Annotated in this window: 203 protein-coding genes, 3 tRNA genes, 1 other RNA gene and 1 pseudogene (2 of these 208 cut by a window edge); 125 read left to right on the top strand and 83 right to left on the bottom strand. The window is 69.8% G+C overall.

The features are described 5' to 3' along the window. The 16 genes from glgX to JN22_RS23780 form a co-directional block, all read left to right on the top strand. Positions 1-2,046, top strand: partial view of a glycogen debranching protein GlgX gene (gene glgX / locus JN22_RS23705; protein ID WP_085556235.1) — the 3' portion only. It extends 93 nt beyond the left edge of the window; 2,046 of the gene's 2,139 nt are visible here — the last part of the coding sequence; its start codon lies off the left edge, out of view; the stop codon is at positions 2,044-2,046. Positions 2,047-2,183: 137 nt separating this feature from the next. Beyond that, entirely contained in the window at positions 2,184-3,242 is a 1,059-nt protein-coding gene (locus tag JN22_RS23710; RefSeq protein WP_223677859.1) for a response regulator, read from the top strand. A 119-nt stretch (positions 3,243-3,361) separates the two neighbouring features. After that, positions 3,362-5,599, top strand: coding sequence for a 4-alpha-glucanotransferase (gene malQ / locus JN22_RS23715; RefSeq protein ID WP_085556236.1), 2,238 nt, complete (start codon positions 3,362-3,364; stop codon positions 5,597-5,599). A gap of 127 nt (positions 5,600-5,726) precedes the next feature. Further along, positions 5,727-5,800, top strand: a tRNA-Gln gene (locus JN22_RS23720). 275 nt (positions 5,801-6,075) lie between these two features. Beyond that, complete coding sequence (locus JN22_RS23725) at positions 6,076-7,191, top strand: AAA family ATPase (protein WP_085556237.1); 1,116 nt, start codon at positions 6,076-6,078, stop codon at positions 7,189-7,191. After that, positions 7,188-7,739 (top strand): hypothetical protein, encoded by a 552-nt coding sequence (locus JN22_RS23730; protein WP_085556238.1) that lies wholly within the window; start codon positions 7,188-7,190, stop codon positions 7,737-7,739. The genes JN22_RS23725 and JN22_RS23730 overlap by 4 nt, the downstream gene beginning before the upstream one ends. Before the next feature lie 136 nt (positions 7,740-7,875). Beyond that, a complete protein-coding gene (tpiA, locus tag JN22_RS23735) occupies positions 7,876-8,631 on the top strand; it encodes a triose-phosphate isomerase (RefSeq protein WP_085556239.1) in 756 nt (251 codons plus the stop codon). Positions 8,632-8,773: 142 nt separating this feature from the next. After that, positions 8,774-9,109: a preprotein translocase subunit SecG gene (gene secG / locus JN22_RS23740; RefSeq protein WP_085556240.1), complete on the top strand. Its 336-nt coding sequence runs from the start codon at positions 8,774-8,776 to the stop codon at positions 9,107-9,109. 154 nt (positions 9,110-9,263) lie between these two features. Beyond that, positions 9,264-10,895 (top strand): CTP synthase, encoded by a 1,632-nt coding sequence (locus JN22_RS23745; RefSeq protein ID WP_085556241.1) that lies wholly within the window; start codon positions 9,264-9,266, stop codon positions 10,893-10,895. Between the two features lie 211 nt (positions 10,896-11,106). Continuing rightward, positions 11,107-12,927, top strand: coding sequence for an autotransporter domain-containing protein (locus JN22_RS23750; RefSeq protein WP_085557321.1), 1,821 nt, complete (start codon positions 11,107-11,109; stop codon positions 12,925-12,927). 102 nt (positions 12,928-13,029) lie between these two features. Then, complete coding sequence (locus tag JN22_RS23755) at positions 13,030-13,725, top strand: dienelactone hydrolase family protein (protein WP_085556242.1); 696 nt, start codon at positions 13,030-13,032, stop codon at positions 13,723-13,725. A gap of 163 nt (positions 13,726-13,888) precedes the next feature. Then, positions 13,889-14,716, top strand: a complete 828-nt coding sequence (kdsA, locus tag JN22_RS23760; protein ID WP_085556243.1) for a 3-deoxy-8-phosphooctulonate synthase — start codon at positions 13,889-13,891, stop codon at positions 14,714-14,716. A 31-nt stretch (positions 14,717-14,747) separates the two neighbouring features. Further along, positions 14,748-15,215 (top strand): DUF192 domain-containing protein, encoded by a 468-nt coding sequence (locus JN22_RS23765; RefSeq protein ID WP_085556244.1) that lies wholly within the window; start codon positions 14,748-14,750, stop codon positions 15,213-15,215. A gap of 84 nt (positions 15,216-15,299) precedes the next feature. Further along, positions 15,300-16,943 (top strand): HlyD family secretion protein, encoded by a 1,644-nt coding sequence (locus JN22_RS23770; protein ID WP_085556245.1) that lies wholly within the window; start codon positions 15,300-15,302, stop codon positions 16,941-16,943. 88 nt (positions 16,944-17,031) lie between these two features. Then, on the top strand, positions 17,032-17,808 hold the full coding sequence (locus JN22_RS23775; RefSeq protein ID WP_223677860.1) for an ABC transporter ATP-binding protein: 777 nt from the start codon (positions 17,032-17,034) through the stop codon (positions 17,806-17,808). Next, on the top strand, positions 17,805-19,037 hold the full coding sequence (locus JN22_RS23780) for an ABC transporter permease (protein ID WP_085556246.1): 1,233 nt from the start codon (positions 17,805-17,807) through the stop codon (positions 19,035-19,037). Before JN22_RS23775 ends, JN22_RS23780 begins: the two co-directional genes overlap by 4 nt. Here the strand turns inward: JN22_RS23780 and JN22_RS23785 are convergent. Next, positions 19,006-19,413: a glycosyltransferase family protein gene (locus JN22_RS23785; protein WP_085556247.1), complete on the bottom strand. Its 408-nt coding sequence runs from the start codon at positions 19,411-19,413 to the stop codon at positions 19,006-19,008. The genes JN22_RS23780 and JN22_RS23785 overlap by 32 nt on opposite strands. A 120-nt stretch (positions 19,414-19,533) precedes the next feature. On the opposite strand from JN22_RS23785, the gene JN22_RS23790 reads away from it, so the two are divergent. From JN22_RS23790 to JN22_RS23805, 4 genes are all read left to right on the top strand, one after another. Continuing rightward, positions 19,534-19,610: transfer RNA gene (locus JN22_RS23790), tRNA-Pro, on the top strand. Between the two features lie 70 nt (positions 19,611-19,680). Continuing rightward, entirely contained in the window at positions 19,681-19,977 is a 297-nt protein-coding gene (locus JN22_RS23795) for an ETC complex I subunit (RefSeq protein WP_085556248.1), read from the top strand. A gap of 25 nt (positions 19,978-20,002) precedes the next feature. Beyond that, positions 20,003-20,079: transfer RNA gene (locus tag JN22_RS23800), tRNA-Arg, on the top strand. Positions 20,080-20,285: 206 nt separating this feature from the next. Continuing rightward, positions 20,286-20,621: a hypothetical protein gene (locus JN22_RS23805; protein ID WP_143268393.1), complete on the top strand. Its 336-nt coding sequence runs from the start codon at positions 20,286-20,288 to the stop codon at positions 20,619-20,621. A gap of 37 nt (positions 20,622-20,658) precedes the next feature. On the opposite strand, the gene hutG is transcribed toward JN22_RS23805, so the two are convergent. After that, the gene (hutG, locus tag JN22_RS23810) at positions 20,659-21,483 is read right to left on the bottom strand and encodes an N-formylglutamate deformylase (protein ID WP_085556250.1); all 825 of its coding nucleotides are present in this window, start codon (positions 21,481-21,483) and stop codon (positions 20,659-20,661) included. 320 nt (positions 21,484-21,803) lie between these two features. On the opposite strand from hutG, the gene JN22_RS23815 reads away from it, so the two are divergent. Further along, on the top strand, positions 21,804-22,277 hold the full coding sequence (locus tag JN22_RS23815; protein ID WP_085556251.1) for a hypothetical protein: 474 nt from the start codon (positions 21,804-21,806) through the stop codon (positions 22,275-22,277). Between the two features lie 25 nt (positions 22,278-22,302). On the opposite strand, the gene JN22_RS23820 is transcribed toward JN22_RS23815, so the two are convergent. Further along, the gene (locus JN22_RS23820) at positions 22,303-23,463 is read right to left on the bottom strand and encodes a succinylglutamate desuccinylase/aspartoacylase family protein (protein ID WP_223677861.1); all 1,161 of its coding nucleotides are present in this window, start codon (positions 23,461-23,463) and stop codon (positions 22,303-22,305) included. Positions 23,464-23,634: 171 nt separating this feature from the next. Between JN22_RS23820 and JN22_RS23825 the strand changes: the two genes are divergently transcribed. Genes JN22_RS23825 through JN22_RS23840 form a run of 4 tightly spaced genes read left to right on the top strand, consistent with a single transcriptional unit; the run spans position 23,635 to position 27,976 of the window. Beyond that, a complete protein-coding gene (locus tag JN22_RS23825; RefSeq protein WP_223677862.1) occupies positions 23,635-24,858 on the top strand; it encodes a hypothetical protein in 1,224 nt (407 codons plus the stop codon). Positions 24,859-24,913: 55 nt separating this feature from the next. Beyond that, on the top strand, positions 24,914-26,149 hold the full coding sequence (locus JN22_RS23830; RefSeq protein ID WP_085556254.1) for a glycosyltransferase family 4 protein: 1,236 nt from the start codon (positions 24,914-24,916) through the stop codon (positions 26,147-26,149). 22 nt (positions 26,150-26,171) lie between these two features. Continuing rightward, positions 26,172-27,116, top strand: a complete 945-nt coding sequence (locus tag JN22_RS23835) for a hypothetical protein (RefSeq protein ID WP_223677863.1) — start codon at positions 26,172-26,174, stop codon at positions 27,114-27,116. A 26-nt stretch (positions 27,117-27,142) separates the two neighbouring features. Then, positions 27,143-27,976: a glycosyltransferase family 2 protein gene (locus tag JN22_RS23840; RefSeq protein WP_085557323.1), complete on the top strand. Its 834-nt coding sequence runs from the start codon at positions 27,143-27,145 to the stop codon at positions 27,974-27,976. A gap of 21 nt (positions 27,977-27,997) precedes the next feature. Here JN22_RS23840 and JN22_RS23845 read toward each other — a convergent pair whose 3' ends face one another. The 3 genes from JN22_RS23845 to JN22_RS23855 form a co-directional block, all read right to left on the bottom strand. Beyond that, positions 27,998-28,465, bottom strand: a complete 468-nt coding sequence (locus tag JN22_RS23845; protein ID WP_085556256.1) for a helix-turn-helix domain-containing protein — start codon at positions 28,463-28,465, stop codon at positions 27,998-28,000. Between the two features lie 125 nt (positions 28,466-28,590). Beyond that, positions 28,591-29,406, bottom strand: a complete 816-nt coding sequence (locus JN22_RS23850) for a glycosyltransferase family protein (protein ID WP_085556257.1) — start codon at positions 29,404-29,406, stop codon at positions 28,591-28,593. Continuing rightward, positions 29,403-32,408 (bottom strand): SLBB domain-containing protein, encoded by a 3,006-nt coding sequence (locus JN22_RS23855; protein ID WP_085556258.1) that lies wholly within the window; start codon positions 32,406-32,408, stop codon positions 29,403-29,405. Before JN22_RS23855 ends, JN22_RS23850 begins: the two co-directional genes overlap by 4 nt. 196 nt (positions 32,409-32,604) lie before the next feature. Between JN22_RS23855 and JN22_RS23860 the strand changes: the two genes are divergently transcribed. Both JN22_RS23860 and JN22_RS23865 read left to right on the top strand, forming a co-directional pair. Beyond that, on the top strand, positions 32,605-33,636 hold the full coding sequence (locus tag JN22_RS23860; RefSeq protein WP_085556259.1) for a histone deacetylase family protein: 1,032 nt from the start codon (positions 32,605-32,607) through the stop codon (positions 33,634-33,636). Positions 33,637-33,743: 107 nt separating this feature from the next. Further along, positions 33,744-34,376: a putative metalloprotease CJM1_0395 family protein gene (locus tag JN22_RS23865; RefSeq protein WP_085556260.1), complete on the top strand. Its 633-nt coding sequence runs from the start codon at positions 33,744-33,746 to the stop codon at positions 34,374-34,376. Between the two features lie 33 nt (positions 34,377-34,409). On the opposite strand, the gene aguB is transcribed toward JN22_RS23865, so the two are convergent. Continuing rightward, entirely contained in the window at positions 34,410-35,309 is a 900-nt protein-coding gene (gene aguB / locus JN22_RS23870) for an N-carbamoylputrescine amidase (protein WP_085556261.1), read from the bottom strand. A 514-nt stretch (positions 35,310-35,823) separates the two neighbouring features. Here aguB and JN22_RS23875 point away from each other — a divergent pair. Continuing rightward, a complete protein-coding gene (locus JN22_RS23875; protein ID WP_085556262.1) occupies positions 35,824-36,387 on the top strand; it encodes a MarR family winged helix-turn-helix transcriptional regulator in 564 nt (187 codons plus the stop codon). A 39-nt stretch (positions 36,388-36,426) separates the two neighbouring features. Here JN22_RS23875 and JN22_RS23880 read toward each other — a convergent pair whose 3' ends face one another. Then, complete coding sequence (locus tag JN22_RS23880; protein WP_085556263.1) at positions 36,427-37,743, bottom strand: pentapeptide repeat-containing protein; 1,317 nt, start codon at positions 37,741-37,743, stop codon at positions 36,427-36,429. A 207-nt stretch (positions 37,744-37,950) separates the two neighbouring features. Between JN22_RS23880 and phoU the strand changes: the two genes are divergently transcribed. Then, the gene (gene phoU / locus JN22_RS23885; RefSeq protein ID WP_085556264.1) at positions 37,951-38,673 is read left to right on the top strand and encodes a phosphate signaling complex protein PhoU; all 723 of its coding nucleotides are present in this window, start codon (positions 37,951-37,953) and stop codon (positions 38,671-38,673) included. Between the two features lie 165 nt (positions 38,674-38,838). Here the strand turns inward: phoU and JN22_RS23890 are convergent, their stop codons facing one another. Beyond that, complete coding sequence (locus JN22_RS23890) at positions 38,839-40,137, bottom strand: lytic murein transglycosylase (RefSeq protein WP_085557324.1); 1,299 nt, start codon at positions 40,135-40,137, stop codon at positions 38,839-38,841. Between the two features lie 400 nt (positions 40,138-40,537). Between JN22_RS23890 and JN22_RS35015 the strand changes: the two genes are divergently transcribed. Further along, complete coding sequence (locus tag JN22_RS35015; protein WP_085556265.1) at positions 40,538-41,608, top strand: glycosyltransferase family protein; 1,071 nt, start codon at positions 40,538-40,540, stop codon at positions 41,606-41,608. Positions 41,609-41,727: 119 nt separating this feature from the next. Further along, positions 41,728-42,213, top strand: a complete 486-nt coding sequence (locus JN22_RS23900; protein ID WP_085556266.1) for a GNAT family N-acetyltransferase — start codon at positions 41,728-41,730, stop codon at positions 42,211-42,213. A gap of 126 nt (positions 42,214-42,339) precedes the next feature. On the opposite strand, the gene JN22_RS23905 is transcribed toward JN22_RS23900, so the two are convergent. The 4 genes from JN22_RS23905 to JN22_RS23920 form a co-directional block, all read right to left on the bottom strand. After that, positions 42,340-42,555 (bottom strand): hypothetical protein, encoded by a 216-nt coding sequence (locus tag JN22_RS23905; protein ID WP_085556267.1) that lies wholly within the window; start codon positions 42,553-42,555, stop codon positions 42,340-42,342. 359 nt (positions 42,556-42,914) lie between these two features. Further along, a complete protein-coding gene (locus JN22_RS23910) occupies positions 42,915-44,219 on the bottom strand; it encodes a replication-associated recombination protein A (RefSeq protein WP_085556268.1) in 1,305 nt (434 codons plus the stop codon). A gap of 85 nt (positions 44,220-44,304) precedes the next feature. Beyond that, a complete protein-coding gene (locus JN22_RS23915; RefSeq protein ID WP_085556269.1) occupies positions 44,305-44,532 on the bottom strand; it encodes a hypothetical protein in 228 nt (75 codons plus the stop codon). Positions 44,533-44,682: 150 nt separating this feature from the next. Continuing rightward, positions 44,683-45,594 (bottom strand): cell envelope integrity EipB family protein, encoded by a 912-nt coding sequence (locus JN22_RS23920; protein WP_223677864.1) that lies wholly within the window; start codon positions 45,592-45,594, stop codon positions 44,683-44,685. A gap of 108 nt (positions 45,595-45,702) precedes the next feature. On the opposite strand from JN22_RS23920, the gene JN22_RS23925 reads away from it, so the two are divergent. From JN22_RS23925 to JN22_RS23940, 4 genes are all read left to right on the top strand, one after another. Beyond that, a complete protein-coding gene (locus tag JN22_RS23925) occupies positions 45,703-46,701 on the top strand; it encodes a 2-hydroxyacid dehydrogenase (RefSeq protein WP_085556271.1) in 999 nt (332 codons plus the stop codon). A gap of 370 nt (positions 46,702-47,071) precedes the next feature. Beyond that, on the top strand, positions 47,072-47,788 hold the full coding sequence (locus JN22_RS23930; protein WP_085556272.1) for a GGDEF domain-containing protein: 717 nt from the start codon (positions 47,072-47,074) through the stop codon (positions 47,786-47,788). Between the two features lie 293 nt (positions 47,789-48,081). Continuing rightward, positions 48,082-48,489, top strand: coding sequence for a response regulator (locus tag JN22_RS23935; protein WP_085556273.1), 408 nt, complete (start codon positions 48,082-48,084; stop codon positions 48,487-48,489). A 39-nt stretch (positions 48,490-48,528) separates the two neighbouring features. Beyond that, complete coding sequence (locus tag JN22_RS23940; RefSeq protein ID WP_085556274.1) at positions 48,529-49,923, top strand: PleD family two-component system response regulator; 1,395 nt, start codon at positions 48,529-48,531, stop codon at positions 49,921-49,923. Positions 49,924-49,956: 33 nt separating this feature from the next. On the opposite strand, the gene JN22_RS23945 is transcribed toward JN22_RS23940, so the two are convergent. After that, positions 49,957-53,502, bottom strand: a complete 3,546-nt coding sequence (locus JN22_RS23945; RefSeq protein ID WP_085556275.1) for a DEAD/DEAH box helicase — start codon at positions 53,500-53,502, stop codon at positions 49,957-49,959. A gap of 155 nt (positions 53,503-53,657) precedes the next feature. Next, a complete protein-coding gene (locus tag JN22_RS23950; RefSeq protein WP_085556276.1) occupies positions 53,658-54,371 on the bottom strand; it encodes a phosphatase PAP2 family protein in 714 nt (237 codons plus the stop codon). A 248-nt stretch (positions 54,372-54,619) separates the two neighbouring features. On the opposite strand from JN22_RS23950, the gene JN22_RS23955 reads away from it, so the two are divergent. Genes JN22_RS23955 through JN22_RS23965 form a run of 3 tightly spaced genes read left to right on the top strand, consistent with a single transcriptional unit; the run spans position 54,620 to position 56,545 of the window. Further along, positions 54,620-55,528, top strand: a complete 909-nt coding sequence (locus JN22_RS23955) for an AraC family transcriptional regulator (protein WP_085556277.1) — start codon at positions 54,620-54,622, stop codon at positions 55,526-55,528. Positions 55,529-55,538: 10 nt separating this feature from the next. Next, a complete protein-coding gene (locus JN22_RS23960) occupies positions 55,539-56,243 on the top strand; it encodes an AzlC family ABC transporter permease (protein ID WP_085556278.1) in 705 nt (234 codons plus the stop codon). After that, on the top strand, positions 56,243-56,545 hold the full coding sequence (locus tag JN22_RS23965; RefSeq protein WP_085556279.1) for an AzlD domain-containing protein: 303 nt from the start codon (positions 56,243-56,245) through the stop codon (positions 56,543-56,545). The genes JN22_RS23960 and JN22_RS23965 overlap by 1 nt, the downstream gene beginning before the upstream one ends. Before the next feature lie 31 nt (positions 56,546-56,576). On the opposite strand, the gene JN22_RS23970 is transcribed toward JN22_RS23965, so the two are convergent. Then, the gene (locus JN22_RS23970; protein ID WP_085556280.1) at positions 56,577-56,798 is read right to left on the bottom strand and encodes a hypothetical protein; all 222 of its coding nucleotides are present in this window, start codon (positions 56,796-56,798) and stop codon (positions 56,577-56,579) included. A gap of 41 nt (positions 56,799-56,839) precedes the next feature. Beyond that, a complete protein-coding gene (locus JN22_RS23975) occupies positions 56,840-57,133 on the bottom strand; it encodes a hypothetical protein (RefSeq protein WP_085556281.1) in 294 nt (97 codons plus the stop codon). A gap of 187 nt (positions 57,134-57,320) precedes the next feature. Here JN22_RS23975 and JN22_RS23980 point away from each other — a divergent pair, with 187 nt between their 5' ends. From JN22_RS23980 to uvrB, 5 genes are all read left to right on the top strand, one after another. Further along, a complete protein-coding gene (locus JN22_RS23980) occupies positions 57,321-59,963 on the top strand; it encodes a glycosyltransferase (protein ID WP_085556282.1) in 2,643 nt (880 codons plus the stop codon). 232 nt (positions 59,964-60,195) lie between these two features. After that, positions 60,196-61,923, top strand: a complete 1,728-nt coding sequence (locus JN22_RS23985) for a solute carrier family 23 protein (RefSeq protein WP_085556283.1) — start codon at positions 60,196-60,198, stop codon at positions 61,921-61,923. Between the two features lie 151 nt (positions 61,924-62,074). Next, the gene (locus tag JN22_RS23990; protein WP_085556284.1) at positions 62,075-63,217 is read left to right on the top strand and encodes a phosphotransferase family protein; all 1,143 of its coding nucleotides are present in this window, start codon (positions 62,075-62,077) and stop codon (positions 63,215-63,217) included. After that, the gene (locus tag JN22_RS23995) at positions 63,217-63,600 is read left to right on the top strand and encodes a DUF6285 domain-containing protein (protein ID WP_085556285.1); all 384 of its coding nucleotides are present in this window, start codon (positions 63,217-63,219) and stop codon (positions 63,598-63,600) included. Before JN22_RS23990 ends, JN22_RS23995 begins: the two co-directional genes overlap by 1 nt. A 139-nt stretch (positions 63,601-63,739) precedes the next feature. After that, positions 63,740-65,881 carry an excinuclease ABC subunit UvrB gene (gene uvrB, locus JN22_RS24000; protein ID WP_085556286.1) on the top strand — a complete coding sequence of 714 codons (2,142 nt, stop codon included), beginning with the start codon at positions 63,740-63,742 and terminating at the stop codon, positions 65,879-65,881. Positions 65,882-66,136: 255 nt separating this feature from the next. Here the strand turns inward: uvrB and JN22_RS24005 are convergent, their stop codons facing one another. Further along, on the bottom strand, positions 66,137-66,700 hold the full coding sequence (locus tag JN22_RS24005; RefSeq protein WP_085556287.1) for a hypothetical protein: 564 nt from the start codon (positions 66,698-66,700) through the stop codon (positions 66,137-66,139). A gap of 136 nt (positions 66,701-66,836) precedes the next feature. Beyond that, entirely contained in the window at positions 66,837-69,452 is a 2,616-nt protein-coding gene (locus JN22_RS24010) for a glycosyltransferase family 2 protein (RefSeq protein WP_085556288.1), read from the bottom strand. A 353-nt stretch (positions 69,453-69,805) separates the two neighbouring features. Here JN22_RS24010 and JN22_RS24015 point away from each other — a divergent pair, with 353 nt between their 5' ends. Next, complete coding sequence (locus tag JN22_RS24015) at positions 69,806-70,219, top strand: HIT domain-containing protein (RefSeq protein ID WP_085556289.1); 414 nt, start codon at positions 69,806-69,808, stop codon at positions 70,217-70,219. A gap of 56 nt (positions 70,220-70,275) precedes the next feature. Continuing rightward, the gene (locus JN22_RS24020; RefSeq protein WP_179166215.1) at positions 70,276-70,443 is read left to right on the top strand and encodes a hypothetical protein; all 168 of its coding nucleotides are present in this window, start codon (positions 70,276-70,278) and stop codon (positions 70,441-70,443) included. Positions 70,444-70,455: 12 nt separating this feature from the next. Here the strand turns inward: JN22_RS24020 and JN22_RS24025 are convergent, their stop codons facing one another. The 4 genes from JN22_RS24025 to typA form a co-directional block, all read right to left on the bottom strand. Beyond that, the gene (locus JN22_RS24025; RefSeq protein ID WP_085556290.1) at positions 70,456-71,523 is read right to left on the bottom strand and encodes an ABC transporter ATP-binding protein; all 1,068 of its coding nucleotides are present in this window, start codon (positions 71,521-71,523) and stop codon (positions 70,456-70,458) included. 75 nt (positions 71,524-71,598) lie between these two features. Next, positions 71,599-72,621 carry a Fe(3+) ABC transporter substrate-binding protein gene (locus JN22_RS24030; RefSeq protein ID WP_085556291.1) on the bottom strand — a complete coding sequence of 341 codons (1,023 nt, stop codon included), beginning with the start codon at positions 72,619-72,621 and terminating at the stop codon, positions 71,599-71,601. A 110-nt stretch (positions 72,622-72,731) separates the two neighbouring features. Further along, on the bottom strand, positions 72,732-74,405 hold the full coding sequence (locus JN22_RS24035; RefSeq protein ID WP_085556292.1) for an ABC transporter permease: 1,674 nt from the start codon (positions 74,403-74,405) through the stop codon (positions 72,732-72,734). 167 nt (positions 74,406-74,572) lie between these two features. After that, entirely contained in the window at positions 74,573-76,399 is a 1,827-nt protein-coding gene (gene typA, locus JN22_RS24040) for a translational GTPase TypA (protein ID WP_085556293.1), read from the bottom strand. A gap of 211 nt (positions 76,400-76,610) precedes the next feature. Between typA and JN22_RS24045 the strand changes: the two genes are divergently transcribed. Both JN22_RS24045 and JN22_RS24050 read left to right on the top strand, forming a co-directional pair. Next, positions 76,611-78,497, top strand: coding sequence for an autotransporter assembly complex protein TamA (locus JN22_RS24045; protein WP_085556294.1), 1,887 nt, complete (start codon positions 76,611-76,613; stop codon positions 78,495-78,497). Positions 78,498-78,591: 94 nt separating this feature from the next. Then, positions 78,592-82,920: a translocation/assembly module TamB domain-containing protein gene (locus JN22_RS24050; RefSeq protein WP_223677865.1), complete on the top strand. Its 4,329-nt coding sequence runs from the start codon at positions 78,592-78,594 to the stop codon at positions 82,918-82,920. Between the two features lie 6 nt (positions 82,921-82,926). Here JN22_RS24050 and JN22_RS24055 read toward each other — a convergent pair whose 3' ends face one another. The 4 genes from JN22_RS24055 to JN22_RS24070 form a co-directional block, all read right to left on the bottom strand. Next, a complete protein-coding gene (locus tag JN22_RS24055) occupies positions 82,927-83,772 on the bottom strand; it encodes a class I SAM-dependent methyltransferase (protein WP_223677866.1) in 846 nt (281 codons plus the stop codon). Further along, on the bottom strand, positions 83,772-84,083 hold the full coding sequence (locus JN22_RS24060) for a hypothetical protein (RefSeq protein WP_085556296.1): 312 nt from the start codon (positions 84,081-84,083) through the stop codon (positions 83,772-83,774). Before JN22_RS24060 ends, JN22_RS24055 begins: the two co-directional genes overlap by 1 nt. A gap of 138 nt (positions 84,084-84,221) precedes the next feature. Next, positions 84,222-84,557: a hypothetical protein gene (locus JN22_RS24065; protein WP_085556297.1), complete on the bottom strand. Its 336-nt coding sequence runs from the start codon at positions 84,555-84,557 to the stop codon at positions 84,222-84,224. 137 nt (positions 84,558-84,694) lie between these two features. Further along, the gene (locus JN22_RS24070) at positions 84,695-85,654 is read right to left on the bottom strand and encodes a transglycosylase SLT domain-containing protein (RefSeq protein ID WP_223677867.1); all 960 of its coding nucleotides are present in this window, start codon (positions 85,652-85,654) and stop codon (positions 84,695-84,697) included. A 603-nt stretch (positions 85,655-86,257) separates the two neighbouring features. On the opposite strand from JN22_RS24070, the gene JN22_RS24075 reads away from it, so the two are divergent. Then, positions 86,258-86,965, top strand: a complete 708-nt coding sequence (locus JN22_RS24075; RefSeq protein ID WP_085556299.1) for an RNA polymerase sigma factor — start codon at positions 86,258-86,260, stop codon at positions 86,963-86,965. A gap of 174 nt (positions 86,966-87,139) precedes the next feature. Here the strand turns inward: JN22_RS24075 and JN22_RS24080 are convergent, their stop codons facing one another. Next, a complete protein-coding gene (locus tag JN22_RS24080; protein ID WP_085556300.1) occupies positions 87,140-87,304 on the bottom strand; it encodes a DUF1328 domain-containing protein in 165 nt (54 codons plus the stop codon). A gap of 296 nt (positions 87,305-87,600) precedes the next feature. Between JN22_RS24080 and JN22_RS24085 the strand changes: the two genes are divergently transcribed. Further along, a complete protein-coding gene (locus tag JN22_RS24085; protein WP_085556301.1) occupies positions 87,601-88,221 on the top strand; it encodes a hypothetical protein in 621 nt (206 codons plus the stop codon). Here JN22_RS24085 and JN22_RS24090 read toward each other — a convergent pair. The 3 genes from JN22_RS24090 to tldD form a co-directional block, all read right to left on the bottom strand. Beyond that, positions 88,218-90,290, bottom strand: coding sequence for a YjbH domain-containing protein (locus JN22_RS24090; protein WP_085556302.1), 2,073 nt, complete (start codon positions 90,288-90,290; stop codon positions 88,218-88,220). The two genes, JN22_RS24085 and JN22_RS24090, sit on opposite strands and share 4 nt — an antisense overlap. 74 nt (positions 90,291-90,364) lie before the next feature. Next, entirely contained in the window at positions 90,365-90,889 is a 525-nt protein-coding gene (locus tag JN22_RS24095; RefSeq protein ID WP_143268396.1) for a glycine cleavage system protein R, read from the bottom strand. Between the two features lie 168 nt (positions 90,890-91,057). Next, positions 91,058-92,491, bottom strand: coding sequence for a metalloprotease TldD (gene tldD / locus JN22_RS24100; RefSeq protein ID WP_085556304.1), 1,434 nt, complete (start codon positions 92,489-92,491; stop codon positions 91,058-91,060). Between the two features lie 199 nt (positions 92,492-92,690). Between tldD and JN22_RS24105 the strand changes: the two genes are divergently transcribed. The 15 genes from JN22_RS24105 (at position 92,691) to JN22_RS24175 (ending at position 108,233) form a co-directional block, all read left to right on the top strand. Next, positions 92,691-94,028: a DUF3422 family protein gene (locus JN22_RS24105; RefSeq protein ID WP_085556305.1), complete on the top strand. Its 1,338-nt coding sequence runs from the start codon at positions 92,691-92,693 to the stop codon at positions 94,026-94,028. Positions 94,029-94,558: 530 nt separating this feature from the next. Next, the gene (gene coxB / locus JN22_RS24110) at positions 94,559-95,446 is read left to right on the top strand and encodes a cytochrome c oxidase subunit II (protein ID WP_085556306.1); all 888 of its coding nucleotides are present in this window, start codon (positions 94,559-94,561) and stop codon (positions 95,444-95,446) included. Between the two features lie 132 nt (positions 95,447-95,578). Then, positions 95,579-97,189, top strand: coding sequence for a cytochrome c oxidase subunit I (gene ctaD / locus JN22_RS24115; protein WP_085556307.1), 1,611 nt, complete (start codon positions 95,579-95,581; stop codon positions 97,187-97,189). A gap of 80 nt (positions 97,190-97,269) precedes the next feature. Next, the gene (cyoE, locus tag JN22_RS24120) at positions 97,270-98,169 is read left to right on the top strand and encodes a heme o synthase (RefSeq protein ID WP_085556308.1); all 900 of its coding nucleotides are present in this window, start codon (positions 97,270-97,272) and stop codon (positions 98,167-98,169) included. Continuing rightward, complete coding sequence (locus JN22_RS24125; protein WP_085556309.1) at positions 98,166-98,345, top strand: hypothetical protein; 180 nt, start codon at positions 98,166-98,168, stop codon at positions 98,343-98,345. Before cyoE ends, JN22_RS24125 begins: the two co-directional genes overlap by 4 nt. A 60-nt stretch (positions 98,346-98,405) precedes the next feature. Continuing rightward, a complete protein-coding gene (locus JN22_RS24130; RefSeq protein WP_143268397.1) occupies positions 98,406-99,017 on the top strand; it encodes a cytochrome c oxidase assembly protein in 612 nt (203 codons plus the stop codon). Positions 99,018-99,037: 20 nt separating this feature from the next. Beyond that, positions 99,038-99,922, top strand: coding sequence for a cytochrome c oxidase subunit 3 (locus tag JN22_RS24135; protein ID WP_085556311.1), 885 nt, complete (start codon positions 99,038-99,040; stop codon positions 99,920-99,922). A gap of 53 nt (positions 99,923-99,975) precedes the next feature. Continuing rightward, positions 99,976-100,296 carry a DUF983 domain-containing protein gene (locus JN22_RS24140; RefSeq protein ID WP_085557327.1) on the top strand — a complete coding sequence of 107 codons (321 nt, stop codon included), beginning with the start codon at positions 99,976-99,978 and terminating at the stop codon, positions 100,294-100,296. 4 nt (positions 100,297-100,300) lie between these two features. Further along, the gene (locus JN22_RS24145; protein WP_085556312.1) at positions 100,301-101,068 is read left to right on the top strand and encodes an SURF1 family protein; all 768 of its coding nucleotides are present in this window, start codon (positions 100,301-100,303) and stop codon (positions 101,066-101,068) included. After that, positions 101,046-102,536, top strand: a complete 1,491-nt coding sequence (locus tag JN22_RS24150; protein WP_085556313.1) for a carboxypeptidase M32 — start codon at positions 101,046-101,048, stop codon at positions 102,534-102,536. Before JN22_RS24145 ends, JN22_RS24150 begins: the two co-directional genes overlap by 23 nt. A 408-nt stretch (positions 102,537-102,944) precedes the next feature. Further along, complete coding sequence (locus tag JN22_RS24155) at positions 102,945-104,273, top strand: glycoside hydrolase family 5 protein (protein WP_085556314.1); 1,329 nt, start codon at positions 102,945-102,947, stop codon at positions 104,271-104,273. Positions 104,274-104,453: 180 nt separating this feature from the next. Further along, positions 104,454-105,863 carry a threonine synthase gene (gene thrC, locus JN22_RS24160; RefSeq protein ID WP_085556315.1) on the top strand — a complete coding sequence of 470 codons (1,410 nt, stop codon included), beginning with the start codon at positions 104,454-104,456 and terminating at the stop codon, positions 105,861-105,863. Then, positions 105,860-107,116, top strand: coding sequence for a M16 family metallopeptidase (locus tag JN22_RS24165; RefSeq protein ID WP_085556316.1), 1,257 nt, complete (start codon positions 105,860-105,862; stop codon positions 107,114-107,116). Before thrC ends, JN22_RS24165 begins: the two co-directional genes overlap by 4 nt. 198 nt (positions 107,117-107,314) lie before the next feature. After that, a complete protein-coding gene (locus tag JN22_RS24170) occupies positions 107,315-107,905 on the top strand; it encodes a GNAT family N-acetyltransferase (protein ID WP_085557328.1) in 591 nt (196 codons plus the stop codon). 124 nt (positions 107,906-108,029) lie between these two features. Beyond that, positions 108,030-108,233, top strand: a complete 204-nt coding sequence (locus JN22_RS24175; protein WP_085556317.1) for a hypothetical protein — start codon at positions 108,030-108,032, stop codon at positions 108,231-108,233. A gap of 79 nt (positions 108,234-108,312) precedes the next feature. Here the strand turns inward: JN22_RS24175 and JN22_RS24180 are convergent, their stop codons facing one another. From JN22_RS24180 to JN22_RS24210, 7 genes are all read right to left on the bottom strand, one after another. Then, positions 108,313-108,588 (bottom strand): hypothetical protein, encoded by a 276-nt coding sequence (locus JN22_RS24180; protein ID WP_085556318.1) that lies wholly within the window; start codon positions 108,586-108,588, stop codon positions 108,313-108,315. Positions 108,589-108,723: 135 nt separating this feature from the next. Then, the gene (locus JN22_RS24185) at positions 108,724-110,043 is read right to left on the bottom strand and encodes a peptidoglycan -binding protein (protein WP_085556319.1); all 1,320 of its coding nucleotides are present in this window, start codon (positions 110,041-110,043) and stop codon (positions 108,724-108,726) included. A gap of 43 nt (positions 110,044-110,086) precedes the next feature. Continuing rightward, the gene (locus JN22_RS24190) at positions 110,087-111,280 is read right to left on the bottom strand and encodes a DNA repair protein RecN (RefSeq protein ID WP_085556320.1); all 1,194 of its coding nucleotides are present in this window, start codon (positions 111,278-111,280) and stop codon (positions 110,087-110,089) included. Between the two features lie 22 nt (positions 111,281-111,302). Next, positions 111,303-112,043 (bottom strand): OmpA family protein, encoded by a 741-nt coding sequence (locus JN22_RS24195; RefSeq protein ID WP_085556321.1) that lies wholly within the window; start codon positions 112,041-112,043, stop codon positions 111,303-111,305. A 111-nt stretch (positions 112,044-112,154) separates the two neighbouring features. Beyond that, positions 112,155-112,976, bottom strand: coding sequence for an inositol monophosphatase family protein (locus JN22_RS24200; RefSeq protein WP_085556322.1), 822 nt, complete (start codon positions 112,974-112,976; stop codon positions 112,155-112,157). A 96-nt stretch (positions 112,977-113,072) separates the two neighbouring features. After that, positions 113,073-113,639: an elongation factor P gene (efp, locus tag JN22_RS24205; protein WP_085556323.1), complete on the bottom strand. Its 567-nt coding sequence runs from the start codon at positions 113,637-113,639 to the stop codon at positions 113,073-113,075. A 123-nt stretch (positions 113,640-113,762) separates the two neighbouring features. Then, positions 113,763-114,545, bottom strand: a complete 783-nt coding sequence (locus JN22_RS24210; protein WP_085556324.1) for a calcium-binding protein — start codon at positions 114,543-114,545, stop codon at positions 113,763-113,765. A 250-nt stretch (positions 114,546-114,795) separates the two neighbouring features. Between JN22_RS24210 and epmA the strand changes: the two genes are divergently transcribed. Further along, positions 114,796-115,860 carry an EF-P lysine aminoacylase EpmA gene (epmA, locus tag JN22_RS24215; protein WP_085556325.1) on the top strand — a complete coding sequence of 355 codons (1,065 nt, stop codon included), beginning with the start codon at positions 114,796-114,798 and terminating at the stop codon, positions 115,858-115,860. A 185-nt stretch (positions 115,861-116,045) separates the two neighbouring features. On the opposite strand, the gene JN22_RS24220 is transcribed toward epmA, so the two are convergent. The 6 genes from JN22_RS24220 to JN22_RS24245 all read right to left on the bottom strand — a co-directional run bounded on the left by JN22_RS24220 (position 116,046) and on the right by JN22_RS24245 (position 121,060). Beyond that, positions 116,046-117,380, bottom strand: a complete 1,335-nt coding sequence (locus JN22_RS24220; protein ID WP_085556326.1) for an OmpP1/FadL family transporter — start codon at positions 117,378-117,380, stop codon at positions 116,046-116,048. 223 nt (positions 117,381-117,603) lie between these two features. Next, on the bottom strand, positions 117,604-118,410 hold the full coding sequence (locus JN22_RS24225; RefSeq protein WP_085556327.1) for a TSUP family transporter: 807 nt from the start codon (positions 118,408-118,410) through the stop codon (positions 117,604-117,606). A 26-nt stretch (positions 118,411-118,436) separates the two neighbouring features. Continuing rightward, positions 118,437-119,177, bottom strand: coding sequence for a thiamine phosphate synthase (gene thiE, locus JN22_RS24230; protein ID WP_085556328.1), 741 nt, complete (start codon positions 119,175-119,177; stop codon positions 118,437-118,439). Between the two features lie 3 nt (positions 119,178-119,180). Continuing rightward, positions 119,181-120,110 carry a class I fructose-bisphosphate aldolase gene (locus JN22_RS24235; RefSeq protein WP_085556329.1) on the bottom strand — a complete coding sequence of 310 codons (930 nt, stop codon included), beginning with the start codon at positions 120,108-120,110 and terminating at the stop codon, positions 119,181-119,183. Between the two features lie 177 nt (positions 120,111-120,287). Continuing rightward, the gene (locus tag JN22_RS24240) at positions 120,288-120,533 is read right to left on the bottom strand and encodes a hypothetical protein (protein WP_085556330.1); all 246 of its coding nucleotides are present in this window, start codon (positions 120,531-120,533) and stop codon (positions 120,288-120,290) included. A 119-nt stretch (positions 120,534-120,652) separates the two neighbouring features. Then, the gene (locus JN22_RS24245) at positions 120,653-121,060 is read right to left on the bottom strand and encodes a hypothetical protein (RefSeq protein ID WP_085556331.1); all 408 of its coding nucleotides are present in this window, start codon (positions 121,058-121,060) and stop codon (positions 120,653-120,655) included. 240 nt (positions 121,061-121,300) lie between these two features. On the opposite strand from JN22_RS24245, the gene JN22_RS24250 reads away from it, so the two are divergent. Then, positions 121,301-121,648, top strand: a complete 348-nt coding sequence (locus JN22_RS24250; RefSeq protein ID WP_085556332.1) for a type II toxin-antitoxin system HicB family antitoxin — start codon at positions 121,301-121,303, stop codon at positions 121,646-121,648. 33 nt (positions 121,649-121,681) lie between these two features. On the opposite strand, the gene JN22_RS24255 is transcribed toward JN22_RS24250, so the two are convergent. Both JN22_RS24255 and JN22_RS24260 read right to left on the bottom strand, forming a co-directional pair. Then, positions 121,682-124,048, bottom strand: a complete 2,367-nt coding sequence (locus JN22_RS24255; RefSeq protein WP_179166216.1) for a tetratricopeptide repeat protein — start codon at positions 124,046-124,048, stop codon at positions 121,682-121,684. A 31-nt stretch (positions 124,049-124,079) separates the two neighbouring features. After that, on the bottom strand, positions 124,080-126,341 hold the full coding sequence (locus JN22_RS24260; RefSeq protein ID WP_179166217.1) for a tetratricopeptide repeat protein: 2,262 nt from the start codon (positions 126,339-126,341) through the stop codon (positions 124,080-124,082). 401 nt (positions 126,342-126,742) lie between these two features. Here JN22_RS24260 and JN22_RS24265 point away from each other — a divergent pair, with 401 nt between their 5' ends. Continuing rightward, positions 126,743-128,410 (top strand): methyl-accepting chemotaxis protein, encoded by a 1,668-nt coding sequence (locus JN22_RS24265; RefSeq protein WP_317852933.1) that lies wholly within the window; start codon positions 126,743-126,745, stop codon positions 128,408-128,410. 114 nt (positions 128,411-128,524) lie between these two features. On the opposite strand, the gene gap is transcribed toward JN22_RS24265, so the two are convergent. Together gap and tkt are read right to left on the bottom strand one after the other, a co-directional pair. Beyond that, entirely contained in the window at positions 128,525-129,532 is a 1,008-nt protein-coding gene (gap, locus tag JN22_RS24270) for a type I glyceraldehyde-3-phosphate dehydrogenase (RefSeq protein ID WP_085556336.1), read from the bottom strand. A 57-nt stretch (positions 129,533-129,589) separates the two neighbouring features. After that, a complete protein-coding gene (tkt, locus tag JN22_RS24275; RefSeq protein WP_085556337.1) occupies positions 129,590-131,587 on the bottom strand; it encodes a transketolase in 1,998 nt (665 codons plus the stop codon). 321 nt (positions 131,588-131,908) lie between these two features. Between tkt and JN22_RS24280 the strand changes: the two genes are divergently transcribed. The 19 genes and pseudogenes from JN22_RS24280 (at position 131,909) to ftsH (ending at position 147,227) form a co-directional block, all read left to right on the top strand. Continuing rightward, positions 131,909-132,133: a hypothetical protein gene (locus JN22_RS24280; RefSeq protein ID WP_085556338.1), complete on the top strand. Its 225-nt coding sequence runs from the start codon at positions 131,909-131,911 to the stop codon at positions 132,131-132,133. A 4-nt stretch (positions 132,134-132,137) separates the two neighbouring features. Beyond that, positions 132,138-132,452, top strand: a complete 315-nt coding sequence (locus tag JN22_RS24285) for a cell division protein ZapA (RefSeq protein WP_085556339.1) — start codon at positions 132,138-132,140, stop codon at positions 132,450-132,452. A gap of 13 nt (positions 132,453-132,465) precedes the next feature. Next, a non-coding RNA gene (gene ssrS / locus JN22_RS24290) (6S RNA) lies at positions 132,466-132,629 on the top strand. A gap of 41 nt (positions 132,630-132,670) precedes the next feature. Beyond that, positions 132,671-133,249 (top strand): 5-formyltetrahydrofolate cyclo-ligase, encoded by a 579-nt coding sequence (locus JN22_RS24295; protein ID WP_085556340.1) that lies wholly within the window; start codon positions 132,671-132,673, stop codon positions 133,247-133,249. Positions 133,250-133,262: 13 nt separating this feature from the next. Further along, the gene (locus JN22_RS24300; protein ID WP_085557329.1) at positions 133,263-134,099 is read left to right on the top strand and encodes a TIGR00282 family metallophosphoesterase; all 837 of its coding nucleotides are present in this window, start codon (positions 133,263-133,265) and stop codon (positions 134,097-134,099) included. Between the two features lie 184 nt (positions 134,100-134,283). Beyond that, positions 134,284-135,036, top strand: a complete 753-nt coding sequence (locus JN22_RS24305; protein ID WP_085556341.1) for a YebC/PmpR family DNA-binding transcriptional regulator — start codon at positions 134,284-134,286, stop codon at positions 135,034-135,036. A 64-nt stretch (positions 135,037-135,100) separates the two neighbouring features. Beyond that, positions 135,101-135,643, top strand: a pseudogene (gene ruvC, locus JN22_RS24310) (crossover junction endodeoxyribonuclease RuvC); the annotation flags it as partial. Between the two features lie 48 nt (positions 135,644-135,691). Continuing rightward, positions 135,692-136,156 carry an endonuclease domain-containing protein gene (locus tag JN22_RS24315; protein WP_223677951.1) on the top strand — a complete coding sequence of 155 codons (465 nt, stop codon included), beginning with the start codon at positions 135,692-135,694 and terminating at the stop codon, positions 136,154-136,156. Next, positions 136,153-136,776 (top strand): Holliday junction branch migration protein RuvA, encoded by a 624-nt coding sequence (ruvA, locus tag JN22_RS24320; protein WP_085556342.1) that lies wholly within the window; start codon positions 136,153-136,155, stop codon positions 136,774-136,776. Before JN22_RS24315 ends, ruvA begins: the two co-directional genes overlap by 4 nt. Beyond that, the gene (gene ruvB / locus JN22_RS24325; protein ID WP_085556343.1) at positions 136,773-137,849 is read left to right on the top strand and encodes a Holliday junction branch migration DNA helicase RuvB; all 1,077 of its coding nucleotides are present in this window, start codon (positions 136,773-136,775) and stop codon (positions 137,847-137,849) included. The genes ruvA and ruvB overlap by 4 nt, the downstream gene beginning before the upstream one ends. Next, a complete protein-coding gene (locus tag JN22_RS24330) occupies positions 137,842-138,354 on the top strand; it encodes a YbgC/FadM family acyl-CoA thioesterase (RefSeq protein WP_085556344.1) in 513 nt (170 codons plus the stop codon). Before ruvB ends, JN22_RS24330 begins: the two co-directional genes overlap by 8 nt. A 5-nt stretch (positions 138,355-138,359) precedes the next feature. Then, a complete protein-coding gene (gene tolQ / locus JN22_RS24335; protein ID WP_085556345.1) occupies positions 138,360-139,091 on the top strand; it encodes a protein TolQ in 732 nt (243 codons plus the stop codon). Between the two features lie 3 nt (positions 139,092-139,094). Further along, on the top strand, positions 139,095-139,574 hold the full coding sequence (gene tolR / locus JN22_RS24340; protein WP_085556346.1) for a protein TolR: 480 nt from the start codon (positions 139,095-139,097) through the stop codon (positions 139,572-139,574). A 16-nt stretch (positions 139,575-139,590) separates the two neighbouring features. Continuing rightward, positions 139,591-140,793 (top strand): hypothetical protein, encoded by a 1,203-nt coding sequence (locus tag JN22_RS24345; RefSeq protein WP_085556347.1) that lies wholly within the window; start codon positions 139,591-139,593, stop codon positions 140,791-140,793. A 1-nt stretch (position 140,794) separates the two neighbouring features. Beyond that, positions 140,795-142,147 carry a Tol-Pal system beta propeller repeat protein TolB gene (gene tolB, locus JN22_RS24350; RefSeq protein ID WP_085556348.1) on the top strand — a complete coding sequence of 451 codons (1,353 nt, stop codon included), beginning with the start codon at positions 140,795-140,797 and terminating at the stop codon, positions 142,145-142,147. A 171-nt stretch (positions 142,148-142,318) separates the two neighbouring features. Next, positions 142,319-142,786: a peptidoglycan-associated lipoprotein Pal gene (gene pal / locus JN22_RS24355; protein WP_085556349.1), complete on the top strand. Its 468-nt coding sequence runs from the start codon at positions 142,319-142,321 to the stop codon at positions 142,784-142,786. 218 nt (positions 142,787-143,004) lie between these two features. Then, positions 143,005-143,865: a tol-pal system protein YbgF gene (gene ybgF / locus JN22_RS24360; RefSeq protein WP_085556350.1), complete on the top strand. Its 861-nt coding sequence runs from the start codon at positions 143,005-143,007 to the stop codon at positions 143,863-143,865. After that, a complete protein-coding gene (gene tilS, locus JN22_RS24365; protein WP_223677869.1) occupies positions 143,853-145,211 on the top strand; it encodes a tRNA lysidine(34) synthetase TilS in 1,359 nt (452 codons plus the stop codon). Before ybgF ends, tilS begins: the two co-directional genes overlap by 13 nt. Positions 145,212-145,292: 81 nt before the next feature. Then, the gene (gene ftsH / locus JN22_RS24370) at positions 145,293-147,227 is read left to right on the top strand and encodes an ATP-dependent zinc metalloprotease FtsH (RefSeq protein ID WP_085556351.1); all 1,935 of its coding nucleotides are present in this window, start codon (positions 145,293-145,295) and stop codon (positions 147,225-147,227) included. Positions 147,228-147,507: 280 nt separating this feature from the next. Here ftsH and JN22_RS24375 read toward each other — a convergent pair whose 3' ends face one another. Both JN22_RS24375 and fabI read right to left on the bottom strand, forming a co-directional pair. Continuing rightward, entirely contained in the window at positions 147,508-148,677 is a 1,170-nt protein-coding gene (locus JN22_RS24375; protein ID WP_085556352.1) for a hypothetical protein, read from the bottom strand. A gap of 114 nt (positions 148,678-148,791) precedes the next feature. Beyond that, positions 148,792-149,640 carry an enoyl-ACP reductase FabI gene (gene fabI, locus JN22_RS24380; RefSeq protein ID WP_085556353.1) on the bottom strand — a complete coding sequence of 283 codons (849 nt, stop codon included), beginning with the start codon at positions 149,638-149,640 and terminating at the stop codon, positions 148,792-148,794. 106 nt (positions 149,641-149,746) lie between these two features. On the opposite strand from fabI, the gene JN22_RS24385 reads away from it, so the two are divergent. Next, on the top strand, positions 149,747-151,087 hold the full coding sequence (locus JN22_RS24385; RefSeq protein ID WP_085556354.1) for a YihY family inner membrane protein: 1,341 nt from the start codon (positions 149,747-149,749) through the stop codon (positions 151,085-151,087). 58 nt (positions 151,088-151,145) lie between these two features. Here the strand turns inward: JN22_RS24385 and JN22_RS24390 are convergent, their stop codons facing one another. Beyond that, the gene (locus JN22_RS24390) at positions 151,146-152,090 is read right to left on the bottom strand and encodes a DnaJ C-terminal domain-containing protein (RefSeq protein ID WP_085556355.1); all 945 of its coding nucleotides are present in this window, start codon (positions 152,088-152,090) and stop codon (positions 151,146-151,148) included. A 41-nt stretch (positions 152,091-152,131) separates the two neighbouring features. Then, on the bottom strand, positions 152,132-152,605 hold the full coding sequence (locus JN22_RS24395) for an RT0821/Lpp0805 family surface protein (protein ID WP_085556356.1): 474 nt from the start codon (positions 152,603-152,605) through the stop codon (positions 152,132-152,134). Positions 152,606-152,783: 178 nt separating this feature from the next. Here JN22_RS24395 and pdxH point away from each other — a divergent pair, with 178 nt between their 5' ends. The 6 genes from pdxH to JN22_RS24425 all read left to right on the top strand — a co-directional run bounded on the left by pdxH (position 152,784) and on the right by JN22_RS24425 (position 159,533). Continuing rightward, complete coding sequence (gene pdxH, locus JN22_RS24400; RefSeq protein WP_085556357.1) at positions 152,784-153,395, top strand: pyridoxamine 5'-phosphate oxidase; 612 nt, start codon at positions 152,784-152,786, stop codon at positions 153,393-153,395. Between the two features lie 30 nt (positions 153,396-153,425). Beyond that, on the top strand, positions 153,426-154,376 hold the full coding sequence (locus tag JN22_RS24405; RefSeq protein ID WP_143268398.1) for a cation diffusion facilitator family transporter: 951 nt from the start codon (positions 153,426-153,428) through the stop codon (positions 154,374-154,376). 346 nt (positions 154,377-154,722) lie between these two features. After that, positions 154,723-155,997, top strand: a complete 1,275-nt coding sequence (locus JN22_RS24410) for a methyl-accepting chemotaxis protein (RefSeq protein WP_223677870.1) — start codon at positions 154,723-154,725, stop codon at positions 155,995-155,997. A 43-nt stretch (positions 155,998-156,040) separates the two neighbouring features. Next, complete coding sequence (locus JN22_RS24415) at positions 156,041-156,865, top strand: MBL fold metallo-hydrolase (RefSeq protein WP_085556359.1); 825 nt, start codon at positions 156,041-156,043, stop codon at positions 156,863-156,865. Positions 156,866-156,947: 82 nt separating this feature from the next. Beyond that, positions 156,948-158,174: an SLC13 family permease gene (locus tag JN22_RS24420; RefSeq protein ID WP_085557333.1), complete on the top strand. Its 1,227-nt coding sequence runs from the start codon at positions 156,948-156,950 to the stop codon at positions 158,172-158,174. A 120-nt stretch (positions 158,175-158,294) separates the two neighbouring features. Further along, positions 158,295-159,533: an HD domain-containing phosphohydrolase gene (locus tag JN22_RS24425; protein ID WP_085556360.1), complete on the top strand. Its 1,239-nt coding sequence runs from the start codon at positions 158,295-158,297 to the stop codon at positions 159,531-159,533. A 12-nt stretch (positions 159,534-159,545) separates the two neighbouring features. On the opposite strand, the gene JN22_RS24430 is transcribed toward JN22_RS24425, so the two are convergent. The 5 genes from JN22_RS24430 to JN22_RS24450 form a co-directional block, all read right to left on the bottom strand. Then, positions 159,546-160,721, bottom strand: coding sequence for a CobW family GTP-binding protein (locus tag JN22_RS24430; protein ID WP_223677871.1), 1,176 nt, complete (start codon positions 160,719-160,721; stop codon positions 159,546-159,548). Further along, a complete protein-coding gene (locus tag JN22_RS24435) occupies positions 160,718-161,218 on the bottom strand; it encodes a Fur family transcriptional regulator (protein WP_085556361.1) in 501 nt (166 codons plus the stop codon). Before JN22_RS24435 ends, JN22_RS24430 begins: the two co-directional genes overlap by 4 nt. A gap of 62 nt (positions 161,219-161,280) precedes the next feature. Further along, complete coding sequence (locus JN22_RS24440; RefSeq protein WP_085556362.1) at positions 161,281-162,735, bottom strand: cryptochrome/photolyase family protein; 1,455 nt, start codon at positions 162,733-162,735, stop codon at positions 161,281-161,283. Positions 162,736-162,807: 72 nt separating this feature from the next. Then, the gene (pdeM, locus tag JN22_RS24445; protein ID WP_085556363.1) at positions 162,808-163,536 is read right to left on the bottom strand and encodes a ligase-associated DNA damage response endonuclease PdeM; all 729 of its coding nucleotides are present in this window, start codon (positions 163,534-163,536) and stop codon (positions 162,808-162,810) included. Next, the gene (locus tag JN22_RS24450) at positions 163,533-166,037 is read right to left on the bottom strand and encodes a ligase-associated DNA damage response DEXH box helicase (RefSeq protein WP_085556364.1); all 2,505 of its coding nucleotides are present in this window, start codon (positions 166,035-166,037) and stop codon (positions 163,533-163,535) included. Before JN22_RS24450 ends, pdeM begins: the two co-directional genes overlap by 4 nt. Before the next feature lie 190 nt (positions 166,038-166,227). Between JN22_RS24450 and JN22_RS24455 the strand changes: the two genes are divergently transcribed. Next, entirely contained in the window at positions 166,228-166,515 is a 288-nt protein-coding gene (locus JN22_RS24455) for a ribbon-helix-helix domain-containing protein (protein ID WP_085556365.1), read from the top strand. Positions 166,516-166,742: 227 nt separating this feature from the next. Here JN22_RS24455 and JN22_RS24460 read toward each other — a convergent pair whose 3' ends face one another. The 3 genes from JN22_RS24460 to JN22_RS24470 all read right to left on the bottom strand — a co-directional run bounded on the left by JN22_RS24460 (position 166,743) and on the right by JN22_RS24470 (position 170,554). Beyond that, positions 166,743-167,153, bottom strand: a complete 411-nt coding sequence (locus tag JN22_RS24460) for an RcnB family protein (RefSeq protein WP_179166218.1) — start codon at positions 167,151-167,153, stop codon at positions 166,743-166,745. Between the two features lie 167 nt (positions 167,154-167,320). Then, positions 167,321-168,079: an EAL domain-containing protein gene (locus JN22_RS24465; RefSeq protein ID WP_085556367.1), complete on the bottom strand. Its 759-nt coding sequence runs from the start codon at positions 168,077-168,079 to the stop codon at positions 167,321-167,323. A gap of 108 nt (positions 168,080-168,187) precedes the next feature. Then, entirely contained in the window at positions 168,188-170,554 is a 2,367-nt protein-coding gene (locus tag JN22_RS24470; protein ID WP_085556368.1) for a xanthine dehydrogenase family protein molybdopterin-binding subunit, read from the bottom strand. A 212-nt stretch (positions 170,555-170,766) separates the two neighbouring features. On the opposite strand from JN22_RS24470, the gene JN22_RS24475 reads away from it, so the two are divergent. The 3 genes from JN22_RS24475 to JN22_RS24485 all read left to right on the top strand — a co-directional run bounded on the left by JN22_RS24475 (position 170,767) and on the right by JN22_RS24485 (position 172,968). Continuing rightward, positions 170,767-171,492 (top strand): SOS response-associated peptidase, encoded by a 726-nt coding sequence (locus JN22_RS24475; RefSeq protein ID WP_085556369.1) that lies wholly within the window; start codon positions 170,767-170,769, stop codon positions 171,490-171,492. Next, a complete protein-coding gene (locus JN22_RS24480; protein WP_085556370.1) occupies positions 171,470-172,030 on the top strand; it encodes a thermonuclease family protein in 561 nt (186 codons plus the stop codon). Before JN22_RS24475 ends, JN22_RS24480 begins: the two co-directional genes overlap by 23 nt. A 140-nt stretch (positions 172,031-172,170) precedes the next feature. Then, positions 172,171-172,968 (top strand): PhyR family response regulator anti-anti-sigma factor, encoded by a 798-nt coding sequence (locus JN22_RS24485; protein WP_085556371.1) that lies wholly within the window; start codon positions 172,171-172,173, stop codon positions 172,966-172,968. 52 nt (positions 172,969-173,020) lie between these two features. Here JN22_RS24485 and JN22_RS24490 read toward each other — a convergent pair whose 3' ends face one another. Then, entirely contained in the window at positions 173,021-173,278 is a 258-nt protein-coding gene (locus JN22_RS24490) for a GlsB/YeaQ/YmgE family stress response membrane protein (protein ID WP_085556372.1), read from the bottom strand. 139 nt (positions 173,279-173,417) lie between these two features. Further along, positions 173,418-174,071, bottom strand: a complete 654-nt coding sequence (rpe, locus tag JN22_RS24495) for a ribulose-phosphate 3-epimerase (RefSeq protein WP_085556373.1) — start codon at positions 174,069-174,071, stop codon at positions 173,418-173,420. A 192-nt stretch (positions 174,072-174,263) separates the two neighbouring features. Between rpe and modA the strand changes: the two genes are divergently transcribed. From modA to modC, 3 genes are read left to right on the top strand one after another with little or no spacing between them, the layout of a single operon-like run. Further along, the gene (gene modA, locus JN22_RS24500) at positions 174,264-175,061 is read left to right on the top strand and encodes a molybdate ABC transporter substrate-binding protein (RefSeq protein ID WP_085556374.1); all 798 of its coding nucleotides are present in this window, start codon (positions 174,264-174,266) and stop codon (positions 175,059-175,061) included. A 10-nt stretch (positions 175,062-175,071) separates the two neighbouring features. Continuing rightward, a complete protein-coding gene (gene modB, locus JN22_RS24505; RefSeq protein ID WP_085556375.1) occupies positions 175,072-175,767 on the top strand; it encodes a molybdate ABC transporter permease subunit in 696 nt (231 codons plus the stop codon). Between the two features lie 18 nt (positions 175,768-175,785). Beyond that, complete coding sequence (gene modC / locus JN22_RS24510; protein WP_085556376.1) at positions 175,786-176,895, top strand: molybdenum ABC transporter ATP-binding protein; 1,110 nt, start codon at positions 175,786-175,788, stop codon at positions 176,893-176,895. Positions 176,896-177,066: 171 nt separating this feature from the next. Here modC and JN22_RS24515 read toward each other — a convergent pair whose 3' ends face one another. Then, positions 177,067-177,378 (bottom strand): hypothetical protein, encoded by a 312-nt coding sequence (locus JN22_RS24515; RefSeq protein WP_143268399.1) that lies wholly within the window; start codon positions 177,376-177,378, stop codon positions 177,067-177,069. Between the two features lie 297 nt (positions 177,379-177,675). Here JN22_RS24515 and JN22_RS24520 point away from each other — a divergent pair, with 297 nt between their 5' ends. The 9 genes from JN22_RS24520 (at position 177,676) to JN22_RS24560 (ending at position 185,849) form a co-directional block, all read left to right on the top strand. After that, a complete protein-coding gene (locus JN22_RS24520; protein WP_085556378.1) occupies positions 177,676-178,047 on the top strand; it encodes an FtsB family cell division protein in 372 nt (123 codons plus the stop codon). Between the two features lie 192 nt (positions 178,048-178,239). Further along, positions 178,240-179,259: a pyruvate dehydrogenase (acetyl-transferring) E1 component subunit alpha gene (gene pdhA / locus JN22_RS24525; RefSeq protein WP_085556379.1), complete on the top strand. Its 1,020-nt coding sequence runs from the start codon at positions 178,240-178,242 to the stop codon at positions 179,257-179,259. 70 nt (positions 179,260-179,329) lie between these two features. Beyond that, the gene (locus tag JN22_RS24530) at positions 179,330-180,718 is read left to right on the top strand and encodes a pyruvate dehydrogenase complex E1 component subunit beta (protein ID WP_085556380.1); all 1,389 of its coding nucleotides are present in this window, start codon (positions 179,330-179,332) and stop codon (positions 180,716-180,718) included. A gap of 15 nt (positions 180,719-180,733) precedes the next feature. After that, the gene (locus JN22_RS24535; protein WP_085556381.1) at positions 180,734-182,059 is read left to right on the top strand and encodes a pyruvate dehydrogenase complex dihydrolipoamide acetyltransferase; all 1,326 of its coding nucleotides are present in this window, start codon (positions 180,734-180,736) and stop codon (positions 182,057-182,059) included. Between the two features lie 25 nt (positions 182,060-182,084). Then, a complete protein-coding gene (locus tag JN22_RS24540) occupies positions 182,085-182,387 on the top strand; it encodes a chorismate mutase (RefSeq protein WP_085556382.1) in 303 nt (100 codons plus the stop codon). Between the two features lie 13 nt (positions 182,388-182,400). Continuing rightward, positions 182,401-183,798, top strand: coding sequence for a dihydrolipoyl dehydrogenase (gene lpdA, locus JN22_RS24545; RefSeq protein ID WP_085556383.1), 1,398 nt, complete (start codon positions 182,401-182,403; stop codon positions 183,796-183,798). Positions 183,799-183,837: 39 nt separating this feature from the next. Continuing rightward, positions 183,838-184,323, top strand: coding sequence for a DUF29 domain-containing protein (locus JN22_RS24550; RefSeq protein ID WP_085556384.1), 486 nt, complete (start codon positions 183,838-183,840; stop codon positions 184,321-184,323). Between the two features lie 58 nt (positions 184,324-184,381). Continuing rightward, positions 184,382-185,338 (top strand): lipoyl synthase, encoded by a 957-nt coding sequence (gene lipA, locus JN22_RS24555; RefSeq protein WP_085556385.1) that lies wholly within the window; start codon positions 184,382-184,384, stop codon positions 185,336-185,338. Positions 185,339-185,393: 55 nt separating this feature from the next. Beyond that, positions 185,394-185,849 carry a type II toxin-antitoxin system RatA family toxin gene (locus JN22_RS24560; RefSeq protein ID WP_085556386.1) on the top strand — a complete coding sequence of 152 codons (456 nt, stop codon included), beginning with the start codon at positions 185,394-185,396 and terminating at the stop codon, positions 185,847-185,849. 220 nt (positions 185,850-186,069) lie between these two features. Here the strand turns inward: JN22_RS24560 and JN22_RS24565 are convergent, their stop codons facing one another. The 3 genes from JN22_RS24565 to JN22_RS24575 form a co-directional block, all read right to left on the bottom strand. After that, positions 186,070-187,374, bottom strand: coding sequence for a pentapeptide repeat-containing protein (locus tag JN22_RS24565; RefSeq protein WP_085556387.1), 1,305 nt, complete (start codon positions 187,372-187,374; stop codon positions 186,070-186,072). A 178-nt stretch (positions 187,375-187,552) separates the two neighbouring features. Continuing rightward, positions 187,553-188,716, bottom strand: a complete 1,164-nt coding sequence (locus JN22_RS24570; RefSeq protein ID WP_085556388.1) for a GNAT family N-acetyltransferase — start codon at positions 188,714-188,716, stop codon at positions 187,553-187,555. 141 nt (positions 188,717-188,857) lie between these two features. Beyond that, positions 188,858-189,325: a RidA family protein gene (locus JN22_RS24575; protein WP_085556389.1), complete on the bottom strand. Its 468-nt coding sequence runs from the start codon at positions 189,323-189,325 to the stop codon at positions 188,858-188,860. 348 nt (positions 189,326-189,673) lie between these two features. Here JN22_RS24575 and JN22_RS24580 point away from each other — a divergent pair, with 348 nt between their 5' ends. Further along, positions 189,674-191,539: a flagellin N-terminal helical domain-containing protein gene (locus tag JN22_RS24580; RefSeq protein ID WP_085556390.1), complete on the top strand. Its 1,866-nt coding sequence runs from the start codon at positions 189,674-189,676 to the stop codon at positions 191,537-191,539. Between the two features lie 75 nt (positions 191,540-191,614). Here the strand turns inward: JN22_RS24580 and JN22_RS24585 are convergent, their stop codons facing one another. Further along, positions 191,615-193,186, bottom strand: coding sequence for a S10 family peptidase (locus JN22_RS24585; protein WP_085556391.1), 1,572 nt, complete (start codon positions 193,184-193,186; stop codon positions 191,615-191,617). 199 nt (positions 193,187-193,385) lie between these two features. On the opposite strand from JN22_RS24585, the gene JN22_RS24590 reads away from it, so the two are divergent. Both JN22_RS24590 and JN22_RS24595 read left to right on the top strand, forming a co-directional pair. After that, positions 193,386-195,092 carry a methyl-accepting chemotaxis protein gene (locus JN22_RS24590; RefSeq protein WP_085556392.1) on the top strand — a complete coding sequence of 569 codons (1,707 nt, stop codon included), beginning with the start codon at positions 193,386-193,388 and terminating at the stop codon, positions 195,090-195,092. 110 nt (positions 195,093-195,202) lie between these two features. After that, complete coding sequence (locus JN22_RS24595) at positions 195,203-195,682, top strand: bacteriohemerythrin (RefSeq protein WP_085556393.1); 480 nt, start codon at positions 195,203-195,205, stop codon at positions 195,680-195,682. Between the two features lie 126 nt (positions 195,683-195,808). On the opposite strand, the gene JN22_RS24600 is transcribed toward JN22_RS24595, so the two are convergent. Beyond that, a complete protein-coding gene (locus tag JN22_RS24600; RefSeq protein ID WP_085556394.1) occupies positions 195,809-197,284 on the bottom strand; it encodes a sensor histidine kinase in 1,476 nt (491 codons plus the stop codon). A 10-nt stretch (positions 197,285-197,294) separates the two neighbouring features. Further along, on the bottom strand, positions 197,295-197,960 hold the full coding sequence (locus JN22_RS24605; RefSeq protein WP_085556395.1) for a response regulator: 666 nt from the start codon (positions 197,958-197,960) through the stop codon (positions 197,295-197,297). Positions 197,961-198,138: 178 nt separating this feature from the next. Here JN22_RS24605 and JN22_RS24610 point away from each other — a divergent pair, with 178 nt between their 5' ends. From JN22_RS24610 to JN22_RS24630, 5 genes are all read left to right on the top strand, one after another. Continuing rightward, positions 198,139-199,242, top strand: a complete 1,104-nt coding sequence (locus tag JN22_RS24610; RefSeq protein ID WP_085556396.1) for an ABC transporter substrate-binding protein — start codon at positions 198,139-198,141, stop codon at positions 199,240-199,242. A gap of 181 nt (positions 199,243-199,423) precedes the next feature. Beyond that, the gene (locus tag JN22_RS24615; RefSeq protein WP_085556397.1) at positions 199,424-201,091 is read left to right on the top strand and encodes an ABC transporter permease; all 1,668 of its coding nucleotides are present in this window, start codon (positions 199,424-199,426) and stop codon (positions 201,089-201,091) included. Then, on the top strand, positions 201,084-202,160 hold the full coding sequence (locus JN22_RS24620) for an ABC transporter ATP-binding protein (RefSeq protein ID WP_085556398.1): 1,077 nt from the start codon (positions 201,084-201,086) through the stop codon (positions 202,158-202,160). The genes JN22_RS24615 and JN22_RS24620 overlap by 8 nt, the downstream gene beginning before the upstream one ends. Positions 202,161-202,341: 181 nt before the next feature. Then, positions 202,342-204,018, top strand: a complete 1,677-nt coding sequence (locus JN22_RS24625) for a methyl-accepting chemotaxis protein (protein ID WP_085556399.1) — start codon at positions 202,342-202,344, stop codon at positions 204,016-204,018. A 100-nt stretch (positions 204,019-204,118) separates the two neighbouring features. Then, positions 204,119-204,805: an orotate phosphoribosyltransferase gene (locus tag JN22_RS24630; RefSeq protein WP_085556400.1), complete on the top strand. Its 687-nt coding sequence runs from the start codon at positions 204,119-204,121 to the stop codon at positions 204,803-204,805. Between the two features lie 166 nt (positions 204,806-204,971). Here JN22_RS24630 and moaA read toward each other — a convergent pair whose 3' ends face one another. Together moaA and JN22_RS24640 are read right to left on the bottom strand one after the other, a co-directional pair. Continuing rightward, on the bottom strand, positions 204,972-206,015 hold the full coding sequence (gene moaA / locus JN22_RS24635; RefSeq protein WP_085556401.1) for a GTP 3',8-cyclase MoaA: 1,044 nt from the start codon (positions 206,013-206,015) through the stop codon (positions 204,972-204,974). A 136-nt stretch (positions 206,016-206,151) separates the two neighbouring features. After that, complete coding sequence (locus JN22_RS24640) at positions 206,152-208,179, bottom strand: 4Fe-4S dicluster domain-containing protein (RefSeq protein WP_085556402.1); 2,028 nt, start codon at positions 208,177-208,179, stop codon at positions 206,152-206,154. 362 nt (positions 208,180-208,541) lie between these two features. On the opposite strand from JN22_RS24640, the gene JN22_RS24645 reads away from it, so the two are divergent. Beyond that, positions 208,542-210,107, top strand: coding sequence for a hypothetical protein (locus JN22_RS24645; protein ID WP_143268401.1), 1,566 nt, complete (start codon positions 208,542-208,544; stop codon positions 210,105-210,107). Between the two features lie 42 nt (positions 210,108-210,149). Here JN22_RS24645 and JN22_RS24650 read toward each other — a convergent pair whose 3' ends face one another. Both JN22_RS24650 and JN22_RS24655 read right to left on the bottom strand, forming a co-directional pair. After that, on the bottom strand, positions 210,150-210,998 hold the full coding sequence (locus JN22_RS24650) for an extracellular solute-binding protein (RefSeq protein ID WP_085556404.1): 849 nt from the start codon (positions 210,996-210,998) through the stop codon (positions 210,150-210,152). Positions 210,999-211,091: 93 nt separating this feature from the next. After that, positions 211,092-211,787 carry an ABC transporter permease gene (locus JN22_RS24655; protein ID WP_085556405.1) on the bottom strand — a complete coding sequence of 232 codons (696 nt, stop codon included), beginning with the start codon at positions 211,785-211,787 and terminating at the stop codon, positions 211,092-211,094. A gap of 70 nt (positions 211,788-211,857) precedes the next feature. Here JN22_RS24655 and JN22_RS24660 point away from each other — a divergent pair, with 70 nt between their 5' ends. The 3 genes from JN22_RS24660 to JN22_RS24670 are packed head-to-tail and all read left to right on the top strand — an operon-like array spanning position 211,858 to position 214,050. Beyond that, positions 211,858-212,739, top strand: coding sequence for a formate dehydrogenase accessory sulfurtransferase FdhD (locus JN22_RS24660; RefSeq protein WP_085556406.1), 882 nt, complete (start codon positions 211,858-211,860; stop codon positions 212,737-212,739). After that, positions 212,732-213,355, top strand: a complete 624-nt coding sequence (gene mobA, locus JN22_RS24665; RefSeq protein ID WP_085556407.1) for a molybdenum cofactor guanylyltransferase MobA — start codon at positions 212,732-212,734, stop codon at positions 213,353-213,355. The genes JN22_RS24660 and mobA overlap by 8 nt, the downstream gene beginning before the upstream one ends. Then, entirely contained in the window at positions 213,352-214,050 is a 699-nt protein-coding gene (locus JN22_RS24670) for a class II aldolase/adducin family protein (protein WP_211099684.1), read from the top strand. The genes mobA and JN22_RS24670 overlap by 4 nt, the downstream gene beginning before the upstream one ends. Positions 214,051-214,052: 2 nt before the next feature. On the opposite strand, the gene JN22_RS24675 is transcribed toward JN22_RS24670, so the two are convergent. The 10 genes from JN22_RS24675 to JN22_RS24720 form a co-directional block, all read right to left on the bottom strand. Continuing rightward, positions 214,053-216,008, bottom strand: coding sequence for a sensor histidine kinase (locus JN22_RS24675; RefSeq protein ID WP_223677872.1), 1,956 nt, complete (start codon positions 216,006-216,008; stop codon positions 214,053-214,055). A gap of 169 nt (positions 216,009-216,177) precedes the next feature. Continuing rightward, a complete protein-coding gene (locus JN22_RS24680) occupies positions 216,178-216,993 on the bottom strand; it encodes a DODA-type extradiol aromatic ring-opening family dioxygenase (RefSeq protein WP_085556410.1) in 816 nt (271 codons plus the stop codon). A gap of 135 nt (positions 216,994-217,128) precedes the next feature. After that, positions 217,129-217,608, bottom strand: a complete 480-nt coding sequence (locus JN22_RS24685) for a F0F1 ATP synthase subunit B family protein (RefSeq protein ID WP_085556411.1) — start codon at positions 217,606-217,608, stop codon at positions 217,129-217,131. Next, positions 217,605-218,255, bottom strand: coding sequence for a F0F1 ATP synthase subunit B family protein (locus JN22_RS24690; RefSeq protein WP_085556412.1), 651 nt, complete (start codon positions 218,253-218,255; stop codon positions 217,605-217,607). Before JN22_RS24690 ends, JN22_RS24685 begins: the two co-directional genes overlap by 4 nt. Before the next feature lie 96 nt (positions 218,256-218,351). After that, the gene (locus tag JN22_RS24695; protein WP_085556413.1) at positions 218,352-218,576 is read right to left on the bottom strand and encodes an ATP synthase subunit C family protein; all 225 of its coding nucleotides are present in this window, start codon (positions 218,574-218,576) and stop codon (positions 218,352-218,354) included. Positions 218,577-218,649: 73 nt separating this feature from the next. After that, positions 218,650-219,393, bottom strand: coding sequence for a F0F1 ATP synthase subunit A (locus JN22_RS24700; RefSeq protein WP_085556414.1), 744 nt, complete (start codon positions 219,391-219,393; stop codon positions 218,650-218,652). 12 nt (positions 219,394-219,405) lie between these two features. After that, positions 219,406-219,771 carry an AtpZ/AtpI family protein gene (locus JN22_RS24705; RefSeq protein WP_085556415.1) on the bottom strand — a complete coding sequence of 122 codons (366 nt, stop codon included), beginning with the start codon at positions 219,769-219,771 and terminating at the stop codon, positions 219,406-219,408. 248 nt (positions 219,772-220,019) lie between these two features. Beyond that, a complete protein-coding gene (locus tag JN22_RS24710; protein WP_085556416.1) occupies positions 220,020-220,634 on the bottom strand; it encodes an SCO family protein in 615 nt (204 codons plus the stop codon). 184 nt (positions 220,635-220,818) lie between these two features. Beyond that, a complete protein-coding gene (locus JN22_RS24715) occupies positions 220,819-222,957 on the bottom strand; it encodes a bacteriohemerythrin (RefSeq protein ID WP_085556417.1) in 2,139 nt (712 codons plus the stop codon). A gap of 206 nt (positions 222,958-223,163) precedes the next feature. Further along, complete coding sequence (locus JN22_RS24720; protein WP_085556418.1) at positions 223,164-223,904, bottom strand: PhoH family protein; 741 nt, start codon at positions 223,902-223,904, stop codon at positions 223,164-223,166. A gap of 733 nt (positions 223,905-224,637) precedes the next feature. Here JN22_RS24720 and minC point away from each other — a divergent pair. The 4 genes from minC to JN22_RS24740 form a co-directional block, all read left to right on the top strand. Then, a complete protein-coding gene (gene minC / locus JN22_RS24725) occupies positions 224,638-225,393 on the top strand; it encodes a septum site-determining protein MinC (RefSeq protein WP_085556419.1) in 756 nt (251 codons plus the stop codon). Positions 225,394-225,459: 66 nt separating this feature from the next. Further along, complete coding sequence (gene minD / locus JN22_RS24730; protein ID WP_085556420.1) at positions 225,460-226,275, top strand: septum site-determining protein MinD; 816 nt, start codon at positions 225,460-225,462, stop codon at positions 226,273-226,275. Continuing rightward, positions 226,272-226,655, top strand: a complete 384-nt coding sequence (minE, locus tag JN22_RS35470; protein WP_085556421.1) for a cell division topological specificity factor MinE — start codon at positions 226,272-226,274, stop codon at positions 226,653-226,655. The genes minD and minE overlap by 4 nt, the downstream gene beginning before the upstream one ends. A 393-nt stretch (positions 226,656-227,048) precedes the next feature. Continuing rightward, positions 227,049-227,266: the 5' end (the start) of a CRTAC1 family protein gene (locus tag JN22_RS24740; RefSeq protein WP_085556422.1), read on the top strand. 1,150 nt of this gene lie beyond the right edge of the window; 218 of the gene's 1,368 nt are visible here — the first part of the coding sequence; its start codon is at positions 227,049-227,051; its stop codon lies beyond the right edge, outside the window.

The raw sequence follows: 227,266 nt of genomic DNA on the forward strand, positions 1-227,266 counted from the left end.
TTCTCCGCCCACGCCGAGCGGGTGGAGCTGTGCCTGTTCGACAAGACCGGCCAGCGCGAGGTCGAGCGCATCACCCTGCCGGAGCACACCGACGAGGTCTGGCACGGCTACCTGCCCGAGGCACGGCCCGGCCAGCTCTACGGCTACCGGGTCCACGGCCCCTACGAGCCGGAGGAGGGGCACCGCTTCAACCCGAACAAGCTGCTGCTCGACCCCTACGCCCGCGCGCTGTTCGGCGGCTTCAAATGGTCCGACGCCCATTACGGCTACCGCGTCGGCTCGACGCGCGAGGATCTGTCCTTCGACCGGCGCGACAACGCGCGCGGCATGCCGAAATGCCGGGTCGTCGACGGCGCCTTCACCTGGGGCCACGACCGCCATCGCTCGATCCCCTGGACCGACACGGTGATCTACGAGACGCATGTCCGCGGCTTCACCATGCGCCATCCCGACGTGCCGGCCCATCTGCGCGGCACCTTCGCCGGCATGTCGGCCCACAGCGTCATCGAGTATCTGCGCGCGCTGGGCATCACCTCGGTGGAGTTCCTGCCGGTCCAGGCCATCGCCGACGAGCAGCATCTGGTGTCGCGCGGCCTGACCAACTACTGGGGCTACAACAGCATCGGCTTCTTCGCGCCCGAACCGCGCTACATGAACACCAACGTCCTGTCGGAGTTCAAGACGATGGTCGCCCGCCTGCACGAGGCGGGGATCGAGGTCATCCTCGACGTCGTCTACAACCACACGGCGGAGGGCAACCATCTGGGGCCGACCCTGTCCTTCAAGGGCATCGACAACCTCAGCTACTACCGGCTGATGCCGGACAGCCCGCGCTTCTACATCAACGACACCGGCACCGGGAACACCCTGAACTTCGCCCACCCGCGCGTGGTGCAGATGGTGATGGATTCCTTGCGCTACTGGGTGACGGAGATGCACGTCGACGGCTTCCGCTTCGACCTCGCCACCGTGCTGGCGCGCGAACCCTACGGCTACGACCCGGGATCGGGCTTCCTCGACGCGGTGCGGCAGGACCCGGTGCTGGCCGACGTCAAGCTGATCGCCGAGCCGTGGGACGTCGGGCCCGGCGGCTATCAGGTCGGCAACTTCCCGCCGGGCTGGGCCGAGTGGAACGACCGCTACCGCGACACCGTCAGGCGCTACTGGCGCGGCGACGACGGCATGCTGCCGGAGCTGGCCGGGCGCATCGCCGGCTCGTCCGACCTGTTCGAGAAGCGCGGGCGGCGGAGCTGGGCCAGCGTGAACTTCATCACCGCGCACGACGGCTTCACCCTGCACGACCTCGTCTCCTACAACGAGAAGCACAATTGGGCGAACGGGGAGGAGAATCGTGACGGCCACTCCTCCAACTGCTCCTGGAACCATGGGGTGGAGGGCGAGACGGCCGATCGCGCGGTCAACGCTCTGCGCGCCCGCCAGACCCGCAACCTGCTGGCCACCCTGTTCCTGTCTCAGGGCACACCGATGATGCTGGCCGGCGACGAGATGAACCACAGCCAAAAGGGCAACAACAACGCCTATTGCCAGGACAACGAGCTGACCTGGCTGGACTGGTCGCGCCAGGACCCGGCCCTGCTGTCCTTCACCCGCCGCGTCATCGCGCTGCGCCGGGCGCACCCGGTGCTGCGCCGGCCGGTCTTCCTGCACGGGCGCGAGGCGGCGTCCAACGGGCTGAAGGACATCGTCTGGTACAACGCGCAAGGCGTGGAGAAGACCGCCGAGAACTGGCGCAACACCCAGGCGCGCTGCATCGTCCTGCTGCTGAACGGCCGCGCCGGCAACCACGTCGCTCCCGACGGCCAGCCGCTCGACGACGGGGTGCTGCTGATCGTGCTGAACGCCCACGCCGACACGCTGGCGGTCACCCTGCCGGACGTGCCGGGCGGACGCGGCTGGCGCTGCGTGCTCGACACCCGCGTCGAGGACGGGGCGGGGGACGAGCGCATCGCGCTGGCCGGGCGTGCGTTGCTGGTGGATGGGCGCACGGTCCTGGTCTTCACCCTGGTCGAGCAGGCCGGGATGTGAGGGCCGGGGCGGGGGAGGCGGTTCCACGCCGCTTCGCCCGCCGGTGCGCGCAGGACGTGCGATGGTAGCGCGACGGACGGGATCGGTCGTGATAACCTCGGACCCGACGACAGGACCGCCGCGAAGCTTCGGATAGGATGATGCCGGACTACGATTTCTCCCAGGTCGACGCCGCGATCATCGACAGCCAGCTCAACACCGCCCGCGTGTTCCGCGACGTGCTGGTGCGGATGAGCTTCCGCCGGATCGAGCTGTTCGATTCGGTCAAGGCCGCCGCCGGGCTGCTCAGCGCCGGGACACCGGACATCATCCTGGTCGACGCCGACGGCGAGGACACCGAGGCGTTCCGCTTCATCCGCGCTCTGCGCAACGAACCGAACGTTCCCAACCCCTTCGCTTGCCTGATCGTGACGACCTGGGCGCCGACCCCGGCCCTGCTGACCCGCGTCACCAACAGCGGGGGCGACGACCTGCTGCTGAAGCCGGTGTCGCCCAAGCAGGTGCAGGACCGCATCGCCACGCTGATCGAGGGGCGCAAGGGCTTTGTGGTGACCGCCGACTACACCGGCCCCGATCGCCGCAAGTCGCCGCGCGAGGGCGCCCAGGTGCCGGTGCTGGAGGCGCCGAACACGCTGCGCCTGAAGGCGACCGGCCAATGGAGCCAGGCCGGGGTCCGCATGCTGCTGAACGAGGCCAACGGCTTCGTCACCGCGCAGAAGCGGATCCGCGCCAGCATCCAGATCGCCTTCCTCGCCGAGTTCGCCATGCCCGGCCTGTCCCGTCCGGTTCCGGACCGGCTGGCGGTGGAGCATGTCGGCCGCATCGGCGGATTCCTCGACGACCTGCTGCGCCGCCTGACCGACGAGGGCGACCACGCCCATGTCGAGGCGGTGGCCCGCGCCGTGAAGTCGCTGGCCGAGGACATCCACCGTCAGGCCGACAAGGGCGCGGTGTCGCCCGACGATGCGGCGGAGTTGCAGACCATGGTGCGCGCGCTGATGCAGGCGACCGATCCGGAGCGCCCGCTGGAGGCGATGACCCGCGAGGTCACCGCCGCCGTCACCGGCTACCGCACCCGACTGGAGCAGATGGCCCAGGCCAAGGCCGCGGCGGCGGCCTCGGCGGCGCAGGCGGCTTCCGCCGCCGCGGGCACGCCGCCGCCGTCCGGCGCCCCGGTGGCCGCCTCCGCCGGGTGAGCGCCCCGGCGCGCCGATTCGCCGGCGCGCCTGTTTCCCATCTTCCGGCGATGCTCCCGCCCGGCGGCGTCGCCCCACGCGAACAATCAGCGCATACGAACAATCAGCGAGGACCCTGCATGAGCGCTCTCGACCGGCTGGCCGATCTGGTTGGGCTCGAACCCTTCTACCATGACATCTGGGGCAACCGGCGCGAGACCGGCGAGGCGACCAAGCGGGCGCTGGTCGCTGCCATGGGGCTTCCGGCCGCCACCGGCGACGAGGCCGCGGCCAGCCTGCGCGCGTTCGAGGGACGGTCCTGGCGCCGCCCGCTGCCGCCGGTGCTGGTGGTCGGGGAAGGGCAGGGGATCGAGCTGGGCCTGTCCCTACCGGCCGGTTTCGACGACGCCACCCTGTCCTGGTCGCTGGCGCTGGAGGACGGTTCGACCCGCAGCGGGACGCTGGTTGTCCATGAGGCGCCGCTGTTCGACGGCATCTTCATCGACGGCCGAGGGTTCGAGCGGCGCGAGCTTGGCCGGCGGTTGCCGGCCGACCTGCCGCTCGGCTACCACCGGCTGAGCGTTTCCGTCCACCCCCAGGGTGTCGGAGATGCCGGCACCGGCGAGATCGGAAGCGGCCTCGTGGAGGGGGCGACGACCATCATCGTCACCCCCGACCGCTGCCTGACGGTGGAGGAGGTGATGCCCGCCGGGCGGACCTGGGGCATCGGCCTGCAACTCTACGCGCTGAGGAGCGCCCGTGACTGGGGGGTGGGCGATTTCGGCGATCTCGGCGCCTTCGCCGAGACGGCCGCCGGTCTGGGGGCCGGTCTGGTCGGCTTGAATCCGCTGCACGCGCTGTTCCCCGCCGACCCGAACCACATCGGCCCCTATTCGCCGTCGAGCCGGACCTTCCTGAACATCCTCTACATCGACGTGGACGCCGTGCCGGAACTGGCCGCGACGCCCGACGCCCAGGCCCGCATCGCCTCCGGCCCGTTCCAGGAGGCGCTGGCCCGCGCGCGCGCCGCCGAGCTGGTCGATTACCCGGCGGTCTCCGGCCTCAAGCTGCCGGTGCTGGAGGCGCTGCACGCCACCTTCCGGGCGCTCGACCCCGCCCATCCCCGCAAGGCCGCCTTCGAGGCGTTCCGCCAAGCGATGGGCGAGGGGCTTGAGCGCCACGCCCTGTTCGAGGCGCTGCACGAGCATTTCTACCGCCGCGACCCGTCGCTGTGGATGTGGCGCAATTGGCCGGCGGCCTTCCAGACCCCCGACAGCCCCGAAGTCCAGGCCTTCGCCGCCGAGCGGGCCGAGCGCGTCGGCTTCTTCGCCTACCTGCAATGGGAGGCCGACCGCCAGTTGGGCGAGGCCGCCGAACGGGGACGCCGTGCCGGCCTTGGCATCGGCTTCTACCGCGACCTCGCCGTCGCCGCCCATCCCGGCGGGGCCGCCGCCTGGGCGGATTCCGCCATCCTGGTGCAGGGCGCCAACGTCGGCGCACCGCCCGACCAGTTCAACCTGAAGGGCCAGAACTGGGGGCTGTCGCCGCTGTCGCCGCTGGGCTTGCGCGAGGCCGCCTACGCCCCCTTCGTGGCTCTCCTGCGCGCCAACATGCGCCACGCGGGCGCTCTGCGCATCGACCATGTAATGGCTTTGCAGCACCTGTTCTGGATTCCGGAGGACGGCAGCGACGGGGCCTACGTCGCCTATCCCTTCCACGACCTGCTGCGCATCGTGGCGCTGGAGAGCCGCCGCAACCGCTGCCTCGTGATCGGCGAGGATCTGGGCACGGTGCCCGAGGGCTTCCGGCCCGCCCTGGAGCGGGCCGGCATCCTCAGCTACCGCGTGCTCTATTTCGAGCGGAGCGCCGAGGGTGGCTTCAAGGCGCCGGGCGAGTACCCGGTGGAGGCGATGGCGACGGTCAGCACCCACGACCTCGCCACCTTCAAGGGCTTCTGGACCGGCCGCGACCTGGAATGGCGCCGCGACCTCGACCTCTATCCCGACGCGGCGAGCCGCGACAAGGACATCTGGGACCGCGGCGTCGACCGCTGGCGCCTGCTCCAGGCGCTGGCGCGGGAAGGGCTGCGCCCGGCCAGCTACCCCAACGACGAGGGCGACCAGCCCTTCCGCCCGGAACTGGCCGCCGCGGTCCACGCCTACATGGCGCGCACGCCTTCGCGGATCGTCATGGCGCAGATCGAGGACGCGCTGGGCGAGACCGAGCAGCCGAACCTGCCGGGAACCGTGGACCAGCATCCGAACTGGCGCCGCCGCCTGACCAAGCCGGTCGAGGAACTGTCCGGCAACGCCGAGGTGGAGCGGATCGTCGCGCCGCTGCGCGACGCTCTGGCTGGCTCCGGTGGGGGAGCTGCCTGATCCGGGAGGGTGTTTTCAGAAAAGTGCGTGGGCGGTGAAAAAAAGGTCTAGGCAAGCCTGCGAGGCACTGCTATAAGCCCGCCCACACCACGGGGCACAGCGGAAACGCACCGCCCCGGTGACGGTCTGGGGGATCGTCTAGCGGTAGGACAGCGGACTCTGACTCCGCCAGCCTAGGTTCGAATCCTAGTCCCCCAACCATCCTATTCCCTTGGATATCAAGGACAAAAGGCCCGCCGATGAGCGGGCCTTTTGCTTTTTGGCCGATGTGCGCTGTCTCTGGACAAGCCAGGCCTTTCACCGGCTTTCACAGATTGACGGGTTTTCCGCGCACCACTGCCGCGCCTGCTTGCGCTGGAAGACCGGGACTGCATCGTTTCCTTTAAATTCAAGCTGCCGCATGCGATTCTGAAACGCGAGCGGGAACGTGTCCGCCAAATCCGATAAGCCGGAACCACCGGAAGGAACACCAAATCATGACCGACGAGGCCGTTCTCGAAGCGACGAACCCGCTGGGCACGCTACGCAGACTGGATGTCACGCGCTTCACCGTCTTCGAGAATCATGCGTTTGAGTTCTCTCCTGGCCTGAACATCATCGTCGGTGAGAACGGTGCCGGAAAGACGCACCTGCTGAAGCTCGCCTACGCGGCCACCAAAGTGCTCTACCCGGAAAAGGTCGGGCGTCCGGTCGGGGATGACGAGCTTCCCATCGCGCTGACCAAGAAGCTGTTGGACGTTTTCCTGCCCGATACCTTGAGCCGCCTGCGTCGTCACGCCGGTCCCGGCAAGCCGGGCACCGCGAAGGTGAAGCTGACCTTCGCCGATGTGGACAAGCCCCTGTCGTTCGAGATACGGGCCAGCGCCGAAAGCGCCAAGGTCGTCTCCGCTCCCAGGAACCGGCCGGCGGAACCGACGGGTGGCCCGGTGTATCTGCCGCCCCGCGAGGTCGTGTCGCTGGTGCCTGCCTTCGTCTCCGATTACGAGCGCACCAGCATCCGGTTCGAGGAAACTTATTACGACTTGACGAAGTTGCTGCTCGCCCGGCCGAAGCGGGGTGTGCGCAGGGCCGGCTTCGGCGCTCTGCTCGAACCGCTGGAAGAGGCCATGGGTGGATGGCTCGAGCCGGACGAACTCGGCCGGCTCTACCTGAAGTTCAAGGACGGCGGCAGGATCGAGGCCCCCCTGGTGTCGGAAGGGTACCGCAAACTCGCCACCTTGGCCTATCTCGTGCAGAACGGTTCGCTGGCGTTGCATGGTTCCGTGTTCTGGGACGAGCCCGAGGCCAACCTGAATCCTCGCCTGATGGGGCCTCTGGCGGACACTCTCGTCCAGCTTGCCGCCGATGGGGTTCAGCTTTTCATCGCTACGCACAGCTTGTTCATGATGCGGGAAATCGCGCTGCGCCTCGACCGCCGCAAGACCCAAGGAAACCCGCTTCCGGTCCAGTATTTCTCCCTTGAGCGGAACGGGGCGGCGTTGTCCGTAGAGCGTGCCGACGACGTGGACGGCTTGGGCATGATTGCCTCCCTCGATGCCGCCCTCAAACAGGACGACGCAATGGAGCGTCTCTACTGGGAGACGCGAGAATGAGAGAGATCGTCGAAGGCAGCTTGCTGTTCCGCTTCCCGGACGGCTGGGAGGCCGAGAAGTATGACGATGAAGGTGGCTTCGTTGCCCGGACTTGCCGGATCGACGGTACCAAGCGCGTGGACATCGTCGCGCTTTCGCCGGACAGGCTGCTGCTGATCGAGGTGAAGGATTTTCGCAGGCACGCCATCGAGAACAAGGACAGGATGGATGTGAAGGGCGAGGATCCGCTGCATGTGGAGGTGGCGAAGAAAGTCCGGGACACCTTCGCCTTCCTGGTCGCGGCCCATCGCGAAGAGGACGAGGCGTTGAAGCCGTTCTATACCCATGCGCTCGGCAGCCGGAAGAAGCCCATCGACGTGATCCTGTTCGTCGAGGAGGACGAGGCGCGCGCAAGCTCGGTACGGGGCAGTCGGCTGCGAACCGACCTTGCTGAGGGCATGAGGACGCTTCTGAGGCCCTTCGGTGTCCGCTGCCACGTTCAGCGGCGGAGGAGCATGCCTGAGGATTCTCCCTGGACGGTGCGTGGTGCGCCGGCGGCGGGTCCCTGATCCCTTCCACGTTCAAGAAAGCCAAAAGCCAAGCTCCCGGCGGTCCGGATGATCCCGGTTGGCCGGGTGGAAATCCACGCATGGTCTTGCTAGACAGGGGCCGCGCCCCGAAACGCACCATAAAAAAGGAAACACCATGACCGAGCGCCGGAAGCTGATCGCTGGAAACTGGAAGATGAACGGGCTGAAGGCCGACGGGCTGGCCCTGGCGTCGGACCTTGCCGGGCGGCTGAAGGGCGCCGGCGCGGTGCCGTTCGACCTGCTCGTCTGCCCGCCCTTTCCGCTGCTGTTCCCGGTCGGCGAGGCGATCGCCGACAGCGCGCTGAAGCTGGGCGGCCAGGATTGCGCGGCGAAGACCTCCGGCGCCCACACCGGCGACGTGGCGCCGACCATGCTGACCGACGCCGGCTGCCGCTACGTCATCCTCGGCCATTCGGAGCGCCGCGCCGACCATGGCGAGAGCGACGCGCTGATCGCCGCCAAGGCCGCCGCCGCCCACGGGCAAGGCCTGATCGCCATCGTCTGCGTCGGCGAGACCGAGGCGCAGCGCGACGCCGGCCAGGCCGACGCCGTGGTGTCAGGCCAGCTCGCCGGCTCGATCCCGGCGGGGGCGACCGCCGCCAACACCGTCATCGCCTACGAGCCGGTCTGGGCCATCGGCACCGGCAAGACCGCCACCGCGGGCGACGTCAAGGCGATGCACGCCCACATCCGCGCCGAGCTGGATGGCAAGATCGCCGATCCGGCCAAGGCGCTGATCCTCTACGGTGGCTCGGTCAAGCCGAGCAACGCGGCCGAGCTGATGGCGGTGGAGAACGTCGACGGAGCGCTGGTCGGCGGGGCCTCGCTGAAGGCCGACGATTTCTGGGCCATCGCGACCAGTTGCCGCTAGCATATCGCGCGACGGCGCGGTACAAACAGTGGGCGCGCGCCACGGGCCCTTGAGACGGCCTGTGGCGCGCTGTTCGATTTTCGGGCCCAGTTGATCGCGTTCGCCACGTCGATCTTGTTCCAGGTGTGGAGATAGGTTTCTTATGGAATCGGTGCTTCTCGTTATTCACCTGTTGATCGCGGTGGCCCTGGTCGGCGTGATCCTGGTTCAGCGGTCGGAAGGCGGCGGCCTGGGCATCGGCGGCGGCACCATGGGCGGCATGATGAGCACCCGTGGCACCGCCAACCTGCTGACCCGCACCACCGGCATCCTCGCCGGCTGCTTCTTCGCCACCAGCATCGTGCTGGCGATCCTGGCCGGCGGTCATTCGCGCCCGGCCTCGATCATCGATTCGATGCCGGCCGGCATCCCGGCCCAGCCGACGGCTCCGGCCCAGCCGGCTCCGCCCGCACAGCCCGCGCCGCCGGTCTCCCAGTAACGGAGCCCCGGTTCTCGACAAGGCAAGGGTGCAGACAGCAGAGGCGGCCTCCCAGAAGCCGCCTCTTTCTTTTGAGGGCCGCGCGTCGCGAAGCATTCTTCCCCGCGCGATCCTTCTGGGGACATGGAACAGCTCTCAAGCTCTTCGGACGGACATGACTCGCTACATCTTCATCACCGGTGGCGTCGTTTCTTCGCTCGGCAAGGGCCTGGCTTCGGCGGCGCTGGGTGCGCTCCTCCAGGCGCGCGGCTACAAGGTGCGGCTCCGCAAGCTCGACCCGTACCTGAACGTCGATCCCGGCACGATGAGCCCCTACCAGCACGGCGAGGTCTTCGTGACCGACGACGGGGCGGAGACGGACCTCGACCTCGGCCATTACGAGCGCTTCACCGGCGTCTCGGCCCGGCGCGGCGACAACATCACCACCGGCCGCATCTATTCGACGGTGATCGCCAAGGAGCGGCGCGGTGACTATCTGGGCGGCACCGTCCAGGTCATCCCGCACATCACCGACGAGATCAAGGAGTTCATCCGCGCCGACGCGACCGACGAGGATTTCATCCTGGTCGAGATCGGCGGCACGGTGGGCGACATCGAATCGCTGCCCTTCCTGGAGGCCATCCGCCAGTTCGGCAACGAGGTCGGCCAGGAGAACGCGCTCTACATCCACCTGACGCTGCTGCCCTACATCCCGACGGCGGGCGAGCTGAAGACCAAGCCGACCCAGCATTCGGTCAAGGAACTGCTGGGCGTCGGCATCCAGGCCGACATCCTGCTGTGCCGCGCCGACCGCGCCATCCCGGAGAACGAGCGCAAGAAGATCGCGCTGTTCTGCAACATCCGTCCGGAGCGGGTGATCGCGGCGCTCGACGTCGATTCGATCTATCAGGTGCCGGTCAGCTACCACGAGGAAGGCTTCGACACCCAGGTCCTGTCCTATTTCGGCATGCCGACCGACAAGGCCCCGGACCTGTCGCGCTGGACCAGCATCGTCGAGCGCGTGCGCAAGCCGCAGGGCGAGGTCACCATCGCGGTGGTCGGCAAGTACATCAGCCTGCTCGACAGCTACAAGTCGCTGGCCGAGGCGCTGACCCACGGCGGCATCGCCAACAACGTCAAGGTCAACCTCGACTGGATCGATTCCGAGATCTTCGAGGACGACGACGCGGCGGTGAAGCGGCTGGAGAACGTCCACGGCATCCTGGTGCCGGGCGGCTTCGGCTCGCGCGGGACGGAAGGCAAGATCCGCGCGGCCCAGTTCGCCCGCGAGCGCAAGGTGCCCTATTTCGGCATCTGCTTCGGCATGCAGATGGCGGTGATCGAGGCGGCGCGCAATCTGGCGAAGATCGAGGACGCCGGCTCGACCGAACTCGGCAAGCCGGGCAACCCGGTCGTCGGTCTGATGACCGAATGGATGCGCGGCAACACGCTGGAGCGCCGCGCCGAGGCGAACGACCTGGGCGGCACCATGCGGCTGGGCGCCTATCCGGCCAAGCTGAAGGACGGCAGCAAGGTCGCCGAGGTCTACGGCACGACCGACATCTCCGAGCGGCACCGCCACCGCTACGAGGTGAACGTCTATTACAAGGAGCGGCTGGAGCGCTGCGGCATGATGTTCTCCGGCCTGTCGCCGGATGGCGAGTTGCCGGAGATCGTCGAACTGCCGGACCATCCCTGGTTCATCGGCGTGCAGTTCCATCCGGAGTTGAAGTCGAAGCCCTTCGAACCGCACCCGCTGTTCACCGCCTTCATCAAGGCGGCGATGGACCAGAGCCGTCTGGTCTGATCCGGTTGGTCTGATCGGGCGCAGCGCGCATCGATGTCAGGAAAAGCCCCGCTTCGAACGAAGCGGGGCTTTTTTTGCGTCCAGGGCATCAGCCTTCTACCAGCCCGCTTCCTGACCTATAGGTCATACGCCTTGAGGGCGAGCGCGGCCTGTGCAACCATCCGATCCACCGTTGGCAAAACGGACGATTACGGATCGGATGGGGGAAACCATGCGTCGCTTTCGTGACATCGCGGCAGCCGGGGTGGCCGCCGCCGCGCTGTGCGCCGGTCAGCCGGCCTCGGCCGCCGATTATTCCGGCACGGTCTTCTTCGGCGACAGCCTGACCGATGCCGGCAGCTTCCGCACGCTGCTGCCCGCCGGGGGAAAATTCACCACCAATCCGGGGCTGGTCTGGTCGGAGACTGTCGCGGCGGCGTATGGCCGGTCGGCGACCCCGGCGATCGACGGCGGCACCGACTACGCGGTCGGCGGGGCGCGGGTGGCCCGGTTTCCCGGCGTGCCGGCCTCGCCGCCGACGGGAAGCGCCACCCCGGTGCGCAACCAGATTTCCGCCTATCTCGCCTCGACCGGCGGGCGGGCCGATCCCGGCGCGCTCTACACGGTGTGGGGCGGAGCCAACGACATCCTGGCGGCGCTGAACAGCCCGGCGACGGCGCAGGCCGCGATCACCCAGGCGGCGGCCGATCTGGTGGGGGAGGTGGCGCGGCTGCGCGCGGCCGGCGCCCGCACCATCCTGGTCCCCACGGTCCCGGACATCGGCCTCACGCCGCTGGGCCGCTCGCAGGGCGCGGCCGCGGCGGCGCAGATCACGCAGCTCGTCAGCGGCTACAACCAGCTCGTCACGCTGGGGCTGGCGGGGGCGGGGGTGTCGGTCGTGCCGATCGACACCTTCGCGCTGCTGCGCGACGCGGCGGCGAACCCGGCCGCCTACGGCTTCGCCAACGTGGTGAGCCCGGCCTGCACCACCAGCAGTTCGCTGCTCTGCACCCCGGCGACGCTGGTGTCGCCGGCCGCGGCGGAGAGTCATCTGTTCGCCGACGGGGTGCACCCGACCACGGCCGGGCACCGGGCGATCGCCGATTTCGTGCTGAACGCGCTGACGGCGCCGGGCAACATCGCGCGGCTCGCCGAAACGCCGGTCCACACCCGCGACCGGCTGATCGCCACCCTCCAGGCCCAGGCGGCGACCAACCTGTGGAGCCGCAAGGCCGGCGGGTCGGGTGCCTGGATCGTCGGCGGCATCGGCCGTCTGACCCTGGACCGCGACGGCGACCGCGCCGGGACGCGCGGCACGCCGCTCAACGTCAGCGTCGGCGTCGACAAGCGATTCGGCGACAATATGCTGCTCGGCGTGGCGGGAACGATCTCGCACTACAAGGGCGCCTTCTCGACCGGCGGCGACTACAGGCAGCGGGAGTACGCGCTGAGCGGCTACGGCACCTACCGGACCGGCGGCCTCCACGTCACCGGCGTCGGGACCTTCGGTTTCATCGATTACGACCTGCGGCGCGGCGTCACCATCAACGGCACCGATCATTCGACCGGCGGCAGCACCGAGGGCACCAACGCCTCGCTGGCGGCGGAGGGCGGCTATGACTTCACCAGCGGCGGGCTGAGCCATGGGCCGGTCGTCGGGCTGCGCTACCAGCATGTCGCGGTGGAGGGGTTCGGCGAGGACAGCGCGCTGTTCGGTTTCTCCTACCGGCAGCAGACCCGCAATTCGCTGATCGGCAGCGTCGGCTACCGGGCGGCCTATGATTTCGGGAGCGTCCGCCCCTACGCCAAGGTCACGCTGAACCGCGAGTTCAACGACGACGACCGCAGCGTGACGGCCGCCAGCCGCAGCGTCTCGACTCTGTCCTACGACACGCCGGTGGGCAGGGGCGACCGGACCTTCGTCGATCTGGCGGCGGGGGCCTCGGTCACGCTGGCCTCGTCGGTGACCGGAACCTTGGGTCTGAACGCCCGGCTGGGCGAGGATCGCACGCGCGATTTCGGCGCCTTCGCCGGGCTCAGCGTCGGATTCTGAACGTTGCCCGATCTTGAACTTTGTCCTTCGGGCGGGTGCCCTTTTGCGGATCGGCACCATATCTTGGCGCGGATCCGCAAAATCAGGGGAGGATGATCCGTCATGCCCGAGGTTAAGATCGACGCCGCCGACGGCGGCCAGTTTTCCGCCTACGTCGCCAAGCCGACGGTGACGCCGGCCGGCGGTCTCGTGGTGATCCAGGAGATCTTCGGCGTCAACGCGGTGATGCGCGAGCTGTGCGACGCGTACGCCGCGCAGGGTTTCCTGGCGGTCTGCCCGGATCTGTTCTGGCGCCAGAAGCCGGGGGTCCAGCTCACCGACAAGACGCAGGAGGAGTGGAACCAGGCCTTCGCCCTGATGAACGGGATGGACCAGGACAAGGCGGTCGAAGATCTGATCGCGGCGCTCGGCTGGCTGCGCCAGCAGGGCGACTGCACCGGCAAGGCAGGCAGCGTCGGCTATTGCCTGGGCGGCCGGCTGGCCTTCCTGATGGCGGCGCGGTCGGACGCCGACGCCAACGTCGGCTTCTACGGCGTCGGGCTGGAGGGGCTTCTGGGCGAGCTTCCCGGCGTCGGCAACCCGCTGCTGCTGCACATCGCCGAGAACGACAAATTCTCCAGCCCGGAGAAGCGCGACGCGGTGGTGGCCGGGGTCGCCGGCAACAGCTGGGTGACGGCGAAGGTTTATCCCGGCATGGACCACGCCTTCGCCCGTCCCGGCGGCGAGCATTACGACGCGGCGGCGGCGGCCGAGGCCAACCGCCTGACCGTCGAGTTCTTCCGCACGCATCTGAGTTGACCCGCCCCCGCATTAGTGGGATGCAAGGGTCGTCCGGCCCTTGCCGGGAGAGTGTGAGCGGCTTTCGGCAAGCCTGTGCTTTGCCTGTCGCCGTTCACGCAAACTGCGTTCGCGTGAGGGGGCAGCGCCCTCTCACGTTTGCTTCGTCCGGAGTTTCCTTGCAATGACCACCCCGCGCACCGTCCGGATCGGCGACCTGTCGATCGCCAACGACCGCCCCTTCGTCCTGATCGCCGGCCCCTGCCAGATGGAGAGCCGCGACCACGCGCTGGAGACCGCGTCGGCGCTGGTGGAGATGACGAGCGCTCTCGGGCTGGGGCTGATCTACAAGTCGAGCTTCGACAAGGCGAACCGCACCTCGATCACCACGGCGCGCGGGCTCGGCATGGACAAGGCGCTGCCGATCTTCGCCGAGATTCGCGAGCGGTTCGGCTGCCCGGTCATCACCGACGTCCATGACGCCGCCCAGTGCGCCCCGGTCGCCGAGGCGGTGGACGTGCTCCAGATCCCGGCCTTCCTGTGCCGGCAGACCGACCTGCTGGTCGCCGCCGCCGAGACCGGCCGGGCGGTGAACGTCAAGAAGGGCCAGTTCCTGGCGCCGTGGGACATGAAGAACGTCGCGGCCAAGCTGACCGCCTCGGGCAACGAGCGGGTGCTGCTGTGCGAGCGCGGCGCCAGCTTCGGTTACAACACGCTGGTGTCGGACATGCGCTCGCTGCCGATCATGGCGGAGACCGGCTTCCCGGTGGTGTTCGACGCCACCCATTCGGTGCAGCAGCCGGGCGGGCAGGGCACCACTTCGGGCGGCCAGCGGGAGTTCGTGCCGGTGCTGGCGCGGGCGGCGATCGCGGTCGGCGTGGCGGCGGTGTTCATGGAGACGCACGAGACTCCGGACAGCGCGCCGAGCGACGGCCCCAACATGGTCCCGCTGGCGGAGATGCCGGCCCTGCTGGCGCGGCTCCAGGCGTTCGACCGTCTGGCCAAGTCCTGAAGCCTCCCACGACAAGAAGGAAACGGGCGCGATGGTCGGTCGGATGGTGCGAGGCGCGGTGGCGCTGGTCCTGCTGGTGATGATGGCGCTGCCGGCGGTGGCGCTGGAGGGGTTCCAGAAATCCTCGCTGACCGTCGAGACCGCCTCGGGCGGCAGGTTCCGCTTCGACGTGGAACTGGCGGAGACCATGGCGCAGCAGGCGCAGGGGCTGATGTTCCGCGAACGGATGGCGGACGACGCCGGCATGCTGTTCATCTACGACAGCGTGCGGCCGGCCAGCTTCTGGATGAAGAACACGCTGATTCCGCTCGACATGCTCTTCATCGGCGCCGACGGGCACATCGTGAACATCCACGAGCGCGCGGTGCCTCAGTCGCTCGACTCGATCAACTCGGCGGGGCCGGTCAAGGCCATCCTGGAGTTGAACGGCGGGATGAGCGCCCGGCTCGGCATCCGCCCCGGCGATCTGGTCCGGCATTCCACCTTCGCAAACAAGTGATTGCCGCCGTTCCGCCCCTGACTTCCCGGTGACTTCCCGCCCCGTTCCGCCCACATTGATGGGCGAGGGTGTGGGGAGCGGCGGATGAGCGGGCGGACGGCGATCTTTCTGGGCGGCGCCCTGGCCGTGGCGGCGGGGCTGTCGGCCTACGTCATGCTGGCGCGGGCGGAGCCGGGGCCGGCCTACCGGCTGGGCCGGGTCGAGCAGGGACCGCTGGTCAGCGCCATCACCGCCACCGGCACCATGAGCGCGCTGGTGACGGTGGAGGTCAGCTCCCAGCTGTCCGGCCAGATCGCCGAGTTGTTCGCCGACTTCAACAGCCGGGTCTCCAAGGATCAGGTGCTGGCCCGCCTGAACGGCGACCAGCTCGCGGCCCGGCTGGCGCAGGCGAGCGCCGACGTGGAATCGGCCCGCGCCTCGCTCGTCCAGCAGCAGGCGCTGCTCGACAAGGCGCGGGCCGACGTCGCCAACGCCAGGGCGAACGTCGCCAACGCCCAAGCCCAGATGATGCGCGCCGAGCTGGCGCAGCGCGACGCCGACCGCGACCTCGCCCGCCGGCAGGAGCTGCGCGGCCGCGGGGTCGTCGCCGCCGCCGATCTGGAGAAGACCGAGACCGCCGCCCGCAGCGCCCGCGCCCAGGTCGTGGCCGTCCAGGCGCAGATCCGGCAGGCGGAGGCCGGGGTCGCCTCGGCCACCGCTTCGGCGGAGGTCGCCGCCGCCCAGGTCGAGGTCGCCCGCGCCCAGGTCGCCCAGCGCGAGGCGGCGCTGCAACTGGTGCGGGTCGATGCCAACCGCTCGGTCATCCGCTCGCCGATCGACGGGGTGGTGGTGAACCGGGCGGTCAGCATCGGCCAGACCGTCGCCGCCAGCCTGTCGGCGCCGACCCTCTTCACCATCGCCCAGGATCTGCGCCAGATGGAGGTGCTGGCCAACATCGACGAGGCCGACATCGGCCGCGTGCGCGAGGGCATGCCGGTGCGCTTCACCGTCAACGCCTTCCCCGGCGACAACTTCACCGGCACGGTGGCGCAGGTGCGGCTGGCCCCCAGGGAGGACCAGACCGTCGTCACCTACATCGTCGTCATCACCGTCGAGAATCCGGAGATGCGGTTGCTGCCCGGCATGACCGCCAACCTGCGCATCACCGTGGACGAACGGCCGGCCGCGCTGAAAATTCCCAACGCCGCCCTGCGCTTCCGCCCGCCGGGGGTGGAGCTTTCCCCGGCCGGAATCGCCGCGGCGGCGCCCACGGTCGGCGGTCCCGACGGCGGTCGCGGCGCCCAGGCGCTGGAGGCCGCCGCCCGGCGCGTCGCCGACGGGCTGAGGCTGGACGAGGGCAGGCGCCGCGACATCGCCGCCCTGGTGGCCGAGGCGCGCGACCGCTTCGCCGCGCTGGACGCCGAGGGCGGCGATCCCGAACGCCGCCGGGTCGAGGCCGCCGCCATCCGCGGCGGCACGCTGGAGCGCATCGCCGCGTTGCTCGACCCGGTGCAGCGCGAGCGTTTCGATGCTCTGGTCGAGCCGCGCCGCTCGGCCGAGGTCACGCGCACCGTCTGGGTGCCGGGCCCGTCCAACGGAGCGCCGGTCGGGGTGCCGGTGCGGCTCGGCATCGGCGACGGCAGCTTCACCGAAGTGGTGGCCGGCGAGCTGCGGCCGGGGCAGGACGTCATCACCGGCATCGCGCCGCCCGACCGCGACGGCCGCCGGGGGCCGCGCCTTGGCTTCTGATCCGGGATTGCCCAAACCGCGAATTTCCCCCTCTCCCCCCCGGGGAGAGGGTTGGGGTGAGGGGGATGCGAGGCATCCCCTTGCCGTTTTGCCGGCCGTCTCCATCGCCCCGGACAGCCACGCGGCGGTTCCCCCTCACCCCGTCCCCATCCTCGTCGCCGTCGAGAACCTGACCCGTTCCTACAGGATGGGGCCGCACCGGGTGCAAGCGCTGGACAACGTGTCGGCGGAGGTCCGGCGCGGCGAGTTCGTTGCGGTGATGGGGCCGTCCGGCTCCGGCAAATCCACCTTCATGAACCTGCTCGGCTGCCTGGACCGCCCCGATTCCGGCCGCTATCGCCTCGACGGCGAGGAGGTCGGCCGCCTGTCGTCGGACGCGCTGGCCGCCGTGCGGAACCGCCGGATCGGTTTCGTCTTCCAATCCTTCAACCTGCTGCCGCGCCAGACGGCCCAGGCCAACGTCGAGTTGCCGATGGTCTATGCCGGCATCCCCCGCGCCGCGCGGGCCGCCACGGCGCTGAAGGCGCTGGCCGCCGTCGGGCTGGACAGCCGGGGGCACCACCGGCCGACGCAGCTTTCCGGCGGGCAGCAGCAGCGCGTCGCCATCGCCCGCGCTCTGGTCAACGACCCGGTCCTGCTGCTGGCCGACGAGCCGACCGGGGCGCTCGACAGCGCCACCAGCCTGGAGATCATGGCGCTGTTCCAGCGTCTGAACCGCGCCGGCCTGACCATCGTGCTGGTCACCCACGAGCCGGATGTGGCGCGCTTCGCCGGTCGGGTCCTGAGCTTCCGCGACGGGCGTCTGGTCGACGACCGCCATCAGGTTCCGGAAGAGGCGCCCGGCCTCCGGGAGGCCGTGCCGTGAACGCGCTGGACGCCGTGCGCTCGGCGCTGGATTCGCTGCGGGCCAGCCCGCTGCGCAGCGCCCTGACCATGCTCGGCATCGTCATCGGCGTGGCGGCGGTGATCGCCATGGTCGCCGTCGGGGCCGGAGCGCGCGATCAGGTGCTGCGGCAGATCGCCAGCCTCGGCACCAATCTGGTGATGGTCGGCCAGGGCAGCGTCGTGCGCTCCGGCGTCAAGCTGGGCGCCGGCACCGCCTCCTCGCTGACCGAGGACGACGCCATTGCCGTGCTGGCCGAGATCCCCGGCGTGACGGTGACGGCGCCGTCGGTGCGCTGGGGCCTCCAGCTCGTCGCCGGCAACCAGAACTGGGGCAGCGTCCTGTTCGGCGTCACCCCCGATTACATGGACGCGCGCGACTGGAGCGTCGTCCAGGGGCGTGGCCTGTCCGACGAGGACGTCGCCCAGGCCAACAAGGTGGTGGTGCTGGGCCAGACGGTGGTGCGCAACCTGTTCGGCGGCGGCGACCCGGTGGGGGAGCAGGTCCGCGTTTTCTCCACCCCGCTGACCGTCGTCGGCGTGCTGGGCGAGAAGGGGCAGAACACGCAGGGGCAGGACCAGGACGACGTGATCTTCGTGCCGCTCTCCACCGCCAAGCGCAACATCCCCGGCATGGCGAAGTCCAACCCGCGCTTCGTCCACACCATGGTGGTGAAGCTCGCCGACGGCGCGGACCAGGAGGAGGCCCAGGCGCAGATCCGCGACCTGCTGCGCCAGCGCCACCGGCTGATCGAGGGGCAGGACGACGATTTCTGGATGCGCAACCTGTCGGAGGTCGCGGCGACGCGCGACGCCTCCTCCCGCGCGCTGTCCTTCCTGCTGGCCGCGGTGGCGGCGGTGTCGCTGCTGGTCGGCGGCATCGGCATCATGAACATCATGCTGGTCTCGGTGACCGAGCGGACGCGGGAGATCGGGCTGCGGCTGGCGATCGGCGCGCGGCGGCGCGACATCCTGATGCAGTTCCTCATCGAATCGACGACGCTGTCGCTGATCGGGGCGGCCGTCGGCGTGCTGGCCGGGGTCGGGACCGCCATGGTGGTGGCCGGGCTGGCCGGCTGGCCGACGCTGATCCGGCTCGATTCCGTGGTGCTGGCGGTGGCGGTCAGCGGGCTGGTCGGCGTGTTCTTCGGCCTCTACCCGGCGCGCCGCGCCTCACGGCTCAACCCGATCGAGGCGTTGCGGCACGAATAGCCGCGAGGGCGGCCTCCACGCCCGTCCCACCCACCGTCACCACCGGGATCCCGCCGCGCGCCAGCCGGACCGCCAGCCGGGCGATCCAGGCGACGGAGGCCGGCACGGCCAGCACGGCGGGACGCCGCTCCGCCAGACAGCGGGCCAGGGCGAGCGGCGACGTCGCGGCGTGCCGCTTCGCGAGATCGATCTGGCCGATGGCCGGATCGAGCGTCGCCCGCAGAGCGCCGCCGCCCATCGGGGCCACGAGATCGACCGGATGACCGTCGCGGTGCAGCGCGTGGGCGATGGCGACGGCGGCGCGGCGGTCCGTCGCATCGCTCAGGTCCGGCACGAAGACGGCGACGCGGGGCAGGGGGGTGGGAGTGTCGGGCACGGCTGCGTCTTGCGAAAAAGGGGAGGGGGCCTGCGCCCCGCGCGGTCAAGAAACCGACACGGATGCGTCAGCCGACTCCTTGCCGTTCGCGCGGCGTTCGTGTATCTCACAACGCGGCGACGGGGTGTAGCGCAGTCTGGTAGCGCGCCAGTTTTGGGTACTGGAGGTCTCCGGTTCGAATCCGGGCTCCCCGACCATCGCCAAACGGGACCATCGCCGCCGCGCGACCGGCGCGGCCAGCCAGGAATCGAGGGAGACGAGGCCAGCATGAACGTCCGGATCTATCAGCCGACCAAGACGGCCATGCAGTCCGGCCGGGCCAAGACCCAGCGCTGGCAGCTCGATTACGAGATCGAGACGCCGCGCCGTCCGGAACCGCTGATGGGCTGGGTCAGCTCGGGCGACACGCTGAACCAGGTGCGCCTGAGCTTCGACAGCAAGGAGGAGGCGATCGCCTTCGCCGAGCGCAAGGGCTGGAGCTATTCCGTTGCCGACGCGCCGATCCGCCGTGTGCGTCCGCGCAATTACGCCGACAATTTCCGCACCGACCGCCCGCGCTTCTGATTCCGGCTTCCGCGCCTCCGGACAAGGCCCCATAGCTCAGTTGGATAGAGCAATCGCCTTCTAAGCGATAGGTCGCTGGTTCGAATCCAGCTGGGGTCGCCACTTGAGATGCCGACGAAATCAACTCTTCAGCCCCGCTTCGGTGGGGCTTTTTGATGCCAGCATGTTGCGGTGGACCCGCCCGCAACCAGGGCGCGTTTCCGGCACGCGAAAGCCCGCGACACAATGGCGCGGGCGACGGGCTTGTCAGGAAGCGGCCGAGGATGAAGGCTCGACAGCCTGGCGCGGTCGTGGGGGAGGCGTGAACGATGGGCAATCCTGATCCGCGCCGGCCTGGATGGCGGTTCGACCGATCGGTCGGTGATCCGTTCGGGTACGGCGTGCACCATCATTGGTTCGTCCGATCCGGCGGCCTGCTGCTGCTGGTGTTCGCGGCCGCCACCTATGTCGGACGGGCTCTGCTTGCCCCTCTGGTCCCGGCGGCATGGGCGATGCCCATGTGGGTGCTCGTCCTGTGGCTGCTGGGCCTGATTGCCGCCTCGATCATGAGCGCGATCAGACGGCGGCCCTTCCGGGGAATGGCTCTGGTCGCCATGACCATGCTGAGCGGGCCTGCCCTGGCCGTCATGGCGAGGCAGTGGTGATGGGTGCCTGCCGGTTGCCCGCCGCCCGATCACGCGTTCACAGATAGGCGGCCCGCCGCCGGCCCGACGCCTTTTCCCACGCCCATTCCACGATGACGCTCATCAACCGTTCCAGCGACGGGCGCACCTGCCCGGCCAGATCGGGCCGGAACGGGTAGGGGGCGTCCTCGTCCATGTAGGTGGACTGCGTCAGTTCGAGCTGGATGGCGTGGATGTTCTCGTCCGGGCAGCCGTAGGTGCGGGTGATGTAGCCGCCCTTGAAACGGCCGTTCAGGACCGCCGAATAGCGCTCCGACGCGGTCAGCACATTCATCAGCCGGCCGACCAGCGGCTGGGCGGTGCTCTGCCCCTCGGCGGTGCCCAGGCTGAAATCGGGCAGCGTGCCCTCGAAGAAGCGGGGAACCTGCCGGCGTACCGAATGGGCGTCGAACAGCACGGCCACCCCGAAACGCTCCTTCAGGGCGCGCAGTTCGGCCTGGAGCTGCGCGTGGTAGGGGCGCCAGTAGGTCCCGAGTCGCCGTTCGATCTCGGCGGCGTCAGGCTCCTGTCCGGGCTGGTAGAGGGGAGCCCGGTCGAAGCTGGTCAGCGGACAGATTTCGGTGTCGCTGGCGCCGGGATAGAGCGGTTTCCCGGACGGATCGCGGTTCAGATCGATCACATAACGCGAAAACAGCGGCGTCAGGAAGCCGATTCCGAGCGCCGGGGCGAAATGGTAGAGCCGGTCGAGATGGCGATCGACGTCCGGCTGGGCCAGCCCAACCTCGGTCATGCCCGACGCGATGTCCGGCGGGATCATCGTTCCGACATGCGGAATGCTGAGCAGGACCGGGGTTTCGCCAGGCTGGAAGCGGAAGGTTTCCATGGCTCGTCTCGTGACCGGAACGGAGTGCGCCACGGGCGGAAATGGGTGCGGCGCAGCATCAGGTGAGGACTATGGTATGCCCGATGCCGCCACGTCAAACAGATTGCGGTTTTGCGCAAGTTTTGCAGGCCGGTTTGGAAATTCCTTTCCGATCAATCCCTTCATGATAGGGTGGCGGCGCGTCGCTTTGCGCATTGACCGCCGCCCGGCCTTGCCGGACACTCGTCGCCAATCAGCGCCGGCCGGAGAGCCGCGTTGTCCGTCCGGATAATGGTTCAAGGATCCGGCGGGCGGCGGGCGCAGCAAGGGAGAAAACCGTGATGACCACACGCCGTCAGGTGCTCGTGCCGCTCGCCTTGGCTCCCGTCGCCGGTTGGGCGATCTGGGCCGCCGGTGCCGCCGATGCGCCGGCCCACGCCGCGGGGCCGTTCCATCTGCCGCTGGATGAAAGCACCGCGCTGTGGCGCGATCTGGCCCAGGTCCGTCTGGGCGGGCCGGCGGGCGACCCGCAATTCCCCATTCGCGTCTCGGCGCTCGACGGACGCCCGGTTGCCGTGCGCGGCTTCATGGTGCCGCTGGCCGGCGGGGCGGCGCACAACCGCTTCATCCTGTCGGCCAACCCGCTGAACTGCCCGGCCTGCCAGAGCCCCAGCCCCTCCAGCATGCTGTACGTCCACAGCCAGTCCGCGCTGGCCGAGACGCGGGAGCCTCTCCTGCTGACCGGCACTTTGCGCCTGAGCCCGCAGGAGGGGCTGTTCTACCGGCTGGACCGGGCTGAGCCGCGCTGGGCCTGAGCCGGTCCGGCCCCAGTTCCCGCCATCAATCGAACAGCAGGCCGTGCTCGCCGGTCGCCAGCGGCGCCGGCCCGGCGATGGAGGCCACCAGCTCGCCGCGGCTGGCGAAGCGCAGATTGTTGCGGGCCATGACGATGCCGCCCCCCGGCGCGACCAGCGTGGTGCGGGCGTTGTCGGGATCGGCGGCGGTGGGATCGACGATGTCGGCGATGGGGTCGCCGGCCTCGACCCGGTCGCCGACCGCGCGGTGGAAGGCGATCACCCCCGAGACGGGGGCAACGACCCGCGCCAGCCCGGACAGCGGGGTCGCCTCGCACAGCAGCGGCGGCAGATCCGGCAAAGGACCCGGCGCGGAACCGGTGACGGCGCCACGGCGGATCAGCATGCCGATCAGCGCCTCGGCGTCGGCCGCCGCCCGGTCGTCGTCGACGTCGGCCTTGCCGCGCAGCTCGACCGTGGTGGCGACGCAGGCCGGCGGGATCGGGCCGTCGGCCGCGAAGCGTTCGGCGAGCGTCCACCAGGGCACCGAGCAGGCCTCGTCGAACGGCTTGCCGCCGGAATCGGCGGAGAGCAGCACCGCCTTGACGCCGAGCAGCGCGCTCAGGTCGGCCAGATCCGGCCACAGCGCGTCGCCGGCGTAGAGGTGCGGCACCGCCTCAAGGTCGCAATGCAGGTCGAGCACGATGTCGGCGTCGAAGGCCATGCCGAGCAGGGCGCGGCGCAGTGCCGGCACCTCGCCTTTGGGCGGCGGAAGGGCGTCGAGCGTGGCGCGCAGCGCCTCGCGCACGGCCGCCACGTTGGCCTCCCTGTCGGCGCCGATGCGGCCCTTCAGCCGTTCGGCGGCGCCGTCGATCAGGTCGGGGAAGTCGCGGTTGAAGTTGCCGGCCCCGTCCAGGGCGTAGCGGCCGATATGGACGCCCTCGACGATCTGGGCGATGCCGGTCGGGTTGGCCATCGGCACGACGATGATCTCGCCGGGGATGTCCAGCCCGCGCAGGCGGCGGATCAGATGGTGCGCCACCAGCAGGCCGGGCGTCTCGTCGGCGTGCAGCGCCGCCTGCACATAGACCTTCGGCCGCGCGCCGGGCGTTCCGAACCGGTGCACGGTCAGCGACCGGCGCGTGCCCAGCCGGTCGGTCGGCAGCGGCAGTTCCTCCACGCGATGCGGCGATGCGGGACGGCTCACGATGCGGGTTCCTCTTCGATGATGCCCCGGCGGGACGCCGGAGTGATGCCCCGGCGGAACGCCGGGGTGACGGTTCGGCGAGACGCCGGGGGGCGATTGTGCCACAAGCGGAGGCGTCGAGGTCAGCGTGCGTCGGAGGGCAGGGGCGCGGTGCGGGACGGAGCGGATGGGTTGCGGGGCGGTGTCGCGGCGCTGGCGCTCGCTGGGGCGCTGGCGCTGTACGGCGCTTTCAGCGCGCCCGCTCCGCCGTCGGTGCGGGTGGCGGAGGCCGTCATCGGCGCGCTGCTGCTGATCGCGGTCGGTTGGCGGCGCCCCCTGTTCGTCGTCACCGGCCACGCCCTGCGCGGCCCCTCCCTTCCGTCCTGGGAGGCGCTGGCGGTGCCGGCGCTCGGCTGGCTGCTGTGGATTCCGCTGCTGCGCGGTGCGGCGCTGGGTTGGGAAACCGCCGACATGCTGCGGGACATGATTCCGCTGCTCTACCTCTTCCTGCCGGTGCTGCTGGTTCCGGTGCTGCGCGGGGCCGGTGGCCGGGCGGTTGTTCTGCTGGGCGGCGGGCTGATCCTGGCCGGGCTGCTGCTGGCCCTGCGCTGGTGGAAGCAGGCGCAATGGGGATTCGGCGCCGTCGGGGTGCGGGCGATGCCGGATGGCGGGGCCTATTTCCTGAACGCCCCGGTGGTGCTGTTCGCCGCGGTCGCCTTGCCGGCCCTGGCCTTGGGCCTTGTCGCCGGTGGCGTGACGGGACGGGGCGGGACGGCCGGGCGCTGGTCGGCGGCCGTGGCCTGCGCCGTCGGGGGAGCTTTGTGTCTGGCGGCGCTGGCCGGTGCCGTGCACCGCACCGCTTTGGGGCTGGCGGTGCTGTCGGGTCTGGTCCTGGCGCTGTGGTGGGGGCGGCGGGCGCCCCGGACGCTGCTTCCGGTGGTGGCCGCCGGGTTGTGCGCCCTTCTGGCTTTCGGCGATCCCCTGTCAGGCGCCTGGGAACAGGTGGCGGAAAAGACCCGCCTGACCGGCGCCAACACCCGCTGGGAGGAAGCGGGGGCTGTGCTGGAGCATGTCGCGCGGTCGCCCTGGTCGCTGCTGTTCGGCGACGGCTGGGGCGCCAAGCTGGCGAATCCGGCGGTCGGCGGCTGGCGGGTGGCCTACACCCACACGCTGGCGACCTATGTCCTGGTCAAGGGAGGGGTGCTGGGAACCCTGGCGCTCGCCGCCTATCTCGGCGGGCTGGCGCCCCTGGCGCTGCGGCTGCTGCGCCAAAATCCGCCGCTGGGCTGGTCGCTGCTGCCGCCGCTGTTGATGGCCCTTGGGTTGCACACGAGCTTCAAGTATCTCGACACGGGGCTTCTCCTGACGCTCATGGTGCTCGGGCTGGAGCGCAGGAAAAAGTTGGTGGAATCGTGACGGTTGTGCATACTTGCGCGTGCAACGCATGCGATGGTGTGCCTTGGAAAAAGCGATGCCCTCGATCCTGCTCGTCAACCGCGTGTTCCCGCCGGACCGCGGCGCGACCGGCCGCTGTCTCGCCGATCTGGCCGGACGGCTGGCGGCTCTGGGCTGGCGCGTCACCGTGGTCGCGGACGGGGCGGCCGGGGCGGACGTGGACACGCCGCCCGGCGTGACGCTCCATCGCGCCGGCCGCGGGGTGCCGGAGGGGAGCGGACCGGATGCGCTCTCCTACCTCGGCGCCCTGCGCCGGCTGGCGTGGCGCGCCTTGCGGCTGCCCCGCCACGATGTGGTGGTCACCATGACCGACCCGCCGCTGTCGGCCTGCCTCGGCCCGCTGCTCGCCGCCCGGCACCGCGCCGCCGCCATACACTGGAGCCAGGACGTCTATCCGGCCCTCCTGCCGCAGGTCGGGGTGCGGCTTCCGCCGCTGCTGTTCGCCCTGCTCGATGGCGTGATGGCGACGGCACTGCGGCGGCACGACGCCGTGGTGGCGATCGGGCGCTGCATGGCCCGGCGCCTTGCCGGGGCCGGGGCCGGGGCCGGCGTCGCCGCGGAGCGGGTGACCGTGCTGCCCAACTGGCCGGATCCGCTGGTGCGGCCGCTCGCGAAGGAGCCGAACCGCGTCCGCGCCGGTCTGGGGTGGGAGGGGCGCTTCGTGGTCGCCTATTCGGGCAATCTCGGCCTCGCGCACCCAATGGGCGGGGTGCTGGAGGCGGCGGCGCTGCTGCGCGACGATCCGTCGGTGCGCTTCCTGGTGGTCGGCGAGGGACGCGGGCACGCCGCCTTCACCGAGGCGGTGCGGAGCCGGGGGCTCGCCAACGTCGCCGTCCTGCCCTGGCAGCCGGCCGACCGTCTCGCGGAGAGCCTGTCCGTTGCCGACCTGCATCTGGCGATCATGGCCGGGCCGGCGGAGGGGCTGATGGTGCCGAGCAAGCTCGCCAGCGCGATGGCGGCCGGGCGGCCTTGCCTGTTCCTGGGACCGGAGGGAAGCGAGGCCGCCCGGCGGCTCGACGGGTGCGGCGGGGTTCTCGCCGCCGGTGACGGGGCCGGGCTGGCGGAGGCGATCCGGGCCTACGCCGCCGATCCCGCCCGCTGCGCGGCGGAGGGAACGAAGGCCGCCGCCGTCGCGGCCTCCTGGACCGCCGACCATGCCGCCCTGCGCTTTTCCGCCTTGGCCGAGGCGCTGCTGGAGCGCCGGAGGGGCAGGGTGGGGGCGCCGGCGTGGCAGCGGCTTCCCTATGCCTGACGGCGTCGTGCCCGAGGGAACCATGCCCGGCGCTGGGGTGACGCTGAGGTCGCGGGTGGCGTCGGGGGCGGATTTCCGCACGCTGCTGCTCACCGCCCTGGCGGGCTGGCGGGTCCTGGCCGCCGGCGCGTTGGGCGGGATGCTCCTGGCGCTGGCCGGCCTGTGGGTCGTGCCGCCCGAGCACACGGTGGTGATGATCGTCGGGCCGACCGCGCGGGTCGGGTCGGCGGCGATGGGCGCCCGCGTTCCGGTGATGGCCGGCCGTGAGATCGCCCTGGGCGCCGCCGAGCCGGGACCGGGGGACGAGGCGCTGTCCGACTACGCCCGCTATCTCGAACTGTTCGGTACCGGCCCGGTTGCGGAGCGGCTGGCGACGGATGCCTCCCTCCTGCGCCTCCTCTTTCCCGAACGCTGGGACGCGGCGGAGGGGCGATGGCGTTCGCCGCCCGGCCTGTTGCCGGGACTCAAGCGCCTGCTGCTGGCGCTCGCCGGGCGGGAGGATTGGGTGGAGCCCGACGCCGAACGGGTGGCGCGGGCCCTGCGCGACCGTCTGGTGATCGACATGGTGCGCAGCGGACCAATGCGGCGGATCGCCCTGCGCCATCGCGACCGCGCCGCCGGGCTGGAGCTGCTGGGCCGTGTCGCGGCGGCGACCGACGCGCATCTGCGGGCCGAGGCGGCCCGGCGCAGCGCCGCCCAGATCGCGCATGTGAAGGCGCGTCTGGCCGGGGTGACGGTGACCGAGCACCGCCGCGCCCTCAGCGACCTGCTGGCCGATCAGGAACGGGTGGCGATGATGATCGAGGTCGATCTGCCCTTCGCCGCCGACCCGGTGCAGGCGCCGACCGTTCCAGCCTTGCCCGACTGGCCGAATCCGGCGGCGGTGGTGCCGCTGGCCGGGCTGGTCGGGCTTCTGGCCGCGGCGTTCGCCCTGTCGGTCCGCGCGGCGTGGCGGGAGGCGGCATGATCCCCGGCGGCATGATCCCCAGTGGCATGATCCCGGTGTCCGTCGTGGTGATGACCCGGAACGAGGCGGCCAACCTGCCGCTGTGCCTGCCCCGTCTCGACCGCTTCGCCGAACGTTTCGTCGTCGACAGCGGCAGCACGGACGGCACCCCGGCCATCGCCGCCGACCGGGGGGCGAAGGTGGTGCCCTTCCAGTGGGACGGGCGCTACCCGAAGAAGAAGCAATGGTGCCTCGACCATCTGCCCTTCGCCGGCGATTGGGTTCTGTTCGTCGATGCCGACGAGCGCCCCACCCCGGCCCTGGTCGGGGAGATCGCGGCGTTGATGGCGGAAGGGCCGGACCGTGCCGGCTATTGGATCGACGGGCGCCCGGTGCTGCACGGGCGGCCGTTGCGCTTCGGCTGCTGGAACCGCAAGCTGGCTCTGTTCGACCGCCGCCGGGCGCGCTTTCCGGAGATTTCCGATCTCGACGTTGCCGCCATGTGGGAGGTCGAGGGGCATTACCAACCCGTCGTCGCCGGCCCGACCGGGCGGTTGCGCCACCCGATGGACCACGCCGATGAAAAGCCGCTTTCGGCTTGGTTCGACCGGCACAACCGCTACTCCGACTGGGAGGCGGCGTTGCGGGGGGACGGGCGGATGGAGCGGCTGATCGACAACGAGGCCGGACGGCGGCGCCTGATGAAGCGGCTCCTCCACAGGGTGCCGTGCCGCCCCCTTCTGGTCTTTCTGCACGCCTACGTCGCAAGGCTCGGCCTGCTCGACGGGCGGGCCGGGTTCGACCATGCGCTGGCCCGCGCCTTCTACTACTGGCAGGTCGCCGTCAAGACACGCGCGGCCGTCGTCCGCAGGGCACCGTGACGGTGCATGCCGAAAGGCCCGTCACTCTTCGACCAGCGCGATCTTGTCGCCGCCCAGCGCCTTCAGCAGATCGAAGGTCCGCTTGCGCACGCCCGGATCCTCGATCCGGTAATAGGCGCGGACCAGCTCCAGCGTCTCGCGGCGGGCCATCGATTCGAACTCGTCGGTTTCCGACGGCAGCGTCACGAAGGCTTCGGGGATGGCGCTCTCCGGCGAAGGCATGTCGTCGAAGAAGTAGCTGACCGGCACGCCGAGCACCTGGGACAGGTTGTAGAGCCGGCTGGCGCTGATGCGGTTCGACCCGCGCTCGTACTTCTGAAGCTGCTGGAAGGTGATGCCGACGGCCTCCCCCAGCTTTTCCTGGCTCAGTCCCAGCAGGGTCCGGCGCAGGCGCAGGCGGGCGCCGACATGGATGTCGATCGGATTGGGGCCTTCGCCGCGGCGCGACAGGGTGTGGGCAGGGGCAAGCTTCGTCTTGGTCGCGCTCATAGGTGGTACCTCGAAGGGTGAAGTCTCAGGGAAGGCGCCGCGGAGGAATGCTTAGTTCAGGAAGTAAATTCTATGCAACCTTTTGTGCGCATCAACCGTTTGATTCGATGAAAATGGTTGGCGCTCTATGAAAGAAATAAAGTTGCTGGCTGTCGGAAACGCCATGTCGCATAGGCCTTTGGGAAAAGCCGGCGCAGGGTCATGATCGCCCATTGGGCGCCGCGCAGCAGCGATTCGTGAGCGCGGCCATGCCCCAACATGTCGCGCCGGATGAGGGATTGTTCCCGCCGTCCCTGCGCCGCGTTGCGCTGCGACAGCCCGCCCGGTGCGAAGACGCAGACCGGAACGGGCAGGCGGACCGCCGCCCCGCGCTCCAGCGCCGCCAGGGTGAAGGCGTAGTCGGCGGCGATGGCGAAACGCTCGTCGAAGCGCGGACTGCCGGGGGTGTCGAGTCGGTAGATCATGGCCTGATGATGGGTGAACATGCCGAGCGCCGCCCGGCGATGGGAGCGCGCGGGCTTCGACAGGATACGGCCGTCCCCCAGCCTCTCCAGCGCATCGCCGTAAAGCAGGGCGGCGTCCCCGTGCCGGCCGATGGCGTCGCGCAGGAGCGCCGCCGTGTCCGCCCCGGCAAGGCGGTCGCCGGCGTTGAGGAACAGGGCGTGGCGGCAGCCCAGCGCCCGCGCGGCGTCGAGCGCCCGGTTCATGCCGCCGTAGGGGCCGCCGTGCGGGCCGCTGTCGGGCGCCGAGCGCCACCATGCCATCTCCCCGGCATGGGCACGCAGCCAGTCGGCCGTGCCGTCGGCCGACCCGCCGTCGGCGATGATCCAGGCGAAGCCTTGCCAGGATTGGGCGCGCAGGCTGTCTCGGGTCGCCATCAGGCCGGCGAGATCGTCGCGCGCCACGGTCAGGACGGCGAAGGAGCCATCGGGCGGCGTCATCGCGAGATCACCGCGATCGAGGCGGCGGTGATCGCCAGCTGGCCGAGGATGCCGCCGACGGATTTGGTGAATTCCAGGGAGTCGAAGGGCTTCGGGTCGCGCGGCACCACCAGGATGGCGCCGGGCGGGACGGCGCTGACCCGATGGTTCCACGACGACAGCGCCAACGGCTGGGCCCGGCCGTCCGGCAGGATCAGGAAGCTGCGGCCCGGATCGGCGTTGCGGGTCGGGCCGCCGGCCTCCTCCAGATACGCCTCGGCGCTCTTGCCGCTGACGAACTGGGCGGCGGTCGGGTGCATGACCTCGCCGGCCACCGCGACCGACAGCGGCCGTTTGGGGATGTGGATGCGGTCGTCGGATTCGAGCAGCGGGTCCAGCTCCGGCCGGGCGCGCAGCACGGCGGGGTCGGCCTCCACCACCACGCGGCCGAGCGGCTCCGCCCCGCGCAACTGCGCGGCGAGCTGGCGGGCGAGCGCCACATTCTCCGCCTTGACCGGATCGCCCTTTTCGATCTCCAGGGTCAGGGCGCGCTCCAGCTCGCGGGCCTGCTGGGTGAATTGTTCCTTCTCCCGGCGGCGCTCGCTTTCGCGGGTGAAGACGGCGCCGGCCGGATAGGCGTCCTCGGTCAGGCCGCCGGCCCGCGCGATCAGCGACGACAACGTCTCGCCGCGCCCGACATCGTAGCTGCCGGGCCGCCGCACGGCGCCCTGGATGGTGACGGCGCGCGCCTCCAGCGCCTGGGCGCGCGGGTTGACCCGGATGGCGTCGCCCGGTCCGGCGGACGGGGCGGCAGTCCCGGTCCGGCCGAGATCGATGGCGGTCCGCGCCCCGCTGGCGGCGGTCAGCTCCACCGAGGTCGGATCGGCGTCGCTCGACAGGCCGCCGGCCACGGCGATCAGCGCGGAAAGCGGCGTCTGGTCGGCGACCGGATAACCGCCGGGCTGCCGCACGGCGCCGCGCACCTGCACGGTGCGCTCGGCGATCAGAGCGGCGATGGCGGGATCGAGCGGTTCGGATTCCGGGGGATCGTCGCGTTTCGGGACGCTCGGGGCGGCGCCGGCCTCCTGGGCGGGGCGGGGCGGGGTGTGCAGGCGGGCGGCCGGGAACAGATGGATGCGGTCGCCGTCGGCCAGCGCCCGGTCGGCCCGGCGGGCGCCGACCTCCTGCGGGGAGAAGGGGATCAGGGAGCGGGTCAGCGTCCGGCGGTCGAAGCGCTCGATCACGCCGAGCAGCGGATAGACGCCGCGCTTCATCGCCTCGCCGCCGCCCAGCGCCGTGCGCAGGGTCGTGCGGCCGGTCAGCGGCCGGGTGCCGGGCCGGCGGACATGGCCGACCAGCTCATAGTGGGGTGCCGTCGATTCCAGGATGGCGCCGCGCCCCTCCTCCTCGCCATCCTCCCCCAGATCGACCCATTCCAGCCCCTCCGGCTCGTCGCCGGCGGCGCGGGCCAGCGCCGAGGCCTCCCCGGCGGACGCGCGGCCGGCGCGCGGGTAGAAGCCCGGGCGCGGCACGCCGCCTAGCAGCAGGACCGAGCGCTCCAGCGCGAAGGTCAGCAGGTCGGGCACCGCCTCGAACAGCGGCGGGCAGGGCCCGCGGGAACCGCTCAGCCCGGCGGCGGCGCGGGCCTGCCGGCCGGTGGCGAGCAGCCCGTCGGGGGAAGCGGCCAGCGCCCGGCCCAGCACCACCAGCCCCTGGCAGGCGTCGGGCGGCAGGGCACGGTCGCCCCGCAGCAGGTCCAGAACCGGCTCCGAGGTCAGGAAGTCGACGTCCCCGGCACCCAGCACGTAGAGCGTGTCGCCTTCGGCGAGGCGGCGGTCGTCGCGGCCCTTCAGCACCGCGGCGAGATCGACCGCGCGCAGGACCCGCGCGCGGGTTGCCGGGTCGGTGGTGGCGAGGGCGGCGAAGGGCAGGTAGGGGTCGGGACGCAGATCGGTCCGGGCGACCAGGGCGGACAGGCGGCCCGACCGCGCCAGGGCGCGCGGGCCGGGGCGATGGACGTGCCCCTCCAGCCGCACCTCGTTGCGGCGGTCCTCGCGCTGCGGGGTCAACAGCAGCAGGTCGCCGTCGCCGAACAGGGGGGCCTGGGGGTCGCCGACCTCCTCGGCCGCCTCCTCGCCGGACGGGCCGATGCCGAACCGCAACGCCCGCTGCGGACCGGGGCGCAGCACACCGCCGGCCAGCTCCCGCAGCTCGCCGGCCGACAGGCGCGGCTGTCCGGGAGCCAGCTCGTAGATGCCGGGGCGCTTGACCGGGCCGGCGACGGCGGCGGTGGGGCCGAGCGGCGGCACGAACAGCCGGTCGCCGTCGCGCAGCCGTTGCCCGGCGCCGCCGGCCGATTCACCGCCGGTCAGATGCAGGTCGTAGAGATCGATGGTCCGTCCGCCCTCCGCGTCGCCGGCGCGGATCAGGCGGATGCGGCGCAGCGACCCGCCGCGGGTGACGCCGCCGGCGGTGGACAGGGCGTCGAGCACGGTGGCGAAGGCGCTGACCTCCTGTCGGCCGGGGCGGCCGACCGACCCGGTGACGACGATCCCGATCCGCCGCACGTCGGCCAGCGAGACGAAGGTGTCGGTGTTGGGCAAGGCGGCGGTGACGGCGGCCGACAGCTCCGCGCGCAGCGCCGCCAGGGTCAGGCCGGCGGCGGTCACCGGCCGAATCTCGTCCACCAGCAGCAGACCGCCGCTGTCGATGGCGAAGCGCTTGCTGAAGGATTTCTGGCCGCGCAGGGTGACCAGCAGCTCGTCGCCGGTGTTCAGCACGTAATCGCCCTGGACGGCGCCCGGCAGGGGGCGGCTGTCCGCCGCCTGCGCGAACAGGTCGTAGCCGAACTGGCGCAACGGCTCGCCGGCGCGGGCGGAAAAGGCGGCTTCGAGAGCGGAGGCCTCCTCCAGGGCCGGGCCGGTCGCCGGGGCCGGTTCCCGCGGCGGGCCGGCGGTCCCCGTGGCGCAGACCCACGGCACCAGCATCAGTCCCAGCACCGAAAGGGCGAATATCCTGCGCATGACGGAGATCATTGGGAGCCGTACGGAAGAATCCACCACCCGGCACGGCGCGAACGCCACGCATGAAGACTATTGCGTGCATTTGATCGAAAGGCAACGATTCTGTCGGGGGGCGCTATGCAAAAGGTCATGGGTCGGCCGGCGGCGCCCGCCGTTATCATGGGGGCCTCAAGTCCCTTGCGAGGAAGAGCGTGGCGTGATCGTCATCTACAGCGAGGAGCATCGGCTCCAGTCCGGCCGGTCCGAACTCAACGACGGGCAGCTCGTCCCCTGCTACGAGAAGCCGGAGCGGGCCGACATCGTGCGCACCCGGCTGGAAACGGTCGGCATCGGCCCGATCCTGGCACCGGAGTCGCATGGGCCGGCCCCGCTGGAGCGGGTGCACGACGCCGGTTATCTGGGTTTCCTCCAGACCGCCTGGACCGAATGGGTGGCGGAACATGGCGACTGGGACGCGCTGCCGCTGAACTGGGTGGCGCCGGGGATGCACCGCCGGGTGGTGCCGCGCTCGATCGACGGGCGGCTCGGCTACTACTCCTTCGACGCCGGGACGCCGATCACCGCCGGCACCTGGCGCGCGGCGACCGCGGCGGCCGACAGCGCGCTGACCGGGGCCGACCGGCTGCGCGCCGGTGACCGCTGCGCCTTCGCGCTGTGCCGTCCGCCGGGGCATCACGCCGGGCGGGCCTTCTACGGCGGCTACTGCTTCCTCAACAACGCGGCCATCGCCGCGCAGTCGCTGCGCGACAACGGCGCGGCGCGGGTCGCGGTGCTCGACGTCGACTACCACCACGGCAACGGCACACAGGAAATCCTGTGGGAGCGCGGCGACGTCCTGTTCGTCTCGCTGCACGCCGATCCCGCCGACGAGTTCCCTTATTTCAGCGGCCACGCCGACGAGACCGGGGCGGGGGCCGGCGAGGGGTTCAACCTGAACCTGCCGCTGCCCTGGGGCACCGACTGGGCGGCCTACGCCGAGGCGCTGGCGGTCGCGGCCGCGCGCATCCGCGCCTTCGCGCCCGACGCGCTGGTCGTCTCGCTGGGGGCGGACACCTACGGCGGCGACCCGATTTCGCGATTCCGCCTGCTGTCGGAGGATTTCCTGCGGATGGGCGCGGCGCTGGCCGGGATCGGGCTGCCCACCCTGTTCGTGATGGAGGGCGGCTACGCGGTCGCGGACCTGGGCGTCAACGTCGCCAACGTGCTGGGCGGCTTCGAGAACGCCTGACGGCGGTGCGGCGACGGGTGGTCCGCCGGAAACCATGCCGTTGCCGGCTGCGGCGAAGTGGCCTAGATTTTCCCTGTGTTCGCGGAGACGGATGAAGGGCGCGAGCCGTGGCTGGCGACGTCTCGTCCATAGGATCGTCCATCGGGACGTACCGCGCGCCGTTCGCGGCCGCGCCGGCCCGCAACGGCGGCGGGCGAACCGCGTCCGGCGACGGCCCGGCGGCGGATGGCGCGGCTCCGCGCGGCTCCCAGGCCGCCGCGTCGGTCGTCACCCTGTCGGCCGAAGCCCAGCAGCAGGTCCAGAAGCTCAAGCAGACCGACGCCAATGTCCGCCAGCACGAGGCGGCGCATCAGGCGGCGGGGGGCGGGCATGCCGGGGCGGCCTCCTTCACCCACGCGCGCGGGCCGGACGGCAAGAGCTACGCCGTCGCCGGCGAGGTGCCGATCGACATCAGCGCCGAATCCGAGCCGTCGGCGACCATCGCCAAGATGGAGCAGGTCAAGGCGGCGGCGCTGGCTCCCAGCGATCCGTCGCCGCAGGATCTGCGGGTCGCCGCCCAGGCCGACGCGCAGAAGCTGAAGGCCCGGTCGGAACTGGGGAGCGCGGGCGGCGAGGCGGGCGGGAACGGCATGGCCGCATCCGCACCGTCCCCCGCGCTGGCCGCTCGCGGGACGGCCGCCTATGGGGCGGCGCAGGCGCTGGGGGCTTCGCCCCGCCGGGCCGCCGGGCTGGTGGCCTGACCCGGCCCGCCCGGCCGGCGATCCGGCGGATCGTCAGCGGCGCGGCGTCGTCTCGCCGTCGAGCGTCAGCAGGGCGCCGTACAGTTCCGGCCGGCGGTCGCGGAAGACGCCCCAGGAGGCGCGCTGCGCGGCGATGCGGTCGAGGTCGAAGGTCGCGGTCAGCACGCCGCGGCTGTCGCGGTCGGCCTGGGCGACGATCTCCCCCTGCGGGCCGGCGATGAAGGACGAGCCGTAGAAGGTGATGCCGCAGCTCTCCCCCTCCTCGCGGCCGATCCGGTTGGAGGCGACCAGCGGCATCAGGTTGGCGCCGGCGTGGCCCTGCATCACGCGGGTCCAGTGGCCCTGGCTGTCGATGCCGGAATCCTGCGGCTCCGACCCGATGGCGGTGGGGTAGAGCAGGATCTCCGCCCCCTTCAACGCCATGATGCGGGCGGTTTCCGGGAACCACTGGTCCCAGCAGATGGCGCAGCCGACCGTGGCGTAACGGGTCTTGAACACCGGAATCCCGGTGTCGCCGGGGCTGAAATAGAACTTCTCCTGATAGCCGGGGCCGTCGGGAATGTGCGACTTGCGGTAGACGCCCAGCACCGACCCGTCGGCGTCGACCATGGCGACCGAATTGTAATAGGCGTTGTGCGCCTTCTCGAAGAAACTGACGGGAATCACCACCGACAGTTCGCGGGCGAGCGCGCTCATCCGCGCGATGACCGGGTGGCCTTCGGCGGGGGCGGCCAGTTCGAACAGGCTCTGCTTTTGGTCCTTGCAGAAATAGGGGGTCTCGAAGAGTTCCTGCGGCAGGATGATCTGGGCGCCGCGTCCCGCCGCCTCGCGGATCAGGGATTCGACTCCGGCCAGATTGGCGGCGCGGTCCCAGCCGCAGGCCAACTGCGTGGCCGCGACGGTGACGGTGCGGGGCGGGGGGGTGGTGTTCATGGCGGATCCTGGTTCCTGTCGAGGCGTTGGTGGGACGGTTGCGGGGGCACGTCGGACTCTGCCTGTGCCCGGAGCGGCGTCCGGCGCAAGCGTTCCTGGCCGGTGGGATGGCGTATTAGCAAATTCTTCACATTTCACGCTTCTTCTGCCGCCCCGTCGTGAAGTAAAAAGCGGGGCGTGAGCAATTCAATCCAGGGACTCATACTCGGATATGAGGCTTCCTGTCCTGTGCGTCAGAAAATATTTGGTTCGATTCAATTGGGGGAAGGATTCCCGGCGATGGAATTGTTTCGTTTGCGTGCGAATCCGGCGGGCGGTCCAGGCATATCATTGCATGCCGGCACGGAAGGCTCGCGTATTTGATTGGCGCTTTGACGGCGGCACGCTATGATTGGAAGGATCCGCATTGTCCACTCATTTCCTGGTGGCGATGTGGAACGTGGTGTCCCCGGACGTCTGAAGGACGGGCGGAGCGACGCGATGCGCGCGAACGACGGGCAGAGAGATTGTCGGGATGGTGGCGTGTTTCAAGGGGTGGGAGCCGGTGACGGTCAACGAGGCTGAGGACGCGGTGCAGGCGTCCGACGGCGTCCTGTCCTTCGTGGTGCGCGACGTGAACCGTGCCTTCGCCCGCGCGTTGCAGGCGCGCATCACCCGGTCGGGCGTCAGCATGGGGCAGTGGTTCTTCCTGCGCGCCCTGTGGGACGAGGACGGGCTGACCCAGCGCGAACTGAGCCATCGCGTCGGCATGATGGAGCCGACGACGGTCACCGCCGTCAACGTGATGGTGGCCCAGGGGCTGGTGCAGCGGGTGCGCAACGCCCACGACCGGCGCAAGATGAACATCTTCCTGACCGAGAAGGGGCGGGCGCTGCGCGACGCGATGATGCCCAGCGCGTCGGACATCGCGGCTCTGGCCGTGGCCGGCATCGCGCCGGAGGAGGTCGCCCACGCCATCGACGTGCTGCGCCGGGTCGGCGCCAATCTGAACGCCGCGACGCTCGGCAGCCGTGAGGGCGACGACCGGGAGGGCGTTGCGCGTGAGGGGATCGGCCGGGACGACGCCCTGGAGGCGTGAGGAGGCCCGGACCGGACGGAAAGGGGCCGGCCGCCGTGCTCAGTCGTCGTCCGGATCGGGTGGCGGCGGCAGGCTGGCACCGGCCAGGTTGGCGCCGGTGAAGCGGGCGTCGCGGATGTTGGCGTCGCTCAGGATGGCGCCGGTCAGGTTGGCGTTGGAGAAGTCGCAGTCCGCCAGGGTGGCGCCGCGCAGGTTGGTGCGCACGCAGGACGCTCCGGTCAGCCGGCTGCCGGTCAGGTTCGCGGCCCACAGCCGTCCGGTCGGCCGTCCGTCCGGCCCCTTGATGTCGACCCAGCCGATGCCGGCCCCGTCCAGCCGCGCGCCCTCCAGGTTGGCGCCGCGCAGGTTGGCGCCGTCGAGGATGGCTCCGGTGAAGTCGGCGCCGGACAGGTCGGCCTCCGAGATGTCGCACATGATCAGAAGCGACTCGCGCATCTTGGCGCCGTTGAGGTTGGCGCGCTTCAGATTGGCGCCCGACAGGTTCACGCCCGACAGGTCGATGTGGCTCATGTCGGCCCCGGCGAGGTCGGCGCGCGCCCCCATGCTGCCGTTGGTGTTGATCCAGGTGTAGTGGTTGTGCAGCGCCTGCTGGATCTGCACCGAGAAATTCTCCGCCGAGCGGGCGAGGTTGGCGCCGGTGGTGTCGGCCCCGGTGAGGTCGGCTCCCTCCAGCTTGGCGCCCTGAAGGTCGGCGTTGCGCAGGTTCGCCCCGGCCAGCAGGGCGCCGGTCAGGTTGGCGTCGCGCAGGACCGCGCCCTGGAGATTCACGCCCGACAGGTTGCTGCCGCGCAGGTCGGCGCGGGCGAGGTTGCAGCTCTTCATGCTGGCGCGCATCAGCGTGGCGCCGGTCAGCAGCGCGCCCTCGCAGTCGGCGCCGTTCATCGACACGTCGGTCAGGTCGGCGCCCGACAGGTTGGCGTTGTTCAGCGAGGCGTCGTCGAAATCGCTGCCCGTCAGGTCGGAGCGCACGAAATCGAGCCCCTTGCCGCCGCCGTTCGGCGAGCCGCCGCCATAGAGCAGGGCGCCGCCGCGCAGGTCGGCCTCCTTCAGGATGGCGCGCTTCATCTTGGCGCCGCGCATGCGGGCGCCGCGCAGGTCGGCCCGGTACAGGTTGCAGCCGGACAGGTCGGCCTTGGTCAGATGGGCGGCGAACAGGTCGGCGTTGCTGAGGTTGGCGTTGGTCAGGTCGCAATGGGACAGGTTGGCGCCCGACAGCTTGCCCTGCGTCAGATCCACGCCGGACAGGTTGGCCCCTTCCATGTTCGCCATGGTCAGGTTGGCGCGCGCGCCGCCCGACTTGTTCTTCAGCCAGCGCTCGTGCTTCTCCAGCACGGCGACCAACTCGTGAGGCGTCATCGACCGGGTCCGGTGTCTGTGGCGTCCGGCCCGCGAAACCTGGGGCCGCGGGGCGAAGGCATGCTGTGTTCCATCGATAGACCAGTGTCCCAAAATAATCTATGCCAAAGGTTAAGACGGATGCGCGGCCGCACCGCGCTTGGCACGCGGGCGGCGCCGTATTATCCGCACGGGCACGCGAAGCGTTCTTCAGCAAGGGGATGGGGTATGGCCGGGGGACACACGGTTGCGGCGTTCGACGCCGAGTTGATGGCGCTGCGTTCCGCCATCGACCGCATGGCGGCGCTGGTCGAGACGCAGTTCGCGCTGGCGCTGGAGGCGCTCGCCGAGGCCGACGCGGCCAAGGCCACCGCCGTGGTCGAGGGCGACGCCGCCATCGACCGGCTGGAGCTGGAGGTCGAGGCGATGACCATCCGCCTGCTGGCCCTGCGCCAGCCGATGGCCAAGGATCTGCGCGACATCGTTGCCGCGCTGAAGATCGCCTCCAACCTGGAGCGGATGGGCGATTTCGCCGGGTCGGTCGCGAAGCGGGCGGTGACGCTGGCCGGGCTTTCCGCCGTGCCGCCGGTGGGGTCGCTGACCTGGATGGGGCGGACGGTGCTGGAAATGATCGGCGACATGCGCCGCGCCTACGCCGGGCAGGATTCGGCGCTCGCCACCGCCGTCCGCAACCGGGACGGCGAGGTCGACGCCGCCTACACCAGCCTGTTCCGGGAATTCCTGACCTACATGATGGAAACCCCGGCGCAGATCACCGGCTGCACGCATCTGCTGTTCGCCGCCAAATCCATCGAGCGGATCGGCGACCACGCCACCAACGTGGCGGAGAACATCTGCTTCCTCGTCGAGGGCCGCCTGCCGTCCGGGGAGCGGCCCAAGGAGGATCTCAGCAGCTTCGCCGTCGCGCCGGCGTCGAAGCCGGAGGCGTGAGGAGAGGACCGGGGCAACCCCTTCCGCCTTGTTGTTCGGCTCGCCGTGCCCGGCCCTGTGCCGGGCACCCACGGCCGCAGATCGTCATGACCGAGAGGTTGACCAGGCCTGGCCGGACCACGCCCGGTCGGGCCTGGTCCGGAGCTTCGGTGCGCAGGCCCGGTCTCAGGACGCCCGGCGCAGCCGGTCCAGCAGGCCCTTGGTGGCGAAGCCGTCGGGAACGACGCCGATGGAGGTCTGGAAGCGCCGCAGCGCGTTGCGGGTGTTGGCGCCGATGATGCCGTCGGGGGTTCCCGGCTCCATCCCCAGCGAGGCGAGCCGCTCCTGCAACTCCGTCCGTTCGTCCTTGCTGAGCGCCAGCTCCTGACGGGGCCAGCTTCCCAGCACGCCCGCGCGCCCAGCCATGCGGTCGGCCAGCAGCGCCACCGCCAGCGCGTAGCTGGTCGACGGGTTGTAGCGCATGATCGCGCGGAAATTGTCGCGCGCCAGGAAGGCCGGCCCCTGGTGGCCGGCCAGCACGATGATCGATGCCGATCCCTCGCCATCCAGCTCGCCGCCGCCGGCCGGAAGCACGCCCATCCGGCGCCATTCCGACACCGGCTTGACGACGCTCAGCTCCGCCTGGTCGTAGGGGAAGCCGTCGGGAAGCCGCACCTCCTCCCCCCAGCGCTCGCCGCTGCGCCAGCCGTTGGCCAGGACGAACTTGGCGGTCGAGGCCAGCACGTCGGGCAGGCTGCCCCAGATGTCGCGGTGGCCGTCGCCGTCCTCGTCCACCGCGTGGCGGAGGAAGACGGTCGGCATGAACTGCGTCTGCCCCATTGCCCCGGCCCAGGAGCCCGACATGCGCTCCGGCGCGATGTCGCCGGAGTCGAGGATGCGCAGCGCTGCCAGCAGCTCGGTGCGGAAATAGGCCGCCCGCCGGCCCTCGTAGGCCAGCGTGGTCAACGCGTCGATGACCGAGAAGCCGCCGGTGGAATTTCCGAAATCCGTCTCCACGCCCCAGAAGGCGACGAGGATCTCCGCCGGCACGCCGGAACGCTGACTGATGCGATTCAGCAACGCCGCGTTCTCCCTCAGCTTCTGGCGGCCGGCCTGGACGCGCTTTTCGTTCACGGCGCTGTCCAGATACTGCCACACTTGGCGGGTGAACTCGGGCTGGCTGGAATCCAGCTCCACCACGCGGTCGGACAGCTTCACCCGCTGGAAGGCGCGGTCGAAGGTCTGGGCGCGGACGCCCTGGGCGAGCGCCTCGGCGCGCAGCGCGCTCAGCCAGTCGGGGAAGCTCTGGCTGGGCTGGGCCGCCGGGCGGGAAGCGGGGGCGGGAGACGCGGCCGCGGCCGGCGACGCGCCGCCGACGGCCGGCACGGGGGCGCTGGCGCCGGTGCTCTGGCAGCCGGCCAGCAGGAGCGTGACGAGAAGGAGGCGGGCCGAATGGCGGGGCAAGGTGCGGGGCAGGGTTCGCATGCGCTCGATCATGGTCGCTGGGAATGCCGGAGGCTGACCCTAGGATGCCCGGCCGCTCCGCTCAACCGCGAAATCCGTGGTGGGGGCGGCGAACGGCGCTGTCACCGGCGCGGGCAGCTGGAACGAAGCTTGAACAGCCGCGTCCGTGGACCATATCCCTGTCATCCCGCAACGCGCCGCCGGCCGCGCGGCCGAAGTCCCGGCACTGGCGGTGCCCGTCCATCCGGCGGGCATCCGGACCGAGCCGTTCGCATCCTCCGCCATGGCTGGAACTTCGCCGTGTCCGACCGCGTTGAGTGAGCAGGGGCCGCAGTCCCGGCAGGCCAGTTCCAACAGACCGGTTCCGACAGACCCGTCCCGGCGGATCGCACGCCACCGATCGCATGAAGGTGCCGACGCCATGAAAATCGTGATTTTCGGCCTCACCACCGGTACCGGGCACGACGCCGCCCACAGCCTGCGCTGGCGCGCGCTGGTCCAGGCGCTGGCGATTCGCGGGCATCGCGTGATCGCCGTCGAGCGGGCCGGTCCCGGCGGCGCGGCCGCGCCCTGGACCATTCCGGGTGGCGAATGGCTGACCTACGACGACTGGGACGCCATCGCCCCCGAGGCGGCGCGGCAGGCCGACGATTCCGGGGTGGCGCTCGCCGTCGCCCATGGGCCGGACGCGCGGGCGGCGGCCGGGCTGGTGCGGGAGTCCCGGAGCGCCCGCCGGGTCCTCTACGACCCCGACGCGCCGGCCTCGCTTGCCGCGCTGGAGGTGGGGGAGGGGCCGGCGCATCTGCCGGCCGGCGGGTTGGGCGGTTTCGATCTGGTGCTGACGTCGAGCGGCGGCCCGGCCCTGGACGCCTACCGCGAGAAGACGGGGGCCGACGGCGTGACGCCGCTCTACCCGTGGATCGTGCCCGAGGCGCACAAGCACGGCCATCACCGCCGCGCCTACCACGGCGACCTGTGCTGCGTCGCGCCCGACGCGCGGGCGATGGGCGAGGGGCTCGACCGCTTCTTCATCGAGCCGGCGCAGCGGCTGGCCCGCCGCCGCTTCGTGCTGGCCGGCGGCCACCTGCCCGACGTGGCGGCGCTGTCCGGCAACATCGCGGCGCTACCGGACTTCGACCTGTCGCACACCGGCGATCTGCTGGCCTCGGCGACCCTGACGCTGGCCCTGGCGCGCGACGACGAGCGTCGCGTCGGCTGGTGCCCGACCGACCGGCTGCTGGAGGCGGCGGCGCGCGGGGCGGCCATCGTGTCGGACCGTTGGGACGGGGTGGAAACCTTCTTCGAACCGGGCCGGGAAATCCTGGTCGCCGCGCAGACCGACGACGTCACCACGGCGATGATGCTGCCGCGCAACCATCTGGCCGATCTGGGGCAACGGGCGCGCAAACGGGCGCTGGCCGAGCACAGCGCCGAGCGCCGGGTGCAGGAGCTGCGCGGCATCCTGGATCTGAAGGGGGGCGGCGACGACTGACGGTCGCCGTTCCGTAGGTGGCCGGTTCGGTGGTTTGGACGTGCGGACGAGAGGGAGGGCGGCTATCGTCGGCGCCTTGGCCCGTTCCGGGCTGCGTTCTGCGAGAAAGTTGCACGCCCATGCCGACCGTGACCATCCGACCGGCCGTCGAGTCCGATTGCGCCGTCATCCTGCGCTTCGTCCGCGAGCTTGCCGAATTCGAGCGCGAAGCCCATTCGGTCAAGGCGTCGGAAGAGGATTTCCGCCGCGACGGCTGGGGCGACCATCCGGTGTTCGAGGCGCTGATCGCCGAGCTGGACGGCGTGCCGGCCGGCTTCGCGCTGACCTTCCGCACCTATTCGACCTGGGAAGGGCGGCCCGGCCTGTTCGTCGAGGATCTCTACGTGACGCCGGAGGCGCGCACCCACGGCGTCGGTCGGAAACTGCTGTCCGCCGTCGCCCGGCGGGCGGTGGAGCGTGGTTATCGGCGCGTCGATCTGAATGTGCTGGATTGGAATCCGGCGCGCGGCTTCTACGACCGTGTCGGCTTCCGCCAGATGAAGGAATGGCTGCCCTACCGGCTGACCGGCGACGGTCTGACGGCGCTGGCCGCGGAGAATTCCTGAAGAAAACTCTGGATCGCGGCGTGTTGATCCCGGATGGTGGAGGGACGGGAACGGCGCGGCAGGGCGCCGCCGTCCCCTTCCGAACGCATGGCTTTCGCGAACGCGGGGCCGTGGGTGGATCGGTGGTCAGGCCGCGCGGTTGAAGGTGGCGGCGCCCAGGATCTCCACATAGCCGGCGCGCTCGTCGCGCAGGCTGGTCAGCAGGTCGGCCAGGCTGTCGCGCACGAAGGCGTCGTCCTGCGCGCCGATCCGGTCCTGAGTCAGGCGGATGAATTCATCCAGGAGCGTCAGATGGGTCAGGGAAGAGGCGGTGATCTTCTCGGACTTCGTGGTGACGATCATGTAAATCTCCCTTCGCCTGTGCGTTCGTGATGACGCCATTGAGCCACGCCGCCGGTTAATGACTCGCTAACGGAGCTATGAGGCAGGTCGTATCTTGAGAGGTACTTCTAGGACTCGTAGATAGTCTCTATGACTTCTCCTTGGAGGTACCCCGTTTCGTGGGTTTGCGGTCGATGCTGGCTCGCGGTGCGTGATTTTGCGTCATTGCGGCGTGCTTGTCTTCCGCCGCTCTGAAGAACAACACCGGCATCATTGCACGGGTTGCGCGCCGATGGCGGGGGATTTGGTGGCAGCGGCGATCGAAAGTTGCGCCTTCCGCGCAATTCTGGTCAACACTCTTGGCGAAGCGCGACCGAGCCTTAACGGCGGCGGCGACGCAATCCGGCCCAATAGTCCAGACGCTTTCGGATGTCGCGCTCGAAACCGCGTTCGACGGGGCGGTAAAACTCGTGGCGCCCCACCGATTCCGGGAAATAGTCGAGGCCGGAGAAGCCTTCCGGCGTGTCGTGGTCGTAGATGTAGCCCTGCTTGTAGCCGAGGTCGGCCATCATCCTGGTCGGCGCGTTCACCGCATGCATGGGCGGCATGACGCTGCCGGTCGCCTTCGCCAGCCGGCGCGCCTCGCCCAGCGCCACCTCCACCGCGTTCGACTTCGGCGCGGTCGCCAGATACAGGCAGGCCTGGGCCAGCGCCCGCTCGCCCTCCGCCGCTCCCAGCCGTTCGTAGGCGTCCCAGGCGGCGGTGGCCTGGAGGATGGCGTTGGGGTCCGCCAGCCCGACATCCTCGTTGGCGACGCAGACCATGCGCCGCGCGATGGTGCGCGGATCCTCGCCGGCGTCGAGCATGCGGCACATCCAATAGAGCGCCGCGTTGGCGTCCGACGCGCGCAGGCTCTTGTGGAAGGCCGACAGCAGATTGTAGTGGCCGTCGCCCGACTTGTCGTAGGACGGCATGCGCCGTTGCAGGATCCGCCCGAGCGCCGCGTTGTCGAGCGGCTCGGCGTCGGCCGAGGCGCCGCCCACCGCGTAGATCTGCTCGGCCATGTTCAGCACGAAGCGCCCGTCGCCGTCGGCCATCGCCAGCAGCGCCGCGCGCGCGTCGGGCTGAAGGGGCAGGGGGCGGCCGACATGCTCCTCCGCACGGGCCAGCAGGCTGTCGAGCGCCGCCGCGTCGAGCCGGCGCAGCACGAAGACCTGCACGCGCGACAGGATGGCGGCGTTCAGTTCGAAGGAGGGATTTTCGGTGGTGGCGCCCACCAGCGTGATGGTGCCGTCCTCCAGATGCGGGAGGAAGCTGTCCTGGACGTTGCGGTTGAAGTGGTGGACCTCGTCGCAGAACAGCAGCGTTCCCTGGCCGCCGTCGCGGCGCTGGCGCGCCGTCTCGAACAGCTTGCGCAGGTCGGCGACGCCGGTCTGCAAGGCGGAGATCGATTCGAATCGCAGGTCGGTGGCCTGGGCCAGCAGGCGGGCGATGGTGGTCTTGCCGCAGCCGGGCGGCCCCCACAGAACCATCGAGGACAGGGCCCGGGCAGCGACCATCCGGCCGATCGGGCCGTCGGGTCCGAGAAGATGGTCCTGCCCGGCGACGTCGGACAATCGGGCGGGTCGCAGGCGGTCGGCCAGCGGCCGCGGGGCCTGGGCGGCGAGCAGGCTCGGCGTGGACATCACAAGCTCCGGAACATCGGGCGGCGGATCGCCCCCTTGCCGGCTCCTTCGTTGCTGGCCCGGTCCCGTGGCGGGACGGTGGCGGTCAGGCCGCCATGCCGTCCATCGGCGTCGTGGCGATCAGGCGGTAATGGTCGGTGTCGACCAGCACCGAGCAGCTCAACGTCTTGGACACGCCCTCGTCCTCGGTGCTGACGATGCGGGCGTGCGGGATTCCGAGCAGATTGACGGTCCCCATCACCCGCCACGCGCGGCCCTTGCCTGCGCCGACCGGCTGAAAGACCTGCCCGATCTGGACATGCTTCTTGCTCATGCTGGAACCCCTTTGGGGCCGGCCCGCATCCGCGCCGCCGGGTGGTCCGGCGCCACGGAGCGCACCAGCCTGTTGCGCCTCCGATAACCCTGACAGTTAAGCGCAGCAACGAGTCGCGATCAACCATTAAGTATTTTTTGCAAATACCGCTCAGCATCCGGATTTGGGCAACGCCTCGATCGTGTCGAGGATCGCGTTGACCGTGAAGTCGCCGTAGTCGATCTGCATGGATTCGGCGATGCCGTTCTGCAACAGCCGCAGGCTCATTTCATACTCGGGCTGGGCGGAGTCGCTGTGGGTGGGGAAGAAGGCCATGCGGACCGGCCACGCCTTGATGTCGCGCAGCAGCGCGTTCTTGCCGCTCTCCTTGGGCGCGCCGGCCTGGCCGATGACCGTCGACACCTCGGTCGCTCCTTCCGCGTCGGCGCCGTCGAAGACGGTGCGGCTGAAGAAATGCTCGCCGCGCAGCGCATGGTCGAGAATCGCCAGCGTGTGGGCGGTGGGGAACATGGTGGCGGCCGGCAGGGGCATCTCCTGCGGTTCCGGCTTGGTGAACTGGGCGCTGCCGGCGCCCTCGCCGGCGCCCAGGTTGGCCTCGCCGCGCACGTCGTCGTCGACCTCGCCGTTGATCAGCTTGCGGACGTTGAAGCGGTAGCGCCGCCCGTCCTTCGCCTCCCAGGTCGTGTAGTTGGTGTTCATCGCCATCTCGTCGCCCTCGCTGTAGGCGAAGCGGAGCTGGAAGCGCTGCTCCGTCGTCCAGCCGTCGCAGGCGTCGGCCCATTCGAACATCATGCGGCCGCGCACGTCGCTGACCTTGGAGCTGTTGCGGGCCGACAGCAGGGACATCTTGTAGATGGCGCGGTGCGGCTGGATGTCGGCCGCCACCGCGGAGACCACGGCGCCGCCGGGCTGGGGAGGGGCCGCGACCGGCGCGGCCTGGGCCGCCGCCGGCAGGCTGGCGAGGAGCGCGAGGGCGCCCAGGGTCACGCTGAAGGCCGCGCCCACGGTCATGCCCATGGTCGTATGACGGGCGGAGGGGGCGGCGGTGTGGCGGTCGGACAAGGCGGGATCCACAGGTGATTGTCGGCGCTGGTTGGATTATGGGTGTTTTCGAGGCGGACCGGAAGAGCCGCCACCCGCAATTCCTACCATCCGAAGGGAAATCCCGGAATGACCAGCCCCGCCCAACGTCCCGTTGACACCGCCCGCCCGGTTGTGCTGCTGACCCGCCGCCTGCCGGACGCGGTCGAGGCGCGGGCGTCGCGCGACTATGCGGCGATCCTCAACCCGGCCGACGAGACGCTGAGCGGTGCCGCCATCGCCGAGCGCGCCGCCGGGGCCGGGGCCGACGCCGTGCTGTGCTGCGCCGGCGACCGGCTGGACGCCGCCGCCATCGCCGCGCTGCCCGCCGGGGTGAAGGTGCTGGCGACCTTCTCGGTCGGCACCGACCACATCGACCTGGAGGCCGCCAGGGCGCGCGGCCTGACCGTCACCAACACGCCGGACGTGCTGACCGACGCCACCGCCGACATCGCCCTGCTGCTGATCCTCGGCGCCGCCCGCCGCGCCTCGGAAGGCGAGCGGATGATCCGTGCCGACGCCTGGACCGGCTGGACGCCAACCCAGCTCATGGGCACCCACCTCGGCGGCAAGCGGCTGGGCATCATCGGCATGGGCCGGATCGGGCAGGCGGTGGCCCAGCGGGCGCGCGCCTTCGGCATGACCATCCATTACAGCAACCGCAAGCGCCTGCCCGCCGACCTGGAGCAGGGGGCCGCCTACCACGCCGATCCGGAGGCGATGCTGGCGGTCTGCGACGTGCTGTCCCTGCATTTCCCGGCGACGGCCGAGACCCGCCATTGGCTGAACGCCGAGCGGATCGCCCGTCTGCCGCGGGGCGCCATCCTGGTCAACACGGCGCGCGGCTCGGTGGTGGAGGACGAGGCGGTGATCGCCGCCCTGCGCTCCGGCCAGCTCGCCGCCGCCGGGCTCGACGTGTTCGAGAACGAGCCGAAGCTGCACCCCGGCTACCGCGACCTCCCCAACAGCTTCCTGCTGCCGCATCTGGGCAGCGCCACGGTGGAGACCCGCTGCGCCATGGGCTTCCGGGCGCTGGACAACATCGACGCGGTGCTGGCCGGCCGCGAGGCGCCCGACCGGGTGATGTAAGGGCGTTGTCCGGGCGCTTCCCCGGGGATTCCCTTATCGGCACGGATTACCCACCCCGGCAGAAGATGCCGGTGGCCGGGCCGGAGCGGCAAATATCGCCGGCCGGCGCAGGGCCGGGAGCGCCCGATTCCGTTCGGATCCTTCGTTCCGGCGAAACAGGATGTCCCATCATGCGCCGGCCATGCGGGGACCAGGCCCGCGCCGGAGGCGGCGGGGTCATGGTAAACGCTTGGTTTCCTTGCCGTGACGAAAATCCCGCCGCTCCCGCCGTTGTGACATTCCTGCATCGGTCAAGCTTCGTCGCGGGGCTGGCACGCTTGTTGCTTTTGTGATCGGCGAAGTGTTTCGACCTTCATCGAGGAGCCGACTCATGAACGCCGTTGTCGCCGCATTGGATCTTCAGAGCCACGTTACCGATCGTTTCGACGGATCGGTGGCCTGGAACCCGGTCGCGCTGGCCTCGCGCGTCGGGATCCTGCGGGGAACCGAACGCCATGTTCTGGACGAAACCCTCGCCCTGCTGTCGGAGGCGAAGGACACCATCAGCCAGCTTCAGGAGCGGATCGCCTTCCTGGAAAGCCAGGCGATGACCGACGAGCTGACCGGCCTGCTGAACCGGCGCGGCTTCTACAGCCATTTCCGCCGCGAGCTGGCTTCGGCCCGCCGGTCCGACGCGGCCGGCGGGGTGCTGGTGATGATCGATCTCGACGGTTTCAAGGCGATCAACGACACCCACGGCCATGTCGCCGGGGACAGCTATCTGCGGCAGGTCGCCCGGATGATCGCCGCCAGCGTCCGCCAGGAGGACGTGGTCGCCCGGCTCGGCGGCGACGAGTTCGCGGTGCTGCTGACCAACACCGACACCGCCAGCGGCCTGGTCCGCGCCCGCCAGCTCGCCGCCATCGCCGACGCCCATCACGCCGAATGGGGCGGCAAGACCCTGCCGGTCCGCTTCTCGGTCGGCACCCAGCCCTATGGCGCCGACGATCACGAGGACGAGGTGATGCGTCGTGCCGACACCATGATGTACGGCGCCAAGAGCGCCCGCCGCCGGGACGCCAAGCGCAGGGTCAAGGCCGCCGCCTGAACGGAGGACCGGCGCCGTCCCGCCGGTTGCCGGAGAGGCGAACGGCTCGCCCATGCTTCCGCGGGGCGGGCTTCGCGCGTGGCGGAAACGCCGCATGCCCGGCCCCGCGCTGTCGTGCCGGTTGCGCAACGGCCGCCGGGATCGGTGGGGATCCCGTTCCTCGGTAACGACAATTTAACCGTCGCGACCCATTTTAAAAAGGGGTATACCGGACTCGGGAACAGTCTTGGGTCCGTGCGTGCCGGGAGAACCGGCGCGTGGACGGTGCAGGTGCCAAGCCCAGGGGAGGATGCATGCCAGCGGAACCGGGCGGCCCAGGGGTGGTCGGCGACACGGCGGTGAAGACCGTGCTGATCGTCGAGGACAACGAGCTGAACATGAAGCTCTTCCACGACCTGCTCGAGGCGCATGGTTATCGCACCTTGCAGACGCGCGACGGGATGGAGGCGATGCGGATGGCCCGCCAGCACCGTCCCGACCTGATCCTGATGGACATCCAGCTTCCCGAGGTGTCGGGCCTGGAGGTCACGCGCTGGATCAAGGACGACGCGGAGCTGAAGGCCATTCCGGTCGTCGCCGTCACCGCCTTCGCCATGAAGGGGGACGAAGAGAAAATCCGCCAGGGCGGCTGCGAGGACTACATCGCGAAGCCGATCTCGGTCGTGAAGTTTCTTGAGACGGTTAAGAAGTTCTTGAACTGACCTTTCTTTGACGGAATCCTCACGGGATCTGATCGCTCCATGTCCGCGCGTGTCCTTGTCGTCGATGATGTTCTGCCCAACGTGAAGCTGCTCGCGGCGAAGCTGACGCGCGAGTACTTCAACGTCATCACGGCCTTCAACGGGCCGGAGGCGCTGGAGGCGGTGCGTCGGGAATCGCCGGACATCGTCCTGCTCGACGTCATGATGCCGGGCATGGACGGGTTCGAGGTGTGCGAGAAGATCCGCTCCGACCCCGCGACGATGCACATCCCGGTGGTGATGGTGACGGCGCTGTCCGACGTCGCCGACCGCGTGCGCGGGCTGGAGGCCGGGGCCGACGATTTCCTGACCAAGCCGGTCAACGACATCGCGCTGTTCGCGCGGGTCCGCTCGCTCGTCCGCCTGAAGATGATGATGGACGAATGGCGCCTGCGCGAAACCACGTCCGGCCAGTTCGGGGTGATCGAGCGCAGCGGCACGCTGCTGAACGAATCCTTCGAGCGGGCGCGCGTCCTGGTGCTGGAGGATTCGGCGCTCGACCTCGACAAGGTGACGGAGACGCTGCTGCGCGACCACAACAGCGTCACGGCCGCCGACAGTTGCGCCAAGGCGTTGGAGCGGGCGCTGTCCGGCGAGTTCGACCTCGTGGTCATCAGCCTGACCCTGCTGAACGAGGACGGCCTGCGGCTGTGCTCGCAGCTCCGCTCGCACGAGCGGACACGGCAGGTGCCGATCCTGCTGATGGTGGACGAGGGCGACCTGAACCACGTCGCCAAGGGGCTGGAGCTCGGCGCCAACGACTACGTCATCAAACCGATCGACCGCAACGAGCTGCTGGCCCGCGCCCGCACCCAGATCCGCCGCAAGCGCTACCAGGAGCGGCTGCGCTCGAACTACGAGCAGAGCCTGTCGATGGCGCTGACCGACAGCCTGACCGGCGTGTTCAACCGCCGCTATGTCAACGCCCATCTGCCGCGCCTGCTGGAGCGCGCCATCGACAGCCACAAGCCGGTGTCGGTGCTGATGTTCGACATCGACCATTTCAAGGTGGTGAACGACACCCACGGCCACGCCATCGGCGACGAGGTGCTGCGCGAGGTGTCGGCGCGGTCCAGCCGCAACCTGCGCACCTTCGATCTGGTCGCCCGGCTGGGCGGCGAGGAGTTCGTCGTCATCCTGCCCGACACCGACGGGGAAGCGGCGCTGATCGTCGCCGAGCGGCTGCGCCAGCGCATCGCCGACACGCCCTTCGTCGTCTCCGCCGCCGACGCGGCCGAGATCTCGGTGACGGTCTCGATCGGCATCTCGGTCGGCGGGCTGCTGGGCGATACGGCGGAAGGGCTGATCCGCCGCGCCGACGAGGCGCTCTACGAGGCCAAGCGCTCGGGCCGCAACTGCGTCATCGCCGACGCGCGGGTCGATCTCGCGGGGTGATTCCCCGGTCTCCCGCTCCGCAAGAGGGCCGGTTTACGGTTCGCTTCCCAGCAGATAGTCGATGTCGCCGCCGTCGAGCGCGCTGACCAGACCGGCGCCCTCGATGGTCGCGGCGGACAGGCTGCCCTTGCGGCGCTGGAGGTCGATGATGCGTTCCTCCACCGTGTTGGCGGCGATCAGCTTGTAGACGAACACCGGCTTGTCCTGGCCGATGCGGTAGGCGCGGTCGGTCGCCTGGTCCTCGGCCGCCGGGTTCCACCACGGGTCGTAATGGATCACCGTGTCGGCGGCGGTCAGGTTCAGGCCGCGCCCGCCCGCCTTCAGACTGATGAGGAAGACCGGGACCTCGCGGTTCTGGAAGCGGTTCACCGGCTCCGCCCGGTCGAGCGTGCGGCCGGTCAGCTCGACATAGGGGATGGCCGCCTTCTCCAGCTCGATCTTGATCAGGTCGAGCATGGTGGTGAACTGCGAGAAGATCAGGATGCGGCGGCCTTCGGGCACCATTTCCCGCACCATCTCGGTCAGCGCCTCCAGCTTGGCGCTTTCGCGGGTCTTCGCCCCGGCCGGGTTGCCGGCGCCGATCTTCAGCAAACGCGGGTCGCAGCAGACCTGACGCAGCTTCAGCAGCGCGTCGATCACCGTGATGGCGTTGCGGCCCAGCCCGCCGCCCGACCCGTTCCCTTGCCCGCCGACGGCGAGCGCCGCGCGCACCGTCTCGTTCACCGACAGGCGGATCGTCTCGTAGAGGTCGCGCTGGTCGCGGTCGAGGTCGATGCGGACCACCACCTCGGTCTTCGGCGGCAGCTCCTTGGCGACCGCCTCCTTGGTGCGGCGCAGCAGGAAGGGGCGGATGCGGCGCATCAGCAGGTTGGCCCGCGTGTTGTCGCCGCGCTTCTCGATCGGCACGCGATAGCGCTTGCCGAACTCCTTGCGGTCGCCGAGCAGGCCGGGCATCAGGAAGGCGAACTGGCTCCACAGCTCGCCGAGGTTGTTCTCCACCGGCGTGCCGGACAGGCAGAGCCGGTGCCGCGACTGCAACGCCGCCACCGCGCGGGTCGCCTTGCCGTCCGGGTTCTTGATCGCCTGCGCCTCGTCCAGCACCAGCATGTGCCAGTTCAGCCGTTTCAACAGGTCGACGTCGCGGGCGACGACGCCGTAGGTCGTCACCACGATGTGGGCGCGGTCGAGGTCGGCCAGCTTCTCGTGCCGGTCGAGCCCGTGCAGCACCACCACCCGCAGGTGCGGGGTGAAGCGTTCGGCCTCGGCGACCCAGTTCGGCACGAGGCTGGTCGGCACCACCACCAGACAGGGGTCGGTCAGCCGCCCCTCATGCTCCTCGGTCGCGATGTGGGCGAGGGTCTGGGCGGTCTTGCCCAACCCCATGTCGTCGGCGAGGATGCCGGCGACGTCGTTGGCCCGCAGGCTCTGCATCCAGGCCAGCCCGGCGCGCTGGTAGTCGCGCAACTCGCCGCGGAAGCCGGGGGGCGGCTCCATGTCGCCCGCCAGCTCGCTGTCGCGCAGCCGCTTCAGGTAGCCGTCGATCTGCGCCGTCTCGCCGGTGCGGCGGGCGATCAGATCGTCGATGTCGAGCAGCGAATCGGCGTCGGCCAGCGGCACCTTCAGCTTGTCGCCGGCGGGGCGGCCGCTGCTCAGCATGGCGTCGAGCACGCTCATCAGCCGCTCGACCCGCTCGGCCGGCAGGGCCAGCACGTTGCCGTCGTCCAGCACGATGTGGGCGCGCCCGTCGATGACGCGGGTGGCCGACAGGCCGCCGCGCTCCACGAGCTGGGCCAGGATGGGCAGCAGCGGCCGGCGTTCGCCCTCGATCTCGACCCCGACGTCGAGGTCGAACCAGCCGTCGCCGGCGTCGCGCACCGCGACCTCGACGTCGGCGCCCGGCTCGATGACCTTGGTGCCGAAATCGGCGCCGATCTCCACCGTCCAGCCGTCCCTGGTCAGGGCGGGGACCTCGGTGGCGAGGAAGGCGCGCCAGCGCTCCTCGACGTCGCGGCCGGTCAGCCAGTGGACACGGGTGCCGCGCGCGTTCAGCGAGCCCTTTGGCGGCTCGATGCGCGCCTGGGCGAAGCCGAGGCCGGACAGCCGGTCGAGCGCCGCCTGCTCCTCCGCCTTGGCGCGGCGGACGAAGGTGACGTTGCCGCGTGCGTCCTCGAAGCGGGCGAACTGGCGCTGGTCGTCGGGCTCGATCTCGGTCGTCTCGCCGGGCGCCTCGTCCGATGGATTGCCGGGCCGGTCGTCCGGGTCGCCGTAATCGAAGGACAGGCGCAGCACGTCGACCAGCCCATCCGACGGCGTCACCACCCGGCCGAGCCGGGCGATGATCCGGGGCGAGCGCTCGACGATGTCGGCCGCCTCGGCGGCGCCGCTGCGCACGCCGGGGATGCCGCTCTCGCGGAAGGAGGGAGGGGCCGGCGCGAGACGGGGCGGCGGGGCCGGGGCGTGGCGCGACGGGGCGAACAGCCGCGACACCGGCTGGCCGGCGGGCCTGGGGTCGGGGGCAGCGGCCGGTGCGCCCGGCTTGGCCTTGGGCACCTCGACCACCTGGAGGTCGACCGGGAAGACGCTGCCGGTCGCCGAATCGACGCACCAATAGGACTGGCCCTTCACCAGCACGCTGCGCTCGGGCAGGCCGGTCGGGCGCAGCTTGCGGGTCGCCGGGTCGCGGAAGGCGCGGACGACGCGGCCGGGTGCCTCGGTCAGCGGGGTGCCGTCGCGCCAGCGCAGCCGGCCGGTGGCCAGCAGGCGGCGCAGAAGACGGTCCACCGCCTCGCCCCGGCTCTTGGCGACCGGGGTGCGCGTCGAGCCGCCGCCGCCCAGCAGCCGGGCGATGGCGCGGTCGGCGTCGCCCTCCATGTCGCGCGGGGCCTTGGCGAGCACGTCGCGCGGGGTGGCCGGGTCGAGTTCGCTCCGCCCCTCGGTCACGAAATCGGCGGAGATGTGGCAGGCGACCTCGCCCTGTCCGGGCTCCAGCGTCCAGCGCAGGCTGCGCGCCGGTGCAGGGGCCGGTGCTGGCGGGGGCGCTGCCGTCGGCCGTGGTGCCGCCGATGCGGGGCGGATCAGCGACAGGGGCGGCGAGGGCGGTTTCGCGGCGAACGGAGCGGCCGTCCGGGACGGGGTGGCGTCGGTCGGAACCGGAGCCGCGGGCTGCGGCTGCGCCTGAACCGGGGCGGCGGCCGGAGGCGGCGGGGGAGGGGAGGCGGGACGGTCGACCAGATCGAACAGCGACGCCTTGCGCCATTCCGGCCGGGTCTCCAGCGCCATCATCGCCGCCGCCGCCATATGGGCGCAGGCGTTGCGGCCACAGGTGCAGGTCCGCTCCAGCACGACGCCGCGCTTGCCCTGGGCCGGCGTGATCGTCACCGCCAGCCGGCGGCCGAGGTCGTTCACCTCGGCCTTGATCTGGCCGGTTCCCGGATCGCCGAGCAGCACGGCGCCGGTCATGATCAGGGTGCGCCCGCGCTGCACGGTCTTCGCCTCGAAGACACGCGTCAGGTCCTCCTGGGCGAAGGGGACGACGGCGCCGGCCGAAGGGCCGCGCGGCAGGGCATCGAACAGGGACATACGCGGTAAACGCCGAAAAACCGGAACGAAACAAAAACGGGCGGCTGGTATAGGCCCTTCCGACCGTCATCGCAAGCGCGGTGCCGGACAGGGCCGGCGGACCGGCCGCCGGAAACGCGGAAGGGAGGTGATAGCACAGGATCGCCGGTCCGGCATCACCGCGCTTGGAAATAGATGTCTTGTCCGGAGCTGTCCTGCCCGGAGACCCCTTGCCCATGGATGGGCTGTCCGAAGGCGGCGACGCGGGGAACCCCGCACAGTCCGGTTTCGGTGCGCAGCTCGGCGGCGAGCGTCCGGATGCTGGATTCGATGATCGACGGATCGCCGGCCCGGACCATGCCGGCCAGCCCGAGCGCCACCGCCGCCAGCAGCAGCGGCGGCATGCGGGGGCGCGCCGGCGGCAGCGCCCGGCCGCTCCACAGGAAAAGCCCGACCGTCAGCCCGCCGACCAGCAGTCCGGCGACGACCTCGGCGGCGGAGTGGGCGGAGACCAGCACGCGCGAGACCGAGATCGCCGCAACCAGCCCGACGGTCGCCAGCAGGATCAGGCCGCGCCAGCCGGGCGACCCGGCGCCGCGCGCCGCCAGCGCCCCGACGGAGCCGTAGAAGATCGTCGCGAAGGCGGCGTGCCCGCTCGGGCTGACGAAGCGGTCCTCGGGCAGGAAGGGGAAGGGCGGCAGGCCGCAGCCGTGGCCGAACAGCTTCAGGCCCGCCATCACGCCCAACCCCAACCCGGCCGCGGCCAGCCAGCGCAGCGCCAGCGGCGCCGAATGGCGGCGCCACAGCAGGGTGGCGTAGAGCGCCGACAGCGGCATCAGCAGGGTGCTGCTGCCCAGATGCGTGACGGCGTGGGTCATGGTGGCGATCATCGGCGGTCCCGGTTCTCGTGAAGGCAGGCGCAAACGACCGCGCCAACTCTCTCGCTCAGGTCATGCCCGGTCTTGGTCCGGTCATCCACGAGCGCCCTTGAGATTTGCGCGCGGATGCCCGGCACAAGGCCGGCGTGACGGAAAGGCGAATGGGGCGGTGGTTCCCGCAGGTTTTCTGTCCGCAGCCGGCCCGGCCGGCCGCAATCCTGTCCAAGACGACGGTGTTGCCGGGCTGTTAGAGTATAGCGATGGATCAGCACGCCGCCCTCACCGAATCCCTGGCCCACCCCCTGGGCTCGGCCCCGACGGCGCGGGGGGAGTACGCGCGGCTGTGGCGTGAATCGCGCTTCGACCGCATGGAGTGCCTGAACGCGCGGTTCGAGCAGCATGCATACGCGCCGCACACCCACGAGACCTATGTCATCGGCGTGATCACCGCCGGGACCGAGCTGTACCGTTACCGGGGCGTTCTCCACAGCGCCGTCGCCGGGGATGTCGTCGTCCTCAACCCGGACGAGCTGCACGACGGTCGACCGGCCGGCGACGGCTTTGCCTACCGCATCTTCTACCCGCCGGTCGCGCTGCTCGAGCAGACGCTGGCCGACGCGCTCGGCCGCCCGGCCCGGCCCTCCTTCACCGACACCATCCTGAAGGACCCGGAGCTGTTCCGCGTCATCCAGGCGCTGCATCGCGGCCTGGAGGAACCGGGGGGCGACGCCCTGCGGCTGGAAACCGACGCGCTGCGCGCCTTCGCCGCAACGGCGCTGCGCCATGGCGACCTGACGGCCCGGCCGCGCCCCGCCGGCTCCGAACCGCTGGCGGTGCGGCGCGCCCGCGACTATCTCGACAGCCATCTCGACGCGGCGGTCGAGCTGGCTGACCTCGCCGAGGCGGTGGGGCTGAGCCGCTTCCATCTCCTGCGGGTGTTCCGGGCGGCGGTGGGGACGACCCCACACGGCTACCTGACCGACCGCCGGGTGCATCGCGCCAAGGAAATGCTGGGCGGCCCGCTGCCGCTGGCCGAGATCGCCGCCGCCTGCGGCTTCTGCGACCAGGCGCATCTGAACCGGGTGTTCAAGGCGCGGGTCGGGGTGGCGCCCGGCCAATACCGGCGCGGCAGCAATCCTGTCCAAGACGGGCGGAGCGCCGCCGCCTAGCTTGCGGGGCATGAACGCTCCATCCTCATCCCCTCCGGTGCCCGCCCGGCGCGAGTTCGCGCTCGGCGCCGTCCACGCCCTGCCCATCGTGGTGGGGGCCGTTCCCTTCGGGCTGCTGCTCGGCAGCCTCGCCGCCAAGGCCGGCATCTCGCCGCTGGAGATGGGGCTGATGAGCGGCCTCGTCTTTGCCGGCAGCTCGCAATTCGTCGCGGTCGAGCTGTGGAGCAAGGGCGCCGCCGGGGCGGCCGTCGCCGGAAGCATCCTGCTGGTCAATCTGCGGCACCTTCTGATGGGGGCGACGCTGGCGCCACGTCTGGCCGGCCGGCCGAAGCTGGGGGTCGGGGCGACGCTGTTCCTGATGACCGACGAGGTGTGGGCGCTGGCGCTGCGCCGGGGCGAGGCGCTGACCTTCGCCTATTGGTTCGGGGTCGGGCTGACGCTCTATGTGGCGTGGCTGGCGAGCACGGTCGCCGGCACGCTGGCCGGCGCGCTGATCGCCGATCCCGCCGCCTGGGGGCTGGACTTCACCTTCATCGCGGTCTTCCTGTGCCTGCTGGCGGGCTTCTGGAAGGGGGTGGGATCGCTGCCGCCCTGGCTGGCGAGCGGGGCGGCGGCGCTGGGCGTGCACGCGCTGATGCCAGGCGGACCCTGGCACATCGTGGCCGGCGCGCTGGCCGGCGGCGCCGTGGCCGCGTGGCGGGGGAGGGCGTCGTGATGGATGGACCGATCGACGGCGCGCTGCTGGCGGTGATCCTGGCGGGGGCGCTGGCGACCTGGCTGACGCGAGTCGGCGGCCCCTGGCTGATCGCGCGGATCCGGCTGGGGCCGGCGGCGAGCGCCGCCCTGGAGGCGACGCCCGGCGCGGTGCTGGTGGCGCTGGTGGCGCCGGCGGCGCTGTCGCGGCCGTCCGACGCGCTGGCGGCGGCCTTCGTGTGCCTGATCGCCCGGCGCGTGCCGATGGCCGTTGCCGTGGTGGCGGGCGTGGTGGCCGTCGTGGTGCTGCGACGGGTGATGTGAACGCCTTCTTCCGTTCCGGAAGAGGGCGCTGTTACCTCTCGGCGCCGTTGTCGCGCAGGGCCTTGTCGGCCTTCCGCTGGTCCTCGGCGGCTTCGCGGGACATCTCCTCGCCGATGCGCGGATCGATGCGCTTGGCTTCCTCGATCAGCTCGCGGGCCTTGCGGGGGTCGCCCTCGGCCGCGCGGTCCAGGGCCTCCTCGGCGATCTCGTGGGCCTTCTTGTGCTCGGGCGTCTGTTCATGCCTGGTCGTCATCGTGGCGTCTCCTTGCGTTTGTTCGGTTGCGGCGCGCTCGCTCAATGCAGCAGTCCGTTGCGCCGGGCGGTCGAGGGCGGAGAGGGGCGGGAGGCGCCGGCATCGTCGCCGTCCTCCCCGGACATCCTCTCGTCGATGGTCGTGTCGGCGGCGTCCTGCATGGCCTCGGCCTGCCGGCGGATCGCGTTGGCGCGGTCGCGGCAGTCGGCCTCGTGGCAGTTGGCCTCGATGAAGGCGGCCGCCTGCTCGGTCACCGCCAGGGTTTCGAGAACCTCGTCCATCGTGTCCTCCAACGCCTCGACGTCGATCTGCTCGTCGCTTTTCGGGTCGGTCATTGGGGGCTCCCATCCTGCTTCCGTGTGGTTTGCGGATGCCTTCAGCCAACAGGAAGGGGCAGCGCGGGTTCCCGTTTTGGCGCTGCACAAAAATTTTGGAATGGCTGGGAATAGATCGCCGCCGCCCCTCGTTGATGCGGGTGTCCGGTGGCGCACGGCCACCTCAATTAGGGCATCGCGAACTCCCATGAGCAACCCGAAGAACCCGATGCGGTCCGCTGCCATCGCCGCCGCGCTGCTGGCCGTGACCGCCGGCCACGCGTCCTTCTGGTCCTGGCGCAACGCGCCGACGCCGGTGGAGGCCGAGCCCGGACGCATCGAATCGGTGTCCTACTCGCCGTCCGGCCGGGATTACGATCCCAACCATTCCCCCGTCGTGCCGCGCGCCGAGCTGGAGAAGGACATGACCGCCATCGCCGGCTTCGCCGACGGGGTGCGCACCTACTCCACGCTGGGTTCGCAGGGGCAGGTTCCCGAGATCGCCGTGTCCAAGGGCCTGGACGTCACCATCGGCGTCTGGCTGAGCAAGGACATGGCCCGCAACGAGCAGGAGGTCATCCGCGCCATCGCGCTGGCCAAGACCGTGCGCGGCATCAAGCGGATCGTCGTCGGCAACGAGACCCTGCTGCGCGCCGAGCTGACCGACGCCGAGCTGGCCCGCTACATCCAGCGGGTGCGGGCCGCCGTTCCCGCCTCGATCAAGGTCGGCACCGCCGACGTCTGGTCGGAGATGGTCAAGGCCAACGCCACGGTGAAGGCGTCGGACTTCATGGGCGTCCACGTCCTGCCCTATTGGGAAGGCGTGCCGGCCGCCGACGCGCTGACCTGGATCCGCGACCGGCTGGACACCGTGCGCAAGTCGCACCCCGGCAAGCCGCTCTATGTCGGCGAGGTCGGCTGGCCCTCGGGCGGCGAGAATTTCCACGACGCCTTCCCGACGCCGGAGGCCCAGGCCGCCGTCGTGCGCGGCTTCGCGGCGGAGGCCAACGCGCTCGGCATCCATTACAACGTGGTCGAGGCGTTCGACGGCATCTGGAAGTCGACCATCGAGGGGTCGCCCGGCCCGAGCTGGGGAGTGCTCGACGCCGACCGCGCGCCGAAATGGTCGCTGACCGGGCCGGTCGCCGCGTCCCATGGCGAGAAGGTCGGCGCCGGGGTGGCGATCGCCGTCGGCCTCGCGCTGTCGCTGTTCGTCGCCTTCCGCCGCCGGACCAACACCGGCTTCGCGCTGGCCGCCTCGCTCGGCGCCAACGTCATCGGCTTCGCCGTCGGCTCGGCGGTGGCCGGCGCCTACGCCGAGTACCTGACCTTCGGCGCGCTGACCACCTGGGGCTCGGCCTTCGCGCTGGGCGCCCTGATGATGAGCGTCGCCTTCGCCGATCTGGTCGACGTCGCCCGCCGGCTGCTGACCGGCCGCGCCCCGGCCCTGCTGCCGCGCGCCGTCCCGGCCGCCGGCTCCACCGGGACCGACCACAAGCCGATGGTGTCGATCCACGTCGCCGCCTGCCGCGAGCAGCCGGACGTGCTGGGCGCCACGCTGACCTCGCTGTCGCGGCTCGACTACCCGAACTACGAGGTCGTCGTGCTGGTCAACAACACCGAGGAGGAGCATCTCGTCCGCCCGGTGGAGGAGCTGTGCAAGGCGCTCGGCCCGAAGTTCAAGTTCCACTGGTACAAGAAGATTTCCGGCTTCAAGGCCGGCGCCCTGAACGCCGCGCTGCGCCACACCGATCCGGCCGCCGAGATCGTCGCCGTGCTCGACGCCGACTACACCGTGTCGCGCGACTGGCTGTCGAAGCTCGCCCCGGCCTTCGCCGACCCGTCGGTCGGCATCGTCCAGGCCCCGCAGGAGCACCGCGACGGCCATGAGACGGCGCTGAAGGCCGCGATGACCGCCGAGTATCGCCCCTTCTTCGACGTCGGCATGCAGGAGGGGCTGTCGAGCCAGGCCTTCATCTGCCACGGCACCATGATCATGCTGCGCCGCTCCGCCATGGAGCAGGTCGGCGGCTGGTCGGAGGCCAGCATCTGCGAGGACACCGAACTCGGCCTGCGCATCCTGTCGGCCGGCTACCGCGCCGCCTACACCGACGAGCGGCTGGGCGAGGGGCTGGCCCCCGACAACTTCATGCAGTTCCGCAAGCAGCGCGACCGCTGGGTGTTCGGCTCGACGCAGATCGTCCGGGCGCACTGGACGAAGTTCCTGCCGGGCGCCAAGGGCCTGACCGCCGGCCAGAAGCTGGGCTACGTCACCAACTGGATCCGCTGGTGGTCCGACGCGGTCGGCGCCTTCGCCGCGGTCGCCGCCGTGGTCTGGACCTTCGCCTCGCTGGTCCTGCCGCTGCACCTGCCGCCGGTCGCCGCCACCGCCGCCGTGCTGGGCGCCCTGGTCCTGCGTGCCGGGTCGAGCCTGCTGGCCTCGCGCTACGCCTCGGGCAACTCGTGGAGCCACAGCCTGGGCGCCTGCGCCGTCGGCATGGCGCTGTCCACCACGGTGGCTCTCGCCGCGCTGCGCGGTCTGGTCCGCAGCAAGGACGCCTTCCGGGTGACGGCCAAGGGCGGCAAGCGGTCGAAGGGCGCCTTCTGCGCCCGGCCGGAGGCTATCCTGTCGGTGGCGCTGATCGCCGCCTCGGCCACCGCCGCCCTGGTCAACCCGCTGGGCACCCTGGCGCTGGAGCTGTGGTCGATCCTGCTCGCCGCTATGGCGGTGCCCAACCTGATGGCGGTCGGCTTCGCCGTCGCCGACATGCTGCCGGTCCGCGAGGCCCGTCCGGCGTCGGCTCCGGCCACGGAGCAGACCTCCACCGCCTCGCAGGCGATCGCCGCCTGACCGTTCCGGCCGATCCTTCCTTTGTGCCTCTCACCCCCGCCCGCAAGGGCGGGGTTTTTTTCTTGCGCGGGGCTTTTCCAATGGTGACGCTCAAGGATTGCCTTTGCATTCCCCGGAGTGCGATTTTACAGAGTGGTTGCGCCAAAAACTCCAACGCTTTGGTTGCTCCAGCCCCGCCGCCGCACCCGTCCGCCCCTCCGGCGGCCGGGTCCTCAACGGAACGATTCCATCGATGAGCGACCGCCCGCAGAATCTTCTGTACGCCCTGGACGAGCGTCCCCCGGCCCGCGTCACCGCCGTTCTGGCGATGCAGCACATGGTGCTGGGGCTGATGATGATCATGTACCCGGTGATCATGGCCGCCGAGATCGGGCTGGACGGCGACGCCACCAGCGCCTTCGTCACCACCGCCATCCTTGCGGTCGGGCTGGCGACGATCCTCCAGGCGACGCCGGTCGGCAGCGGCTTCCTCGCGGTGGCGCTGCCCAACCCGGTCATCATGCCGGTCTTCATCGCCACCGCGCGCTCCGGCGGGCTGGGGGCGGCGGCCGGCACGCTGGCGGCCAGCGCCGTCCTCCAGCTCGGCCTCGCCAAGCTGCTGCCGCGCCTGCGCTCCTACCTGCCGCCGGAGGTGTGCGGCGTGTCGGTGCTGATGCTCGGTGTCTCGATGGTGAAGGGGGCGGGGGAGCGCGCCGTCGGCTACCAGCCGGGTGTCGGGCCGGGCGGCGATCTGGTGGACGCGCGGGCGATGGCGGTGGCTGGCACGACGCTGGCGGTCATCATCGGCCTGTCGATCTGGGGCAAGGGGCGGGTGCGGCTCTACGCCATGCTGGCCGGCTGCGCCGCCGGCTACGGGCTGGCGCTGTGGTTCGGGCTGATCGACGCGGCGGCGCTGGCGCGGGTCGCCGACGCACCTCTGCTGGCGCTGCCGGTCCCCGCCTTCCCGCGTCTGTCGGTCAGCCTGGAGGCGCTGCTGCCGATGGTCATGATCATGCTGATCTCGGTCATGGACGGGGTCGGCTGCATCATCACGCTGGACAGGATGAACCGGGCGCACTGGTCGCGCACCGACATGCCCAAGGTCAGCCGCGGCGTCTTCGCCGAGGGGCTGGCCAGCCTCGCCAGCGGCCTGTCGGGCGGCAGCAGCGTCGGTTTCTCCTCCGCCAACATCGGGTTGGAGTTCGCCAGCGGCGTCACCGCGCGGGTGGTCGGGCTGGCGGCGGGGGCGGCGCTGATGGCCGCCGCCTTCGTGCCGAAGATCACCGCGGCGCTGATCCTGATGCCCGGCCCGGTGATCGGCGCCGTGCTGATCTACACCGCCGCCTGCCTGATCACCGCCGGCATGGACCTGATCATGTCGCGCATGATGAACGACCGCCGGGTGATGGTGGTCGGGCTGTCGGTGATCCTCGGCGTCAGCGTCACGGCTCTGCCCGGCCTCTACCACGGGGTGCCGGGCTGGATCGCCCCAATCTTCCATTCCGAGGTGACGGTGGCGGCGCTGGCGGCCCTGCTGCTCAACATGCTGTTCCGCATCGGCGTCCGCCAGCGTGCGGCCTTCGACTACGACCCGCGGACCATGCGCTCGTCGGAGGTCCACGACTTCTTCGAGCGGCAGGGCGGCGTCTGGGGCGCCCGGCGCGAGGTGGTCGCCCGCGCCGTGCTGGCGACGCTGGAGGCCATCGACGTGCTGACGCGCGAGGGGCTGGCCCGCGAGACGGTGCGGATCGACGCCAGCTTCGACGAGCTGAACCTCGACGTGCTGCTGCGCTACCGCGGCGGGGCGCTGTCGGTGACCGACGAGGCCGTCGACGTCGCCGACCTGCTGGATGTCGACGACGAGACGCTCGACCGCCACATGCGCGGCATCGCCGGACGCCTGATCAAGCGGGCCGCCGACCGGGTCGTCGCCTCCGCCAGGGGGGAGAACAGCCAGCTTCTGCTGCACTTCGCCCACTGATCGCCCGCGCATCGAAGAATCCGGCGGGATGGCTTCGGAAAAAACGGAGAAGGGGGCCGGCTTGCCCCCACTCCCACCAAGGTCAAACTTGCCGGGTTTCGCGCTTCGTGCCTACCATCGCCGATGAGAGGTTTGAACAGGGGAGCAGGCCGTGCATGTCGCGAACCCGTCTCTTGCGTTGCCGAACGTCGTGCTGACCGATGAAAGCCTCGGCCGTCTTTCGGGCTGGCTGGCCGTGCAGACCGGAGCCTCCCGCGTCACGGTGACCGACGAGGGGCGGCTCGGCGGCGGGGCGGTCGCGTTCAACCTCGCCCTTATCCTGGACGTCGACGGCGGTCCCCGTGCCGGGCGCCACGCCTGCGTGCTGCGGGCGGAATCCGCCGGTCGACTCGCCGCCAGCATCGGCAGGCGGCGCGAATTCGCCGTGCTGTCGGCGGCCGTCGCCGGCGGCGTGCTGGCGCCGGAGCCGCTGTTCTTCTGCGACGACCCCGGCGTTCTCGGGCCGGATTTTCTCATCATGCGGCGGGCCGAAGGCGGCGGCGGCTTCAACGTCGTCAAGGCCGACGCGCCGGAGCCGGAGCTGGCGCGGGAGCTGGGACGCCAGCTCGGGCTGCTGCACCGGGTGATGCCCGGCGCGCCCGGGTTGGAGCGACTGCCCGAGCCGCCGGCCTGTCCGGCGCAGGAGGCCATCGCCCAGCTCCGCGACTGGATCGGCGACCTGGCGCGACGCGATCCGGTGCTGGCCTGGGGCCTGCGCTGGCTGGAGGTCAACGCGCCGCCGCCCGAGGCGGTGGTGCTGTGCCACCGCGACTTCCACGGCGGAAACTGTCTGGTCAAGGACGGCCGCCTCAGCGCGATCCTCGACTGGGAGTTCGCCGGCTTCGGCGACCCGATGGAGGATCTCGGCTGGTTCTGCGCCCGCTCCTGGCGTTTCCGCCGCCTCCATCGCGAGTCCGGCGGCAACGGCGACCGCGACGACCTCTACGCCGGCTACGAGGAGACCTCGGGACGCCGGGTCGATCCGCGGCGCGTCGCCTATTGGGAAACCGCCGCCTATCTGCGCTGGGCCGCCCTCGCCCTCCAGCAGGGGGAGCGTCACTGTTCCGGGGCCGAGCCGTCGCTGGAGCTGGCCCTGACCGGACGCAGGCTGCCGGAGATCGAGATGGAGCTGCTGCGTCACCTGCGCGCCCAGGGGCGGGCGAACAGGGCCTCCGGCCCGGCCCGGGAGACCGCCGCCACTCCTGCCGACCCGCCCGAGGCGGCGTCGGACGTCCCTGTCGAGAGGGTGGCCTGATGCGGACCGGCCCCGATGCCTTCGCCCTCCTCGACATCGCGCTGGCCACCCTGCGCGGCGAGGTTCTGCCCAACGTCGCGCCGGAGGGCCGTTACGCCGCGCTGATGGTCGCCGATGCGCTGGACATCGCCGGTCGGGAGCTGCGCGGCTTCGACGCCTCCGGCCACGCGATGCTGGCGGCGCTCGCCCCGCTCTACGGCGAGGACGCCGACGACACGCTGGCCGGCGACGAGCTGCGCACCCGCGTCGAGGCGTTGCAGCACCGCCTGTGCATCGAGATTGCCGCCGGCGATTTCGACCATGACGGCCAGGACGTGCTGATGGACGCGCTGGAGGCCATTGTCCGGGCGCGGCTGGTCATCGCCAACCCGAAGGCGGCATAACGGCCGGAAGGCTGGCGGGAGATGGCGGCAGCGCGGAGGTACCGGACAAGCCAGCGCTCGACAGACACCCCCGCCGCAGCCATATAATCGGTTCCTGTTCCGTACCTCCCGCACACACCGATCCGGACCGATCCGACCCATGGCCAGCCCCGTCCTGTCCGCCATTCCCGCCAAGCCGCTCGCGAAGCTGGAGCCCGGAAAGCCCTTCGCCATCGTGTCGGAGTATGTTCCGGCCGGTGACCAGCCGAACGCCATCGCCGAGCTGACGGCCGGGCTCGGCAACGGAGAGCGCGACCAGGTGCTGCTCGGCGTCACCGGCTCGGGCAAGACCTTCACCATGGCGCACGTCATCCAGAAGGTTCAGCGGCCGACCCTGGTGCTGGCGCCGAACAAGACGCTGGCGGCCCAGCTCTATGGCGAGATGAAGTCCTTCTTTCCGAACAACGCGGTGGAATACTTCGTCTCCTACTACGACTACTACCAGCCGGAAGCCTACGTCCCGCGCACCGACACCTACATCGAGAAGGAATCCTCGATCAATGAGCAGATCGACCGCATGCGCCACGCGGCGACCCGCTCGCTGCTGGAGCGCGACGACGTCATCATCGTCGCCTCGGTGTCCTGCATCTACGGCATCGGCTCGGTCGAAACCTATTCGGAGATGACGGTCGACATCCGCAAGGGCGAGGTGATCGCCCAGCCCGACCTGCTGCGCAAGCTGACCGAGCTGCAATACAAGCGCAACGACGCCGCCTTCGGGCGCGGCCTGTTCCGCGTGCGCGGCGACACGGTGGAGCTGTTCCCCGCCCACATGGAGGACCGCGCCTGGCGCATCTCCCTGTTCGGTGACGAGATCGAGGGCATCCACGAGATCGACCCGCTGACCGGCGAGAAGCTGGCGGCGCTGGAGGCGGTGCGCGTCTACCCCAACAGCCACTACGTCACCCCGAAGCCGACGCTCAACCAGGCGATCGCCCAGATCAAGAAGGACCTGAAGGACCGGCTGGAGGAATTCGCCGCCGAGGGCAAGCTGCTGGAGGCCCAGCGGCTGGAGCAGCGCACCACCTTCGACATCGAGATGATGGCGGCCACGGGGGCCTGCGCCGGCATCGAGAACTACTCGCGCTACCTGACGGGCCGGGCGCCCGGCGAGCCGCCGCCGACCCTGTTCGAGTATCTGCCCAAGGACGCCCTGCTGATCGTCGACGAGAGCCACGTCATGGTGCCGCAGATCGGCGGCATGTACCGGGGCGATTTGATGCGGAAGTCGACGCTGTCCGACTACGGCTTCCGCCTGCCGAGCGCCAAGGACAACCGCCCGCTGAAGTTCGAGGAATGGGAGGGGATGCGGCCGCAGACGGTCTTCGTCTCCGCCACTCCCGGCCCGTGGGAGATGGAGCGCACCGGCGGCGTCTTCACCGAGCAGCTCGTCCGCCCGACCGGCCTGATCGACCCGCCGGTGATCGTCCGCCCGACCGAGACCCAGGTCGATGACCTGATCGGCGAGTGCAAGGAGGTCGTCGCCAAGGGCTACCGCGTGCTGGTGACGACCCTCACCAAGAAGATGGCCGAGGCGCTGACCGAATACATGCACGAGGCGGGTCTGCGGGTCCGCTACATCCACTCCGACGTCGAGACGCTGGAGCGCATCGAGATCATCCGCGACCTGCGGCTCGGCGCCTACGACGTGCTGGTCGGCATCAACCTGCTGCGCGAGGGCCTGGACATCCCGGAATGCGCGCTGGTGGCGATCCTGGACGCGGACAAGGAAGGCTATCTGCGCTCACGGACCTCGCTGATCCAGACCATTGGCCGCGCCGCGCGCAACGTCGAGGGCCGCGCGCTGCTCTACGCCGACAAGATCACCGACAGCATGAAATACGCCATCGACGAGACGGCGCGGCGCCGCGAGAAGCAGCAGGCCTACAATCTGGAGCACGGCATCACGCCGGAGTCGGTCAAGAAGGCCATCGGCGACATCATGGAGAGCGTCTACGAGCGCGGCGACCATGTGACGGTGAAGACCGGCCTGAACGCCGGCGAACTGGTCGGCCACAATCTGAAGACGGTCATCGCCGACCTGGAGAAGCGCATGCGCGCCGCCGCCGCCGATCTGGAGTTCGAGGAGGCCGCCCGTCTGCGCGACGAGCTGCGCCGGCTGGAGGCGATGGATCTCGGGCTGGAGACGCCGGGCAGCATCGGCATCAGCAGCGCGCGGCAGGGGCGGGGCATTCCGGAAGGCGCCCCGAAGAAGCAGGGCCGGCGGCGCAAGGGGCCGTGAGGGGGCGTAGGTCGCGAGCTTTCCTCCGCCCAGGAGGGGGGAATGCAGGCGTCAGCATGAGCCCCTCTCCCTGAGGGAGAGGGGTTGGGGTGAGGGGGCGCAAGCTTGTCTTCCGCCTGCGGCGGATACCCCTCATCCCAACCAGCAGTGCCTACGGTCGCCTTTGGCGCCCTCCAGCCCCGCCCCACAAGGGGAGAAGGGCTTATCGTAGCGCCCAACGGGGGAAGGTCGGGATGGGGGCTCGTGGCGGGTGCCTCACACATCCATGATCGTGTGCGGCCTGAGCGCCCCGTCGATCGTCAGCAGAAGATGCAGATAGACCGCGATCTTGCGCGCCTGATCGGTGTTGCGGGCCAGACAGTCGCGCAGTTGCCGCGCCAGGATGGCGTTGTCCGCGGCGTCCTCCGGCGTGGCCTCGGCCGGGCCGCCGACGGCCGCCTGGACGATGTGGTCGTGATCGACCGGAACACCGGCTGACGGGGACTCCAGCAGCCGCTTCGTCAGCGTCTCCCCGTCGGCTTCGTGCGCAGGGGGCGGCGTGGCCGGCGGCGGACGGGCCGTCAGATGGGCGCGCAGGTTCGATTTCAGCCGCGCCCGCTGGGGCTCGTCCAGCCCGTCGAAGCGGTCGACCTCATCGAACAGCAGATCGTAGAGCCGCCGCCGCTGCGGGTTGGGCGGGTTGCGGTCGCGGCGCTCCTGGCGGGGGTTGCGCTGCTGCTCGCGCTCGGTGGCGCTGCCGGTCCGCTGGACGGCGGAGGTCGGGGACACCGTGGTCCGGCGGACGGTGAAGTCCGGTTGGCCAAAAAGGTTGCTCGCCATGGCCGACCTCCGGGGCAGTTGGTCCCTGGGATCCAGTCTGGCAGAGTTCAGGGTCCGGTCAAGCCGAACCAACGGCCGTCACGACCAACGGCGGCGTCTCCGCCGTTGGTCGTGGGCAGGGGGATCGATCGGCCGATCAGTCGGCGGCGCCGGTGCCGAGCGCGTCCTTGACCGGCTCCGGGCGGCGCTTGCCGAACTTCAGGTTGGGGAACACGTTGATCAGCGCGGTGATGAAGGCCGCGAGGTAGGGCAGGGACTGCACCACCAGCAGGCCCGACCACATGAAGGCGTCGCGGTTCTCATGACCGAACACCATCACGATTGCCAGCGCGGCGCCCCACAGCGACACCAGCAGCACCAGCTCCTCACGCGCCATCAGGAAGGCCTGCATCAGCGCCGGCTGGTCCTCGCACTTGGGCGTGCGGACGAAGGGGCGGCCCGAGGTGAAGATGCCGAGCCACATGGCGCGGCCGACCGTGTGGGTCAGCGCCATGCCCGCCACGGCGGCCCCCACCTTGTCCCAGAAGCCGCACTTCACCCGCGCCTCGTACAGCCACAGCGAGGCGCCGACCTTGAAGGCGAAGACGCTGAGCGTCGGGATCATGAAGACGTTGGGTGGGAACTCGAAATATTTCGGGAAGGCCATCAGCCCGATCGACCACAGGATGCCGGCGATGCCGAAGATCATGTGGGCGGCGTCGGCGAACCAGGGCAGCCAGCCGGTGATGAAATGGTACTTCTGCCCGGCGGTCAGCTCCTTGGCGCCCGGCGAGAGCTGCTTCCAATGGTGCTTGAGGATCTGCACGGCGCCGTAGGCCCAGCGGAAGCGCTGCGTCTTGTAGGCGGAGAAGCTGTCGGGGACGAGGCCCTTGCCGTAGCTCTCCGGCATATAGACCGCCTCGTACTTGTGCTCGAACAGGCGCAGGCCGAGGTCGGCGTCCTCGGTGATGCACCATTCGCCCCAGCGGCCGACGCCTTCCAGCGCCGACTTGCGGATGATGGTCATCGTGCCGTGCTGGATGATCGCGTTGCGCTCGTTGCGCTGGATCATGCCGATGTGGAAGAAGCCGGCGTATTCCCAGTTGATCATGCGCTGGAACAGGTCGCCTTCCCACTCGCGGTAGTCCTGCGGCGACTGCACGAAGCCGACCTCCGGCCGGCTGAAATGCGGGATGGTCGCCTTCAGCCAGTCGGGATGGACCTGATAGTCGCTGTCGATGACGGCGATGTGCTCGGCGTCCGGCGCGGTCTGGGCCAGCCCGAAATTCAGCGCGCCGGCCTTGAAGCCCGGCCAGTTGTCGAGATGGAAGAAGCGGAAGCGCGGCCCGAGCTGCCGGCAATACTCCTCGACCGGGCGCCAGACCGCCGGATCCTTGGTGTTGTTGTCGAGCAGCAGCACCTCGAAGTTCGGGTAGTCGAGCCGGGCCAGCGCGTCGAGCGTCTGGATGACCATGTGCGGCGGCTCGTTGTAGCAGGGCACATGGATCGACACCTTCGGCGCGTTGGGCAGCGGGGCGGCCGAACAGGGGATGAACTTGCGCTTGAACTTCGATTGCCAGACGACCTCGGTCAGCTCCATGCCGTCGATCAGCATGACCGCGAACAGCACGAGCTGGCAGAAGATCAGCAGGCCCCAGGCGATCTCGGTGGTGAGCGCGAGACCGGCGGCCGAGGCGGCGCTGACCGTGAAGACGAGGACGGAGGCGACGGCCTGGATCAGCGCGCCGTAGAAGATCTGCCCGCCGATCTTCAGGTCACCGCCGCGGCGCCACAGGAAGAATACCAGCGGCAGGAAGCCCAGCGCCACGGCGGTGGCGCATTTGACCTGCCAGTTGCGGACCTCCTGCACCCCGCCGATCATCGGGAACTTGGGGTTGCGCTGGAAGTCCCACAGGCCCCAGCTGGTGCCGGCGGTGCCCTCGATCTCCCGCTTCCAGGGCTGGTCGAAGGCCTCCATGATGAAGTAGTCGAGCTTGTTCTGGGCGGCGACGTTCAGGAAGTTGCGGATGAACTTCGCCTGGTTGACCTGGCTCGCCTCGGCGCCTCGGCGCCAGGGGCCGTCGGCCGGCCAGCCGATCTCGCCGATCAGGATGTGCTTGTTCGGGTATTTGGCCTTCAGCTCGTTGTAGCGGAACATGGCGTAATCGACCGACTGGTCGACCGGCACGCCTTCCCAGTAGGGCAGCAGGTGGACGGCGAGGAAATCGACCGCCTCGACCAGTTCGGGGTGCTTGAGCCAGACGTGCCACGGCTCGGCGGTGGAGACCGGGACGTTGACCTTCTTCTTCACCCGCTTGATGTAGTCGATGGCCTGCGGGACGGTGATGTCGGCGCGGAGGATCGCCTCGTTGCCGACCAGCACGCGGCGCACGTTGCTGTTGGCGCGCGCCAGCTTGATCAGGCCGGCGATCTCCGGCTCGTCGATCTCGGGCTTGCCGGCGATCCAGGCACCGGCCGTCACCGGCAGGCCGTGTTTGCGGGCGATGGGGGCGACCTGCTCCGATCCGTCGGTGGCGGAGTAGGTGCGCACCCCCTTCACGGCGCCGTCGAGCGCCACCATGTCCTTCTCGATGTCGTCGGCGGTCGCCTTGTCGCCCTTGGACGGGCTCTTGTCCGGATGGAACGGGGTGTAGCCGACGCCGTTGATGGCGCCCGCCCAGGAGCGTTCGGACACCGGGCGGTTCCACAAGGCCCAGGCCCCGACATTGCCGAGAATCACCAGGATCAGGACCGCAAACGCCGATTTGCGCATGTGAATCGTTCTCGCTCGCCGCACCAAGTTTCATCCGGACGCGGCGGCCGGTCCGCCGCGCCCACCGTCACAAAACCGAAAAGGCCCGCTGGAAATGGCGCAGGGGCAGCCATGCCGCCCCGACCATCGCCTCGGACCGAACCCGTTTCACCAGCAACCGAACCACGTCTGCGGAATGCTCTCTCTCGTGCGTCCCCGGCCGCCGGTCCGTTTCGGCGCTTGCTGCCGGGGGCGGTTGGGCTGAAGATCACGCCGCATCTATACAGGCTTCGCGGTCGCGCTGCCACTGCCGGCTTGAACAGGCAGCCATCCGCTTTATTCCGTCTTTGTCCGTCACGCGAAAGAGACAATCCATGGTGTCGCTGCACGAACGGCTTCAGGCCGACACGGTCCCGGTCCTCGATCTGGCGCTGTGCCGGGTGCTGCTGATGAACAACCGGGTCTGGCCCTGGCTGATCCTGGTGCCGCTGCGCGAGGGGGCGGTGGAGATGCATCGCTTGGCCGTGGAGGACCGCGCGACTTTGATGGAGGAGCTGGCGCTGGCCTCGCGGGTCGTCGAGCGGCTGTTCGCGCCCGACAAGCTGAACGTCGGGGCGCTGGGGAACATGGTGCCGCAGTTGCACATCCACGTCATCGGCCGGACGCGCGGCGATCCGGCCTGGCCGGGGCCGGTCTGGGGATCGGGCCACGCCGAGCCCTACGAGGCGGCGGAGCGCGACGCTCTGGTCGAACGGCTGGCGGCGGCGTTCCGGGCTCCGGCTGCGTGAGGGAAGCCGGTCGGCGCTGTTGAAGCCTCCGTCAACGACCAGAAGGAGGACGCGCCATGGCCGACCGCAAGCAGGACGCCCCGTCCGACGCCGCGCAGCGCATCGAGGACAAGCTCGTCGAGGAGACCGGCAAGGCATCGGGCGATCCCGACAAGCCGGTCGAGAGGAAGTGGGACGAGATGGGCGAGAAGCCGGAGATCAAACGGGAGAGCGGGCGGGCCTGACCCGGTTTCCGCTCACACCGCCGGGAACAGCATCACCCGCTTGGCGTCCACCACGGCGGCCAGTTCCTCGCCGGGCTTGACGTCGACATGGCCGGGCAGGCGAGCGTGGACCTCCGGGCCGCCGTCCCCGCCGGGAAGGGCGAGGCAGATGCGGGTCGAGGCGCCGAGGAAGCTCGCGTGCCGGACCCGCACCGGCACGGCGTCGGGGCGCTCGCCGAGCGGGGCCAGCGCCATGTCCTCGATGCGGCAGGCGACCTCGACGCGGGTGCCGCTCTCCAGCGCGGGCGTGGCGAAGCGGCCGAGCGGGGTCGTCAGATGCCCGTCCTCGACCGTCGCCTCGAAGCGGTTGACCTCGCCGAACAGGCGGGCCACGAAGCTGTTGGCCGGGTTGCGGTAGAGATCCAGCGGGGTGGCGGTCTGGACGGTGCGGCCGGCCTCCATCACCACGACGCGGCTGCCGATCTCCATCGCCTCCTCCGGGTCGTGGGTGACGACGATGGTGGCGATGCCCGACGCGCGGATCAGCCGGACGACCTCCCCGCGCACCGAGCGGCGGAGCTGTTCGTCCAGCGCCGAGAAGGGCTCGTCGAGCAACAGCACCTGCGGGTCGCGGGCCATGGCGCGGGCCAGCGCCACGCGCTGCTGCTGGCCGCCCGACAGGGTGTGCGGGTAGGCGTCGGCGTAGCGCGCCAGCCCCATCAGCTCCAGCAGTTCGGTGACGCGCCGGTTGCGCTCGGCGCGCGGCCTGTCGGTCTGGCCGAAGGCGATGTTGCCGGCCACCGTCAGATGCGGGAACAGAGCGAAATCCTGGAACATCATGCCGACCGGGCGCTTTTCCGGCGGCAGCGAGCGCTCCGCCGTGGCCAGCGTCGTTCCGCCCACGGCGATCGTGCCGGCCTGCACCGTCTCCAGCCCGCTGATCAGCCGCAGCAGGGTCGATTTGCCGCAGCCCGACGGGCCGACGATGCAGACCACCTCGCGCGGGGAGACGCTGAGCGAGACGTTGTCGACCGCCCTGTGGCGGCCGTAATGGTGGGTGATGCCGGTCAGGACGACGGTGGGGGCGGAGAATTCGGTCATCGGTTGCGGTCGGGCCTGGGAATCGCTGCGAAAACGAAGCGGCCCCGCGTCGTGCAACGCGGGGCCGCCACCATGTCACTTCCAGCCGGCGCGGTCCATGATGCGGAGCGCCTGCGGGGTGTGGTCGGCGAAGGACGCCGCGTTGACGTCGGCCGCCTTGAAGTCGCCGAGCTTGATCAGCTCGGGGTGCGGCTTCACCGCCGGGTTGACCGGGAATTCCATGTTGCCGTCGGCGAACATGCGCTGGGCCTCGGGGCTCAGCAGATGCTCCAGCAGCTTGCGGGCGTTCTCGGCGTTCGGGGAGGTCTTCACCACGCCGGCGCCCGACAGGTTGACGTGGGTGCCGCGGTTGCCCTGGTTGGGGAAGATCACGCCGATCTTCTCGGCGACCGCGCGGTCCTCCTGCTTGGCCGAGGTGATCAGCTTGCCGACGTAATAGGTGTTGGCGAGTGCCAGATCGCCCTCGCCGACGGCCACCGCCTTGATCTGGTCGGTGTCGCCGCCCTGCGGCGGGCGAGCGAGGTTGGCGACGAGGCCCTTGACCCAGGCTTCCGCCTTCTCCTCGCCGTCCGCGTCGATGATCGAAGCCGTCAGGGCGAGGCTGTAGGGGTGGGTGCCGCTGCGGGTCAGGACCTGGCCCTTCCACTCCGGCTTGGCGAGATCCTCGTAGTCCTTGATCTGCTCCGGCTTCACCCGGTCCTTGGCGTAGACGATGATGCGGGCGCGGGTCGACAGGCCCCACCAGGCGCCGTTGGGATCGCGCAGGTTGGCCGGGACCTTGATGGCGTCCAGCGTCGGCGAGGTGACCGGGGCGAGCAAGCCCTCCTTCGCGGCGGCGGCGAGACGTCCGGCGTCCACGGTGATGAAGAGGTCGGCCGGGCTGCCGGCGCCTTCCGACTTGATCCGCTGGATCAGCTCGTCGTGGTTGCCCTCGATGATGTTGACCTTGATGCCGGTCGCCTTGGTGAAGGTCTCATAGATCGCACGGTCGGTGTTGTAGTGGCGCGAGTTGTAGACGTTGACTTCCTGCGCCTGGACCGAGGCGGCGGCGAAGGCGCCGAACGCGAAGGTCAAGCCGGCGATCTTCCTGGCGAACATGATTTACTCCCGGACTGCGAAGCGGTCTCACATCTGGTGCAAATGGATATCATTTGCAAGAGGTCGCGTCGAGCTTGGAATCACTCCAATTTTTGCAGTCTGGAAAGGCGTCAGCCGCCGTGGCCGGGGCGCGACGCGGCGATGGTGCGGCTCAGATAGATGACCGGAGCCAAGCCGACCAGCACGATGACCAGCGCCGGCAGGGCGGCGTCGTCCAGCCGCTCGGTCGAGGCCATGCGGAAGGCTTCGATGGCCAGCGTGTCGAAGTTGAAGGGGCGCAGGATCATCGTCGCCGGCAGCTCCTTGCAGATGTCGACGAAGACCAGCATGGCGGCGCTCAGCAGGCTGGGGCGCAGCAGCGGCAGATGCACCCGGCGCAGCACCTGGAACGGGCTGTGGCCGAGCGAGCGGGCGGCGCCCTCCAGGTTGGGGCCGATCTTGGCGAAGCCGGATTCCAGCGGGCCGTAGGCGACGACGAAGAAGCGGATCAGATAGCCGTAGAGGATGCCGACGATGGTGCTGCCGAGCAGCGTGCCGACCGACCAGCCGGCCCAATCGTGCAGCAGCCCGACGGCGAGCAGGATGCCGACGGCGATCACCGTGCCGGGCGTGGCGTAGCCGAGCGAGGCGAGGCGCACCGCCCCGATGGCCAGCCGGCTGCGGTCATGGCGCACCCCGTGGATCACCAGCAGCGCCGTGCCGACCACAAGGGCCGCGCCGCTGGCGCCGAGGATGACGGTGTTGGCGACCAGATCGGTGAAGCGCGCCAGGGTCAGTTCGGTCTCGCCGCGCAGCACCATGCGGATCAGCACCGCGCCGGGCAGCAGGAAGCCGAAGAAGACCGGGGTCAGGCAGACGGCCCAGGCGACGGCGGTGCCGCGCCGCGACAGGCGCGGGGCGGGCAGGGCGCGGTAGCGGCTGGTCGTCTGGTGGAAGCGCATCCTGCCGCGCGACAGACGCTCCAACCCGACCAGCGCCAGGACGAACAGCAGAAGCACGGCGGCGAGCTGGGCCGCCATCGTCGGGCTGTGGACGGCGAACCAGGTGCGGTAGATGCCGACCGTGAAGGTGTCGATGCCGAAATAGCTGACGGCGCCGAAATCGGCCAGCGTCTCCATCAGCGCGTAGCCGACACCAGCGACCAGTGCTGGGCGGGCCAGCGGCAGGGCGACGCGGCGGAAGACGCCGAAGGCCGAGCAGCCGAGCGTCCGCCCCGCCTCCAGCACGCAGACCGACTGTTCGAGGAAGGCGGCGCGGGCCAGGACATAGACGTAGGGGTAGAGCACCGAGGCCAGCACCAGCCCGGCGCCCCAGGCGCTGCGGATCTCCGGGAACCAGTAGTCGCCGCGCCGCCAGCCGAAGGTGGCGCGCAGCCAGCTTTGCACCGGGCCGGCGAACTGGAGGAAGTCGGTGTAGGTGTAGGCCATGACGTAGGCCGGCATGGCGAGCGGCAGCAGCAGCAGCCATTGCAGCAGGGTGCGGCCGCGGAAATCGTGCATCGTCACCGTCCAGGCGCAGGCGGTGCCGGTGACCAGCGTGGCCGATCCGACGATGCCCAGCAGGATCAGCGTGTTGGCGATGTAATCCGGCAGGACGGTGTGGGCCATGTGGCTCCACAGGTCGCCGGTGGACGTGAAGGACTGCGCGAAGACCGCCAAAATGGGAACGGCGATCAGGATCGCGAGAAGGAAGGCGAGAAAGCCGGTCGGACCGATGCGCGAGAGAAGGCGGCGGGGGGATAGGGACGGGGAGCCGGGGGACTTCGCGTCGGTCGCCATCGCCATGCGTCGGGGGTCCTTCGGGTGCCTGGGTGCTTTCTATGGGGATGCAAACTTAAGCCCTTCTCCCCTTGCGGGAGAAGGGTTGGGATGAGGGGGATTCCGCCGCAGGCGGAAGAAAGCGTGCGCCCCCTCACCCCAACCCCTCTCCCACAAGGGGAGAGGGGCTCAAATCAGCTCGCCTCGGCGGCGCGCGAGTGGCGCTTGCGCTCGTTCGGGTCGAGGTAGCGCTTGCGCAGGCGGATCGACTTGGGCGTCACCTCCACCAGCTCGTCGTCGCCGATGTAGGACAGGGCGCGCTCCAGCGTCATCTGGATCGGCGGGGTCAGGCGGACCGCCTCGTCCTTGCTGGTGGTGCGGATGTTGGTGAGCTGCTTGCCCTTGATGACGTTGACCTCGAGGTCGTTGCCGCGGGTGTGCTCGCCGATGATCATGCCCTGATAGACCGGAACGCCCGGATCGATCAGCATCGGGCCGCGATCCTCGAGGTTCCACAGCGCGTAGGCCACCGCGGTGCCGTCGCTGTTGGAGATCAGCACGCCGGTGCGCCGGCCGGCGATGGTGCCCTTGTAGGGGGCGTAGCCGTGGAACAGCCGGTTCATGATGCCGGTGCCGCGGGTGTCGGTCAGGAACTCGCCCTGGTAGCCGATCAGGCCGCGCGAGGGCGCGTGGAAGACGATGCGGGTCTTGCCGCCGCCCGACGGGCGCATCTCGATGAGGTCGGCCTTGCGCTCGGCCATCTTCTGCACGACCGTGCCGGAGAACTCCTCGTCGACGTCGACGACGACCTCCTCGATCGGCTCCAGACGCTGGCCGTTGAGCGGATCGGTCTTGAACAGCACGCGCGGGCGGCTGATGGCCAGCTCGTAGCCCTCGCGGCGCATCGTCTCGATCAGGATGCCGAGCTGGAGTTCGCCGCGGCCCGCCACCTCGAAGGCGTCGCCGCCCTCGGTGTCGGAGATGCGCAGAGCCACGTTGCCTTCCGCCTCGCGGAACAGGCGGTCGCGGATCATGCGGCTGGTGACCTTGTCGCCCTCGCGGCCGGCCAGCGGGCTGTCGTTGACCGAGAAGGTCATCGCCAGGGTCGGCGGGTCGATCGGCTGGGCGTTCAGCGGCTCGGTCAGCTCCGGCGCGCAGATGGTGTCGGCGACCGTGGTGTTGGTCAGGCCGGCCAGCGCGACGATGTCGCCGGCGTGCGCCTCGTCCACCGGAACGCGCTCCAGGCCGCGGAAGGCCAGCACCTTGCTGACGCGGGCGTTCTCGATCAGCTTGCCGTCGCGGCTCAGCGACTTGATCGCCATGTTGACCTTGACGGTGCCGGTCTGGATGCGGCCGGTCAGGATGCGGCCCAGGTACGGGTTGGCTTCCAGCGTCGTCGCCAGCATCGCGAAGGGTGCGTCCTCCTCGACCTTGGGGGCCGGGACGTGGTCGCGGATCAGCTCGAACAGCGGGGTCAGCGTCTCGCGGGCGCCGTTCTCCAGGTCCGTGGTCGCCCAGCCGTTGCGGCCCGAGGCGAACAGGGTCGGGAAGTCGAGCTGCTCGTTCGAGGCGTCGAGCGAGGCGAAGAGGTCGAACACCTCGTCATGAACCTCGTGCGGACGGCCGTCGGGACGGTCCACCTTGTTGATGACGACGATCGGGCGCAGGCCGAGCTTCAGGGCCTTGCCAAGCACGAACTTGGTCTGCGGCAGCGGGCCTTCGGCCGCGTCGCAGAGCAGGACGACGCCGTCGACCATCGACAGGATGCGCTCGACCTCGCCGCCGAAGTCGGCGTGGCCGGGGGTGTCGACGATGTTGATGCGCAGGTCGTTCCACAGGACCGACGTGCACTTGGCGAGGATGGTGATGCCGCGCTCGCGCTCCAGATCGTTGGAGTCCATGGCGCGCTCCGCGACCTGCTGGTTCTCGCGGAAGGAACCGGCCTGCTTGAGGAGCTGATCGACCAGCGTGGTCTTGCCGTGGTCGACGTGGGCGATGATGGCGACGTTTCGGAGATTCATGGAGCCTTGGTCTCGCAATGGCACCCCCGACACGCGGCACGACACCGCCAACAAACAAAAAGGCCCGCCGAAAGTCTTCGGTGGGCGCTGTCGGGGAAACTGTTGCGGCGCAATATAGTCGTCTGCGTCAAAAAGGCAAGCGCCGTGCCCTTCGGCCTAGCGCGAATTTCCGGGATGGAGCCATGCGTCGTTCGCTCTTACATTGCCTGCGATGAACCGCCTCGCTTTCGCTTCCTCCCTGCCACCGCTGATGCTCGCCGCCGCGCTCCTGCTCGGGCCGGCGGAGGATGGCCGTGCCCAGGACGCCGCCCCCGCCGCCCCTCCCGCCGCCGGGGAGGAGCCGCCGGAGGCCCGCATCCCCTACGAGGTGGAGATCACCGGCGTCGAGGACGAGGGTCTGCGCGGCGCGCTGAACGACGCCTCGTCGCTGGTCGAGCTGAAGGGCGATCCGCCGCCCTCGATCCTCGGGCTGGAGCGGCGGGCCGATTCCGACCGCGACCGGTTGCAGGCGGCGTTGCGCTCGGCCGGTTACTACGACGGGCGGATCGACATCCGCATCGACGGCGCCGCGCAGCCGGCCAGGGTCGCCGTCGCGATCACGCCGGGGCCGCGCTACGGCTTCAAGACGGTCCGCATCGAGGGGGCCGGCGGGGCGCCCCTGCCGGTGGAGGCCAGCGCCGACGGGCTGGGCCTGGTCGCGGGCGAGCCGGCGTTGGCGCAGAAGGTGCTGGACGCCGAGGGAACCCTGCTCGGGCGGCTGGGGCGCGACGGCTACGCCTTCGCCAAGGTCGCCGACCGGCAGGTGGTGGTCGATCATTCCGACCGGACCATGGACGTGACCTACGCCATCGAGTCCGGTCCGCGCGTGCGCTACGGCGCCACGCGGATCGAGGGGCTGGAGGACGTCGACGAATCGCTGGTGCGCGGGCGGCTCGGCTGGGCCGAGGGCGGCGTCCACGACCCGGCGACGCTCGACCGGGCGCGCCAGGATCTCGCCAAGCTGGAGGTTTTCGACACCGTTCGCGTCCGGCTGGCCGAGGAACCGGGACCGGACGGCGTGACCCCGGTCATCGTCACGGTGGCCGAGCGCAAGCGCCGCTTCATCGGGGCGGGCGTCAACTATTCGACCCAGGACGGCGTCGGCGCCTCGGCCTATTGGGGACACCGCAACCTGTTCGGCGGGGCGGAGCGGCTGCGGCTCGGCGTCGAGGTCGGTCGGGTCGCCGGCGGCTCCGGTGGATCGTCGAGCACCAGCAACGACCTGCCCGACCTGCGCTTTTCCGTGAATTTCCGCAAGCCCGACTTCCTGGCGGTGAAGCAGTCGCTGGTCATCGACTTCCAGGTCGCCAACGACCAGCCACCGGCCTACAGCCGCGTCGCCACCGAGCTGTCGGCCAAGCTGGAGCGTCAGATCAACGACCGGCTGACCGTGTCCTACGGCGTGTCCGGCGAGCGCGGACGGGTCAAGACGGAGGACACCACCTACCAGACCGCCTATGTCGGCGTGCCGCTGGGGGTGGCGTGGAACGGCGCCGACGATCTGCTGAACCCGACCAAGGGCGAGCGCGCCTCGCTCCAGGTGATTCCGTGGTTCCCGGCCGGCGGCGACAGCCGGTCGCCCTTCACAGCGATCCAGTTCAACGGGTCCTACTATTACGATCTCGCCAAGGATGGACGCTACGTCGCGGCGGCGCGTCTGGGGGTGGGCAGCATCATCGGCGCCTCGCTGTCGGAGATTTCGCCCGACCACCGTTTCTACGCCGGCGGCGGCGGGTCGGTGCGCGGCTACGGCTTCCAGAAGGCCGGGCCGCGCGACCGCTTCGACGATCCGTCGGGCGGGCGCTCGCTGCTGGAGCTGGGCGCCGAGGTCCGCGTCAAGGTGACGGAGACCATCGGCGTCGTGCCCTTCGTCGACGCCGGCACCGTCTATGACAGCGCCTACCCCGATTTCTCACAGCCTTTGCGCGTCGGCGCCGGGCTTGGGCTGCGCTATTACACCGACTTCGGTCCCTTGCGGGTGGATGTCGGCGTTCCGCTGAACCCGCCCAAGGGTGATCCGCGCTGGCAGCTCTACCTCAGCCTGGGGCAGGCCTTCTGACCGCAGTTTCGCCCGATTTCCTTGAGAGGGTCGGACCGTATGCCGGTTGAGGAGGGTGCGGCGCCGCGCGCGCCGGAATCGCGAAGGGGTGTGGGTGGTGAAGGCGTTGCGGGTTCTTTTGGTCGGTCTGGCCGTGCTTGTCCTGCTGGTGGTGGTCGCGGTGGGCGCGGGCGCCCTGTGGCTCCAGAGCGAATCGGGGCGGCGCTGGCTGACGGCCACGGTGGAGAACGCCGTCGCCTCGCCCGACCAGCGGCTGACGCTCGGCGCCATCGAGGGACGCCTGCCCTTCGACTTCACCATCGCCAGCGTCGCGATGGCCGACACGCAGGGGACGTGGCTGACGCTGGAGCGCGTGCATGTCGCGCTGTCGCCCTCGGCCCTGCTGGCGCGCACCGTCCGGATCGAGACGCTGGAGGCCGCCCGCATCGCGGTCGAGCGCGCGCCCGTCACCACCCAGCCGGCCCCGCCGCCGCCGACCGACCAGCCCACCGCCTCGCTGCTGCCCGAGCTGCCGGTCGGCATCCGGCTCGACCGTCTGGCGGTCGATGAACTGCGGCTCGGCGAGGCGCTGCTCGGCGAGGCCGCAACCCTGCGGCTGGACGGTTCCGCCGCCCTGGACGCCGGCGGTTCCGCCCTGGATGGCCGCCTGTCGGTCGCGCGCATCGACGACAAGCCTGGGCAGGCCGACGTCACCGTCGCCTTCGCCCCCTCGCGCAAGATTCTGACCCTCGCCGCCAAGGCGTCCGAGCCGCAAGGCGGGGTGATCGCCCGCACGCTGGCGATTCCCGGCCTGCCGCCGGTCGCCCTGTCGCTGGACGGCGACGGATCGCTCGACGACTGGAAGGGCAAGCTGACCGCCCGCGCCGACAACGCCGTCGACCTGACCGCCGACGCCGCCATCCGGGCGACGCCGGAGGGGCACGCCGTCACCCTGGCCGCCGGGGGCGACGTCGCGGTGCTGGCCGGTCCGGCGGCGGCTCCGCTGGTCGGGCCGCAGCCTGCGCTGAATGTCTCGTTGCTGGTGGCGCCGGACGGGGCGCTGACCATCAGGCCACTCACGATCACCGCCGCCGCCGGGCAGGCCAGCCTGGAGGGCACGGTGTCGCCCGACCGCAAGCGGCTGGGGCTGCGCTGGTCGGTGACGGCGGGACCGGATTCGGCGCTGCACGCGCTGGTGCCGGCGGTGTCCTGGCGCGACGGCATGGTGACCGGCTCGGCCGAGGGGCCGCTCGACGCGCTGGTGGTGGCGCTGACCGCGAGGCTGCGCGAGGTGACCACCGGCGATCCCACCGTGACCCGGCTTGCCGGGCCGGAGATCGTGCTCGACGGCCGGGCGCGCATCGACACCGGCCGGGGCAGCGTCGGGCTGGAGGCGCTGACCCTGACCGCCGCCGCCGCGAAGGCCGCCATCCAGGGCGGCGTGGATGGCTGGGGACAGGTGGCGGACCTCACCCTGTCGCTCGCCGCCGACGATCTGGAACCGCTGTCCGCGCTCGCCGGTCGTCCGCTCGGCGGCGCCGTGAACCTCGCCGGGCCGCTGCGCCGCAAGGCCGACGGCTCGCTGTCGGCTGAGCTGTCCGGCCGCCTGGACCGCCTGACGACCGGCACGCCGGCCGACGCGGTGCTGGGCGACGCGGCGGCGCTGAAGGCGGCTTTGGCGATGGAGCCGGACGGCGCGATGCGGCTGAACGAGCTGGCGCTGGACGGCCGCAACGGACGGCTGACCGGCAGCGCCGCGCTGGTGGCGGGCGTGGTCGACGCCAAGACCAGGCTGGAGCTGAACGCGCTGGCGCCGGTCGGCGAGGCGGTCGGCACGCCGATGGCCGGTTCGCTGACGCTCGACGCGACGGCGCGCGGGCCGATGGACAAGCTGGAGGCGCAGGCCACGCTGCGCGCCCGCGACCTCGTCGTGCAGGAGCGCCGGCTCGGCGCCACCGAAATCGAGGCGCGCGCCGTCGGCCTGCCGGCCAGTCCCAATGGGACGCTGGCGGTCCGCACCCATCTTGACGGCACGCCGCTGACCCTCGACGGCGCCTACGCGATGCAGGGGCAGACGCTGCGGCTGTCCAACCTGACCGTTGCCACCGGCGGCAACCGCATCGGCGGTGAACTGGTCGTGGCGCTCGAAACCCTGCTGGCGACCGGACGGCTGGAGGGCAATCTCCCCAACCTGAAGAGCTTTTCCGAACTGGCCGGCGTGCCGCTGGACGGCGGGGCCGGCTTCACCCTGGCGCTCGACGGGAAGGGCGGCAAGCAGGCGGCGACGCTGAGCGCCAACGCCAGCAACCTGCGGGTGGAGGGGGAGGGCGGTCCGTTGCTGGCCGCCCGCCGCCTGACCGCCACGGCCGAGGTCGCCGACGTGCTCGGCACGCCGTCGGGCAAGGCGAGGCTGGAGCTGAACGACGGCGCGGCGGCCGGCAACGATCTCGCCAGCGTCACCGCCAGCGTTGACGGTTCGCTGGCCAGGGCGGCGTTCCAGGCGGCGGCGACCGGTGCCGGAGCGGATCCCATCGGCCTCGATCTCGGGGGCAACCTGACGCGCGAGGGCGCGATGACCCGCATCCGACTGGAGCGGCTGCAAGGTCGCTACGCCGGGGAGAGCATCCGCATGACCGGCCCGGCAACCGTCACGCTGGCCGAGCAGCGCTACGAGGTGGCCGGGCTGAACCTCATGGCGGGCGGCGCCCGGCTGGCCGCCGATCTCGGGCTGAACGGCGAGCGGCTGAACGGCGAGATCCGCCTGGAGCAACTGCCGCTGGCGCTGGCCCGCCTCGCCGACCCCGGCCTGAAGCTCGACGGCACCGCCAACGCGCAGGCCACGCTGGGCGGCACGCTGCGCAACCCCCGCGCCGACGCCACCCTGCGGGTTGCCGGCGCGCGTGCCCAGCAGACGACCCAGGCGGGGGTGCCGGGCATCGACGCCACCGTCACCGCCCAATGGCGCGACCGCCGCCTGTCGGTCAACGCCGACGCCGGCACGAAGAACAACGCCGGCCGGCTGACCGCCAGCGCCGCCGTGCCGCTGGTGATGAATCCCGACAGCTACGCCGTCAGCCTGCCCCCCAAGGGAGCGCTGGAGGCGGCGGTGAACGGCACGCTCGACGCGTCGCTGCTCAACGACCTGCTGGCCGCCTCGGGCGACCGGGCGCGCGGCAGCGTCCGGCTCGACGTGCGGGCCAGCGGCACGGTGGAGGCGCCAAGGCTCGGCGGGTCGGTGGTGCTGTCGGGCGGGCGCTACGAGAACCGGGCGTCGGGCGCCGTGATCAGCGACATCGAGGCGCGGCTGGTCGGCGACGGCGACGTCTTCACCATCCAGTCTTTCCAGGCGCGGACCCGCAACGGCGGCGCCATCGGCGCGCGCGGCGTCATCCGCCCGGCCGCCCCGGCCGCCCGCCAGCTCGATCTGGTGATCCAGGCCGACAACGCCCGGCTGGTCGAGAACGATTTGGCGACGGCCGAGGCCAACGCCAACCTGACCGTCACCGGCGGCTTCGCCAACGCGCGGCTGGCCGGACCGATCCGCGTGCGCCGCGTCGAGATCCAGATCCCCGACCGGCTGCCGACCACCGTCGTCGACCTGAAGGTCAAGGAGGTCGGTCGCGGCAAGCGGCAGGCCGCCGGCACCACCAACGGCCGTCCGCCTCCCCGCAAGCCGGGCGCGGCCGCGGCTCCGGCCCCGACGCCGGCCGAGGCCGCCGCCCCCCCCTTCGTGCTGGCGCTCGACCTGACGGTGGAGGCGCAGAACCAGGTCTTCGTGCGCGGGCGCGGGCTCGACGCCGAACTGGGGGGGCAGTTGAAGGTTGGCGGAACGGCGGCTGCGCCCGAGGTCACCGGGCGTTTCGGCATGCAGAAGGGGCAGCTCGACCTGCTGGCGCAGAACTTCACCTTCAAGCGCGGCAATTTCGATTTCGATGGCACCCAGCCGATCGACCCGCGACTCGATCTGCTGGCGGAGGCGACGGCCAACGGCGTCACCGCCCAGGTGGTGGTGTCGGGCACCGCGCGCCAGCCGAAGATCGAGCTGACCTCCCCGCAGGGGCTGCCGCAGGACGAGGTTCTCTCGGCGGTGCTGTTCGGCAAGTCGGTCGCCAATCTGGGGGCTGCGGAGGCGGTGCAACTGGCGCAGTCGGCGGCGGCGCTGAGCGGGGTGGGCGGCAGCGGCGGCGGCTTGCTCGACCGTGTGCGGCGCGGGCTCGGCGTCGACCGGCTGGACTTCTCGCAAGGGTCCGACGGCAAGGGCGGGGCGGTGCAGGCCGGCCGCTACGTCAGCGACCGCGTCTATGTCGGCGTCGAGCAGGGCATCGGCGCCAACCAGACCCGCGCCAAGGTCGAGTTCGACATCACCAAGAGCCTGAAGGCCCAGGCCGATGTCGGCGCCAACTCGGAGACGCGTTTCGGCCTGACCTTCGAGCGGGATTACTGAGCGGGTTTACGCGGCCGCCGTGCCGGTCACGATCCGCACATGGGCGGGCACCGGCACCACGCCGCCGGTGGCCTGCGCGGTGAAGCGGGCGGCGATGTCCGCCTCCAGCGCCGCGCGGCGGTCGGGGGCGAGGCCGCCCAGCCGGTGCCCGAAGCTCATCTCCAGCGCCGCCCGCCAGAAGGGCTGGTCGGCCGGCGCCTTGCGCACCGGCGTCAGGTCGGCCTCGTCGGCCCGCGCGAAGCCGGCCCCGATCATTGCGTTGGCCAGCAACCCCGGTTCGGCGAAGCGGAACAGCGGGTCGAGGCTGCCGTCCTCGCCGAGATGCCCGGCGACGGCGGCGGCGATCTCCGCAAACAGGGCGTTGCCGGAAAGCGGTCCCCACACCATGAAGGCCGCCTTGCCGCCCGGCCGCAGCGCCCGGCGCACCGCTCCCAGAGCGCCGGCGACGTCCGGCACGAACATGATGCCGAAGCGGCAGGTCACCCGGTCGAAGGCGCCGTCGGCGAAGGGCAGGGCGGTCATGTCGGCGGCCGTGAAGACCGGCGCCTGCGGTCCCTCCGCCGCGGCGCGGCGCACCGCGCCGGCCAGCATGCCGGGGACGAGGTCGCTGCCCACCACCAGCCCCTGCGGGCCGGTCCGGCGGGCGGCGCTGAGCGCCGGCTCCCCGGCGCCCGAGGCGAGGTCGAGCACGCGGTCGCCCGCCGCCACCCCGGCGGCGTCGAGCAGCGGGCGGTTCAGCTTGTCGGCGAGATCGGCCATCGGGTCGGCCCAGCGGTCCCAGGCGTCGGCGCTGGCGGCCCACCGGGCGCGCTCGCTGACGGCGTCGGGCGTGTGGATCGGTGCGGTGTGCATCAGTGCAGGAGCTTCACGCTGCCCGACACGCGCTGGACCGTGTCGGCGTCGCTCAACCGCTCGCCGAGGGCGTTGAATTCCTCGGTCAGCTTGCGGTTGGCGTCGGTCAGTTGCTGGATGCGGGTCTGCGCCGCCTGTTGTTGCGCGGACAGGCTCGCGACCATCTCGGTCAGCTTCTTGACCTGCTGGGATTGGCGCGCGGCGCCTTCGTTCAGGCTGCGCCGGATCGATCCGACGGCCACCAGCACGACGACGCTGATGGTCACGCCGGCCGCCATGGCGACGATGCTGAACCCCGTGAACCAGTCCATGGCCCGGGAGCTTCCGCCGATTCCCATCGCCGGTCAAGGTTCCAGGGCGGCGATGGCCGCAAGACGGCAAAACCCGGTGCCGCCGGCACCGGGCTTCGAACAGCCATCCAGAAATGACAGGCCGGAATCAACGCGAGATCAGGCGACCTTGCCGTCGACCGGCCGTTCGGCCTTCACGCGCAGCTCCTTCAGATGGTCGCCGAAGGCGCGCAGCACCGGCAGGATGCGCTGCGTCTGGTCGGAGGTGACATGCGCGTCGGTCTTCAGCACGATGGTCGGGGCCTCCGTCATCAGGCGCTTGGCGCGGATCGGCCCGACCTTGTCGTCGAGGAACATGGACAGGCCCATCAGAATGCCCAGCGTCACGTCGTCCGGAGCCTTCGGCAAGGCCAGGACCTCGTGCAGCTCGTTCAACAGCGTGTAGGCGACGATGGAGGTGCGTTCGATGGTATCGACGTCGGCGGCCATGGTCATCGGGCGAGGTCCTCGGGAAGAGACGCTGGGGAAAAGCGTTTGCTTCCGAAGGGTAAGCGCTCTTTTGTAACCAAACTGTTAACCATCGGCTTGGCCGTAAGCCCGAGTCGCTCCTTTCGATTCGCAACCTCCCGTCCTTACCGCTTCGCGGCGACGCGCGTCCTGGTCGATGTCGACAGCTCGGCGACCTCCTCGTGCGTGGCCGACGGCAGGCCGGCGGACTGCACCACGCTCCTGTCGAAGGGATGGCGGGTGCGGGGGTAGACGCTGCGCACCTTCACAACGTAATCCTGGGTTTCCCGGTACGGCGGGATGCCCTTGTACTGGCGGACCGCTCCTTCCCCGGCGTTGTAGCCGGCCAGCGCGAAGGTGACGTTGCCGTCGAAATGGGCCAGCAGCCAGCGCAGATACTTCATGCCGCCGCGCAGGTTCTGTTCCGGGTCGAAGGGCTTGGTGACGCCGAAGCGCTCCGCCGTTTCCGGGATGAGCTGCATCAGCCCCATGGCGTTCTTGTTTGACACCACATCGACACGGTAGCCGGATTCCACGGCGATGACCGCCAGGACCAGCTCGGGGTCCAGCCCGTAGGTCGGCGCCATTTTCGTGACCATCGCGCGCACCTCGGCCGGCGGCTTGCGGATGATGCCCCAGCGGACGCTGGGCGGCTCGCAGCGGTCGGGGCCGCGCACCTTGGCGCCGGTGGATACCCTGGTCATCCGCTCGGCGTCGGGGCTGCCCAGCGAGGCGGCCTTGCGCAGCCAGGCGCGGCCCAGATCCTCGTCCCTCGACACGCCGCCGCGTCCGGCCAGATGCATGCGCCCGGCGCGCAGCGCCGCATCGGCGTGGTCCTGCCGGGCCGCCCGGCAATAGAGCGACAGGGCGAGCCGCTCGTCGCGGTTCACGCCGTTGGCGGTCTCGTAGCGTTCGGCCAGTTCGTACTGGGCGCGGGCGCTGCCCTTGCTGGCGAGCGCCTCCAGAACCCGGACGGTCTTGTCAACCGGCATCGCCGGCGCCGCGACCGGGGTCGCCCGCTTCTTCCCATCGGCGGCCAGCGCCGGTGGCGCCCCCACGGCAAGCAGCGATAGGACGGCCAGCACGGCGATTCGCGCAAAAGTTGCCAACCGGCGCCGGGCGGAAGGCGTACCGCCTTTGATGTTCTGGCCGACCGCGGCGGGTATCGGTATAGTTCCTCTCAGAAGAAAGAAGACACCCTTATGGGAGGAGTCGTAGTCCAACCGAAGGAGACGCTTGCAGACGGTCAGAAATCCTTTGTCTGCCGTGGTTGAAGGGAGGGGAGAGCGTCGAAAATCGCCGGAATGGCTGAATTCGGAGCTTCCGCAGAAAAATTCAGAGACCGATCGACGCGTGTCGGTCGGTCTTTTCCTTTTTGAGCTGGTCATGCATCCTCCAATCTTGTTGGAGGGATACACGAAGCACCAAGTCCCGCGCCAACACCCGAACGGCGATGCGGCCGGGATACAAGGGGTACTCTCGCCACTTGGAGGCTGCGACTAGCCTTTTGCCCAACTGGCAGGCGGAGAGGGCGGTCATTACGTACAGGTCGGGCCAGACAATCCGCTTTTGAAATGGCGGTCCCGAAGCGTTGCGCATGGCATCGCCGGACCGCCGGGCTGGAGACCCCGGGCACGCACCCCGCGCGGCCGGCCGCCGACAGCAGCCAAGGAGGCATCGTTTCACCGATGGCTAATCACGTCGCAACCACCCTGAGCCACCGGATGTCCGTTCCGGCGCCGCTGGAGCCGGCGGCGTTCGGACCCGAACCGGCCGGCGGGGGGCCCCTGGACCACGCTCTGGATCACGGGGATGCCGAAGGCGACCATACGCTCGACGCCGATCCGGAAGCCGGCGATGGCGAGTTCATTCCCGATCCCAACGCGCCGCCCGACCCGGAGGTGATCGCGCAGATCGAGGCCGAGATCCCGCGCCTGCGCCGTTTCGCCCGCGCGATGGTGCGCGACGCGACCCTGGCCGACGATCTGGTGCAGGAGTGCCTGGAGCGCGCCCTGTCGCGCCTGCATCTGTGGCGTCCGGGCAGCAACCTGCGCGCCTGGCTGTTCACCATCCTGCGCAATCTGCACATCAACGGCGTGCGCCGCCGCCAGCCGGTGGTGGACATCGACGCCGAGGCGCAGGCGGCCATCGGCGCCGCTCCCGGATCGCAGTTCGTCCGGCTGGAATTGCGCGACCTGCGCCGCGCCTTGGGCCTGCTGCCCAACGAGCAGCGCGAGGTCGTGCTGCTGATCGGGCTGGAGGGGATCTCCTACGGGGAGGCCGCCGACATACTGGGGATTTCCATCGGCACGGTGAAGTCGCGCCTGTCGCGCGGCCGTCGCGCCCTGCGCGCCCTGATGGAGGGGCGCAGCCCGTCCGACGACGCCGACGCCTGAACGTCAAAAGGGCGGCGTCCGGACATCCGGACGCCGCCCCCTCGCGCTCATGCGGACGTTGTGGCCGGGCCGGGCTAAAGTTTCGTGCGTTCAATAAGAAACGCACGAAACTTTAGCCTTTTGATGACGAGCGGATTCACGCGCCAAACCGATTCCGGTTTTACGCGATCCGCTCTAGCGGCGTCGGACCAGACCCATGATCAGGCTGGCCGCGAAGAGGACCAGGAACAGGAAGAACAGGATCTGCGCGATGCCGGACGAGGCCGACGCGATCCCGCCGAAACCGAGCGCGCCGGCGACCAGCGCGACCACGAAGAAAACCAGTGCCCAATAGAGCATCGTACCCTCCCTCGCCCGGCCTCGGATGCGGCCGGCGCGCTCATGGATGTTGCTGGGACCGCCGCCGGCTCCCGTCCGTCCCCGGTGGGGGTGGAGCGGGTCGGCAAGCGGTTGTCAAGGATCAGAACACTGTGCGGAAGGGGAGGTTCCACCCGGAGGGCGGACGGCGGGTCTTTTCGGTCCCGCGCCGCCCGACGGCAACAAAGCGGGGGCTTCGCCTGTTGGGACTGTCTCGAGAACCGCGTCCGCGCCATGCCGGCCGGGCGCGGTTCCGCATGAACGCGGAGAGGAAACCGATGAACAGCAAGCTGTGTCTGGCGGTGATCGCCGCCACGCTGGCCGCCGCCCCGGCGGCGATGGCCCAGAGTGGAATGCCCACCACGACGGGCATCGCCCCGACTTATGACAGCAACGGCGCCCTGCGCGCGCCGACGCCGGACAGCACCGGCGCGTCGGGCCGCACCGACGCGCCCGCCGTGCGGAGCCTGTCGGAGAACGACCAGTGGCAGGGCCAGGGCAGCTCCCGTCCCAATCGGGGCATGAACCGTCAGGCGATGGACCAGGACACCATGCATCGCCGGGACGCGATGCAGCACCAGGACCGGATGCATCAGCGGGCCATGTCGGGCAGCACCGGCAACGCGGCGATGAACCGTGACGCCACCGGCTCGTCCAACCGGACGTCGATGCGCGGCACCGCGATGAACAGCGAGATCTCGTCGCGTCGCGGGCGGGGCCAGAACGACCTGGAGCTGAGCCAGACCACCCTGTTGAACCAGTTCAGCGCGGCCGGCTACACCATGGTGCGCGATTTCCGCAAGGACGGCGACCGCTACGTCGCCCAGGCGCAGGACCGCGACGGCCGCTGGAGCAGCGTCGAGCTGGATCCGCGCGCCGGCACTGTCACGCCGCGCTAATCCAGCAGCGTCGACCAGGTGCCGGCGAGGCGGCCGAAGCCGCCCGGCACCCGCGTGTCGTAGAGGGGCAGGGGGTGGCGCAACCTCTGCCCCGCGTCGCGTCCGAGCGTGCGCACAGCCGTCTCGGCCGTGCCGCCGACGGGCAGCCAGCCTGAGGCGTTGAGCGGCACCGACAGCGCCATGCCCCAATCCATGCGGCCGCCGAAACGGCTCTGCCCGCCGTCCGGCCCCTCGGTCCAGGTCGCCTGGGCCGACAGCGCGACGCCGCCCGCGAAACGGCGCGTCACCTCGATCGTGCCGCCCCAATCGCCGCCCAGATAGCGGCCGAGCCGCAGCGCGCTCGTGGTGGCGGCACCGGGGCTTTCCCAGTAGAGGCTGGCGTGGCCGGTCAGCCGGTCGCTGTCCGGCAGCACGGCGAACAGCGCGGAGGGCCGCCGCTTCCACACCCGGTTGAGGTCGAGGCCGGCAGCCCACCGGGCGGTGAGCGGCTGGTACAACGCCTCCGCCCCGACACCGGCGAACATCTCCTCCGGATAGCCGACCGTGACACGGGTGGTCAGCCCGTCCGCCGGGCGCGCCAGCCAGGAGGCGTGCAGATGCTCGACCGACACCGGGTGCAGGGTGTAGCGCGGCAGGTCGCTGCGCACCGGCTCGGCGACGGGCAGGGCGTTGGTGTCGAGCAGGGCCAACTGGTCGCCGGTGTTGATCCGCAGGCCGCCGCCCAGCACCCAGCCGGGCGCCGGCTCGCCGCTCAGCAGCAGGTCGGTGTGGGTGCGGACGGCGAGCGGCGTACCCAGTTCGGCGAGGTCGAACTCCGCCGCGACCCGCGCGCCGAAATCCAGGCGGGGGCGCCAGGAGGGGGGCGGGCCGTCGGTGGGGGCCACGCCGGCCGTCCGCCACAGCTCGTCGACGCTGCCGCGATGACGGGTGGCGCGCTCCAGGTCGCGGCGCAGCAGGGTGAGCGCCGCGCCGTCCAGCCCGGCGGCGCCGGTGACGATCCGCAGCCGCTCGGCGTCCGGCGGCGCCAGATCGGCCAGCAGGCGTGCGGCGTGCCCCACCTCGCGCGCCAGCGGCAGCGTGGAACGCCCGGCCGGGTCGAGCCACAGCGTCGCGGTTCCGTCATCGATCCGGGCGGCGCGGGCGGGCAGGCCGTGGGCGCGGGCGACGGTGACGATCTCGTCGGCCGGCAGCGCCGTCTCGGGCGAGGGGCGCGGGCCGACCGGCGGGGGAGACCGGCCGTCGCGGTCGGCCTGCTCTGCGGGATCGAAACGCAGGGAGAGCCGCAGCATGGCGCGCCGCCCCTGTTCGAAGCCGGCGCCGAGATCGACCCAGGAAAAGGGGCGGTAGGCGAGACCGACATTGTAGCGGCTGCCGGCCGTGAAACCCGGCTGGTCCTGCCGTTGTCCGCGCAGCGTGTCGCCGGTCGTCTCGATCTTCAGACTGAGGTCGGGAATCGGCGTGTGCCATTCGACGCCGCCGAACAGGGCGACGCGCTCTCCGGTGAACCACGCGCGCGGCCCCCGCACGGACGGCCACCAGGAGGGATCGCGGTCGCGCCGGAAGCGCCCGCCCAGGAAGCGCAGCGGGTTGCGGAAATGCCCGGCCTCGCCCAGCGTTCCCCAGCCGAGCCCGAGCGACAGGTCGAAATCCCACCAGCGCCGCGACAGCGCGACGTATTCCCCGGCGAATCGGCCCTTGCCCGGCAGGTCGAGCCCCGATCCGGTGACGTCGCGTCCGCCGACGACCAGCGCCGGCCCGTCCCCGTCCTCGGCGCGCAGCCGCAGCTTGACGTCGAGGCCGGGTTCGGTAAGCCCGAAATAGCCGGGATAGACGCTGTTGCGCGCGGTGACCTCCAGCCAGGGCAGCGCCTGGACGGCGATGGCGACATGGCGGTGCAGGTCGCCCAACCCGGTCAGTCCGCCGCTCATCGTGCCGTCGGGGGCCATGCGCGCCGTCGGCGTCTGCAACAGCCCGACGCTCCCCCAATCCGACAGGCTCGCGGACGGTTCGTCCGCACGGGCAACCGTGACGGACAGCAGGAGAGTGGCGGCGGCGATGAAGAATTTCACGCGCGGATACGCAAATGATCGGAGAAAGCGCCGATCCTTTGCGCATCATGCGCATGAATGCAATTTAAAACACGCTAGAGCGCCTCGGCTCTGCAATTCAGGGAAAGCGTTTCGGCGGTGTTGGCAACGGCGGCGAGGCAGGTGTCGGCGCGTTCCGGAGGTATGGAGACGGAAAAGCGCAGGCTGTAGCGTTCGCCGGCCCGGTCGGGCAGGGTCTGGGCGTCGAGCCGGACGATGTTCGCCTCGAACTGGGTGAAGATTTCGGACAGACGGGCGACCAGACCGGGCTGATCGCCGCCCGACACCTCGATCCGGTGGGTGACGAGCGCTTGCGGACCGGGAACCGGGTCGAAGTCGAAGGGCGTCACCTTCACCTGGGCGCCGGCCAGTTCGGGCTGCGCGCTCAGGCTGGCCTCGACCTCCTCGACCGTCACCGTGTCGGGCAGCTCGCAGACGGCGGAGAACTCGGCCCCGGTGCCGAGCGAGGCGAAGGTCGCGTCGCGCAGGTTGATCCCCAGTTCGAACAGATGCCCGGTGATCCCGGAGACCAGCCCGACCCGGTCGGGGCAGAAGGTCGATACCAGCGCCAGAGCGGCCACGTCGCGTCTCCCTCGTCCTTTGCGTTGCACCGCCGTCGTTCTCGTGGGCGGCTTGCCTGTGGATGATACGGATATCCAGGGATGAACACGGATTTCGCCGTCATCCGCGGGCAGAGCCCGCATCCGTGTTCATCCGTGTCAAAATGCCCTTTCGGAGTCGGCCGGCGCTCAGGCCGCCGTGCCGCCCACCGTCAGCCCGTCGAGCCGCAGGGTCGGCTGGCCGACGCCGACCGGCACGCCCTGGCCGTCCTTGCCGCAGGTGCCGACGCCGGGGTCGAGGCGGCTGTCGTTGCCGATCATCGACACGCGGGTCAGGCTGTCCGGCCCGTTGCCGATCAGGGTGGCGCCCTTCACGGCGGGGCCGAGCTTGCCGTCCTCGATCAGGTAGGCCTCGCTGGCCGAGAAGACGAACTTGCCGTTGGTGATGTCCACCTGGCCGCCGCCGAAATTCTTAGCGTAGATGCCCTTCTTGACCGACGCGATGATCTCGTCCGGCGTGTGGTTGCCGTTGCGCATCACCGTGTTGGTCATGCGCGGCATCGGGTGGTAGGCGAAGCTCTGGCGCCGGCCGTTGCCGGTCGGGCGCATGCCCATCAACCGGGCGTTCATGCGGTCCTGCATGAAGCCGACGAGGATGCCGTCCTCGATCAGCGTCGTGCACTGGCCGGGCGTGCCCTCGTCGTCGACCGAGATGGAGCCGCGCGAGTTCTCGATGGTGCCGTCGTCGACGATGGTGACGCCGGGGGCGGCGATTCGCTGGCCCATCAGTCCGGCGAAGGCCGAGGTCTTCTTGCGGTTGAAGTCGCCCTCCAGCCCGTGGCCGATGGCCTCGTGCAGCAGGATGCCGGGCCAGCCGCTGCCGAGCACCACGGTCATCTCGCCCGCCGGGGCCGGCACCGAGGCGAGGTTGACCAGCGCCTGGCGCAGCGCCTCGTCGACGAAGCCGCGCCACGTCTCCGGCTGGATGTAATGCTCGTAGGTGACGCGCCCGCCGCCGCCGTAGCCGCCGGTTTCCATGCGGTCGCCCTCGGCGACCACCACCGAGACGTTGAGGCGCACCAGCGGCCGCAGATCGGCGACGCGCACGCCGTCGGCGCGGACGATCTGCACCGCCTGCCATTCCCCGCTGATCGAGCAGCTCACCTGCCGGACGCGCTCGTCCTTGCCGCGGGCGTAGGCGTCGATGTCGGCCAGCAGCTTCACCTTCTCCTCGAAGGGGACGAGGTGCAGCGGGTTGTCCGGCATGTAGAGCGCGCGGTTGGTGCCGCCCGGCGGCTCGGCCAGCGTGCCACTGTGGCCGCTCTGCACGGCGCGCACGGTGGCGGCGGCGCGGCGGATCGCCTCCTCCGACAGGTTGGAGGCGTGGGCGAAGCCGGTCGCCTCGCCGGCGATGGAGCGCAGGCCGAAGCCCTGGGTGGTGTCGAAGCTCGCCGACTTCAGCTTGCCGTCGTCCCAGCCCAGCGATTCGCTCTGGGCGTACTCCAGATAGAGTTCGCCGTCGTCGGCGTTGTGCAGGGCCTCTTGCACCACGCCTTCGACGCGGGCGCGGTCCATGCCGGCCCGGTTGAAGAAGAGATCGTCGGTGATGGCAAGCGCGCTCATGGACACTCCGGGGGCTCGATCGATCGTATAAGGCGGACGGCCGCCGGCGCTCTCGCGCCGCTGCGGGCGATGTGCTCTAAGAAGAGAGACATAGTGTGGCGTCGCGGGCGCCGTCCGGCAAGGCTTGGCAACCTTGCCGGACGGGCGGGGGCGGAAAAAGAAAGGGCAGGGGACCATGGCCGAGCGTGAGGCAACCGTAATGACCGCAACCCCGCCCCGCGAGCCCGCCGCCATCGGCGGGCGTCCGCTGAAGGACCACGCGCTGCGCCTGACCCTGACCAACGAGGTCCACGCCCGCCCGCCGGAGTCGCTGAGCGCGCCGGTCCGCGCCACCATGCTGGCCATGCTGTCCGGCGAGGGGGCGGGGGAGACCGACCGCCGCCATCTGGAGGCATTGTGCGACTGGGCCGGAGTCGCCCGCCCGCCGCAGGGCGCCACCCACCACAGCGCCTCCTTCGGCAGCTTCCGCCTGAAGTGGGAGCGCCACACCGAATTCTCGACCTGGACCGTCTTCCGGCCGAGCGCCATGCCGGCCGGCGCTCTGGTCGACCCCTTCGTCGAGCCGGCGGTGAACGCGCTGCCGCGCGAGTGGCTTCAGGGCCTGCCGGGCGAACTGATGGTCGGCATTCATGTCGCCGTGCTCGACGCCGACACGCCGGAGCCCTCGGCCAACATGATGGCGGCGATGTTCGGCTCGGAGAGCTACATCGGTTCGCGGATCGCCGGGCGGTCCGCCACCGCCTGGACCGATTTCCGCATCCATGGCGACGGCTTCTCGCGCATGCTGGTCGCCGACCATTCGATGACGCCGCGCCAGACCGGCCGCGTCGTCCAGCGCCTGCTGGAGATCGAGACCTACCGGGTGATGGCGCTGCTGGCGCTGCCGGTGGCGCGTGGGGTGCTGCCGCGCATCAACCCGATCGAATCGGATCTGGCCGAGCTGACCACGCGGGTCGCCACGCTGCGCGGTTTGCAGGACGAGCGCGACCTGCTCGACCGGCTGACCCTGCTGGCGGCGCAGACCGAGCAGATCGCCGCCGAGACCAGCTACCGATTCGGCGCCGCGCGGGCCTACCACGAGTTGGTCGAGAAGCGGATCGAGGAGCTGCGCGAGATCCGCATCGAGGGGATCCAGACGGTGCGCGAGTTCATGGACCGCCGCCTGACCCCGGCGATCCGCACCTGCGAGGCGGTCGAGCAGCGGTTGACCTCGCTGTCGCAGCGCGTCGCACGCACCAGCAACCTGCTGCGCACCCGCGTCGAGATCGCGGTGGAGGGGCAGAACGCCGAGCTGCTCCAGTCGATGGACCGGCGGGCGCAGTTGCAGCTCCGGTTGCAGGAGACAGTCGAGGGGCTGTCGGTGGTGGCGATCAGCTACTACCTGGTCGGCATCGTCGGCTACGCGGCGAAGGGCTTGAAGGGGTTCGGGCTGAAGGTCGATCCCGACATGCTGGTCGGGTTGATGATTCCGGTGGTCATTCTCTTCGTCTGGTCCGGCGTGCGGCGAATCCGCAAGGTCATCACCGGCGAGCATTGAGGGGCGGTTCGCCCCGTTCCGAGTCCCACCTCTGACTTCTGACGCTTGAGGTCCCTCTCCCGCCCCGGGAGAGGGCGTCTTCCCAAAGACGAGTCGCGCCCCGACACAGCCGACCCACCCTCCGCAACAATCACTCCTCCGCGGCGTTCCTTCCGAAAATCCCCGCGCCATCCCACAGAATGGAAAAAATTCGCTGCGCCAACGGACTGCGGCGGAATGCCGCATGGTTTAACCCCTTCTCAAGCTCAACCTTTGTTCCCATGCGCAACCGAAAACCGAGGGTGATCCATGCTCGCAGCCGGTCAGAGGAATCGCTTGTAACCCAGTGTGATGAGGGGATAAGCTCCGGCCGCGGGGATATGTCGCGGCTATAATGGCGCGAACCCTGCATAGTCCGGTTTTTGCTGACAAGCCCAACCGTTGAGTTCGCCAACGATGCGGAGCTTCGGACAAATATGGGAGGCGGCGGCACCGGCGGGAAGAGACGACCGCGGCCTATGACGAACGTCGCGGCAAAGAGAGGGGTGGGGATGAAAAGGCAGAGCCTGTGGGCCGCCGGGCTGACGGCGGTCGTGTCAATGCTGGGCGCCGGCGGATCGGCGCTCGCGAACGAGCCGCACCCGTGGCAGTTCGGCCTCCAGGAGCCGGCGTCGCCCGTCAAGCACCTGATGGATTCGTTCCACAGCCTGCTGACCGTCATCATCACGCTGATCGTGATCTTCGTCGCGGCGCTGCTGGCCTATTGCGTCGTGCGCTTCAACGCCAAGGCCAACCCGGTCCCGTCCAAGACCTCGCACCACACGCTGCTGGAGGTGGCCTGGACCGTGCTGCCGGTGATCATCCTGATCGTGGTCGCCGTGCCGTCCTTCAAGCTGCTCTACGTCGCGGAGCGCGTGCCGGAGGCCGACATGACCATCAAGGTCACCGGCCGCCAATGGTACTGGGACTACGAGTACCCCGACCACGGCAACATCGCCTTCTCCAGCTACATGATCCAGGAGGCCGACCTGAAGCCCGGCCAGCGCCGCCTGCTGGAGGTCGACAACCGCGTCGTGGTTCCGGTCAACTCCACCGTCCGCCTGCTGGTCACCGCCGGCGACGTCATCCATTCCTGGGCCATCCCCTCCTTCGGCGTGAAGAAGGACGGCGTGCCCGGCCGCATCAACGAGACCTGGTTCAAGGCCGAGCGCGAGGGCGTCTACTACGGCCAGTGCTCGGAGATCTGCGGCACGAACCACGGCTACATGCCGATCGCGGTCGAGGTGGTGTCGAAGGAGAATTTCGACGCCTGGGTCGCCAAGACCAAGACCGCGATGGGAACCGGCAGCCGCGACGTGGCCCAGTTGCCGGCGGCTTCCCCGGCGACCTTGCCGGCGGCTTCCCCGGCGACCTTGCCGGCGGCCGCCTCGGTCGAGTGACCGGCCCGCACGAGAAACACCAAGAAGAACCAACCCCAGCCAGAGCCAGGGTGTCAGCCGGGATCCCGATCGGGATTTCCCAGGACGGAACAGCCGGGACGGGCCGGGGGGCAGCGACGAAGGGTTGAAGACATGGCAAACGCCAATCCGGGACAGGCCCACGGGCATGACCACGGGCACGACGACCACCACATGCCGGGGTTCGTGCAGCGCTGGTTCTATTCGACCAACCACAAGGACATCGGCACGCTCTATCTGATCTTCTCGGTGATCGCCGGGCTGATCGGCGGCCTGTTCTCCGTCATCATGCGCATGGAGTTGCAGCATCCCGGCCTGCAGATCGTCGGCGACGGCCAGATGTGGAACGTGCTGATCACCGCGCACGGCCTCATCATGGTCTTCTTCGTCGTGATGCCGGCGCTGATCGGCGGCTTCGGCAACTGGTTCGTGCCGCTCATGATCGGCTCGCCCGACATGGCCTTCCCGCGCATGAACAACATCAGCTTCTGGCTGATCGTGCCGGCCTTCCTGCTGCTGCTGGGCTCCGCCTTCGTCGGCACCGGCGCCGGCACCGGCTGGACGATCTACCCGCCGCTGTCCTCGCCGCTCGGCCATGGCGGGCCGTCGGTCGACATGGCGATCTTCGCGCTGCATCTGGCGGGCGCCAGCTCGATCCTGGGTGCCGTGAACTTCATCACCACCATCTTCAACATGCGCGCGCCGGGCATGACGCTGCACAAGATGCCGCTGTTCGTCTGGGCGATGCTGGTGACGGCCTTCCTGCTGCTGCTCGCCGTGCCGGTGCTGGGCGGCGCCATCACCATGCTGCTGACCGACCGCAACTTCGGCACCACCTTCTTCAACCCGGAAGGCGGCGGCGACCCGATCCTGTTCCAGCACCTGTTCTGGTTCTTCGGCCACCCCGAAGTCTACATCATGATCCTGCCGGCCTTCGGCATCATCAGCCACATCATCTCGACCTTCGCCAAGAAGCCGATCTTCGGCTACCTCGGCATGGCCTACGCCATGGTCGCCATCGGCGTCGTCGGCTTCGTCGTGTGGGCGCACCACATGTACACGGTCGGCCTCGACGTCAACACCAAGGCCTACTTCACCGCCGCGACGATGATCATCGCGGTGCCCACGGGCGTGAAGATCTTCTCCTGGGTCGCCACCATGTGGGGCGGGTCGATCGACTTCAAGGTGCCCATGCTGTGGGCGATCGGCTTCATCTTCCTGTTCACCGTCGGCGGCGTGACCGGCGTGGTGCTGGCCAACGGCGGCCTCGACAACGTCATGCACGACACCTACTACGTCGTCGCCCACTTCCACTACGTGCTGTCGCTGGGTGCCGTGTTCTCGATCTTCGCCGGCTGGTACTACTGGATCGGCAAGATGTCGGGGCGGCAGTATCCGGAGTTCTGGGGCAAGGTCCATTTCTACACGACCTTCATCGGCGTGAACCTGGTCTTCTTCCCGCAGCACTTCCTGGGTCTGGCCGGCATGCCGCGCCGCATCCCGGACTATCCGGACGCCTTCTGGGGGTGGAACATGATCTCCTCGCTGGGCGCCTACATCTCCTTCGCCTCGACCCTGCTGTTCGTCTGGATCGCCATCAAGACGCTGCGCAGCGGCGAGCGGGTGCCGGGCGCCTATTGGGGGCCGCAGGCCAGCACGCTGGAATGGACGGTCAGCTCGCCACCCCCGTTCCACGCCTTCGAGACCCTGCCGCAGGTCAAGTGAGTGCATGAGACGCCAGGACCGGGCGGCCCCCAGGCGGCGGCCCGGTCCCAGCCAAGGACAGGAAGCGGAGGTGGACGACGATGACCGATGTGACGCTTGAACGGGTTCCCGGCGCCTCCGCCGGCGACTACATCGAGCTGCTGAAACCGCGGGTCATGTCGCTGGTGGTGTTCACGGGCTTGGCCGGTCTGGTGCTAGCGCCCGGCCATATCCACCCGTTGATCGGCGCGGTCGCCGTGCTGTGCATCGCGGTGGGGGCGGGTGCCTCCGGCGCCATCAACATGTGGTACGACCGCGACATCGACGCGGTGATGACGCGCACCGCCAAGCGCCCGATTCCGTCGGGCCGGGTCGGCGCCGACGAGGCGCTGGGCTTCGGCGTCACCCTGTCGGCGCTGTCGACGCTGGTGATGGGCATCGCGGTGAACTGGACGGCGGCGGCGCTGCTGGCAATGACCATCGGCTACTACGTCTTCGTCTACACCATGGGGCTGAAGCGCCGCACGCCGCAGAACATCGTGATCGGCGGCGCGGCCGGCGCCTTCCCGCCGATGATCGGCTGGGCAGCGGTGACGGGTGGCGTGGAACTGCCCGCCATCCTGCTGTTCACGCTGATCTTCCTGTGGACGCCGCCGCATTTCTGGGCGCTGGCCCTGTTCCGCAACGGCGACTACACGCGGGCCGGCGTGCCGATGATGCCGGTGGTCGCCGGGCCGGACTCCACCAAGCGGCAGATGCTGCTCTACACGCTGGTGCTGCTGCCGGTGGCCGCGGCACCCTACTTCGTCGGGATCGCCGGGCCGGTCTATCTGGCCGCGTCGAGCGTGCTGGGTCTGATGTTCGTCGGCTGCGCCGTGCGCGTGCTGCGCGCCACCGACGACGGTCCGGCCAAGAAGATGTTCGGCTTTTCGATCCTGTACCTGTTCCTGCTGTTCGCCCTGATGATCGGCGAGCGGCTCGTCCTCGGAGGTGGGGCATGACCGTCATGGACCGCGAGATTCCCGAGCAGGCCGTCAAGCGGCAGGCCGTCAAGCGGCAGGCTGATGAGCGCGCCCGGCGGCTGCGCGGGCGCAACTACGCCGTGCTGGCGGCGCTGCTGGCCTTGGCCGTGCTGTTCTATGCCATCACCGTCGTGCGCATGGGCGTGGGGCACTAGCCGCCCCCGTCCAGGCGCTTCCGTCCAGCCGCCGTCGAAACCAGAGGGATGAGGACCGCGATGAACGACAAGCTCCGCCGCCGCAACCTCGTCATCCTGTCGTCGTTGTTCGGGCTGGTGTTCGGCATGGTCGGGCTGGCCTACGCGTCGGTGCCGCTCTATTCGCTGTTCTGCGCGGTCACCGGCTTCGGCGGTACGACCATGCGGGCGGACGCCGCCGCGGCGACGACCCTCGACCGCAAGATCACGGTCCGCTTCAACGCCGACACCAACACCGCGCTGCCCTGGTCCTTCCGGCCGGAGCAGAAGGACATGGTGCTGAAGCTGGGCGAGACCGGGCTCGCCGCCTACCGGGCGGAGAACCGGGCGGATAAGCCGACGGTCGGCACGGCGGTCTACAACGTCACCCCGGACAAGGCCGGGCGCTATTTCAACAAGCTGGAATGCTTCTGCTTCACCGAGCAGGTGCTCCAGCCCGGACAGGCGGTGGACATGCCGGTCGCCTTCTTCGTCGATCCGGCGATGAACGACGATCCCAACATGGCGGACGTCACCACCATCACGCTGTCCTACACCTTCTTCCGCGCCAAGGACAGCGACGCCGTCCTGGCGCAACGGGCGAACCAGGGAAGCAATCAAAAGGCGGCGCCCGGCGCGACCGCCACAAACTGAACCATTGGGGTAGAGAGACGATGGCCGACATCACCCACGGGCAAGTGCCGCACGTTGAACCGCCAGCCCAGCCGCATGCCCATGCCGCGGGCGGCGGCATCCCGCATCCCTACCACCTGCTGAAGCCCAGCCCCTGGCCCCTGCTCGGCGCCTTCGCCGGCGGCCTGCTGGCGACCGGTCTGGTCGTGTACATGCACGGCGGCGGCAAGCTGTTGATGATCCTGGGCGTGCTGGCCATCCTCGGCGTGATGTTCGGCTGGTGGCGCGCGGTCATCCACGAGGCGGTGACGGAGAAGGCCCACACCCCGGTGGTGAAGATCGGCCTGCGCTACGGCATGGCGCTGTTCATCGCCTCGGAGGTGATGTTCTTCGCCGCCTTCTTCTGGGCCTTCTTCGACGCGGCGCTGTTCCCCAAGGCGTCGCCGCTGAACCCCGACGCCCATTGGCCGCCGCCGACCATCGAGGTCATCTCGGCCTTCCACATGCCGCTGATGATGACGCTGACCCTGCTGCTGTCGGGCGTCACCGTCACCTGGGCGCACCACGCCATCATCGAGGGCAAGAACCGCGACGCGGCCAAGGCGCTGGGGTTGACCGTCCTGCTCGGCGTGCTGTTCACCTTCTTCCAGATCTACGAGTACGTCCACGCCACCTTCAAGTTCACCGACGGCATCTTCCCCTCGACCTTCTACATGGCGACCGGCTTCCACGGCTTCCATGTGTTCGTCGGCACCGTCTTCCTGATCGTCTGCTGGATCCGCACCATCAAGGGGCACTTCACCCCGCAGAGCCATTTCGGCTTCGAGGCGGCGGCCTGGTACTGGCACTTCGTCGACGTGGTCTGGCTGTTCCTGTTCGTGTCGGTCTACTGGTGGGGCAGCCACGGCGGCACCGTCGCCCACTGAGGCCCGGTCGGGTGAGCGGGTTCCATCCGAACGTCACCCCTTTCGCGGCGGGCATGCGGTGCGCGTGCCCGCGCTGCGGCCGGGGGCGGCTGTTCAAAGGCTATCTGGATGTCGCGGAGCGCTGCGATGTCTGCGGCCTCGATCTGGCGAAGGTCGACAGCGGCGACGGTCCCGCCGTCTTCCTGATCTTCATCCTTGGTTTCCTGGTGGTGCCCGTCGCGCTCTGGGTGTCGATGACGGTGGAGTGGCCGCTGTGGCTGCACGCCATCGTCTGGAGCGTCGTGGTGATCGGCCTGACGCTCGGCATGCTGCGGCCGGCCAAGGCCTATGTTATTGCCTTGCAGTACCGTTACCGCCGCAGCGAACTCGAATAGCCCGATGACCAGCGCGACCCGCCGTTTCCGCCCGTCGCTGCCGGCGACGCTGATGACCTTCCTCGCCGTCGCGCTCATGCTGGGGCTGGGGACGTGGCAGCTCCAGCGCATGGGCTGGAAGGCCGAGTTGATGGAGCGGGTGCGGGAGCGCGTGTCCGCGGCCCCCGCGCCGCTTCCGGCCGTGCTGGAGGATCCCGCCGCCTGGGAGTTCCGTCCGGTCACGGTGAGCGGGCGTTTCCTGAACGACAAGGATCTGCTGCTGCTCGCCCGGCCCCGCCAGGGGCAGGCGGGCTACGAGGTGATGACCCCGCTTCAGCGCGCCGACGGCGGGGTGGTGCTGGTCAACCGCGGCTTCGTTCCGATGGACAGGCGCGATCCGGCGTCCCGCGCCGCCGGCCGTGTCGAGGGCGAGACCTCGCTGCGGGGGATCGTCCGCCTGCCGCAGCCGGCCGGCCTGTTCCAACCCGGCAACAGTCCCGGCGCCGAGGTCTGGCTGCGCGCCGATCCGCCGGCGATGGCGGCGGCGCTGGGGCTGCCAGCCGTCGCCCCCGTGCTGGCCCCCGTGATCGTCGAGGCGCTGCCGGGTCAGGTCCCCGGCGGGCTGCCGGCCGGGATCGAGCCGCGCGTCGAGCTTCCCAACAACCACCTGCAATACGCTTTGACCTGGTACGGGCTTGCGGCCACGCTCGTGGCGGTCTACCTGCTGTCGCAGCGCAGACGCGCCGACACGAGAACGGATGGGCCGACGCATGACCGCTTATCGGGAGCTTGAACGCCGCTACGCCCGCATCGCCGCCATCGGCGACGCGCTGGGCATTCTCGGCTGGGACACGCAGACGATCATGCCGGAGGGCGCCAACGACGGCCGCGCCGAGCAGACCGCGACCCTGTCGGTGCTGGCGCACGAGATGGCGACCGATCCCCGCATCGGCGACCTGCTGGCGGAAGCGGAGACGGACGGCGCTCTCGACGCGTGGCAGCGCGCCAATCTGCGCGAGATGCGCCGCAACTACGTCCACGCCACCGCCGTGCCGGCCGATCTGGTGGAGGCGACCAGCAAGGCCGTGTCGGTCTGCGAGATGACGTGGCGCGGCGCGCGGGCCGACAGCGATTTCGCGGCGCTGCTGCCCTCGCTGACCGAGGTGCTGGCCCGTGTCCGCGAGGGGGCCGAGGCGCTGGGCGGCGTGCTGGGCGTGTCGCCCTACGACGCGCTGCTCGACGCCCACGATCCCGGCGCGCGGGCCGAGCGCATCGACATGGTGTTCGCCGATCTGGCGTCCTTCCTGCCCGACCTGATCGGCCGCGTTCTCGACAGGCAGGCCGCCGAGCCGCCGCCGATCCGGCCCACCGGCCCGTTCCCGGTCGAGACCCAGCGGGCGCTCGGCGTGCGGATGATGGAGCGGATGGGGTTCGACTTCCGCCGCGGCCGGTTGGACGTGTCGCTGCATCCCTTCTGCGGCGGCGCCACCGACGACGTCCGCATCACCACCCGATACGACGAGGGGGATTTCGCCAACGCGCTGATGGGCGTGTTGCACGAAACCGGCCACGCGCTCTACGAACAGAACCGGCCGCGCGCCTGGCTGACGCAGCCGGTGGGGCAGGCTCGGGGCATGGCGGTGCATGAGAGCCAGTCGCTCATCATGGAGATGCAGGCCAGCCGCTCCGCCGAGTTCCTGACCTGGCTGGCCCCGGTGGCGCGCGAGGCCTTCGGCGGCGAGGGGCCGGCCTGGGAGGCCGCCAACCTGCGGCGCCTGTACAGCCGGGTCGAACGCGGCCTGATCCGCGTCGAGGCCGACGAGGTGACCTACCCGGCGCACGTCATCCTGCGCTACCGGTTGGAGAAGGCGATGATCGCCGGCGATCTGGCGCTGGCCGACCTGCCGGGCGCCTGGAACGACGGCATGGCCGAACTGGTGGGCGTGGTGCCGCCCGACGACCGGCGCGGCTGTTTGCAGGACATCCACTGGCCGGGCGGCGGATGGGGCTATTTCCCGAGCTACACGTTGGGCGCCATGACGGCGGCGCAGTTGTTCGATGCCGCGCGCCGTGCCGATCCCGAGATCGTCCCCGCCCTGGCGCGCGGCGAGTTCGCGCCGCTGGCCGCGTGGCTGCGGGTGAACGTCCACGAGACGGGGTGCCTGCACGCGTCCGGCGACGAGCTGCTGACGGCGGCCACCGGCCGGCCGCTCGACGCGTCGGTGTTCAAGCGGCATCTGGAGACGCGCTATCTGGGGTGAGTGCCGACGGACCCTCTCCAGTCCATTTGAATCCAAAAGCCCTTCTTCCCCTTGGAAGAGGGGCTTTTTTTTATCGTTGAGGTGGTGTCGCTTCCGGTCTCCGAGCCCATCGGGGCCGCCTTTCACTCCCCGATCTCCAAGAATTCAAAAAACTTCTTTGCAAAAACGGGTGAGATCTAATCCATCATAGACGGTCCATCCCATTAACTTAAAATTTTACCGAAACGCCCCCATCCAAGAGGCCATGCCGCTTTCACCGCACATCTTAATCAATTCTTTCGCGACTTCGGGCCGGATTTGGTCACAGCGCGGCGATGCTCGCCGGAAACGAGGCGAATACTGGTAATGTCTCGTTAACCATAACCGGCCAATCTCTGCCCAACGCAAACGGCAACGAGATTTCGCACCATGAGCATCGCCAAGGGCTTCCTGCACACGGATGGCAACCAGATCGTTGATTCCTCGGGTCAGAATGTGAAGCTTACGGGTGTCAACTGGTTCGGGGCGGAGGGCTACGCCTTCAACCCGAACGGGATGGACACCAAGGGCTACTGGCACATGATGGACCAGATGAAGACCCTCGGGTTCAACACCATCCGTCTGCCGTGGAGCGATGCGATGCTCGACGGCGACCGCAAGCCGACGGGCATCGACTATTCCAAGAATCCTGACCTCGAAGGCAAGACCACGCTGGAGGTCTTCGACAAGATCATCGACTACGCCGGCCGCATCGGCCTGAAGGTCATCCTCGACCACCACCGTTCGGACGATGGCGCCTCGGCCAACGAGAACGGGCTCTGGTACACGGACAAGTACCCGGAGTCGAAGATGATCGAGAATTGGAAGATGCTGGCGACCCGCTACGCCGGCAACGACACGGTGGTCGGCGCCGACCTGCACAACGAGCCGCACGGTCAGGCCACCTGGGGCGACGGCAACCAGGCCACCGACTGGGCCGCCGCCGCCGAGCGCATCGGCAACGCCATCCAGACCGTCAACAAGGACTGGCTGCTGATGGTCGAGGGCGTCGAGATCCAGGGCGACAGCTGGGAATGGTGGGGCGGCAACCTGCGTGGTGCCAAGGAGCACGGCATCGAGTTCAACACGCCGGACAAGCTGGTCTACTCGGTCCACTCCTACGGCCCGTCGATCCACCAGATGAGCTGGTTCAACGACGAGGACTATCCGAACAACCTGCCGGAGGTCTACAACGACAACTGGGGCTGGATGCTGAAGGAGAACAAGCATCCGGTGCTGGTCGGCGAGTTCGGCGGCAAGCTCGACACCCAGCAGGACCAGCAGTACATCGCCAAGCTGATCCAGTACATGAACGGCGACTTCGACGGCAACGGCACCAACGACCTCGGCGCCGGCAAGCAGGGAGCGAGCTGGACCTACTGGTCGTGGAACCCGAACTCGGGCGACACCGGCGGCATCCTGAAGGACGACTGGACCAGCGTCGACTGGACCAAGATGAACGCCGTGAAGCCCGGCCTGTTCGCCGGCGGCGGCGGCGCGCCGAAGGCGGCCTCGGCCTCGCTCGATGCGACGGCGGATCACGGCGCCGGCCAGACCGATGTCTGGGCGCACACGGTGGCGCAGGCCAACGCGGCCGACACCTCGGCGGCCTCGGTCGCGGCGGACACCCACGGCACGACGACGGCGGGCGATCTGGCGGCCTTCGAGGCGGCGCAGCTCCATACCCTCCATCACGACGGCGACCCGGCCCTGGTCTGACGATCGGAGGCCGACAGGCCACGGAAGGCGTAGCGCGGTGAGCGCATGGCCCCCCGTCCGCAAGGGCGGGGGGCTTTTTCTTGCCCGGTCCCGTCTTTGACTTATGCTTGGTGCCCGCGCCGCTTGCGCGCGCGGGGCCGCCTCGCTAACTATGCCTTCCTCATCGGACGGAGTGGACAAGTGCAGTACGTCAGCACGCGGGGCGCGGCCCCGGTTCTGGGTTTCGAGGACGTTCTCCTGGCCGGGCTGGCCCGCGACGGCGGCCTCTATGTGCCGGCGAGCTGGCCGCAATTCTCGGCCGACGAAATCCGGAGCCTGCGCGGGCTGCCCTACAGCGAGATCGCCGTCCGCGTGATGCTGCCCTTCCTGGGCGGCGCCATCGCCGAGGACGCGTTCCGCGCCATCGTCAAGGACGCCTACGCCGCCTTCGACCATGGGGCAGTGACCCCGCTGGTCCAGCTCGACCAGCGCAACTGGGTGCTGGAGCTGTTCCACGGGCCGACGCTGGCCTTCAAGGACGTGGCGCTGCAACTGCTCGGCCGCCTGTTCGACCATGTGCTGGCCAAGCGCGGCCAGCGGGTGACCATCGTCGGCGCCACCTCCGGCGACACCGGCTCGGCGGCCATCGAGGCCTGCCGCGACCGCCAGAACGTCGACATCTTCATCCTGCACCCGAAGGGCCGCACGTCCGAGGTGCAGCGCCGGCAGATGACCAGCGTGCTCTCCTCCAACGTCCACAACGTCGCGGTCCACGGCACCTTCGACGATTGCCAGGACATCGTGAAGGCGCTGTTCAACGACACGGACTTCCGCGACCGGATGGGCCTGTCGGCGGTGAACTCGATCAACTGGGCGCGCATCATGGCCCAGGTCGTCTATTACTTCACCGCCGCCGTGGCTCTGGGCGCGCCCGACCGCAAGATCGCCTTCACCGTGCCGACCGGCAATTTCGGCAATGTCTACGCCGCCTACGGCGCGCGGGCGATGGGGCTGCCGATCGAGAAGCTGGTGGTGGGCTCGAACTCCAACGACATCCTGGCACGCTTTTTTGCGAGCGGCACCATGTCCGCGGCGCCGGTCGTGCCTACTTTGAGTCCCAGCATGGACATCCAGATCTCCTCCAACTTCGAGCGGCTGCTGTTCGACCTGCTGGGCCGCGACGGCGCCGCGGTGACGGACGCGCTGAACCGTTTCCGGACCGAGGGCAAGTTCGCCGTCACCGAGGCGCAGCTCGCCGACGCGCTGGCGGTCTTCTCCGGCCACCGGGTCGACGAGGACGCCACCATGGCGACCGTCGCCGCCACCTGGGAGGAAAGCGGCTATCTGCTCGACCCCCACACGGCGGTCGGCGTCGCCGCCGCCAAGGCCGACCCGCTCGACCCGGCCATCCCGATGGTGGTGCTCGCCACCGCGCACCCCGCCAAGTTCCCCGACGCGGTGGAGAAGGCGACCGGCCGCCGGCCGCCGCTGCCGCCCCGCCTTTCCGACCTTTATGAGCGCGAGGAGCGACTGTCCGAACTGCCCAACGAGGTTGCGGCCGTTCAGGAGTTCGTCGCCGCCCGCGCCCGCGCCGCCCAGGAGGCCGCATGACCATCCGTGTGACGACACTGCCCAACGGGCTGCGTGTCGCGACCGACACCATGCCCGATGTGCAGTCCGTCTCGCTCGGCTGCTGGGTCGGGGTGGGAACCCGCAACGAGGCGGCCAGCGTCAACGGCGTGGCCCATCTCGTCGAGCATATGCTGTTCAAGGGCACCGCGCGCCGCTCGGCCTTCCGCATCTCCGAGGAGATCGAGAATGTCGGCGGGCAGCTCAACGCCTACACGACCCGCGAGCAGACCGCCTACTACGCCAAGGTTCTGCATGAGGATGCCCCGCTGGCGCTCGACATCCTCGCCGACATGATCCAGCATTCGGCGCTCGACGCCGAGGAGCTGGTGCGCGAGCGCACGGTCGTGCTTCAGGAGATCGGCCAGAGCGCCGACACCCCGGACGACATCATCTTCGACCATTTCCAGGCAACCGCCTATCCGGGGCAGGCGCTCGGCCGGCCGGTGCTGGGCTCGTCCGAGATCGTCGGCAGCCTGCCGCGCGAGGCGCTGGTCGACTACATCGGCGGCCATTACGGCGCGCCCGGCATGGTGCTGTCCGCCGCCGGCCGCATCGAGCACGACCGCATGGTCGATCTCGCCTTCAAGGCGTTCGGCGACCTGCCGAACCAGGCGCCGCCGAAGCCGGAGGCCGCGCGCTACGCCGGTGGCGACTACCGCGAGGCCCGCGACCTGGAGCAGATGCATCTGGTGCTCGGCTTCGACGGGGTCGGGGTGCATGATCCCGACTTCTACGCCCATTCGGTGCTGTCGACCCTGCTGGGCGGCGGCATGTCGTCCCGCCTGTTCCAGGAGGTTCGGGAGAAGCGCGGGCTGGTCTACTCCATCTACACCTTCACCGGCGGCTACCACGACGGCGGCCTGTTCGGCGTCTATGCCGGCACTGGCGAGGACGAGGTGGCGGAGCTGGTGCCGGTCGTCTGCGACGAGCTGGCCAAGGTCGGCGAGGACGTCACCGAGGACGAGGTCGCCCGTGCCCGCGCCCAGTTGAAGGCCGGCACGTTGATGGCGCTGGAAAGCACCATGTCGCGCTGCGAGCAGCTCGGCCAACAGTTGCTGATCTACGATCGCCCGATCCCGGTCGAGGAGATCGTGACGAAGATCGACGCGGTGGACCGCGCCTCGGTGGTGAACGCCGCCCAGCGTCTGCGCCGCAGCCGTCCGACCGTCGCCGCGCTCGGCCCGATCGACCGGCTGGAAGACTACGACCGCATCGCGGAGCGCCTCGCCTGACGATGGGAACGCCGTCCATTCCCTTTCCATCCTCCCCGCTTTCCTCTCCCTTCCCCCCCGGGGAGAGGGGTGGGGTGAGGGGGATGCGTCGCGTGGAGCGTCCGGCAGGCGGAACCCCCTTACCCCACCCCTTTCCCCGGGGGGAAGAGGGAAACGGACGAGGGGTTGGCGTCGTGAATGGGGTCCGGGGTGGTCGGCATGATCCGCCTGCTCGGCGGCGGCCTGATCAGCCCGCCGGCCATGCGGCTGGACGGGCCTTCCTGCTACATCCGGCCCCCGCTGCCGCGCGACTGGCGCGAATGGGCCGATCTGCGCGCCGACTCCCGTGCCTTCCTCACCCCGTGGGAGCCGACTTGGCCGACGGATGCGCTGACTCGCACCGCCTTCGGGCGCCGGCTGCGGCGTCAGGCCCAGGAATGGCGCGACGACGAGGGCTACAGCTTCCTGATCTTCGACCGCAACAGCGACGCGCTGGTCGGCGGGCTTGGCCTTACCAACATCCGCCGTGGCGTCGCCCAGATGGGAACGCTCGGCTATTGGGCCGGGCAGCGTCACGCCCGGCGCGGCTACGTGTCCGGCGGCACCCGGCTGATGCTGGATTTCGCCTTCGGACAGTTGGGGCTGCACCGCATCGAGGCGGCCTGCCTGCCGACCAACCTCGCCAGCCGCGGCCTGCTGGAAAAGGTCGGCTTCACCCATGAAGGCTACGCGCGCGGCTACCTGCGCATTGACGGGGCGTGGCGCGACCATGTGCTCTACGCGGTGCTGCGCGAGGAGTGGAAGGGGTAGGAAGATCGGCCGGAAGAGCTGGTCTACCCCCATTTCGTACCGTTCTAGGACGATTGGCTTAACCAGCCATTAACCCGGTATCCCGCACAATTCGGCATGTTTGAACGCCACATATGGTGACAAAATGTCGATCAAGCCGATCTGGACGAAAGAAAGCCCCCACCGTTACGCCGTGGAGCATTCCGGTCGCCGTGTCGAGCTGCAATATGAGGAAGCCGGCTTCCAAAGCGGTTGGGCGGTCTATGCCGGCGAAACCCTGGTCCGTCGCTGCGCCGAGCTGATGCAGGCGCGCGGCGTCGCGGTGGCGGTCGCCACGGGCGCCGCCTGATGCTCTCGCCGCGCGGGTTGGGCGAACGCGACGGTTCGCTCAACGATGCGCGGCGGGGTGATGACCGGGAAAGCGTCGCCTACTTCCTCGGCGGCGTGGCGGTCTGGTTCTGAGGCGTCTGGTGCTGCTGGCTTTCCGCCTGCTGCTTGGCCTCATCCTTCTTGTTCGCCTCGTGGTGCCCGACGACACAGCCCACGGCGGCTCCGGCGACGCCATGGCCGGACCCGACCATGTGGCCGGCGGCCCCACCGACGGCGGCACCCTTCAGGCACCCCTTGGCCTCCGCACCCTGCGGAACGCTCGCCAAGCCCATGGCCAGCGCGGCAACGGCCAATGACGCAGCAATCGCTTTCATGACGGCCTCCTCCTCGTTCGGTAAGAGGGAAACCTCCAGGCGCGTCGCGCGGTTCCTTAAGGCCCGGACAACCCTGATCCCCGGTGGACGCTGGATCGACGCCAGATCACCGCCGCCCGCTCGCCCCTGCCCAAGTCACCTCTGATCGAGCTTGATCTCGATGCGGCGGTTGCGCGACAGCGCCTCCTCCGAGGTGCCGGGGTCGAGGGGCTGGAACTCGCCGAAGCCGGCGGCGGCCAGACGTTCGGCCGGGATGCCCTGGTCGATCAGGTACTTGACCACCGAGATGGCGCGGGCCGAGGACAGCTCCCAGTTCGACGGGAATTGCAGGCGCACCGGCCGGATGTCGGTGTGGCCGTCCACCCGCAGCACCCAGCTGATGTCCGGGGGGATCGCCTTGCCGACCTCGATCAACGTGCGCGCCAGATCGGCGAGCCGCTGCTTGCCGGCCTCCTCCAGCGTCGCCGAGCCCGACGGGAACAGCAGCTCCGACTGGAAGACGAAACGGTCGCCGACGATCCGCACGTCGGGACGGCTGCCCAGCGCCTCGCGCACCCGGCCGAAGAACTCCGAGCGGTAGCGCGACAGGTCCTGCACCTTGGCGGCCAGCGCCTGGTTCAGCCGCGCGCCCAGCTCGGCGATCTGCACCTTCTGCTCGGCCGACGCCTTCTCCGACGCCTCCAGCACGGTGGCGATGCGGGCGAGCTGTTCGCGCAAGGCCAAAAGCTGCTGGTTCAGGATGTCGACCTGCTGGCGGCTCTTGCCGCCCTCCGCCTGCTCGCCGGCCAGCGACGCCAGAAGCTCCCTGATGCGGATGTCGCGCTGGTCGATCTCCTTCTGCGCCAGCATCGTCTTCTCGCCTGATTCGGCGAGCTGCGTCTCCAGCGCCTTGGCGCGGTCGCGCGTGGTGCCGAGTTCGGCCAGCAGGGCTTGGCGCTGCTCCTCGGTCAGCCTGGTCGCGGCGGCGGCGGCGGCCAGCTCGCCCTCCAGCTTCTGCCGGGCCTCGCGCAACGCCTTGATGTCGTTCTGGAGGCTGAGGATCTCCCTCAGCTTCAGCTCGAAGCTCTCGCGGTCGACGCGGACGTTGCGCTGAAGCTCCTCCAGGGCGCGGGCGGTGCGGTCGCGGTCCTCCTGAAGCTGGCCCAGGCTGACCGTCATGTCGTCGCGCGTGGCGACGGAGCTTTGCAGCTCGGTCGAGAGCTGGGTGATGTTGACCCGCAGATCGGCGTTGGCCTCGCGCTCCAGCGCCAGCAGGTCGTTCATCTCCGCGACCTTGCGGTTGAGCGCGACGAGCTGCTCGTCGCGCCCGGTCAGGGCGGAGGCCAGATAGAACTGGGCGACCACGAAGACCATCAGCAGGAAGATGACCACCATCACCAGCGACGACAAGGCGTCCACCCAGCCGGGCCAGGCGCTGGCGTCGCGGTGACCGTTGCGGCGGCTGAGGCTGGCCATGGGGTGATCCTTGTTGGGGGCCTTGGGACGTCGGCGCTCGACGTCAGCGCTGCGGCTGGTCGGCCTCTTCGGCCAGCGCCGCGATGGTGCGGGCGAGCAGCTTGATCTCGCTGCGGATTTCCTGCACCGCCTGGACGCGCCCGCTGGAGGATTCCTCGACGATGCGGGCCAGATAGATGTCCATGTTGCGCAGATGCTGGCGCGAGGCGTCGTCGAAGCCGCCGATCGCCGCCTCTGACAGCCGGTCGAGCAGCGCCTTCATCTCGATCTGGCTCTCGCCCAGCCGCAGCAGGAGCTGCTGCTCGGCCCGCATGTGGTCGGTCAGGGTCGACAGACGCTCGGTCAGCGCCATCAGGTTGGCGTTGGCGGCGCGGCGCCCTTCCTCGGCGTTGGCCACGGTGCGTTGAAGCGCCTCCATGTTCTCGGCGGTCTGTTCCAGCAGGGCGTGCAGGTAGGCCGGGACGCCGTGGTCGCCGGTCTCCAGCCCGCCGGCCGCGCCGCTCGACAGCCGGGTGGCGGTGGACAGCCAGTCCTCCAGATCCTGGAAGAAGCGGTTGTGGGCCTGGCTGGCCTGAAGCTCCAGGAAGCCCAGCACCAGCGAGCCGGCCAGACCGAACAGCGAGGAGCTGAAGGCGGTGCCCATGCCGACCAGCGGCGCTTCCAGCCCCTGCTGGAGGTTGGAGAACATGGCGCCGACGTCGCCGCCATGCACCGACAGGCTGCCGATCACGCCGCCGACCGACTGCACCGTGTGCAGCAGGCCCCAGAAGGTGCCGAGCAGGCCGAGGAAGATCAAAAGCCCGATCAGGTAGCGCGACAGCTCCCGCGATTCGTCGAGCCGCGAGGCGATGCCGTCGAGCAGCGAGCGCATCGACAGCGCCGACAGCATCAGCCGGCCGCGCCGCTCGCCCAGCATGCGGGCCATCGGTGCCAGCAGCACCGGCTCCTGCATGCTGGCGGCGGGGACGCCGGTCTGGTACTTGGCCAGCCACTCGACCTCCGGGCGCAGCATCAGCACCTGCCGGAAGATGAAGACGATGCCGGCGATCAGCGTGCCGAGAATGACGCCGTTCAGCGGCGCGTTGTTCATGAAGGCGGAGCGCAGCGCCGGGAACAGAAGCCCGCACACCGCCACCACCACGACCAGGAACAGGATCATCCGGGTCAGGAAGCGTTCCGGGCGTGTCATCGGGGCGGAGACCTCCAGCGGTCGGATCGGGGCGATTGCTGCGCTCATCGGGCCTCTGCGTTGGGCGATGCTACTCGTTGAGGAACTCGACATCGATGCGGTCGGGGGTGCCGCCGCTCCCGGTGTCGATGCCAAGCGCACGGACATCGATCCGGCTGCTGCGGACCCCGAAGGCGGTCAGCCGCTCGCGCAGCGACAGGGCGCGGGCCAACGACAATTGACGCGCCTCGCGGGCGGTTTCGCTCGTGCCGGTGGCGTAGGAGCGCAACTGCAAGCGTGCGGTGTCGCTGGCGCGCAGGCGCTGCACGATCCGGTCGACCGTCTCATCGGCCGCATCCGGCAGATTGGTGGCGGCGCCATCGAACACAAGGCTCAAAACAGCAGAGGGGGTGGCACTCGCCGCCGGGGGTGCCGCGTCGGGAGAAGGGGGAAGAGCGGCCGTCTCCGTTCGCGACGGAGCGGGGGAAACGGGGGAGGGCGGAGTCGCCGCCACGGCCGGGGGCGGGGCGGGTGCCGCGGCCGGAGCCGGCGCCTTGCCGGGGGCCGGGGCCGTGCGCTGGGCCGCCCCCTCGATCAGATCGGGCAGCGGCGGGGCGGTCATCGGGACCGGGGTCACGAAGCGGGGTGGCGCCTTGACGGGTTTCTGGGAGCCGAGGTTGGGGCGCGGCGGGACGGGCAGGGGGGCCGCGTTCTCCAGCGTCAGCCGTTCCGGGGCGGCCTTGACCGGGGGAACCGCCGCGACGGCCGTGCCGGCGCACAGGGTGCACAGGGCGACCGCGCGTCCGAACAGGATCGGCGCAGCGCGGCGCATGCGGTCGGCAAATTCCCAACGATCCAAGGCGATGATTCCACTTACACCCGAGGCCCCGGAACCATAGCCCATCGATCGCGTCAGCGACAATGGGCTTGGGGCCGGGGCATATTACGCCTTGGCGGGCTCGGCGCGCTTGTCGGCGGCACCCTTCAGCAGCCGGGTGACCGGCACCTGGAGGTGGGAGTTGGTCGCCAGGATCGAGTTGCCGAACACCGGGTTGCGGCCGCCGCCGATCTCGCCGACGAAGCCTCCGGCCTCGGTCACCAGCAGCGCGCCGGCCGCCGAGTCCCAGGGGGCCAGCCCGCGCTCCCAATAGCCGTCGAAGCGGCCGGCCGCCACATAGGCGAGGTCGAGCGACGCCGCGCCGAAGCGGCGGATGCCCGCCACCTCCTTCATCACCGCCTCGGCCTCGGCGAGGAAGCCGGCGTGGTCGCCGCGCCCCTTGAAGGGAATGCCGGTGGCGAGCAGGCAGTCCTCCAGCCGGCGGCGCTCGGAGACGCGCAGGCGCTGGTGGTTCATGAAGCTGCCCTGGCCCTTCTCGGCCCAGAACATCTGGTCGCCGACCGGCTCATAGACGACGCCGGCGAGGATCTCGCCGTTCTTCTCCATGGCGATGGAGATGGCCCAGTGCGGCAGGCCGTGCAGGAAGTTGGTCGTGCCGTCGAGCGGGTCGACGATCCAGCGCGACGAGGCGTCGCTGCCCTTGCTGCTGCCGCTCTCCTCCATCAGGAAGCCGAAGTCGGGCCGCGCCTTCTGCAACTCCTCGCGCAGGAGCTTCTCGGCCTTGAGGTCGGCGTTGGACACGAAGTCCGAGGGGCCCTTGCGCGACACCTGGAGGTGTTCGACCTCGCCGAAGTCGCGGACGAGACCCTTGGCCGCCTTTTCGGCGGCGCGGACCATCACGTTGATGAGAGCGGAGCGGGTGGCCATGACCGTGAATGTACCGTTCTGTGCGGAAACCGGAAAAGAATACACCGGCCCCCGCGGAAAGCGAGGGCCGGTGGCATCGCGACAAACCGAAAAAGGTCAGTCCTTGGCGCGCTCGACATACTCGCCGGTGGCGGTGTCGACGACGACGCGGGTGCCGGCCTCGATGTGCGGCGGAACCAGGATCGAGACGCCGTTCTCCAGCTTGGCCGGCTTGTAGGAGGAGGAGGCCGTCTGGCCCTTCACCACCGGGTCGGACTCGGTGATGGTCAGGGTGACCTTGCCGGGGATCTCGACGCCGAGCGGGCTGCCCTCGTGGCTCTGCACGGTGACTTCCATGCCGTCCTGGAGGAAGACGGCCGGCTCGCCGATGATGTCGCGCGGAATGCTGACCTGCTCGAAGCTTTCCTTGTCCATGAAGGTGAAGCTGTCACCCTCGGCGTACAGGAAGGTCATCTCATGCTCGTCCAGGCGGGCCCGCTCAACCGTCTCCTGGGTGCGGAACCGTTCGATCGACTTGGTGCCGGTGCGCACGTCCTTCATTTCGAGCTGGATGAAGGCGCCGCCCTTGCCGGGCTGGACGATGGCGGTCTTCGTGATGACCCAGAGCTTTCCGTTGTGCTCCAGCACATGGCCGGGGCGCATCGTGTTGGCGTTGACCTTCATGGCTTACTCATGATTTCCAAGATACGGGCGGCGGCGACCGTAGCAGCTTGACCCGCCATAGGCAACGCCGCGCAAGGGTTCCCGCCGCTCCGTTCGGATGATTCCCGGTTGTTTTCGCCGCTTTCAGGCGATCTGGAACCAGGAGGTCTTCACCTGGTTCGCCGAAACGCCGGCCAGCGTCATCGAGCCGCCGTCACCGAAGGACAGCCGCGCGTTCCCCTGGATGTCCGCCGACACGCTCCAGGACAGCCCGCCGGTCAGCATGATGCGGTCGCCCTGGGCGAAGCTGAAGTCCTGCACGATGTCGGCGCCGCCGCCGGGGGCCGCCACGAAGCGGTCGGCTCCGGCGCCGCCGATCAGCAGGTCGTCGCCGGTGCCGCCGATCAGCGTGTCGGCTCCGGTGCCGCCGTCCAGCGTGTCGTTGCCGGCGCCGCCGAACAGCCGGTCCGCGCCGCCCAGACCGGACAGGCTGTTGTCCGAGCCGTTGCCGGTCAGGACGTTGTTCAGGCCGTTGCCGGTACCGTTGGTCGCGCTGGCGAGCAGCGTCAGGTTCTCCACCTGGTCGGGCAGGGTGGCGTCGATCCAGGCGCGGACCTCGTCGGTGCCGCCCCACAGCGTCTCGACGATGCGGTCCCTCGGGTTGTCGTAGTAATAGATGTCGTTGCCGCTGCCGCCGACCATCACGTCTGCCCCGGCGCTGCCGTCCAGCAGGTCGTCGCCGCTGTTGCCGAACAGCCAGTCGTTGCCGTAGCCGCCGCGCAGTTCGTCGTCGCCGCCCAGCCCGATCTGGATGTCGGCACCCTCCTTGCCGTCCATGTAGTCGAACCCGGAGTTGCCGATCATCAGGTCGATGCCGGCGGTGCCTTGAAGCCAGTTCACCAGGGTCTTGCCGATCAGCAGGGCCATCTGTCCGCTCTCCGTCCGATGGGGGTGGAATGGAAGGGTCGTTGAATGGCTTCCACCCTAAATTTCGGACAAATGCCTGTCTTTTGCGCGGGCGGGTGATGGCCGGGAAGGGAGGGCGCGTCCGGCGGCGATACCCTGTTCGCAGGGCGGACGCGCGTCCGCGCCCGGCCCTTGCGGTTCGGGGGCGCCGATGGTCTGATGCCGGCGCTTTCGCGTTCCGTCCCGCCGCCCCTTCGAGGTCGCCCGTCCGATGCCGTCTTCCTCCATGCTTCCCCCCTGGCATCCCCGCGAGTTCGCCCGCCGCCGCCCCTTCCTCTCCGCGCGCGGGCGGGTGCTCGGGGCGGTCCGCCGCTTCTTCGAGGAGCACGCCTTCGTCGAGGTCGACACCCCGGCGCTTCAGGTCTCGCCGGGGATGGAGCCGCATCTCCAGGCTTTCGCGACCGACCTCCAGGGGCCGCACCCCGACGACCGCCGCAGGCTGTACCTGCACACCAGCCCGGAATTCGCCATGAAGAAGCTGCTGGTCGCCGGTGTGCCGCGCCTCTGGCAACTGGCGCACGTCTACCGCAACGGCGAGCGGTCGGGCACCCACGCGCCGGAATTCTCGATGCTGGAATGGTACCGGGCGGGGGAGGGCTACCGCAGCCTGATCGGGGACTGCCAGGAGCTGCTGCGCGGCGGGGCGGAAGCCGGCGGGCACCGCCGCTTCGCCTTTCGCGGCATGGAGTGCGATCCCTTCAAGGAGTGGCGCATCCTGACGGTGCCGGATGCCTTCCTCGAATATGCCGGGATCGACCTGATGGCGACCTGCGACGGCAGCCACGAGCCCGATCCGGCGGCGCTGGCCGCGGAATCGGCGCGGATCGGCATCGCGCCGCACGACGGCGACCGCTGGGAGGACATCGTCTTCCGCATCATGTTCGACCGCATCGAGCCGCATCTGGGCGCCGGCGTGCCCTGCGTGCTGACCGACTACCCGCTGTGCATGGCGGCGCTGTCGCGGCCAAAGCCGGGGAACCCCCGTCTGGCCGAGCGTTTCGAACTGTACGCCTGCGGGCTGGAACTGGCCAACGCCTTCGGCGAACTGACCGACGCGGCGGTCCAGCGCGCCCGCTTCGAGGCGGACATGGAGCTGAAGCAGCGTCTCTACGGCGAGCGTTTTCCGGTCGATGAGGAGTTCCTCGCCGCGCTGGAGCACGGCATGCCGGAGAGCAGCGGCATCGCCATGGGCTTTGACCGGCTGGCGATGCTGTGCAGTGGGGCGGAGGACATCGGGCAGGTGCTCTGGTTGCCGGTGGCCGACGCGAGAGGGTGACGGGATGGCGATGAGCCCATCCGCAGAGAGCTCGCTCCGCGTCCCCAAGCGACGTCATGCCCGGCCCCGTGCCACTGGTGTAAGGCCGGTCATGACGGGCAGGGAAAGTGGTTGCCAGGAAATGACCATGCGAAAAGCCGCCGGACGGGCGTCCGGCGGCTTTCGGCAGGTGTCCGTGCTGCGGATCAGAAGGAGATCTTGGCCTGGAGGCCGATCAGGTCGATGCCGCCCGAGTAGCGGACGTCGAGGTTGCCGCGCCCCGACTCCGGCCCGGTCAGATCGTCGGTCAGATGGACCGAGGTCTTCGGCACGAACAGGTGGGTGTAGGCCGCATCGATCTGGATGTTCTCGGTGACTCGGTAGCCGGCGCCGACCGAGAGCCAGTAGCGGTTCTGCTCGGGAATGCGGGAGGTGCGGTACTCGACGTCGACCGCGGCCTTGTCGAAGGCGACGCCGCCGCGCAGGGTGAGGTCGTCCGTCACCTTGTAGGCGGTGCCGAGCGAGAAGAACCAGGTGTCGCGCCACTTCTCCTCGGTCAGCTGGGTCAGCGCCGGGTTGTCGGCGACGACGCGCAGTTCATGGAAGCGCGACCAGTTGGTCCACTGGACGTCGCCCATCACCGACCATTTGCTGTTCACCTCGTGGTAGAGGCCGAGCGAGGCGCTGTCCGGCGTCACCAGCTTGGCGCTGCCGCCCTGCTTCGGAAGCAGCCCGGCAAGGCCGGCCGGCAGGCCGGTGAAGCTGATGTCGCCGGTGATCTGGTGCTTGATGGCCGAGCGGTAGCCGAGGCCGATGCGCGTGCCCTTGACCGGCTCGTAGAGCAGGCCGGCGGTCATGCCCCAGCCCCAGTCGTCGCCGACCACGTCGCTGTTGACGTCCAGCGAGCCCGGCGTGCGGCCGAGACGCACCGCGAAGTCCGAGGATTGCGACAGCTTGGCCTTGGCGTACTGGATCTGCACGCCGGCACCCAGCGTCAGCTCCGGGGTAACGCGGTAGGAGACGGTGGGCGTGAAGTTGTAGGTGCGCAGGTCGGAACGGGTGCCGTGGTAGCGGCCGATCCAGTTGTCGCCATAGTCGGTGACGAGGCCGAAGGGGCCGTTGGCCGACAGGCCGAGCTTCAGGTCGTCGTTGACCGAATAGACGAAGTAACCGGCGGGAACCAGCGCGTCTTGGCCGATGTCGCCTGGGCTGGAGTTGCCGCCGATCGCGGTGCCGCCGAGCCGAGCCGCGCGGGTCGCGCGGGCGCTGTCCACCTTGGTGCCGATGATCACGCCGGTGGCGGTCTGCACGATCTGCGTTCCCGAAACCAGCCCCATGGTCGCCGGATTGAAGAACATCGAACTGGCGTCGCCGTTGCCGCCCGCGGTCACGCCGGCGAAGGCGGTGCCCTGTCCCGACACGCTCTGCTCGCGCAGCGCGAAGCCGGCCGCCTCGGCGGTGTTCGGCGCGGCGAGCGGCGCCGCAACGGCGATGGCGGCGGCCGCGGTCAGCAGACGGTTTCTCAGCGTCACGAAGGGCATTTGGTTCCTTCCCCAGATTGTGTTGTTGACGCTATGATACACAAACTGACGCTTACGTAAAGAGCTGCGGATTATCGATCAGTTCGTTCAACAAACAATGCAATCGCGAGGATGCGCTTGCCAAGCCGCTGTGTTTGAAGGAGTTCGTTTTCGGGAAAAACTGATGCTTCCGCGCAACGTCCGTGCGTCACGAGGTCGCGGAAGGCGCAAGCGCGGCGGGGATTCAGGCGAACAGGGCGGCCAGGGCGGCGAAGGCCTCGCGCAGGATGTTGTACTCGTCGCTCCACACCAGTTTGGCGGTGATGGCGACGGAGGCGACGATCAGCATCGGGCGCACGATTCGCGCCCCGTTGCGGATGACCATGTGGGCGCCAAGCTGGGCGCCGATGTACTGGCCGGCGCCCATCAGCAGCCCGACCGTCCACAGCACATGGCCGCCGACGATGAAGAAGATCAGCGCCGCGATGTTGCTGGTCAGGTTCAGCACCTTGGTGTGGGCGGTGGCCTTGCGCAAATTGTGGCCGAGCAGCGAGACGAAGGCGATGGTGAAGAAGGTGCCGGTCCCCGGCCCGAAGAAGCCGTCGTAGAAGCCGATGCCGGTGCCGACCGAGAAGGCGAAGGCGTGCTCGCCGATGCGCTGGTGGGCGTCCATGTCGCCGGCCTTGGGCGACAGCAGAAGATAGAGCGCGATGCCGATCAGCAGGATCGGGATGACGTCGCGCAGGAAACTCGAATCGAGAAGCTGCACCAGGATGGCGCCGAACGCCGACCCGACGAAGGTGCAGGCGATCATCGTGCGCATGGCGCCGGGATGCACCTCGCCCCGGCGGACGAACTTGATGGTGGCCGACAGAGACCCGAAGCTCGATTGCAGCTTGTTCGTCGCCAGCGCCTCGGCCGGCGTGATGCCGGCGGCGAGCAGCGCCGGGATGGTCAGCAGCCCGCCGCCGCCGGCGATGGCGTCGACGAAGCCGGCGAGCAGACCGACGGCGAACAGCGTGCCCAGAATCTCGGGCGTCAGCAGATCCATGATGTGTCCGTATCGGCGCGGCCTTGTCAGCCGGCGCTCGTCTCCCCGTCGTCAGCGGACATTCCGGCGGAGAGGTCGGCGGAGAAGTCGGTGGAGACGGTCCAGCCGCTGGGGGCGGCGGCGATGGCGGCGTTCAGTGCCCGGACGCCGGCTCCCGGCCCGTCCGGATGGCCCCAGACGGCGTTGACCACCGCCAGGAAATCGGCGCCGGCCGACACCAGCGGCGCGCAGTTGGCGGCGGTGATGCCGCCGATGGCCACGCAGGGAACCTCCATCAGCTCGGCCCACCAGTGCAGCAGGTCGGGCACGGCGTGGTGTTCCGTGGCCTTGGTGTCCGTCGGGAAGAAGGCCCCGAAGGCGACGTAGTCGGCCCCATCCTCCGCCGCGACCATGGCGAGGTGGCGGCTGTCGTGGCAGGTCACGCCGACGATGGCGTCGCTGCCCATGATCTTGCGCGCGTCGCGGTAGGGCGTGTCGCTCTGCCCGACATGCACGCCGTCGCAGCCCATCTCGCGGGCCAGTCGCGGATGGTCGTTCAGGATGAAGGCGACCTCGCGCTCCTGGGCGATCGGGCGCAGCGCGTCGCAGGCGCGGCGGATCGCGTCGTCGGAACAGTCCTTCAGGCGAAGCTGGACGCAGGCGACGTCGCCTGCGTCGAGAGCCTCGGCCAGAAGCGGCGCGAACGCCGCCGGCTCCAGGGCCGGCGGCGTCACGAGGTACAGGCGGCAGGCGGAGGGCTCCGCCTGCGTCGTCTTTCCCTTGGCCAAGTCTTACTCCCGGCCCTGGTAGATCTTCATGATCCGGTCGAGCAGCTTGAGGGCGTCCTCGCGCGGGCGCTGGAAGGCGTTGCGGCCGATGATCGAGCCGTTGCCGCCGCCGTCGCGGATGGCGCGGGCGTCCTCGAACACCGCGTCCTCGCCCTTGGTGGCGCCGCCGGAGAAGACCACGATGCGGCGGCCGTTGAAGGCGCACTGCATGATGTGCTTCACGCGCTCGGCCTGGGTGCCGATGGCGATCTGCTTGGACTCGTAGACCTTCTTGGCCTCGGCCTGCTCAAGGTGGGCCGAGGGCAGCTTCACCTTGATGATGTGGGCGCCGAGCAGGGCCGCCATGTGGGCGGCGTAGCCGATCACGTCGATCGCCAGTTCGCCGTCCTTGGTGACGGCGCCGCCGCGCGGGTAGGACCACAGCACGGTGGCGAGGCCGTAGGACTTCGCCTCCTTCGACAGCTCGCGGAACTCCTCGTACTGGGAGTACATGGCGTCGGAGCCGGGGTAGATGGTGAAGCCGATGGCCGAGGCGCCGATGCGCAGCGCGTCCTGCACCGAGGCGGTCACGGCCTGGTCGGCGGCTTCCTTCTGGGTGGACAGGCTGTTGGCGCTGTTCATCTTCAGGATCAGCGGGATCGAGCCGGCGAAGGTGCCGGCGCCGGCTTCCAGCGAGCCCAGGGGGGCGGCGTAGGCGTTGCAGCCGGCGTCGATGGCGAGCTGGTAGTGATAGTGCGGGTCGTAGCCGGCGTCGTTGGGGCCGAAGCTGCGGGCCGGGCCATGCTCGAAGCCCTGGTCGACGGGCAGGATCACCAGCTTGCCGGTGCCGCCCAGCTTGCCTTCCATCAGGATGCGGGCGAGGTTCGCCTTGGTGCCGGGATTGTCGCTCTCGTAGTTGGCGAGAATGTCTTTGACGCGGCGAGTGAGCTTCATTGTGGCTCTTCCCCTGGGCTTTTCTGGAATGGCGCCGTCTTAGCCCAGAGCGGCCCGCTTTGCAACGGCGGGAGGGTCGTAAAGCGGCCTTTCGCCTCGCCGAAGAGCCTAGTTCACCCGGCCGAAGGGGCTGCCGAAGAGATGGATCGGCCGGATGGCGGGCGCATCACGGAAAGGTTACAGAAGCATCGAATGCACGAGGACGTAAAGGCCGTAGCCGGCCCCGCCCAGCACCGCCCAGGCGCCGGCCGTCAGCAGCGTCCATAGGGCGATCAGCCGCAGCCCGCGCAGCTTTTTCACCTGCGGATCGGGAAACGGCGTGCCGCGTCCGCCCTGGCGCCCATGCAGCAGGCGGGATTCGGCGGAAAGCGCGGCGGTCTCGCCGGTGTCGGGCTCCGGCGGCAGGGCGATCGTGCTGGGCATCGGGCTTGGCCATCGAAGGGGGTGAGACGGGCCGGGCGTGGGTACCGCATGCTCGTGATGTCAAATCCTACACCACCTTTGCGCGGCGTCATGGGGCGAAAAAGCGGTATCGCCTCCGCTCAGGCATCCTGCGACGAAAGCCATGCCCGGCAGGCGGCTTCCCGGTTCCGGATACCCCGTGGGTCGAGGGCCGGGGGCAGGGCGGTGAGCAGCGTGGCGCCGTGGCCGGCGGCGATCGCCGCCAGCCGGACCGCGGTCTCGGGCGGGCCGGTGAACAGCGTGTGGCGGATTCCGGCGGCCAGCGCGCCCTGCGCCTCGCCGGCGCGGTCGCCGCAGTCCAGCACGGCGGTGACGGCGACGCCGGGGCATTGGCGCTCCACGGCGGCGGCGATGCCAAGCAGCCAGAGTGCGCCGCCGTAGCCGCCGGCGACCAGCGTCAGCGGCAGGCCCAGCGCCCCGGCGGCGGCGGCGGCGGCCAGCGCGTCGGCAAGCCCGTGGATGCGGATGGGGCGGGAAGGTGGCGTCACGGCGCGGCTTTCGATGGGAACGCCCGTCGGGTATAGCCGCGGCGGGGGCGGGGGCGCCAGCCCGCCGCCCGCCGGCTTCCTCCGTCGCCCCGGATCCCCGACAGGTTCAACGGGGCCGGTTGAGAAAATTGAGGCAGGTCAAACCGCACCGGATCGGTCCGGAGGTATGGTCGATCGCATCGGGTGGCGAGAACGCCGGCCCGGCCGATTTTCGGGATATCCTCCCTCGGGAACACCGCGATGATGGAATACAAGGGCTACAAGGCCCAGATCGACTTCGACAACGACGAGGGGCTGTTCGTCGGTGAGGTCATCAACACGCATGATGGCATCACCTTCTCGGGCCGGTCGGTGGACGAGTTGCGCGATTCCTTCCGCCGCGCCGTCGACGAGTATCTCGAACTGTCGTGCGATCTCGGCGGGGATGGCGAGCAGCCCTTTTCCGGGCGGCTGGCGATCCGCCTCAACCCGATCCTGCACCGCGCCATCGCCGACTGCGCGGAGCGCGAGGGCAAGAGCGTCGCCGCCTGGATCGCCGACTGCCTCGGCCGCGCGGCGGGGGTGAGCAGCGTCAAGACGGGAGGGTGACGGGAAAGGCGCTTGGCCGGCGGGCGGATCGCGTCACCGGCGCCGCGCCGCCGCCAGCAGGTCACGGCAGGCGGCCTCCACCGCACGGGCGAGCCCGGCGGCATCGCCCAGCGGACCGTCGCGCATGCGGTCGCGCAACTCCAGCCGCAGCCGGGCCAGCCGGGTCGAATCGGCGGCGAGCGTCGCGGCGATCCGTCCATAATCCTCCAGGGTCGCGGCGATCAGGTCCGGCAGGCCGACCCGTGTGAGCAGGGCCGCCCCCACCCGCGCGGCGTGCCGGTCGCCGGCCAGGGTCACCACGGGAACCCCCATCCACAGGGCCTCGCAGGTGGTGGTGGTGCCGTTGTAGGGAAACGGGTCGAGCCCGACGTCGATCCGCTGGTACAGCGCCAGATGCCCGGCCCGGCTGGCGACCCAGCCGACCAGTTCGAGACGGTCGGCGGCGATTCCGCGATCGACGAAGCGCGCGCGCAGGTTGTCGCGCACCGCCGGGTCGGTCAGACCCGGCGCCTTCAGCAGCAGCCGCGACTCCGGCAGCGCCGCCAGGATGTCCGTCCAGGCGGCGATCACGGCCGGGGTCAGCTTGCCCAGCGTGTTGAAGGATCCGAAGGTGACAGGTTCCCGTTCGTCCCGTGGGCGTGGCTCGGGCGCGCCGTCCGGCGGCTGGTAGCGCAGGAACCCGTCGGGCAGGGGAATCGGCGGCTCCGAACTCCAGGGGGGCTGGTCCGGCGGTTCGATGATCGGGTCGGTCAGCCGCCCTTCGAGCGAGAGCCCGGTCGTGCCGGGATAGCCGAGCGCGGTCAGCCGCACCGGCGCCGGCGCCAGGGCCAGCACGCCGAGCCGGTTGTCGGCGGTGTGACCGCCCAGATCGATCAGCGCGTCGATCCGGTCAGCGCGGATGCGGTCGGCCAGCGCCGCGTCGCCAAGTCCCGCCACCTCGCGCCAGTCGTCCGCCCGTTCGCGCAGCCGGGCGGTCGTCGCGTCGGGCCGGCTGAGCGCGGCGTCGTAGCAGACGGCGCGGACCGCCCGCCGGTCATGGGCGTCCAGAAGCGGCGCGAAGAAGGTCGCCACCGAATGGGTGCGGAAGTCGGCGGACAGATAGCCGATGCGCAGCGGCCCGGCGGTTTCCCCGCGCGGGACCGGCGGAGGCGAGGGCGGCGCGCCGGGCGGGGGGGCGTGCAGGCGTGCCCAGCGCCGGTGCTCCGCCAGCAGGGCGGCCGGCCCGACGGACGGGTCGCTCTGGCGGATCAGCAGCAGGTTGCTGTGGAGGGCGCGGGCCGGGGCCGGAGTCAGGGCCATCAGGCGGCGCAGGACGGCCATCGCCCGTTCGGGACGGCCGGCGGCGTGGAGCGACCGGGCCAGGGCATCCAGCGCCGCCGGATAGCCGGGCCGCAGGCGCAGGGCCCGGCGGCTGTCGATGCCGGCGGCGCTCGGCCGTCCGCGGTCGATCCAGCCCTGGGCCTGGTTGACCCAGGCTTCGGCCAGGCCGGGATCGAGGGCCAGCGCGCGTGTCCGTGCCCGGTGCCCGTCGGCGGCCCGCCCCAGTTCGCGGAGCGCAAGGGCGCGGCCGTCATGCCCGGCCGCTCGTCCGGGATCGCGCTCCAGCGCCTCGTCGAACGCCGCCAGGGCCTCGGCCGGCCGGCCCGCCGCCAGCAGCGCCGCCGCAAGGTCGAGCGCGCCGTCCGGCTGTGCCGGTTCGACGCGGGCGGCGATGCGGAAGGCGGCGACGGCTGCCGGAGGATCGGCTGGCATCAGCAGCAGGCCGAGGTTGCGGGCCGCGCCCAGCATGGCGGGGGCCGCCGCCAGCGCGGCGCGGTAGGAGCGGACGGCGGCCGGGTGGTCGCCGAGATCGCGCAGGGCGTTGGCCCGGTTGAAATGGGCCTCCTCCAGAAGCGGGGCCAGCCCCGTCGCCCCGGCGTAGGCGGCGGCGGCCTCGCGCAGGCGCCCGCTGTCCTGGAGGGCGACGCCCAGATTGTAGCGCAGCGCGGCCTCGTCCGGCCGCAACCCGGCCAGCGCCCGCCACGGACCGATAGTCGCCGGGGCTGATTCCTCGCGCGCGGCGGCATCGGCCAAGCTCTTCCACAGATCGTCGCGCGCCGGCTCCAGCGCCAGGGTCAGGCGCAGCGCGCCGGCCTGCGGCAGCCCGGACGCGGCGAGCGTCGCCGCATGGTTGAGGCGCAGGTCGTTGCGGTCGGGCGCGTGGCGGATCGCGACCGCGAGGCGATGGCGCGCATCCTCCATCCGCCCGGCCCTGGCGGCGGCCAGCCCGGCGAGACGCCAGGCGTCGGCCTGCGTGGGATCGGCGCCCAGGATGCGGTCGCACAGGGTTTCGGCCTCGGCCAGCCGGCCGGCCTCCAGATGGTCCAGCGCCGCCAGCAGCGCTTCCCCTATGCTGGCCACGGCGTCGTCTCCGCCATCATCCCCGCCATCGTCACCCTCCGTCGCAGGCAAGCCGCCAGACCGCATCCCGCCAGGACGCGCCGGCCGTGTCGATCGGTGCGAGGCGCGACGGAACGTCGCCATGTCCGTCCGGCAGGGCCAGCGCGTTGACCGTCACCAGCCCCGGGAACGGGTTGCCGGTCCGCCCGCTCCGGTTCGCCGGATTGAAGACCGGCGCGATGTGCCACCACAGACGATACCCCAGCGGCTTGAGCCGGGCCATGGCGTCGTGCAGCGCGGCGTCGGCGGCGACCCGGAAATAGAAGACCGGCCGATGGGAGGCAAGGTCCTCCAGGACGAGCGGATCCAGCGGAGGGCCGGTCAGCGTGGCCCGCACCAGATCGATGCGTCGGCCCGCCGGCAGTCCGGCCAACCTGTCGCCCAGCCCGTCGCCCAGCCCATCGGGCAGGGTCCGGCGGGCCGTGACGGAAACGTCCGGGTTCAGCGCGAGGCTGCGCTCCAGGCCGGCGAACAGGGAAGGGGACGGCTCGATCGCCACGACATGGCCCTGCGGCCCGGCGGCGCGCGCGAAGGCCAGGGCGTGGGCACCGATCCCCGCGCCGGTGTCCAGCGCCACGCCGCCCGCCTTCAGGTAGCGGGCGCACAGCGCGGCTTCGATCTCCAGCCATTCACCCAACGTGTCGAGGGAAAGGCCGATGTGCGGGGCGTGTTGCGGGAAGGCGAGACGGCCGTGCCGCCCGGTGGCCTCCATCCAGGGACCGGTTCCGGCGGCGTCCATCTCCGGCAGGCGGACCACATGGACCAGCTTGGCGCCGACATGGGTTTCGCCGGGCGCCACCGGTTCCGGGAAGGGGCGGCCCAGGGCTCCATGCACACCGTCATGCACCAGGATCCGGTCGACGACTCGTGGCCACAGCCATTCCGCCAGAAAATGCTGATCGTTCCACCGGCTCGAACGGTTGGCCGTGAAGGCATCGATGGTGGGGCCGACCGGCGGCAGCAGCCCGGCGGTGCCGCCCCACAGGCCTCCCTGGATCAGCTCCATGTGCATGACGTGGTCGCGCATGGCGTGGAAGGGCTGCCCGGACTCCAGCCATTCCCGCAGCGTGGCGCGCTCGCGCGCGGTGATCCGGGAGTCGCAGTCCCGGCACAGGAAGCGCCTTACCGTCGGATCGTCGGCGGCGAGGAAGCGCCAGAACAACCCTTGACCGGAGACGGCGTTGCGCGGCATCCCGATGAGTTCGGCGCCCAGGGACGCCAGTTCGGCCAGGATGTGGGCGGGCACCGAATCGTCGTGGTAGAAGCGGCAGCGCCAGCCCGGCAGATCGCGCGCGATGCGCCGCGCGTTGTCGATCGCGCCGCCGCAGTAGATTTCCAGCGATCCCCACAGACTGAAGCTGACCACGTCGAGCGTGCGGCCGGCCGCCGGTTCCGGCAAAGGCTCGGGGGGCGCTGGCGGAATGGCGCGCAGCTTGAGCGACAGGGCGCGGGTCGACCAGCGGAGCGCCTCCTCCGGGTCTTTGCCGTCGAATGCCATCGCCAGCGCCTCGCACGGGTCCGGGTTGTCGGGGTCGAGGGCGCTGGCGCGCCGCAGGATGCTCAAGCCGTCGCCTCCGGTCTGCGTCAGGGCGAGGCCGAAAACGTGCAGGAGAGGCGCGGATGCCGGATTCCAGGTCGTCAGGCGCCGGCACAGAGCGATGCCTTCGGCGGTCCGGCCAAGCTCGATCAGCGCCACGGCCCGCGCGAAGCCCAAATCGGCGTCGAACGGGAGCAGGGAGGCCGCCACCGTCAGGTCGGACAACGCCCGCTCGTTTCTCCGGGCCTCGAGGTGGGAACGGCCACGTTCGAAGAGAAGAACGCCGAGCTTCTGGTGGTTCGCGCCGGGGGCCAGACGATGCGCGCGTTGCAAGGCGGCGATGGCGGCGTCGCTCCGTCCACCACGATGCGCCGCCGTCCCCAGCAGGTCCCAGGCAGGGGCGTCGGCGGGAGCGAGCGCGATGACACGGCGCGAGGATGCCAGGGCATTGGCCCAGTCGCCGGCGCCGGCGTCAATCTTTGCCAGATTGGCGTGCGCCGGGATCAGGCCGGGATCCTGCACCACCGCCCGCACCAGCAGGCTCCGGGCTTCGTCGAAGCGGGCAAGCTGGCACAGCAGCGTGCCGGCGAAGTAGAGCGTGGGCCCGTGGTTCGGATCGACGGCCAGGATGCGGTCGCACAGCGCCACCGCCTCGTCCCGCCGGCCGGCGCCATGGAGCTCCAGGGCGGTCCTAAGGGCTTCGCTGATGGTGGCCATGATGACGGGCGGACACTCCGATCGGATGATCATGGCAATATAGACGAATGAAAACGTCCATGTGTTGGGAAATGCCGAAGGTGCCCCTTGGCAGGGCGTATGTGGAGCGATGCGGCGTTTCGCCGCCCATGGAAAGCCGGAGTGCTCAGCGACAGGGGTGCCGCTGCCATGACCGGCCGGCCCTTTGCATTTTGCGACGCTGTTTGCAGTGCGGTATCCGGTCATTCGCGTCGTGCAAAAGTCGTATTCCTTTTGATCGGTTGCTCACTCTGGTCATTGCGTGGGTTTTCCGCGGCGGACGCCTTCATGCCGCGCTGCGGGAGGCGCTGGCATCCACCTTGCGTATGGCACCTGCGAAATCGTGGCCGTTGGGGTGCGCCGTGGGCGGATTGAGACTGACATTGCGGGCGAAGCTCTGGGCGCTGGTCGTTCTGGCCGCCGTCGCGTCCATCGGCATCGCCGGGGTGGCGCTGTGGACGAACAAGCAAAGCCTCCACGACGACCGGAGGGAGGCGCTGCGTTTCGTCGTGCAGACCGCCTATGGGCTCGCCGACGGCTACGAGGCCGAGGTCAAGACCGGAAAGCTGACGCGGGAGGAAGCCCTTCAACGCTTCAAGGCCAACCTCGACGGGATGTTCTACAACGGCAAGGACTACATCTTCGCCTACAACTTGAGTTACCAGGCCATCATCCTCCCGGTCCGCCCGGAGATGGTCGGCAAGGACCAGCGCGACACCAGGGATTCCAATGGGGTCTACTTCATCCGCGAACTGGTCGACACCGCACGGACGAAGGGCGAGGGCTTCGTCGAATACCTGTACCCGAAGGCGAACAGCGACGTGCCGCTGCCCAAGATGAGCTACGTCAGGATGTTCGAGCCCTGGCAGCTGATGATCGGCACCGGCGTCTACATCGACGACCTCGACACCCGCTTCCGTGGGACGCTGTGGACGGTGCTGGGCATCGTCGGCGGTCTGGCGCTGCCGGTGGTCGGGTTGATCGCGCTGGTCGGCCACGGCATCAGCGTCCGCATCCGCCGCCTGTCCGGCGCGATGAACGCGCTGTCGCGGGGCGACCTGTCGGTCGCCGTCCCGGAAGCCGACTGCTCCGACGAGTTGGGCGACATGGGGCGCGCCGTCCAGGTGTTCAAGGAGAACGCCGCGGCCCGCCAGCGGCTGGAGGCCGATCAGGCCGAGCACGCCCGCCGCGCCGAGCGGGACAAGCGCCAGGCGATGGACCGGCTGGCGGACGGTTTCGAGGGATCCGTCGGCGGCATGATCCGCACGGTCGCCGCGACCACCGAGGAACTGGACCGCAAGGTCCGCGCCATGTCGCAGGCGGCCGACCAGACGAACCGTCTGGCGACCGTGGTCGCCTCGGCCAGCGACACCACGGCGGCCAACGTGCAGACCGTCGCCTCGGCCTCGCAGCAGCTCTCAAGCTCCATCGTCGAGATCGGCCAGCAGGTGTCCGAGGCCAGCCGCGTTGCGGCCGAGGCGGTCGGGCTGGCGCAGCAGGCCAACAGCCGCATCGGCAGCCTCGCCGACGCGGTGGGCCGGATCGGCACCGTGGTCGGCCTGATCAACTCGATCGCCGGCCAGACCAACCTGCTGGCGCTGAACGCGACGATCGAAGCGGCCCGTGCCGGGGAGGCCGGCAAGGGCTTCGCCGTCGTGGCGAGCGAGGTGAAGGCGCTCGCCAACCAGACGGCGAAGGCCACCGACGAGATCGGCGGCCAGATGAGCGGCATCCAGGCGGTGACCGGCCAGGCGGTGGCGGAGATCCAGAGCGTCGCCTCGGTCATCGACCGGTTGAGCGGCATCGCCACCGCGATTTCGGCCGCCGTCGAGGAGCAGAACGCGGCGACGGCCGAGATCTCCCGCAGCGTCCAGCAGGCCGCCGCCGGCACCGGCGAGGTGTCGTCGAGCATCGCCGGCGTCACCGTGGCGTCGGACCAGAGCGGCCGCACGGCGCGTGAACTGGTGGACGCGCTCGGCACGCTGTCGGGGCAGGCGGACAGCCTGAAGACCCAGGTGGCCAGCTTCCTCGACACCGTCCGCGCGGCGTAGGCGCGCCGGTTCCTCCGGACGGGCAAACGAAACGGGCAAACGAAACGGACAGGCAAACGAAAAGGGCGCCCCCTCGCGGAGGCGCCCCTTCCGTTTCCGGCGGACCGGAGACGCTTACTTCGCGTTCGCCATGGCGACGGCGGTGTCGCTCATGCGGTTCGAGAAGCCCCACTCGTTGTCGTACCAGGTCATGATGCGGACGAAGTTGCCGTCGATGACCTTGGTCTCGTTCAGCGCGAAGATCGAGCTGTGCGGGTCGTGGTTGAAGTCGGTCGAGACCAGCTCTTCCGTGTAGGCGCCCAGCACGTTCTTCAGCGCGCCGTTGGCGGCCTCGGAGATCGCCTTGTTGATCTCCTCCACCGAGGTGGCGCGCTTGGCGGTGAACTTGAAGTCGACGACCGAGACGTTCGGGGTCGGGACGCGCATGGCGGTGCCGTCCAGCTTGCCCTTCAGCTCGGGCAGGACCTTGCCGACGGCCTTGGCGGCGCCGGTCGAGGTCGGGATCATGTTCAGGGCCGCCGCGCGGGCGCGGTGCAGGTCCTTGTGGTTGGTGTCGACGATGCGCTGATCACCCGTGTAGGAGTGGATCGTCGTCATGAAGCCCTTCTCGATGCCCACGAGGTTGTGGAGCACGTGCGCCACCGGCGCCAGGCAGTTGGTGGTGCAGGACGCGTTCGAGACGATGCGGTGGTCGGCCTTGAGCTGGTCGTGGTTCACGCCGTAGACGACCGTGATGTCCTCGTCGGTCGCCGGGGCGGAGATCAAAACCTTCTCGGCGCCCGCTTCCAAGTGCTTGGCGGCGTCGGCGCGCTTGGTGAAGATGCCCGAGCATTCCATGGCGATCTGGACGTTCAGATCCTTCCAGGGCAGCTTGGCCGGGTCACGCTCCTGCACGACCTTGATCTCGTGGCCGTTGACGATCAGGACGCCGTCGCGGGTCTCGATGGTGCCGGGGAAGCGGCCGTGGACGCTGTCGTACTTCAGCAGGTGCGCGTTGGCCTTGAGGTCGGCGAGGTCGTTGATCGCCACGACCTCCACGTCCTTGCGGCCGCTCTCGTAGATGGCGCGCAGAACCAGACGGCCGATGCGGCCAAAACCGTTGATCGCTACCCGAACAGCCATTTCTTCCTCCAGTTTGAACTGTGGGGCGCCCAAGTCAGGCAGGACGCCCCGCTTCTCTCAGAGACGCGCCTTGACGGCGGCGACGACGGCTTCGGCGGTGATGCCGAAATGCTTGTAGAGCTCCTGGTAGGGCGCCGATTCGCCGAAGCCGGTCATGCCGACGAAGGCGCCCTTGTCGCCCAGCCAGCGATCCCAGCCCTGGCGCACCGCCGCCTCGACGCCGACGCGGACGCCGGTGCCGAGCACGGACGCCTTGTACGCGTCGTCCTGGGCGGCGAACAGCTCCCAACTCGGCATAGACACGACGGCGGTGCCTACGCCTTCGGCCTGAAGCGCCTTGCGGGCCTCCATGGCGAGCGAGACCTCGGAGCCGGTGGCGAGGATGGTCGCCTTGCGCTCGCCCTCGGCCTCGGCCAGGACGTAGGCGCCGCGGGCGCTGCGGTTCTCGGCGGTGTGCTCGGTGCGGAGCGTCGGCACGTTCTGGCGGGTCAGCGCCAGCACCGACGGGGTGCCGGTCGCCTCAAGCGCGATCTGCCAGCACTCGGCGGTCTCCACCGCGTCGCCGGGGCGCAGCACCAGCAGGTTGGGGATGGCGCGGAGTGCGGCCAGATGCTCGACCGGCTGGTGGGTCGGGCCGTCCTCGCCGAGACCGATCGAGTCGTGGGTCATCACGAAGATCGTGCGCTGCTTCATCAGCGCGGCCAGACGGATCGCCGGACGGCAATAGTCGGCGAACTGCATGAAGGTGCCGCCGTAGGGGATGACGCCGCCATGCAGCGCCATGCCGTTCATGACGGTCGCCATGCCGTGCTCGCGCACGCCGTAGCGGACGTAGCGGCCGTTGAACTCACCACGGCCCGCCACGTCGGCGGTGTTCTTCGCCTTGGTGTTGTTGGACGGTGTCAGGTCGGCCGAGCCGCCGATCATCTCGGGGATGGCCGGCACCAGCGCGTCGAGCACGTTGCCCGAGGCGACGCGGGTCGCCCAACTCGGCTTGTCGGCGCTGATCTTTTCCTTCAGCGCGACGATGGTGTCGCCGAGGCCGGCGGGGACGCCGCGGTCGACGGCCTGGGTAAACTGCTTGGCGACGGCCGCGTCGAGGGCGGCGAAGCGCTCGCTCCAGCCCTGGAAGGCGCCGGCGCTGCGGGTGCCGGCGGCGCGCCAGGCGGACAGCACGTCGTCGGGGATCACGAACGGCTCATGGGTCCAGCCGATGGCCTCGCGGGTCGCGGCGACCTCGTCGGCGCCCAGCGGCGAGCCGTGGCAGCCGTGGGTGTTGGCCTTGTTCGGCGCGCCCTTGCCGATGATGGTGCGGCAGGCGATCAGCGTCGGCTTGTCGGTGGAGGTCTGCGCCTCGGCGATCGCCTTGGCGACGGCGTCGGTGTCGTGGCCGTCGACCGAGATGGTGTTCCAGCCGTAGGAGCGGAAGCGCGCCGGGGTGTCGTCGGTGAAGCTGAGATCGGTCGAGCCGTCGATCGAGATGTGGTTGTCGTCCCACAGCACGATGAGGCGGTTGAGGCCGAGATGGCCGGCCAGCGAGCAGGCCTCGTGGCTGACGCCCTCCATCAGGTCGCCGTCCGAGGCGATGACGTAGGTGAAGTGATCGACCAGGGCGTCGCCGAAGCGGGCGTTGGTGATCCGCTCGGCCAGCGCCATGCCGACGGCGGTGGAGACGCCCTGGCCGAGCGGGCCGGTGGTCATCTCGATGCCCAGGGTCGGATCGACCTCCGGGTGGCCGGGGGTCAGGCTGCCGAGCTGGCGGAAGTTGCGCAGCTGGTCGATGGTCATCCGCTCATAGCCGGTCAGGTAGGCCAGCGCGTAGATCAGCATCGAGCCATGGCCGGCCGACAGCACGAAGCGGTCGCGATCGGCCCAGGTCGGGTTCTTCGGGTCGAACTTCAGGAACTTGGTGAACAGCACCGTCGCGACGTCGGCCATGCCCATCGGCATGCCCGGATGGCCGGACTTCGCGGCCTCGACCGCGTCCATGGCGAGGGCGCGGATCGCGCTGGCCATCGTGTGGAGGGAGGGCTGGGCGGAGGTCTCAGCGGACATCGGGGCGTTTTCCTGGAGTCGGGCGCGCGAAGCAGGGAAGGGCAACGGCAGATGCACGGGCGCCTGTCAAGGCTCCGTGAAACGCGCGCACCATGCAGAAGCCTAGGCCCAAGGTCAACATGCGAATGGGAGGGTTTCGGCTCGGACAGGGGCGTCAGCAGGAGCGGGGCCGGGGGCGGGGGTGGGGCCGGGGGCGGGGGTGGGCCGATCGGCCGCACCGGATTTGCCGTTGACGGGTCCGTCCGCCCACCCCACCTTTACCACTTCCGCGCCAGAACGGCGCGTGCGGGACGCCCAATCCGGTTCGAAGGTCTTCGCTGTATGGATACGCTGAAAGCGGCGCTGGAGCGCTTGGGCAAGGCCGTCGATCGGCTGGAACACGCGGCGGCGGCCCGCGAGGAGCGCGTCGCCCGGCGCGACCAGGAGCTGACCCGCGCGCTGGAGACGGCGCGCGCCGATCGGGCGACCGCCCAGGCCACCGCCGAAACCGTGTCGCAGCGGCTGGAGGTCGCCATCGGTCGTCTGGAACAGGTGCTGGAGAGCTGACCCCATGGCCCAGGTCGACATCGAGGTGAACGGACGCGCCTACCGCATGCTGTGCGAGGACGGGCAGGAGCGCCGCCTGAGGGAGCTTGCCGATTATGTGGACGGCCGGCTGAAGCAGCTGACCGGCGGCGGCAAGAGCGGGTCGGAGGCGCAGATGATGCTGATGACCTGCCTCGTGCTGGCCGACGAGTTGCAGGACGTGATGGCCGGGCGCGGCATCACCGCCAAGCCGACGATCGACGAGGCGGAAGTGGCCTCCGGCATCGATCACGTCGCGAAACGCATCGAAGAGGTTGCCGCGCGGCTCGAACGCGCCTAGATTGGTAAACGGAAGGACGCTGCCTGGTTCGACAGGCTGCAATAATCCCCAGGGCCGATAACCTTGATCTCTAGGGAGCTGTCCCTGTCCGGACCCTTGGTCCGGGTACACGGCGCCCACCTGCTCATGCAGGCCATGGAGGATAGGCACATGGCCACCGGCCGAGGCGGCGCCTTCCACCCTCCTTTTCCCGACCCTCTCCCCGCCATCCTCCGACGATGACCGATCCGCAAGGCAAGGACGCCGCCCGCAGACAGGCGCGCGCCGTGCGCGATGCCATCGCCGATCCGGACATCCGCGCGCGGGCCGCGCTGGCGGTGCGCGACCGCGTGGCGGCGCTCGGCCTGCCGCCGGGCGCGGTCGGGGGCTACTGGCCGCTCGGTTCGGAACTCGACGCGCGGCCGGCTTTGATCCATCTTAGGACCCTTGGGCACGGCGTGGCGCTGCCGGTCTCCGGGCCGCGCGGCACGGCGCTGCTGTTCCGCGACTGGGACCCGGACGAGCCGGCGGTGGCCGGGCGCTACGGCATCATGGAGCCGGGGGAGGGGCGGGCGGTTGTGCCGCACCCGTCGGTGCTGCTGGTGCCGCTGCTGGCCTTCGACCGCGGCGGGCACCGGCTGGGCTACGGCGCCGGTTACTACGACCGGACGCTCGACCTGCTGCGGGCGGCGGGGCCGGTGCTGGCGGTCGGGGTTGCCTTCGCCGCGCAGGAGGTCGCGACGGTGCCGAGCGCCGATCACGACGAGCGGCTGGATTGGATCGTGACGGAGCGCGAGACGCTCCGCGTTGGTGGATGAGGCGGACGAGACGATGCGTATTCTGTTCTTCGGCGATGTGGTTGGGCGGGCCGGACGCGACGCGGTGATCGCGCACATGCCGGCGCTGCGCGAGCGGCTGGACCCCGACCTGACCGTGGTCAACGGCGAGAATGCCGCCGGTGGCTACGGCGTCACCGTCAAGATCGCCGAGGAGTTCTTCGCCGCCGGCATCGACGTGGTGACGCTGGGCAACCACACGTGGGACCAGAAGGAACTGGTCGGCACCATCGAGCAGCAGCCGCGCATCGTCCGGCCGGTCAACTACCCGGAGGGCACGCCGGGGCGCGGCTTCGTGCTGCTCCAGGCGCGCGGCGGGCGGAAGGTGCTGGTGGTCAATGTGCTGCTGCGCCTGTTCATGGAGCCGATGGACGACCCCTTCGCGGCGGTCGACCGCGTGCTGAAGGCGCACCGGCTGGGGGCCGGCCAGGGAGGGGGCGGCGTGGACGCGATCCTGATCGACGTCCATGGCGAGGCGACCAGCGAGAAGATGATCATGGGCCATTTCTGCGACGGCCGCGCCTCGCTGGTGGTCGGCACGCACAGCCATGTGCCGACCGCCGACCATGTCGTCCTGCCGAAGGGCACCGCCTACCAGACCGACGCCGGCATGTGCGGCGACTACGACAGTGCCATCGGCATGAAGAAGGAGATCGCGATGGCCAAGATGGTGCGCAAGCTGCCGACCGAGCGCCTGTCGCCGGCCGAGGGCGAGGGCACCGTCTGCGGCTGCTACGTGGAGACCGACGACCGCACCGGGCTGGCGCTGCGCATCGAGCCGCTGCGCATCGGCGGCCGGCTGAGCCAGACCATGCCCGAGCGGGCGCAGTGACGGCCCTGCGGTGACGGTGCCGCCGAACGGCCCAGGCCACGCCGCAATCTCGCCATATTGACTTTCTAATCCGGTGGGTGTCGTCTCCGCGCCGAACGCGTGCGGTGGCGTTGCGGACCTGTTACATGTGTCGTGCGGCCACCCGCCGATTTAACCCGCTCTTTGTCCGAGGCTCGTTCGACCCATGGCCGGTCATTCCCAGTTCAAGAACATCATGCACCGCAAGGGCGCGCAGGACGCCAAGCGGTCCAAGATCTTCAACAAGCTCGCCCGCGAGATCACCGTGGCGGCCAAGTCGGGCCTGCCCGACCCGGCGGCCAACCCGCGCCTGCGCGCCGCCATCCTGGCCGGTCGCCAGCAGAACATGCCGCGCGACCGCATCGACCGCGCCATCAAGCAGGGCACGCCCGGCGGCGGCGACGACACCAACTACGAGGAGGTGCGGTACGAGGGCTACGGCCCCGGCGGCACCGCGCTGATCGTCGAGGCGCTGACCGACAACCGCAACCGCACCGCGTCCGAAGTGCGCTCCGCCTTCACCAAGCACGGCGGCAGCCTGGGCGAGACCGGCTCGGTGAACTTCATGTTCAACCGCATCGGCGCCATCTACTACCCGGCGGCATCGGCGGACGCCGACGCGATGTTCGAGGTCGCGCTGGAGGCCGGTGCCGACAACGTCGAATCCGACGAGAACGGCCATGAGGTGACCACCGCGGTGGAGAGCTTCGGCACGGTCCGCGACGCTCTGGAGGCCAAGTTCGGCGCGCCGGAGAGCGCGCGGCTGACCTGGCGTCCGCTGAACACGGTGGCCCCGTCCGAGGACGCCGCCGCCAGCCTGCTGAAGCTGATCGACGTGCTGGAGGACAACGACGACGTCCAGGTGGTCGAGGGCAACTTCGACATCTCCGACGAGCTGATGCAGAAGCTGACGGCCTGACGACCGGGCCGAACGGCGGGAGATCGGGGCTGTGTTTGCGCAGGCCGGACGGGACGGAATGGCGATGCCTTCGCCCACTTCATCGCGGGTCCGCCTGCTGGGGCTCGATCCCGGCCTGCGACACACCGGCTGGGGAATCATCGACGTGGCGGGCAACCGCCTGAGCCATGTCGCCGACGGCGCCGTTCATTCCGACGCCAATTGTTCGCTCGCCGAGCGGCTGGTGCAGCTTCACGACGCCCTGACGGCCGTGCTGGAGCGCTACGGCCCCGACGAGGCGGCGGTCGAGGAGACCTTCGTCAACGCCAACGCGGTCTCGACGCTGAAGCTGGGGCAGGCCCGCGCGGTGGCTCTGCTGGTGCCTGCGCTGGCCGGTCTGGCGGTGGCGGAATACGCCAACAACATGGTGAAGAAGGCCGTGGTCGGGCAGGGCCGGGCCGAGAAGGCGCAGGTGCAGACGATGGTCCGCCTGCTGCTTCCCGGCTGCGAGATCACCACTCCCGACGCCGCCGACGCCCTGGCCGTGGCGATCTGCCACGCCCATCATAGGTCGAGCTGGGCGACGTGGCGGCGCGGCGATGCCCTCTCCCGTCCCGGGAGAGGGAGGGGACCCGCCGAAGGCGGGGAGGGTGAGGGGCTATCGGCCGCTGCACGCCTGCCCACCCAGGCTAAGCGCTACCCGGCGCCTCAAGAAACCGAACGCGCCCGAGTCCTCCGCCGCGACTCCACCGATGTGGAAAAGCTCCTGTGGCAACGGCTGCGCAACACCCAGCTTGGTGCAAAATTCCGTCGCCAGGAACCGATCTTCGGTTTCACCGTCGATTTCATCTCGCACGATCACCGGCTGATCGTCGAACTCGACGGCGGCCAGCATGCCGAGCAGACCGCCGCGCACGACGCACGCCGGGCCAAGCTTCTGGAGCAGGCGGGTTTCCGTATTCTCCGTTTCTGGAACAACGACGTGGCCGACAATCTCGATGGCGTGCTCACCGCCATCAAGGCACAGCTCGACGAAACCTCGGTTCTGCGGCGACCGGTCGCCACCGATAGCCCCTCACCCGGCCCTGCGGGCCACCCTCTCCCGGGGCGGGAGAGGGATCTGGAGGACGAGCGCGCATGATCGCCAAACTGACCGGCATCGTCGATTCCACCGGGACCGACTGGCTCATCCTCGACGTCAACGGGGTCGGCTACCTGCTGTCCTGCTCCAACCGCACGCTGTCGCGCCTCGCGGTCGGCGAGCGCGCCTCGCTGGTCGTCGAGACCTTCATCCGCGAGGAGCGCATCGTCCTGCACGGCTTCGCCGACCAGGGCGAGCGCGAGTGGTTCAAGCTGCTGACCACCATCCAGGGCGTCGGCGCCCGGCTGGCGCTGTCGATCCTCGGCATCCTCGACCCCGACCAGCTCACCCGCGCCATCGCGTCGCAGGACAAGACCGCGCTGATCCGCGCCGACGGCGTCGGGCCGAAAGTGGCGGCGCGCATCCTCAACGAACTCAAGGACAAGGTCGGCAACCTGGCGCTCGGCCCGGCCGCGACGTCGGTCCCCGCCGGCAAGGGCGCGCCCGCCGGGGTTCCCGGCGCCAGCCCGGCGCTGGCCGACGCGGTGTCGGCGCTGGTCAATCTCGGCTACGGCCGTTCGGAGGCCTTCGGCGCGGTGGTCGCCGCCGGGCGCGTGCTGGGCGACGATGCCGGGGTGTCCGACCTGATCCGCCAAGGCCTGAAGGAGCTTAGCCAATGACCGGTCCCACCGGCGGCCCCGACCGGCTGGTCCAGCCGGGACAAGGCAGCGGCGACGGCGGCGAGTCCTCGATCCGCCCGCTGTCGCTCGCCGAGTTCATCGGCCAGCGGCAGGCCCGCGAGAACCTGTCGATCTTCATCCAGGCCGCGCGCTCGCGCAACGAGGCGCTCGACCATGTGCTGCTGTTCGGTCCGCCGGGGCTGGGCAAGACGACGCTGGCGCAGATCGTCGCGCGCGAGCTTGGCGTCGGCTTCCGCGCCACCTCCGGCCCGGTGATCGCGCGGGCCGGCGACCTCGCCGCCCTGCTGACGAATCTGCAACCCCACGACGTTTTGTTCATCGACGAGATTCACCGCCTTAATCCCGCCGTGGAAGAGGTGCTGTATCCCGCCATGGAAGATTTCCAGCTCGACCTCATCATTGGCGAAGGTCCGTCGGCGCGGTCGATCCGCATCGACCTGCCGCCCTTCACCCTGGTCGGCGCCACCACCCGCAGCGGCCTGATCACGCGCCCCTTGCGCGAGCGATTCGGCATCCCGGTGCGGCTGCAATTCTACGAGCCGGACGAGCTGGAGCTGATCGTGCGGCGCGCCGCCGGCGTGCTCGGCATGGGCATCACGCCGGAGGGCGCGCGCGAGATCGCCAACCGGGCGCGCGGGACGCCGCGCGTGTCGGGGCGGCTGCTGCGCCGGGTCCGCGACTTTGCCGCCGTGGCCGGCGTGCCCGAGGTCGACAAGCGCGTCGCCGACGCGGCGCTCACCCGGCTGGAGGTCGACCGGCTCGGGCTCGACAGCATGGACCGCCGCTATCTCGGCCTCGTCGCCACCAACTACGGCGGCGGCCCGGTCGGCGTCGAGACGCTGGGGGCCGCGCTCGGCGAGCAGCGCGACGTGCTGGAGGAGGTGGTCGAGCCGTACCTGATCCAGCAGGGCTTCCTGCAACGGACGCCGCGCGGGCGCATGCTGACCGATCAGGGCTTCCGCTACCTCGGCCTCAACCCGCCGAGCGCGTCGGCGCGCCAGCTCGACATGCTCGACCGCCTGCCCGAGCCGGAGGAGGGCGGCGATGAGTGAGCCCATGCTCTCCGGCTGGTTTGCGGCGGACGGGTCGCACCGCTTCCCGCTGCGGGTCTATTACGAGGACACCGACGCCGGCGGCATCGTCTACCACGCCAACTACCTGCGCTTCGCCGAGCGGGCGCGGTCGGAGATGCTGACCCTGCTCGGCTTCCGCCAGACCGAGATGGCGAAAGGCGTGACAACGGAGTTGGGCGTTGTCACAGGTGTGTCATTTGCGGTACGGCGCGCGACGATCGATTTTACCGCCCCGGCCAAGCTGGAGGACACGCTTGAAGTGGACACCCGAATCGCCGATATCCGCGGAGCCTCCTTCGCAGTTGCACAAACCATCCGGCGCGACGGGCGGACGCTCGTGCGCGCCGACCTCCAGCTGGTGACGATCAACCCGGCCGGCCGGGCGGTTCGCCTGCCGGAGGCGGTGCGCGCGGCGATGGATGCCCTGCACCGGCGCCAGCTTTCCCATCCCGATATGACAACCACAGCGCAAACGCGAGACTGACTGCGATGGATGCCCTGCAAACCGCCCAGCTGGCCGGCAACGCCGCCGCGACGGCGCACGAGATCACGATCCTTGGCCTGTTCTGGCAGGCGGACGCGGTCGTCAAGATCGTGATGATGATGCTTGTCGTCGCCTCGGTCTGGTGCTGGGCGATCATCATCGAGAAGCTGATGCGCATCCGCCGACTGAACGCCCAGGCGGACGCCTTCGAGGAAAGCTTCTGGTCGGGCGGCTCGCTGGACGCGCTGTACGACCGCATCGGCCAGAACCCGGCCGACCCGATGGCGGCGACCTTCGCCGCCGGCATGCGCGAGTGGCGCCACGCCGCCGACCGCGGCATCGCCGGCACCATGAAGGGCTCGCTCCAGCAGCGCGTCGAGCGGGTGATGGCGGTGACCATCGGCCGCGAGATGGCGCGGGCCGAGCGCTATATGACCTTCCTCGCCTCGGTCGGCTCGACGGCGCCCTTCATCGGGCTGTTCGGCACGGTCTGGGGCATCATGAACAGCTTCACCTCGATCGCCGGCTCGGGCAACACCAGCCTCGCCGTGGTGGCGCCGGGCATCGCCGAGGCGCTGTTCGCCACCGCCATGGGCCTGCTGGCCGCCATCCCGGCCGTGCTGTCCTACAACAAGTTCTCGACCGACCTGGGGCGCTACGCCGACCGCCTCGACACCTTCTCGGGCGAGTTCTCGGCGATCCTGTCGCGCCACCTCGAGGAGCGGGGAGCCGCCTGAACCATGGCCGGACAACTCGCAGGCAAATCCCACGGCCGCGGCAAGCGTCGCGGCTACCGGGCGATGGCCGAGATCAACATGACGCCCTTCATCGACGTCATGCTGGTGCTGCTGATCGTCTTCATGGTCGCCGCCCCGATGCTGACGGTCGGCGTGCCGGTCGACCTGCCCAAGACCAACGCGGCGCCGCTGGAGCAGCAGAGGGATCCGCTGTTCGTCACCGTGCAGACCGACGGGCGCGTCTTCGTGCAGGAGACGCCGGTCGAACTGGCCAACATGGTGCCGCTGCTGATCGCCGTGACCGAGAACAACCCCGACGCCCGCATCCTGGTGCGCGGCGACCGGACCATCGCCTACGGCAAGATGCTGGAGGTCATGGGCACGATGAGCGCCGCCGGCTTCAAGAAGGTCGGTCTGGTCGCCGAGATGCCGAACGGCCCGACCGCGTCCACGGCGCGCGTCGGCGCCAAGCCGGTGCGTTGAGGCGGGCGGACCACCCATGCGCAAGCCCCTGATCGCCTCGGCCGTGCTGCACGTCGCGCTTGTCGCGCTGATGGTGCTCGGCATGCCGCCCAGCGATCGCAAGCTCGAAATCGCCGCGTCGATCCCCATCGAGATCGTCGAAATGGGGGAGGTCACCCAGGCCGCCCGCGTCGAGAAGGGCGAGCCGAAGCCGGCCAACGCCGCGCCGCGCCCGCCGGTGCCCGAAGCCAAGCCGGCGCCGCCCGCCCCGACGCCGCCCGACGACGAGGACGAACCGCCGCCGCCGCCCCCGCCGCCCACCCGGGCGCCGGAGCCGCCGAAGGTCGCCCAGGTTCCGCCGCCGCCGCGTGAGCCGACGCCGCCCAAGCCGGCGCCGCCCCCGCCGCCACCTCCTCCGCCCCCGCCGCCGCCGCCTCCCGCACCGGAGCCGTCGCCCGTTCCCACGCCCAAGCCGCCGGAACCCAAGCCGGAGCCGAAGCCGGAACCGCCCAAGCCGCCCGAGCCCCCGAAGCCCGAGCCGCCCAAACCGGAACCGCCCAAGCCCGAGCCCCCGAAGCCGGAACCGAAGAAGCCCGAGCCGCCGAAACCGGAGCCCGCCAAGCCGGAGCCGCCGAAGCAGCCGGCCAAGCCCGAACCGGCCAAGCCGGAGGTGGCGAAGGCCGAGCCGAAGAAGGACGCGCCGGCCAAGCCGCCCGAAAAGGCGCCGGCCAAGACCGACCCGCTGTCCGACCTCCTGGCCAACGTGGGCAAGATCAAGCCCTCGGACGACCCGAAGGCGGATGGCAAGGCCTCGGCCAGATCGGACAGCACGGCCAAGCCGACCAGCCAGAAGACCGCCTCGGCGGCTCCGGCGGGTGCTGCCAAGGCGGTGAACGGTCCCGACAAGCCGTTCAAGCCGTCGGGCCGGGCGCTGGACGCCATCCGCGGACAGCTCAGCAAGAACTGGAACTTCGACAGCGGCCGCAAGGACGCAGGCTCGATGCAGATCGAGATCCATGTCGAGGTCGGTCGCGACCGTTCCGTGATTCAGGCCTACATCGACGAGAAGTACCGCTCGCGCTACATGACCGACGCCGCCTTCCGCGCGTCGGCCGACGCCGCGGTGCGCGCGGTCAAGCGTTCCAGTCCGCTGGAGCTGCTGACCAGCGAGTTCACGCCCGAGACCTACGAAAGCTGGCGCTACATCGTGTTCAATTTCGACCCGAGGGACATGTTCTGACATGACGACGAAGACGAGGCTTCTGCTGAAGTTCGCCGGTCTGACCGGCGCGCTTTTCCTCTCCCTCGGCGTTGCCGCTCCGCAGCAGGCGCGCGCCGAGTTGCGCATCGACATCACGCGGGGCGTGGTCGAACCGCTGCCCATCGCCATCACCAGCTTCGCCGGCTCCGGCGGCCGCGACGCCCAGCTCGGCGCCGACATCTCCAAGGTGATCTCGGCCGACCTGGAGCGTTCGGGCCTGTTCCGGCCGCTCGACCCGCGCGGCTTCCTCCAGACCCCCGACCAGCTCCGCAGCGGCGACCCGCGCTACCAGGACTGGAAGGCGCTGGGCGCCCAGGCGCTGGTCGCCGGCAACACGACGACCGGCGGCGACGGCCGCATGAAGGTCGATTTCCGCCTGTGGGACGTCGCCGCCGGCCAGTACATGCACGGGCTGAGCTACACCGCCTCGCCGCAGGAATGGCGCCGCATCGCCCACATCGTCGCCGACGCCATCTACAAGCGGCTGACCGGCGAGGACGGCTATTTCGACACGCGCGTCGTCTATGTGGCCGAATCCGGCCCGGCCAACGTGCGCAAGAAGCAGCTCGCCATCATGGATCAGGACAGTGAGAACCACCAGTTCCTGACCGACGGGCAGACCCTGGTCCTGACGCCGCGCTTCTCGCCGACGACCCAGGAAATCACGTACATGTCGTACTTCAACAAGAAGCCGCGCGTGTACCTGTTCAACATCGACACCGGCCGCCAGGAGGTGCTGGGCGACTTCCCCGGCATGACCTTCGCGCCGCGCTTCTCGCCGGACGGCAACCGCGTCGTCATGAGCATGGCGCGGAACGGCAACACCGACATCTACACGCTGGACCTGCGCACCCGCCGCCAGACCCAGCTGACCGACTCCCCCGGCATCGACACCGGCCCCAGCTACTCGCCGGACGGCCAGAAGATCGTCTTCGAGTCGGACCGCGGCGGCACGCAGCAGCTCTACATCATGGGCGCCGACGGTTCGGGCGTGAAGCGGCTGAGCTTCGGCGAGGGCCGCTACGGCACGCCGGTGTGGTCGCCGCGCGGCGACCTGATCGCCTTCACGCGCCAGCGGGGGAGCAGCTTTGCAATCGGCGTAATCCGTCCGGATGGGACCGGCGAGCGTATCCTCAGCGAGGGGTACCACGTCGAAGGCCCGACTTGGGCGCCCAACGGCCGCGTCATCATGTTTTTCAAGGACTTGCCGTCGGGTGACGGGCGCGGCCGCAACGCCAAGCTGTATTCGATCGACATCACGGGCGCCAACGAGCGCCGCGTGAGCACGCCGCTCGACGCCTCGGACCCGGCTTGGTCGCCCCTGATTCCATAAAGGTCGCCCCTTGATTCCCTAGGGGAGTAGCCCTATTTTGCGGCGGCGCGGGAGCAATGCTCAAGACAAGGGTCGGAAGTCGGGATTTCCGTCGGGGTCTGGCGGAAGTCGGCGGCTCTCGTGTTCCAGAACCGGCCAAATCAACGAGTGTCGTTTAAGGGGTCCCTGAACATGCGCATGAAGTTCCTCGCTCTCGCCGCCGTGGCGCTGCTCGCCGCCTGCGAAACCGCTCCGAAGGACGCCAACACCGGCGCCGCCACGGGCACCCAGTCCTCGATCCGTCCGGGCTCGCAGGAAGATCTGGCCGTCAACGTCGGCGACCGCGTCTTCTTCGGCCTCGACCGCATCGACCTGTCGCCGGAAGCCCGCGCCACGCTGGACCGTCAGGCCACCTGGCTCCAGACCTACGGCTCGGTCACCGTCACCATCGAAGGCCACGCCGACGAGCGCGGCACCCGCGAGTACAACCTCGCCCTGGGTGAGCGCCGCGCCAACTCGGTGAAGAACTACCTGGCCGCCAAGGGCATCAGCCCGAACCGCGTCAAGGTCGTGTCCTACGGCAAGGAGAAGCCGGCCGTCGTCGGTTCGACCGAGGCCGCCTGGTCGCAGAACCGCCGCGGCGTGACCGTCGTCGACTGACGACGGCACCCGTCCGGGTCCGTGAAAAGGGCGCCGCATCCGGGACACCGGGGCGGCGCCCTTTTCTTTGCGCGGTTTTAAGACCTTCGGCGCAGCATCCACCCGATGCGCGCTGTGCGATCTTCTGCTACACACGCGCCATCGCGTCGCCCCAATGACCCGGTACCGTCACTTTGGGTCACCCCGCCCGGACAGGGCCCGGACAGGATATTCAGCGCATGACCAAAGCGTCTTCCTTCACCGCTCTGCTGCTGGGCGGTCTGTTGTGCGGAACCTCCGCTCTCGCCCAGACGGCGTCCCAGATCGACCGCGCGCAGCGGCTGGAGACCCAGGTCGCGGCGCTGGGCGGCATGGTGGAGGTGGCGCAGGTGAATCCCTCGCTCGCCGCCGATTTCGAAATCCGGCTCCAGGCGCTGGAGCGGGCGATCTCCGAGCTGACCGGCAAGTACGAGGAATCGACCTATCAGGTCTCGCAGATGCGCGACCGGCTGGAGAAGATGAACGCCGACTTCGATTTCCGCTTCAAGGAGCTGGAATCCAAGGGTGGCGGCGCCATGGGCGGCGGGGCGATGGCCGACAGCGCACTGGGGCCGGCGAAGACCCCGGCCAGGCAGCCGGAGAAGGCGGCGGACAAGGCTCCCGAAAAGCCGGCGCAGACGGCCGCCGCCGTGCCGCCGCTGCCGGCCAACGCGACACCGGAAAAGCAATATGAGCGCGCCTTCGAACTGCTGCGCCAGTCGGACTACGACAAGGCGGAGAAGGCGTTGCAGGAGTTCATCGTCAAGAACAAGAGCCACGCCTACGCCGGCAACGCGCAATACTGGCTGGGCGAGAGCTATTACGTCCGCAACAGGTTCCCCGACGCGGCCCAGGCCTTCGCCGAGACCTTGCAGAAGTACCCGAAGAACCCGAAGGCTCCCGACGCGCTGCTCAAGCTCGGCATGACCCTGCAACAGCTCAACAAGAAATCGGACGCCTGCACCGCTTTCAACCAGTTGATGACCAAGTTCCCCGAAGCCTCGGCCAGCGTGAAGCGCCGCGCCGACACGGAGCGCAAGCGCATCAATTGCCCGGCGTAACGGCCGAGGCGCCGCTGACCGGTTCGGAGTTCGCCCGGCTGATGGATCGGCTGGGCGGTTTCGAACCGGCTCCGCGCGTCGTGGTCGGGCTGTCGGGGGGCGGCGACAGCGTGGCGCTGGCCCTGCTCCTGAACCGCTGGGTTGCCGGGCAGGGTGGTGAACTGCTGGCGCTGACCGTCGATCATGGGCTGCGTCCCGAGTCGGCGGCGGAGGCGGAGGCCGTCGGACGGAGCATGGCCGCGCTCGGCATCGCCCACCGGATCCTGCGCTGGGACGGCGGCAAGCCGGCCGGGGGCATCCAGGCGGCGGCGCGGGCGGCGCGGCACCGCCTGCTGGCGGACGCCTGCGCGGCCGAGGGCATCCTGCATCTGGCGCTCGCCCATCACCGCGACGATCAGGCGGAAACCGTGCTGCTGAGGCTGGCGCGCGGCTCCGGGGTCGACGGTTTGGCTGGAATGACGGCGATCCGCGCCGAGGGATCCGTCCGCGTGCTGCGCCCTCTGTTGGAAGTGCCGCATGGACGGCTGCTGGCGACCTGCCGGGCTGCCGGCGCGGCCTGGATCGAGGATCCGTCGAACGAGAACCCGCGCTACGCCCGTGCCCGCCTGCGGGCGGCGCGTGGCCTGCTGGCGGCGGAAGGGCTGGACGCCGAGCGGCTGGGCGAAACCGCACGCCGCGCCGGGCGGGCGCGGGCGGCCCTGGAGGCGGTCACCGCGTCGCTGCTGGCCGAGGCCGCCGCTGTCTATCCAGAGGGCTGGATCGCGCTCGACCCGGCCGCGCTGTGCGCCGCGCCGGAAGAGATCGCCCTGCGCGCCCTGGGCCGCTGCCTCGCCGTGGTCGGAGGCGGCGCCCATCCGGTGCGCGACGAGGCGGTCGAGCGGCTTCACGCCGAGATCGCCGCCGGACGGCTCCGGGGGCGGACCCTGGCGGGGTGCCGGGTGCTGTGCCGTCGTGGCCAAGTTATGATCGCGCGCGAGCCGGAGGCGGTGGCCGACCGGCTGGTCGCGGCGCCCGGGCGGCGCGTGCTGTGGGACCGCCGCTTCGCCGTCACACCCGCCGCCGGGCGCGACTCGCCCGTGACCGTTGCGAGGCTGGGGGAGGGCGGATGGCGGGAGGTGGTCGCCGCCATGCCCGCCGCGCGTGGCCTGGACCTGCATCCGGCGGTGCGCGAATCGCTTCCAAGCCTTTGGTCCGGCGGGTGTTTGGTCGCCGTTCCGCACCTGGGATTCCCATGTGGGTCCGACGCGGGTGGACAACCCCCGACGGATGCCGCCACATTCTCCCCGGTTTCGCCGTTGGGCAGACCAGCTTTTCCGGTTGTTTCGCGCGGGGACAGCATTATTTAATCTGGGAACGTGCCCGTGGAGACCGGGGTGCGGCCTTGTCGGCGCACCGCATGGCGATGGGTTCGCAGAAAGGCGTGTGACGTGAACAATTTCGGCAAGAATCTCGCGCTCTGGATCATCATAGGGCTGCTGCTTGTGGCCCTGTTCAACCTGTTCCAGAGTTCTTCGACCCGCAGCCCGCAAACGACCGTTCCGTTCAGCGAGCTTCTCGCCGAAGTGGATCGGGGTCAGGTTGCCGATGTGACCATCAAGGGCAACCAGGTCTCCGGCCATTTCACCGACGGCCGCTCGTTCAGCACCTTCATTCCGCCCGAGGCCGGGCTGGTGGAGCGGCTGACCAACAAGAACGTGCGGATCAGCGCGGTGCCCGACGACAGCAACGTCCCGTCGCTGTTCTCGGTGCTGCTGTCCTGGTTCCCGATGCTGCTGCTGATCGGCGTCTGGATCTTCTTCATGCGCCAGATGCAGTCGGGCGGCGGCAAGGCGATGGGCTTCGGCAAGTCGCGGGCGCGGCTGCTGACCGAGAAGGTCGGCCGCGTCACCTTCGACGACGTCGCCGGCATCGACGAGGCCAAGCAGGAACTGACGGAGATCGTCGAGTTCCTGAAGGACCCGCAGAAGTTCCAGCGGCTGGGCGGCAAGATCCCGAAGGGCTGCCTGCTCGTCGGCCCCCCCGGCACCGGCAAGACGCTGACCGCGCGCGCCGTCGCCGGCGAGGCCAACGTGCCCTTCTTCACCATCTCCGGTTCGGACTTCGTCGAGATGTTCGTCGGCGTCGGCGCCAGCCGTGTCCGCGACATGTTCGAGCAGGGCAAGAAGAACGCCCCCTGCATCATCTTCATCGACGAGATCGACGCGGTCGGCCGCCATCGCGGCGCCGGCCTGGGCGGTGGCAACGACGAGCGCGAGCAGACCCTGAACCAGCTGCTGGTCGAGATGGACGGCTTCGAGGCGAACGAGGGCGTCATCCTCATCGCCGCGACCAACCGCCCCGACGTGCTGGATCCGGCGCTGCTGCGTCCCGGCCGCTTCGACCGTCAGGTCGTGGTGCCGAACCCCGACGTGCTGGGCCGCGAGAAGATCCTCAAGGTCCACATGCGCAAGGTCCCGCTGTCGCCGGACGTCGACGCCAAGATCATCGCGCGCGGCACCCCGGGCTTCTCGGGCGCCGACCTTGCCAACCTCGTCAACGAGGCGGCGCTGCTGGCGGCCCGCATCGGCAAGCGCGTGGTCGGCATGGGCGAGTTCGAGGCCGCCAAGGACAAGGTCATGATGGGCGCCGAGCGCCGGTCGATGGTGATGTCCGAGGACGAGAAGAAGCTGACCGCCTACCACGAGGCCGGTCACGCCATCTGCGCCGTCCATAGCCCCGACAGCGACCCGGTTCACAAGGCCACCATCATCCCGCGCGGCCGCGCGCTGGGCATGGTGATGCGCCTGCCGGAAGGCGACCGCATCTCGCTGTCGCAGGCCAAGCTGCTGGCCGACCTCTGCGTCGCCATGGGCGGTCGCATCGCCGAGGAGCTGATCTTCGGCAAGGAGCGCGTCACCACCGGCGCCTCGGGCGACATCAAGATGGCGACCGAAATGGCCCGCCGCATGGTCACCGAGTGGGGCATGAGCGACAAGCTCGGCCCGCTGCTCTACGGCGAGCCGACGCAGGAGGTGTTCCTGGGCCATTCGGTGACCCAGCACAAGAACATGTCCGACCGCACGGCGCAGACGGTGGACGAGGAAATCCGCCGCATCGTCGACGAAAGCTATGAGAAGGCACGCCGCATCCTGACCGAGAACATCGATCAGCTGCACGCGCTGGCCAAGGGCCTGCTGGAGTACGAGACGCTGAGCGGCGAGGACATCAACCGCCTGCTGCGCGGCGATCCGATCATCCGCGACGACGACCGCGAGAGCTACTCGGCGACCCCGCCGCGTCAGCCGAGTTCGGGCCGCCGCTCCTCGGTGCCGCCGACCGGCAAGGAAAGCGGCGGGATCGGGCCGGAGCCTCAGGGAACCTGATCCACCTTTCCGGTGAATGAGAAAAGGCCGGCGTCCCGAGGGGCGCCGGCCTTTTCCTTGCGCGGGCTTTTCCGTGACACCGCCAAGCGTAACTTCCGATCGTTTGCAGCCGTGGATGCCCGGCTCAAGGCCACGCATGACGGGCACCACTGTGTCGGGATTTTCGCTCGATGGCGTGAAAGGTTCGCAACCCGAGAACGACCCGCAAGGAAAAGCCCGCCATCCTGTGGGCAGGAGCGGCGGGCCTTGATCGTACGGGCGGTGGTGGCGCCGGAATGCTTCAGAAAGAACCCTTCTGCTCGCGGCGGCGATCCAGCGCGATGTCGAACTGGCGCAGCAGCTTCTGGGTGCCCTCGAAATAGAGTTTGCGCGACGGCGTGTTCTTCATGCAGCGGGCGTCGAGATGCGCCACGCTGGTCAGCGCCGAGACGCAGTAGCCGAGCAGCCAGTAGCGCGAGCGGATGGTCCGCAGATAGTCGCGGAAGGGCTCGGGCTTGCCGGCCATGAAGGAGCTGAAGGCGGTCTCGTAGTCCGACAGGATGCCGCGGATGTCCATCAGCGTGGTCTCCAGCAGCTTGCCCACCTTTTCGATGTGCATCAGCAGCTGGGTCTCGTAGGGCTTGTGCATGCGGATGTCGACCGGCACGCAGTCCTTCGACTTCAGCCAGTTCAGGATGACGCGGGCGCGCGGCGCGATACGGCGCAGCTGGTATTCATAGAAGGTCGTGCCCTTCCAGGCGCTGAAGATGGTGTCGGCTTCCGAGCGCTCGATGCCGAAGGCCGACACGAACAGGCCGGCTTCTTCCAGGTTCGGATTCCAGATGGCTTCCAGGAAGCGCTCGATGCTCTGGGCGCTGCCGCCGGCGCCGCCGGACAGCGCCTTGCGGACGATCGGCTCGATGCGGGCGCGAATCAGGCGGCGGAGCTGGTGGTCCTCGTCGGCGCTGATCAGCCAGTGGCGCGGATCGACGTTGACCTTCTCGGCCTCGAAGCAGGTCTTCAGAAGGAAGGCGTCGAGCGACGGCACCTCGTCGATCATCGACAGCATCTTCATGTCGCCGATGATGCCGTTCTCGGCCGGGCCGTTCTTGATGCCGAACTGTTCCTCCAGCAGCGTGTCGCTGTTGTGGCCGCGCAGATAGACGGCGATGCCGCCGGCCTCCGGCGACTTCACGTTGTGCGGCACATAGATGCCGGTTTCGACCGGACGGCCGCCGCCTTCCGTGTCGTCCTCGCCCTCGTCGCCCATCGGCTCGCCGCCCTCGTCGAGGCCGTTGAAGCTCGGGTATTTGAACAGGATGGCGTTGTTCAGGCCCTGGGCCTTGAACATGCGCTGCTCTTCGGGGATGTCGCGCGTGATCGCGATGAGGTTCATCGAGACGCTGGAGCCGCCGTACAGAATCTGCTCAAGGATCGGAGAAACCGAATCCATCTTCTTGCGAGCGCGCATCAAAATTACCCGGCCTTAGGAATATTGCGAAGAGGATAGACGGGGCTTTCGCAAACGCAAAGAGGGATCGGATGACCGATCCCTCTTTGCAATCTGCCCTGGCACCAGCGTGGTTCAGCCCGCCTTCGGCGCGCCGCCCAGCGATCCCAGGAGCTGCGCCACCTCGGCCGCCTCGTCCACCGCGACCATGCCGACGGTGTGGTAGCCGCTGTCCACGTGCATGACCTCGCCGGTCACGCCGGTGCCGAGGCCGGACAGCAGGAACAGGCCGGCGCCGCCGACCTCCTGGATGGTGACGTTGCGCTTCAGCGGCGCGTTCAGCTCGTTCCATTTCAGGATGTAGCGGAAGTCGCCGATGCCGCTGGCGGCCAGCGTCTTGATCGGGCCGGCCGAGATGGCGTTGACACGGATGTTGCGCCCACCCAGATCGACGGCGAGGTAGCGCACGCTCGCCTCCAGCGCGGCCTTGGCGACGCCCATGACGTTGTAATGCGGCATGACGCGCTCGGCCCCATAATAGGATAGGGTGAGCAGGCTGCCGCCGTCGGTCATCAGCGGCACGGCGCGCTGCGCCACCGCGGTGAAGGAGTAGCAGGAGATGTCCATGGTGCGGAGGAAGTTGCTCCGCGTGGTGTCGAGATACAGGCCGTCCAACTCGTTCTTGTCGGAAAACGCGATCGCATGAACCACGAAATCCAGCTTGCCCCACTCGGCCTCGATGGCGGCGAAGGTCGCGTCGATGCTGGCCTCGTCGGTCACGTCGCAGGGCAGGACGAGCGTCGCCCCGACCTGTTCGGCCAAAGGCTTGACGCGCTTGAGCAGCGCGTCGCCCTGGTAGGTGAAGGCCAGTTCCGCCCCATGCTGGGCCAGGGTGGACGCGATACCCCAGGCGATCGAACGGTCGTTCGCCACGCCCATGATAAGGCCACGCTTGCCGTGCATCAGCGGCATCGGATTGGACATCTGAACCTCGTAAACTGGGCTGTTGCCGCGAAAAGTGGGGCGCATCCTACACGAAAGCGGTGCGTGGTCAAACCGGCGCAGGCGGACGCCGGACAGGAGAATCGGCATGCCGGGCATTGAGGAAGGGGAACGGAAACCGGCGCGCGCCTTGGCCCACGGGCGCGAGCTGGCGGGCTTCGTCGGCCATTCGATGCTGCGCTTCTACAACGACAACTGCTTCCAGACGGCGGCGGCGCTGACCTACACGTCGCTGCTCGCCATCGTGCCGATGATGACCATCGGCTTCGCCATCTTCTCCGCCTTTCCGGCTTTCAGCGCGTTGCAGATGCGCATCCAGACGGCGGTCATCAAGAATCTGGTGCCGGAGATCGGCGACGCCATCCTGGAGTATCTCGGCACCTTCATGGCCAACGCCGGCCAGATGCCGATCTTCGGGGTGGTCGGGCTGGCGGTGTCGGCGGTGCTGCTGATCTGGACGATCGAGGGATCCTTCGCCACCGTCTGGCGGGTGCGCGAGCCGCGCTCCTACGTCACCCGCATCCTGTCCTTCTGGGCGGTGGTGTCGCTGACCCCGCTGTTCGCCGGAGCCAGCCTGTCGCTGTCCAGCACCCTGTGGAGCGCCCTGGAGTTCGCCCATCTGGAGGGCGTCGTCCACCCGCTGGTCGGCTTCGGCATGATCCTGCCCTTCGTGCTGCAACTGATCGGCTGCACGCTTCTCTACCTGATCATCCCGAACCGCGACGTGCTGTGGATGGACGCGCTATGCGGCGGGGCGGTTGGCTCGATCCTGCTGGAGGGGTCGAAGGCGGTGTTCGCTTGGTACATGCGCGAATACCCGGCCTACCAGACCATCTACGGCGCCCTGTCGACCGTGCCGATCTTCCTGTTCTGGCTGTACATCGCCTGGTCGACGGTGCTGTTCGGCGCGGTTGTCGCCGCCTCCCTGCCGGAATGGCGGGCCGGCAAGATCACCCGCGGTGGGCCGGAGGGGTTGCTGCCGGCGCAGCGGCTGGCCCTGGCGCTCGCGGTGCTGCACGAGCTGATGGACGCCAGCCGGCTCGGCGTCGGCATGCGGCGTCGGACGATGGTGGCGCGGGTGCCGGTGGGAACGCTGCTGATCGACGGCATCCTGGAGCAGCTCCGCGATGCCCATTGGGTCGCCCACACCACGCGCGACGCCTGGGTGGTGACGCGCGACCTGGGCGAGGCGACGCTGCTTGACCTGATGAAGGCGCTGGGCATCGGCCTGCGTGGTTCGGTGCATGGGCTGGGCGGCCTGGAGCTGCCCTGGCAGGAGCGCACCGCGCATCTGCTGGAGCAGGCCGAGGCGCGGCAGGGCGACCTGCTGAACGTGCCGATCAAGGCGTTGCTGTCGGACGACAGCCCGACGGGGGAGGGCAACCCGGCCGGCAACCTGGCGGTGCCCTTCCGGGCGGTCAAGAAATGAGGTCCGCGTTTTTCGTCATGCCCGTGCTCAGCACGGGCATGACGGGCGCGCGGGGAGCTTACTCCAGCCCCGCCTTCTTGCGGACGTCGTAGCTGCGGGTCTTGGCCCATTGCTCCATGAACTTCACCAGCTCGGCGTCGGGCGGGTCGGGCAGGACCACCTTCAGCTTCACATACTGGTCGCCGGCCTGCTTGGTCGACTGGTTGACCACGCCCTTGCCGCGCAGGCGCAGCGTCGAGCCGGTGTTGGCGCCGGCCGGGATCTTCAGGGCGACCTTGCCGCTGATCGTCGGGACATGGATGGTGGCGCCGAGCACCGCCTCGTTCAGCGTGATCGGCACCTCGACATGGATGTCGCCGTCCTGCCGGGTGAAATAGGGGTGCGGCTCGACATGAACCTCGATGATGGCGTCGCCGTTGGGCATCCCGCCCATGCCCGGCAGGCCCTGGCCCTTGAGGCGCAGCTTCTGCTCGTTCTCGGTGCCGGGCGGGACGGTGACGTCGATGCTCTTGCCGCTCGACAGGTTGACGCGCCGCTTGGTGCCCTGCGCCGCCTCCAGGAAGGGGACGGTGATCGAGTAGGAGATGTCGCTGCCGCGCACCTTGGGGCCGGAGGACGATCCCCCGCCGGCACCGGCGGCGCCACGCCGCCGGCCGCCGCCGAACAGGTCGGAGAACCAGTCGTCGCCGCCGCTGCTGAAGAAGGAGTCGTCGGCGCCGCTGTAGGCGCGGCCGCGCCCGGCGTGGGTGCGCGACCCGAAGCCGGCGTGCCGCTCCTGGCCCGACGAATCGATCTCGCCGCGGTCGAACTTGGCGCGCTTGTCCGGATCCGACAGCAGCGTGTAGGCCGCCGAGATCTCCTTGAAGCGTTCCTCGTTCGCGGCGTCCCCCGGCTTCAGGTCGGGGTGATGCTGCTTCGCGAGCTTGCGGTACGCCTTCTTGATATCCTCGGCGCTGGAGGAACGGCTGACGCCGAGAACGCTGTAGGGGTCACGCGTGGCCACGGTGCGGGCATTCCCAACCCCGACGAACGGGGATCAAAAGGTTACTGATTGGCGACGATCTTCCACGTTCCGTCGGGCTGTTTGCAAGCGGTTCCGTACGCCATCTCCGTCTTGCCGCCGACCACGACCGTCTGCTGGTACTCGCGGCAGTAGGTGCCGGCGTTGCTGTAGCCGTCGCGGATCGTCGTGACGGTGCCGGAATTGCCCGACTGCGGGTTGTTCCAGGCGATCCGCTCGCCGACCGGGGCGGCGTAGGCGCGGCGCGCGGCGCCGGCGGCGTATTCGGAATCCGCCCGGTCGAGCGAGGAGCCGATCTCCCTGCCGACGAAGGCGCCCAGCAGGGTGCCGACGCCGGTGGCGACCAGCTTGCCGGTGCCGCCGCCGATCTGCGACCCGATCAGGCCACCGGCCACGGCGCCGCCGACGGTGCCGACCGTCTCCTTGGTGCCGCCGGTGGTGCAGCCGGCCAGCAGGGACGCCGCCAGCGCGAACGGGACGAGTTTCTTCACGACCATCGTGTGCCTCGAATAGGTTTGTGTGCCGCGATGCCTAAACCGGTGGCGTCGCGGTGGACAGTGATATAAGCGAGCCTATCCTTGCTGTGAATTGCGTTGACGATGCCGCCGCGTCGTTTTCGCCAGGGAGCCCCCGCCGGGGATGTCCAGAGTGTTCGACCGAACAGGACCACGATTGATGACCGACGCCAACGACCGCGACCCCTACGCGCTGTTCGCCGACTGGCTGGAGGAGGCCGGCCGCAGCGAGCCGAACGACCCGAACGCCATGGCGCTCGCCACCGCCGACGCCGCCGGCGTGCCCTCGGTGCGCATGGTGCTGCTCAAGGGGGTCGATGCGCGCGGCTTCGTCTTCTACACCAACACGGAAAGCCGCAAGGGCGAGCAGCTTCTGGCCAACCGCCACGCCGCCCTCTGCTTCCACTGGAAGACGCTGCGCCGCTCGGTGCGGGTCGAGGGGCGGGTCGAGCAGGTCACCGACGCCGAGGCCGACGCCTATTTCGAGAGCCGCCCGCGCGAGAGCCGCATCGGCGCCTGGGCGTCCCAGCAGTCGCGCCCGCTGGAGGGCCGTTGGGAGCTGGAGAAGCGGGTCGCCCAGTACGCCGCCAAATTCGCCATCGGCACGGTGCCGCGCCCGCCGCACTGGACCGGCTTCCGCGTGCTGCCGGCACGCATCGAGTTCTGGCAGGACCGCCCCTTCCGCCTGCACGAGCGGCTGGTCTACCGGCCGGCCGATCCGCCCTTCCAAGGCGACTCGGCGTCCTGGACGACCGAGCGGCTGTATCCCTGAGGGACGTCCCGCCCCACGCACGCGACCGCGATGACCATGCCCCCGATTTCCCCCGACCGTTTGCGCCGCTACGCGACCTATGCCAGCGTGACGGTGTCCTCCACCCTGATCGCGGCGAAGCTCGCCGCCTACATGGCGACGGAATCGGTCAGCATCCTGTCATCGCTGATCGATTCCAGCACGGACCTGCTGGCCTCCGTCGTCACGCTGCTGGGGGTGCGCCGGGCGCTGCGTCCGCCCGACGCCACCCACCGTTTCGGCCACGGCAAGGCGGAGGCGCTGGCCGCCCTGGCCCAGGCCGCCTTCATCACCGGGTCGGCGGTGCTGCTCAGCGTCGAGGCGGTGCGGCGGCTGATCCATCCGGAGCCGGTCGGCGAGGGCGGAATCGGCATCGCGGTGATGCTCCTGTCCATCGCCCTGACCGCCGGGCTGATCACCTTCCAGCGCCATGTCCAGGCGGCCACCGGCTCGGTCGCCATCGGTGCCGACCGTCTGCATTACTCCGGCGACCTGCTGATGAACGTCGCGGTCATCCTGGCCATCCTGCTGACCGGCTGGACCGGCGTCGCCGCCTTCGACCCGCTGTTCGGGCTGGGGATCGCCGCCTTCCTCCTGCACGGCGCCAAGGGCGTGGCGGAGGACGCGCTGAGCGTCCTGATGGATCGCGAGTTCTCCGAGGAGGACCGCGCCCGCATCAAGGCGCTGGTGCTGGAGGAGCCCGGAGCGCGCGGCCTGCACGACCTGCGCACCCGCAGTTCCGGCACCGGCGGCTTCATCGAGCTGCATCTGGAGCTGGACGGCGACCTGACCCTGACCGCCGCCCACGACATCACCGACCGGGTCGAGCGCCGGCTGAGCGCGGCCTTCGGCAACGCCGAGGTGCTCGTCCACCAGGAGCCGGCCGGGCTCGTCGACGAGCGGCTCGATCACCGCATCGAGGGCAGGCGGATCGAGGGTGCCGGCGGCGTCGCTTCCGGTTGAAAATCCTCCGCTGTGTCAATTCGGTGATGGGGGGACATCCCGGATGCCGGGACGGGGCGTTTTGGCGCACAATCGTGGCGCGCTCTCCGCTGGAGGCACATTCGACCAATTGATAAGGAGGAGGCCCTCCGGCCGGAGGTTCCGCCGGTTGCGGGAATGTATAAAAAGCGCAATAATCGTTCACGGGAGTGAGCGCCAAGCTAAAATTTCATAAGAATGGTGGTGAAATATGGACAGTGCGTTCGCGATTCGGCCGCACCTGATTGCGGACATCGCTAAGGAAGCGGGCAATCTCGGCATAGAAATCGCGGACATTGCCGGACACATCGAGGACGTCAACGCCCGCGTGAACCGGCAATCCACGGTGTTCGCCCAGCTTCGCGACACCGGCGCCAAGATGTCGCAGAGCACGCAACGCATTTCCGCCGCCTCCTCCATTGCCCGCACCGTCACCGAACAGGCCCGGCAGGAGGTCGAATCCTCTCACGACCGGGTTCAGCGCTCGCTGTCGGACATCCACGCGCTGGTGTCGTCGGTCACCGGGATCGAGGGGCAGATCGTCGGCCTGCGCGACGCGCTCGACCGCGTCGGCAAGGTCGCCAAGGAGATCTTCACCATCGCCAAGCAGACCAACCTGCTGGCGCTGAACGCCACCATCGAGGCGGCCCGCGCCGGCGAGGCCGGGCGCGGCTTCGCGGTCGTGGCCAACGAGGTGAAGGCGCTGTCCTCCAAGACCAGCGAGGCGACGACCGAGATCGACGCGACGCTGAAATACCTCAACGAGCAGGCGCAGCGGCTGATGACCGAAAGCTCGGCCAGCGCGGTGAAGGCCCGCGCGGTCAGCGAGGGCACCGCCGCCATCGGCACGGTGATCGAGACGGTCGGACGCGCCATGCGCGAGCTGCACGGCGAGACCGACAAGATCGACGCCGCCTCGTCGCAGATCGGCAGCAACTGCATCGAGCTGGAGAACGAGATCGCCGATCTGGCGGTCGGCGTGAAGCTGTCGAGCGAGAATTTGTCGCAGGCGCGCGACCGGGTGAACAACCTCGTCGGCATGAGCGAGCGGCTGATCGGGGTCACCGCCGAGCTGAACATCGACACGGTCGACACCCCCTTCATCCGCATGGTGACGGAGGCCGCGGCCAAGGTCTCCGCCGCCTTCGAGGACGCCGTCGCCCACGGCGAGATCGGCGAGGCCGACCTGTTCGACCGCGCCTACCAGCCGGTGGCCGGGTCCGACCCGCAGCAGTTCACCACCCGCTTCACCCAGATCTGCGACCGCCTCCTGCCCGGCATCCAGGAGGCGGTGCTGTCGGGCAACGACCGCATCGTCTTCTGCGTGGCGCTGGACGACCAGGGCTATCTTCCCACCCACAACCGCAGATTCAGCCAGCCGCAGGGGCGCGATCCGGTGTGGAACGCCGCCAACTGCCGGAACCGCCGCATCTTCAACGACCGCGTCGGGCTGGCCGCCGGGCGCAACACCAAGCCCTTCCTGCTCCAGACCTACCGCCGCGACATGGGCGGGGGCAATTATGTGCTGATGAAGGACGTGTCGGCGCCGGTGTCGGTGCGCGGCCGGCATTGGGGCGGTTTGCGGCTGGCCTACAAGGTGTAGCGACCGGGCGTTCGCGCCGCCGGTGCGCGGAGAGGGCGGAGCCATGGGGTTCACGGTCACCTTCTGGGGCGTGCGGGGCACCATTCCATGCCCGACGGCCTCGCATCTCGGCTTCGGCGGCAACACCGCCTGCGTCGAGCTGCGGGCAGGCGCGCAGCGGATCATCCTCGACGCCGGAACCGGGCTGCGCCCGCTGGGGCGCCGGCTGCTGGCCGACGGGGTAGGGGCGGCGACCCTGCTGCTCAGCCACACCCACCTGGACCACATCAGCGGTTTCCCCTTCTTCGCGCCGGCCTACACCAAGGGGTTCGGGCTGCGCGTCGTCGCCGGCCACACCGCCGGGCGGCCGGGCATCGAGGCGGTGATGGCGCGCCAGATGGAACGCCCGCTGTTTCCGGTGCCGATGCGGACCATGGGCTGCGACCTCAGCTTCATCGAGGTGCCGGCGGGCCACAGCTTCAAGCTGGAGGGCGGGGTGCGGGTCCACACCGCCGCGTTGAACCATCCCGACGGCGCCACCGGCTACCGGATCGAGCACCAGGGCCGTTCCATGGCCTATGTCACCGACACCGAGCATGTGCCGGACCAGCCCGACCGCAACATTCTGAACCTCGTCGACGGCGTCGACCTGCTGATCTACGACGCCACCTACACCGACGAGGAGTGGAGCCAGCGCATCGGCTGGGGCCATTCGACCTGGACGGAGGCGGTGCGCATCGCGCGGGCCGGCCACGTCAAGCGGCTGTGCCTGTTCCACCATGACCCCGACCACGACGACCGCATGATGGAGGCGATCGAGGCGGCGGCCCAGGCCGAACTGCCCAACTGCTTCGCCGCGCGCGAGGGGACCACCGTCACCGTGGCGTGAGTCGCCTTGGCATGACGGGGCTGGGCTGGGCTATAGAGGAGGGCCCGTCCCGCCCTCCGCCTCCGACCCCGTGTCCGCCGCCATGACCCTGTTCATCCTCCTGCTGTTCGCCGCGACCTATCTCGGCATGGCGCTCGGCCGCTTTCCGGGCCTGCGCATCGACCGCACCGGCATCGCCCTGGTCGCCGCCATCCTGCTGCTGGCGGTCGGGGCGCTCGACACCGGGCAGGTGGTCGAGGCGGTCGATTTCCCGACCATCTTCATCCTGCTCGGCCTGATGATCCTGTCGGCGCAGTATGCCGGCAGCGGCTTCTACGACTGGTGCGCGCTGCGGGTGGCGCGGGCGGCGAACTCGCCGGCCCGGCTGCTGGCGGTCATCGTCGCGGTGGCCGGCGGGCTGTCGGCGGTGCTTGCCAACGACGTCGTCGTCTTCGCCATGACGCCGATGCTGTGCGCCGGGCTGCTGGCGCGGCGGCTCGACGCGCGGCCCTACCTGATCGCGCTGGCCGGGGCGGCCAACGCCGGGTCGGCGGCCACGGTGATCGGCAACCCGCAGAACATCCTGATCGGGCAGGTCGGGCATCTCGACTTCTGGCGCTTTCTCGGCGTCTGCGCCGTCCCGGCGCTGGCGGCGCTGGTCATCGTCTACGTCACGGTGTGGCTGGTCTGGCGCGGGCGCTTCGGGCTGCCGGACGGGGAGGGCGACGTCGCCGCCGTGCCGCTCGACCGCTGGCAGCTCGGCAAGGCGGTGGCGGCGACGGCGGTGCTGCTGGTGCTGTTCGCCCTGCCCATCCCGCAGGAGCACGCGGTGCTGCTGGTCGCCGGCGTGATGATGATCAGCCGGCGGATGGCCAGCCGCGACATGCTGGGGATGGTCGACTGGCACCTACTGGTGCTGTTCGCGGCGCTGTTCGCCATCAACCACGCGCTGGGGCTGACCGGCGTTCCCGGCGCGCTGGTCCGCGACCTGGAGGCCGGCGGCTGGCTGCCCGACCGGCTGGCGGTCATGGGGCCGCTGGCGCTGGCCGGCAGCAACAGCATCGGCAACGTCCCGGCGGTGATCCTGCTGCTCGCCGCCTGGCCGGCTCCGCCGGAGGGGGCGCTCTACGGGCTGGCGCTGCTGACGACGCTGGCCGGCAACCTGCTGCTGCCGGGCAGCCTCGCCAACATCATCGTGGCGGAGCGGGCCGCCGCCGCCGGCGTGCGTCTGGGCTTTCTCGAACACGCCCGCTGCGGCGTGCCGATGGCCCTGCTGTCGATGGGGGTCGCCGGACTGTGGCTTTGGTGCGGCGGCTGGATGAGCTTCTGAACAGGGGAGACGCGTAATCGCTTCTACGGGGCGCCGCGATTGGAGTACCCTCTTCGCGCCGAGTCGTGGTCCGAGTCGTGGGCCGGATCGTTGGCCGGATCGTTGGGGAGTGCGGGCGTCGTGGGTCTTGTCGGTCAGTTCCTTGAGTTCATCGAGCAGACGCCCAACCAGTCGTTGCGGGCGATCAGCGACCGCGTCCTGCACAAGTGCCGCGAGCTGACGGACGCCGAGGCGGGAAGCGTCTTCATGCTGAGCGGGCAGGGGCGGGCGCGGCAACTGGAGGCGGTCAGCGTCCAGAACGACGTGATCCGCGCGAAGACGGCTTCCTTTACCATTCCGGCCGCCTCCTCCTCCATCGTCGGCCACGTCGCCATCACGGGCGAGACGGTGCTGATCGACGACGCCTACGCGCTTGGCGAGACGAAACCCTACCGTTTCAACCCCGGCTTCGACCAGCGCACCGGGTTCCGCACCCGCTCGATCATGGCCTTCGCGTTGAAGGGGTTCCGTGGCAAGCCGGTCGGGGTGGTGCAGCTCATCAACCGCCGCGATCCGCAGGGCGGCGACCCGCTGCCTTTCCTGCTCGGCCACGAGGCGATGATCGCGCCGGTCAACCATCTGGTCGGCCGCGCGCTGGAGCGCGCCGCGACGCTGGAGCGGCTGAAGGAGCGCAACCGCGCCCTGACCCAGGAGCGCCGCCGCGTCGCCGAGCTTCAGAAGGAGACCGAGCGGGCCTTCATGATCTCGGTCAACCTGCTGGCCCGCGCTGCCGAGGTCCATGACGAGGACACCGGCAACCACATCGTCCGGGTCAACGAATACTCCTACATCCTGGCGAAATGGGCCGGCTGCTCGAAGGCGTTCTGCGAGGAGCTGCGCTTCTCGGCCGCCCTGCACGACGTCGGCAAGATGAGCGTCGACCAGGCGGTTCTGCACAAGCGCGGCCGGCTCGACGAGCGCGAACTGGCCGAGATGCGCCGGCACCCGGTCTACGGCTACGAGATCCTGAAGACCTCGGACCGTCTGAAGATGGCCGCCGAGGTCGCGCTCAGCCACCACGAGCAATGGGCCGGCACCGGCTACCCCAACGGCCTGAAGGGGGAGGAGATCCCACTCGCCGCGCGGATCGTGGCGATCGCCGACTGCTACGACGCGCTGCGCAGCAAGCGGCCCTACAAGCCGGCCTTCAGCCACGACAAGACGGTGAACATCCTGACGCTGGGGGACGACCGCATCGACCCGACCCAGCATTTCGACCCGCGCCTGATCGCCCTGTTCGCCGAGCGCCACATGGAGTTCGACCGCATCTGGGAGGAACTGCGCGACGAGGAACCGGCGGCGGAGCCGGTTCCCGCCTGACCGCGGGCCGCGTCACGCGGCCGGCTTGCCCTCTTCGCCCCACACCAGACTGTCGAACAACGGCTCGATCACCGGCTGGCCGAGATCGCGGGTGATGAAGACCAGCTTGGTGCGGTGGTCCTCGCCCGGCCATTCCTCCAGCCGCACCGGCGGGTGGAACATGTGCTGGACGCCGTGGACGACCACCGGCAGCTCGCTTTCCCGCACGTTCAGCAGCCCCTTCACCCGAAGCAGATTGTCGCCGCCCTGGGCGATCAGCGCCTCCATGAAATCGACGAATCCGTTCCAGGGGATCGGCCGCTCGACGATCATGCAGAAGGCGCGGATGTGGTCGTCGTGGCGGTTGGCGTCGTGGTGATGCCCATGGTCATGATCATGCCCGCAGTCGGCGCCGCAGTGTTCGCCGTGCTCATGGCCATGATGGTCGTGGCCGTGCCCATGATGATGGTCATGGTCATGATGATGCCCGTGCGCGGCCTTTTCCCCGTCGCGGTAGGCCTCCTCGCGCAGCCAGCGGGCGACGTCCGGGCTCTTGGTCTCGGGGTTGTAGAGGCCGGCGTCGAACAGGCCCTTGGGATCGACCTCGCCATGGGCGGCGGGGATGATCGGGGCGGCCGGGTTGATCGCTTTCAGCCGCTGCATCAGCGCCACGGTGGCGCCCGGCGTGGCGACGTCGGTCTTGGTCAGCACGATGCGGTCGGCGACGGCGGCCTGCTTCACGCTTTCCGGCTGCCGGTCGAGCTGGAGCGAGCCGTGCGCCGCGTCCACCGTGGCGATGACGCCGTCCAGCCGGAAACGCGCCGCCAGCAGCGGGTCGGTCATCAGCGTGTGGATGATCGGGGCGGGGTCGGCCAGCCCGGTCGTCTCGACGACCACGCGGTCGAAGTCCGGCACCTCGCCGCGCACCCGCTTCAGGAACAGGTCGCGCAGCGTGTCGACCAGATCGCCGCGGATGGTGCAGCACAGGCAGCCGCTGTCCATCAGCACCATGTTCTCCGACGCCTTGGCGACCAGCAGATGGTCGAGCCCGACCTCGCCGAACTCGTTGATGACGATGGCGGTGCGGGCCATGCCGGGATGGCGCAGCAGGGCCTGGAGCAGGGTGGTCTTGCCGCTGCCGAGGAAGCCGGTCAGCACCGAGACGGGCAGGCGGGGGGAAGCGGCAGGGGATGTGGCGGGAGCGCTCACGGGTGTTTCTCCTGACAGGCTTTGCAGACGCCGCGCACCTCGACGGTGGGGCGCTGGACACGGAAGCCGCGTGCGGCGGCGGCGGTCTCGATGGCGGTGCGGACTTGCGGGTCGTCGATCTCGGCGGCGTCCCCGCAGCCCTCGCAGACCAGGAACTGCCCGGAATGGGTGGGGCCGGGGGCGGCGCAACCGACATAGGCGTTCAGCGACTCGATGCGGTGGACCAGCCCCTGTTCGACCAGGAACTCCAACGCGCGGTAGACGGTGAGCGGTGCCGTGGCCTTGCCGTCCTGCTGGCTCAGATCCTCCAGGATGGCGTAGGCGCCGCGCGGCCGGTGGCTCGACCACACCAGCTCCAGCACGCGGCGGCGCAGGGTGGTCAGGCGGGCGCCGCGCTCCGCGCAGAGCGCGTCGGCGCGGGTCAGCGCGTCGGCGACGCAATGGCTGTGGTCGTGAGGCATAGGGCCGGCTGCGGGGTGGTGGGTGTGGGCGGTCATGACGTTACTATATAACCCTGCCGTCGCCGAAACAAAGCGCCGCGTCGCCGCAGCGGCCTGGATCAGATCTTGCCGCCCTTGCGCTCCCGGTAGAGGGCGAGCGCGCGGTCGCGGGCCTCGCCGTGATCGACGACGGGATGCGGGTAATCCTCGCCGAGCCGGACGCCGGCCTTGCGCAGGATGTCGGCCGGCGCTTCCCACGGCTTGTGGATCCAGCGCGCCGGCAGCCGCTCCAGCTCCGGGACGAAGCGGCGGACATAGGCGCCGTCAGGGTCGAATTTTTCGCCCTGGAGGACGGGGTTGAAGATCCGGAAGAAGGGGGAGGCGTCGGCCCCGCAGCCGGCGACCCACTGCCAGTTTCCGGCGTTGTTGGCAAGGTCGGCGTCCACCAGAGTGTCCCAAAACCAGCGCTCCCCCTCCTGCCAGGGCAGCAGCAGATCCTTGATCAGGAAGGAGCCGGCGATCATCCGCACCCGGTTGTGCATCCAGCCGGTTTGCCAGAGCTGCCGCATCCCGGCGTCGACGATGGGATAGCCGGTCCGCCCGCGCCGCCACGCCGCCATCCCGTCCGGGTCGGTGCGCCAGGGGAAGCCGGCGAAGCGCGTGTTGAAGGGCTGGTCGGGGAGGTGCGGGGCCTGGTGGAGCAGATGGTGGTTGAACTCCCGCCACCCGATCTCGCGAAGGAAGACCTCGACGCCGCCGGCCAGTTCCGGCCGGGCATCGGCGGCGTGACGGGCGGCGTGCCAGATCTGGCGCGGCCCGATCTCCCCGAAGGCGAGGCGCGGGGAAAGGGCGGAGGTGCCGTCATGGGCCGGCCGGTCGCGCTCCGCCGGGTAGGCGGCGACCGGGCCATCGAGGAAATCCGCGAAACGCTCGAGGGCGGCGTCCTCGCCGGGCGTCCAGGCGTCGCGCAGGCCGCCGGCCCAGTCGGGCTTGGCGGGGCGCAGCGCCCACTCCCCCAGCCGGTCTGAGGCGACCGGCTTGGCCGGGCCGGTCAGCCGCTTCGGCGCGCGGGACGGCTGGAGCAGGTCGAGCGTCGGCGCCACGCCGCGCCAGAAGGGTGTGAAGACCTTGTAGGAGCCGCCGGTCTTGGTCGTGACGGTCCACGGTTCGGCCAGCAGGCCGGCGTTGAAATGGGCGGCCTCGACGCCGCGTTCCGTCAACGCCTCCTCGACGGCGCGGTCGCGGGCGGCGAGCGCCGGGGCGTAGCGGCGGTTCCACAGCACGCGGTCGGCGCCGGTCTCGTCGATCAGGCCGGTCAAGACGCGGACGGCCTCGCCCCGGCGCAGCAGCAGCGGCGATCCCAGCCGGGCGCAGGCTTCCCCCAATCGCTCCAGGCTGCCGTGCAGCCACCAGCGCGAGGCGCCGCCCATCGGCCAGGGATCGCCGGCCGGATCCTCGAGAATATAGACGGGCAGGACGGGCGCGCCGCTCCGAACGGCCTCGGTCAGCGCCGGGTTGTCGGCGAGGCGCAAATCGTTTCGGAACCAGACGATGGTCGGGGCGGGGATCGGCATGCGGATGACTCGGAGAGAACGGCGACGCGGGAACGCGATATAGGCCGCGCCGACGCTTCGGCCAACCGTCCTTCAGCCGCCCCGGTCGGGCGACAGGCGGTCGCGGGGGAAGCGGTGGATGCGCCCACGCACCGTCAGCAGCGCGTCGAAGCGCGGGGCGAGCAGCCCGGCGATGGCCGGGTTCAGCACGTTCAGGCCGCCGGTGAAGCTGCCGAAGGCGGGCAGGACCAGCTTGGCGCCGTCGGTTACGAAGCAGCGGTCGCGCACCCGCCGCCCGCCCAGCGCCAGCGCCGCCGCCGGGTGCAGATGGCCGGACAGTTCGCCCACCGCACCCGGCTGCGCTTCGTGGCGGAAGACCAGGGGGCCGAGCCGGAACTCGGCCACCGAGCGGCCGCCCAGCCCCTCCGGCGGGTCGGGGTCGTGGTTGCCGGTGATCCACACCCAGTCGGTGACGGCGGCGGTCAGGGCGCGCAGACGCTCGGCGTCGGCGGACTCCATGCGGGCGCCGGCCCGGCGGTCGTGGAAGCTGTCGCCGAGGCAGAGGACGCGGGCCGGCTTCTCGCGGTCGACCAGGGCGGCCAGCCGCTCCAGCGTCGCCCGCGTGTCGTAGGGCGGCAGCATCCGGCCGCGCGCCGCGAAGGCGGAACCCTTCTCCAGATGCAGGTCGGCGACCGCCAGCACCCCTTCCGCCGGCCACAGCAGCGCGCCCGAGGCGTCGGCGGCCAGTGCCGCCCCGTGCAGCGCCACCGGCGCGCGGCTGTCGTCGATGCGGCCGGGGGCCTCGGTTCCCTGGGCGGTCACAGGGACAGCCGTCCCTGCACGGCGGGCGCGGCGGCGGTTTGCCCCAGCTCCGGCATGGCCTCGGCCACCAGCGCGTCGGCCGCCGCCGCCAGAAGCTCGTCGGTGGCGCTGCCGTCCACCCGCTCGCGGCCGATCTCCAGGATGACCGGGACGGCGAGCGGCGAGATGCGGTCGAGGTCCTTGTGGGTGATCCGGCCGCGCACCCGTGCCAGGAAATCCGACAGGCGCCGCACGTCGGTCAGGCCGCCCGCCGCGTCGGCCCGCGTCGCCCGCAGCAGGACATGGCCGGGGTCGTGCTTGCGCAGCACGTCGTAGATCAGGTCGGAGGAGAAGGTCACCTGCCGTCTGGTCTTCTCCTGCCCCGGATGGCGGCGGTCGATCACGCCGGCGATCAGCGCGACGTTGCGGAAGGTCCGCCGCAGCATCGAGGATTCGTCCATCCAGGCCTCCAGGTCGTCGCCCAGCATGTCCTGGTCGAACAGCGAATCCATGTCCGTCGGCGAACGCAGCGACCACACCGCCAGCACATAGTCGGTGGCGACGAAGCCCAGCGGCCCCAGCCCGAACCGCTCCATCCGCCGGGTCAGCAGCATGCCGAGCGTCTGGTGGGCGTTGCGCCCCTCGAAGGCGTAGGCGACGAGGAAGCGCTTGCCGGCCTTGGGGAAGGTCTCCACCAGCAGCCCGTCGCGCGACGGCAGCAGCGAGCGCAGGCGTTGCAGCGTCAGCCATTCCTTCACGTCGCCGGGCAGACGGTCCCAGCTTCGCGGGTCGGCGAGCATGGCGCGGACCCGCTCGGCCAGATGGGTGGTCAGCGGCAGGCGGCCGCCGGCGTAGGCCGGAACCTTGGGGTCGCCGGTGCCGCCCTTGGCGACCTGTGCCTCCATCTCGCGCACGCCCAGGAACTTCAGCAGTTGCCCGGCGAACAGGAAGCTGTCGCCCGGCGTCAGCCCCTGGATGAAATACTCCTCCACCTCGCCCAGAACCGGGCCGCGGTTGAGACGGACCCGGAGCAGCGCTTCCTGGGTGATGGTCCCGACATTCATCCGGTACTGCCGCGCCACCGCCGGGCCGGCCACCGCCAGCCGGCCGTCCTCGCGCCGGCGCAGCCGCTGGAAGCGCTCGTAGGCGCCCAGCGCGTAGCCGCCGGTCGAGACGAAATCCAGCACGTCGTCGAACTCGTCGCGCGACAGGGCGGCGTAAGGAGCGGCGGAAACCACCTCCTCGTAGAGCTCGTCGGGCAGGAAGGGCGCGGCGCAGGCCATGCCGAGCAGATGCTGGGCCAGCACGTCGATGCCGCCGGGGCGCGGCGCCTCGCCGTCCAGCTTGCGGTCGCGCACGGCGTCGAGCGCCGCGCGGCATTCCAGCACCTCGAAGCGGTTGGCGGGAACCAGCAGGGCCCGGCTCGGTTCGTCGAGCCGGTGGTTCGCGCGGCCGATGCGCTGGACCAGCCGGCTCGACCCCTTGGGGGCGCCGATCTGCACCACCAGATCGACCGCCGCCCAGTCGATGCCGAGGTCGAGCGAGGAGGTCGCGACCACCGCGCGCAGCTCGCCGCGCGCCATGGCGCCCTCGACCTTGCGGCGCTGCTCGGCGGCCAGCGAGCCATGGTGGAGCGCGATCGGCAGGTTGTCGTCGTTGACCCGCCACAGCGCCTGGAAGACCAGTTCGGCCTGGGCGCGGGTGTTGACGAAGATCAGCGTGGTCCGGTGCCGGCGGATGCGGTCGTACACCTCGGCCAGCGCGTGCAGCGCCATGTGGCCGGCCCAGGGCAGGCGTTCCTTGGTGGCCAGGATCCCGATCTCGGCCTGCGCGCCGGATCGCCCCAGCACCAGCCTGACGTCGCCGTCCCCGCCGTCCGCGCTCCAGCGGCCGCTGCGCGACAGCCAGGCGAGCAGCCGCTCCGGCTCGGCCACCGTGGCCGACAGGCCGACCCGCCTTGCGGCCGGGGCCAGCCGGGACAGCCGCGCCAGCCCCAGCGCCAGCAGGTCGCCGCGCTTGGTCCCGGCCAGCGCGTGCAGCTCGTCGACGATGACGCAGCGCAGGCCGCGGAACAGCCGGTCGGCGTCGGCGTAGGACAGCAGGAGGGCGAGGCTTTCGGGCGTCGTCATCAGCATGTGCGGCGGGTGCACGCGCTGGCGCCGCCGCTTGGACTCCGGCGTGTCGCCGGTCCGCGTCTCGGCCCGGATGGGCAGGCGCATCTCGGCGATCGGGGTGTCCAGATTGCGCTGGATGTCCACCGCCAGCGCCTTCAGCGGCGAGATGTAGAGCGTGTGCAGCCCCTCGCGCGGCCGTTCCGCCAGCTCGATCAGCGAGGGCAGGAAGCCGGCCAGCGTCTTGCCGCCGCCGGTCGGCGCGATCAGCAGGGCGCTCTCGCCGCGCTCCGCCGCCTCGACCATGGCGACCTGATGGGCGTGCGGCGCCCAGCCCTTTGCGCGGAACCACGCGGCGACGTTGGGCGGGATCGGCGCCGGAAGGGGATGAGCGGAGGAAGGGGCGTCCATGGACCGGAGGGCTGGAGGGGGCGGAGACAGGTCGCGGAACAAGATAGGGCGCCGTTTGCGAACGAACAAGGAACGATCATGCTTGGCACCGTCGGCCCCGGTCGATGGGCGCCATTCCGCTGTGTGAAAAACTTCACTGCGGCATGGGGGGGAAGGAGGATTTTGAGCGCCGGTAGCCAAGGGGGTACAGATGATTTGCCGCAATCTTAGGGTAAATGGTCGCCGGACCAGCTTACGCATGGAACAGGAAATTTGGGACGCGGTGGACGACGTCGCCCGGCGCCGCTGCATCCTGGTGACCGAACTGGTCTCCGAGATCGACCGCCAGCGCGGCGAGGCCAGCCTGACCGCCGAACTGCGCGTCTACGTGCTGGGCTATTACCGCAAGGTCATCGAACGGCTGGACAGCTATGGGATGACGCGGGTTCCGCTCGCCCGCCCGATCGAGCAGCCCGCCGAATACGCCACGCTCCAGTAAGACGCGGCCCCCCGGAGCGCCACGGATTTCCGGGCTCCTGGAGACAAAAGGAAAGGGCGGCCCTGGGATCGCGGGCCGCCCTGAAGTCTCCGGTTCCATCAGAGACGTCATCATCCTCCCAAAACCTGCGTCTTGGCCATTTGCGCAAAAGTGGCACTCCGCCACGCCTGGCCGTCATGCCGGCCGGATCGCGGGGGCTTCGCCACGGGCGCGCCTTCCGCCCGGGATCAGCGGAAGAAGCCGGGCAGGAACTCGATCACCACGCCGGTTCCGCTGACGACAAGCACGGCATCGCGTCCCGCCCGGACCCAGTGATGCCCGCGTGGCGGGCGATGGAGGTGATGGCTGGCCGGCTTGACGATGACATGGCGTTTGCCACGGTATTCCTGCGGCAACCGCTGGCCCGTCCGCCAATAGTGCTCGGAAGGACGCTCGGGGCGATGCTCGTAACGGTGGTCGGCGGGGCGATGATCGTTTGGCCGATCCGGTCCGCGCCGGTCCGGCCCTCTCTGGTCGGGCCGCGCATGGGGAGGGGGAGCCTCGTGGCCCTGGTTCCATCCCTGCGCCATGGCTTGCGACCCGGCGAGGCTGGAAAAGGTGACGGCGGCGATGAGGGCCGCGACCATGCTGCGCTTCATGAGGGTGGTCCCCTTGTTTCGGTATCGGGGTTTCGGTATCGGGGTTTCGGCATCGGGAACCTGATGCCCCGATGATTTCCCGATGACCGCAGGATGCCCCCGCATCGTTGCCGGTTGATGTCCGGACGGCAGGCGTTCGGTAACGTTGTGTTACAGCCGTTCGCGGTTCATTGGAGGCGGGGGATGTCGGCCGCGCCGACCATCGCCTGGAAGGCCGGCTTGGCGAAGAGATAGCCCTGCATCAGACGGATGCCGAGATCGCTCAGGGCATCGGCCTCGCCGGCGGTTTCCACGCCCTCGGCCACCGGGGTGATGCCGAGATCCGCGCAGACCATCAGGATCGCCTTCACGATGCTGCGGCGGGGACGCTCGCTGTCGATGTTGCGCGTCAGCTCCATGTCCAGCTTGATGATGTCCGGCTGGAATTCCGCCAGCAGGTTCAGGCCGGAATAGCCCGACCCGAAATCGTCGATGGCGGTCATGAAGCCCTGCCGCCTGTATTCGGCGAAGATGCCCTTCAGGTGGCCGTGATCGACGAGGCGCTCGTTCTCCGTGACTTCGAAGATGATCCGGCTGGTCGGAAAGTTGGTCCGCCGTGCGGCGGCGAGCGTCGCCTGGATACAGGCCTCCGCCTTGTAGACCGCGTTGGGCAGGAAGTTGATCGACAGCCGGGCGCCGTCCATCGGCAGCCCGGACGCCAGTTCGATGGCCTTGACGCGGCAGGATTGGTCGAAGCTGTAGCGGTTGCCCTCGTTGACCTGCCCGAGCACCCAGCCGGCGCCCTGGCCTTCCGTTCCGCGCACCAGCGCCTCGTGCGCCCAGATCCCGCCGGCCGCCACATCCACGATGGGCTGGAACGCCATGGTGAAGTCCAGATCGAAGCGCTCGGCGCACCGGCCCCCGCATCCCGTACCAACAGCCGCCATCCTGCCACGCCCTCCGCTTGATCCTCGCCTATAGGTAAGGGACGCTGTCACAGGTTTAACCCGACGGAGGTGTGACAACGCCACCACTTTCGTCTGGGTGCCCTCCTCCTATTCGGCCGCCGCCCGCGTTCCATCACCCCGTGGCCCGGCACCCCGTGGCCCGGCGGCCTGGATCGCCGACCAGATCGCCAGCGGAGTCGCCGGCATGTCGATGTGCTGGATGCCGTGCTCCGACAGCGCGTCGACCAGTGCGTTGATGATGGCGGGCGGCGCGCCGATCGCCCCGGCCTCGCCGGCGCCCTTCATGCCCAGCATGTTGGTGGTGCTCGGCACGCAGTTCAGCTTCACCTGGATCGGCGGCATGTCGACCGCGCGCGGCATCTGGTAGTCCATGAAGGAGCCGGTCAGCAGCTGGCCGCTGTCCGGGTCGTAGACCACGCGCTCCTGCAACGCCTGCCCCAGCCCCTGCGCCACGCCGCCATGCACCTGCCCGATCACCAGCATCGGGTTGACCACGGTGCCGAAATCATCGACCACGCTGTAGCGGACGACCTCGACGGTGCCGGTGTCGGGATCGATCTCGACCTCGGCGACGTGGCAGCCGTTGGGGAAGGTGCTGGCCGGCGGCGACCAGCGCGCCCGCTCGGAGAAGGCGATTCCCGTCTGGTCCGTTCCGCTGCGGGCCGCCGCCGCCTTGGCCGCGACCTCCTTCAGCGAGACGCTGCGGTCGGTGCCGGCGACGGTGAAGCGGCCCTCGGCGAACTCGATGTCGATTTCGGCGGTTTCCAGCAGGTCGGCCGCGACCGGGATCGCGCTCCTCACCACCTTGGCCGCCCCCTCCGCCAGCGCCGAGCCGCCGACCGGGACGGAGCGCGAGCCGCCGGTGCCGGCGCCCCAGGTGACGCGGTCGGTGTCGCCCTGCACGACCTCGACATCCTCGGGCGGCACGCCCAGCCGGTCGGCGAGGATCTGCTTGTAGGCGGTCTCGTGGCCCTGGCCGTTGGTCTGGGTGCCGATCAGCAGGACGACGCGGCCGTCGCCGCCGACCTGCACCGTCGCCTGCTCCGGCCCGCCGCCCGAGCAGGCCTCGATGTAGGTCGACAGGCCGGCGCCGCGCAGCCGGCCGCGCGCCCTGGCTTCCGCCTTGCGGGCGGGTAGGCCGGCCATGTCGGCCAGGATCAGCCCGTCCTCCAGGTTCCGGGCGAATTCGCCGGTGTCGTAGACCTGTCCCATCGGCGTCGCGTAGGGCATCGCCGAGGCCGGGATGAAGTTGCGGCGGCGGATCTCCGCCGGGCCAAGCCCGGTGACGCGGCCGGCGTGGTCGATCAGCCGCTCCAGCAGATAGGCCGCCTCCGGCCGGCCGGCGCCGCGATAGGCGTCGACCGGCTGGGTGTTGGTGAAGACGCCCTTGACCCGCACATAGACCGCCGGAGTCCGGTAGGAACCGACCAGCATCGCGGAGCCGGCGTCGGTCGGGATGAAGGGGCCGTAGTTGGACAGGTAGGCGCCGAGGTTGGCGACGGTGTCGACCCGCAGCCCGAGGAAATGGCCGTCGGCGTCGAGCGCCAGCCGCGCCCGGCTGACATGGTCGCGGCCGTGGTCGTCGCTGACGAAGCCCTCGGTGCGCTCGGCGGCCCATTTCACCGCGCGGCCCAGGGCGCGGGCGGCGAACAGGCAGGCGACGTATTCGGGGTAGTTGAACAGCTTCATGCCGAAGCCGCCGCCGACGTCGGTGGTCAGGACGCGGATGCGCTCCTTCGGCTCCTTCAGGATGTCGCAGAACTGCTTTTGCAGGCTGTGGACGCCCTGGCTGGTGACGTGGATCTGCAAGCGTCCGCTGTCCGGCTCGACCCCGGCGAGGCAGGCGCGGCCCTCCATCGGGTTGGCGACGACGCGGTTGTTGACGATCTCCAGCTCGACGACGCGGGCGGCCGTGGCCAGCGCCGCCTCGACGGCGGCCTCGTCGCCGGTGTCCCAATCGAAGCAGAGGTTGCCGGGGGCCTCGTCCCACACCTGCGGGCGGCCGGGCTCCAGCGCCTCGGCGGTGCCGGTGACGGCGGGGCGGTCGTCGTAATCGACCATCACCAACTCGGCGGCGTCGCGGGCGGCCTCCAGCGTTTCGGCCACCACCAGGGCGACCGGGTCGCCGACATGGCGGACGAAGCCGCGCGCCAGCGCCGGGCGTGGCGTGCGGACGTAGGGCGAGCCGTCGCGCTGCTTGAGGTCCGAGTTGCAGGGAATCGGCCCGACTCCGGCGGCGTCGAGGTCGGCGACCGTGTAGACCGCCAGCACGCCGGGCACCGCCACGGCGTCGGCCGTGTCGATGGCGCCGATGGCGGCGAAGGCGTGGGGTGAGCGCACGAACACCGCGAAGGTCTGTCCGGGCAGGGTCACGTCGTCGGTGTAGCGGCCGCCGCCGGTGAGGAGGCGTGCGTCTTCGGTGCGCGGAACCGCTTGGCCGATGCCGAACTTCATGAAGGAACTCCCGCTTTGCCGAGGTGGGCCGGAGGCCGGTCACCGTCGAGGATAGGGCGGGGCGGGGCGAAGGGAAACCCCGCCTGACGGCATGCGCCCGTCATGGCGGCGATGCCGGGCATGACGGCGATGGCGGGGGCAAACGGGGGAAAGGGGATTATGGGCTGGCCGGGCGGGGGCGGGGACGCCATAGTCATGGCATGTGCGGACGCATGCTGCTCACCACCCCCGTCAGCGAGCTTCAGCGGATCTTCGGCGTGCCGGACAAGCCGAACCTGAAGGCGCGCTGGAACGTCGCCCCGACCCAGGACATTCCGATCGTCCGGGAGGAAGAGGACGGGCGCCGCCTGGCGCTGGCGCGCTGGGGCCTCGTGCCGCATTGGGCGGCGGATCCCGCCATCGGCGCGCGGATGATCAACGCGCGGGCCGAATCGGCGGCGGAGAAGCCGGCCTTCCGCGAGGCGCTGCGCCGGCGGCGCTGCCTCGTTCCGCTCGACGGCTTCTACGAATGGACGGCGGCGGGACCGCGCCGGCAGGGCCACGTCATCCGCCGCCGCGACCGCGCGCCCTTCGCGCTGGCCGGGCTGTGGGAGATCTGGCGCGGGCCGAAGGGCGGACCGCCGCCGGAACGGCCGCTGGAAAGCGTCACCATCGTCACGACCACCGCCAACGCCACCCTGTCGGCCCTGCACGAGCGCATGCCGGTGGTGCTCGACCCGGCCGATTGGGAGCGCTGGCTCGATCCCGCCGCTCCGCTGCCGGCGGTGCAGGCGCTGTTGCGGCCGGCGCCGGATGATTGGCTGGAGGTCGCCGTGGTCGGGCCGCGCGTCAACAGCGTGCGCAACGACGACCCGTCCTGCCTCGACCCGCCGTCCCCCCAGCCGCCCGATGGACCATCCCGCCGCAAGGCCGCCGATGACCAGCCGACGCTGTTCTGACCGGCTCGCCGCGGTCCTGCTGGCCGCACTCACCCTGTTCGGCTGTCCGGTCTATGCGTCGGCCCAGACGGCCGGCCCGACCAAAGGCAAGGTGGCCGCCACGCCCAACGAGACGCTAAAAGGCAAAGCGGTTGCCGCCGAAGGGGATCTGCTGGTCATCAACGACACGCCGGTCCGCCTGATGGGGATCGACGCCCCCGATCCGGGGCAGAAATGCAAGAACCGTTACGGTCACGAACTGGACTGTTTCAAGATTGCGACGGCGGTGCTCGCCGCCATGGTCAAGGACGAGGAGGTGACCTGCACCGTCTCGGAAAAGGACCGGACCGGCGAGAGGAAGGGTGAGTGCCGGGTGCGCGGCGTCGATCTGGGGGCGGCGATGGTGTCGCGCGGCTGGGCGTTCCATTACGCCAGCCTGTCGGCTGCCTACCAGAAGGGCGAGGCCTACGCCCAGAGCAAGCGGATGGGGCTGTGGGCCGGTCAGGTGGAGAAGCCGTGGCAGTGGCGGTCGCGCCAAGTCCGCGAAAAATCCCGCTGACCCTTCGGTCCTGGCCGGATCGGCTGCTCCCCTTTTCCCGTCGCCGGCGGAGGGGCGGCGTGATAGGTTTGAAGGCCGTTCATATTTTGTTAACCGGCTTGGCCGACCGCCAGGACGCTTGCCCGCAGAGGACGCGGATCATGCAGACCTACGGACGCGAACTCTACGATCATCTGCCGCCTCTGCGCCGTTACGCGCGCGCGCTGACGGGGGCGGTCGAGGCTGGTGACGCGCTGGCGACGCGTTGCGTCGAGGTCGTGGTGATGGCGCCGACGCGCTTCGGGCTGGACCGGGGGGAGGGGGCGCGGCTGCCGCTCTACGCGCTGCTGCATCTGCTGTTCGACCAGTCCGCCATCCAGTCCGCCGCCGCCCGTCCGGCGGTTTCGCCGCATCCCATCGAGCGCGCGCTCGCCACGCTGCCGGAGTGCGAGCGCCGGCTGTACCTGCTGGTGACGCTGGAGGAACTGAGCCTCGCGGAAGCCGCCCAGATCCTGAACCTCGCCCCGCTGGAGGCGATCGGCCGGCTGAAGGACGCGCGCGAACGGGTCCGTCTGGCGATGACCCAGCGGGTGCTGGTGGTGGAGGACAACGCCCTTCAGGCGATGGAGATCGGCGAGGTGGTGGCCGACATGGGTCATGTCGTCTGCGGCACCGCGGTGAACGAGCGGGAGGCGCTGTCGCTGCTGCGGGCCGAGAATCCCACGCTGGCGCTGGTCGACGTGCGTCTGGCCGACGGTGGCAGCGGGGTCGAGATCGCCCGTCATCTGCGCCGCACGCGATCGCTGCGCACGATCTTCATCACCGCCTTCGACGGCGACCTGGAGGAACTGGACGCCTGCCACCTCGGCCAGATCGTCCGCAAGCCCTTCACCAACGAGGCGATCCGCGCCGCCATCTCGCGGGCGGTCTTCATGCCGCGACCGGTGGCGCTGGTCTGAAAAGGAGAAGGCCCCCTCCGGCGGGAGGGGGCCTTCTCCTGTCAGGCAGGCGTCAGACCGTCGTGCTGCGTCCGGCGATCATGCGGTAGATCGCCAGGATGACGATGGCGCCGACGATGGCGCCGATGAAGCCGGCTCCCTCGCCCGGCCGGTACCAGCCGACGGCGGCGCCCAGATAGGTGGCGACGAAGGCGCCGGCGATGCCCAGCAGGGTGGTGATGATGAACCCGCCCGGATCGCGGCCCGGCATCAGGAATTTGGCGACGATGCCGGCCAGAAACCCGATGATGATCGTCCAGAGAATGCCCATGCTCCTGTTCCCTTCCGTTGCGGGACGGTTTTCCCAGAGCCAATAACGCCCGAGACGGCGATTGGTTCTGTTGCGAAGGGAACCTTTGTGGGGTGCCCCTTCCCATTTTCCCGCACCGGACGGCGGCGCGGAAGGAGACTCAGCGCAGGGCGGCGATGTTGGCGGCGTATTGCCCCGGCCCGCCGGTGAAGGTGGCGGTGCCGGCGACCAGCACGTCGGCGCCGGCCTCGACCGCCAGCTTCGCCGTCTCCGGGTTGATGCCGCCGTCGATCTCCAGGTCGATCGGCTTGCCGAGCGCGTCGATGCGGGCGCGCAGGTCGCGGATCTTGGGAAGCTGGCTCTTGATGAAGCTCTGGCCGCCGAAGCCGGGGTTGACCGTCATCACCAGCACGAGGTCGATGTCCTCCAGCACATGCTGGATGGCGTCCACCGGGGTCGCCGGGTTCAGCGAGACGCCGGCCTTCTTGCCGAGCGACTTGATGAGCTGGATCGTCCGGTGCAGGTGGGGACCTGCCTCCGGATGCACGGTGATGATGTCGGCGCCAGCCTTGGCGAAATCGGGGATGAACAGGTCGACCGGCGAGATCATCAGGTGCACGTCGAAGATTTTCGCGCTGTGCGGACGCAGCGCCTTCACCACGCCGGGGCCGATGGTGAGGTTCGGCACGAAATGGCCGTCCATCACGTCGATGTGGATGTAGTCGGCGCCGGCGGCGTCGACCGCGCGGACCTCCTCGCCCAGCCGGGCGAAATCGGCGGAGAGAATCGAGGGGGAGATTTTGACGGCGCGCATGGCGGCATTCCCTGGCGGACGGAGCGTGGGTGGACGAAGCGTGGTGAGGGCCCTCCCATAGCACGGCCGGGACGCCGGGAGCCATGCCGGCGAAAAATCCCTTTTTCCGAAGGGGCTATTTCCGCTTTACGCTTCACAAGCTTGGATATATCCGTTTGAATATAATTCGTGATCATTCGGAAGGAGGCTTGGATGTTCGGTGTGCGTGGGCGCGCGATGACGCGCGTCGTGTCGGCGGCGGTGATCGGCGTCGGCCTGATGATGGCCGCCCCGGCGGCGATGGCGCAGGACGTGCTGGTGATGGCCGCCGCCTCGACCAAGAACGCGGTGGAGAAGCTGGCGGCCCAGTTCAAGTCGAAGACCGGAATGACGGTGGTTTCGTCCTTCGCCGCATCCTCGGCTTTGGCCAAGCAGATCGAGAATGGGGCGCCGGCCGACCTGTTCATCTCCGCCGACCTCGACTGGATGGACTATCTTCAGAAGAAGGATTTGATCAAGACCGACACCCGCGTCAGCCTGCTGGGCAATGATCTGGTGGTGGTCGCTCCCAAGGGTTCGCCCCTGAAGCCGAAGCTGACGCAGGGCGGCGATCTGGCGGCGCTGGCCGGCGACGGCCGCATCGCCACCGGCGACCCATCGAACGTTCCGGTCGGGAAGTACGCCAAGGCGGCGCTGGAGAAGCTGGGGCAGTGGGCGGCGGTCGAGCCGAAGCTCGCCCGCGCCGACAGCGTCCGCGCCGCGCTGGCGCTGGTCAGCCGTGGCGAGGCGCCGCTCGGCATCGTCTACCGCACCGACGCGGCGGTCGATCCCGGCGTCGAGGTGGTCGGCGTCTTCCCGCAGGACAGCTACCCGCCCATCGTCTACCCGGCGGCCGTCGTCGCGGCCTCCAAGAGCGCCCACGCCGCCGCCTTCCTGGAGTATGCGAAGTCGCCGGACGGCATGGCCGTGTGGAAGGAATACGGCTTCGTTCCGGCGCCCAAGCTGCCGTAAGCTTCGCGTCATGGATGTCCTGTCGCCGATGGAAGTCACCGCGTTGCTGCTGAGCCTGCGCGTCGCGGGCCTGGCCATCGTGGTGGCCCTGCCGCTCGCCGTTCTGGCCGCCTGGATTCTCGGGCGCTACTCGTTCCCCGGAAAGACGCTGTTCGACGGGCTGGTCCATCTGCCCCTGGTGCTGCCGCCGGTGGTGATCGGCTACATCCTGCTGATCACCATGGGCACCAAGGGGATCATCGGCGGCTGGCTCTACCAGACCTTCGGGATCCGCCTGATCTTCACTTCGGAAGGGGCGTCGCTGGCGGTGGCCGTGACCTCCTTCCCGCTGATGGTGCGGGCGATCCGCCTGTCGGTCGAGGCGATCGACGGCGGGCTGGAGGCGGCGGCGCGCACGCTGGGCGCCGGCCCGGTCGACCGCTTCTTCACCATCGTGCTGCCGCTGATGGCGCCGGGCCTGCTGTCGGGCGCCATCGTCGCCTTCGCCGCCGCGATGGGCGAATTCGGGGCGGTCATCACCTTCGTGTCCAACATTCCCGGCACGACGCAGACCCTGCCGCTGGCGATCTACGCCGCGACGCAGGAACCCGATGGCGACGCCGTGGCGGCGCGGCTGGCGGCGATTTCCTTCTCCGTCGCGCTGATCGCGCTGATGGTGTCGGAATTCCTGGCCCACCGCCTGCGCCGCCTGATCGGCCAACGATAGACCGGGCAAGGACAAGCCATGATGGACGTTTCCATCCGCCAGACGCTGGGCCGCTTCGCACTCGACATCGCCTTCACCGCCGAGGAGCGCGGGGTGACGGCCCTGTTCGGCCGCTCGGGCTCGGGAAAGACCTCGGTCATCAACGCCATCGCCGGACTGGCGCGGCCGGACGCCGGCCACATCCGCGTCGGCGGCACCACCTATTTCGACAGCGCCGCCCGCGTCGACATGGCCGCCGAGAAGCGCCGGGTCGGCTACGTCTTTCAGGATTCCCGCCTGTTTCCGCACATGAGCGTGCGCAGCAACCTGGAATTCGGCCTGCGCCGGGTTCCGGCGGCGGAGCGGCGCATCGCCTTTGGCCCAGTGGTCGATCTGCTCGGACTCGGCCATATCCTCGAGCGCCGGCCGCGCGGGCTGTCGGGCGGCGAGAAGCAGCGCGTCGCCTTCGGCCGGGCGCTGCTGGCCCAGCCGCGCCTGCTGCTGATGGACGAACCGATGGCCTCGCTCGACGCCGCCCGCAAGGCGGAGATCATGCCCTACATCGAGCGGCTGCGCGACGAGATGAACATCCCCATCATCCTGGTCAGCCACGCGCTGGACGAGGTGGTGCGGCTGGCCACCACGCTGGTGCTGATCGGCGAGGGCAGGGTGGTCGCCGCCGGCCCGGTGGGGACGGTGATGGGGCGGCTCGATCAGGTGTCGGCAACCGGCAGCCACGACGTCGGCGCCGTGCTGGACCTGACCGTCGATCATCACGTCGAGGCGGACGGGTTGAGCGTGCTGGTCTTCGACGGCGGGCGCCTGACGGTGCCGCGCGTCGAGCGCCCGGTCGGCGCGCCGGTCCGTCTGCAAATCCACGCGCGCGACGTGATCGTCGCGCTGGAGCCCCTGGGCGGCACCAGCCTGCGCAACACGCTGATGGGACGGGTGGTGGAGATCGCGGAGTCGGGGCCGGCCTCGGTCGATCTGCGGATCGCGGTCGGCGGATCCTTCCTGATCGCCCGCGTCACCCGCGCCGCCGCGCGCGATCTGGGCCTGGCGCCGGGCCGCGAGGTGGTGGCGCTGGTGAAGGGGGTCGCCTTCGAGACCGACCTGATGGGCGGGCCGGCGCGGGTGGTGGACGTGTGAAGCACCCTGCTGGAGGTGCTGCCCCTACACCCATGTGAGCCCTTCTCCCCTTGTGGGGGAAGGGTTGCGATGAGGGGTATTCGCCACAGGCGAAAGATGTTTGTACCCCCTCACCCCAACCCCTCTCCCACAAGGGGAGAGGGGCTTTCGTTCATGGAGGAGCCGTCCCCCTTACTGCTGCCCGCTGGAGGGCGTCGTGGTCGCGCCGCCGCCGGCCGAACCGCCGCTGGTGGCGCCGCCCGGCACGGTCGTCGTCGGGGCCGGAGCGTTGTTCATGGTGTTGCCCGACGAGCCGTCGATGGTCGGAACCCCGGTGGCGGGCGGCGGCGTGGTGGTCGAGGTGGAACCGGCCGACGAACCCGACGACTCGGTGGCCGGACGCTCGGCGGTCGAGGTGCCGTTGTTCTGGGCGGATTGGTCGTCGCAGGCCGCCAGACCGAGAAGCAGGGCGGGGAGGGCCGCGATCAGAAGCTTGCTGCGCATGGAGTGTCTCTCCTTACCATGGGTCGCATGGGCCGGCTGCGCGATCCGCTGCGCCGCCGGATGCGGCGCGGCGTGGCAGCCGCGGTCCCCCTCCAACACGGAGGCGTTGCGGTTCATTCCACGCCGCGATGCGTTTTTTCCTCCCGTCGCGCGTTTCCCGGGCGCCTCCGCCTTGTGGCGCCGGTGTCGCCGCACACCAGGGATGGGTTGCGCAACGAACACGAATTCGGAGCGTCTTTTGTGTTGCCCCTTTTTCGTTTGACCCCCTGAAAGCCCCTATGGTCCCATGATGGGACCATGACCATGCTCGCCGATCTCACCGACTCGCTCGCCCGCGCGGCGAAAAGCGCCCTCCGTCAGGCCATCATGCCGGCGCTGTGCGCCTGCGTCGTCGCCTACTTCGCCTATTACGCGATCCATGGCGACCGGGGATTGGTCGCGATGAAGCAGATCCAGGGCGAGATCGCGCAGGCCGAAACCGTGCTCCAGCAATTGAGGGACGAGCGCGAACGCATGGAGCGGCGCGCCCAGCTGCTGCGCGGCGACAACCTCGACCGCGACATGCTGGACGAGCGCGCGCGCTCGATGCTGAACCTCTCGAACCCCCGCGACGTGGTCGTGACTCTTCCCAAGCTGTACGACAACGACGGAAACAGCCTGGAGAAGTAGCCCAGATCAGCCAATTAACCGAAACTCGGTTAATCGGAAATCCGCCTTCAAAAACAGGTGTTTGCGCGAGCGGATTTGCTCGTGTACTGTGCGCGCCATATCCGCTTCCGGTGCGGGACGTTTTCATGCCCGCAACGCGTGGCGACGGCGGCTGTTTCAAGGCCGCCGTTGCATGAACCCTGGGGAGGAACCATGGCCGCGTCCCGACGCCGTCCGACCAAGGCGCAAGCCGAGTCTGCGCCCGCTCAAGCCGTCTCGTCCGAAGAGCTTCTCAACTACTACCGTGAGATGCTGCTGATCCGCCGCTTCGAGGAGAAGGCCGGTCAGCTCTATGGCATGGGCCTCATCGGCGGCTTCTGCCATCTCTACATCGGCCAGGAGGCCGTCGTCGTCGGCATCCAGGCCGCCCTGAACGAAGGCGACAGCGTCATCACCAGCTACCGCGACCACGGCCACATGCTGGCCTGCGGCATGGAAGCCAAGGGCGTGATGGCCGAGTTGACCGGGCGCCGCGGAGGCTACTCCAAGGGCAAGGGCGGCTCGATGCACATGTTCAGCCGCGAGAAGAACTTCTACGGCGGCCACGGCATCGTCGGCGGGCAGGTTCCGCTCGGCACCGGGCTGGCCTTCGCGCACAAGTACGCCAAGGACGGCGGCATCGCGGCCGTCTATTGCGGCGACGGCGCCATCAACCAGGGCCAGGTCTACGAGAGCTTCAACATGGCGGCGCTGTGGAAGCTGCCGGTGCTCTTCGTGATCGAGAACAACAAGTACGCCATGGGCACCTCGCAGGAGCGCGCCTCGGCCGGCGAACTGCACCAGCGCGGCGCCGCCTACGGCATCCCCGGCTATCAGGTCAACGGCATGGACGTGCTGGAGGTCAAGGCCGCGGCGGACCAGTGGGTGAAGTATGTCCGCGAGGGCAACGGCCCGGTCATCCTGGAGATGAAGACCTACCGCTACCGCGGCCACTCGATGTCGGATCCGGCCAAGTACCGGACCAAGGAGGAGGTCGAGAAGATGCGGTCGGAGTCCGACCCGATCGACCAGCTCAAGGCCAAGCTGCTCGCCGGCAACCACGCCGACGAGGAGAAGCTGAAGGAGATCGACCGCGCGGTGAAGGCGATCGTCACCGAGTCGGCCGAGTTCGCCCAGCAGAGCCCCGAGCCGGACGTGTCGGAGCTGTGGACCGACATTCTCGTCGAATCCTGACATCAACGATAAGCGGGAGCGGCGCCGAGGGACGGGAAACCGGAATCCCCGCGCCGCCGGAGGTTGAGGAATGCCGATCGAAGTGCTGATGCCGGCCCTGTCGCCCACCATGACCGAGGGCAAGCTGGCCAAATGGCTCAAGAAGGAAGGTGACTCGGTGAAGTCCGGCGACGTCCTCGCCGAGATCGAAACCGACAAGGCGACCATGGAGGTCGAGGCGGTCGACGAAGGCCGCATCGGCAAGATCCTGGTCGCCGAGGGCACCGACAACGTCGCGGTGAACACCCCCATCGCCGTCCTGCTGGAAGAGGGCGAGGACGCCAGCGCGATCGGCAAGGCCGCCACCGCGCCGGCCGCCACCGCTCCCGCCCCGGCGGCGACGGAACCCGCCGCGGCGCCCGCCGCCGCTCCGGCCCCGGCGCCGTCTCCCGCCGTTGCCGCCGCCCCGGCGTCGGACGAGGACAAGTTCTTCGCCAAGACCGTCAAGAAGACGGTCCGCGAGGCGCTCCGCGACGCGATGGCCGAGGAAATGCGCCGTGACGAGAAGGTCTTCGTCATGGGCGAGGAGGTCGCGCAGTACCAGGGCGCCTACAAGGTGACCCAGGGCCTGTTGCAGGAGTTCGGCGACACCCGCGTCATCGACACGCCGATCACCGAGATCGGCTTCGCCGGCCTGGGCGTCGGCGCCGCCTTCAAGGGGCTGAAGCCGGTCGTCGAGTTCATGACCTTCAACTTCGCCATGCAGGCGATCGACCACATCATCAACTCGGCCGCCAAGACGCTCTACATGTCGGGCGGCCAGATGAGCAACTCGATCGTCTTCCGCGGCCCGAACGGTGCGGCCGCCCGCGTCGGCGCCCAGCACTCGCAGTGCTTCGCCTCCTGGTACGCGCATTGCCCGGGCCTGAAGGTCGTCGCCCCCTGGTCGGCGGCCGACGCCAAGGGCCTGCTGAAGGCGGCGATCCGCGACGCCAACCCGATCGTCTTCCTCGAGAACGAGATCCTCTACGGCCAGAGCTTCGAGGTGCCGGAGGACGAGGAGTTCGTGCTGCCGATCGGCAAGGCCAAGATCGAGCGTCCCGGCAAGGACGTGACGATCACCGCCTTCTCGATCATGGTCGGCCACGCGCTGGCCGCCGCCGAGCTGCTGGCCAAGGAAGGCATCGACGCGGAGGTCATCAACCTGCGCACGATCCGTCCGCTCGACACCGAGGCCATCGTCAACAGCGTCAAGAAGACCAACCGTCTGGTCTCGGTCGAGGAGGGCTGGCCCTTCGCCGGCATCGGCTCCGAGATGTGCGCGCTGATGATGGAGCAGGCCTTCGACCATCTCGACGCGCCGGTCGTCCGCGTCGCCGGCCTCGACGTGCCGATGCCCTACGCCGCCAACCTGGAAAAGCTGGCGCTGCCGCAGGTCGAGCACATCGTCAAGGCCGCCAAGCAAGTCTGCTACCGCTGAGGGAGGGCTGAAGGAATGACCGTTCAGATTCTGATGCCCGCCCTCTCGCCCACGATGACCGAGGGCAACCTCGCCAAGTGGCTGAAGAAGGAAGGCGACACGGTGAAGTCCGGCGACGTGATCGCCGAGATCGAAACCGACAAGGCGACCATGGAGGTCGAGGCCGTCGACGAGGGCCGGATCGGCAAGATCCTGGTCGCCGAAGGCAGCCAGGGCGTCGCGGTGAACACCCCGATCGCCATCCTGCTCGAAGAGGGCGAGGACGAGAGCGCGCTGTCCGGCGGCTCCGCCCCCGCTCCGGCGCCCGCCGCCGCCCCGGCTCCGGCCGCCGCCCCCGCTCCCGCTGCGGCTCCTGCCGCTGCGGCCCCGGCGGCTGCTCCGGCCGCCGCCCAAGGTGGTGCGCGCGTGTTCGCCAGCCCGCTGGCCCGCCGCATCGCCGAGCAGGCCGGCGTGGATCTGAAGTCGGTCAAGGGCAGCGGCCCCAACGGCCGCATCGTCAAGGCCGACGTCGAGGCCGCCAAGGCCGCCGGCCCGGCCAAGCCAGCCCCCGCCGCCGCTGCGGCTCCGCAGGCCGCCGCCCCGGCTCCGGCCGCCGCGCCCGCCCCGGCGGCGAAAGCCGACGGCATCGACGCCAAGGCCCAGGCCGACAAGCTGGGCATCGCCTACACGGCGATCCCCAACAGCGGCATGCGCAAGACCATCACCAAGCGTCTGGGCGAGGTGCAGCGCACCGTCCCCGACTATTACCTGACCACCGACGTCGAGATCGACGCGCTGCTGAAGGTCCGCGCCGAGCTGAACGGCCGGTCCGACGCCTACAAGCTGTCGGTCAACGACTTCGTCATCCGCGCGTCGGCGCTGGCCCTGAAGAAGGTGCCGGTCATCAACGCGTCCTGGACCGACGACGCGATCCTCCAGTACCACCACGCCGACGTTTCGGTCGCGGTGGCCACCCCGACCGGCCTGATCACCCCGATCATCAAGAAGGCCGAGACCAAGGGCCTCGCCGAAATCTCCAACGAGATGAAGGTTCTGGCCAAGAAGGCCCGCGACGGGCAGCTGAAGCCCGAAGAGTTCATGGGCGGCACCTTCTCGGTCTCCAACCTCGGCATGATGGGCGTCAAGCAGTTCGCGGCGATCATCAACCCGCCGCAGGCCTGCATCCTGGCGGTCGGCGCCAGCGAGCAGCGTCCGGTCGTGAAGAATGGGGCGATCGCCATCGCCACCGTGATGAGCCTGACGGTCACCGTCGACCACCGGGTGGCGGACGGCGCCGTTGGCGCGGAATTCCTTGCGGCCCTGAAGAAGCTGCTCGAAGATCCGTTGTCGATGCTGCTGTAACCGCTGTTTGAGGGAACCCGGATCCATGTCCAAGAGCCTTGCCCCGCTGCGCGCCGAGATCGACGCCATCGACGACGAGATCGTCGCGTTGCTGGGCAAGCGCCTGTCCGTCGTCCACCGCGTCGCCGTGGTCAAGATGGCGGAGGGGCTGCCGGCCGTGCTGCCCGACCGCGTCGAGGCGGTGAAGGCGCTGGCGGCCGAACGCGGCAAGGCCCACGGCCTGGATCCGGCCTTCATGGTCACCCTGTACCAGACGATCATCGACGAGGCGTGCCGGGTCGAGGAGGGCATCTTCGCCGCCGGCCCCCAGGACGCGCCTCGCTCCTGAAGGGAGAACATCCGTGGCCGACATGAACTACGACGTCATCGTCATCGGCGGCGGGCCGGGCGGTTACGTGGCGGCGATCCGCGCCGCGCAGCTGGGCCTGCACACCGCCGTGATCGAGCGTGAAAACCTCGGCGGCATCTGCCTGAACTGGGGCTGCATCCCGACCAAGGCGCTGCTGCGCTCGGCCGAGGTGCTGCGCAACGCCAAGCACGCCAACGACTACGGCCTGGTCATCCAGACTCCGGGTTTCGACCTCGATAAGGTCGTGCAGCGCTCGCGCAAGGTCGCCAGCCAGCTCAACGGCGGCGTCAAGCATCTGCTGAAGAAGAACAAGGTCACCGTCATCGAGGGCGCGGCCAAGCTGGCCGGCAAGGGCCTCGTCGCCGTGTCCAAGGGTTCGGCCCCGGTCGGCACCTTCGGCGCCAAGCACATCATCATCGCCACCGGCGCCCGTGCCCGCACCCTGCCGGGGCTGGAGGACGACGGCAAGCTGGTCTGGACCTACCGCAAGGCGATGACCCCGGACGTCACGCCGAAGTCGCTGCTGGTCATCGGTTCCGGCGCCATCGGCATCGAGTTCGCCAGCTTCTACAACGAGCTGGGCGCCAAGGTGACGGTGGTCGAGGTGATGGACCGCATCCTCCCGGTGGAGGATGAGGAAATCTCGGCGATGGCCCGCAAGTCCTTCGAGAAGCAGGGCATGCGCATCATCACCGGCGGCAAGGCCGGCAACCTGCGCAAGAGCGCCGACAGCGTCACCGTCGCGGTCGAGGCCGGCGGCAAGACCGAGGACATCACGGTCGACCGCGTCATCGTCGCCGTCGGCATCAGCCCGAACACCGAGAACCTGGGGCTGGAAGGCACCAAGGTGAAGCTGGATCGCGGCCACATCCAGACCAACGCGATGTGCGAGACCGACGAGCCCGGCGTCTACGCCATCGGGGACGTGACCGGGGCGCCGTGGCTCGCCCACAAGGCCAGCCACGAGGGCGTCATCGTTGCCGAGCACATCGCCGGCAAGCATCCGCACGGACTGAACGTGCTCGGCATTCCCGGCTGCACCTACTCGCACCCGCAGATCGCCTCGGTCGGGCTGACGGAGAAGAAGGCCAAGGAGAAGGGCTACGAGGTCAAGGTCGGCCGCTTCCCCTTCATCGGCAACGGCAAGGCGATCGCGCTCGGCGAGACCGAGGGCATGGTCAAGACCGTGTTCGATGCCAAGACCGGCGAGCTGCTCGGCGCCCACATGATCGGGGCCGAGGTGACCGAACTGATCCAGGGCTACACCGTCGCCAAGACCATGGAGACGACCGAGGCCGAGCTGATGCACACCGTCTTCCCGCATCCCACCCTGTCGGAAATGATGCACGAGTCGGTTCTTGATGCCTATGGCCGGGCGATCCACTTCTAGTTAAGCTTTTCCGAGGCGACGGTTTCCCAAGGTGGGGTGATGGATCGCGCGAGCGCCGCGTATGACGAGGATTTCTACGCCTGGACCCAGAGCCAGGCGGCGGAGCTTCGTCGTGCCGGCGCCGAGCGGAACAATGCCCCTGTCGACTGGGCGAACGTCGCCGAGGAGATCGAGAGCATGGGCCGCAGCCAGAAATCGGAGATCGACAGCCGCCTGTCCGTGCTGCTGGTTCCTCTGCTGAAATGGCTGTGCTGCCCGGAGTTGCGTGAGCGTTGCGAGCGGGGCTGGCGGCTGACCATCCGGGAGCAGCGCCGGAAGCTGCTGCGCGAGATGAAGGACAGCCCCAGCCTGCGGCCCTTCATCGCCGAGATCTTCGACGAAAGCTACCAGGAGGCGCGCCTGCGCGCCGCCGTCGAGGCCGACGTGCCCGACGGCCAATTCCCCGCCGAACCGCCTTTCACGCTTGACCAGGCGCTCGATCCGGCCTATCCGGCGGCTTTGTTTCCGCCGGAAGGGCGGGCTTAGTGCCTTACCGTTCATTTTCGGGGCCGCGAACGAGCCGGCCGTCGGGAGCCTTCAGACCATGACCCTCGTCGATCAGACCGAGAAGCTTCGCCACCCCGAAAAGGCCCACAAGCCGGACAACCCCATCTCCCGCAAGCCCGCCTGGATTCGCGTCAAGGCGCCGATGAGCCAGGAGTACAACGAGACCCGCCAGCTCATGCGCGGGCTCAAGCTGAACACGGTGTGCGAGGAGGCGGCCTGCCCGAACATCGGTGAGTGCTGGAAGCAGAAGCACGCCACCTTCATGATCCTGGGCTCGATCTGCACGCGCGGCTGCGCCTTCTGCAACGTCGAGACCGGGCGTCCGGACCTGCTCGACCCGCATGAGCCGGAGAAGGTCGGCGAAGCGGTCGGCCAGCTCAAGCTCAGCCACGTCGTCATCACCTCGGTGGACCGCGACGACCTGCCGGACGGCGGCGCCGAGCATTTCGCCCGCACGATCCGCGCCGTGCGCGAAGCGTCGCCGGGCACCACCATCGAGATCCTGACCCCCGACTTCCAGAAGAAGAAGGGTGCCCTGGAGGTGGTGGTCGAGGCCCGGCCCGACGTGTTCAACCACAATCTGGAGACGGCGCCGCGCCTCTACCCGACGATCCGGCCGGGCGCCCGCTACTTCACCTCGCTGCAACTGCTGTCGAAGGTCAAGGAGCTCGACCCGACCATCTTCACCAAGTCCGGCATCATGGTCGGCCTGGGCGAGACGAAGGAGGAGGTCGCGCAGGTGATGGACGATCTGCGTGCCGCCGATGTGGACTTCATGACGATTGGGCAGTATCTCCAGCCGACGCCGAAGCACGCGGCGGTGGATCGTTTCGTGACGCCGGAGGAGTTCGCCGGTTACACCACGGTCGGCCGTGGCAAGGGCTTCCTGTTGGTGGCGTCGTCGCCGCTGACGCGCTCGTCCTACCACGCGGGCGACGATTTCGAGAAGCTGCGGGCCGCCCGGCTGAAAAAACTGGGCGCCACGGCGGAGTAAGGGGCCGGTTTCAGGTTTGGGTTTGCGTCTCAAGGGTCACCATCAGGACAAGGGCATGCCGACTCACGCGGAAAAGAAGGTTCTTCCCTACACGCCGAGGCAAATGTACGACTTGGTCGCCGATGTGGAGAAGTATCCGGAGTTCTTGCCCTGGTGTCTGGCCGCCCGCATCCGCCGCCGTGAAGGCGACGTGATGTTCGCGGACCTCATCATCGGTTTCAAGATGGTCCGCGAACGCTTCACCTCGCGGGTCGAGCTGAAGGAGCCGGAGTGCCGGATCGACGTCCAGTACACCGACGGGCCGTTCCAGTACCTGAACAACCACTGGATCTTCCAGGAGCACGAGCGCGGCTGCTGCGTCGATTTCTTCGTGGACTTCGAGTTTCGCTCGAAGATGCTGCAAAAGATCATGGGGTTGCTGTTCAACGAGGCGGTGCGCCGCATGGTGCATGCCTTCGAGGCCCGCGCCGACCAGCTCTACGGCCGTGCGGGAGCGCCGCAGTCGGCGTGATCCCGCGCGGATTCCCGAAGGCCCCGTTTCCTGAACGACCGTGTTGCGGGCAAGCGTGCTTCCACGGCGAAACCAGCATCACGCAAGCACGCTCCTGAAATCCGCTGGACACATGTGGAATCAACGTGGCGCGCCTCGTCCATGGATCCCAGCCGGATGGTCGTGGCGCGGGGCCGGGCATGACGATCCCTGATTGGGTCGAGGACGGCCAGGCGGGCTTTCAGATCGCCAGCAGTTGCAGCTTTTCCGGGTCGGCGGAGGCGGACAGCGTCCCCCGGCGCGCGCCGGACAGATAGGCCCGGCCGAGATTGGCGGAGAACTCGTCGCAGCCGCGCAGATCGGCGGAGGCGAGGTTGGCGTTTTCGAACATCGCCTTGGCGATCTTGGCGCCGGTCAACCGGGCGCCCCGCAGGTCGGCCCCCTCCAGCTTCGCGCCCGACAGGTTGGTCGGCCACAGCCGGCCAGCCGGCGTGCCGTCGGGGTTGCGCAGTTCGACCAGGCCGAAATCGGCGTCCCCGGCGTGGGCGCCGGACAGGTCGGCGTCCATCAGGTTGGCGCCGGTCAGGATCGCCTGGTCCAGCTTCGCGCCGCACAGCGCCGCCCCGCCGAAGTCGGCCAGCGACAGGAAGGCGTGGGCGAGCGACGCCTCGTTCATGCGCGCCCCGCGGAAGACGGCGCCGGACAGGTCGGCGGCGGTCAGGTCGACCCCGCGCAGATCCATGCCGGTGAAGTCGGCGCGCCGCCCTTGCCGCCCGGCGCTGTTGATCCACTGGATGTGGGCCTCGAGCATCTGGCGGACCTCCGGCGGCAGGTTGCCGGTGCCCTTCATGTAGATGGCGCCGTTCAGATCGGCGCCGGCCGTGTCGGCCCCGGCCAGATCGACGTTGCGCAGCACCGCGTCGCGCAGGTCCGCATGACGCAGGATGGTCTGGTTCAGCGCGGCGCCGCTGAGGATCGCGCGCTTCAGCTTGGCGCCGGTGAAGTTCGCCTCGCGCAGGTCGGCGCCGGCCAGATTGGCGGCGAACAGATGGGCCCCGGCGAAATCGGTGCCCTTCATGCCGGCGTTGGTGAGATCGGCGTGGCTGAGGTCGGCGTTCTTGAAATTGACGCCCTCCAGCGTGGCATCCTGCAAGTTGGTGCGCTGCCGGATTTCCGGCGGCTTGCCGGACGAGAAGGTCAGGATCTGGCCGGGGCGCAGGTCCGCCTCCTCGAAATCGGTGCGGCGCAGATTGGCCTTCAGGAAATTGGCGCCGCGCAGGTCGGCCCGGACGAAGCAGGAGCCGACCAGAACCGCGCGGGTGAAGTTCGACCCGAACAGGTCGGACATGTTGAAGCTGACCTCTTCCAGCTCCGCGTCCGAGAAATTCACCTGGGTCAGCACCGACGAGTTCAGCGTGAAGCCCTTCAGCCGGAAGCCGGACAGATCGGCGCCCTTGGCCTGGAGCCGGACGCCGCCCGGTCGCAGCTTCAGATAGAACAGATGATCCCTGACCTGCTTCAGGAAGTCGGTGGCCCGATCCGTCATGGAGGCAGCCTCGTCCAATGCCTCGCCGGACCCTTACGGTAACCGGAGGACCGTGCTTCGCGGAAGCGTCCAATACAAATTGTCACGTTACTAAACCGATGCTGGACATACCCGCCGGAAGCGCCCACGCGCCCACCACCTTGGGTTTTGTATCACAAAAGCCGGGCCGCGTGCAGGCTCACGAGTCATCGCTTTGGCGATAGGGCGAAAGTTCGGCCAGCGCCGCGATCTCGGCGGCGACGGCGGCGCGCTCCTCGGCCAGATGATGGTCAAGCGCCCGCCGGAAGCCCGGATCGGCGACCCAATGGGCGCTGTGGGTGGTCACCGGCAAATAGCCGCGCTGGATCTTGTGCTCCCCCTGGGCGCCGGCCTCGACACGCTTCAGCCCGCGCTCGATGGCGAAATCGAGGGCGCGGTAGTAGCAGGCCTCGAAATGCAGGAAGCGGTAGCGCCCGTCCGACCCCCAGTTGCGGCCGTAGAGCGCGTCGGACCCCAGCAGGTTGAGGGCACCGGCCACCCATTCGCCGCCGTCCTCGCACATCACCAGCACCACGCGATCGGCCATCGTCCGCCCCAGCCGTTCGAAGAAGGCCCGCGTCAGGTAGCCGCCGCCCCATTTGCGGTCGGCGGTCTCCAGATAGAAGCGGTGGAAGGCATCCCAATGCTCCGCTTTCAGGTCGTCGCCGGTCAGGGTGTGCAGGCGGACGCCGCTGTCGGCGACCTCGCGCCGCTCCTTGCGGATCGCCTTGCGCTTGCGGGAGTTCAGAGCGTCGAGGAAGGCATCGAAGCTCTCGTAGCCCCGATTCTCCCAATGATACTGCACCCCGGTGCGCCGCAGCCATCCGGCCTCGCCCAGCCGCCCGGCATCGGCGGCGTTGGGAAAGGTGACGTGGGCGGAAGAGACGCCGTAGCGCTTCGCCACCCGTTCCAGCGCCGCGACCAGCGCGCCGGCCACCGCCTCGCCGCCGCCGGGAGCGACCAGCAGGCGCGGCCCCGGCACGGGGGTGAAGGGAACCGAGACCTGGAGCTTCGGGTAATAGTTGCCGCCGGCCCGCTCATAGGCGTTGGCCCAGCCATGGTCGAAGACGTACTCGCCGTAGGAGTGGCTCTTCACATAGGCCGGAACCGCGCCGACCATCCGTCCGTCGGGATCGAAGGCGGCGAGGTGGCTGGGCTGCCAGCCGGTCTTGGCGACGGCCGATCCCGATTCCTCGAGCGCCAGCAGGAAGGCGTGGGAAACGAACGGATCGTCGGGGCCGGCGCAGGCATCCCAGTCCCTGGCCTCCGCCTGGCCGACCCCGGTCAGGATGCGGATGGTGATGGCGCCGCTGCCGTCGGGCATGAACCGTCTCCCTTGCTTCGCCGAGGGAAGTGGGCGCTGCGCCGCATCGCGGCAAGACGCCCATCTCCCCCTTCGACGCCACCCAGCCATCCCTTCCCGGCAGGCCGTTCCGGCCAAGCGGCTCCATTCAGGCCGCTCCGGTCAGGCCACCTCGAGCACCGCCTCGACCTCGACCGCGACGTTGCCGGGCAGCGACGGCGCGCCGACGGCGGCGCGGGCGTGCCGGCCGGCATCGCCGAAGACCTCCTGCATCAGCTCCGACGCACCGTTGATCACCGCCGGGTGGTCATGGAAATCGGCGCCCGAATTGACGAAACCGCCGAGCTTCAGCACACGGGTCACACGGTCGAGGTCGCCGTCCAGCGCCGCCTTGGCCTGGGCCAGGATGTTCAGGGCGCACAGGCGGGCAGCCTCCTTGCCCTGCTCGACCGTGAAGTCCTGGCCGACCTTGCCGAGGAAGCGGCGCTCGCCGTTCCACACGGTGATCTGGCCGGAGATGTAGAGCGTGTTGCCCGAGCGCGTGTGGGCGACATAGGCCGCCACCGGGGCGGCGGCCTGCGGCAGCTCGATCCCCAGCTCGGCGAGGCGCGCGTCGATCCGACCGGTCATGATGGTTGGTCCTTCCCTGTTAGAAGCCACGGGTTTTCGGCGGGTGTTCCACGCCCAGACCATAGCCGCGCCGGTCCGGCGATGGGAAGAATCCTCCACCGGACTCCGCGGCAGTTCCGTCCGTGCCCGGCAAAGTTTTCCCGGAATCTTTTGCGGCGCACTCCGATGCCCCAGCGGAAGGACCCGGAGCTTTCTGCCTACGCGTCATCATTCATCAATGAATTCAATTACTTGACTTGATATCGCCGAATTGGCACGGCCCTTGAATAAAGGAAGCCACGCAAACGCACGTTGCCTCGCTCGGTCAAAAGACCAGCCGAGGACAGCCTCAGAAGGAGACTAGGAGCCATGGCCAACGAAGTGACGCTGACCGCCGCAATGCGGACGAACCTGCTGCAACTGCAAAGCACGCAGTCTGGCATCGACAAGAAGCAGCAGATTCTGTCCACCGGCAACAAGATCAACTCCGCTTTGGACGGCCCGACCTCCTTCTTCGCGGCCAAGGGCCTGACCCAGCGCGCCGGCGACCTGTCGTCGCTGAAGGACGCGATGGGCCAGTCGATCAGCACCATCAAGGCGGCCGACAAGGGCCTGACCGCGATCGACAGCCTGATCGACCAGGCCAAGGGCCTGACCACCTCCGCCCTGGCCTCGCTGTCCGACGACGCCGCCTCGGTCGCCACCCGCAAGGCGCTGGCCGCCCAGTTCGACACGCTGAAGAACCAGATCGACAAGCTGGCCGGCGACAGCGGCTACGCCGGCAAGAACCTGATCGGCGGCACCGGCCTGCGGCTGGAGAGCACCTCGGACTCGCGCGCCTCGGTCAACACCATCACCGGCCTCGACAACGCCCGCGTCACCAACGTCTCCTCGACCGACACCTACTCGATCCGCGTCAAGGGCGACGGCTCGATCGAGGGCAACGCCCAGGACATCTCCGAGACGCAGACCGCGCACGGCCTCACCGGCCTGAAGCTGGACGGCAAGATGTCCACGACCGCCGGCAGCTTCTCCGACGTGCAGATCGAGGTGCGCGGCGCCAAGGGCAAGGAGCGCTCCTTCATCGTCACCGACGGCAAGGAAAGCCGGACGATCAACTATTTCGACAACAGCCAGTCGCTCTCCACCAGCACCGTCGCGGCGACCTCGGGCAACCCGCAGACCTCGAAGGTCACGGTCGGCAAGGGCACGGTCGAAGCCGGCGACATCTTCTCGATCACGGTGGAAGGCGAGACCTTCAGCTACACCGCGACCTCGTCGGACGTCGCGGTCGGCCAGAACGTCCAGAACCACATCGCCACGGCCCTGAAGGACTCGATCAGCAACGCGCTGGCCAACACCACCCGCCTGTCGGGCAAGGATCTGGCCTCGGTGTCCGTCGATCCCAACGGCGGCACGGTGACGCTGACCGGCACCACCGTCGCGGGCAACCCCCGCGAGGTGACGCTGACGGTGAACACCACCAACGCGCTGAGCAAGCGCATCTCGGAAAGCTTCGCCTCGGGCGCGGTGGTCTCCTTCACCGTCGACCGTCTGGCGATGGAGGACGCCGTCAACGCCGGCAACGGCGTCTCGACCATCCAGAAGAACGTCGACATCCAGATCCAGGTCACCAACCAGGACGGCGCCCAGATCGCCCGTGACGGCCTGAACGAGCGCGGCGAGGGCAAGCTGGCCAACGGCGAGCAGTCCTTCGCCTTCGGCAGCGGCACCGTCCGCCTGCGGGTGGACGAGAAGACGATCATGCAGGCGGCCACGGCCAACTGCGGCGCCAACCTCGTCACCAAGCAGGTGTCGAACCCGAACACCTCCAACGACCTGACGGTCCAGCTGAACGAGAAGAACACCAACTCGATCACCGTCGCGGCGGTGGATCTGACCTCCGGCGGCCAAGGCCTGAAGATCGACGGGGCGCAGAACGACTGGATGGACCGCTCCGACATCGAGGCGGCGGTCGCCGGCCTCGACTATGCCAAGGCGACGGTCCGCTCCGCCTCGCAGAAGCTGTCGACCAACCTGAACGTCATCACCACCCGCGAGACCTTCACCAAGGAGTTCAGCGACGTGCTGACGGAAGGCGCCAGCAAGCTGACGCTGGCCGACCAGAACGAGGAGGGCGCCAGCCTGCTGATGCTCCAGACCCGTCAGCAGCTCGGCACCATCGCCCTCTCGCTCGCCAACCAGTCGCAGCAGTCGATCCTGCGTCTGTTCTAAGCCAGGCCCCTCTCTGGCGAACGTGCCGCGTCGGCGGGCGCCCCTTCGGGGGCGCCCGTTCGCGTTTCGGGACGGTCAGCGCGGCTGCGCGGCGCGCAGGGATTGCTCGATCAGGGCGCGCGCGTCGGCGGCCAGCGAGGCGCGGCCGGAGGCCCGCGTGTACATCATGTGGCCGCCCTCGTGCACCGTCACCCGCACGCGGTCCCGCTCGCCCGGCGGCAGCTCCAGCCGCGCGGCCATCCAGCGCGAGGCCATGTAGGGCGTGATCAGGTCGGTGCGGCCATGGGCGATCAGCACCCGCAGCGAGGGTTGCAGGGTCAACGCCGTCTGAAGTGAATCGACGGCGCTCGGAACCGACATGCGCGGCCATTCCCAGCCGCGGTTGACCCGGTCGCTGAGCAGCCGGTAGGGGGTTTCCGTGCGCAGGGCCAGCTCCGACTGGGCGTAGGCCGCAAAGGCGGTGCTGTAGGCCGGGATGGTTCCCTGGAGGAAGGGGTCGAACGGCACCCGCGACGATCCCGGATCGGGGTCGGCCGCGGTGAAAGTCCCGTCATAGATGCTGAGAACGCGGCCCTGGTCGCGCAGCAGCTCGCGCGTGAAGCTGCCCATCGACACCCGCCCGCGTTGGCGGGCGACCTGTTCCGCCGGCAGGCCGACCAGCTTCGCCACCTCGCCGAAGAAGCCGCCGGCCTCGCCCAGCCGCCCGTAATCGAGCCCGGCCAGCCCGGTCAGATAGGGGCCGAGGGCGAAACGCTCCGCCGCCTCGGCCGCCTGCTGCGGCGTGCCGGGCGCGCGGCCGAGCGCCGCGGCGGTGGCGGCCATCGCCGGCAGCTTCAGCGCCGGCCCCAGGATGCCGTCCTCGTCGATGGCGGCGAAATCGACCACCGGCGACACCAGGATCAACCCGTTGACGGCGATACCGGTGCGTCGGATCAGCTCGTCGGCCATCTTCGCGATGCGGAAGCCGCCATAGCTCTCGCCGGCCAGGAACTTCGGCGAGGCCCAGCGGCCGTTGCGGGTCAGCCACAGCCGCACCACCTCGGCCATCGCGCGGGTGTCGCCCTCGACCGACCAGAACCGCTTCTCGCCGTCGTCGCCGGGCTTGACCGCCCGGCTGTAGCCGGTGCCGACCGGATCGATGAAGACCAGATCGGTGAAGGCCAGCCAGCTGTCGGGGTTGTCGAGCAGCGGGGCCGGCGGCCCGGCCAACGCGCCGTCCGGTCCGAACCCGACCACCTTCGGCCCGGCGGCGCCGAGATGCATGTAGGCGGACGCGGCCCCCGGTCCGCCGTTGAAGACGAAGGTCACCGGACGGTTGGCATCCGGCGGCGCCCCTTCCGCTCCCGCGCTGTAGGAGACGGTGAAGACGCGGGCGGCCAGCTCCTCCTTCGCGCCGTCGCGCAGGGGCAGGAACTCGGCGGTCGCGCTGTAGGCGAGCGGGCCCGCCGCCAGCGGCAGGCTGTGCCGCGTCACGCTGCGCTGGGCGTCGAAGGCGGGCTCGGCGGCCTTGCCGGCCGGCTCGTCGCCTTTCCCGGAACGGTCCGGACGGTCCGGACGGTCCTGCGCCCAGCCCGGCGCCGGGCCGAGCAGCAGGGGGAGCAGCAGGGCCAGCGGCAGGAAGCGGAGGCGGCGGGGCGGCGTCGGCATGAGCAGCTCTCAAGGTCTGGAGGCGGGGACGGGTCGCCCGGATATTGCGTTGGAGCGTGCGCGGCGCAAGGCAAGGCTACCCCGTCCGTTCTTTTCGAATGCCGGGCACGAGCGGGGAACGCATGAGTTGTCGTAAACTTTTCGTAGAGTTTTCCGGATAGTATGGGGTCAGGCTCTTCTTCTTACCGGGAAAGACATCATGGCCTCCCTCCGGCACGCCTCCATCCGCACGCGTCTGGTTCTCGGTTTCGGCGCGGTCCTGCTGCTTCTGGTGAGCCTTACGATCACCGGAGTGAACGAGGTGCGGAAGATCGATTCCGACCTCACCCACATCAACGACGTGAACAGCGTCAAGCAGCGCTACGCCATCAATTTCCGTGGCAGCGTCCATGATCGCGCCATCGCGCTGCGCGACGTGGTGCTGGTGTCCGACAACGCGGCCCTGACGCCCATCCTGGCCGACATCGACCGGCTGGCAAGCTTCTACGCCGATTCGGCGAAGCCGCTGGATGTCATGTTCGCGCGGCCCGACGACGTCACGCCGGAGGAGCGCAGCCTGCTGGCCGCGATCAAGGAGACGGAGGCGCGGACGCTGCCGCTCGTCGCCAAGGTGATCGGGGCACGCAAGGCCGGCGACATGGCCGCCGCCCAGCGCGCGCTGACCCAGGACGCCAGCCCGGCCTTCACCGAGTGGCTGGCCCGCATCAACCGGTTCATCGACCTCCAGGAGCAGAAGAACCAGACTCTGGCCAGCCGCGCGCGCGCGATGGCGAGCGGTTTCCAGACGCTGATGCTGTCGCTGTGCGCCGTCGCCCTGGTGCTGGCCGCCGGCTTCGGGCTGTGGACCGTCGCGGCGCTGCGCCCGCTGCGTTGCCTGACCGACGCCATCGTGGCGCTGTCGAAGGGCGAGCTGACCGTGGCGGTGCCGCATTCCGACGCCCATGACGAGATCGGCGAGATCACCGGCGCCGTCGAGGTGCTGAAGGCCAACGCCGTCGAGGCCGACGCCTTCCGCCGCCGGCAGGCCGACGCCGAACAGGCCGCCGAGGCGACGAAGCGGACCGAGATGAACGCGCTGGCCGACCGCTTCGAGAATCAGGTGAAGGGCGTGGTCGACAGCGTCTCCTCCTCCTCCGACGAGGTGCGGACGCTCGCCCGCACGCTGAGCGGCACGGCCGAGCAGACGGAGAGCAAGGCGACCACCGTCGCCGCCGCGTCGGAACAGGCCTCGGTCAACGTCCAGACCGTCGCCGCCGCCGCGGAGGAGCTGGCTGCCTCGATCTCCGAGATCGGCCGGCAGATCGGCGAGAGCACCCGCAAGGCCAAGCAGGCGGCCGACCAGGCCGACGGCACCAACCGCATCGTCGACGGCCTGTCGTCCAAGGCCAACCAGATCGGCGACGTGGTGAACCTGATCTCCAGCATCGCCGGGCAGACCAACCTGCTGGCGCTGAACGCGACGATCGAGGCGGCGCGGGCAGGGGAGGCCGGCAAGGGCTTCGCCGTGGTGGCGAGCGAGGTCAAGAGCCTCGCCAACCAGACGGCGAAGGCGACCGGCGACATCTCCCAGCAGATCGCCGAGATCCAGGCGGCGACCGCCGACGCGGTGCAGGCGATCCAGAGCATCGCCGCCACCATCGGCGAGGTGAACGACATCGTCGGCACCATCGCCACCGCGGTGGACGGCCAGAACGCCGCGACGATGGAGATCGCCCGCAACGTCCAGCAGGCCGCCGCCGGCACCAACGAGGTGTCGTCCTCGATCAACGGCGTGCTGCACGCCGCGTCGGAGACGGGCAGCGGCGCCACCCGGCTGCTGACCTCCTCGGGCGAGCTGTCGAAGCAGGCGGACCTGCTGCGCGCCCAGGTCGACCGCTTCCTGTCCGGCGTGCGCGGCGGGGCGTAAGAGGTGCCGGAAGCCGCGTCAATTCGTAGCAATTGGTGCGCTTGATGCGGAGAGGGGAGGCTTCTACAGGTGCGGGAATTGTCTCCCACCCTGCGGATGCCTCCCCGATCATGAGCAGCGACAGCGTCGATTACGGAGCCCTGGTCTGGAGCGACGATCTGGTCCTGGGAATCGAGGAGATCGACGCCCAGCACCGCGAATGGATCGCCCTGGTCCAGGCCTTCGAACGGGCCGTGCGCGACGGCGGCACGGCGGAGGAGGTGCGGCGGACGCTGGCCGCGGCCGTCGCCTACACGGAAAGCCATTTCGCCGACGAGCAGCGGGTGATGGGCGAGGCCGACTATCCCTTCCTCGACGACCATGTCGCCCAGCATGATCTGGCCTGGGACCGTGTGCACGCCTTCGCCAGCGCGGACGGCGGAGCCGGGGGCGACGACGCGCTGCGCGAGAGCCTCGCCGACTTCCTGCCGCAATGGCTGATGCTGCACATCAACACCGCCGACCGCCAGTTCGCCCGCTGGCACAAGGGTGAACCGCCCTGCGCCCCGGCGGACATCGAAGGCCGGGTGTTCGGCGACATCCCGGTGTGACGCTCCCCCTCTCCCTCCGGGGAGACGGTTGGGGTGGGGGAAGGCGCCGCGCGGCGTGTGTCCGACCCCCGGAAGCCGGTTCACGGATCCCATGGCCGGCCCATGGCGATCCACCATGCATCCTCCTCACCCCGGCCCTTTCCCCGGAAGGGGGAGGGGGGCAACGGCGGGAGAGGGCACCACGCTCCGGAACGACACCGCCACCAGCAATCCCGGCCCGTCGGGGCGGTCGTGCAGGCCGACCTCCGCCCCCAGCCGGTCGGCCAGGGCGCGCACGATGGCCAACCCCAGGCCACTGCCGGTCCGGGCCGCCTCGCCGGCCTGCGGCAGGCGGTAGAAGCGCTCGAACACCCGGCCACGCTCGGCCTCCGGAATGCCGGGACCGTCGTCTTCCACCTCCAGGCGCGGCGCCTCCGGCGCGCCGGCCACGCGCACCGTCACCGTGCCGCCCGGCCGGTTGTAGCGAATCGCGTTGTCCAGCAGGTTGCCCAGCAGCTCGCCCACCAGCACCGGATTGCCAGCGACCCGCAGCGACGCCCCGCCGTCGGGCGGGCTCTCGAAATGGACCTCCACCCCCAGCGCCAGGGCGGCGGGAACCTGCTCGGCGGTGGTTTCCATGGCCACCTGGAGCAGGTCGGCCACCTCGCCGGATGCCGGCGCCGGGCTGTCCTCGTCGGCGCGGGCCAACGCCAGCAGCTGGGTCAGCAGCCGTTCCAGCCGACGGACCGCCCCCTCCACGTCGTCGAGCGCGGCGCGGCCCTCCGCCGTGCCGGTGCCGTGGCGGCGCAGCAGCGCCAGATGGGTGCGCAGCACCGCCAGCGGCGTGCGGAGCTGGTGCGAGGCGTCGGCGGTGAAGCGCCGCATCGTCGTGATCGACTGGTCCAGCCGCTCCAGCAACCCGTTGATGGCGACCACCAGCGGCAGCGCCTCGCGCGGGACGACGGCGAGCGGCAGCGGCACCAGCGCCATCGACCCGCGCGCCGAGCGGGCATCGATCACCCGGCGCAGCCGCACAAGCGGGGCGAGGCCGCGCCCGACCGCGCCCCAGACCAGCACGCCGCTGCCGCCGACCAGCGCCACCTCCAGCAGGGTCAGCCACAGCAGCATGTCGACCACGGCGGCGCGGCGCCCGGTGGTGGTCTCCGCCACCTGCACCAGGACCGGGCGGGCCTCGCCATAGACGCGGCGGACCTGTGCGGCGACCCGCACGGGATGGCCGTGATAGGTGTCGTCGCGGAACAGCATGGCGTTCAGCGGCAGCCGGTCGGGGTCCGGCGCCGGCAGGTCGAGGTAGCCGGTGATGACCCCGCCATGGTGGGCGACGTTGTAGTAGATGTTGTCGCGGGCCTGGCTCTCCAGCATGCCGAAGGCAACGGCCGGCAGATCGACCGTCACCTCGCCGTCGTCGTCGCTCACCGCCAGCCGCTCGGCGATAGCAAGCACCGATCCGGCCAGCACGCGGTCGTGGGTGGACTGCACGAAGCCGTGGATCAGCGCCGCCCCGCCCACCCCCAGCCCGACCGCCAGCGCTCCCAGCGGCACCAGCAGCCGGGTCAGCAGCCGGCGGCGCAGCGAGGGAACGCCGTCGCGCCTCCGGGTCACGGATAGACCATCAGGTGTTTTCCATCAGATAGCCGAGCCCCCGGATGGTGCGGATCGCCGGCCCGTCCGGCTCCAGCTTCTTGCGCAGGCGGGCGACGTACAGCTCGATGGCGTTGGGCGCCACCGGTTCGTCGTAGCCGAAGACCTCGCCGGAAAGCCGGTCCTTCGGCACCACCTTGCCGGCCCGCGTGATCAGCCCCTCCAGCACCGCCAGTTCGCGCTTGCGCAGGTCGAGCGACCGCCCGTTCAGCGTCACCCGCGCGGTCGAGCGGTCGTAGCGCAGGCCCCCGCACACCAGCTCCGGGGCGGGGAGCCCCTGTCCGCGCCGCATCAGGGCACGGACGCGGGCCTCGAACTCGGCCGGTTCGAAGGGCTTCAGCAGATAGTCGTCGGCCCCGAGATCGAGCCCCTTCACCCGGTCGGCCACCGCCTCGCGCGCCGTCAGGATCATCACCGGCACGGTCGAGCCCCGGCGGCGGATGCGGCTCAGCACCTCGAATCCCGACAGGTCGGGCAGCCCGAGGTCGAGCACCACCAGCCCGTAGGGTTCGAGCTGCTCCGAGCGCACCGCCTCCTCGCCGGAGGATTCATGGTCCACCGCGTAGCCGGCCAGCTTCAGGGAGCCGGCCAGACCGCGCGCCAGCGCCGCGTCGTCCTCGACGATCAGGATTCTCATGACGCCGGTCTTCCCATGCTCCGCATTCCTCGAACGCCCGGTCATCCGTGATCCGAACAATTTTCGTCGGCGACAGATTGGCGACAGGTTGGACGCCTACAGTCGCTTGTAAGTCCAACCAACCCCGTTCCGCAACGGGCAACGAAATTTCCAACGAAATCCAAGAAGGAGAGGAAACATGCGCAGGAACCTCGCGCTTTTCGTCGCCACCGCGTTGACTGTCGCGGCCCCGCTCCTGGCCAGCGCGCCCGCCAGCGCGCAGGCCGTCCCTGCCGGCTACGACCCGTCCTACGCCAAGATCATCGAGGCGGCGAACCAGGAGGGGTCGCTGAGCATCTATTCGGCGACCGACGCCGCCGCCGTGTCGGAGCTGCTGAAGGGCTTCGAGGCGCTGTATCCCAAGATCAAGCTGGAATACGCCGACCAGAACTCCACCGAGATGTACAACCGCTTCATCAGCGAGGCCGCCGCCAACACCGGCACCGCCGACGTGATGTGGTCCTCGGCGATGGATCTCCAGATCAAGCTGGTCAACGACGGCTACGCCCAACCCTACGCCTCGCCGGAGGCGAAGAATCTGCCCGACTGGGCGAACTGGAAGAACGAGGCCTACGGCACCACCGCCGAGCCGATCGTCTTCGCCTACAACAAGCGCGCCGTGCCGGAAGCCGAGGTTCCGAAGACCCACGCCGACCTCGCCAAGCTGCTGGCGAGCAAGCCCGACGTCTACAAGGGCAAGGTCACCTCCTACGATCCCGAGCGCAGCGGCGTCGGCTTCCTCTACATCACGCAGGACGCCCAGGCGAACAAGAACACCTGGGATCTGGTCAAGGCGATGGGGCAGACCGGCGTGAAGCTCTACACCTCGTCGGGCGCCATGATCGAGCGGCTGACGTCGGGCGAGCACACCATCGGCTACAACATGATCGGCTCCTACGTGCTGGAGCGGCAGAAGAAGGACCCGGCCTCGATCGGCGTCGTGCTGCCGACCGACTACACGATCATTATGTCGCGTATCGCCTTCATCCCGAAGGGCGCCAAGCACCCGAACGCGGCCAAGCTGTTCCTCGACTACCTGCTGTCCAAGCCGGGCCAGGAGGCGATGGTGGCGCGCTACATGGGCTCGATCCGCACCGACCTCGCCCACATCAACCCGACCGCCGACATGCCGGCCGACATGCTGCGCCCGATCCATGTCGGGCCGGAGCTGCTGACCTACCTTGACCAGGTCAAGCGCCTGAAGTTCCTGAAGGATTGGCAGAAGGCCCTGCAGGGCAAGTGAGCGAATCTCTCCCTCTCCCGCCCCGGGAGAGGGTGGCCCGCAGGGCCGGGTGAGGGGCTATCGGGCGTGCGACGCAATCCATGCCCCGATAGCCCCTCACCCTCCCCGCCTTCGGCGGGTCCTCTCCCTCTCCCGGGGCGGGAGAGGGCATCCAGGTGCCGACACCAAGGAACAATCCCCCATGAACCGCGCAACCCGCATCGCGGTCATCGTCGCCATGGCGATCGCCGTGCTGGCTCCGATCGGGCTGGTCGTCTACCAGAGCTTCCTCGACGGACCCTTCTTCCAACCCAAGACCGCCTTCACCCTGTCGGCCTACGAGTTCGTGCTGGACGACGAGGATTTCTTCGACGCCCTGTGGAACTCCGCGATCATCGCCTTCGGCATGACCGCCATCGCGGTGCCGGTCGGCGCCATGCTGGCCTTCCTGATGACCCGCACCGACCTGCCCGGCCAGCGCTGGATCGAGCCGGTGGTGCTGGTGCCGATGTTCGTGTCCTCGGTCGTGCTGGCCTTCGGCTTCGTCGTCAGCCTGGGACCGGCGGGCTTCGTCACGCTGTGGGTCAAGGGCTGGCTGGGGTTCGAGCCCTGGAACCTCTATTCGAAGGCCATGCTGATCGTCATCGCCGGGCTGACCCACGTCCCGCACGTCTTTCTCTACACCTCCTCGGCGCTGCGCAGCCTGGGGTCGGACGTGGAGGAGGCGGCGCGCATGACCGGGGCCGGGCCGCTGCGGGTCGCGCTGACTGTCAGCCTGCCGATGGTCATGCCGAACATCCTCTACGCCGCCGTGCTGGTCTTCTTCCTGGGGTTCGAGCTGTTCGGCCTGCCGCTGGTGCTGGGCGACCCGGAAGGCATCCTGGTGCTGGCGACCTACCTCTACAAGCTGACCAACAAGCTGGGCACGCCGTCCTACCAGCTCATGGCCGTGGTGGTCGTGGCGATCATCTGCATCGCCCTGCCGCTGGTCGCCTTGCAGCGCTACCTGCTTCGGGCCGCCAACCGCTACGTCTCGGTCAAGGGCAAGGCGGCGGCGCAGAAGCGGGTCGGCATCGGCTTCTGGCGCTGGCCGGCGGCGCTGGTCATCGTCGGCTGGCTGCTGTTCACCGTGGTGGTGCCGATCAGCGGCCTCGTGCTCCGCGCCTTCGTGTCGAGCTGGGGCGAGGGCGTCAACCTGATGGACTCCCTGACGCTGTCACACTTCCACGAGCTGATGCAGTTCCCCAACCTCGTGCGCGGCATCGTCAACACGCTGCTGATCGCCTCGGTGGGCGGCGCGCTGTCGGTCGGCGTCTACACCCTGCTGAACCTGGCGGCGCACCGCTGGAACTCGGGCTGGACGCGGCTGATGGATTATCTGGTGCTGCTGCCGCGCGCCATGCCGGGTCTGGTGGCCGGTCTGGCGATCTTCTGGGTGTTCCTGTTCACGCCCTTCCTGTCGCCGATGCGCCAGACGATGATCGCCATCTGGGTCGCCTACACGCTGGTGTGGCTGGCCTACGGGATGCGGCTGGTCAGCGGCGCCCTGTTGCAGATCGGGCCGGAGCTGGAGGAGGCCGGGCGGATCGTCGGCGCGTCGCCGGCGCGGGTCAGCCGCGACCTGACGGTGCCGCTGATCAAAGTCGGCTTGATTTCGAGCTGGCTTCTCATATTCGTCACCTTCATGCGCGAGTATTCCACCGGCGTCTATCTGCTCAGCCCCGGCACCGAGGTCATCGGCTCGCTGCTGGTGTCGCTGTGGGGGTCGGGCGCCGTGGACCTCGTGACCGCCCTCTCCACCGTCAACATCGCGATGATCGGCTGCGGCCTGCTGCTGATGTCGCTCTTCGGGAAACGCTCCCATGGCTAAGCTCACCATCGACGACCTGCACCTGTCCTACGGCAGCAACCACATCCTGAAGGGCATCACAGCGACCTTCGCCCAGGGTGAGATCGTCGCCCTGCTCGGCCGCTCGGGCAGCGGCAAGACGACGCTGCTGCGCTCGATCGCCGGGCTGGAGGAGCCGTCCAAGGGCGTCATCACCATCGGCAACGCCCCCGTCTTCGACGGGGCGGCCGGGCTGAACGTGCCGTCGGAGAAGCGCGGTCTCGGGCTGGTCTTCCAGTCCTACGCGCTGTGGCCGCACAAGACGGTGTTCGAGAACGTCGCCTACGGCCTGCGCCTGCGCAACGCGCCCAAGGCCGAGATCCAGCAGCGCGTCGGCGCGGTGCTGGACGGCGTCGGGCTGGGGCATCTCGGCGACCGCTACCCGCACCAGATGTCGGGCGGCCAGCAGCAGCGCGTGGCGCTCGCCCGCGCCCTGGTCTACAACCCGCCGGTCATCCTGCTCGACGAGCCGCTGTCCAACCTCGACGCCAAGCTGCGCGAGGAGGCGCGGATCTGGATCCGCGACCTGATCAAGCGGATGAACCTGACCGCGGTCTTCGTCACCCACGACCAGATCGAGGCGATGGCCATCGCCGACCGCGTCGTGCTGCTCGACGGCGGGCGGATCGTCCAGGCCGGCACGCCCGAGCAGCTCTACACCGAGCCTGTCAGCCTCTTCGCCTCGGAGTTCATGGGGACCAACAACCTCGTGAAGAGCCGAGTCCAGGACAAGCGCGGCGGCTATGTGCAGATCGAGCTGTCGGGCTTCCCGCTGTGGGGCAAGGACCGCGGCGGCAAGGCCGTGTCGGAGGACGCGACCGGCGTCATCCGGCTGGAGCAGGTCGAGGTGGTCGGCAACGGGACCGAAGGCGGGAGCGGCGGCGAGGGTGAAAACCGCATCCGCGCCGAGCTGGAGACCTCCCTCTATCTCGGCAGCCACTGGGAGCATGTCTTCCGCTGCGGGGCCCAGACGCTGCGCGCCTTCGGCCGCCCGCTGGCGCCGGGTCCGCACTGGCTGCATCTGCCGCCGGAACAGCTCTGGGTGTTCTGAGCCGGCCCCCCTGTTCCCTTCCCGCGACATCACGGCCCTTTTCTCCGGGAAAGGGCCGTGTTCTTTGGGGGGCAGCCCGATGTCCAGGGTTGAATCCGCTTGGTGGGATCGGGCCGGGATGGTGTGATAGGCCGGCCCGGCGGCCGGCCGGTCCAACATTGGCGAAGGGAGCATCGGGATCATGGTCGCGCTCACACTCCGGCACCGGCTGGCGATCCTGCCCGCCTCCTTCGCCCTGGCCCTCGTCACCGTCGGCGGCATCGCCACCGGCTCGCTCATCCTGACCGAGCGGGCGGGCGGCGAGGTCGTCACCATCGGCGAGGCGCTGTCCAACCACCAGCAGGGCGACATGATGCACGACGCCCTGCGGGCCGACGTGCTGGCGGCGCTGCTGGCCGGTCCCGCCGCGCCGGCCGAGAAGAAGGCCGAGCTGCGCCAGGACTTGAGCGAGCACACGCGGAGCTTCCGCGACGCGCTCCAGGCCAACAGCCGGCTGGACCTGCCGCCGACGATCCGTGGCGCGATCTCGGGTGTGGGGGGCGCGCTCGAGGATTACATCCGCGCGGCGGAGCGCATGGTCGAGCTTGCCCAGACCGACACCGCCAGGGCGACCACCGAACTGCCCCGTTTCGCCGCCTCCTTCTCCGAGCTGGAAGAGCGCAACGAGGCGGTTTCGGCCCTGATCCTCGCCGAGAACCGGGACCGCAACGCGTGGTCCGGCCTGCTGGTCGGGCGGGCGCTCTGGCTGGTCGGCACCATCACCTTCATGGCTTTGTGCGGCGCGCTGGCGCTGACCGCCATGGTCGGCCGCTCGATCGTCCGGCCGCTCGACGCCGCCGCGCAGGCGATCGAGGAGATCGGCCGGGGCCGCCGCGACCTGTCCCTGAGCTATGCCGTGAACGACAGCATCGGCCGCGTCGTCGACGCGGTCCTTCTGCTGCAACGGCAGGCGGCGGAACTCGACCGGTCGGCCGCCGAGTCGCATGTCCGCCAGGAGGAGGAGCGGTCGAAGCTGGCGGCGCTGGCCCAAGCCACCGACCGTTTCACCGGGCGGATCGACGGCATCCTGGAGACGCTCGGCGCCACCGGCAGCCAGTTGCAGGCGACCGCCGAGACGATGGCGCGCGACGCCGCCCGCGCCACCGGCGAGATCGGCGACCTGCGGACCCACGCCGAACGCGCCGCCACGACGGTGCGCGAGGCCGCCGACGCCGCCGACGGGCTGGGACGCTCGATCGGCGAGATCGGGCAGCACACCGGCGAGACCACGCGGATGACGGCGGAGGCGGTGAGCCGCGCCGGCGAGGCGACTCAGCGCATCCAGGAGCTGTCGCTGGCCTCGCAGCGGATCGGCGACGTGGTCGGGCTGATCAACTCCATCGCCGGCCAGACCAATCTTCTTGCCTTGAACGCCACCATCGAGGCGGCCCGCGCCGGCGAGGCCGGGAAGGGCTTCGCCGTGGTGGCGAGCGAGGTCAAGAGCCTCGCCAGCCAGACGACCAAGGCGACCGAGGATATCCAGAGCCAGATCGCCGACATCCAGGGCATCGTGCAGCGCACCGTCCAGGCGATGAGCAGCGTCGCCGGCACCGTGGAGGCGGTGCGCGGCAGCGGCGCCACCATCGCCGACGCCGTCACCCGGCAGGCCGACGCCACCCACGGCATCATCCACGCGATGACCGACGGCGCCGCGTCGGTGACGGTGGTGAGCGGCCATCTGGGCAGCGTTCACGACACGGTGGTCGCGGCGGACCGCGCGGCCGGCGACCTCGCGGCGGCGGCCGCGCAGCTCCACGACCAGATGCAGGCCCTGCGCGGCGAGGTCGTGTCCTACACGCGCGCCGTCAAGACCGGCTGAGCGGGGGATGGGCGCCAGCGCGATTGCGAATCGGGCCGGCGGCCGTTACACAGGGCGCCAATTTCCCCATTGCCCAACGTCCTGCTGTCTGGAGCCCCCGATGTCCACCCTGTCCGATCAGGCGACCATCGCCGCCGCCGCCGCCAAGATCCTGCTGGAGATCAAGGCGCTGCATTTCAACGCCGAGACTCCCTTCATCTTCACCTCGGGCTGGGCCAGCCCGGTCTACACCGACTGCCGCCGCATCGTCTCCTTCCCGCGCGCCCGCAAGGCGCTGATGGACTTCGCGGTGCGGACGATCGAGCGCGAGATTGGCTACGAGTCGATCGACGCGGTGGCGGGCGGCGAGACCGCCGGCATCCCCTTCTCGGCCTGGATCGCCGACCGGCTCGAGCTGCCGATGCAGTATGTCCGCAAGAAGCCCAAGGGCTTCGGCCGCAACGCCCAGATCGAGGGCGTGCTGACCGAGGGCCAGCGCGTCCTGCTGGTCGAGGACCTGGCGACCGACGGCAAGAGCAAGGAGAACTTCGTCACCGCCCTGCGCAACGGCGGCGCCCAGGTGACCGACACCTTCGTGATCTTCCACTACGGCATCTTCCCGCAGTCGCAGGTGAACATGGACGCCATCGGCGTCCGCCTGCACGCGCTGTGCACCTGGTGGGATGTGCTGAAGGTCGCCCGCGAGAACCGCTATTTCGACGAGAGCACCCTGTCCGAGGTCGAGAAGTTCCTGAACGACCCGGTGGGCTGGTCGGCCGCCCACGGCGGCAAGACGAGCATGAGCTGAGAGCCTGACTGATCGGGACCAACCGATCCGGCGAACTGGTTCCCTGAGGCTGCTCCTCCGTCCGCCTTGGCCGGGTCAAGCCCGGCCAAGGCGATTCGGAGAGGCGTCGGCAACCGGGCGGTGAGCCGGGAACGAGTGAGCCGGGTGCAAGTCGGCCGAACCCCGTTCAGCCGCCCGTGACGCTCATGTGCCGGGGCACCGCCGGGCCGTGATGGCCGCGGTCGATGATGAAGTCGTGGCCCTTGGGCTTGCGGGTGATCGCCTCGCGCACCGCGTCGATCAGCGGACCGTCCTCGTCGCTCAGGCGCATCGGCGTGCGCAGGTCGGCGGCATCCTCCTGGCCCAGGCACATGTAGAGGGTGCCGGTGCAGGTCAGCCGCACCCGGTTGCAGCTTTCGCAGAAATTGTGGGTCAGCGGGGTGATGAAGCCGACCCGCTGGCCGGTTTCGGCGACCCGGACGTAGCGGGCCGGCCCGCCGGTGTTGTAGTCGGTCTCGTCGAGGGTCCAACGCGTCTGCAACTCGGCCTTCAGCGCGGTCAGCGGCCAGTACTGGTCGAGACGGGCGGTCTCGCCGATCTCGCCCATCGGCATCACCTCGATGAAGGTGAGGTCGAAGCCCTGCTCGCCGCACCACGCCACCATGCGGTGGATCTCGTCGTCGTTCACGCCCTTCAGGGCCACGCAGTTGATCTTGATCCTCAGCCCGGCGTCCTTTGCCGCCTGAATGCCGCCCATGATCTTGTCGAGCTTGCCCCAGCGGGTGATCGCCTGGAACTTGTGGGGGTCGAGCGTGTCGAGCGAGACGTTGATCCGCCGCACACCGGCCTCGTAGAGCCCGGCGGCGTGCTTGAACAGCATGGTGCCGTTGGTGGTCAGCGTCAGCTCGTCGAGGTCGCCGGCCTTGACGTGGCGGCCCAGCGCGTGGATCAGCCGCATCACGTCGCGCCGCACCAGCGGCTCGCCGCCGGTCAGCCGCAGCTTGCGGGTGCCGAGCTTCACGAAGGCGCTGCACAGCCGGTCGAGCTCCTCCAGCGTCAGCACCTCCGCCTTCGGCAGGAAGCTCATGTCCTCGGCCATGCAGTAGACGCAGCGCAGGTCGCAGCGGTCGGTCACCGACACGCGCAGATACTTCACCGCCCGGCCGAACGGATCGACCAGGGGCGCCGGGCGGGAGATGGCCGGATCGGGCAGGGGGGTGGCGCTGCTCATCGGATGGTTCCACGTCCTTGCTGCTGCTGCCGGCCGGTGTCGCGGCCATTGGCTCCCGGCATCATACAGATGTGGGGGCGATCTGTCTCACGGGGGAGGGGAGGGAGGCTTTGATTTCCGTCAAGTGGAAAGCCTCTCACCTGGCTTTGCGCCCCGCCTCGCGGTCGCGCAGATCGTCGTCGGTGGTGCGCGGCGCCGGCGGCCGGCCGAGCGCGAAGGGCGCGTCGCCACGGGCGGCCTGGTCCCGCACGCGGCAATCCCCGCACATGCGGATGCGGTTGGCGGCCTCCGGCGTCGCGAACATCCAGTGCTTGCCGGCCAGGGCCGCGGCGATCCGGTCGATCGAGGATTTGGCGGCGAAGGGCTTGCCGCAGGACACGCAGTGGAAGGGTTCCTCCTCCTTCATCACGACGGCGCCCCGCGCCCCGTCGCGGAAATCCATCTCGGGCACCAGGGTGATGACCGCCTCCGGGCAGGTCGCCTTGCACAGCCCGCATTGGACGCAGGCGTCCTGGGCGAAGGACAGCCGCGGCGCGTCCGCGTTGTCGAGCAGCGCCCCGGTCGGGCAGGCGCCGACGCAGGACAGGCAGAGGGTGCAGCCGGCGGCGTCCACCGCCACCCGGCCGAACGGAGCGCCCGGCGGCAGCGGCAGCACCTCCACCGGGGCGGGGGCCACGGCGTGCAGGTGGCGCAGGGCCAGCATGGTGACGGTGCGTTTCGATCCCATCGGCAGGAACATGCCGGCGCGGTGCGGGGCGGCGGGGGGCAGGTTCCACAGCTCCGTGGCGACGGCGTCGGGATCGGGGGCGTCGATCGTCGACACCCGGCCGGTTCCGTAGCCAAGCCCGCTCAGCGCCGTCTCGGCCAGCCCGATCTGGCTTGCCAGCCCGGCGGTCTCACCCGCGTTGTCCGGGCCGGTCAGCACACGGACGTGGGTGCAGCCATAGGCGAGCGCCAGCGCGAACAGGTCGAAGCCGGCCTGCGTGACCTCGTTCAGCGCGAAGGGCAGCACACGCGCCGGCAGGCCGCGCCCGTGCCGGGCCATCATGCCGATCACCGCATCGCCGTGGCGCGGGTCGTGGATCAGCAGCACCGGCGCCGAACCGCCGGCCCCGGCGTAGGTGGAGAGCAGCGTCCGCAGCCGTTCATGGACCGTGACCTGCGGCGGCAGGGCGTAGGTCGCCGCCCCCGTCGGGCAGACCGCCGCGCAGGATCCGCAGCCGGCGCAGACATGCGGGTCTATGGCGACGGTATCGCCGGCGGGGGCGATGGCGCCGGTCGGGCAGACGTCGAGACAGCGGGTGCAGCCGGTCTTGCGGTTGCGGGAATGGGCGCAGAGGTCGGCCTTGTAATCGACATAGCGCGGCTTCTCGAAGACGCCGACCAGATCGGCGATGTCGCGCAGGGCCTTGGCCACCTGGGCCGGGCTGTTCGGGTCGGGGCGCAGGTAGCCGTCGCGCTTGCCGTGGGCCGGGAAGAGCGGCGTTCCGCCGGTGAGGTCGAGGATCAGGTCGCAGCGCGCCGAGGCGCCTTGCCGCACCGGCTCGAAGGCGAGCGCGCCCCGCGATGAGGGCAGGGCGGGCGCGTAGTCGTCCACCACGATTTCGAAGGCGCCGACCCAGCCGCGCGCGCTGCGGATGCGCCCCCGGAACAGGGCGATGTCCATCACGCGCGGCGGCTCGACCTCCTTGGGAGCGGCCAGCAGAACGGTGACGTCGAGGTGGCCCGCCAGTTCGCGCCCGGCCTCGATGGCGCGTTCGTCGGTGCCGTAGACGAGGCACACCCCCTGGGAATTGAGCGACAGCGCGCCGGCCGGCGGGATCGGCAGCGCCGCCTCGGCCAGCAGGGCGGCGATCTTCGGCAGGGCGTCGGCGCCCTCGTCGGACCAGCCGGCGCGCTCGCGGATGTTGGTGAAGCCGACCGGCGTGTCGGGAGCGGTCCCGGCGGCGACCTCGCCGAACAGCGGGGCCTCCTGGGTGCAGGCGACCAGCAGCGGCTCGCCGTTGGCCGCCGCCGCCTCGAAACGGTCGAGCTGCCCCCGGCAGAGCTGGGTGTGGACCGTGACGGCCCCGCCGTCGCCGCACGCCTTGCCGAGCGCGGCTCCGTCAAGCCGCATGCTGTGGGCGCAATCGCAGACGAGCACCTTGCGGTTGCCGATCTTCATGCCCTGACCACTCCCGCCCAGCCCCGAGACGAACCCCCATGGGGAGTCATATGGGCCTGCGCGGCGGCATGGGAAGGAAATCTTAATGATGACCACCTTTGACCGGCTCTCATGCGATGTCCGCGGTCCAGGCGCTCGGTTGGAAGTCTGCAATTTCCGGGCATTGCTCCGGTGAGAACAAATTTCCGGGACAGAGGTTTTGATTTGGAATTGCAATTTTTAAGGGATGATTAACCGGGCTGGAGTCATTTTATGTCGGAAAGAGGAAATTTTTGCTTCGATACTGAAGTGTTGTCCGGACCCGTCCGTTCGCGTGGTGGGCTTCGTCATCGGCGCTTGTTGTGCAAAAGGGGATCGAAATCATGGCGATCGCGGCTTCCTCATTGTTCGGTGTGACGAGCGCCGCCAACTCCGTGCTGCGGAGGTCGCCCGCCGCGGCATCGGCGGACGGATTGCGGTCTTCGGCGGGGGCTGCGAAGGCGTCCGGCGCGATCGAGGACAAGGTGGAGGTCGGCAGCCTTGGGAAATCGCTGAAGGGGGTCGCCGCCGATGTGTTCGCTTCCCTTGGCAGCAAGGGGCGGGCGCATCTCGAGGGCATGGTCAAGAATGGCGGGGCCACGGTGGAGGAGATCTCCCTGGGTCTGCGCGCCTTGGCGACGGCCTCCGTTCGCGAACGCTTTCTGAAGGAGCGGCCGAAGGACGCGGAGGACGAGGAACTGGAGGCGCGGAGCAAGCTCATCCTGGACGCGGGAAGGGTCAAGGAAGGGCGGGTTCGGGCGACGAACGACAAGCTGATGGCGGTGGGCGTCCAATTCCTGAGAGGTCGGGAGGGAAGGCCCCCGTCGGCTGAGGAGCAGGCCGCCCACGAGGAGGAGATGGGCGCTCTGCGCGCCGAGATCGAGAGCGCCAACAAGGACTACGCCGCCGCCGTCGGTGAGAAGCCCCGTGAGACGATGGCCAGTATCCAGGGCCGGCTGCGGGAGAAGGGGGAGGAAGCCTACGAGGCGTTGGGTTTCGGCGACAGCGAGGACGGCTTTCTGGCGCTGGACGACGAACGGGGCAAGAAAGCCCTGCAAAAGATGGTGGATCGGGGCCTCGTCGCCGACCATTGGGTCAATGGCCTGAAGAAGTACGCGGCGAACGTCGACATCGCCGGGCTTGAGCAGGGCACCTACGTGGAGAATCCGCGCTACGACCCGGCGTCCCCCGATTCGAAACCCACGGTGGCTGCCGGCTCGGCGGCGGTTGGCGCGGACGCCTTGGCGATGCTCGATCAGGCAGCCAAGACCGCCGCGCAGGCGTCCGCGTCCAAGGGGCTGCCGAGCATGGGCCAAGTGTCCAGGGAGGCGCGCGATTCGCTGGACGCCGGCTACCGCACCCTGTCCGAGAAGGGAAAGGCGAACGGCGTCGCGAAGGGCGACGAGGAGTCCATCAGGACGGTGTTCGCCGGGCTCGACCGCCGCTCCCTGTTCGCGGTGGCCAGCAACAGCGGCCGCTTGTTCTCGAAAGCCGAGCAGGAGGCCGCCCAGAATTTGATGGCCGAACAGCAGGCCGAGGCCATGAAGAAGGGCGACCCCAAGGGCACCGACAAGGCCGCCGGCTTCAGGGCGGCCGTCGCCTTCCTCGACAGCGTCAGCGACGAGGAGAAGGCTTCGGTCAATTGGGCGGTGCAGCGGGCGGGGAACCAGCTCGCCCACGAGAATCTGACGCGCGCCCAGGGCAAGCCGTCGACCGTCGCGGACAGCGCGAACCCCATCGCCCGCATGATCAAGAAGGCCATGGAAACCGGCGCCCAGCAGGGAAAGAGCTTCGAATCCATGCTGGGCAGCAGCGGCTATGTGAAGGATCTGAAGGCGATGCCGCTGTTCCGCGACGGCATGCCCAAGATCACCGATTTCCTGGACCCGCCAGTCAACTTCAAAGTCTGACGGGCGGGGCAAGGCTCGGGGCCGAGGCTTCGGGGCCGGGGGTCAGGCCCCCGGCTCGTTGGCGTTGGGGAAGAACAGGGGCTGGCCGCCGATGGTGTAATCGGCGATGGCCTTCTGGCCTTCCGCCGACACCAGCCAATCGACGAAGGCTTGGCCGTCTGCGGCCTTCACATGGGCGAATTTGGCCGGGTTCACCAGCATGACGCCATACTGGTTGAACAGGCGCTTGTCGCCCTCGACCAGGACCGCCAAGTCGCCACGGTTCCTGAAGTTCAGCCAGGTGCCGCGGTCGGCCAGCGCGTAGCCCTCCATGGCGGCGGCGGTGTTCAGGGTCGGTCCCATGCCCTGGCCGATCGATTTGTACCAGCCGCCGTCGGTCTTGGCCGGGTCGAGCTTCGCCGCCGCCCATAGCGCGCGTTCGGCCTTGTGGGTGCCGCTGTCGTCGCCGCGCGAGACGAAGGGGGCCCTGGACGCGGCGATTCTCGCCAGCGCGTCCGTCACGTCCTTCGAGCCCTTGACCCCGGCCGGATCCTTCGCCGGGCCAACGACGATGAAGTCGTTGTACATCACCGGCTTGCGCTCGGTCGCGAAGCCCTCGGCGACGAATTTCTCCTCCGACGGCTTGTGGTGGACGAACAGCACGTCGGCGTCGCCGCGCTTGGCGAGGTCGATCGCCTGCCCGGTCCCCTTCGCGACCACCCGCACCTCGATGCCGGTCTTCGCGGTGAATTTCGGCAGCAGCTCCTTGAACAGCCCCGAATCCTCGGTCGAGGTGGTGGAGGCAACGGTGATGAAGCGGTCGGCGGCGCCGGCCTGCGTCACCGTGCCCGGCAGCAGGCCGAACAGCGCCGCGGCGGCGGCGCACCCTATCGCGAAAGACCGGCGTAGCATGCTCTGTTCCCTCCAAACGCGTTGCCGCATCGTCGGCGTGACGCACTATGGGCGGAGCGTGCCCAGCCTGCCAAGGCGGCCAAAGGGCTGATTCTACCGGCGCGCCGCCTCGCGCAGCAGCGACGCCGCGAGATTCACCGCCAGCGACAGCGTCATCAGCACCACCCCCAGCCCGAGCGCCATCGGCAAATCGCCCTTGCTGGTTTCCAGCGCGATGGCGGTGGTCATCACCCGGGTCGCGTGCTCGATGTTGCCGCCGACGATCATCACCGCCCCGACCTCGGCCGAGGCGCGGCCGAAGCCGGCGAGGATGGCGGTGACGAGGCTCCAGCGCGCCTCCGACAGCAGGGTGGTCAGCGTGTGAAAGGGGCCGGCGCCGGTGACGCGCAGCAGGTCGTCATACTCGACCAGCAGATCCTCGACCGTCTGGCGGGCCAGCGAGGCGACGATCGGCAGGATCAGCACCGTCTGCGCGACGATCATCGCGGCCGGCGTGAACAGCAGCCCCAGCACGCCGAACGGGCCGGAGCGCGACAGCAGCAGGAAGACCACCAGCCCGACCACCACCGGCGGCAGCCCCATCAGGGTGTTGAGCGCCACCGAAAGCCCCCGCCGCCCCGGAAAGCGCAGCGCCGCGACGGCGGTGCCGAGCGGCAGACCGATCAGGGTGGCGGCCAGCACGGCGGTCAGGCTGACCCGCAGCGACAGCCCGACGACGCGTGCCAGATCGGCGTCGAGGGTGACGATCATCTGGAGGGCCATGGCCAGGGCCTGGGTGAAGTCGTGCATCCGGTTCCGTTGGTGGTTCCGCCGACTGGCGCACTTGTCGCGGTGGCGGCGGATTCCCACACTCGGGTCCATGAGCCTGCGCACCCTCACCATACAGCCGGACCCGGCAAACCCCAAGCTGACCGAGCGCGTCTCCGGGCTCGACCAGGACGGGCACGCGGTCGAGACCTCGGTCACCGTCGAGCGCCCGCTGACCCTCTATCTGAACGGGCAGGAGATCGTCACCATGATGACGATCGGCGACTACCCGGATTGTCTGGCGGTCGGTTATCTGCTGAACCAGAACATGCTGCGCCGCGACGACCGCATCACCGGCATCGACGTGGACGAGGAAACCGACACGGTGGTTGTCCGCACCGGGCGGGCCACCGATTACGAGGCCAAGCTGCGGAAGAAGACGCTGACCTCCGGCTGTGCCCAGGGAACCGCCTTCGGCGACGTGATGGAGGGATTCGGGACGATCCGGCTGTCCGACACGGCGCGGCTGCGCACCTCCTGGATCTACGCGCTGTCGAAGGCGATCAACCTGACGCCCAGCCTCTATCTGGAGGCCGGGGCGATTCATGGCTGCGTGCTGTGCCAGGAGGACCGGCCGCTGGTCTACATGGAGGATGTCGGCCGTCACAACGCGGTGGACAAGATCGCCGGATACATGCATCTGAACGGAGTCCCGGCCGACGACAAGATCTTCTACACCACCGGGCGCCTGACGTCGGAGATGGTCATCAAGACGGTGCAGATGGGAATTCCGATTCTGGTGTCGCGCTCGGGCTTCACCGCCTGGGGCGTGCAGTTGGCGCGGCAGGCCGACCTGACGCTGGTCGGGCGGGCCAAGGGCAAGCGCTTCCTGGCGCTGGCCGGCACCGGCCGGTTGGTCTTCGACGCCGACCCCGCCGGCGCCGCCGACGAGGACCGGCGCCACGCCCGCAAGGGGAGCGGCGACGATGAATGAGCCGGTCGCCGGCGTGCTGCTGGCCGGCGGGCTGTCGCGCCGCATGGGCGGCGGCGACAAGAACCTTCGCCTTCTCGGCGGGCGGACGATCCTGGAGCGCATCGTCGACACCGCGCGCCCGCAGGTGGGGCCGCTGGTGCTGAACGCCAACGGCGATCCGGCCCGCTTCGCCGTCTTCGGCCTGCCGGTGGCGGCCGACGTGGTGGAGGGGTATGCCGGGCCGCTGGCCGGCGTGCTGACCGGGCTGGAGTGGGTGCGGGACCATGCGCCCGCCGTCCGCTGGGTCGCCAGCTTCGCCACCGACGCGCCCTTCATTCCCGGCGATCTGGTCGCCCGGCTGGCCGCCGCCGTCGAGCGCGAGGGCGCCGATCTCGCCTGCGCACGCTCGGGCGGCTGGGACCATCCGGTCTTCGGGCTGTGGCCGGTCCGGCTGGCCGGCGACCTGCGCCGGGCGATGCTGGAGGAGGACATGCGCAAGGTCGATGCCTGGACCGCGCGCCATCGGCTGGCGGTCGCCGAGTTTCCGGTCGAGCCGGTGGATCCCTTCTTCAACGCCAACCGCCCCGAGGATCTGGCGACGGCCGAGCGACTGCTGGCGTCGGGGGCCGTGCGATGACCATGACCGACCCGCCGCACCTCGCCGAACGCCGGGCCATCATCAACGCCTGCCTCGCCATGAACCGGCTCGGCATCAACCAGGGTGCCTCCGGCAACCTGTCGATGCGGATCGAGGGCGGCTTCCTCGTCACCCCGACCAGCCTCCCTTACGACGAGACGACTCCGGCCGACATCGTCGCGATGGGATTCGACGGCACCTATCTCGGGGATCGCCGCCCGTCCTCGGAATGGCGCATCCACCGCGATATCCTGCGCGCCCGCCCCGACATCGAGGTGGTGCTGCACGCGCACCCGACCTTCGCCACCGCGCTGGCGGTGCATGGGCGCGGCATCCCGAGTTTCCATTACATGGTGGCGCTGGCCGGCGGCGATTCGATCCGCTGCGCGCCCTACGCGACCTTCGGCACCCAGGACCTGTCCGACCACGCGCTGGAAGCTCTGGACGGCCGGCTCGCCTGCCTGCTCGCCAACCACGGCATGATCGTGCTGGGCAGGACGGTCAAGGCGGCGCTGGCGCTGGCGGTCGAGGTCGAGACCCTGGCCCGCCAGTATCTCCACGCCCAGCAACTCGGCGAGCCGACGATCCTCCCGCCCGACGAGATCGCGCGGGTGGCGGAGAAGATGCGGCGGATGAAGTACGGCCAGCCGCTCGACGACGGCGACGCGCCGGAGGACACGGCGCGCCCGCGCTGAGGTTACGAGGTGAGCTGCGCGACCGGCCGGTAATCGGCGACCCGCAGCAGCGGGCGGCTGTCGCCGGCGGTGGCGACCTTCAGCGGGCGCTCCTCCACCGGGGGCTGGTACACCGCCGGCAGGGTCAGGGTGATCCGCGTGCCCTGGCCGGGTTCGCTCGCCACCTCGATGTCGCCGCCGAGCATGGCGGTGTAATGCCCGACCAGCGTCAGCCCGAGCCCGGCGCCGCGCGGCTTGCCCTTGGCGTTGGGGGCGCCGCCCTGGGCGAAGGGCTGGAACAGCCGCCCGGTCTGCGCCGTGGGAAAGCCGCGGCCGGTGTCGCTGACGGTGAAGCGGAACCAGGAGGCACCGTCCCGCTCGATCTTCGCGGCGGTCAGCGTGACGCTTCCGCCCTCGGTGAACTTGCAGGCGTTGTCGAGCAGGTTCAGCAGCGCCTGCCGCACCTTGGTGAAGTCGGAATGCATGGCGCCCAGCCCGGCCGGCGCCGTCAGCTCAAGCGTGTCGCCGTGCAGGTCGGCGGCGGGCAGCGAGCGCTCGCGCAGTTCGATCAGCAGCCGGTTGACGTCGAAATCCTGCAAACAGACGTCCATCGACCCGGCCTCGATCTTGGCGTAGTCGAGCAGCGCGTCGACCAGCCCGGCGAGTTGCTCGCCGGTCCACTGGATGTGCTCGACGTCGGTCGCCAGCTCGTCGACGCCCAGCCGGTGCAGGTCGCTCATCAGCGTCTGGCTTGAATTGATGATGTCGCTGAGCGGCCCGTGCAGCTCCTGGCTCAGATTGACCAGGAAATTCGTCTTGGCGACGTTGGCGCCCTCGGCGCGCTCCTTCTCGCGCAGCAGGCGGCCATGCATCGCCTCCGCCTCCCGGCGTTGGCGCTCGGTGTCCTCGACGCTGGCGCGCAGCGTGTGGACGGCGCGGGCCATGCCGGCGATCTCGTCCTCGCCGCGGATCGCCGGCAGCGCCACGTCGGTGCGCCCGGCGGCGAGCGCCGCGACGGCGCCGGCCATCGCGTGGACCGGGCGGCCGACGCTGCGCTGGACCAGCCAGACCGCCAGCAGCCCGACCAGCAGCACGCCGCCGCCGGTCCACAGCGCGACCTTGGTGTAGCCGGCCATGCCGGCGGACAGCGTTCCGCGCAGCCCCCCGGCCTCGGCGTCGGCCCGGCGGCGGATGTCGCCGATGTTGGCGGCGATGCCGGCGGCGTTGGGCGCCATCGTCTCGGCGCGGATCGCGTCCTCCTCGAGCACGGCCGCCTCGATCTTCTCGACGGCGTCGCCGGCCTTGGCCAGCAGATCGCCGACCTCGCCGATGGCTTGGCGGGTGCCGGGGACCCATAGGTAACGGTTCATCTCGGTCAGCTTGCCGCGCGCGGTGTCGAGTTGCGCCCGCATCGCCTCGGCGTCCTGGGGGTCGCGGCGGTCGACGAAGCGGGTGAGATGCTCCTGCATCAGCAGCACGGCGATGGCGGCGTCGCTGGCCAGCGCCGTCGAATCGACGCCACCGGCGCTTTTCAGCAACCCGAGCTTCTCGCGGGTCTGCGCAACCACCGGCTCCAGCACGGTGATGGTCCGCGTGGAGCGGTCGTTGCGCAGCGCGATCACCCGCTCGACCGCCGTCCAATACTCGTTCAGCGAGGCGCGGCCCTTGGCCGCCGCCTGCTGGTCGGGGGGAGCGGTGGCGCTCCGGGCCAGCCCCTCCAGCCGTTCCAGCACCGTGTCGTGCCGCCATGTGGCGTCGAGCAGGCTCTGGTCGTCGCCGAAGGCCAGATGGTCGCGGACCGACACCTCCAGGTCGCGAAAGGCGATGTCGGCGTCGGCCGCCGCCTGGGACATGTCGGCGCTGCTGGAAAAGGCGCCGACGTCGCGCGTCACCGCGTAGAGCCAGCCGAGCCCGACCATCGTCAAAACCAGCACGAGCGCCAAGGCGGCGGCGAAGCCGACCGAAATCCGACCCGCCACGGTCGTTGCACGGAATCGGGGCAGGCCGCCGGTCCGGGACAGAATGCCGCTCCGCTTCACGCCAACTCCCGCACGCGCTGTCCAATCCGAACGCTGCGCCGGCGGAAGGCCGGCCGCGCGGCGCGGATTGTAGCTTGGCGCGACCGGGCAGCAAACAGACAAGTGTGGGTCAGGCGGCGGGGGCGGCCTCTTGTCCCAAGCCCTCCATCGCGCCGTCCGCCGGGTTGGTGAAGGCGTAGGCCTGCATGCCGAGGCTGCCATGCTCGAAGCCGGCGTGAAGCCGTTCGGCCCGGAATCTTTCTCCGGCGGCGCCCAGCGCCACCGGCAAGGGCAGGAAATGCTCGTCGGTCGGGTGGGCGCGCCGGGCGTCGGGGCAGCGGGACAGCCAGTCGGCCACCGCGTCGCCGTCTCCGGCGGTCAGCGTCGCGTCGAGCCAATCGGCGAAGCCGGACGCCCAGGGAGCGGTGCGGCCGCCGCCATAGACGAACTCGCGCAGATTGTGGACGGCCCCGCCGCTGGCGAGGACCAGCACCCCCTCCTGCCGCAGCTCGGCGAGCCGGTGCCCGAGCGCGATGTGCTCGGCGGCGCCGCGCCCCGGCTGCACGGCGAACTGGGCGACCGGGATGTCGGCCTCCGGGTACATCAGCATCAGCGGCACCCAGGCGCCGTGGTCGAGCCCCTGGGTGGGATCGACCACGGCGCCGGTCAGCCCGGCGACGCGCTCCGCCAGGGCCGGGGCGCCCGGCGCCGGGTAGCGCAGGCGGTAGAGCGCGTCGGGAAAGCCGTGGAAATCATGGACCGTCTCCGGCCTCGAAGCGCCGCTGACGGCGGGGACGCGGGTGGTCCAGTGGGCCGAGACGGCGAGGATGGCGCTGGGGCGGCCGAGTCGCGTGCCCAGTGTGGCGAGGAAGTCGCGTCCGGCGCTGTTTTCCAGGACCAGGGTCGGGGCGCCGTGGGAGACGAAAACGGACGGGAAGACGGGCATGGGCGGTGCGGACTCCGGCCGGGCGGAAGGGGAGGGGCCTGGATCCATTCGACCAAAGAAAAACCCCGGCGCCAAGGCCGGGGTTTTTCGAAACTCCGTTGCTGTCCCCGCAACAAAGGCGGGGAAGCGCGGGTATCAGTGCAGGTGCTTGGGCAGCTCGGCGATCGACTGCTCGATCAGCCGGTCCGCCTGGACCGCCTGCACGCCGCCAGCCAGGATGCGGCGGCTGGCGCCGATGGCGACGTCCACCGTCAGGTTGCGGACCTCGGCCACCGCCGCGGCTTCCGCCTGGGCGATGCGGTCCATGGCCTGAGCCTCGCGGCGCTTCAGCGACGATTCGAGGTCGGTGCCGGCCTGGGCGCGGAGGCGGGCGGCCTCCTCGCGGGCGTGGGCAAGGACGGCCTCGGCTTCCTTCAGCGCGTCGGCCTGACGGCGCTGGTAGCCGTTGAGCAGGGCCTGGGCGTCCTTGTGCAGACGCTCGGCCTCGTCCAACTCGGCGCGGATCTTCTCGGCGCGGCCGTCGAGGGCCGACGCGATGGCCGCACCCGCCTTCTTCCAGACCAGGGCCACGAAGATGACGAAGGAGACGAGAACCCAGAATTCAGCGGTGTTCATCCCCGGCGCTCCTCGATCACTGCCGCCACCGCGGCGTCGGCCTGGGCCTGATCGACGTCGACACCGGCCAGGCGGCCGGCGATGTCGCGGGCGATGTCGGCCGACGCGGTGCGGACGTTGGCGAGAGCCTGCTCCTTGGCCGCGGCGATGGACGCCTCGGCGGTGCGCAGACGCTCGGCGATGTCGGCGCTCAGCGCGGCCTGGCGGGCCTGGTTGTTCGCCTCGATGTCCGCGCTGGCCTGACCGATCAGGGTCAGTGCCTCGGCGCGGGCGCCGGCGAGGGACGCTTCGACCTGGGCCAGGACGGCTTCGGCCTCATCCTTCAACTGGGCGGCCTTGGCGAGATCGCGCGAGATACGCTCCTGCCGCGCCTCCAGCACCTCCGCCACGCGCGGGAGCGCCTTCTTGGACAGCAGGTAGTAGAGAACGCCGAAGGTCAGAGCCAGCCAGAAGATCTGGGTCGGGAAATTGGCGGGATTGAGCTGCGGCAGGCCGCCGGAAGCGTGCTCGCCGCCATGCGCCGCGTCCGGAGCGTGCTCCGCCGCAGCCGCCAGGACGGTGCCGGCCATCGTGGTGAGGGTGACGAGCGAAGCGCCCGCCACACCCGACCAGCGGGCCAGCCGGCCTTTGGCCAACAGGTTCGGCATGATCGGTCCCCCTAGGCAAAGGAGCGGCGCCGAAACTTCCCGAAGAAGCCCGGCGCCGCGTCGTCAGAGCTGTTTTTGTTGAAAGCCGCTCTGGCCTTAGGCGAACAGGATCAGGAAGGCGATCAGCAGGGCGAACAGCGCGACGGCTTCCGTCAGCGCGAAGCCCAGAATGCCGATCGGGAAGACCTTCGGCTGCACGGCCGGGTTGCGGGCGATCGAGCCGATGAGCGTCGAGAAGATGTTGCCGATACCCATGCCGACGCCGGCGAGGGCGATAACGGCCAGACCGGCACCGATGAACTTTGCGGCTTCAGCTTCCATGGTACTCATTCCTCTAGGTAAGTATTGAACGCGATGGAACGGGGTAAACAAGGGTCCGGAAGGCGGGCTCTGCTCAGTGCAGTTCCAGCGCGTCGCGGATGTACAGGCAGGTCAGGATCGAGAAGACGTAGGCTTGCAGGAACGCGACCAGGAACTCGAAGCCGGTCAACGCGACGTTGATGGCGAGCGGAACCAGACCGGTGACGAAGCCGAGCGCGCCGAGACCGCTGATCATCATGACCGTGAAGCCGGCGAAGACCTTCAGCATCGTGTGACCGGCCATCATGTTGGCGAACAGTCGGATCGAGAGGCTGACGGGGCGCATCACGTAGGAGATCACCTCGATCGGGATGAGGATCGGGGCGAGCGCCACCGGGGCGCCGTGCGGCATGAAGAAGGTGAAGAAGTGCAGCCCGTGCTTGATCAGCGCCAGCACCGTCACGAACACGAACACCACGGCGGCCAGCGTGAAGGTCACGATGATGTGGCTGGTGAAGGTGAAGGTGTAGGGGATCATGCCGATCATGTTGCCGAACAGGACGAACATGAAGATGGCGAACACGAACGGGAAATAGGGCTTGGCGTCGTGGCCGGCGTTGTCGCGAACGAGGTTGGCGACGAACTCGTAGAACATCTCGGCGGCCGATTGCAGACGGCCGGGCACCATCGACCTGTTCGCCATGCCGACGACCAGCAGCGAATAGATCGCCGCGACGGCCACGACCATGAAGAAGGCCGACTTCGTGAACGACACGTCGTAGCCGCCGAGGATGATCTGGAACCACGAACTGATTTGAAACTGGTGCAGCGGATCCAAGGTCGTCCTCGCTCAGTGTGCGTCGCCGTCTTGGCGCTCGTTGTCCCCAGTGGGCCGGCTGTAGCCGGCGGCGATGCCGAGGCCGTTGACGGCCCGGTAGACATTCAGCACTCCCGCCGCCGACCCGAGGAAGAACATGACGATCAGTCCCCAGGGCGCCGTGCCGAGCCAGCGGTCGAGCAGATACCCGCCACCAACTCCGACGATCATGGCCGCGACCAGCTCGGTCCCGATGCGCAACGCGGTGCCCAACACTCCCTGGGGAGGGCGGTGGTATTTGCTACCGGGTCCGCCCGACCAGCCGCGTTGTTCTCCGCGCGCCTTGCGCAAACGGGCTTCGAGCTCTTCCAAAGGGTCCGGGGGCGATTTGTCGTTCATGCCGCCCCCCGATCTCCGTTTGGCTCGCCGCCACGCGAAAGCGGCGAGACCATACGTTTGGGGGACAACCCTGTCAAGTCGCAAAACCCTCTTGTTAAGCCATTGAAAAGGTTGAGAAAGAAAGGAAATAACCCGGTTTTTGCCGCGCTGCGGCGGGTTGTCCCGTCTCGGCTTGCAAAAAAAGCGGCTGCCCGGGGTGTGGGCAGCCGCCTGTCGGAGGTCTCGGAGACGCTTTTGTGACGCCGGGATCAGCCCGCGATGCGTGTGCCGAGATCCTGGGCGATGCGGTCGGCGCTGGTGCCGGCCGGGTAGACGCCAAGAAAACCGCCGTCCGGCCCCATCAGATAGATGAAGCTGGAGTGGTCCATCAAGTATTCGTCGGGCTTGCCGTCCTTCTGCGGCGCCTTGGCGTAGTAGACGCGATAGGCGCGCGCGGTGTCGCGGACCTGCTCCGCGGTTCCGGTCAGCCCGATCAGGCGGGGGTGGAACAGCCCGACATAATCCTTCAGGTGCGCCACCGTGTCGCGCTCCGGATCGACGGAGACAAAGAGCGGCTGCACCTTGTCGGCCTGCCGGCCGAGCTGGTCGAGCGCCTGGGTCATGGCGCCGAGTTCGGTCGGGCAGACGTCCGGGCAGTAGGTATAGCCGAAATAGACCAGCAGGTACTTGCCGCGGTAATCGACGTCGGTGACCGTTCTGCCGTCGCTGTCGGTCATGGTGAAGGGGCCGCCGATCGGCACGGCGCTCCTGGTGGCGCCCGCCACCGTGCTGGAGGCGTTCTGGACCTGCCACCAGGCGATGCCGGCGGACACGGCGATGGCCAGGACGGAGGCGACGGCGATGCGGATGAGTCGGGCCTTCATGATGCTTCAGGAATGGGCCCGGACGCGGCGAAGGTCAAGGGGGCCGGCGCGCACGGGGGAGGAGCGATTGCCCCATGCCGCCGGACGGGGCGGGATCGCGATGGTCGAGGCCGCCCTGGCGCGGGGCCTGGCCGGCCCATGACGCAGGGCCGCGCCGGGGCGTTCCGGCCCAGAGGCCGGCCGTTCAGGCCGCCGCCCGCTGCCGCCCGGCGAGATGCCGGCCGATCCGCTCGTCAGAATGCTGGATGTGCTCGAACAGCCAGTCGCGGACCAGCGCCAGCAGATCGTCGCCGACCGCCTCGCCCGCCTCCAGCCGGCGCTTCAACCCCGCCGTGCGCTCGCGCAGCGCGTCGTGCTCGGCCTTGTGGGCGGCCAGAGCGGGGTATCCGCTGCTTTCCATCAGCCGCTCCTCCTGTTCGAAATGCAGGACGGTGTAGGCGAGCAGGCGGCCGACGGCGGCGGCGAGCGTCGCCCGGTCGGCGCGGTCGCGGGTGTGGGCGGCGGCCTCGTTCAGCAACGCGATCAGGATCATGTGGTCGGTGTCGATGCCCTCGTCGCCGACCGCCAGCGCGTCGGTCCAGGCCATGAAGACGGCGCCGCCCGCCGGCTCCGCCGCGTGCAGCGCGGTGAGCGGGGCGGCGTTGATCGCCTCGACATTGACCAGGAAGGCGTCGACCATCCCGCGCAGGGCGTCGGCCTGCCGCGACAGGCCGCCCGCCGCGTCGAGCAGGCCGGTGGCCGAGCGCTCGGTCTCCAGCGCCGCCGCCGACACGGCGTCGATGCTGGTCGAGACCTGCCGGGTGTCCGCCGCCGCCTCGCAGGCGCTGCGGGCGATCTCGCCGGTCGCCGCTCCCTGCTGCTGAACGGCGTCGGCGATGGTGGTGCCGATCTCGTCGCTGCGCGCCACGATGGCGCCGATCTCGCGGATGGCGGTGACGGCGGTCTGGGTCGCGTCCTGCACCTGGGCGATGTGGTGGGCGATCTCCTCGGTGGCTTTCGCCGTCTGGCCGGCCAGCGACTTGACCTCGCCGGCGACGACGGCGAAGCCCTTGCCCATCTCGCCGGCCCGCGCCGCCTCGATGGTGGCGTTGAGCGCCAGCAGGTTGGTCTGGCTGGCGATGCCGGCGATCAGGCCGGCGACCTCGCCGATCCGGTGCGCCGCGTTGCCCAGCCCGTCGACCTCGGCGCCGGCCCGCCTGGACGCCTCGACCGCCTGGGTCGAGATGGCCGATGAGGTGACGACCCGCTCGCCGATCAGGGCGATGGAGCCGGTGAGCTGCTCGGCCGCCGCCGCCACCGTCTGCACGCTGTGCGAGGCGTGCTGCGAGGCGCCGGCGACGGAGGTTGCCTCCTGCCGGTTGCGGTCGGCGGTGGAGGACAGGCTGCGCGCGGTGGTCTCCAGCGTGCCGACGGCGCCGCCCATCGTGCGGATGGTCTCGGCCACCGTCGCGTCGAAGCGGTCGGTCAGCCGCTTGAGCGCGCCGGCACGCTGCTCGGCGACCCGCTGCTCGATCCGCTGGCGCTCCCAGTGATGGGCGAGGTCGATCTGCTGGACGCGGAAGATCTCGACCGTCCGGGCCATGGCGCCGATCTCGTCGGTGCGGGCGGTGCCGGGCACCGTCACCGCGCTGTCGCCGCCGGCCAGCGCCTGCATCGCCCGCGCCATGCCGTCGAGCGGGCGCACGATGGCGCGGCTGACCAGCAGCGCCACCAGCGCGGCGGCAAGGCCGATCAGCAGGCCGGTCGCCCCCAGCCGCAGGGCGGCGGCGCGGAAGGCGGTGTCGACGTCGTCGATGTAGATGCCGGAGCCGATCAGCCAGCCCCAGGGCGCGAAGCCGGCGACGTAGGACAGCTTCGCCACCGGGGCCGCCGAGCCGGGCTTGGGCCACAGGTAATCGACGAATCCGGCGCCGTCGGCCTTGACGACACGGACGAACTCCATGAACAGCCGCTTGCCGTTGGGGTCGGCGTTCCCGGACAGGTCCTGGCCGTCCAACTCCGGACGGATCGGGTGCATGATCATGCGGGGCGACAGGTCGGTGACGAAGAAATACTCCGTCCGGTCGTGGCGCAGCGCCCGCAGCGCGTCCTTGGCCGCCGCCTGGGCGGCGTCGCGGGTCAGGGCGCCGGCGCGCTCGCGCGCCTCGTAATGGGCAACCAGCGTGTGGGCGACCTCGACCACGCTGCGGGTCTTGTCCTGACGGTCTGCCATCATCTCCGCCCGCAGCCCGATCAGGCTGACGGCCGCCACCAGGAGCAGCCCGGCCCCGGAGGCGGCGAGAATCAACCCGATCTTGCCCTTGATGCTGATGCGCTCGAACACGGCGGACAGTCCTCCTGTCACGAAAACTCTATTTCCATAAAATTTTCGTGACTTCTCGCCCGGACGCAATCATTGGTCAAGCTTAATATCTTTGGAGCGAACCTTCCGTCAGGCTGGTCATCCGCGATGCGACTATAGGACGCACGCGGCGATGGCGGGGTTCCGTCGCCGCCGCGTGCGTCCGCCACAATCCGGAAGGACTCCGGTCACAGCACCGTCAGCATGCTGGCGACCAGCGGGTGGCGGACGATGTCCTTCTCGGTCAGGCGGGCGACGGCGATTCCCTCGACGGCTTCGAGCCGGTTGGCGATGTCGGCAAGCCCCGACAGATTGTCCAGCAGGTCGGTCTGGTCCGGGTCGCCGGTCAGCACCATGGTGGAATGCCAGCCCAGCCGGGTCAGCAGCATCTTGATCTGGGCGTAGGTGCAGTTCTGCGCCTCGTCGATCACCACGAAGGCGTTGTTCAGGGTGCGTCCGCGCATGAAGCCGACCGGCGCGATCTCGATGGTGCCATCGGCCATCAGGGCGCGCAGCCGCTTGGCCCCCATGCGGTCGGTCAGCGCGTCGTAGAGCGGGCGCAGGAAGGGCGCCATCTTCTCGTGCATGTCGCCGGGCAGGTAGCCGATGCTCTCGCCGGCCTCCAGCGCCGGGCGGGACAGCACGATGCGGTCGACGCTCCCCTCCTCCAGCGCCTCCACGGCGGCGGAGATCGCCAGATAGGTCTTGCCGGTGCCGGCCGGCCCCAGCGCCATCACCAGATTGTGCGTCTTGATGGCGTCCATCAGCAGCTTCTGGTTGGCGTTCTGCGGCTTGACCTTGCGGAGATAGCTCTGGTCGCGACGCTCCTCGCCGCCCAGCGGGTCCCAGCCGGTCGCGGCGGGGAACAGCGGGTGCACCGTGGAGTCGGACGCTGCGGCGACGATGCCTTTGCTCGAACGCTTGGCCATGACGCATCTCCTCGAAGGGTGGGGGTGGCACCGAATGCGCACACAAAAAAGCCTCCCGTAGGGGGGAGGCTCGAACGGTCGCGCGCCTGGATGTGGATCGGGGCGGAGGCCTGGCTGTGTGCCATGCTCGGCTCTGCCGGGGGTAGATCTGCCGGTGCGGGCCACGAAACGCCGGACGCCCGTGCAAGGGGGGCGGATCGGCGGTTCGCGAAGGGCGGAACAAGGTGCAAGAGAACCTCGTCGTCGGTGGAAGCCACGCACGTCAACAGTATCGTTTGCAACGCGCGGCGTCAGGAGAAATTGCGGCCGGAACAAAATATTCATACAAGATGTGGTGTGGTTGCCGCAGGAGAGCCGCCCGCCCGGACAGAGTAACCCGATGCGCGGGCCTTGCGGAAAGGCCGTGGGGCCGTCTCCCCGGCGAAGGTCGTAGGACCGGCGAAAGGCTTTGCCGCAAGCTGAGGCTTTGGTTACTATATCCTGTGGTGGGGGAGATTGCCGACGCAACACGTTGCCTTGTCGGGCGGTCCGGTGTCGCAACCGGTCCGGCGCTGCGGCCCGTGGCCTTCGGATGTCACTTTCCACCGGCATGGGATTCGCTTGAATCGCAGGGGCGCGGACGGCTAGAAGGCGCGGATCGACCGGCGCCCGACACCGCGCCGCCGCACCGGATCGCCGGGCGGATCGCGGGGGAAGCGGAAATGGGCCGGCAGGAACGAACGGGAAGGCAACGGTGAGCAGCGCCAGTCAGGTCGCCGAACGGGATGTGCCGTTCCAGTTGCGGGGCAATTCCTTCACCATGATGGTGTTGAAGGTCCACGCCCCCGCCTCGCCGGATTTCTTCACGCAGCTGAACATCAAGGTCCGGCAGGCCCCAAACTTCTTCCGCAACGCGCCGGTCGTGCTGGATTTCAACGACCTGCCCGAATCGGTGGTCTTCGACCTCGGGGCCTTCGTCGCCCAGGTGCGGGCGCATCACCTGCTGCCCGTCGGTTTCCAGGGCGGGCCGCGCCCGGTGCAGGAGGCCGCGCTCGCCGTCGGGTTGACGCCGATGCCGACCGGCCGCGTCGCGAAGCTGGAGGAGGTGGTGAAGGGTCCCGACCCGCGCGCCGCCGCGACCGCAGCGCCGCAGGTCATGGTCGAGGTGGTCCACCGCCCGGCCATGGTGGTGACCGAGCCGGTGCGCTCCGGCACCCAGATTTACGCCGAGAAGTCCGACCTCATCATCACCGCGTCGGTGTCGCCGGGGGCGGAGCTGCTGGCCGACGGCAACATCCATGTCTACGGCGCCCTGCGCGGCCGGGCGCTGGCCGGGGTGTCGGGGGACACGACGGCCCGCATCTTCTGCCACAGCCTGGAGGCCGAGGTCGTTTCGGTCGCAGGCGTCTACCGCGTCAGCGAAGACATCGGCAGTGACTTTTTCAAGAAGCCGGTGCAGGTTTTCCTGCGCGACGGGGTCCTGCGCATGGAGCCGCTGAAGACGGCTTAAAGAGTTGGGCGCGCGGGGTTCGCGGGTTTCGTTGACGGCAACTTTGGGATTATGGGAGAGGCTCCGTTGAGCAAGATCATCGTCATGACCTCCGGCAAGGGCGGTGTCGGCAAGACGACCTCATCCGCCGCGTTCGCGACCGGGCTGGCGTTGCGCGGTTTCAAGACGGTCGTCATCGACTTCGACGTCGGCCTGCGCAACCTCGACCTCGTGATGGGCTGCGAGCGGCGCGTCGTCTTCGACTTCATCAACGTCATCAACGGCGAAGCCAAGCTGAGCCAGGCGCTGATCAAGGACAAGCGGATCGACAACCTCTACATCCTGCCGACCTCGCAGACGCGCGACAAGGACGCGCTGACCCGCGAGGGGGTGGAGCGGGTGCTGAACGACCTGTCGAAGGAGTTCGACTACATCCTGTGCGACAGCCCGGCGGGCATCGAGCGCGGCGCGCTGATGTCGCTCTACTTCGCCGACCACGCGATCATCGTCACCAACCCGGAAGTCTCGTCGGTGCGCGACAGCGACCGCATCCTGGGCGTGCTGAACTCGCGCTCGCGCCGGGCGGAGCAGGGGCTGGAGCCGGTTTCCCAGCAGCTCCTGCTGACCCGCTACGACCCGGAGCGGGTCGAGAAGGGCGAGATGCTGAAGGTCGACGACGTGCTGGAGATCCTGGCGATCCCGCTGCTCGGCGTCATCCCGGAAAGCCAGGCGGTGCTGCGCGCGTCGAACGTCGGCATGCCGGTGATCCTCGACGAGTCGTCGAACGCCGGCCAGGCCTACACCGACGCGGTCGGCCGCTTCCTCGGCGAGGAGATCGAGCACCGCTTCGTCAATCCCCAGAAGAAGGGCCTGTTCAGCCGGCTCCTGCGGAGGAGCGCATGAGCATCTTCAGCTTCTTCCGCTCGGCCCCGCGGCCGTCGGCGGTCCAGGCCAAGGAGCGGTTGCAGATCGTCATGGCGCACGAGCGCGCCGGACGCACCGGCCCCGATTACCTGCCGATGCTCCAGCAGGAGCTGCTGGCGGTCATCGCCAAATACATCGACATCGACCAGAACAAGGTCGAGGTGAAGCTGGACCGTGGCGGCGACTGCTCGACCCTGGAGCTGAACATCGAGCTTCCGGCGCGCGAGCAGCTCAAGTCGGCGATGGCCGCGGTCAAGCAGGCCAAGCCGGAACCGAAGGCCGCGTCCGGCGACGGCGAGGACGGCAAGCTGGCCGCCAACGGCCCGCTGACCAACGGCGGGGTCAAGAAGCGTCACTGAGGGCGTGCGGAGGCGATCATGTCACCGTCCCCACGCAGCGCGTCATGCCCGTGCTTGACACGGGCATCCACAAGCAGACCTCAAGGTTCCGCCTGGATGACCGGGACAAACCCGGTCATGACGAAGGGAACGGCGAAGCATCCACCACCATGAGTTCGAGGCCCCGCGATCCCCGCGCACCGGTGTTGTGGGACGCGGGGTTTTTTGTGCGGAAACGTCCCTTGGTCGCAGGCGCGCTCCGCCCGTCCGCCCGCGGGCATAGGACATCCTCCCCCTCCGTCCGGGTTTACGCCCGGCCCGCGACGGGGTATCAACGGAGGAACGCTCCGCGAAAGGCCAATCCCGACAAGGCGCTGCATCGCGGCGCACCGTCAACGGGAAGAGAGGGTGCCGATGTTCCTCGATTGCTCGTCGCTGATCGCCGACAATCCCCCGCGCCAGTCGAACGGGATCGCGGTCACCGACATCGACGGGGACGGCGCCTTCGAGCTGGTGGTCGCCGGCCACGGCACCAGCAACCTCGTGCTGAAGTGGCGGGACGGCCGGCTGGTCGACATCGCCGACCCGCTGCTCGCCGATCCGGCCGGGCATGCGGTCGGGCTGGCCGCCGC

It is taken from the genome of Azospirillum agricola, from assembly GCF_020005195.1.
Lineage (GTDB): Bacteria > Pseudomonadota > Alphaproteobacteria > Azospirillales > Azospirillaceae > Azospirillum > Azospirillum agricola.

Bases quoted from the DNA above. Each gene is read 5' to 3' on its own strand.
- JN22_RS24180 (WP_085556318.1), bottom strand. From the start codon at position 108,588: ATGAAAGCGATTGCTGCGTCATTGGCCGTTGCCGCGCTGGCCATGGGC.
- JN22_RS24300 (WP_085557329.1), top strand. From the start codon at position 133,263: ATGCGTATTCTGTTCTTCGGCGATGTGGTTGGGCGGGCCGGACGCGAC.
- JN22_RS23850 (WP_085556257.1), bottom strand. From the start codon at position 29,406: ATGACGCCGCCCGATGGCTCCTTCGCCGTCCTGACCGTGGCGCGCGAC.
- JN22_RS24660 (WP_085556406.1), top strand. From the start codon at position 211,858: ATGAGCCTGCGCACCCTCACCATACAGCCGGACCCGGCAAACCCCAAG.
- JN22_RS24035 (WP_085556292.1), bottom strand. From the start codon at position 74,405: ATGGCGATGGCGACCGACGCGAAGTCCCCCGGCTCCCCGTCCCTATCC.
- JN22_RS24045 (WP_085556294.1), top strand. From the start codon at position 76,611: ATGAACCGCCTCGCTTTCGCTTCCTCCCTGCCACCGCTGATGCTCGCC.
- JN22_RS24490 (WP_085556372.1), bottom strand. From the start codon at position 173,278: ATGGGCATTCTCTGGACGATCATCATCGGGTTTCTGGCCGGCATCGTC.
- tolQ (WP_085556345.1), top strand. From the start codon at position 138,360: ATGGATGCCCTGCAAACCGCCCAGCTGGCCGGCAACGCCGCCGCGACG.
- JN22_RS23935 (WP_085556273.1), top strand. From the start codon at position 48,082: ATGCCAGCGGAACCGGGCGGCCCAGGGGTGGTCGGCGACACGGCGGTG.
- JN22_RS24705 (WP_085556415.1), bottom strand. From the start codon at position 219,771: ATGAACGACAAATCGCCCCCGGACCCTTTGGAAGAGCTCGAAGCCCGT.
- JN22_RS23890 (WP_085557324.1), bottom strand. From the start codon at position 40,137: ATGCGAACCCTGCCCCGCACCTTGCCCCGCCATTCGGCCCGCCTCCTT.
- JN22_RS24280 (WP_085556338.1), top strand. From the start codon at position 131,909: ATGGATACGCTGAAAGCGGCGCTGGAGCGCTTGGGCAAGGCCGTCGAT.
- JN22_RS24575 (WP_085556389.1), bottom strand. From the start codon at position 189,325: ATGACCGGTCGGATCGACGCGCGCCTCGCCGAGCTGGGGATCGAGCTG.
- ctaD (WP_085556307.1), top strand. From the start codon at position 95,579: ATGGCAAACGCCAATCCGGGACAGGCCCACGGGCATGACCACGGGCAC.
- JN22_RS24485 (WP_085556371.1), top strand. From the start codon at position 172,171: ATGCAGACCTACGGACGCGAACTCTACGATCATCTGCCGCCTCTGCGC.
- JN22_RS24595 (WP_085556393.1), top strand. From the start codon at position 195,203: ATGAGCAGCGACAGCGTCGATTACGGAGCCCTGGTCTGGAGCGACGAT.
- JN22_RS24155 (WP_085556314.1), top strand. From the start codon at position 102,945: ATGAGCATCGCCAAGGGCTTCCTGCACACGGATGGCAACCAGATCGTT.
- JN22_RS24010 (WP_085556288.1), bottom strand. From the start codon at position 69,452: ATGCGCAAATCGGCGTTTGCGGTCCTGATCCTGGTGATTCTCGGCAAT.
- JN22_RS24650 (WP_085556404.1), bottom strand. From the start codon at position 210,998: ATGCTACGCCGGTCTTTCGCGATAGGGTGCGCCGCCGCCGCGGCGCTG.
- JN22_RS23995 (WP_085556285.1), top strand. From the start codon at position 63,217: ATGCGGACCGGCCCCGATGCCTTCGCCCTCCTCGACATCGCGCTGGCC.
- JN22_RS23815 (WP_085556251.1), top strand. From the start codon at position 21,804: ATGACCACACGCCGTCAGGTGCTCGTGCCGCTCGCCTTGGCTCCCGTC.
- mobA (WP_085556407.1), top strand. From the start codon at position 212,732: ATGAATGAGCCGGTCGCCGGCGTGCTGCTGGCCGGCGGGCTGTCGCGC.
- JN22_RS23975 (WP_085556281.1), bottom strand. From the start codon at position 57,133: ATGACCGACCCGAAAAGCGACGAGCAGATCGACGTCGAGGCGTTGGAG.
- JN22_RS24670 (WP_211099684.1), top strand. From the start codon at position 213,352: ATGACCATGACCGACCCGCCGCACCTCGCCGAACGCCGGGCCATCATC.
- JN22_RS23875 (WP_085556262.1), top strand. From the start codon at position 35,824: ATGGTGGCGTGTTTCAAGGGGTGGGAGCCGGTGACGGTCAACGAGGCT.
- JN22_RS23955 (WP_085556277.1), top strand. From the start codon at position 54,620: ATGGATCAGCACGCCGCCCTCACCGAATCCCTGGCCCACCCCCTGGGC.
- JN22_RS24250 (WP_085556332.1), top strand. From the start codon at position 121,301: ATGATGGAATACAAGGGCTACAAGGCCCAGATCGACTTCGACAACGAC.
- tkt (WP_085556337.1), bottom strand. From the start codon at position 131,587: ATGTCCGCTGAGACCTCCGCCCAGCCCTCCCTCCACACGATGGCCAGC.
- tolR (WP_085556346.1), top strand. From the start codon at position 139,095: ATGGCCGGACAACTCGCAGGCAAATCCCACGGCCGCGGCAAGCGTCGC.
- JN22_RS24655 (WP_085556405.1), bottom strand. From the start codon at position 211,787: ATGCACGACTTCACCCAGGCCCTGGCCATGGCCCTCCAGATGATCGTC.
- coxB (WP_085556306.1), top strand. From the start codon at position 94,559: ATGAAAAGGCAGAGCCTGTGGGCCGCCGGGCTGACGGCGGTCGTGTCA.
- gap (WP_085556336.1), bottom strand. From the start codon at position 129,532: ATGGCTGTTCGGGTAGCGATCAACGGTTTTGGCCGCATCGGCCGTCTG.
- JN22_RS23980 (WP_085556282.1), top strand. From the start codon at position 57,321: ATGAGCAACCCGAAGAACCCGATGCGGTCCGCTGCCATCGCCGCCGCG.
- JN22_RS24065 (WP_085556297.1), bottom strand. From the start codon at position 84,557: ATGACCATGGCCGCCGACGTCGATACCATCGAACGCACCTCCATCGTC.
- JN22_RS23930 (WP_085556272.1), top strand. From the start codon at position 47,072: ATGAACGCCGTTGTCGCCGCATTGGATCTTCAGAGCCACGTTACCGAT.
- JN22_RS23830 (WP_085556254.1), top strand. From the start codon at position 24,914: ATGCCCTCGATCCTGCTCGTCAACCGCGTGTTCCCGCCGGACCGCGGC.
- malQ (WP_085556236.1), top strand. From the start codon at position 3,362: ATGAGCGCTCTCGACCGGCTGGCCGATCTGGTTGGGCTCGAACCCTTC.
- kdsA (WP_085556243.1), top strand. From the start codon at position 13,889: ATGACCACCCCGCGCACCGTCCGGATCGGCGACCTGTCGATCGCCAAC.
- modB (WP_085556375.1), top strand. From the start codon at position 175,072: ATGGATGTCCTGTCGCCGATGGAAGTCACCGCGTTGCTGCTGAGCCTG.
- JN22_RS24185 (WP_085556319.1), bottom strand. From the start codon at position 110,043: ATGGCCAGCCTCAGCCGCCGCAACGGTCACCGCGACGCCAGCGCCTGG.
- JN22_RS24515 (WP_143268399.1), bottom strand. From the start codon at position 177,378: ATGCGCAGCAAGCTTCTGATCGCGGCCCTCCCCGCCCTGCTTCTCGGT.
- JN22_RS24345 (WP_085556347.1), top strand. From the start codon at position 139,591: ATGCGCAAGCCCCTGATCGCCTCGGCCGTGCTGCACGTCGCGCTTGTC.
- JN22_RS24075 (WP_085556299.1), top strand. From the start codon at position 86,258: ATGGCTAATCACGTCGCAACCACCCTGAGCCACCGGATGTCCGTTCCG.
- JN22_RS24395 (WP_085556356.1), bottom strand. From the start codon at position 152,605: ATGGTCGTGAAGAAACTCGTCCCGTTCGCGCTGGCGGCGTCCCTGCTG.
- JN22_RS23915 (WP_085556269.1), bottom strand. From the start codon at position 44,532: ATGAGCAAGAAGCATGTCCAGATCGGGCAGGTCTTTCAGCCGGTCGGC.
- JN22_RS24240 (WP_085556330.1), bottom strand. From the start codon at position 120,533: ATGCCCAGCACGATCGCCCTGCCGCCGGAGCCCGACACCGGCGAGACC.
- JN22_RS24140 (WP_085557327.1), top strand. From the start codon at position 99,976: ATGCGGTGCGCGTGCCCGCGCTGCGGCCGGGGGCGGCTGTTCAAAGGC.
- JN22_RS24640 (WP_085556402.1), bottom strand. From the start codon at position 208,179: ATGAAGATCGGCAACCGCAAGGTGCTCGTCTGCGATTGCGCCCACAGC.
- modC (WP_085556376.1), top strand. From the start codon at position 175,786: ATGATGGACGTTTCCATCCGCCAGACGCTGGGCCGCTTCGCACTCGAC.
- JN22_RS23855 (WP_085556258.1), bottom strand. From the start codon at position 32,408: ATGCGCAGGATATTCGCCCTTTCGGTGCTGGGACTGATGCTGGTGCCG.
- JN22_RS24615 (WP_085556397.1), top strand. From the start codon at position 199,424: ATGAACCGCGCAACCCGCATCGCGGTCATCGTCGCCATGGCGATCGCC.
- JN22_RS24080 (WP_085556300.1), bottom strand. From the start codon at position 87,304: ATGCTCTATTGGGCACTGGTTTTCTTCGTGGTCGCGCTGGTCGCCGGC.
- JN22_RS24385 (WP_085556354.1), top strand. From the start codon at position 149,747: ATGCCGGGCATTGAGGAAGGGGAACGGAAACCGGCGCGCGCCTTGGCC.
- JN22_RS24030 (WP_085556291.1), bottom strand. From the start codon at position 72,621: ATGTTCGCCAGGAAGATCGCCGGCTTGACCTTCGCGTTCGGCGCCTTC.
- aguB (WP_085556261.1), bottom strand. From the start codon at position 35,309: ATGAACACCACCCCCCCGCCCCGCACCGTCACCGTCGCGGCCACGCAG.
- JN22_RS24685 (WP_085556411.1), bottom strand. From the start codon at position 217,608: ATGAACACCGCTGAATTCTGGGTTCTCGTCTCCTTCGTCATCTTCGTG.
- rpe (WP_085556373.1), bottom strand. From the start codon at position 174,071: ATGCGCGCCGTCAAAATCTCCCCCTCGATTCTCTCCGCCGATTTCGCC.
- tolB (WP_085556348.1), top strand. From the start codon at position 140,795: ATGACGACGAAGACGAGGCTTCTGCTGAAGTTCGCCGGTCTGACCGGC.
- JN22_RS24630 (WP_085556400.1), top strand. From the start codon at position 204,119: ATGTCCACCCTGTCCGATCAGGCGACCATCGCCGCCGCCGCCGCCAAG.
- JN22_RS24460 (WP_179166218.1), bottom strand. From the start codon at position 167,153: ATGAAGCGCAGCATGGTCGCGGCCCTCATCGCCGCCGTCACCTTTTCC.
- JN22_RS23845 (WP_085556256.1), bottom strand. From the start codon at position 28,465: ATGAGCGCGACCAAGACGAAGCTTGCCCCTGCCCACACCCTGTCGCGC.
- JN22_RS24625 (WP_085556399.1), top strand. From the start codon at position 202,342: ATGGTCGCGCTCACACTCCGGCACCGGCTGGCGATCCTGCCCGCCTCC.
- pdhA (WP_085556379.1), top strand. From the start codon at position 178,240: ATGGCCGCGTCCCGACGCCGTCCGACCAAGGCGCAAGCCGAGTCTGCG.
- JN22_RS24620 (WP_085556398.1), top strand. From the start codon at position 201,084: ATGGCTAAGCTCACCATCGACGACCTGCACCTGTCCTACGGCAGCAAC.
- JN22_RS23900 (WP_085556266.1), top strand. From the start codon at position 41,728: ATGCCGACCGTGACCATCCGACCGGCCGTCGAGTCCGATTGCGCCGTC.
- JN22_RS24130 (WP_143268397.1), top strand. From the start codon at position 98,406: ATGAACGACAAGCTCCGCCGCCGCAACCTCGTCATCCTGTCGTCGTTG.
- JN22_RS24480 (WP_085556370.1), top strand. From the start codon at position 171,470: ATGACCAGCCGACGCTGTTCTGACCGGCTCGCCGCGGTCCTGCTGGCC.
- JN22_RS24570 (WP_085556388.1), bottom strand. From the start codon at position 188,716: ATGCCCGACGGCAGCGGCGCCATCACCATCCGCATCCTGACCGGGGTC.
- JN22_RS24420 (WP_085557333.1), top strand. From the start codon at position 156,948: ATGACCCTGTTCATCCTCCTGCTGTTCGCCGCGACCTATCTCGGCATG.
- JN22_RS24330 (WP_085556344.1), top strand. From the start codon at position 137,842: ATGAGTGAGCCCATGCTCTCCGGCTGGTTTGCGGCGGACGGGTCGCAC.
- JN22_RS24220 (WP_085556326.1), bottom strand. From the start codon at position 117,380: ATGCCCTTCGTGACGCTGAGAAACCGTCTGCTGACCGCGGCCGCCGCC.
- JN22_RS24305 (WP_085556341.1), top strand. From the start codon at position 134,284: ATGGCCGGTCATTCCCAGTTCAAGAACATCATGCACCGCAAGGGCGCG.
- JN22_RS23765 (WP_085556244.1), top strand. From the start codon at position 14,748: ATGGTCGGTCGGATGGTGCGAGGCGCGGTGGCGCTGGTCCTGCTGGTG.
- JN22_RS23770 (WP_085556245.1), top strand. From the start codon at position 15,300: ATGAGCGGGCGGACGGCGATCTTTCTGGGCGGCGCCCTGGCCGTGGCG.
- JN22_RS24295 (WP_085556340.1), top strand. From the start codon at position 132,671: ATGACCGATCCGCAAGGCAAGGACGCCGCCCGCAGACAGGCGCGCGCC.
- tpiA (WP_085556239.1), top strand. From the start codon at position 7,876: ATGACCGAGCGCCGGAAGCTGATCGCTGGAAACTGGAAGATGAACGGG.
- JN22_RS23795 (WP_085556248.1), top strand. From the start codon at position 19,681: ATGAACGTCCGGATCTATCAGCCGACCAAGACGGCCATGCAGTCCGGC.
- JN22_RS23840 (WP_085557323.1), top strand. From the start codon at position 27,143: ATGATCCCGGTGTCCGTCGTGGTGATGACCCGGAACGAGGCGGCCAAC.
- ybgF (WP_085556350.1), top strand. From the start codon at position 143,005: ATGACCAAAGCGTCTTCCTTCACCGCTCTGCTGCTGGGCGGTCTGTTG.
- JN22_RS24150 (WP_085556313.1), top strand. From the start codon at position 101,046: ATGACCGCTTATCGGGAGCTTGAACGCCGCTACGCCCGCATCGCCGCC.
- JN22_RS23970 (WP_085556280.1), bottom strand. From the start codon at position 56,798: ATGACGACCAGGCATGAACAGACGCCCGAGCACAAGAAGGCCCACGAG.
- JN22_RS24005 (WP_085556287.1), bottom strand. From the start codon at position 66,700: ATGGCGAGCAACCTTTTTGGCCAACCGGACTTCACCGTCCGCCGGACC.
- JN22_RS24465 (WP_085556367.1), bottom strand. From the start codon at position 168,079: ATGGCGGCTGTTGGTACGGGATGCGGGGGCCGGTGCGCCGAGCGCTTC.
- JN22_RS24435 (WP_085556361.1), bottom strand. From the start codon at position 161,218: ATGACCGCCCACACCCACCACCCCGCAGCCGGCCCTATGCCTCACGAC.
- JN22_RS24610 (WP_085556396.1), top strand. From the start codon at position 198,139: ATGCGCAGGAACCTCGCGCTTTTCGTCGCCACCGCGTTGACTGTCGCG.
- JN22_RS23910 (WP_085556268.1), bottom strand. From the start codon at position 44,219: ATGTCCACGCCGAGCCTGCTCGCCGCCCAGGCCCCGCGGCCGCTGGCC.
- epmA (WP_085556325.1), top strand. From the start codon at position 114,796: ATGCCGTCTTCCTCCATGCTTCCCCCCTGGCATCCCCGCGAGTTCGCC.
- fabI (WP_085556353.1), bottom strand. From the start codon at position 149,640: ATGTCCAATCCGATGCCGCTGATGCACGGCAAGCGTGGCCTTATCATG.
- JN22_RS24530 (WP_085556380.1), top strand. From the start codon at position 179,330: ATGCCGATCGAAGTGCTGATGCCGGCCCTGTCGCCCACCATGACCGAG.
- JN22_RS24190 (WP_085556320.1), bottom strand. From the start codon at position 111,280: ATGAGCGCAGCAATCGCCCCGATCCGACCGCTGGAGGTCTCCGCCCCG.
- tldD (WP_085556304.1), bottom strand. From the start codon at position 92,491: ATGAGCGCGCTTGCCATCACCGACGATCTCTTCTTCAACCGGGCCGGC.
- JN22_RS24235 (WP_085556329.1), bottom strand. From the start codon at position 120,110: ATGAAGCTCACTCGCCGCGTCAAAGACATTCTCGCCAACTACGAGAGC.
- JN22_RS24540 (WP_085556382.1), top strand. From the start codon at position 182,085: ATGTCCAAGAGCCTTGCCCCGCTGCGCGCCGAGATCGACGCCATCGAC.
- modA (WP_085556374.1), top strand. From the start codon at position 174,264: ATGTTCGGTGTGCGTGGGCGCGCGATGACGCGCGTCGTGTCGGCGGCG.
- JN22_RS23835 (WP_223677863.1), top strand. From the start codon at position 26,172: ATGCCCGGCGCTGGGGTGACGCTGAGGTCGCGGGTGGCGTCGGGGGCG.
- JN22_RS24145 (WP_085556312.1), top strand. From the start codon at position 100,301: ATGACCAGCGCGACCCGCCGTTTCCGCCCGTCGCTGCCGGCGACGCTG.
- JN22_RS24535 (WP_085556381.1), top strand. From the start codon at position 180,734: ATGACCGTTCAGATTCTGATGCCCGCCCTCTCGCCCACGATGACCGAG.
- hutG (WP_085556250.1), bottom strand. From the start codon at position 21,483: ATGGAAACCTTCCGCTTCCAGCCTGGCGAAACCCCGGTCCTGCTCAGC.
- JN22_RS24710 (WP_085556416.1), bottom strand. From the start codon at position 220,634: ATGAAGGCCCGACTCATCCGCATCGCCGTCGCCTCCGTCCTGGCCATC.
- JN22_RS24015 (WP_085556289.1), top strand. From the start codon at position 69,806: ATGGTGTCGCTGCACGAACGGCTTCAGGCCGACACGGTCCCGGTCCTC.
- JN22_RS23960 (WP_085556278.1), top strand. From the start codon at position 55,539: ATGAACGCTCCATCCTCATCCCCTCCGGTGCCCGCCCGGCGCGAGTTC.
- JN22_RS23880 (WP_085556263.1), bottom strand. From the start codon at position 37,743: ATGACGCCTCACGAGTTGGTCGCCGTGCTGGAGAAGCACGAGCGCTGG.
- JN22_RS24470 (WP_085556368.1), bottom strand. From the start codon at position 170,554: ATGAAGTTCGGCATCGGCCAAGCGGTTCCGCGCACCGAAGACGCACGC.
- JN22_RS24165 (WP_085556316.1), top strand. From the start codon at position 105,860: ATGACCATCCGTGTGACGACACTGCCCAACGGGCTGCGTGTCGCGACC.
- JN22_RS24695 (WP_085556413.1), bottom strand. From the start codon at position 218,576: ATGGAAGCTGAAGCCGCAAAGTTCATCGGTGCCGGTCTGGCCGTTATC.
- JN22_RS24475 (WP_085556369.1), top strand. From the start codon at position 170,767: ATGCTGCTCACCACCCCCGTCAGCGAGCTTCAGCGGATCTTCGGCGTG.
- JN22_RS24125 (WP_085556309.1), top strand. From the start codon at position 98,166: ATGACCGTCATGGACCGCGAGATTCCCGAGCAGGCCGTCAAGCGGCAG.
- uvrB (WP_085556286.1), top strand. From the start codon at position 63,740: ATGGCCAGCCCCGTCCTGTCCGCCATTCCCGCCAAGCCGCTCGCGAAG.
- JN22_RS24260 (WP_179166217.1), bottom strand. From the start codon at position 126,341: ATGGCCACCATCAGCGAAGCCCTTAGGACCGCCCTGGAGCTCCATGGC.
- phoU (WP_085556264.1), top strand. From the start codon at position 37,951: ATGGCCGGGGGACACACGGTTGCGGCGTTCGACGCCGAGTTGATGGCG.
- JN22_RS23905 (WP_085556267.1), bottom strand. From the start codon at position 42,555: ATGATCGTCACCACGAAGTCCGAGAAGATCACCGCCTCTTCCCTGACC.
- cyoE (WP_085556308.1), top strand. From the start codon at position 97,270: ATGACCGATGTGACGCTTGAACGGGTTCCCGGCGCCTCCGCCGGCGAC.
- JN22_RS24440 (WP_085556362.1), bottom strand. From the start codon at position 162,735: ATGCCGATCCCCGCCCCGACCATCGTCTGGTTCCGAAACGATTTGCGC.
- JN22_RS23730 (WP_085556238.1), top strand. From the start codon at position 7,188: ATGAGAGAGATCGTCGAAGGCAGCTTGCTGTTCCGCTTCCCGGACGGC.
- JN22_RS23710 (WP_223677859.1), top strand. From the start codon at position 2,184: ATGATGCCGGACTACGATTTCTCCCAGGTCGACGCCGCGATCATCGAC.
- moaA (WP_085556401.1), bottom strand. From the start codon at position 206,015: ATGAGCAGCGCCACCCCCCTGCCCGATCCGGCCATCTCCCGCCCGGCG.
- pal (WP_085556349.1), top strand. From the start codon at position 142,319: ATGCGCATGAAGTTCCTCGCTCTCGCCGCCGTGGCGCTGCTCGCCGCC.
- JN22_RS35015 (WP_085556265.1), top strand. From the start codon at position 40,538: ATGAAAATCGTGATTTTCGGCCTCACCACCGGTACCGGGCACGACGCC.
- JN22_RS24285 (WP_085556339.1), top strand. From the start codon at position 132,138: ATGGCCCAGGTCGACATCGAGGTGAACGGACGCGCCTACCGCATGCTG.
- JN22_RS24210 (WP_085556324.1), bottom strand. From the start codon at position 114,545: ATGGCCCTGCTGATCGGCAAGACCCTGGTGAACTGGCTTCAAGGCACC.
- JN22_RS24085 (WP_085556301.1), top strand. From the start codon at position 87,601: ATGAACAGCAAGCTGTGTCTGGCGGTGATCGCCGCCACGCTGGCCGCC.
- JN22_RS24405 (WP_143268398.1), top strand. From the start codon at position 153,426: ATGACCATGCCCCCGATTTCCCCCGACCGTTTGCGCCGCTACGCGACC.
- JN22_RS24225 (WP_085556327.1), bottom strand. From the start codon at position 118,410: ATGGATCTGCTGACGCCCGAGATTCTGGGCACGCTGTTCGCCGTCGGT.
- JN22_RS24520 (WP_085556378.1), top strand. From the start codon at position 177,676: ATGACCATGCTCGCCGATCTCACCGACTCGCTCGCCCGCGCGGCGAAA.
- JN22_RS24055 (WP_223677866.1), bottom strand. From the start codon at position 83,772: ATGCACACCGCACCGATCCACACGCCCGACGCCGTCAGCGAGCGCGCC.
- JN22_RS24550 (WP_085556384.1), top strand. From the start codon at position 183,838: ATGGATCGCGCGAGCGCCGCGTATGACGAGGATTTCTACGCCTGGACC.
- JN22_RS24025 (WP_085556290.1), bottom strand. From the start codon at position 71,523: ATGACCGAATTCTCCGCCCCCACCGTCGTCCTGACCGGCATCACCCAC.
- JN22_RS23755 (WP_085556242.1), top strand. From the start codon at position 13,030: ATGCCCGAGGTTAAGATCGACGCCGCCGACGGCGGCCAGTTTTCCGCC.
- JN22_RS23940 (WP_085556274.1), top strand. From the start codon at position 48,529: ATGTCCGCGCGTGTCCTTGTCGTCGATGATGTTCTGCCCAACGTGAAG.
- JN22_RS23965 (WP_085556279.1), top strand. From the start codon at position 56,243: ATGGATGGACCGATCGACGGCGCGCTGCTGGCGGTGATCCTGGCGGGG.
- JN22_RS23925 (WP_085556271.1), top strand. From the start codon at position 45,703: ATGACCAGCCCCGCCCAACGTCCCGTTGACACCGCCCGCCCGGTTGTG.
- JN22_RS23950 (WP_085556276.1), bottom strand. From the start codon at position 54,371: ATGATCGCCACCATGACCCACGCCGTCACGCATCTGGGCAGCAGCACC.
- JN22_RS24200 (WP_085556322.1), bottom strand. From the start codon at position 112,976: ATGGCCACCCGCTCCGCTCTCATCAACGTGATGGTCCGCGCCGCCGAA.
- ruvB (WP_085556343.1), top strand. From the start codon at position 136,773: ATGACCGGTCCCACCGGCGGCCCCGACCGGCTGGTCCAGCCGGGACAA.
- secG (WP_085556240.1), top strand. From the start codon at position 8,774: ATGGAATCGGTGCTTCTCGTTATTCACCTGTTGATCGCGGTGGCCCTG.
- JN22_RS24135 (WP_085556311.1), top strand. From the start codon at position 99,038: ATGGCCGACATCACCCACGGGCAAGTGCCGCACGTTGAACCGCCAGCC.
- JN22_RS24690 (WP_085556412.1), bottom strand. From the start codon at position 218,255: ATGCCGAACCTGTTGGCCAAAGGCCGGCTGGCCCGCTGGTCGGGTGTG.
- ruvA (WP_085556342.1), top strand. From the start codon at position 136,153: ATGATCGCCAAACTGACCGGCATCGTCGATTCCACCGGGACCGACTGG.
- JN22_RS24565 (WP_085556387.1), bottom strand. From the start codon at position 187,374: ATGACGGATCGGGCCACCGACTTCCTGAAGCAGGTCAGGGATCATCTG.
- JN22_RS24560 (WP_085556386.1), top strand. From the start codon at position 185,394: ATGCCGACTCACGCGGAAAAGAAGGTTCTTCCCTACACGCCGAGGCAA.
- JN22_RS24455 (WP_085556365.1), top strand. From the start codon at position 166,228: ATGATTTGCCGCAATCTTAGGGTAAATGGTCGCCGGACCAGCTTACGC.
- JN22_RS24450 (WP_085556364.1), bottom strand. From the start codon at position 166,037: ATGGACGCCCCTTCCTCCGCTCATCCCCTTCCGGCGCCGATCCCGCCC.
- JN22_RS23745 (WP_085556241.1), top strand. From the start codon at position 9,264: ATGACTCGCTACATCTTCATCACCGGTGGCGTCGTTTCTTCGCTCGGC.
- JN22_RS24680 (WP_085556410.1), bottom strand. From the start codon at position 216,993: ATGCCCGTCTTCCCGTCCGTTTTCGTCTCCCACGGCGCCCCGACCCTG.
- JN22_RS24020 (WP_179166215.1), top strand. From the start codon at position 70,276: ATGGCCGACCGCAAGCAGGACGCCCCGTCCGACGCCGCGCAGCGCATC.
- JN22_RS24720 (WP_085556418.1), bottom strand. From the start codon at position 223,904: ATGGCCAAGCGTTCGAGCAAAGGCATCGTCGCCGCAGCGTCCGACTCC.
- JN22_RS24590 (WP_085556392.1), top strand. From the start codon at position 193,386: ATGGCCTCCCTCCGGCACGCCTCCATCCGCACGCGTCTGGTTCTCGGT.
- JN22_RS24585 (WP_085556391.1), bottom strand. From the start codon at position 193,186: ATGCCGACGCCGCCCCGCCGCCTCCGCTTCCTGCCGCTGGCCCTGCTG.
- JN22_RS23945 (WP_085556275.1), bottom strand. From the start codon at position 53,502: ATGTCCCTGTTCGATGCCCTGCCGCGCGGCCCTTCGGCCGGCGCCGTC.
- efp (WP_085556323.1), bottom strand. From the start codon at position 113,639: ATGAAGGTCAACGCCAACACGATGCGCCCCGGCCATGTGCTGGAGCAC.
- JN22_RS24645 (WP_143268401.1), top strand. From the start codon at position 208,542: ATGGCGATCGCGGCTTCCTCATTGTTCGGTGTGACGAGCGCCGCCAAC.
- JN22_RS24375 (WP_085556352.1), bottom strand. From the start codon at position 148,677: ATGCGCGCTCGCAAGAAGATGGATTCGGTTTCTCCGATCCTTGAGCAG.
- typA (WP_085556293.1), bottom strand. From the start codon at position 76,399: ATGAATCTCCGAAACGTCGCCATCATCGCCCACGTCGACCACGGCAAG.
- JN22_RS23725 (WP_085556237.1), top strand. From the start codon at position 6,076: ATGACCGACGAGGCCGTTCTCGAAGCGACGAACCCGCTGGGCACGCTA.
- JN22_RS24195 (WP_085556321.1), bottom strand. From the start codon at position 112,043: ATGCGCCGCGCTGCGCCGATCCTGTTCGGACGCGCGGTCGCCCTGTGC.
- pdxH (WP_085556357.1), top strand. From the start codon at position 152,784: ATGACCGACGCCAACGACCGCGACCCCTACGCGCTGTTCGCCGACTGG.
- JN22_RS23805 (WP_143268393.1), top strand. From the start codon at position 20,286: ATGGGCAATCCTGATCCGCGCCGGCCTGGATGGCGGTTCGACCGATCG.
- JN22_RS23985 (WP_085556283.1), top strand. From the start codon at position 60,196: ATGAGCGACCGCCCGCAGAATCTTCTGTACGCCCTGGACGAGCGTCCC.
- JN22_RS24175 (WP_085556317.1), top strand. From the start codon at position 108,030: ATGTCGATCAAGCCGATCTGGACGAAAGAAAGCCCCCACCGTTACGCC.
- JN22_RS24060 (WP_085556296.1), bottom strand. From the start codon at position 84,083: ATGGACTGGTTCACGGGGTTCAGCATCGTCGCCATGGCGGCCGGCGTG.
- minE (WP_085556421.1), top strand. From the start codon at position 226,272: ATGAGCATCTTCAGCTTCTTCCGCTCGGCCCCGCGGCCGTCGGCGGTC.
- JN22_RS24605 (WP_085556395.1), bottom strand. From the start codon at position 197,960: ATGAGAATCCTGATCGTCGAGGACGACGCGGCGCTGGCGCGCGGTCTG.
- JN22_RS24105 (WP_085556305.1), top strand. From the start codon at position 92,691: ATGACCGCAACCCCGCCCCGCGAGCCCGCCGCCATCGGCGGGCGTCCG.
- JN22_RS23750 (WP_085557321.1), top strand. From the start codon at position 11,107: ATGCGTCGCTTTCGTGACATCGCGGCAGCCGGGGTGGCCGCCGCCGCG.
- JN22_RS24580 (WP_085556390.1), top strand. From the start codon at position 189,674: ATGGCCAACGAAGTGACGCTGACCGCCGCAATGCGGACGAACCTGCTG.
- JN22_RS24170 (WP_085557328.1), top strand. From the start codon at position 107,315: ATGATCCGCCTGCTCGGCGGCGGCCTGATCAGCCCGCCGGCCATGCGG.
- JN22_RS24415 (WP_085556359.1), top strand. From the start codon at position 156,041: ATGGGGTTCACGGTCACCTTCTGGGGCGTGCGGGGCACCATTCCATGC.
- lipA (WP_085556385.1), top strand. From the start codon at position 184,382: ATGACCCTCGTCGATCAGACCGAGAAGCTTCGCCACCCCGAAAAGGCC.